Annotated in this window: 180 protein-coding genes, 1 tRNA gene and 8 pseudogenes (1 of these 189 running past the window's edge); 107 read left to right on the forward strand and 82 right to left on the reverse strand. The window is 42.0% G+C overall.

From position 1 onward, the window contains the following. From A9260_RS00535 to A9260_RS00545, 3 genes are all read left to right on the forward strand, one after another. A protein-coding gene (locus A9260_RS00535) for a hypothetical protein (RefSeq protein WP_156683987.1) crosses the window boundary here: on the forward strand, positions 1–5 show its end. The gene continues 520 nt to the left of window position 1, outside the view; only the last 5 of its 525 coding nucleotides appear in the window; its start codon lies off the left edge, out of view; its stop codon occupies positions 3–5. Between the two features lies 1 nt (position 6). Next, on the forward strand, positions 7–543 hold the full coding sequence (locus A9260_RS00540) for a DUF3833 domain-containing protein (RefSeq protein ID WP_068695125.1): 537 nt from the start codon (positions 7–9) through the stop codon (positions 541–543). A 106-nt stretch (positions 544–649) separates the two neighbouring features. Then, on the forward strand, positions 650–1462 hold the full coding sequence (locus tag A9260_RS00545) for an alpha/beta fold hydrolase (RefSeq protein WP_068695127.1): 813 nt from the start codon (positions 650–652) through the stop codon (positions 1460–1462). Between the two features lie 41 nt (positions 1463–1503). On the opposite strand, the gene A9260_RS00550 is transcribed toward A9260_RS00545, so the two are convergent. The 5 genes from A9260_RS00550 to elyC all read right to left on the reverse strand — a co-directional run bounded on the left by A9260_RS00550 (position 1504) and on the right by elyC (position 5467). Further along, positions 1504–1830 carry a hypothetical protein gene (locus A9260_RS00550; protein ID WP_068695129.1) on the reverse strand — a complete coding sequence of 109 codons (327 nt, stop codon included), beginning with the start codon at positions 1828–1830 and terminating at the stop codon, positions 1504–1506. A gap of 86 nt (positions 1831–1916) precedes the next feature. Next, positions 1917–2603 carry a TVP38/TMEM64 family protein gene (locus tag A9260_RS00555; protein WP_068695131.1) on the reverse strand — a complete coding sequence of 229 codons (687 nt, stop codon included), beginning with the start codon at positions 2601–2603 and terminating at the stop codon, positions 1917–1919. 199 nt (positions 2604–2802) lie between these two features. Beyond that, a complete protein-coding gene (gene purR / locus A9260_RS00560; RefSeq protein ID WP_068695133.1) occupies positions 2803–3816 on the reverse strand; it encodes an HTH-type transcriptional repressor PurR in 1014 nt (337 codons plus the stop codon). A gap of 147 nt (positions 3817–3963) precedes the next feature. Beyond that, positions 3964–4614, reverse strand: coding sequence for a molecular chaperone TorD (gene torD, locus A9260_RS00565; protein ID WP_068695135.1), 651 nt, complete (start codon positions 4612–4614; stop codon positions 3964–3966). Positions 4615–4699: 85 nt separating this feature from the next. Then, complete coding sequence (gene elyC / locus A9260_RS00570) at positions 4700–5467, reverse strand: envelope biogenesis factor ElyC (protein WP_068695137.1); 768 nt, start codon at positions 5465–5467, stop codon at positions 4700–4702. Between the two features lie 178 nt (positions 5468–5645). Here elyC and A9260_RS00575 point away from each other — a divergent pair. From A9260_RS00575 to mukB, 4 genes and pseudogenes are all read left to right on the forward strand, one after another. Beyond that, positions 5646–6312: pseudogene (locus tag A9260_RS00575) on the forward strand (methyltransferase domain-containing protein). Beyond that, a complete protein-coding gene (gene mukF, locus A9260_RS00580) occupies positions 6313–7665 on the forward strand; it encodes a chromosome partition protein MukF (RefSeq protein ID WP_068695140.1) in 1353 nt (450 codons plus the stop codon). It abuts the pseudogene before it with no gap. Next, a complete protein-coding gene (gene mukE / locus A9260_RS00585) occupies positions 7646–8338 on the forward strand; it encodes a chromosome partition protein MukE (protein ID WP_068695142.1) in 693 nt (230 codons plus the stop codon). The genes mukF and mukE overlap by 20 nt, the downstream gene beginning before the upstream one ends. Then, on the forward strand, positions 8335–12789 hold the full coding sequence (mukB, locus tag A9260_RS00590) for a chromosome partition protein MukB (RefSeq protein WP_068695144.1): 4455 nt from the start codon (positions 8335–8337) through the stop codon (positions 12787–12789). Before mukE ends, mukB begins: the two co-directional genes overlap by 4 nt. A gap of 85 nt (positions 12790–12874) precedes the next feature. Here mukB and A9260_RS00595 read toward each other — a convergent pair whose 3' ends face one another. Next, complete coding sequence (locus A9260_RS00595) at positions 12875–13735, reverse strand: NAD-dependent epimerase/dehydratase family protein (RefSeq protein ID WP_068695146.1); 861 nt, start codon at positions 13733–13735, stop codon at positions 12875–12877. A 1-nt stretch (position 13736) separates the two neighbouring features. After that, complete coding sequence (locus tag A9260_RS00600; protein WP_068695148.1) at positions 13737–13970, reverse strand: TIGR02647 family protein; 234 nt, start codon at positions 13968–13970, stop codon at positions 13737–13739. 479 nt (positions 13971–14449) lie between these two features. On the opposite strand from A9260_RS00600, the gene torE reads away from it, so the two are divergent. The 3 genes from torE to torA are packed head-to-tail and all read left to right on the forward strand — an operon-like array spanning position 14450 to position 18330. After that, positions 14450–14617, forward strand: coding sequence for a trimethylamine N-oxide reductase system protein TorE (gene torE, locus A9260_RS00605; protein ID WP_373604465.1), 168 nt, complete (start codon positions 14450–14452; stop codon positions 14615–14617). Between the two features lie 43 nt (positions 14618–14660). Next, positions 14661–15845: a pentaheme c-type cytochrome TorC gene (gene torC, locus A9260_RS00610; protein WP_068695152.1), complete on the forward strand. Its 1185-nt coding sequence runs from the start codon at positions 14661–14663 to the stop codon at positions 15843–15845. A 19-nt stretch (positions 15846–15864) separates the two neighbouring features. After that, the gene (gene torA, locus A9260_RS00615; protein ID WP_068695154.1) at positions 15865–18330 is read left to right on the forward strand and encodes a trimethylamine-N-oxide reductase TorA; all 2466 of its coding nucleotides are present in this window, start codon (positions 15865–15867) and stop codon (positions 18328–18330) included. A 500-nt stretch (positions 18331–18830) separates the two neighbouring features. Here the strand turns inward: torA and cmoA are convergent, their stop codons facing one another. Further along, positions 18831–19556, reverse strand: coding sequence for a carboxy-S-adenosyl-L-methionine synthase CmoA (cmoA, locus tag A9260_RS00620; protein ID WP_068695156.1), 726 nt, complete (start codon positions 19554–19556; stop codon positions 18831–18833). A 267-nt stretch (positions 19557–19823) separates the two neighbouring features. Here cmoA and aspS point away from each other — a divergent pair, with 267 nt between their 5' ends. The 15 genes from aspS (at position 19824) to nadA (ending at position 34036) form a co-directional block, all read left to right on the forward strand. Beyond that, positions 19824–21599 (forward strand): aspartate--tRNA ligase, encoded by a 1776-nt coding sequence (aspS, locus tag A9260_RS00625; RefSeq protein ID WP_068695158.1) that lies wholly within the window; start codon positions 19824–19826, stop codon positions 21597–21599. A gap of 72 nt (positions 21600–21671) precedes the next feature. After that, positions 21672–22193, forward strand: a complete 522-nt coding sequence (gene ruvC / locus A9260_RS00630; RefSeq protein WP_068695161.1) for a crossover junction endodeoxyribonuclease RuvC — start codon at positions 21672–21674, stop codon at positions 22191–22193. Between the two features lie 103 nt (positions 22194–22296). Next, positions 22297–22911: a Holliday junction branch migration protein RuvA gene (ruvA, locus tag A9260_RS00635; protein WP_068695162.1), complete on the forward strand. Its 615-nt coding sequence runs from the start codon at positions 22297–22299 to the stop codon at positions 22909–22911. 3 nt (positions 22912–22914) lie between these two features. Beyond that, complete coding sequence (ruvB, locus tag A9260_RS00640) at positions 22915–23925, forward strand: Holliday junction branch migration DNA helicase RuvB (RefSeq protein WP_068695164.1); 1011 nt, start codon at positions 22915–22917, stop codon at positions 23923–23925. Between the two features lie 341 nt (positions 23926–24266). Further along, entirely contained in the window at positions 24267–25856 is a 1590-nt protein-coding gene (gene cydA / locus A9260_RS00645) for a cytochrome ubiquinol oxidase subunit I (RefSeq protein WP_068695166.1), read from the forward strand. Between the two features lie 15 nt (positions 25857–25871). Further along, entirely contained in the window at positions 25872–27008 is a 1137-nt protein-coding gene (gene cydB, locus A9260_RS00650) for a cytochrome d ubiquinol oxidase subunit II (RefSeq protein WP_068695168.1), read from the forward strand. A 13-nt stretch (positions 27009–27021) separates the two neighbouring features. After that, positions 27022–27132 carry a cytochrome bd-I oxidase subunit CydX gene (gene cydX, locus A9260_RS00655; protein ID WP_068695170.1) on the forward strand — a complete coding sequence of 37 codons (111 nt, stop codon included), beginning with the start codon at positions 27022–27024 and terminating at the stop codon, positions 27130–27132. 353 nt (positions 27133–27485) lie between these two features. Beyond that, positions 27486–27896: a tol-pal system-associated acyl-CoA thioesterase gene (ybgC, locus tag A9260_RS00660; RefSeq protein ID WP_068695172.1), complete on the forward strand. Its 411-nt coding sequence runs from the start codon at positions 27486–27488 to the stop codon at positions 27894–27896. A gap of 1 nt (position 27897) precedes the next feature. Next, entirely contained in the window at positions 27898–28581 is a 684-nt protein-coding gene (gene tolQ, locus A9260_RS00665) for a protein TolQ (protein ID WP_068695174.1), read from the forward strand. 3 nt (positions 28582–28584) lie between these two features. Next, positions 28585–29028, forward strand: coding sequence for a protein TolR (gene tolR, locus A9260_RS00670; protein ID WP_068695176.1), 444 nt, complete (start codon positions 28585–28587; stop codon positions 29026–29028). Positions 29029–29041: 13 nt separating this feature from the next. After that, positions 29042–30097: a cell envelope integrity protein TolA gene (gene tolA, locus A9260_RS00675; protein ID WP_068695179.1), complete on the forward strand. Its 1056-nt coding sequence runs from the start codon at positions 29042–29044 to the stop codon at positions 30095–30097. A 10-nt stretch (positions 30098–30107) separates the two neighbouring features. Next, on the forward strand, positions 30108–31457 hold the full coding sequence (gene tolB / locus A9260_RS00680; RefSeq protein WP_068695180.1) for a Tol-Pal system beta propeller repeat protein TolB: 1350 nt from the start codon (positions 30108–30110) through the stop codon (positions 31455–31457). Positions 31458–31493: 36 nt separating this feature from the next. Continuing rightward, entirely contained in the window at positions 31494–32051 is a 558-nt protein-coding gene (gene pal / locus A9260_RS00685) for a peptidoglycan-associated lipoprotein Pal (protein WP_068695182.1), read from the forward strand. Positions 32052–32066: 15 nt separating this feature from the next. Next, positions 32067–32861: a tol-pal system protein YbgF gene (ybgF, locus tag A9260_RS00690; protein ID WP_068695184.1), complete on the forward strand. Its 795-nt coding sequence runs from the start codon at positions 32067–32069 to the stop codon at positions 32859–32861. Positions 32862–32974: 113 nt separating this feature from the next. Next, a complete protein-coding gene (gene nadA / locus A9260_RS00695; RefSeq protein ID WP_068695186.1) occupies positions 32975–34036 on the forward strand; it encodes a quinolinate synthase NadA in 1062 nt (353 codons plus the stop codon). An 81-nt stretch (positions 34037–34117) separates the two neighbouring features. Here nadA and A9260_RS00700 read toward each other — a convergent pair whose 3' ends face one another. Continuing rightward, the gene (locus tag A9260_RS00700) at positions 34118–34687 is read right to left on the reverse strand and encodes a UPF0149 family protein (RefSeq protein ID WP_068695188.1); all 570 of its coding nucleotides are present in this window, start codon (positions 34685–34687) and stop codon (positions 34118–34120) included. 216 nt (positions 34688–34903) lie between these two features. Here A9260_RS00700 and A9260_RS00705 point away from each other — a divergent pair. The 4 genes from A9260_RS00705 (at position 34904) to A9260_RS00725 (ending at position 40173) form a co-directional block, all read left to right on the forward strand. Continuing rightward, positions 34904–34991 (forward strand) — tRNA-Ser (locus A9260_RS00705). Positions 34992–35926: 935 nt separating this feature from the next. Beyond that, positions 35927–37183: an ABC-three component system protein gene (locus tag A9260_RS00715; protein WP_068695193.1), complete on the forward strand. Its 1257-nt coding sequence runs from the start codon at positions 35927–35929 to the stop codon at positions 37181–37183. Continuing rightward, positions 37176–37865, forward strand: a complete 690-nt coding sequence (locus tag A9260_RS00720; RefSeq protein ID WP_068695195.1) for an ABC-three component system middle component 1 — start codon at positions 37176–37178, stop codon at positions 37863–37865. The genes A9260_RS00715 and A9260_RS00720 overlap by 8 nt, the downstream gene beginning before the upstream one ends. Continuing rightward, positions 37831–40173 (forward strand): AAA family ATPase, encoded by a 2343-nt coding sequence (locus A9260_RS00725; RefSeq protein ID WP_068695197.1) that lies wholly within the window; start codon positions 37831–37833, stop codon positions 40171–40173. Before A9260_RS00720 ends, A9260_RS00725 begins: the two co-directional genes overlap by 35 nt. A 255-nt stretch (positions 40174–40428) precedes the next feature. Here A9260_RS00725 and A9260_RS00730 read toward each other — a convergent pair whose 3' ends face one another. Then, positions 40429–40989, reverse strand: a complete 561-nt coding sequence (locus A9260_RS00730) for a ricin-type beta-trefoil lectin domain protein (RefSeq protein WP_068695199.1) — start codon at positions 40987–40989, stop codon at positions 40429–40431. A 561-nt stretch (positions 40990–41550) separates the two neighbouring features. On the opposite strand from A9260_RS00730, the gene A9260_RS00735 reads away from it, so the two are divergent. From A9260_RS00735 to glpD, 4 genes are all read left to right on the forward strand, one after another. Further along, positions 41551–42411: an MIP/aquaporin family protein gene (locus A9260_RS00735; RefSeq protein WP_068695201.1), complete on the forward strand. Its 861-nt coding sequence runs from the start codon at positions 41551–41553 to the stop codon at positions 42409–42411. 58 nt (positions 42412–42469) lie between these two features. Further along, positions 42470–43984 (forward strand): glycerol kinase GlpK, encoded by a 1515-nt coding sequence (gene glpK / locus A9260_RS00740; protein ID WP_068695203.1) that lies wholly within the window; start codon positions 42470–42472, stop codon positions 43982–43984. A 175-nt stretch (positions 43985–44159) separates the two neighbouring features. Next, the gene (locus tag A9260_RS00745; RefSeq protein ID WP_068695205.1) at positions 44160–44927 is read left to right on the forward strand and encodes a DeoR/GlpR family transcriptional regulator; all 768 of its coding nucleotides are present in this window, start codon (positions 44160–44162) and stop codon (positions 44925–44927) included. Between the two features lie 192 nt (positions 44928–45119). Beyond that, the gene (glpD, locus tag A9260_RS00750) at positions 45120–46667 is read left to right on the forward strand and encodes a glycerol-3-phosphate dehydrogenase (protein ID WP_068695207.1); all 1548 of its coding nucleotides are present in this window, start codon (positions 45120–45122) and stop codon (positions 46665–46667) included. A gap of 180 nt (positions 46668–46847) precedes the next feature. Here the strand turns inward: glpD and A9260_RS00755 are convergent, their stop codons facing one another. The 10 genes from A9260_RS00755 to A9260_RS00800 all read right to left on the reverse strand — a co-directional run bounded on the left by A9260_RS00755 (position 46848) and on the right by A9260_RS00800 (position 64116). Further along, a complete protein-coding gene (locus A9260_RS00755) occupies positions 46848–49721 on the reverse strand; it encodes a zinc-dependent metalloprotease (RefSeq protein ID WP_068695209.1) in 2874 nt (957 codons plus the stop codon). Positions 49722–49794: 73 nt separating this feature from the next. Then, a complete protein-coding gene (locus tag A9260_RS00760) occupies positions 49795–51183 on the reverse strand; it encodes a hypothetical protein (RefSeq protein ID WP_068695211.1) in 1389 nt (462 codons plus the stop codon). A 188-nt stretch (positions 51184–51371) separates the two neighbouring features. Continuing rightward, positions 51372–55592: a zinc-dependent metalloprotease gene (locus A9260_RS00765; protein ID WP_068695213.1), complete on the reverse strand. Its 4221-nt coding sequence runs from the start codon at positions 55590–55592 to the stop codon at positions 51372–51374. 482 nt (positions 55593–56074) lie between these two features. Next, a complete protein-coding gene (locus tag A9260_RS00770; protein WP_068695216.1) occupies positions 56075–57145 on the reverse strand; it encodes a M42 family metallopeptidase in 1071 nt (356 codons plus the stop codon). A 154-nt stretch (positions 57146–57299) separates the two neighbouring features. Then, the gene (locus tag A9260_RS00775; protein WP_068695218.1) at positions 57300–58268 is read right to left on the reverse strand and encodes an ABC transporter ATP-binding protein; all 969 of its coding nucleotides are present in this window, start codon (positions 58266–58268) and stop codon (positions 57300–57302) included. Then, complete coding sequence (locus tag A9260_RS00780; RefSeq protein ID WP_068695219.1) at positions 58268–59257, reverse strand: ABC transporter ATP-binding protein; 990 nt, start codon at positions 59255–59257, stop codon at positions 58268–58270. Before A9260_RS00780 ends, A9260_RS00775 begins: the two co-directional genes overlap by 1 nt. 11 nt (positions 59258–59268) lie before the next feature. Beyond that, positions 59269–61131, reverse strand: coding sequence for an extracellular solute-binding protein (locus A9260_RS00785; protein WP_082957152.1), 1863 nt, complete (start codon positions 61129–61131; stop codon positions 59269–59271). A 4-nt stretch (positions 61132–61135) separates the two neighbouring features. After that, a complete protein-coding gene (locus A9260_RS00790; protein WP_068695223.1) occupies positions 61136–62179 on the reverse strand; it encodes an ABC transporter permease subunit in 1044 nt (347 codons plus the stop codon). Further along, on the reverse strand, positions 62179–63183 hold the full coding sequence (locus A9260_RS00795; RefSeq protein WP_068695225.1) for an ABC transporter permease subunit: 1005 nt from the start codon (positions 63181–63183) through the stop codon (positions 62179–62181). Before A9260_RS00795 ends, A9260_RS00790 begins: the two co-directional genes overlap by 1 nt. A 48-nt stretch (positions 63184–63231) precedes the next feature. Beyond that, positions 63232–64116, reverse strand: a complete 885-nt coding sequence (locus tag A9260_RS00800; RefSeq protein ID WP_156683982.1) for a hypothetical protein — start codon at positions 64114–64116, stop codon at positions 63232–63234. Between the two features lie 965 nt (positions 64117–65081). Between A9260_RS00800 and A9260_RS00805 the strand changes: the two genes are divergently transcribed. The 3 genes from A9260_RS00805 to pbpC all read left to right on the forward strand — a co-directional run bounded on the left by A9260_RS00805 (position 65082) and on the right by pbpC (position 76877). After that, a complete protein-coding gene (locus tag A9260_RS00805) occupies positions 65082–69767 on the forward strand; it encodes a DUF3320 domain-containing protein (protein WP_068695230.1) in 4686 nt (1561 codons plus the stop codon). 334 nt (positions 69768–70101) lie between these two features. Next, complete coding sequence (locus A9260_RS00810) at positions 70102–74703, forward strand: alpha-2-macroglobulin family protein (protein ID WP_068695232.1); 4602 nt, start codon at positions 70102–70104, stop codon at positions 74701–74703. Then, on the forward strand, positions 74700–76877 hold the full coding sequence (gene pbpC / locus A9260_RS00815; protein ID WP_082957153.1) for a penicillin-binding protein 1C: 2178 nt from the start codon (positions 74700–74702) through the stop codon (positions 76875–76877). The genes A9260_RS00810 and pbpC overlap by 4 nt, the downstream gene beginning before the upstream one ends. A 196-nt stretch (positions 76878–77073) precedes the next feature. On the opposite strand, the gene A9260_RS00820 is transcribed toward pbpC, so the two are convergent. The 7 genes from A9260_RS00820 to artP form a co-directional block, all read right to left on the reverse strand. Further along, on the reverse strand, positions 77074–77664 hold the full coding sequence (locus tag A9260_RS00820) for a hypothetical protein (RefSeq protein ID WP_068695236.1): 591 nt from the start codon (positions 77662–77664) through the stop codon (positions 77074–77076). Positions 77665–77770: 106 nt separating this feature from the next. Next, positions 77771–78121, reverse strand: coding sequence for a hypothetical protein (locus A9260_RS00825; protein WP_068695238.1), 351 nt, complete (start codon positions 78119–78121; stop codon positions 77771–77773). A 178-nt stretch (positions 78122–78299) separates the two neighbouring features. Beyond that, positions 78300–79964 carry an AMP-binding protein gene (locus A9260_RS00830; protein WP_068695240.1) on the reverse strand — a complete coding sequence of 555 codons (1665 nt, stop codon included), beginning with the start codon at positions 79962–79964 and terminating at the stop codon, positions 78300–78302. Positions 79965–80174: 210 nt separating this feature from the next. Next, complete coding sequence (gene artM / locus A9260_RS00835) at positions 80175–80846, reverse strand: arginine ABC transporter permease ArtM (protein ID WP_068695242.1); 672 nt, start codon at positions 80844–80846, stop codon at positions 80175–80177. Further along, the gene (gene artQ / locus A9260_RS00840) at positions 80843–81532 is read right to left on the reverse strand and encodes an arginine ABC transporter permease ArtQ (RefSeq protein WP_068695244.1); all 690 of its coding nucleotides are present in this window, start codon (positions 81530–81532) and stop codon (positions 80843–80845) included. The genes artM and artQ overlap by 4 nt, the downstream gene beginning before the upstream one ends. 1 nt (position 81533) lies before the next feature. Next, on the reverse strand, positions 81534–82268 hold the full coding sequence (locus tag A9260_RS00845) for an arginine ABC transporter substrate-binding protein (protein WP_068695246.1): 735 nt from the start codon (positions 82266–82268) through the stop codon (positions 81534–81536). 56 nt (positions 82269–82324) lie between these two features. Beyond that, positions 82325–83053: an arginine ABC transporter ATP-binding protein ArtP gene (gene artP / locus A9260_RS00850; RefSeq protein WP_068695248.1), complete on the reverse strand. Its 729-nt coding sequence runs from the start codon at positions 83051–83053 to the stop codon at positions 82325–82327. 371 nt (positions 83054–83424) lie between these two features. On the opposite strand from artP, the gene A9260_RS00855 reads away from it, so the two are divergent. From A9260_RS00855 to recQ, 3 genes are all read left to right on the forward strand, one after another. Beyond that, positions 83425–83718, forward strand: coding sequence for a hypothetical protein (locus A9260_RS00855; RefSeq protein WP_068695250.1), 294 nt, complete (start codon positions 83425–83427; stop codon positions 83716–83718). Positions 83719–83740: 22 nt separating this feature from the next. Then, complete coding sequence (locus A9260_RS00860; RefSeq protein WP_068695252.1) at positions 83741–84106, forward strand: rhodanese-like domain-containing protein; 366 nt, start codon at positions 83741–83743, stop codon at positions 84104–84106. 115 nt (positions 84107–84221) lie between these two features. Further along, positions 84222–86429, forward strand: coding sequence for a DNA helicase RecQ (recQ, locus tag A9260_RS00865; protein WP_068695254.1), 2208 nt, complete (start codon positions 84222–84224; stop codon positions 86427–86429). Between the two features lie 50 nt (positions 86430–86479). On the opposite strand, the gene A9260_RS00870 is transcribed toward recQ, so the two are convergent. Next, on the reverse strand, positions 86480–88144 hold the full coding sequence (locus A9260_RS00870; protein ID WP_068695256.1) for an RluA family pseudouridine synthase: 1665 nt from the start codon (positions 88142–88144) through the stop codon (positions 86480–86482). Positions 88145–88417: 273 nt separating this feature from the next. On the opposite strand from A9260_RS00870, the gene A9260_RS00875 reads away from it, so the two are divergent. Together A9260_RS00875 and A9260_RS00880 are read left to right on the forward strand one after the other, a co-directional pair. Next, a complete protein-coding gene (locus tag A9260_RS00875; RefSeq protein ID WP_068695258.1) occupies positions 88418–88879 on the forward strand; it encodes a magnesium transporter in 462 nt (153 codons plus the stop codon). Then, positions 88879–89910: an HlyD family secretion protein gene (locus A9260_RS00880; protein ID WP_068695260.1), complete on the forward strand. Its 1032-nt coding sequence runs from the start codon at positions 88879–88881 to the stop codon at positions 89908–89910. The genes A9260_RS00875 and A9260_RS00880 overlap by 1 nt, the downstream gene beginning before the upstream one ends. A 91-nt stretch (positions 89911–90001) precedes the next feature. On the opposite strand, the gene A9260_RS00885 is transcribed toward A9260_RS00880, so the two are convergent. Genes A9260_RS00885 through A9260_RS00910 form a run of 6 tightly spaced genes read right to left on the reverse strand, consistent with a single transcriptional unit; the run spans position 90002 to position 95532 of the window. After that, a complete protein-coding gene (locus A9260_RS00885; RefSeq protein ID WP_068695262.1) occupies positions 90002–91792 on the reverse strand; it encodes a bifunctional molybdopterin-guanine dinucleotide biosynthesis adaptor protein MobB/molybdopterin molybdotransferase MoeA in 1791 nt (596 codons plus the stop codon). Positions 91793–91795: 3 nt separating this feature from the next. Continuing rightward, complete coding sequence (gene mobA / locus A9260_RS00890; RefSeq protein WP_068695264.1) at positions 91796–92365, reverse strand: molybdenum cofactor guanylyltransferase MobA; 570 nt, start codon at positions 92363–92365, stop codon at positions 91796–91798. A 1-nt stretch (position 92366) separates the two neighbouring features. Beyond that, entirely contained in the window at positions 92367–93089 is a 723-nt protein-coding gene (locus A9260_RS00895) for an ABC transporter ATP-binding protein (protein ID WP_068695266.1), read from the reverse strand. Positions 93090–93101: 12 nt separating this feature from the next. After that, complete coding sequence (locus tag A9260_RS00900) at positions 93102–93800, reverse strand: ABC transporter permease (protein ID WP_068695268.1); 699 nt, start codon at positions 93798–93800, stop codon at positions 93102–93104. Beyond that, complete coding sequence (locus tag A9260_RS00905) at positions 93800–94600, reverse strand: substrate-binding domain-containing protein (protein ID WP_197485304.1); 801 nt, start codon at positions 94598–94600, stop codon at positions 93800–93802. Before A9260_RS00905 ends, A9260_RS00900 begins: the two co-directional genes overlap by 1 nt. Positions 94601–94659: 59 nt before the next feature. After that, complete coding sequence (locus tag A9260_RS00910; protein ID WP_068695272.1) at positions 94660–95532, reverse strand: formate dehydrogenase accessory sulfurtransferase FdhD; 873 nt, start codon at positions 95530–95532, stop codon at positions 94660–94662. A gap of 144 nt (positions 95533–95676) precedes the next feature. Here A9260_RS00910 and A9260_RS00915 point away from each other — a divergent pair, with 144 nt between their 5' ends. The 9 genes from A9260_RS00915 (at position 95677) to A9260_RS00955 (ending at position 104493) form a co-directional block, all read left to right on the forward strand. Beyond that, entirely contained in the window at positions 95677–96102 is a 426-nt protein-coding gene (locus tag A9260_RS00915; protein WP_068695274.1) for a DUF3305 domain-containing protein, read from the forward strand. 42 nt (positions 96103–96144) lie between these two features. Next, positions 96145–96813: a DUF3306 domain-containing protein gene (locus tag A9260_RS00920; protein ID WP_068695276.1), complete on the forward strand. Its 669-nt coding sequence runs from the start codon at positions 96145–96147 to the stop codon at positions 96811–96813. Between the two features lie 218 nt (positions 96814–97031). Next, a complete protein-coding gene (locus tag A9260_RS00925; protein ID WP_068695278.1) occupies positions 97032–98702 on the forward strand; it encodes a 4Fe-4S binding protein in 1671 nt (556 codons plus the stop codon). A gap of 8 nt (positions 98703–98710) precedes the next feature. Further along, positions 98711–99310, forward strand: coding sequence for a TorD/DmsD family molecular chaperone (locus A9260_RS00930; protein WP_068695280.1), 600 nt, complete (start codon positions 98711–98713; stop codon positions 99308–99310). A 15-nt stretch (positions 99311–99325) separates the two neighbouring features. After that, the gene (locus tag A9260_RS00935) at positions 99326–99526 is read left to right on the forward strand and encodes a hypothetical protein (RefSeq protein ID WP_068695282.1); all 201 of its coding nucleotides are present in this window, start codon (positions 99326–99328) and stop codon (positions 99524–99526) included. A gap of 12 nt (positions 99527–99538) precedes the next feature. Further along, complete coding sequence (locus A9260_RS00940) at positions 99539–102394, forward strand: formate dehydrogenase subunit alpha (protein WP_068695284.1); 2856 nt, start codon at positions 99539–99541, stop codon at positions 102392–102394. A gap of 18 nt (positions 102395–102412) precedes the next feature. Continuing rightward, positions 102413–103021 carry a formate dehydrogenase FDH3 subunit beta gene (fdh3B, locus tag A9260_RS00945; RefSeq protein ID WP_068695286.1) on the forward strand — a complete coding sequence of 203 codons (609 nt, stop codon included), beginning with the start codon at positions 102413–102415 and terminating at the stop codon, positions 103019–103021. A gap of 16 nt (positions 103022–103037) precedes the next feature. Next, positions 103038–104072 carry a formate dehydrogenase subunit gamma gene (locus A9260_RS00950; RefSeq protein WP_068695288.1) on the forward strand — a complete coding sequence of 345 codons (1035 nt, stop codon included), beginning with the start codon at positions 103038–103040 and terminating at the stop codon, positions 104070–104072. Then, positions 104065–104493: a hypothetical protein gene (locus A9260_RS00955; protein WP_068695290.1), complete on the forward strand. Its 429-nt coding sequence runs from the start codon at positions 104065–104067 to the stop codon at positions 104491–104493. The genes A9260_RS00950 and A9260_RS00955 overlap by 8 nt, the downstream gene beginning before the upstream one ends. Positions 104494–104596: 103 nt before the next feature. Here the strand turns inward: A9260_RS00955 and A9260_RS00960 are convergent, their stop codons facing one another. The 3 genes from A9260_RS00960 to A9260_RS00970 form a co-directional block, all read right to left on the reverse strand. Further along, on the reverse strand, positions 104597–104803 hold the full coding sequence (locus A9260_RS00960; RefSeq protein WP_068695292.1) for an antitoxin: 207 nt from the start codon (positions 104801–104803) through the stop codon (positions 104597–104599). 141 nt (positions 104804–104944) lie between these two features. Further along, entirely contained in the window at positions 104945–106171 is a 1227-nt protein-coding gene (locus A9260_RS00965; protein WP_068695294.1) for a DEAD/DEAH box helicase, read from the reverse strand. Positions 106172–106197: 26 nt separating this feature from the next. Next, on the reverse strand, positions 106198–106674 hold the full coding sequence (locus A9260_RS00970) for a DUF1456 family protein (protein ID WP_068695296.1): 477 nt from the start codon (positions 106672–106674) through the stop codon (positions 106198–106200). Positions 106675–106846: 172 nt separating this feature from the next. Here A9260_RS00970 and A9260_RS00975 point away from each other — a divergent pair, with 172 nt between their 5' ends. The 4 genes from A9260_RS00975 (at position 106847) to A9260_RS00990 (ending at position 110842) form a co-directional block, all read left to right on the forward strand. Then, positions 106847–107257, forward strand: coding sequence for a GNAT family N-acetyltransferase (locus A9260_RS00975; protein WP_068695298.1), 411 nt, complete (start codon positions 106847–106849; stop codon positions 107255–107257). 177 nt (positions 107258–107434) lie between these two features. Beyond that, positions 107435–108367 (forward strand): TAXI family TRAP transporter solute-binding subunit, encoded by a 933-nt coding sequence (locus A9260_RS00980; protein ID WP_068695300.1) that lies wholly within the window; start codon positions 107435–107437, stop codon positions 108365–108367. Positions 108368–108439: 72 nt separating this feature from the next. Beyond that, complete coding sequence (locus tag A9260_RS00985; protein WP_068695302.1) at positions 108440–110356, forward strand: TRAP transporter permease; 1917 nt, start codon at positions 108440–108442, stop codon at positions 110354–110356. Between the two features lie 189 nt (positions 110357–110545). After that, the gene (locus tag A9260_RS00990) at positions 110546–110842 is read left to right on the forward strand and encodes a DUF3861 domain-containing protein (protein ID WP_068695304.1); all 297 of its coding nucleotides are present in this window, start codon (positions 110546–110548) and stop codon (positions 110840–110842) included. Positions 110843–111270: 428 nt separating this feature from the next. On the opposite strand, the gene A9260_RS00995 is transcribed toward A9260_RS00990, so the two are convergent. Beyond that, positions 111271–112227 carry an AEC family transporter gene (locus A9260_RS00995; protein WP_068695306.1) on the reverse strand — a complete coding sequence of 319 codons (957 nt, stop codon included), beginning with the start codon at positions 112225–112227 and terminating at the stop codon, positions 111271–111273. Between the two features lie 275 nt (positions 112228–112502). On the opposite strand from A9260_RS00995, the gene A9260_RS01000 reads away from it, so the two are divergent. Beyond that, the gene (locus A9260_RS01000; RefSeq protein ID WP_068695308.1) at positions 112503–114500 is read left to right on the forward strand and encodes a peptidase U32 family protein; all 1998 of its coding nucleotides are present in this window, start codon (positions 112503–112505) and stop codon (positions 114498–114500) included. 38 nt (positions 114501–114538) lie between these two features. Here A9260_RS01000 and A9260_RS01005 read toward each other — a convergent pair whose 3' ends face one another. After that, positions 114539–115405, reverse strand: a complete 867-nt coding sequence (locus tag A9260_RS01005) for a DMT family transporter (RefSeq protein ID WP_068695484.1) — start codon at positions 115403–115405, stop codon at positions 114539–114541. A gap of 295 nt (positions 115406–115700) precedes the next feature. On the opposite strand from A9260_RS01005, the gene A9260_RS01010 reads away from it, so the two are divergent. Then, positions 115701–116621 (forward strand): ParB/Srx family N-terminal domain-containing protein, encoded by a 921-nt coding sequence (locus tag A9260_RS01010; protein ID WP_068695309.1) that lies wholly within the window; start codon positions 115701–115703, stop codon positions 116619–116621. Positions 116622–116709: 88 nt separating this feature from the next. On the opposite strand, the gene A9260_RS01015 is transcribed toward A9260_RS01010, so the two are convergent. Continuing rightward, positions 116710–117186, reverse strand: a complete 477-nt coding sequence (locus A9260_RS01015) for a DUF411 domain-containing protein (protein WP_068695313.1) — start codon at positions 117184–117186, stop codon at positions 116710–116712. A gap of 873 nt (positions 117187–118059) precedes the next feature. Here A9260_RS01015 and A9260_RS01020 point away from each other — a divergent pair. The 4 genes from A9260_RS01020 to A9260_RS01035 all read left to right on the forward strand — a co-directional run bounded on the left by A9260_RS01020 (position 118060) and on the right by A9260_RS01035 (position 122744). Next, positions 118060–118476 carry a MerR family DNA-binding protein gene (locus A9260_RS01020; RefSeq protein WP_068695315.1) on the forward strand — a complete coding sequence of 139 codons (417 nt, stop codon included), beginning with the start codon at positions 118060–118062 and terminating at the stop codon, positions 118474–118476. Further along, positions 118473–120716, forward strand: coding sequence for a heavy metal translocating P-type ATPase (locus tag A9260_RS01025; protein WP_068695318.1), 2244 nt, complete (start codon positions 118473–118475; stop codon positions 120714–120716). Before A9260_RS01020 ends, A9260_RS01025 begins: the two co-directional genes overlap by 4 nt. Positions 120717–120910: 194 nt before the next feature. Then, positions 120911–122251: a hypothetical protein gene (locus tag A9260_RS01030; RefSeq protein ID WP_068695320.1), complete on the forward strand. Its 1341-nt coding sequence runs from the start codon at positions 120911–120913 to the stop codon at positions 122249–122251. Positions 122252–122327: 76 nt separating this feature from the next. Beyond that, positions 122328–122744, forward strand: coding sequence for a hypothetical protein (locus tag A9260_RS01035; protein ID WP_068695323.1), 417 nt, complete (start codon positions 122328–122330; stop codon positions 122742–122744). 5 nt (positions 122745–122749) lie between these two features. Here the strand turns inward: A9260_RS01035 and A9260_RS01040 are convergent, their stop codons facing one another. The 3 genes from A9260_RS01040 to A9260_RS01050 all read right to left on the reverse strand — a co-directional run bounded on the left by A9260_RS01040 (position 122750) and on the right by A9260_RS01050 (position 126601). Beyond that, positions 122750–124102, reverse strand: coding sequence for a BamA/TamA family outer membrane protein (locus tag A9260_RS01040; RefSeq protein WP_231892618.1), 1353 nt, complete (start codon positions 124100–124102; stop codon positions 122750–122752). A 249-nt stretch (positions 124103–124351) separates the two neighbouring features. Continuing rightward, positions 124352–125761, reverse strand: a complete 1410-nt coding sequence (gene ptsG, locus A9260_RS01045; protein WP_068695324.1) for a PTS glucose transporter subunit IIBC — start codon at positions 125759–125761, stop codon at positions 124352–124354. A gap of 336 nt (positions 125762–126097) precedes the next feature. Further along, the gene (locus tag A9260_RS01050) at positions 126098–126601 is read right to left on the reverse strand and encodes an opioid growth factor receptor-related protein (RefSeq protein WP_068695325.1); all 504 of its coding nucleotides are present in this window, start codon (positions 126599–126601) and stop codon (positions 126098–126100) included. Positions 126602–126896: 295 nt separating this feature from the next. On the opposite strand from A9260_RS01050, the gene phnD reads away from it, so the two are divergent. The 4 genes from phnD (at position 126897) to phnE (A9260_RS01070) (ending at position 130405) form a co-directional block, all read left to right on the forward strand. Continuing rightward, a complete protein-coding gene (gene phnD / locus A9260_RS01055) occupies positions 126897–127835 on the forward strand; it encodes a phosphate/phosphite/phosphonate ABC transporter substrate-binding protein (protein ID WP_068695326.1) in 939 nt (312 codons plus the stop codon). A 133-nt stretch (positions 127836–127968) separates the two neighbouring features. After that, positions 127969–128784 carry a phosphonate ABC transporter ATP-binding protein gene (phnC, locus tag A9260_RS01060; RefSeq protein ID WP_068695328.1) on the forward strand — a complete coding sequence of 272 codons (816 nt, stop codon included), beginning with the start codon at positions 127969–127971 and terminating at the stop codon, positions 128782–128784. Next, on the forward strand, positions 128781–129581 hold the full coding sequence (phnE, locus tag A9260_RS01065) for a phosphonate ABC transporter, permease protein PhnE (protein ID WP_068695330.1): 801 nt from the start codon (positions 128781–128783) through the stop codon (positions 129579–129581). Before phnC ends, phnE (A9260_RS01065) begins: the two co-directional genes overlap by 4 nt. 11 nt (positions 129582–129592) lie before the next feature. After that, the gene (phnE, locus tag A9260_RS01070) at positions 129593–130405 is read left to right on the forward strand and encodes a phosphonate ABC transporter, permease protein PhnE (RefSeq protein ID WP_068695332.1); all 813 of its coding nucleotides are present in this window, start codon (positions 129593–129595) and stop codon (positions 130403–130405) included. 106 nt (positions 130406–130511) lie between these two features. Here the strand turns inward: phnE (A9260_RS01070) and A9260_RS16985 are convergent, their stop codons facing one another. After that, positions 130512–130673 (reverse strand): hypothetical protein, encoded by a 162-nt coding sequence (locus A9260_RS16985; protein ID WP_197485303.1) that lies wholly within the window; start codon positions 130671–130673, stop codon positions 130512–130514. Positions 130674–130902: 229 nt separating this feature from the next. On the opposite strand from A9260_RS16985, the gene trhA reads away from it, so the two are divergent. The 4 genes from trhA to A9260_RS01090 all read left to right on the forward strand — a co-directional run bounded on the left by trhA (position 130903) and on the right by A9260_RS01090 (position 133530). Further along, positions 130903–131550 carry a PAQR family membrane homeostasis protein TrhA gene (gene trhA / locus A9260_RS01075; protein WP_373604466.1) on the forward strand — a complete coding sequence of 216 codons (648 nt, stop codon included), beginning with the start codon at positions 130903–130905 and terminating at the stop codon, positions 131548–131550. 120 nt (positions 131551–131670) lie between these two features. Further along, on the forward strand, positions 131671–132375 hold the full coding sequence (locus A9260_RS01080; protein WP_068695334.1) for a hypothetical protein: 705 nt from the start codon (positions 131671–131673) through the stop codon (positions 132373–132375). A 4-nt stretch (positions 132376–132379) separates the two neighbouring features. Further along, positions 132380–132934, forward strand: coding sequence for a DUF2301 domain-containing membrane protein (locus A9260_RS01085; protein WP_068695335.1), 555 nt, complete (start codon positions 132380–132382; stop codon positions 132932–132934). 182 nt (positions 132935–133116) lie between these two features. After that, the gene (locus tag A9260_RS01090) at positions 133117–133530 is read left to right on the forward strand and encodes a VF530 family DNA-binding protein (protein WP_068695336.1); all 414 of its coding nucleotides are present in this window, start codon (positions 133117–133119) and stop codon (positions 133528–133530) included. 37 nt (positions 133531–133567) lie between these two features. Here the strand turns inward: A9260_RS01090 and arfB are convergent, their stop codons facing one another. From arfB to A9260_RS01120, 6 genes are all read right to left on the reverse strand, one after another. After that, positions 133568–133978 (reverse strand): alternative ribosome rescue aminoacyl-tRNA hydrolase ArfB, encoded by a 411-nt coding sequence (gene arfB, locus A9260_RS01095; protein WP_068695337.1) that lies wholly within the window; start codon positions 133976–133978, stop codon positions 133568–133570. Between the two features lie 15 nt (positions 133979–133993). Continuing rightward, the gene (locus A9260_RS01100; protein WP_068695339.1) at positions 133994–136504 is read right to left on the reverse strand and encodes a DEAD/DEAH box helicase family protein; all 2511 of its coding nucleotides are present in this window, start codon (positions 136502–136504) and stop codon (positions 133994–133996) included. Further along, positions 136505–137098, reverse strand: coding sequence for a class I SAM-dependent methyltransferase (locus A9260_RS01105; RefSeq protein WP_068695341.1), 594 nt, complete (start codon positions 137096–137098; stop codon positions 136505–136507). It lies immediately after the preceding gene. Between the two features lie 167 nt (positions 137099–137265). After that, positions 137266–137532, reverse strand: a complete 267-nt coding sequence (locus A9260_RS01110) for a hypothetical protein (protein WP_068695342.1) — start codon at positions 137530–137532, stop codon at positions 137266–137268. A 266-nt stretch (positions 137533–137798) separates the two neighbouring features. Next, positions 137799–139028, reverse strand: a complete 1230-nt coding sequence (gene pepT, locus A9260_RS01115) for a peptidase T (protein ID WP_068695343.1) — start codon at positions 139026–139028, stop codon at positions 137799–137801. 160 nt (positions 139029–139188) lie between these two features. Further along, the gene (locus A9260_RS01120; RefSeq protein ID WP_068695344.1) at positions 139189–140166 is read right to left on the reverse strand and encodes a 1-aminocyclopropane-1-carboxylate deaminase/D-cysteine desulfhydrase; all 978 of its coding nucleotides are present in this window, start codon (positions 140164–140166) and stop codon (positions 139189–139191) included. A 123-nt stretch (positions 140167–140289) separates the two neighbouring features. Here A9260_RS01120 and A9260_RS01125 point away from each other — a divergent pair, with 123 nt between their 5' ends. Beyond that, positions 140290–140670, forward strand: coding sequence for a GtrA family protein (locus A9260_RS01125; RefSeq protein ID WP_068695345.1), 381 nt, complete (start codon positions 140290–140292; stop codon positions 140668–140670). 203 nt (positions 140671–140873) lie between these two features. Here the strand turns inward: A9260_RS01125 and A9260_RS01130 are convergent, their stop codons facing one another. Together A9260_RS01130 and sstT are read right to left on the reverse strand one after the other, a co-directional pair. Beyond that, positions 140874–142259 carry a peptide MFS transporter gene (locus A9260_RS01130; RefSeq protein ID WP_068695347.1) on the reverse strand — a complete coding sequence of 462 codons (1386 nt, stop codon included), beginning with the start codon at positions 142257–142259 and terminating at the stop codon, positions 140874–140876. Between the two features lie 332 nt (positions 142260–142591). After that, positions 142592–143800, reverse strand: a complete 1209-nt coding sequence (sstT, locus tag A9260_RS01135) for a serine/threonine transporter SstT (RefSeq protein WP_068695349.1) — start codon at positions 143798–143800, stop codon at positions 142592–142594. Positions 143801–144264: 464 nt separating this feature from the next. Here sstT and A9260_RS01140 point away from each other — a divergent pair, with 464 nt between their 5' ends. The 4 genes and pseudogenes from A9260_RS01140 to tnpC form a co-directional block, all read left to right on the forward strand. Beyond that, entirely contained in the window at positions 144265–145890 is a 1626-nt protein-coding gene (locus A9260_RS01140; RefSeq protein ID WP_068695351.1) for a peptide ABC transporter substrate-binding protein, read from the forward strand. 240 nt (positions 145891–146130) lie between these two features. Next, complete coding sequence (locus A9260_RS01145) at positions 146131–148587, forward strand: MMPL family transporter (RefSeq protein ID WP_068695353.1); 2457 nt, start codon at positions 146131–146133, stop codon at positions 148585–148587. A 638-nt stretch (positions 148588–149225) separates the two neighbouring features. Then, positions 149226–149594 carry a hypothetical protein gene (locus tag A9260_RS01150; RefSeq protein ID WP_231892619.1) on the forward strand — a complete coding sequence of 123 codons (369 nt, stop codon included), beginning with the start codon at positions 149226–149228 and terminating at the stop codon, positions 149592–149594. Between the two features lie 158 nt (positions 149595–149752). Next, positions 149753–151005, forward strand: a pseudogene (tnpC, locus tag A9260_RS01155) (IS66 family transposase); the annotation flags it as partial. 121 nt (positions 151006–151126) lie between these two features. Here the strand turns inward: tnpC and A9260_RS16990 are convergent. Next, positions 151127–151486, reverse strand: a pseudogene (locus A9260_RS16990) (transposase); the annotation flags it as partial. Between the two features lie 190 nt (positions 151487–151676). Between A9260_RS16990 and A9260_RS01160 the strand changes: the two are divergent. Then, on the forward strand, positions 151677–152057 hold the full coding sequence (locus tag A9260_RS01160) for a hypothetical protein (protein WP_156683984.1): 381 nt from the start codon (positions 151677–151679) through the stop codon (positions 152055–152057). Between the two features lies 1 nt (position 152058). Continuing rightward, on the forward strand, positions 152059–153789 hold the full coding sequence (locus A9260_RS01165) for a DUF4041 domain-containing protein (protein ID WP_231892620.1): 1731 nt from the start codon (positions 152059–152061) through the stop codon (positions 153787–153789). A 30-nt stretch (positions 153790–153819) separates the two neighbouring features. Here A9260_RS01165 and A9260_RS01170 read toward each other — a convergent pair. Further along, positions 153820–154812, reverse strand: a pseudogene (locus A9260_RS01170) (IS256 family transposase); the annotation flags it as partial. Positions 154813–154889: 77 nt separating this feature from the next. Continuing rightward, a pseudogene (locus A9260_RS17150) lies at positions 154890–155132 on the reverse strand (phage integrase N-terminal SAM-like domain-containing protein); the annotation flags it as partial. Positions 155133–155334: 202 nt separating this feature from the next. On the opposite strand from A9260_RS17150, the gene A9260_RS01175 reads away from it, so the two are divergent. Together A9260_RS01175 and A9260_RS01180 are read left to right on the forward strand one after the other, a co-directional pair. Then, positions 155335–155616 (forward strand): type II toxin-antitoxin system Phd/YefM family antitoxin, encoded by a 282-nt coding sequence (locus tag A9260_RS01175; protein ID WP_068695357.1) that lies wholly within the window; start codon positions 155335–155337, stop codon positions 155614–155616. Then, the gene (locus A9260_RS01180; protein ID WP_068695359.1) at positions 155613–155900 is read left to right on the forward strand and encodes a type II toxin-antitoxin system RelE/ParE family toxin; all 288 of its coding nucleotides are present in this window, start codon (positions 155613–155615) and stop codon (positions 155898–155900) included. Before A9260_RS01175 ends, A9260_RS01180 begins: the two co-directional genes overlap by 4 nt. 308 nt (positions 155901–156208) lie before the next feature. Here the strand turns inward: A9260_RS01180 and A9260_RS16525 are convergent. After that, positions 156209–156432, reverse strand: a pseudogene (locus A9260_RS16525) (phage integrase N-terminal SAM-like domain-containing protein); the annotation flags it as partial. A 377-nt stretch (positions 156433–156809) separates the two neighbouring features. Here A9260_RS16525 and A9260_RS01185 point away from each other — a divergent pair. After that, positions 156810–157931, forward strand: a complete 1122-nt coding sequence (locus tag A9260_RS01185; RefSeq protein ID WP_156683985.1) for a hypothetical protein — start codon at positions 156810–156812, stop codon at positions 157929–157931. Positions 157932–158073: 142 nt separating this feature from the next. Here A9260_RS01185 and A9260_RS01190 read toward each other — a convergent pair whose 3' ends face one another. The 5 genes and pseudogenes from A9260_RS01190 to A9260_RS01210 all read right to left on the reverse strand — a co-directional run bounded on the left by A9260_RS01190 (position 158074) and on the right by A9260_RS01210 (position 159610). Then, complete coding sequence (locus tag A9260_RS01190) at positions 158074–158373, reverse strand: type II toxin-antitoxin system RelE/ParE family toxin (protein ID WP_068695363.1); 300 nt, start codon at positions 158371–158373, stop codon at positions 158074–158076. A gap of 7 nt (positions 158374–158380) precedes the next feature. Continuing rightward, a complete protein-coding gene (locus tag A9260_RS01195; RefSeq protein WP_068695365.1) occupies positions 158381–158623 on the reverse strand; it encodes a type II toxin-antitoxin system Phd/YefM family antitoxin in 243 nt (80 codons plus the stop codon). A gap of 104 nt (positions 158624–158727) precedes the next feature. Continuing rightward, a pseudogene (locus tag A9260_RS16995) lies at positions 158728–158862 on the reverse strand (integrase); the annotation flags it as partial. A gap of 188 nt (positions 158863–159050) precedes the next feature. Then, positions 159051–159329: a type II toxin-antitoxin system RelE/ParE family toxin gene (locus tag A9260_RS01205; protein ID WP_068695369.1), complete on the reverse strand. Its 279-nt coding sequence runs from the start codon at positions 159327–159329 to the stop codon at positions 159051–159053. After that, positions 159326–159610, reverse strand: a complete 285-nt coding sequence (locus A9260_RS01210) for a type II toxin-antitoxin system RelB/DinJ family antitoxin (RefSeq protein ID WP_068695371.1) — start codon at positions 159608–159610, stop codon at positions 159326–159328. The genes A9260_RS01205 and A9260_RS01210 overlap by 4 nt, the downstream gene beginning before the upstream one ends. Positions 159611–160001: 391 nt before the next feature. Between A9260_RS01210 and A9260_RS01215 the strand changes: the two genes are divergently transcribed. Continuing rightward, on the forward strand, positions 160002–160607 hold the full coding sequence (locus A9260_RS01215) for a hypothetical protein (protein ID WP_068695373.1): 606 nt from the start codon (positions 160002–160004) through the stop codon (positions 160605–160607). Positions 160608–160807: 200 nt separating this feature from the next. Here the strand turns inward: A9260_RS01215 and A9260_RS01220 are convergent. After that, positions 160808–161029, reverse strand: a pseudogene (locus tag A9260_RS01220) (phage integrase N-terminal SAM-like domain-containing protein); the annotation flags it as partial. A gap of 171 nt (positions 161030–161200) precedes the next feature. Between A9260_RS01220 and A9260_RS01225 the strand changes: the two are divergent. After that, positions 161201–162109 carry a restriction endonuclease gene (locus tag A9260_RS01225; protein ID WP_068695377.1) on the forward strand — a complete coding sequence of 303 codons (909 nt, stop codon included), beginning with the start codon at positions 161201–161203 and terminating at the stop codon, positions 162107–162109. A gap of 253 nt (positions 162110–162362) precedes the next feature. Here the strand turns inward: A9260_RS01225 and A9260_RS01230 are convergent, their stop codons facing one another. After that, the gene (locus tag A9260_RS01230; protein ID WP_068695379.1) at positions 162363–164753 is read right to left on the reverse strand and encodes a YgiQ family radical SAM protein; all 2391 of its coding nucleotides are present in this window, start codon (positions 164751–164753) and stop codon (positions 162363–162365) included. Positions 164754–164880: 127 nt separating this feature from the next. Between A9260_RS01230 and A9260_RS01235 the strand changes: the two genes are divergently transcribed. The 3 genes from A9260_RS01235 to A9260_RS01245 all read left to right on the forward strand — a co-directional run bounded on the left by A9260_RS01235 (position 164881) and on the right by A9260_RS01245 (position 167134). Then, positions 164881–166065 (forward strand): BamA/TamA family outer membrane protein, encoded by a 1185-nt coding sequence (locus tag A9260_RS01235; RefSeq protein ID WP_068695381.1) that lies wholly within the window; start codon positions 164881–164883, stop codon positions 166063–166065. Between the two features lie 58 nt (positions 166066–166123). After that, the gene (locus tag A9260_RS01240) at positions 166124–166840 is read left to right on the forward strand and encodes a hypothetical protein (protein WP_068695384.1); all 717 of its coding nucleotides are present in this window, start codon (positions 166124–166126) and stop codon (positions 166838–166840) included. 93 nt (positions 166841–166933) lie between these two features. Further along, a complete protein-coding gene (locus tag A9260_RS01245) occupies positions 166934–167134 on the forward strand; it encodes a DUF4250 domain-containing protein (RefSeq protein ID WP_068695386.1) in 201 nt (66 codons plus the stop codon). A 62-nt stretch (positions 167135–167196) separates the two neighbouring features. On the opposite strand, the gene A9260_RS01250 is transcribed toward A9260_RS01245, so the two are convergent. The 3 genes from A9260_RS01250 to A9260_RS01260 all read right to left on the reverse strand — a co-directional run bounded on the left by A9260_RS01250 (position 167197) and on the right by A9260_RS01260 (position 170448). After that, positions 167197–167742, reverse strand: coding sequence for a hypothetical protein (locus A9260_RS01250; RefSeq protein WP_068695389.1), 546 nt, complete (start codon positions 167740–167742; stop codon positions 167197–167199). 193 nt (positions 167743–167935) lie between these two features. Next, positions 167936–168433 (reverse strand): response regulator, encoded by a 498-nt coding sequence (locus A9260_RS01255; RefSeq protein WP_068695390.1) that lies wholly within the window; start codon positions 168431–168433, stop codon positions 167936–167938. Positions 168434–168444: 11 nt separating this feature from the next. Next, positions 168445–170448, reverse strand: coding sequence for an ATP-binding protein (locus A9260_RS01260; RefSeq protein ID WP_068695492.1), 2004 nt, complete (start codon positions 170446–170448; stop codon positions 168445–168447). Positions 170449–170612: 164 nt separating this feature from the next. Between A9260_RS01260 and A9260_RS01265 the strand changes: the two genes are divergently transcribed. Both A9260_RS01265 and serC read left to right on the forward strand, forming a co-directional pair. Further along, the gene (locus A9260_RS01265; protein WP_068695392.1) at positions 170613–171878 is read left to right on the forward strand and encodes a DUF945 family protein; all 1266 of its coding nucleotides are present in this window, start codon (positions 170613–170615) and stop codon (positions 171876–171878) included. 149 nt (positions 171879–172027) lie between these two features. Further along, a complete protein-coding gene (gene serC / locus A9260_RS01270) occupies positions 172028–173116 on the forward strand; it encodes a 3-phosphoserine/phosphohydroxythreonine transaminase (protein ID WP_068695394.1) in 1089 nt (362 codons plus the stop codon). 103 nt (positions 173117–173219) lie between these two features. Here serC and A9260_RS01275 read toward each other — a convergent pair whose 3' ends face one another. Beyond that, positions 173220–174122: a LysR family transcriptional regulator gene (locus A9260_RS01275; protein ID WP_068695396.1), complete on the reverse strand. Its 903-nt coding sequence runs from the start codon at positions 174120–174122 to the stop codon at positions 173220–173222. Positions 174123–174226: 104 nt separating this feature from the next. On the opposite strand from A9260_RS01275, the gene A9260_RS01280 reads away from it, so the two are divergent. Continuing rightward, a complete protein-coding gene (locus A9260_RS01280) occupies positions 174227–175228 on the forward strand; it encodes a zinc-binding alcohol dehydrogenase family protein (RefSeq protein WP_068695398.1) in 1002 nt (333 codons plus the stop codon). 140 nt (positions 175229–175368) lie between these two features. Here the strand turns inward: A9260_RS01280 and cydC are convergent, their stop codons facing one another. From cydC to A9260_RS01305, 5 genes are all read right to left on the reverse strand, one after another. Further along, positions 175369–177108: a heme ABC transporter ATP-binding protein/permease CydC gene (gene cydC / locus A9260_RS01285; RefSeq protein ID WP_068695400.1), complete on the reverse strand. Its 1740-nt coding sequence runs from the start codon at positions 177106–177108 to the stop codon at positions 175369–175371. Further along, a complete protein-coding gene (cydD, locus tag A9260_RS01290; protein WP_068695402.1) occupies positions 177101–178930 on the reverse strand; it encodes a heme ABC transporter permease/ATP-binding protein CydD in 1830 nt (609 codons plus the stop codon). The genes cydC and cydD overlap by 8 nt, the downstream gene beginning before the upstream one ends. Positions 178931–179037: 107 nt before the next feature. Beyond that, positions 179038–179994, reverse strand: a complete 957-nt coding sequence (trxB, locus tag A9260_RS01295) for a thioredoxin-disulfide reductase (RefSeq protein WP_068695404.1) — start codon at positions 179992–179994, stop codon at positions 179038–179040. Between the two features lie 196 nt (positions 179995–180190). Continuing rightward, a complete protein-coding gene (locus A9260_RS01300) occupies positions 180191–180829 on the reverse strand; it encodes a SanA/YdcF family protein (RefSeq protein WP_197485305.1) in 639 nt (212 codons plus the stop codon). 149 nt (positions 180830–180978) lie between these two features. After that, positions 180979–182667: an NAD-dependent malic enzyme gene (locus tag A9260_RS01305; protein WP_068695408.1), complete on the reverse strand. Its 1689-nt coding sequence runs from the start codon at positions 182665–182667 to the stop codon at positions 180979–180981. A gap of 225 nt (positions 182668–182892) precedes the next feature. Between A9260_RS01305 and A9260_RS01310 the strand changes: the two genes are divergently transcribed. Continuing rightward, a complete protein-coding gene (locus A9260_RS01310) occupies positions 182893–183264 on the forward strand; it encodes a hypothetical protein (RefSeq protein ID WP_068695410.1) in 372 nt (123 codons plus the stop codon). Positions 183265–183334: 70 nt separating this feature from the next. On the opposite strand, the gene A9260_RS01315 is transcribed toward A9260_RS01310, so the two are convergent. Next, on the reverse strand, positions 183335–183826 hold the full coding sequence (locus A9260_RS01315; RefSeq protein WP_068695412.1) for an META domain-containing protein: 492 nt from the start codon (positions 183824–183826) through the stop codon (positions 183335–183337). 226 nt (positions 183827–184052) lie between these two features. On the opposite strand from A9260_RS01315, the gene A9260_RS01320 reads away from it, so the two are divergent. Beyond that, entirely contained in the window at positions 184053–184301 is a 249-nt protein-coding gene (locus tag A9260_RS01320; RefSeq protein WP_068695414.1) for a DUF1289 domain-containing protein, read from the forward strand. A gap of 247 nt (positions 184302–184548) precedes the next feature. On the opposite strand, the gene rplY is transcribed toward A9260_RS01320, so the two are convergent. Then, a complete protein-coding gene (rplY, locus tag A9260_RS01325; RefSeq protein ID WP_068695416.1) occupies positions 184549–184827 on the reverse strand; it encodes a 50S ribosomal protein L25 in 279 nt (92 codons plus the stop codon). Between the two features lie 176 nt (positions 184828–185003). Further along, on the reverse strand, positions 185004–186740 hold the full coding sequence (locus A9260_RS01330) for a DEAD/DEAH box helicase (protein ID WP_068695418.1): 1737 nt from the start codon (positions 186738–186740) through the stop codon (positions 185004–185006). A 34-nt stretch (positions 186741–186774) separates the two neighbouring features. Between A9260_RS01330 and A9260_RS16865 the strand changes: the two genes are divergently transcribed. The 4 genes from A9260_RS16865 to A9260_RS01345 all read left to right on the forward strand — a co-directional run bounded on the left by A9260_RS16865 (position 186775) and on the right by A9260_RS01345 (position 189781). Further along, positions 186775–186921 (forward strand): hypothetical protein, encoded by a 147-nt coding sequence (locus A9260_RS16865; protein WP_156683986.1) that lies wholly within the window; start codon positions 186775–186777, stop codon positions 186919–186921. Between the two features lie 6 nt (positions 186922–186927). After that, positions 186928–187626 carry a 16S rRNA pseudouridine(516) synthase RsuA gene (rsuA, locus tag A9260_RS01335; RefSeq protein WP_068695422.1) on the forward strand — a complete coding sequence of 233 codons (699 nt, stop codon included), beginning with the start codon at positions 186928–186930 and terminating at the stop codon, positions 187624–187626. A gap of 230 nt (positions 187627–187856) precedes the next feature. Then, positions 187857–189047: a Bcr/CflA family multidrug efflux MFS transporter gene (locus A9260_RS01340; protein WP_068695424.1), complete on the forward strand. Its 1191-nt coding sequence runs from the start codon at positions 187857–187859 to the stop codon at positions 189045–189047. 20 nt (positions 189048–189067) lie between these two features. Further along, positions 189068–189781 (forward strand): DUF2913 family protein, encoded by a 714-nt coding sequence (locus A9260_RS01345; protein ID WP_068695494.1) that lies wholly within the window; start codon positions 189068–189070, stop codon positions 189779–189781. Positions 189782–189839: 58 nt separating this feature from the next. Here A9260_RS01345 and A9260_RS01350 read toward each other — a convergent pair whose 3' ends face one another. Next, positions 189840–191276, reverse strand: coding sequence for a DUF2867 domain-containing protein (locus tag A9260_RS01350; RefSeq protein WP_068695426.1), 1437 nt, complete (start codon positions 191274–191276; stop codon positions 189840–189842). A gap of 167 nt (positions 191277–191443) precedes the next feature. On the opposite strand from A9260_RS01350, the gene A9260_RS01355 reads away from it, so the two are divergent. From A9260_RS01355 to A9260_RS01380, 6 genes are all read left to right on the forward strand, one after another. Then, positions 191444–192115 (forward strand): ABC transporter ATP-binding protein, encoded by a 672-nt coding sequence (locus A9260_RS01355; protein ID WP_068695428.1) that lies wholly within the window; start codon positions 191444–191446, stop codon positions 192113–192115. Beyond that, positions 192096–194549 carry an ABC transporter permease gene (locus A9260_RS01360; protein ID WP_068695430.1) on the forward strand — a complete coding sequence of 818 codons (2454 nt, stop codon included), beginning with the start codon at positions 192096–192098 and terminating at the stop codon, positions 194547–194549. The genes A9260_RS01355 and A9260_RS01360 overlap by 20 nt, the downstream gene beginning before the upstream one ends. 8 nt (positions 194550–194557) lie before the next feature. Beyond that, positions 194558–195670, forward strand: a complete 1113-nt coding sequence (locus A9260_RS01365) for a lipocalin-like domain-containing protein (protein ID WP_068695432.1) — start codon at positions 194558–194560, stop codon at positions 195668–195670. 229 nt (positions 195671–195899) lie between these two features. Beyond that, complete coding sequence (nhaA, locus tag A9260_RS01370) at positions 195900–197075, forward strand: Na+/H+ antiporter NhaA (RefSeq protein ID WP_068695434.1); 1176 nt, start codon at positions 195900–195902, stop codon at positions 197073–197075. Positions 197076–197521: 446 nt separating this feature from the next. Continuing rightward, the gene (locus tag A9260_RS01375) at positions 197522–198148 is read left to right on the forward strand and encodes a TetR/AcrR family transcriptional regulator (RefSeq protein WP_068695436.1); all 627 of its coding nucleotides are present in this window, start codon (positions 197522–197524) and stop codon (positions 198146–198148) included. A gap of 28 nt (positions 198149–198176) precedes the next feature. Continuing rightward, positions 198177–200495: an acyl-CoA dehydrogenase gene (locus tag A9260_RS01380; RefSeq protein ID WP_082957155.1), complete on the forward strand. Its 2319-nt coding sequence runs from the start codon at positions 198177–198179 to the stop codon at positions 200493–200495. 82 nt (positions 200496–200577) lie between these two features. On the opposite strand, the gene A9260_RS01385 is transcribed toward A9260_RS01380, so the two are convergent. Further along, on the reverse strand, positions 200578–201468 hold the full coding sequence (locus A9260_RS01385; protein WP_068695438.1) for a DUF3943 domain-containing protein: 891 nt from the start codon (positions 201466–201468) through the stop codon (positions 200578–200580). A gap of 184 nt (positions 201469–201652) precedes the next feature. Here A9260_RS01385 and A9260_RS01390 point away from each other — a divergent pair, with 184 nt between their 5' ends. Continuing rightward, positions 201653–202918, forward strand: a complete 1266-nt coding sequence (locus tag A9260_RS01390) for a molybdopterin-binding protein (protein WP_068695440.1) — start codon at positions 201653–201655, stop codon at positions 202916–202918. Positions 202919–203135: 217 nt separating this feature from the next. Further along, positions 203136–203483 carry a hypothetical protein gene (locus A9260_RS01395; RefSeq protein ID WP_068695442.1) on the forward strand — a complete coding sequence of 116 codons (348 nt, stop codon included), beginning with the start codon at positions 203136–203138 and terminating at the stop codon, positions 203481–203483. Between the two features lie 175 nt (positions 203484–203658). On the opposite strand, the gene yfaE is transcribed toward A9260_RS01395, so the two are convergent. The 4 genes from yfaE to ubiG all read right to left on the reverse strand — a co-directional run bounded on the left by yfaE (position 203659) and on the right by ubiG (position 208638). Continuing rightward, a complete protein-coding gene (gene yfaE, locus A9260_RS16530; protein ID WP_082957156.1) occupies positions 203659–203940 on the reverse strand; it encodes a class I ribonucleotide reductase maintenance protein YfaE in 282 nt (93 codons plus the stop codon). Between the two features lie 24 nt (positions 203941–203964). After that, positions 203965–205098 (reverse strand): class Ia ribonucleoside-diphosphate reductase subunit beta, encoded by a 1134-nt coding sequence (nrdB, locus tag A9260_RS01400; RefSeq protein WP_068695444.1) that lies wholly within the window; start codon positions 205096–205098, stop codon positions 203965–203967. A 67-nt stretch (positions 205099–205165) separates the two neighbouring features. Continuing rightward, positions 205166–207445: a class 1a ribonucleoside-diphosphate reductase subunit alpha gene (gene nrdA, locus A9260_RS01405; RefSeq protein ID WP_068695446.1), complete on the reverse strand. Its 2280-nt coding sequence runs from the start codon at positions 207443–207445 to the stop codon at positions 205166–205168. Between the two features lie 482 nt (positions 207446–207927). Then, positions 207928–208638: a bifunctional 2-polyprenyl-6-hydroxyphenol methylase/3-demethylubiquinol 3-O-methyltransferase UbiG gene (gene ubiG / locus A9260_RS01410; protein ID WP_082957157.1), complete on the reverse strand. Its 711-nt coding sequence runs from the start codon at positions 208636–208638 to the stop codon at positions 207928–207930. A 284-nt stretch (positions 208639–208922) separates the two neighbouring features. Between ubiG and gyrA the strand changes: the two genes are divergently transcribed. From gyrA to A9260_RS01445, 7 genes are all read left to right on the forward strand, one after another. After that, the gene (gyrA, locus tag A9260_RS01415; RefSeq protein WP_068695450.1) at positions 208923–211652 is read left to right on the forward strand and encodes a DNA topoisomerase (ATP-hydrolyzing) subunit A; all 2730 of its coding nucleotides are present in this window, start codon (positions 208923–208925) and stop codon (positions 211650–211652) included. A gap of 299 nt (positions 211653–211951) precedes the next feature. After that, complete coding sequence (locus A9260_RS01420) at positions 211952–212548, forward strand: GTP cyclohydrolase II (RefSeq protein WP_068695452.1); 597 nt, start codon at positions 211952–211954, stop codon at positions 212546–212548. Positions 212549–212687: 139 nt separating this feature from the next. Next, positions 212688–214268, forward strand: coding sequence for a L,D-transpeptidase family protein (locus tag A9260_RS01425; RefSeq protein WP_231892621.1), 1581 nt, complete (start codon positions 212688–212690; stop codon positions 214266–214268). A 122-nt stretch (positions 214269–214390) separates the two neighbouring features. Further along, a complete protein-coding gene (locus A9260_RS01430) occupies positions 214391–214933 on the forward strand; it encodes a YcbK family protein (protein WP_068695498.1) in 543 nt (180 codons plus the stop codon). A 68-nt stretch (positions 214934–215001) separates the two neighbouring features. Next, positions 215002–215655, forward strand: a complete 654-nt coding sequence (locus A9260_RS01435) for an MBL fold metallo-hydrolase (protein ID WP_068695456.1) — start codon at positions 215002–215004, stop codon at positions 215653–215655. A 158-nt stretch (positions 215656–215813) separates the two neighbouring features. Continuing rightward, complete coding sequence (locus A9260_RS17230; RefSeq protein WP_068695458.1) at positions 215814–216410, forward strand: type II secretion system protein; 597 nt, start codon at positions 215814–215816, stop codon at positions 216408–216410. A gap of 40 nt (positions 216411–216450) precedes the next feature. After that, on the forward strand, positions 216451–216927 hold the full coding sequence (locus tag A9260_RS01445) for a type II secretion system protein (RefSeq protein ID WP_068695460.1): 477 nt from the start codon (positions 216451–216453) through the stop codon (positions 216925–216927). A gap of 289 nt (positions 216928–217216) precedes the next feature. Here the strand turns inward: A9260_RS01445 and A9260_RS01450 are convergent. After that, on the reverse strand, positions 217217–217483 hold a 267-nt coding region (locus A9260_RS01450), incomplete at its 5' end, for a transposase (RefSeq protein ID WP_197485277.1).

Consider the following 217483-nt stretch of genomic DNA (forward strand, 5'->3'; position numbering starts at 1 on the left):
ATTAAAATGATTAAGTTGTTGAGAGTGGCGTTGGTGACTGTTGTCTGTTGGATTACTGTCATAGGTTGCAGTGCTGAAGTGGGTGATTATAAAGATCAAGGCCCTGCGTTTGATCTATTTGGTTATTTTGACGGTTCAGTTGTAGCTTGGGGTATGGTGCAAGATAGAAGCGGTAAACAGACAAGGCGTTTTCAAGTTGAACTACAAGGCAGTGTTAAACAAGATACCTTAACATTGCATGAAGCGTTTTCTTTTGAAAATGGTGAACACTCGACTCGCACTTGGGTGATAAAACGTTTACCAGATGGTCATTATCAAGGTCAGGCTGATGATATTGACGGCATAGCGACAGGCGTGGAAGTTGGTAATGCGCTGCATTGGACTTATGATTTTGAATTACCTAGAGGGGAGTCAACAGTATTAGTTGCCTTTGATGACTGGTTGTATCGACAAGATGAAAGGCATGTATTTAATCTTACGTCTATACGAAAGCTAGGAATCGAATTTGGAACATTAACCTTATTTTTCCAAAAGAACCCGTAACTTGTGTTATATCTCACTGTTTGTTACAAAATCTTAGGGTAGGTCAAAGGGACTTACCTTCATTTATGGTAGTATCTTTGCATTGTTAGTTTATTTTGTGTAATTAATGACCACTATTATTGAATCTAAACCTATTCTATTTCATAAAGCCTTCCGCCACTCAAGTTCTCAGGAGTGGGTTGTTTTTGTGCATGGTGCAGGGGGAAGTTCATCGATCTGGTTTAAACAAATTAAAGCTTATCGAGAGCATTTTAATGTGCTGCTGGTGGACCTTCGTGGGCATGGCAAGTCTAATACACTGTTTAAAGACATTATAAGTAAGCGTTATACATTTGAATCAGTCACAAATGATATTTTACATGTGCTCGATCACCTTAAAATAAAATCAGCGCATTTTGTGGGAATGTCTTTGGGAACCATTATTGTGCGTACTCTGGCAGAAATGGCCGGTGATCGCGTAAAATCTATGGTATTGGGCGGTGCAGTCACTCGCTTTAATACTCGATCTCAAATTTTAGTCAAACTGGGTAATTTGTGTAAAAACATCATGCCATATATGTGGCTGTATAGCCTATTTGCTTGGATTGTGATGCCGCAGAAAGGACAGGTTGAATCTCGTTTGATGTTTATTCGTGAAGCTAGAAAATTGTGTCAAAAAGAGTTTAAACGTTGGTTTAAATTAGCCGCAGATGTCAATCCGATCATGCGTTACTTTAAAGATAAAGAACTGGCTATTCCGACGCTGTATTTAATGGGTGATAAAGACTATATGTTCATTAAGCCAGTTAAAGAAATGGTTTCAGTGCATAAAAATAGTCAGTTAGTTGAAATTGAAGACTGTGGGCATGTCTGTAATGTCGAACGTCCGCATGAATTTAATCAACAGTCGATTGCTTTTATCCAGTCTCAAAGTAAGTAGTGACATCTAATTAAACAATGACAATAACAATAACAATATAATTAAATAACAGCCGCGTCATCTGGTGCGCTGCTGCCACATTGCCAGCACAGTGCAAACTGACCTTCATTAATTTCCTCGCACCCTTCACATCGCCATCTTGGTGAATCATTGTGGCTATTTTCAAATTCCGCAATGATGACACTGGCTTGTTGATGTTTATGCAGGTCAACTAACCAAAGGTAAGGAAGGCTCGAATCATCCATCGGTAATTCGCCTTGCAGACCGAACATGCCTTCACCTCGAACTTCCACTTGAATATTATGGCTGATCAACAGCTCACATAAAATATGAGCCTGTGGTGGGTTTTGTGCGACGAACAACTTCATTAATATCCTTCTCTATTGTTATATCAATCATCAATCATCAATCACCAATGATCAATGATCAATGATCAATGATACTTGGAACCTATCTAGGCCGGGCTTGAATCATTATTTGGGCGAATCTTAGCCATTATCCATTTTGCGATAAATGGGAATAAACCAAGTAAGGCAAATGATGCCAGCACAGTAGGGGATACAATACCCGATAAGCTGTCTATCTCGGCCAGTTGCGTACCTGCATTAAGGTAAACCATGGTACCTGCTAACATGCCTAATTGACTAAATAGATAAAACTTGGCGATAGAGATAGGGGTGAGTCCCATCAATAGGTTAATTAAGAAGAATGGGAAGACGGGGATTAGACGTAAGGTGAATAGATAAAAGGCACCGTCTTTTTCTACGCCTTTATTGATGGTTGTTAGCTTTGAGCCAAACTTTGTTTGTACCCAGTCACGAAGAAGGTAACGACTACTCAAGAAGGCCAGAGTTGCACCTATGGTACTTGCAAAGGAGACCAGCAGTAAGCTTGTCCAGAAGCCAAATAGGGCCGCGCCTAATAGTGTTACAACTGCCGCACCAGGAATAGAAAAGGCAGTGACAATAATGTAACCAACAAAATAAATTAGCGCAGAGGTGAATAAATGCTGGTCAATATGAGCATTAAGGGCTAGTTGCTGAGCTTTTGCGTTTTCTAGAGTCAGGTATTGTCCAAAATTCATACCTAGCCCAACAATAACGGCGATTAAAATCAGCCCAATAATTAATTTCTTATTCATAAGTGTGCCTTTTACATTCTGGTTAAATATAGAGACACGAGTAGAAATAAAAAACTTTCATTTATCATGTAAATTTCTCTAAACCGTGCACTATTTCAGACCACTTAATTACTGTGATTGGTACGAGTATAAAAGTGATAGGCATAAAAAAACAGGCAACTTACGTTACCTGTTTCGTTCATGAGCAATTTAATTGGTACTAAGCGTTAAGGTTTTTAACGCTTAAGCGTTCTACCAGTTCAGGGTGCATTTCAAAGATGCGACGATCATGCTCTTTGTTTTTAATGCGCTCGAGCAGAATTTCAAATGCTGTTTTACCGACACGACGTTTTGGTTGATGTACGGTGGTTAGCGGAGGAGAAAAGTAAGCCGCAAGATCAATGTTGTCATAACCAATAATCGATATGTCATCAGGTACTGAAATACCGTGTTGTCGCAAGCGACTAATTAGGCCAAGAGCCATAATATCGTTAAAACAAAATACCGCTGTTGGTCTTTCTGATTCAGGTATAGTAATCAGTTTATCCGCAGCTTCTACGGCTGTATCACACTCAAAGTTACCTTCAAAAATGAAGTTTTCATTCAGGGCTATTTTAGCTTCTGCAAGAGCTCGTTTGTAACCACCAATGCGCTCGATACAGGCCAGTTTCTCAGATTGACCAGTAAGACAAGCAACTTTAGTATGGCCTTTTTCTAGCAAGTGTTTGGTTGCTAGGTAACCACCTTCTTCCGAGTTATCAATAATTTTATCGGCAGAAGAGGACTCAGGGCCCCAGTCCATTACCACTTTTGGAATACCAGGATGAGCATCTAACATTTGACGTAATTCTTCGGTCAGGTCAGAACACATCACTAAAATGCCGTCTACTCGCTTTTCGGCAAGCATTCGAATATAGTCACGTTGCTTTTCGTATAACCCACCGGTATTACATAAAATTAGTGTATAGCCTTGGCGATAACAGTAGCTTTCTACACCATCAACCACTTCAGCAAAGAAAGGGTTAGTTGATTGGGTAACCAACATACCAATGGTGCGTGTCGTGTTGCACTTTAAACTACGGGCAACCGCACTTGGAGCATAATTAAGCTCTTTTACTGCTTCCATTACTCGCCCTTGTGTTGCTTCAGCAACAAAACGAGTTTTGTTGATAACGTGAGAAACAGTGGTGGTTGATACACCAGCCAGTTTAGCGACGTCTTTTATGGTTGCCATGCGGTACCTTGTAAATAAAAAGAATAGTGAGAAAACAGGTTTACTAAGAAGAGATTAGTATTTAAGTGTCATCCTGCAAACGTTTGCGCGGGGCAGTCTAGCCAGAAAATGTACTACTGACAATGCATTTATGATCATTGTGTGAATCTATTTTTGATTAGTAAGGTAATGACTGTCTATTTCACAAAATTTCACTAAAAGCTCGGCCACTGACGAATAAAACCCAAACTCATCATATTGGGTGCAGTTTTCAGAAAACTGCAAAATCCAAGTCAGCAGATGTTCTTCAATAAAGGCTTTTTGCTCGGCAAAAGCCTCTTCTAAGTGAGCCTCTGTTTCAAGTTGATTTGAGCGGATGATTAAATTGCCTAAAAAATCCAACTCTATTGCCAGATGATCGGCAGGTTCATTAAAGCTTTTGTCTATGACAATCCCTTTATCTAACATCAGCGCTGTCATTGCTTGAGCAGGCTTACCGTTTAATAATTTGCTTTCATCTAAATAGATAGAGGCATAGGGCAGTGCAGCATACTTATCTGAGGTTAAAAACAAGTCACAAAAATCCGCAGACAGTTCCAATTGCGCATCATTTCTATCAAGTAGTCGATTGAGGGCGTCAACCAAACGATTGACTGCTTGAGTTAGTTCACTATTTTCGGCTAATCCAGCTAAGAAACCCCTAACATCAGGTGATTGATAAGCGGCTAAGTCATCCTCAGTCAACTCTTTTGAGAATAAGCTAGAAAACCACCAATAGATCTCGGCTCGTTGTTCATTAAACTGCTTAAGTTCCTGCATAAGTAAATTTTATCTCTGCTGAATAAAAGAAAAGGCTATCTGTAAAGATAGCCTTTAAATGTTCAATAATTAAATTATCAGCCAGTTATTCTCCGCTGGCAAGATCTCGCACGTGTTGCCACCAGATCCCCATGGTTTCATGCCAATAACGCTCGGTTTGCTCAAGGTAGCGAGCTTGTGGCGTATATTTTTGCCAAGCTTGTTCGATATTGGATTGAGCAAGATAGTTAGTTGGTGCTGGCAATGGTTCTAAACCAGCACTGTGAAATTCACCTAGGGCGCGTTCCATGTGGCTTGCGGAGGTGACCAGTGCCATATGTTTTTGTTCGACAAACCCTGCAGCTTGTCTTGCTTCTTCCCAAGTATCTTGCGCTGTTTCTAATAAAATGATGTCTGATTTTGAAACGCCAAGGGCCAAAGCAACTGTAGCCATCATTCTAGCTTGACTCATTTCAGAGCCGCCAGAGTAGCCCGATAAAATAAGTTTTGCGCCGGGGTACATACGCAAAATACGAATCCCTTCACTTAGACGCATTAAAGCGGTTCTGCTGAGCTCGGAGGTTGGTGGAATTTGCGGATCAACGACATGACCGCTCCCCAGTACCATAACGTAATCCAAGCTTTCGGCAGGCGGTAAAAAAACCGTATATTTTCGTTCTAATGGTTTGAGCAAGTAGGTGGAAACAGGCTGAAAAGAGATAGCAAAAATAGACACAAGAGACACGAAGATAAATATGCAACCGGCTTTATGCTGTCGTGTGAACATAACGAGCGCCAAGCCAAAAAAACCCACAAGTAGCATTGCAGGTAATGGCATAAGAAACGCGGTAACGATTTTTTTTAATTCAAACATGTGGGTGAAACCATTTCCTAGATTATGTTGGGTTTAACATGCGTCACATGCAAAAAGATTAAGCATTTGGTCGCTTTTTTAATCGATCAAAGGCTCAAATAGACAGCCCCTCTTTATTATTGACGCCCTTGTGACACAATACGAAACACACTCAAATACCATCATACATGAATTGAAAGTGACACAAGATCGTAATTTCGACGATATTGCCCACAAATTTGCCGAAAATGTTTACGGTTCAAACAAAGGCAATATCCGTCAGACTATTGTTTGGGATGATTTACCGCAAATCATATCTCAGATTACTGGTCACTCAAAACCTCTCACTGCATTGGATGCAGGGGGAGGTTTAGCACAAATGTCATAAATACTGGCCGAGCTTGGACGCAATATAATATTGTGTGATGTGTCTAACGAAATGATCTCTTTGGGTAAGCAAGAGATTGCACATGACAGTTTGCTAGAGCAGTATCAATTTATTCATGCGCCAATTCAAGAGCTCAATCAGCATCTTGAGTAACCAGTGGTCTAATTTTGTTTCATGTGGTCGTGGAACGCGCCACCGCAAAGAATTCAAGTTGCAGCCAAAACTTGGTATTACTTGATAGTGCACGCCAATGGTTAGAAGCCAATGCTCAGAAGCAAATGCTCAGAAGCGTTTGGATTACATATTTGTGGCAAGTCAGGTATACGTTCATTTTATGACGACATTGGGTACACTCAGTATGTGGGTGACTACAGTCAAGATGATTTGATGCAATTAGAGCAACAATTATGTAGAACAGAACCTTTCATTAGGAAGATATATTCATGTTTGGGTTCAAAAGAAAACAGTAGGGAACTGAATGAGTCAACTCTCCCCTGAAGGGCAACAAAACGAGCAGACAACAGTCGATGAACTGGTCGGGTGGGTTAAACAACACGATTTCTCTCTCAATTTAAACAGTGAGCACTTGAGCTTTTTGGTGGCCATCGCCCTATTAAGTAAAGAACGCTTTGACGAAGAGTTGGCTGAAGGTGAATTGCATGATGCATTTGCCATAGTACAACGAGAGTTTAATGGTGTTGAAAGTGGCGCAAATAATGCGTTTAAAGCAAACAACGCCATTAATAGTCTGGTCGCACAAAGACTGCTTAGCCGTTTTACCAGCGAAGGACAAGAAGGCAATAGCATCTATCGTCTTTCACCTTTAGCGGTCGGCATTACTGAATATTATTTACGTCATCGTCAGTTTTCTAAACTGAAATTGTCAATCCAATTGACCTTAGCGGGCAAAGAACTGGCATCGGTAGTTGAAATTGCCGAAAGAATGCCTTCGATAGAAGGTTGGCGTAAAGAGATATATGGTTCTCTTAAATATTCAGTTGCGGAAATATTTGATCAAATTGACCTTAACCAACGGGTCATGGATGAAGAGCAGCACCAAGTTAAAGCGGAAATCGCTGAACTGTTAAATCAGGACTGGCGTGAAGCCATTCACCACTGTGAAACGCTGCTTTCTGCAACATCGAATACTTTGACCGAATTGCAATCATCTTTACAAGCCGCTGGAGATGAGCTGCAATCACAGCTATTGACCCTACAGCAATTGGTGTATGGCAAAGAAGACCTCGATTATATCGATGCGGTGTTGTTTAGTTTGCAAATTAAACTTGATCGCATCATTAGCTGGGGACAGCAATCTATTGATTTATGGATAGGTTATGACCGCCATGTGCATAAGTTCATCCGTACCGCAATTGATATGGATAAGAACAGAGCGTTCAGTCAAAGGCTACGTCAATCCATCAAAGATTTTGGTTCTAATTCATGGTTGTTAACTTTTGCTGATGCTGAGCGTCTACGAGATCTTAGAGATGAATCTATGGTCTTGAGTAACGATGAAGCTCTTGGAATATTGCCACCAGAGGTGGAATACCAAGAGATGCAACAAGTGACCAATGAGTTAGCCGAACAAGTCAAAGCAATGCTGCTCAGTCATAAACAGCACGGTGCGAAAATTGACCTTGGTGAAGTGCTTACCAACTATCTTGCCACTCACTCCAAAGCAAGCCATTTTGATTTGGCTCGCTTAGTGGTCGATCAAGCCGTTAAGTTGGGTTACTCCGAGCAAGATTACGCAGCGATACAGCCAGACTGGCAATCAATTAACGACTATGGCGCAAAGGTACAAGCGAATGTCATCAATAAATTCTGATACTTATATGCCAGATAATCTGGTACGAGCGATAGCCAATCCGCTGTTTCCAGCGTTAGATAGCTTGCTTCGCTCTGGTCGCCACATCACACAAGATGATATGGATAACCACGCACTGCTGTGCGACTTTGAAACAGACTTAATGCTGTTTTATCAGCGATACAATACCGAGTTAGTGCGCGCCCCTGAAGGCTTCTTTTACCTACGTCCTCGCTCTACGACATTAATTAGTCGTAGCGTTCTTTCAGAACTGGATATGCTGGTGGGTAAAGTATTGTGTTTCCTATACCTAAGCCCAGAACGTTTGGCGCAAGAAGGTATCTTTAGCAATCAAGAAATGTTCGATGAATTGGTCTCGATTGCCGATCACGCCACATTAATGAGATTTGTCACGAATAAAGCGACAGGTACCGATTTAGACAAAGAAAAGTTGTACGACAAAGTGCGCACTTCTCTACGCCGCTTAAAACGTTTAGGGATGTTATTGCCTATTGGCGAAGGGGATAAATTTCGCATTAGTGAAGCCGTGTTTCGCTTTGGTGCCGATGTGCGCATTGGCGATGATGTGCAACAAGCGCAAATGCGCTTAATTAGAGACGGTGAAGCCGTCCCTGCGGAAGATATGCAGCAAGGTAGTTTACTGGATGAACCTAAAAATGAGGAACAAGCATGATTGAAAGAGGTAAATATCAATCACTGACGATGGTGAACTGGAACGGCTTTTTTGCGCGTACTTTTGACATCGATAGTCTTGTCACTACATTATCCGGTGGTAACGGTGCTGGTAAATCCACCACCATGGCAGCATTTATTACCACTCTTATTCCAGATCAAAGCTTACTGCACTTTAGAAACACTACTGAAGCGGGTAGCTCGCAAGCTTCGCGTGATAAAGGTTTATACGGAAAGCTGCAACCGGGCGTGTGTTATGCCGCTCTTGAAGTGGTGAATTCACGTAATCAGCGTCTAGTTTTTGCGGTGAAACTGCAACAGATTGCCGGCCGAGATAAGAAAGTCGATATCAAACCTTTCTTAATCCAAGGTTTGCCAAGTGATGTAAAAGCGGCGCAACTGTTCATTGAAACCATCAATGAAACACAAGCCAAAGTTTGTCAGTTAAATGATGTTAAAGAGCGCGTAGCACAAATTGAAGGTGCGCAATTTAAAGCGTTTAACTCAATCACTGATTACCACGCACAAATGTTTGATTTTGGCGTAGTGCCAAAGAAACTGCGTAATTCAAGCGATCGTTCTAAGTTCTACCGTCTTATTGAAGCATCACTGTATGGTGGTATTTCTAGCACCATTACTCGCTCACTGCGTGATTACTTACTGCCACAAAATGGCGGGGTGAAGAAAGCTTTCCAAGATATGGAATCGGCGCTTCGTGAAAACCGCATTACGCTTGAAGCGATAAAAAATACTCAAGCAGATCGAGATTTATTTAAGCATTTGCTTACCGAGTCGACCAGCTATGTCGCAGCGGATTATATGCGCCATGCTAATCAACGTCGCTCTAAACTCGAAGCTACGCTAGGGCTGCGTTCTGAGCTATTTAATAATCGTCAGCAAATCTTAGATAACAATGCGTTATTAAACGCTACCCAGCAGCAACTGGATGCGGTTTTAGAAGAGTATTCAGCGCTAGAACAAGATCATCAATCAGCGACAGATTACCTGCAGTTAGTACAAAGTGCATTGCAACAGCAACAGAAAATCGCCCGCTACGAAGATGATTTAGTTGAGCTAAGTGAGCGCCTTGAAGAACAAATCATGGTGGTTGAAGAAGCGCAACAGTTGTTAATTGCCGCAGAAGAGCAAAGCGAATTAACCGAGCAAGAAGTTGATAGCCTTAAATCGCAACTGGCAGATTATCAGCAAGCGTTAGACGTTCAGCAAACAAGAGCTTTGCAATATCAACAAGCGATTAAAGCACTGCAAGACACGCGTGAATTGTGTGGATTAGAGATTGATAGCGTCGATTTTGTTCCGGCACTGATTGCCGAGCTTAGCGCGGAGCAACAATCGCAAACCAGTCAAATTTTGTCACTAAAGCATAAGCTGGATATTAACTCAGCCGGTGCTCAGCAATTTAACAATGCATTTAATTTGGTGAAAACACTGGATGCAGATTGCACTCGTAATGACGCAGCCAGCTTTGCCAAAAGTGCATTAGCCAAAGCGGTTTCTGCCAACAACGACGTTCAGCAATTAAGTCATTGGCAATCTCAGAAACAAGAGATGAGCAAGGCGTTAGTAAAACAGAAAAACGTGCAAACGCTGGTGGCCGATTATCAACAGCAATTTGCCGCGCAACTGATAGACGAAGCGGATCTAGAAGTTGAATATGAACGCCAATCTCAAGTGATTGAAACGGCGGAGCAGAGCATAGAATCAGGCCGTGAAAGCTTGCTAGAAATGCGTCGCAGTGAAAAACAGATTAATAGTGATATTCAGCACTTTGAATCTATTGCGCCAAAATGGATTAAAGCCAATGATGCATTAACGCAGATCAGTGAGCACACCGAGACTACCTTAACCGATGCGCAATCGGTGATGGCTGCAATGCAGCAAGTACTTGAAACTGAAAAGTCATTACTTGCAAGCAAAGATGCTTTAGCGATTCGTCGCAGTAATATTGAAAAAGAAATTGAAGCATTAGCCGCACCAGGCGGGGCGAATGATGCTCGCCTTAAAGCACTGGCAGACAGCGTGGGTGGTGTTCTACTTTCTGAAATTTACGATGACATCACTTTACAAGATGCACCGTATTTCAGTGCGATGTATGGCCCTGCGCGCCACGCTATTGTGGTGTCGGACATGAGCGGAATCAAAGAACGCTTGGTCGAATTTGATGATTGTCCAGATGATGTTTATATCCTTGAAGGGGATGTCGATGCCTTTGATGACAGCCAATTTGAAGTGGAAGAGTTTGAGGGCGCAGTATGCGTACAAGTGAGCGAGCAACAATTGCGTTTTTCTCGCTTCCCGAAAGTGCCTTTATTTGGCCGTGCTGCTCGTGAATCACGTTTAGAAACATTACGTGAAGAGCGTGATCAGCTTGTTGAAGATTACGCTAAAGCCTCTTTTGATGCGCAAAAAGCGCAGCGTCTGTACCAATCTTTCAATGACTTTGTTGCCAATCATGCCCAAGTGGCTTTTGAGGATGATCCCGAGCAAAGCATTCATTCACTTCGTAGCCAACGTAATACGCTTATTGAGCAACTTTCTAAGCTGCAATCGGCTGAGAATGAACATAAACAAGCGTTAGCTAAAGGCAAGAAAGCACTCTTTGCACTAGATAAGATCTCACCTTCTTTGCATCTATTAGAAGATGTGACGCTGGCGGAACGTGTTGCAGAAGTAGAAGCAAAACTGCAAGAGCTTAATGAAAGTAAACGTTACTTAGAACGCTTTGGCAAAACCTTGCAACAGCTTGAACCTATCGCTAACGCCTTAGATGCCGATCCTGAGCAATTTGATGCGTTGCAAGCACAATACGATGCGTTAGATAAAGCGCTGCAATTGAATAAGCAAAAAACTTTCGCCTTATCAAATGTCTTAGGACGTAAAGCGCACTTTGCTTACGCTGATTCGGTACAGTTACTGGATAAAAGCAGTGAACTTAGTGAGCAGCTTAAGTTAAAACTGGCTACAGCAGAGCAAGAAAAAGATCGCGCAAGAGTGAGCTTTAAGCAGACTCAGCAACAGTTCCAGCAATATAATCAGCTTTTGGCAACGCTAAAAAGCTCTCATCAAGCAAAATCTGAGACAGTTCAAGAGTTTCGTCAGGAGCTCAATGATGCTGGTGTGATTTTAGATGAAGGCATTTTGGATCGTGCTCATAGCCGTAAAGAAGCATTGCAGCAACGTATTGAGACCTCTAGAGGCGCTCAATCGCAGATGCAAAAGACACTGACGGCAACAGAGATGGAGCTTCGTAGCGCAACTAAAGCCCTGAAGAAGCAACAAAAAGATTATCAAGAACTGCGCACATTCGTAGTTACAGCAAAAGCGGGTTGGTGTTCGGTACTTAAACTGGCACGAGAGCATGATGTTGAGCGTCGTCTGCACAAGCGTGAGCTTGCTTATTTATCTGAGGGTGAACTTCGCTCTATGTCAGATAAATCTTTAGGTGCGCTTCGTTTAGCCGTCGCCAACGATGATTCACTGCGTGACTCATTACGCGCCTCAGAAGATACCGCTTATCCAGAACGTAAAGTATTATTCTATATTGCTGTGTATCAATATCTGCGTGAACGTATTCGCCAAGATATTATTCGCACCGATGATCCTGTTGAAGCCATTGAAGAGATGGAAGTGGAGCTTGGCCGTTTGACCGAAGAGCTCAATCAGCGTGAAAATCGCTTAGCGATCAGTTCTGAGTCAGTATCGAGCATTATTAAAAAGACCATTCAGCGTGAACAAAATCGTATTCGCATCCTTAACCAAGGCTTGTCTAATATTCATTTTGGTCAGGTAAAAGGGGTGCGACTTAACGTTGAGATTCGTGAAAGTCATCAAATATTGCTCGATAGCTTGGCAAACCCTGATAAAGCCCATCAGCAGTTATTTGATAACTCTCGCTTAACCTTTTCCGAAGCGATGGCGAAATTATTCCAACGTGTTAACCCGCATATCGATATGGGTCAGCGTTCGCCGCAAATCTTGGGTGAAGAACTGTTGGATTACCGTAATTACCTAGCAATGGGTGTTGAGGTTAATCGAGGTTCAGAAGGCTGGTTACAAGCTGAGTCTGGCGCACTATCAACCGGTGAAGCTATCGGTACTGGTCAGTCTATCCTATTGATGGTTGTGCAGAGCTGGGAAGAAGAATCTCGTCGTCTGCGTAGCAAAGATATTGTGCCATGTCGTTTATTGTTCTTAGATGAAGCGGCGCGTTTGGATGCCAAATCTATCGCCACCTTATTTGAGCTGTGTGATCGTCTGAATATGCAGTTGCTTATTGCTGCGCCTGAGAATATTAGTCCAGAAAAAGGCACCACCTACAAACTGGTTCGTAAAGTCTTTAAAGACCACGAACACGTGCATGTGGTTGGACTGCGAGGCTTTGGACAAAAATCGTTAGAGAGCGAATCGGTGAGTGAAGCTGACCTAATTTAGTTTCAGTTAGCCAAAACAAATAACCGCCATAATGCTTGTCATTATGGCGGTTATTTTTTTAAGTGTGGTTTAAATGCGTCTGTTATCACAACAGATCTAACGTATGTTGAAACTGATACTGATAGCCAAGTTGCTGTGATAATGCGCTGTCGATTTTTTTGTCAGGTATATCGACAATCTCTGGCAACTCAATCTCTTCATTACTGGCGGTGATTGCGGCTTGGTAAAACTGCGCTTTATCGCAAGTATTTGGTGTTGATGCATTTACAATGCCATGCCAGTGCTCGTTCAGGGCAAATTCAATAATTCCGATAGCATCTAGTTTATGCAGCATATTTGCAGGCGCAAGGCGACTGACTGAGCGTAGACGAGAAGCAAAGCGAGAAGGGTGACGAATGTCATCAACTAATCCACTACAACGAATGATGCAGTGCTCGACAGGGCAATCAATGACCTTTTTCTCAGCTTGTAATAATGCACGGCTCTTTTGTGAAAAAGTGTCATTATTTAACGATAACTCAAGGTTAGCGTTGCTTTCTTGCATGGTATTTTTTGTATGATCAGAAGTTAAAGACGCACTCACTGAAGGGTAGACAGCCGTTGAGCTGATCATGATGACTTTTTTGACTCCAGCTTGGCTGGCGGCTGAGCATATCTGTTGCCAATTGTTGGCGTAACTGTCCCAGTCAGACTCTGCACTACGTCGAAATCCAGGGGTAATACAACCAATGATCGTATCAATATCTAATTGCTCGATTAACGAGCAGAGTGAGGCAGTCGTTGGTATAGGGAAATCAAGTTGGTAGGCGTTAAGGCCTTGCTGTTGACTTTGTTGAACAGTATCTGAGTGAGAGTTGGTGACATAGACATTATGCTGAGAAGCGCAGAGCTGTTTGGCTAATGGACGACCAAGCCAACCTGCGCCTATAATTAATACTGAGGCCATATTAGTGGCTAAGAGCCCTTAGTATCTTATCTGCACGCTCAGCAATTTGAATGCCTTCCTCGGTCAGGTAGCCACCATCACAAAGAGTACATAGGCCTTTATCAAATAGACTCTTAATCGCCAGTTGAATATTTTCTGCCGCATCACTATGAACTTTGATACCAGTTGCTGCGCTGTTTAAATCGAATTGCATTAGTAGATTGAGTTCGTCGACCAATAATTGATTAAATTTCATATCTGTTCCTTTTTGATTCTTTCAAACACATTAGAACTGGAATGCAAGTGAATCAACACTCAGGGACGAAAAACGTTACCTCTATCCACTGCTTGCTTATTTGTTGCTCGCTTTAGTCATTGAAAAAGTAAAATCATGACTCATGTCATGAGAGCGTCAAAAAAGTAAAATTTATCGTTGACTCTCTCTCACCCTAGGCGAGGTAAGTCTTTACACTTTTTATCCACAATAATTGTGGATAACCATGTGCCATATTCAAAAAATACCATCAGTAAAAAGAATACCCATTAAAAGCGGACGTCATACAATGCTTTACTGCTGTTGCTTGTGCTTTGTTTTGAGTGATTTTCACACACTAAGCTTAAATTTAGTCTAAATTTTAATCACGGTGTGCGGCTGTTTGCATATGGTTCGAATTCCAGTTGCTCTCTTGCTGCGTTAAGAGTGGCAATCGAAACTAAGCAATGTAGGTGAGTGATATGAGTACAATTCAAGAGCAAGAGAAACACTCTTTAGAATGGAAAGCGTTTCTTTTTATAGCCGTCATTCTTTTCCCCGTTTTAAGTGTCATGTTTGTTGGGGGCTATGGTTTTGTTGTTTGGATGCTTCAGGTCTTTGTATTAGGGCCTCCAGGTACTCATGGATAGAGCACTGATCATCTAACATCTGCAACGGAAGAGTGAGATTAAAATGAAATCACTAATTGTTAAACTTTGGACAACCATGAGTCGTCCGGCTAAGCATATTAGCCTTGGGGTACTCACCTTAGGTGGTTTTGTCGCTGGGGTTATTTTTTGGGGTGGATTTAACACGGCTTTAGAAGCGGCGAATACTGAAGAGTTTTGTATTAGCTGTCATACCATGCGCGACAATGTATACGAAGAGTTGCAAACCACTGTGCATTGGAAGAATCATGCAGGGGTAAGAGCAACTTGTCCAGATTGTCACGTACCTCATCAATGGACTGCAAAAATTGCTCGTAAAATGCAAGCCTCTAAGGAAGTCTACGCACAAATTTTTGGCGACTTAGGCACTCCTGAAAAATTTGAAGCACGTCGTTTTGAATTAGCTCGCCATGAATGGAACCGTTTCTCTGCTAATAAATCTTTAGAATGTAAAAATTGTCACCAATATGACTCGATGGACTTTGATGCCATGTCTCCAACTGCGCGTATTCAAATGAAGCAAGCAGCAGAGCGAGATCAAAGCTGTTTGGACTGTCATAAAGGCATCGCTCACAGTCTACCTAAAGATATGGACTCATCTGGTGGCTTAATTGGTGAGCTTGAACAGATTGCTCACTCTACCTCTTTTGCAAAAGACGCTTCTTATGTTTCTGTTCGTCATTTACCTATTTATGAAGATGAAAAGCTGTCTGTAGAGGCGGGGCTACTTAATCCTGCTTCAGAAATTAAAGTACTTAAAGTGACTGATACTGCTTTGCAAGTGCAAATCAGCGGTTGGCGCAAAGACAAAGGCTTTGGACGGGTGATTCAAGAAGACTTTGGAATGAATATTCCAGTGGGGTCACTGCTTAAAGAATCGGCGCAAAATGATGCAATTGTGCAAAGCTTTGAAGAGCAAGAAGATGAGCTAACGGGGCTTCCTTGGAGTCGAGTCGTGGCAACGGTTTGGATGAAACCTGAATCTTTGGTGCAAGGCTTTGAGGAGATTTGGTCACGTGCTGGAGAGTCTTATAAAGTGAATTGTTCAACCTGTCACACGCAACCAGCGCCAGCTCATTTCACGGCCAATGCATGGCCCGGTATGTTCAATGGTATGTCAGCATTTGTAAATCTAGATACTGATAGTGAAGCTTTGGTATTGAAATACCTACAGAAACATTCATCTGATTTTTCAGATGAGCATCACTAACCCTAGGCGGAGAGAAATAATGTCATTATCACGAAGAAGCTTTCTGAAAGGGTTAGGTGCATCGGGTGCGGCCGCATCGATTATTGGTCCGAGTTTACTTGTTTCTAACTCTGCAATCGCGGGTACTGCAGCCGAAGGCGTATGGAAAACATCAGGCTCGCATTGGGGCGCGTTCAGAGCAAGAATCTGGGCCGGTAAAGTACAAGAAATTAAGCCATTAGAGGTGGATAAATACCCGACCGAGATGCTCAACGGTATTAAAGGGATTATCTATAGTCCATCTCGAGTGCGCTATCCTATGGTTCGTTTAGATTGGCTGAAAAAACATAAGTACTCTGCCGATACTCGGGGTAATAATCGCTTCGTGCGGGTGACTTGGGATGAAGCCTTAGATCTTTTTTATCGCGAACTAGAGCGGGTTCAAAAAGATTATGGTCCTTGGGCGCTGCATGCCGGTCAAACTGGTTGGCGTCAAACAGGGCAAATGCACAGTTGTAACAACCATATGCAAAGAGCAATTGGTCTGCATGGTTACTCGGTTAAAAAAGTAGGGGATTACTCAACAGGGGCAGGGCAAACCATATTGCCTTATGTTTTAGGTTCTACAGAGGTGTATGCGCAAGGTACATCATGGGAGCTTATTTTAGATAACAGTAAAAACATCATTATCTGGGCAAATGATCCAGTTAAAAATTTACAAGTGGGGTGGACGTGTGAAACTCACGAGTCTTTTGAATATCTCGAACAGCTGAAACAAAAAGTCGCTAACAAAGAGATCAACGTCATCTCGGTTGATCCGGTTAAAAATAAAACCCAGCAATACCTTAATAATGAGCACTTGTACGTTAACCCGCAAACCGATGTGGCGTTCATGCTCGGTATTGCGCACACCTTATATAAAGAAAAAATCTACGACGCTAAATTCATTGATTTGTACTGCTTAGGCTTTAAAGAGTTTACCGCTTATCTTACCGGTGAATCTAAAGATAAAGTAGAGAAAACTCCCGAGTGGGCATCAAAAATATGCGGTGTGCCAGCGGATAAAATCCGTGAGTTTGCTCGGATGCTAGTCAATGGTCGAACACAGATACTGTTTGGCTGGTGTATTCAAAGACAAGAGCACGGAGAGCAGCCTTATTGGATGGGAGCGGTGCTGGCGGCAATGATAGGTCAAATAGGCCTACCGGGCGGTGGTGTATCTTATGGGCACCATTACTCAGGTATTGGGGTTTCATCGACAGGATTTGGCGCGCCAGGTTCATATCCACTTAATATTGATACCGGGCAAGAACCCAAATACACCAATAAAGATTATAAAGGCTACAGCAGTGTGATACCGGTGGCGCGTTGGATTGATTGCTTAAAAGAGCCGGGTAAAAAAATTCAAGCTAATGGCAAAGAAGTAACGCTACCACCATTTAAAATGATGGTCGTGAGCGGCAATAACCCTTGGCATCATCATCAAGACCGCAACAACATGAAAGCGGCATTTAAAAACCTACAGACGCTAGTCACCATCGATTTTGCTTGGACGGCCACCTGCCGTTTTTCCGATATAGTACTGCCTGCGTGTACCCAATTTGAGCGTAATGATATTGATGGCTATGGCGCTTATTCTGGACGGGGTTTAGTGGCAATGCATAAGTTAGTGGATCCATTGTTTCAGTCCAAAACAGACTTTGACATTATGACTGAGCTAACCGCACGTTGGGGCAGAGACAAAGACTACACCCGAGGTATGTCAGAGATGGAATGGGTGAAACACTTATATGATGACTGTAAAGCGGCCAATGCAGCCTTTAATCTTCCTGAGTTTGATGAATTTTGGCAAAAAGGCTTTTTAGACTTTGGTAAAGGCAAACCGTGGACTCGCCATGCAGGTTTTCGAGAAGATCCTGAGATTAGTGCATTGGGTACGCCGTCAGGCTTTATTGAGATCAGCAGCCGAACGATTGGGCGTTTTGGCTATGAACACTGTCAAGACCATCCGATGTGGTTTGAAAAAACGGAACGCTCTCATGGTGGGCCGGGCTCTAAAAAGCATCCATTTTGGTTACAGTCATGTCACCCGGATAAACGTTTACACTCGCAAATGTGTGAATCAGAAGAGTTTAGAGCAACGTACGCCGTTCAAGGCCGCGAACCTTGCTACTTAAATCCTAAAGACGCTAAAGCTAAAGGCATCAAAGATGGCGATTTAATCCGAGTGTTTAATGATCGTGGGCAACTTCTTGCTGGAGCTGTGGTTGATGAACATTACCCTGAAGGTGTGATCAGAATTGAAGAGGGTGCATGGTATGGGCCGCTGAATGAGAAAGTGGGTGCCATTGATACTTATGGCGATCCTAATACCTTAACCCAAGACATTCCATCCTCACAATTAGCACAGGCGACCTCGGCCAATACCTGCATTGTGAATATTGAGAAGTTTAAAGGTGAAGCGCCACCTGTGACAGCCTTTGGTGGACCATTAGAAGAGTCATAATATCACGGTGCTAGAACCTATTATTATTGACTAAAATTAGCATCGCTTACGATAACTCGTTGGCGATGTTTTTTTATTTATAAAGAGGAACGCTCACTAAAAACAAAAAGTAAAAACAAAAGCAAAAAAAAGCTGCAGACGAAAAAAAAGCCGACCACGAAAAATCATGCGATCGGCTTATATTCTTGTGAACAATAATCAGTTCACTAACAACGTCAGTTGGCTAGGTGATCCTTGGCTTAAAAGGGTCACTCTCTTTTATGCATGATGCGTGCCACATTTGCGTAGCCATTGGTAAGTCATTGTTATTATTTATAAATTTCATTTCTACACATGCAGTTCGCAATTTGCATTTGCAAAATGCAATAAAAATTAGACATTTGCATATGTAAACTTTTGCATAGATAAAGTGGTAATAATGTTATTGTATGTTAAATGAAGGAATGGCAGCATCGACACTCTCTAAATCAAACTGAACTATCGGGTTAACCGCGGTTTAACTATTTGATGGCAAACATAGAGCCAAAGTTAAAACATTGGAACCAAACTTCACTGCTACTAAAACCTATATTAGCGAAGCGCTGTTTATGCGTTTCTATCTTGTCAGGTAGCATGACATTTTCAATGGCGCTGCGCTTTTGGCTAATTTCTAATTCGCTGTATCCATTGGCACGTTTAAAGTCGTGGTGTAGGTCGATAAGTAATTCGTGTGAGGTTTGGTCTTCAAAGATAAACTTCTCTGAAAGAATCAAAATGCCGCCGGGCAATAAACCTTGATAGATTTTCTCTAGTAACGCCTGTCGATCAGCTGGTGACAAAAACTGCAACGTAAAGTTGAGCACCACAACCGATGCATTGTGAATGTCGATATGACGAATATCCGCTTCGCGTACTTCAACCGGTGTTTTTGCTTTATAAGCATTAATATGTAATCGACAACGCTCAACCATCGCTGATGAATTATCTACGGCAATAATATGACAGTTATCGGTCGTAATCGTGCGGCGCATAGATAGGGTAGCGGCGCCAAGAGAGCAGCCAAGATCGTAAAGATTCGAACCTTCAGTAGCAAAGCGCTCCGCAAGCATGCCAATGGCCGATATGATATTGCTGTATCCAGGCACCGAACGTTGGATCATATCTGGAAATACTTCTGCAACGCGTTCATCAAAAGTAAAGTCACCAATTTTATTAATTGGGGCGGAAAAAATCTTATCTGTGCTCATTGGGATCGTACTGTGTAAATTAAGACAGCGTAAGTTTAGAGAAAACCTGCGCCACTGTCATTATTCGTGATTAATTCCGATTATGAGGGGGGATTTGCTCTATCCTTGTTCAAAAACAAAGCAAAGCCACCATTAAGTGCATAAAAATTTGTATTGAGTGTCGATCTTAGGGCTATTTCCGAGTATAAATATCGGTTAATTGCGTCGAGATCTTATTCTCTCGATAGAACCTTATATAGTTATTAGAAAAGAGTTGGGAAATTCAATATGCGTAGCCATTATTGCGGTCAACTAAACAAGACCCTAGCAGGAAAAACTGTCGAACTTTGCGGTTGGGTAAACCGTCGCCGTGACCTAGGCGGTCTTATTTTTATCGATATGCGAGACCGTGAAGGTATCGTGCAGGTCGTTGTTGACCCAGATATGGCGGATGCCTACGAAATTGCTAACCAATTACGTAACGAATTTTGCATCAAGCTAACGGGTGAAGTACGTGTTCGTCCTGATAGCCAAGTCAACAAAGATATGGCAACAGGTGAAGTTGAAATCATCGCAACGGGTCTTGAGATCATCAACCGTGCTGATGTTTTACCTCTTGATTTCAACCAAAAGAACTCTGAAGAACAACGTCTAAAATATCGTTATCTTGATCTGCGTCGCCCAGAAATGAGTGATCGCATTAAATTGCGTGCTAAAGCATCAAGCTTTGTGCGTCGTTTCCTAGATGACAATGGCTTCCTAGATATTGAAACACCTGTACTAACTAAAGCGACACCAGAAGGTGCGCGTGACTATCTTGTACCAAGTCGTGTACATAAAGGCAGCTTTTATGCCTTGCCACAGTCTCCGCAGTTGTTTAAACAATTGCTAATGATGTCTGGTTTTGACCGTTACTACCAAATCGTTAAATGTTTCCGTGATGAAGATTTGCGTGCTGACCGTCAACCTGAATTTACTCAGATTGATATCGAAACATCATTTATGAGTGCAGACCAAGTTCGTGCAACCACAGAGAAGATGGTTCACGATATGTGGTTAGAGCTTTTAAATGTCGATCTTGGCGAGTTCCCAGTGATGCCATTTAGCGAAGCAATTCGCCGTTTTGGTTCTGATAAGCCGGATCTGCGTAACCCGCTAGAGATTGTCGATGTTGCTGATCTTGTAAAAGACGTCGAGTTTAAAGTGTTCTCTGGTCCTGCAAATGATGAGAAAGGCCGTGTAGCCGTACTTTGTGTACCAGGCGGTGCTAAACTTTCTCGTAAACAAATTGACGCTTATGGCGAATTTGTTGGCATCTATGGCGCTAAAGGCTTGGCATGGATGAAAGTGAACGATCGCGCAGCAGGCGCTGAAGGCGTTCAATCTCCAGTGGCTAAGTTCCTAAACGCAGATGTAATCAACGGTATTCTTGAGCGCACTGACGCACAAACTGGCGATATTATTCTATTTGGTTCAGATAAAGCCAATATCGTTTCTGAAGCACTTGGTGCACTGCGCCTTAAAGTGGGTATCGATCTTGAAATTACCGATCTTTCTGCTTGGAAACCACTTTGGGTTGTTGACTTCCCAATGTTCGAAGAAGACGCTCAGGGTAACCTAAGTGCAATGCATCACCCATTTACCTCACCACTTGGTATCACGGCTGAAGAGCTAAAAGCAGATCCTGCGAAGGCAAATTCTAATGCTTACGATATGGTTATCAACGGCTATGAAGTGGGTGGTGGTTCTGTTCGTATTCACAATGCAGAAATGCAAGCAGCAGTATTTGATATTCTAGGTATTGATGCAAAAGAGCAGCAACTTAAATTTGGCTTCCTTCTTGAAGCACTTAAATTTGGTACACCACCACATGCAGGACTTGCGTTCGGTCTAGATCGTTTGGTGATGCTACTTTGTGGTACTGATAACATTCGTGACGTGATTGCGTTCCCGAAAACAACCAATGCGTCTTGCTTGTTGACCAATGCGCCAAGCGTTGCAAACCCAGCGGCATTAGAAGAGTTATCAATCGCGGTGAAAATTGCGAAAAAAGACAGTGAATAATCGTCACGTCTAATCAGTCTAAACTCCCGCTATTATGGCGGGAGTTTTTGTTTAAAGGGAAAGAAAACATCTATGACGATTATTTTAGGTATAGATCCCGGCTCCAGAATTACAGGCTATGGCGTGATTCGTCAAAACGGCAGACACTTGCAATATTTAGGCAGTGGTTGTATTCGAATGTCGGAAAAAGAACTGCCCGGTAGATTAAAGCAAATTTACGCCGGTGTAAGTGAAATCATTACCCAGTTTCAACCGGATGTATTTGCCATAGAGCAAGTGTTCATGTCTAAGAATGCCGATTCTGCATTAAAGCTTGGTCAGGCAAGAGGCAGCGCGATTGTGGCGGCAGTCAATGCCGATCTGCCCGTCTTTGAATATGCGGCAAGATTGATCAAACAAGCTGTAGTAGGAACAGGTGGCGCAGATAAAGCGCAAGTGCAACATATGGTTCAGCAAATGTTGAAGCTTCCAGCTAAACCACAAGCGGATGCTGCCGATGCGCTCGGGGTGGCAATTTGTCATGCCAACACCAATAAAACACTGATTGCGTTGGCCGGTAAAGCCACCTCAGCAAGACGTGGCCGCTACCGTTAACTTGTCCACCAAAACTCCCTAGGCTATTTGCCCTAAGTACTGGCTATCCGTCCAGTTATTTATTATCATCACTATCATTACAACTAGCTAATGGAACGAAACAGTGATTGGACGCTTACGTGGAACCCTTATCGAAAAACAGCCCCCAGAACTTTTAATTGAAGTCGGTGGCGTTGGTTATGAAGTACAAATGCCAATGAGCTGTTTTTATGAATTGCCTGAAACGGGTCAAGAAGCGATTATCTATACGCATTTTGTTGTGCGCGAAGATGCTCAGTTATTGTATGGGTTTAATAGCGTTAGTGAACGTGCACTGTTTCGTGAAGTGATTAAAGCTAATGGCGTTGGTCCTAAGCTGGGGCTTGGTATTTTATCTGGCATGACCGCTCGCCAATTTGTTAGCTGTGTCGAAAACGAAGATATATCAACCCTGATAAAACTGCCGGGTGTCGGTAAAAAAACCGCCGAACGTCTAGTCATTGAGATGCGAGATAGACTCAAAGGGTGGGGCGCAGGCGATCTCTTTACTCCTGCTACTGACGCCGCTCCAATAAATGGCGGTCTCTCTACCGATGAAAGTGCTATTGATGAAGCGGTCAGTGCTCTATTAGCACTGGGCTATAAACCACAGCTGGCATCAAAAGCGATTTCACAAATAGCAAAACCTGGAATGAAGAGTGAATCCCTCATCAAAGAAGCCCTTAGAGCGATGGTGTAATGAATGATTGAAGCAGACCGACTGATTGCGCCCGATAACCCTGTCTTTAAAGACGAAGAAGCGATAGATAGAGCCATTCGTCCAAAGAAGTTAGATGACTATCGAGGACAAGACCATGTGCGTGGTCAGATGGAGATTTTCATTAAAGCGGCGCAAATGCGCAGTGAAGCTTTAGATCACTTGCTTATTTTTGGTCCTCCGGGCTTAGGTAAGACGACTTTGGCTAACATCGTTGCCAATGAAATGGGCGTCAGTATCCGCACTACTTCAGGTCCTGTATTGGAAAAAGCCGGAGACTTAGCGGCTCTGTTAACCAACCTTGAAGAAAATGATGTGTTGTTTATTGATGAGATACATCGTTTAAGCCCAATGGTCGAAGAAGTACTCTATCCTGCAATGGAAGATTATCAGTTGGATATCATGATAGGAGAGGGCCCTGCGGCGCGTTCTATCAAAATTGATTTACCACCTTTTACTTTAATTGGCGCTACCACTCGCGCGGGCTCTTTAACGTCACCACTGCGCGATCGCTTTGGTATCACTCAGCGTCTTGAATATTATAAGATTGAAGACTTGCAGCACATTGTTCAGCGCAGTGCGGATTGTTTAAACTTATCCATGGAAGAGGCTGGCGCTATAGAGGTTGCTCGTCGCGCCCGAGGAACACCACGTATTGCAAACCGTCTATTAAGACGAGTACGAGATTACGCTGAAGTTAAAGGCGACGGGCATATCGATTCAAACATTGCTGATAAAGCTTTAGATATGCTTGATGTTGATAGCCTAGGTTTCGATTATATGGATAGAAAGTTACTTTTAGCCATTATAGAGAAATTTAACGGTGGCCCTGTCGGGCTTGATAATATGGCGGCAGCTATTGGCGAAGAAAAGGACACTATTGAAGATGTTCTTGAGCCATATCTGATTCAGCAAGGTTACTTACAACGAACCCCAAGAGGTAGAATTGTGACAGACCGCGCTTATTTGCATTTCGGCTTCGACCTTAAAGATTAATCTTATGTTAAAGGGCTGTAATAGCCCTTTTATTTATACGTCAATTATTGTGTTTCATACTGCGTATTGCCTGTTAATTCCCCTCCTTATGCTCAATAAAAATACGATACCTCGCTATTATTCTTGATTTAAATCAAAGCATTTTTCTAAATAAAGCCTTTGAAACCAACAAGCTAAACCTATAAGATACTTGCCAGATATATTAGGGGTTGCTTAACAACATATTAATAATTAATTAGCAGAAGATTAATCATTAATACGGTTATTTAACAATTATCGGTTTGGTTTAACTTTGTGTTTTAAGTTGAAACTGTGTCTGGGAAGACACACAAGGAGTTTTTATGATAGATGTCGTTGATCTGTCGCGATTACAATTCGCACTGACAGCAATGTACCATTTCCTTTTCGTACCATTAACGCTAGGTCTAGCTTTTTTACTTGCCATTATGGAATCTGTCTATGTGATGACAGGCAAGCAAATTTACAAAGATATGACCAAATTTTGGGGTAAGTTATTTGGTATTAACTTTGCTCTAGGCGTTGCTACTGGCCTTACTATGGAGTTCCAGTTCGGAACAAACTGGGCTTACTATTCTCATTATGTAGGTGACATCTTCGGTGCACCGCTTGCCATTGAAGCATTAGTTGCATTCTTCTTAGAATCCACTTTCGTTGGCTTATTCTTCTTTGGTTGGGAAAGACTGTCAAAACGTCAGCACTTAATGGTGACGTGGTTAGTTGCTTTAGGTTCTAACTTCTCAGCATTGTGGATCTTGGTCGCTAATGGTTGGATGCAACATCCAGTTGGCGCTGAATTTAACTTTGAAACCATGCGCATGGAAATGGTGAGCTTTGCTGAGGTGGTTCTAAACCCAGTTGCTCAGGTTAAATTTGTTCACACGGTTGCATCAGGTTACACCACCGGTGCGATGTTCGTTCTTGGTATCAGTTCATACTACCTATTAAAAGGTCGTGACGTTGCATTTGCGCGCCGCTCTTTTGCGATTGCTGCATCATTTGGTATGGCTGCAATCCTTTCTGTTATCGTACTAGGTGATGAGTCAGGCTATGAGCTTGGTGACGTGCAAAAAGTGAAGCTTGCTGCAATTGAAGCTGAATGGCACACCGAGCCAGCACCAGCGGCCTTTACCGCGTTTGGTATTCCTAACCAAGAAACAATGGAAACGGATTACGCTATCAAGATCCCTTATGTAATGGGTATTGTGGCAACACGTTCTATTGATACACAAGTAACGGGTCTGCGTGACCTTCGTGAAGAGCACGTGGATCGTATTCGTAACGGTATGTACGCTTATGAATTGCTTGAAAAACTTCGCTCTGGCGATCGCTCAGACGCAAACGTAGCCGCATTTGATGAAGTTAAGCATGATTTAGGTTATGGCTTACTGCTAAAACGTTACACCGACAAAGTTGTTGATGCGACTGAAACGCAAATTCAAGCAGCTGCTGATGATTCTATTCCGACCGTTTGGCCTCTGTTCTGGTCATTCCGCTTAATGGTTGCGTGTGGCTTCGTGATGCTGTTTGTCTTTGGTATGGCATTCTTACAAACTTGTCGTCAAAAAATCGAACAAAAACCATGGCTACTAAAAGCGGCTCTATGGAGCATTCCTCTACCATGGATTGCGATAGAAGCAGGTTGGTTTGTGGCAGAATTTGGACGTCAGCCTTGGGCTGTAGGTGAAATCTTACCTGTTCATGTTGCAGCCTCGTCACTCACTATTGGCCAGTTATGGGCATCGTTAGGTGCGATTCTTGCGCTTTATACTGTGTTCCTAATTGCAGAAGTTTACTTAATGGTGAAATTCTCACGTAAAGGGCCAAGCAGTCTTAAAACAGGCCGTTACCACTTTGAACAAGATAACGACGATGAAGCGAAAGCCAAAATCGGCCGTCAAGTTGATGCATAATAAGGGAATATAATTATGTTTGATTATGAAGTTTTAAGATTTATATGGTGGCTATTGATCGGCATATTGTTTGTCGGTTTCGCTGTGACCGATGGTTTTGATATGGGTGTTGGCGCGCTAGTGCCTGTTATCGGTAAAACCGATAGCGAACGTCGATTGATGATCAACTCCATTGCGCCGCACTGGGATGGCAACCAAGTATGGCTTGTTACCGCTGGTGGCGCATTATTTGCGGCTTGGCCATTGGTTTACGCAACATCATTCTCTGGTTTTTACTTTGCAATGATCCTAACTTTAGCTGCGCTTTGGCTTCGTCCTATCGGTTTAGATTACCGTTCTAAGATTGAAGATCCAAAATGGCGTAGCACTTGGGATATTTGTATCTCTATCAGTGGCTTTGTACCGCCAATTATTTTTGGTGTGGCTTTTGGTAACCTGTTACAGGGACTGCCATTTGAGCTAAACGAATTCATGATGTCGAGTTACCATGGAACTTTCTTTGCGCTACTTAACCCATTTGCATTGCTGTGTGGTTTGGTCAGTCTATCTATGATTGTGTTGCAAGGTTCTACTTGGCTACAAATGAAGACTTCTGGCAACGTTCATGCTCGTGCTCGTACTGTAGCGCAGATCACCGGTTTCACGACTGCTGCGTTATTTGTTGCTGGTGGATTCTGCATTCAAGGTATGGACGGATATGTGGTAACAAGTCAGCTTGATCACGCTGCGATGTCTAATCCTCTAAACAAAGAGGTTGCGGTACAAGCAGGTGCTTGGTTAAACAACTTTGCCGCTAACCCAACGTTCTGGATTGCACCAGCACTAGGTGTGGTAATGCCTCTACTAGCACTTATCGCGTCTCGCTTTGAAAAAGGCGCATGCGCGTTCTTTTTCTCAAGCTTAACCGTTGCCGGCATCATCTTTACCGTTGGTCTAGCAATGTTCCCATTCGTCATGCCTTCAAGCTTGATTCCTTCACAGAGTCTAACGATGTGGGATGCAACTTCAAGTGAGTTGACATTAAGCATCATTACAGTGATTGCGTTTGTTATGGTTCCAATTATTTTGGCTTACACCAGTTGGACCTACTACAAAATGTTTGGCCGTATCGATGAGAAATTCATCGAAGAAAACAAGAATTCACTTTACTAAGAAGGGATAAAGTATGTGGTATTTTGCTTGGATATTAGGTGTATTGCTGGCGTGTGCGTTTGGCATCATCAACGCGCTATGGTTAGAGCACACTGAAATGATGGATAAAGATAAGAAAGACTAGTTCTTTGCTTAAAATTGTCTTTAACTATGATTAATAAGGGTCAGGTTCATGTTGATGAATCTGACCCTTTTTATGATCGCATAGGGAATCTCTTGTCACAGTTGCGCATGCGTATTGAATGACTATCATCATAGTTAAATAATTACGATATAGACTGATGCCGTATTCTCTTTGTATAAACTGAACTTTTCTAAGCCTAAGAACTCTGAATTTGTTAATAAATATTGCGATATAAGTCAAATTTTGCTCACTTAAGCAAGGAAAGTGCACTCTGTCTCAAAAAAAACGTGTTGAGCAAAAAATAAAGAGATACATTGTGTATATTACAGGCGAGAAAATTAGGAACCTAGGTCATGCCAAAAGCTGAAACAACGATGTTTCGTTGGCCCGTGCGAATTTACTATGAAGATACCGATGCGGGTGGGATTGTTTATCACTCTAATTATCTAAAGTATTTTGAACGTGCTCGAACTGAAATGTTAAGGCAAATAGGTGTGTCTCAAGAAGTATTGTTGAGAGAACAAGTAGGTTTTGTCGTTCGACATATGGATATCGATTTTTTGCAAGGTGCAAAACTCGACCAAGAATTGACAGTGTTAACACATATTTCTCAATTAAAGCGTGCTTCTCTGGATTTTTGTCAAGAGATAGTCAATCTAGAAGGCAAAGTATTGTGCAAAGCTATGGTTAAGGTAGCATGTATTCATACCGCCAAAATGAGGCCTCAGGCCATACCCCATTTCATGATTACGGAGTTATCGTAAAGTGTCCGCAGATATCAATTTTATTGATCTTATTTTAGAAGCTAGCCTATTAGTTCAGTTGGTTATGCTTACCTTGGTTGGCATGTCAGTGGCCTCTTGGGCGATGATCATCAGTCGCAGTAAGGTGATCTCAGGCGCTTATGCGCATACGAGTCGTTTTGAAGATAAGTTTTGGTCTGGTAAAGATCTAGGAAAACTATATCAAGAAGTAAAAGCTCGTAAGGATAGCTTAACAGGCATTGAAGAAATTTTTTATTCAGGCTTTACTGAGTTTGCTCGTCTTCGTCGCACTAATGCCAGTTCTCCAGATTTTATTATGGAAGGAACAGGACGTGCGATGCGTGTATCCGTTGCGCGTGAAGTGGATAATTTAGAAACCAATCTGCCATTTTTGGCGACCGTAGGTTCTATCAGTCCTTATATCGGTCTGTTTGGTACGGTATGGGGCATCATGCATGCCTTTATTGCCTTGGGTCAGGTAAAGCAAGCAACGCTAGCAATGGTAGCGCCAGGTATTGCTGAAGCATTGATTGCAACAGCAATGGGTCTTTTTGCCGCTATTCCAGCTGTTATGTTCTATAACCGCTTGAGTAATCGAGTGGGTAAACTTGAGCACTCTTACGCCACCTTCTCAGAAGAGTTTCACGCTATTTTGCACCGTCAAGCAATGAGCGAAAGGAACTAATTGATGGCGGGTTATCAACCAAAAAAGCGTAAGTTGACTGCTGAAATCAATGTTGTACCTTACATTGATGTAATGTTAGTGCTGTTGATCATCTTTATGGTGACTTCGCCATTCATTACACAAGGTGTTGATGTTGAGTTGCCAAAAACACATAACGCAACACCAGCTCAAGAGCTTGCTGGTGACAGTGAAGCAAGCTTCATCATTATTGAAATCAACGCCAAAGGTGAGCTTGGTTTAAGTGTTAATGATGAAGATATGCAAAGAGGGATGAGCATGGAAGACGTGGTTGTCCGAGTAAAAGCAGAGCGAGCACTTTCTCCTGATGCACCGGTTGCAGTAGGGGGCGATGCGTCGACTTCTTATGCGAATGTGGTTTTAGTTCTGGATGAATTAAGTCAAGCAGGCATCACCAAAGTTGGCCTGTTAACGGATATCAAGGAATAGAATCTCATAGCCCATGAAACAAGATAAGAAGTTCATCAAATCCCTAGCAATATCCTTAGGCGTTCACCTGCTTTTGGTTATTGCTTTGATTTGGGGCACCAAATTTAATATGTCAAAACCTGTGCCAAAACCGAATATGGTTGAGGCCGTGGTGATTGATCCTAATGTTATTCAGCAACAGGCTCAGCACATAAGGCAGCAGCGAGAATCTGCCGCTAAAGCTGAGCAAGACAGAATTCGTAAGCTGAGAGAAAAAAGTGCTCGGCTGGAAAAAAATCGCAAAGCTGAAGAACAACGCATTCGTCGTTTAGCCGAAGATAAAGCTCGCGCAGAGAAAAAAGCCAGAGAAGCTGAGCAACATCGACAACTAAAAGAAAAGCAGCGTAAACAAGAAGAAAAACGCGCCAAAGTTGCCGAAACTGAGCGCAAGAAAAAAGAACAACAAGCTAAAGTCGCCAAGCAAAAAGCGGCCAAAGCAGAAGCAGAACGTGCCGCCAAGGTAAAAGCGGCGCAAGTAGCCAAACAAAAAGCGGCTAAAGCCGAAGCCGATCGCATAGCAAAAGAGAAAGCAGCCAAAGCGGCAGCTGATAAAGCGCGTAAAGCCGAGCAACAGAAGATCGCTCACGAAAAAGCGGCAAAAGAAGCAGCTGAAAAAGCCAAAAAAGAGCAAGCGCGTTTAGTGCAACTTGAACGTGAGCGTAAAGAGAAAGAGGCAGCACTGAACGATATTTTCTCAGGTCTTGAGGCAGAAGCACAAAATAACTCTACGGCTCGTAGCCGCGCCATTACTGATGAAGTATCGCGTATGGGTGAAGTGTATAAACAGATGATTCAAAGAGAGTTGTTATTAGAAGATTCATATAAAGGTAAAAATTGCCGAGTGAATCTACGTTTACTCAAAGCAGGCTCAACCTTTATCGTGAGTGATCTTAAAACACTTTCTGGCGACAATGGTTTATGCCGAGCAACCAAACTTGCTGTGTCGAAAGTGGCTAGCTTCCCGTTACCTAAAGATGAAGCTGCGATTGAAAAACTGAAAAATATTAACTTAACCGTTGCACCTGAATAAGGAAAACCTGGTGATTAAACGATTACTTATTAGCTTAGTAATGATGTGTGGTTTGAGTGCTTCGATAGCTCACGCTTCACTTGAACTTGTAATTACAGAAGGCGTTAACTCTGCCCGCCCAATTGCTATAGTACCTTTTAAGTGGGAAGGGCCGGGGAAATTACCTCATGATGTGTCAGCGGTAATTGCCTCTGATTTACAACGCAGTGGTAAATTTAGCCCTGTTGCAACCAACCAAATGCCACAAACCCCATACCAAGATAAAGACGTCAATTATTCTGCTTGGACTTCAATGGGGGTTGATGCACTGCTTACCGGTACCATCACCGATGCAGGGGATGGTAAGTATAAGGTTCAATACACGCTGATAGATACGGTTCGTGGAGCATTGACGAAAGGTCAGTCTAAGTCATTACAAGGCGGAAAATTAGTCCTATCTAAAGATCATATATTATTTGATAAATATGTAACGGTATCTGGTACTCGTCTTCGTGCTAGAGCCCATGCTATTTCTGATTTAGTGTATAAAAAGTTAACCGGTCAGAGAGGTGCATTTTTAACCCGGATTGCTTATGTTGTAGTGAATGATAAAGATAGATACCCATATCAATTAAGAATTGCAGATTACGACGGCTATAATGAACTTTCGGTTCTTAAATCTAAACAGCCTCTAATGTCTCCTGCGTGGTCTCCAGATGGACGTCAGCTTGCTTATGTAAGCTTTCAAAATGGTCATGCTGAAATCTTTTTGATGAACATTTACACGGGTAAACGCGAGAAACTGACTTCGTTCCCACGTCATAATGGTGCTCCTAGATTCTCTCCAGATGGCAAGTCGTTAGCATTGGTTCTATCGAAAACGGGCAGTTTACAAGTTTACACAATGGATTTGGCTTCGCGAAAACTGAAACAAATTACGCGTGGTCGCGCCAATAATACCGAACCGTTTTGGAATCCAGACGGAAAATCTCTAATATTCACTTCTGATAGGGGTGGTAAGCCTCAGATTTATCAAGTAAATTTAGACAGTGGTGCAAGTAAGAGGTTGACTTGGCAAGGTAACCAAAACTTGGGTGGTCAAATTACCCCTGATGGGCGTTTCATGATTATGGTGAATCAGTCTTCTTCAGGCTTTAATTTGGCGAAACAGGATTTGGAGACTGGAGCAGTTCAAGTGTTGACAAAGACACTACTAGACGAGTCTCCGAGCATAGCTCCAAATGGAGGAATGGTGATATACAGTTCGATGTATAACAAAAATAATGTACTATCGATGGTTTCTATTGATGGAAGATTTAAAGCCAGACTACCAGCAACCAATGGGCGTGTAAGAGCACCCGCCTGGTCACCGTTTTTGTAACGACGTTACTTTTTATACAATAAGGAAAATTAAAAAATGCAACTTAATAAAGTTTTAAAAGGACTGCTAATCGCACTTCCTGTACTGGCTATGACAGCATGTAGTTCTAGCGATGACGCAACTAAAGCTTCAGATGCACAAACTACAAACCAAGATGCTCAAGAAACTCAAGCAACGCCTGCAGAAACAACTGATACAACAGTTGTATCTCCAATGACTGAAGAGCAAAAGCTTGCAGAAGAGCGTGAAGTTGCTGAGAAAGCACTGCGTGAAAACACTACGCTTTACTTCGCATACGACAACTCAACAATTAGCTCTGAGTACGAAGAAATGCTTTCAGCTCACGCTAAATTCCTAAGCGAAAACCCAGACGTTAAAGTGACTATCGAAGGTCACGCGGATGAGCGTGGTACTCCTGAGTACAACATCGCACTTGGCGAGCGTCGTGCTAACGCAGTATCTAACTACCTACAAGCATCTGGTGTTCAAGCTGACCAACTTTCTATCGTAAGTTACGGTGAAGAGAAACCTCTACAGCTTGGTCAATCAGAAGAAGCGTACGCGAAAAACCGTCGTGCGGTTCTAGTTTACTAATCTTAGGAAGTAAACATGATCAGTAACTACAAGCGAGCAGTTGCGCTTACGTTACTAGCAGGTGTGGCAGGCTATAGCTTTGCCGCACCAGCTCCCGTATCCGATCTTAACTCTAGCAGTAATGTTGCGACTTCTACCTCGACGTCAAAATCCGCTACTGCAACAAAAGAAGATGAGATTCAGCGTCTGGAGCGTCTGCTTAGAAACAGCAACCGAGTACAAGCGAATTTGCAACAACACCTCGATGAAGTATCGATGGATTTGAGTGAATTACGTGGTGAGTTAGAACGAAGCAATCATCAAACAAGTCAACTTGTCGAACGACAACGTGAGCTGTTTATTGAGCTTGATCGCATGCGCACCGAACTTGCCAATGTGAAGAAAGCCCCTGTCGAGTCAAGTACACCTGCGACAAGCGGAAAATACTCCTCTAATCAAGATGAACAACAGTCGTACCAAAGTGCTGTCGATCTTATTTTAAAAAATAAAGACTACGATGCCGCCACTGTTGCCCTTGAGAAGTTTAAGAAAGATTTCCCTGAATCAGTGTATTCTGCCAACGCGAATTACTGGTTAGGACAGCTTTATTTTTCGAAGAAAAATGACGTTGAATCCGCTAAAGCATTTGCTTCTGTCGTCTCTTATAAAGACTCGAACAAACGAGCTGATGCGCTAGTTAAGCTAGGCGATATTGCCGTGCGCAATAATAGTGGCGCTGCTGCCAAGAAATACTATCAGCAAGCCATTACCGAGTATCCTAATACCGCGTCTGCTAATTCAGCCACACAAAAACTGTCGAAGCTGAAATAATTATTAAGAATAACGGAAAGGCTCAGCGTTAACCCGTTGAGCTTTTTGCTTTTGGCAAGCTCACTCAAAGCAGTGTACAATGCCCGAAGTTCAAGGAAGTTACGAGCATTGTAATGAGCCAAATATTAGAAACAGCACCAACAATTTATCCATTCCCGCCTAAGCCAGTGCCACTGAGTGAAAATCAGAAGCAGGCTTATAAAGCGAGCATCAAAACACTGCTAAAACAAAAAGATGCAGTCCTGATTGCCCATTATTACACCGATCCTGAGATCCAAGCTCTAGCCGAAGAAACTGGCGGCTTTGTGGGTGATTCTCTAGAAATGGCCAAGTTTGGTAATCGTCACCCTGCAAAAACATTGATTATTGCAGGCGTTCGCTTTATGGGTGAGTCAGCCAAAATCCTGACCCCAGAAAAAACCATTTTAATGCCAACACTAGAAGCAGAATGCTCTCTCGATCTGGGTTGTCCAGCGGAAGCATTTAGCAAATTCTGTGATGAGCATCCTGATCATACTGTTGTGGTATACGCTAACACTTCAGCTGCGGTTAAAGCGCGTGCTGATTGGGTCGTCACCTCAAGCATTGCATTAGAAATCGTCGAACACCTAGATGCAGAAGGTACTCCAATTCTTTGGGGACCAGATCGTCATTTAGGTTCCTACATCGCAAACCAAACGGGCGCCGAAATGCTACTTTGGAACGGTGAGTGTGTTGTGCACGATGAGTTCTCTGCTAAAGCGCTTCGCGACATGAAAGCGGTTTTCCCAGAGGCGGCCATTTTGGTTCATCCAGAGTCACCTGCCAGCGTTGTTGAGCTTGCCGATGCAGTAGGGTCAACCAGCCAATTAATTAAAGCCGCTAAAGAGCTACCTCAAAGCAAACTCATTGTCGCAACTGACAAGGGCATCTTCTTTAAGATGCAGCAGTTAGTGCCAGAGAAAGAGCTTATTGAAGCACCGACAGCAGGTGCTGGCGCAACTTGTCGCAGCTGTGCGCATTGCCCGTGGATGGCAATGAACGGCCTTAAAGCGATAGAGTCAGCATTGACTGAAGGTGGCGCAGATCATGAAGTATTCGTTGATGAAAGTGTGCGTGTGAAGTCTCTTATTCCATTAAACCGCATGCTCGATTTTGCAGAGCAGTTAAACCTAAAAGTGAAAGGTAACGCTTAACCTTTTAGATTCGGTTATAGATAGATAAAAGCCCTCGCTAGCATATTGATAGCGAGGGCTTTTTAGTTATAACTACAATATTTACTGCTCAGCAGCCAATGTTGCGCCGCGTTGGGTTAAACCACATAGCATCATTGGTACAGCATTAAAGATTTCTACAAACTGATCCAAACCGTTCATGCCTTCTTCAGAAAGGGTCGCAAGTGAAGTCTCAGGATCATAAAGCATGCTAATAGAAAGCAATACGCCGCCCAGTAGAGCATTGTCTTGGCTGTCTTGAGGCATCAAAGTTTGCCAATCATCTTGCGCTAATTGCCAGCCTTGTAGCAAGCCTTCACAAAACTGCTTAGTCGCTTCAGTGACAATCTCTTGATCATTTAAGTCACACTCAACAGGCCACTGCCAAGTATCTTCAAAAAGGGCAGGGCGAGTAGCATTCCAAACACCAATTACCGCACCTAAATAAGACTCAAGCTGCTCACCATCGGTAAAAGGAGCACTTTCATCGCCACCCCACAGATAAGCAATCCACTGCGAAGGATCCAGTGTATTAGGCGCCGCGGCAAGAGCCGTGATAAACCCAAGAGTTTGATGATAAGGTAGAAGGCGATCTTCCAGCTCTGGCTGAGCAATAATCTGAGCTAAATCCAAAATGTGTATCCATAAAAAGGTTTTCGATAGTATATCAATCCTAACACATCAAAAGCCGTGATAAATCCCCTCAAATCCCGCTATTTCCACCCAATGAGACAATAATTGTTCAAACAGTCCAAAACCTTAAAAAAACTCCACAAATCTACTTGACCAACCGCCAACAAATCATTAAATTAGCGCCTCGTTGACACACACAGTCAACACTTCAAATTCGGTGAGTTGTCCGAGTGGCTGAAGGAGCACGCCTGGAAAGCGTGTATACGGCAACGTATCGAGAGTTCGAATCTCTCACTCACCGCCACATTAGAAAAAGCCCTGTTAATACAGGGCTTTTTCACATCTAGACATTACCTCTCTACGTAACACGTACACAATAGAGAGACACTATGTACTTGGTTAAGTCACCTTTTGGTATCTATCACTTCAGGTTTTCGGTCAGAATTTCTAACCGTCAGTATCAACCAAAACTATCTTTACAGACTAAATGTAAGAAAGAAGCAAAGTATCATTCAGCAATCATTGCATACCATATCTCACTACTTACAGAAGTAACTGTAAGCTCTATCAAAGCAATCTACAGTGAATACAAAGCCAATCTATCTAGTAAAACTAAACAAGCTCCTGTAATTAATTCTAGAGCCATTGAACAAGTTATTAATAAACCTGAATCCCTACCTAAAGATATAACCAATGTATTAACTGATTTATCTACGAAGTCTAAACAGGAATATCAGTCTTGTTATAACTCGTTTATATCTAAGTACTTGAGCTGCAATTTTATCAGGTTCAGCCAGTGAGCGAGGTTTAGTCGTGGTTCCGTTGCGATATACCCTCGTTCCTCGAACTTTTTCGTTGAAGTTGATAGCCATAATGTTCTCTCATTGTTTAGCAACAAGAAGAAATTACACCCAATGCGCCAATAGGTGCATATGGATTTGAGTGAGTAATGTGATAGGACTTGTAATCGTGAGTATTGTGATTGAAGTGAGTTTGTAAAAAGCATCTAGTTGCAAGCAGATTACACATGTGATGATGCTATATTTTGAGGCATTCAATTTTTAGGTTTGGATTATTGTCAATTTCCTTTTTCTTATCATGGTCTTTTAGGCTGATATGCAATAGCATTACATAAAATAGAGCTGAGTGGGCTTTTGATTAGTACAAGTTTAGGTTTGGCGTTGTACATGACTGTGAAGTTTGAAAACACTGGACCATTTATGAAAAGGAATATCTAGATTGACAGAAGTATCTTCTCAGATTATCAACAGTAGCGCCATCCCGGCTTGGAGTGGCTTTATATATCAGGGAAAAGTCGCCTTATATCACGCGCTGCGTCTTCTAGTACAACGGGATCTTCAAGCACATTCCCTAAATGTCGAGCACTTAGATGATTTTGTTATCCACGATCGCAGTGGTAACGTTTTGTCTCTTCATCAAGTAAAGGCGATGAAGAATGATAAGCGTTATTCATATAATTCTGCTTTACAGCAAGCGTCAAAAGTATCAGCAAGGTGTAACGGAAATACTGTTAGATGGTTTCACGTTTCAGTGGGGCTTGATGACTTTTCTGATAGAGCTGCTAATGACGCTAATGGTGAGCACCTTGTTCAGTTTTATCAGTACCATGATGAACGTTGTTATGTTGAAACGAACTCTATCGATACTAAACTCAATGAAATTGTTGCCCAGTACCTTCAATCATACGGGCTACCATCTACAGAATTACTGATTGCGCATAAACTGGCTAAGTTGCATGTATTATTGGCAGGGCGAGTTAACTTAGCTCATTATCGAAATCAGCATGAGTCGATGAACAAGTTCGAAGCGGCAGAATCTATTCCAGTTTATTTTGCGGAGATAGTAGATTGTTTGCGTTCTGAGGTAATTCATAGTGATGATCATGCAGCAATTCTGTTCGAGTTTAGAAAAACTCTTTTGAACAGAACTGATCAAATACTAGATAGCCTTCAAGAAAATGAATCTATTGATTTGAATGGTATTTGTCAGTGTAGATTTGCAGTAGCTAATATGGATACTCCTGCCTTAACTCGACTCTACTATTCAAAAAAGCCAAATCAAAAGGAAATCACTTTAGCTGGTTTTAGTAATGATACTGTAGATACTTATTTAAGAATAATTATCAGTATCATGGGAGTTAAAACGTCTGAAGACTTACCACACTATTTCAAAAGCGGACTTGGTTCGTTTCTTCCTACAGCAATGAAGTTTGATTTTTTAAATCAGAAGTTAGACGTAGAGCAAATTCAAAAAAATGTTGATGCTCTTCGTGGAAACCTGACCATACAAGATGTGCTCTATGACTACGATAATCTAGTTGTACATATGGATAGCGCTCCATTTCCACTTAGTAGTAAATGTAGTGCTACTGGTAAATTTACAGAGATTTCTGAAAACAATAAAAACCGAATTACAAAAATAAACAATGTGAGGTTTGTGTCAGTTCGCGACGCAAGTGATGAAATAAATGATTAATCGAATAATTACAACATTATCAAGTAACTCTCCTTGTCAGTTTGAGTTAGTTGAACAAGCTGCAGAGCAGTTTTCTTTTTATCGAGCAACATCAACGGATTACCAACGGTTTTTAGTTGTAGCACAAGTGGCGAAATTGATGAAACCGAGTGAGCTTAACCAATGGGTGTTGGCAAATACTCCTGATGAGCTAAGGGAATTACCAGCTTTTGCTAAAAATACAGATGTTCTGGTTCTGTTTGAGTTAGATCGTTTATCGGATATCGTAGGCTATGAAAGCGAAGTTTTTTCTCTGGAAGAAGATGGCTATAGCTTTAAAAAGCATGTGTTGTATTTCTCACAAGCAGAATTGGCTCTTTTGAATGAGATGGATGCGAATAGCATTGCAAATTTAATAAAAGATCAAAGTAAATTTAGTCTGTATAAAAAGTCACCTTTGGCTGAGTCAGAATACGGTATAGCTAGCCGTATTTTTATTAAGTTGCCCTTTTTGTCTGTCCCTGTAGATGAATCTGAGTTAGACGATCCTTGTAGACTTGCAGATGATTACCTGAGAACTGTGGATTTATTGGGGGTAAACAATGAGTTTGAAGAGTTGATAGTAGGTAATGGAAGTAATTACAAAGTAATGGTTGAGGAGTATATTCGTGAAAAAATGGCGAATTCACAAGCTGAAGATTAATGGCTTTAAAGTATTCTCGGAGTTTGAAGAAAGCTACTCATCAGATCTAATCGTTTACGATGGGCCGAATGGTTTTGGTAAAACTTCTTTATTTGATGCCAAGCAACTTCTTTTTTGCAAGCAACTTCCAAGGATCGTAGCCAGGCATGGTGCGCTTAAAGTTGGCAACAAGACTTTTAATAGAAGCATATATCAAAATCATAATAGCCAAGAAGATATCTCAATAGTCGCAGAGCTCAGAAAAGAAAGTGAGTCAATCTATGTAATGAGACTGGCGAAGCAAGTGGATTTAGATGCCAGTAAAAACAAACCCAATAGTTTTGAAGAGTTCAAGCTCTATGAGTTAACAAGTTTTGATAAAAGTGCTGAGCCAAGACTGATTGTTGATGAAAAACAATTCTGGGCGGAAAAACTAGGCGACAAGTTTTTGAGTAACTTTTCAGTGCTCAACTATCTTCAGCAAGATAGTAAATCCATTGTTATTCCGGATGCATGCGATAATAGAAAAAGAACAGATCAAATAAGCCATCTTCTCAATCTTGATGAGTTAGAAAAACGAATTGATAACATTGGTAAGCTAAAATCTGAGTCCAGAGACCAACTTAAAAAAGCGGAAGGGGAGAATCAAGCTCAACAAGCTTTACTAGAAGAGCTTCAACAGACCTTAACGGTAAGTGATTCTGCGCAGGTAGCTTATACGAAATTAACTGACTTAAATGTCACACCTCAATGGGATCTGGAACATCCCTTTACGATCGATAATTACAAAAACATTGCTCAGTTGTTGGAGCAAGTAAGCCTGTTAAAACGTACTTACATTGGTAGGTATGAAATAGCAAAGAGAATGAGAAATAAGCAAAAAATTGATTTTACTATACGGGATGAATTTGATTTAGCTGTTAGGCTCCATCATCAGTTTGATAGGCTTTCAAGCTTGAATAAAAATAAAACACAATTAGACAAACTAGAAAAGTTGTGTAATACGCTAAATATAGAGATTTCAAAGCTCTCCTCATCGCATAGTTCAATTTTATCGCCATACCTCGAAACACATTATTCTGTAGAGCTTGTTAAGTTGTTACAGGACAAAAATAAACTGCTTCTAGAACACGGCGGTGTTAGTAAGAAGCAAGCCGAAGTGATGCAATTACGGACAAAATTACTTCAAGCTTCCGGTAGTGACGATCAGGATTGTCCACTTTGTGGTTATGACTACCAAGAAAATGCATTATTGGTATCTGCTATTGATGTGAAAACAGCTCAACTAAAGCAGCAGTTAGATGGAATTGCTCTACAAATTAGCCAGTGCTATCTAGCCATTGAGGCTATTTTAAGTCCGTTAAAAGGTAAATATTTTCCGCTGCTAGAGATGGCTAGGAATGAATACGAAGGGGCATTACACTCTGAGTTAATAATGCATGAACATCAAGCTCAGAGGTTAGAGTTGATAGGGAAAAAGTTGATTGCACAGGGGGTTGAGCTGCCGAAACAGTATGTACTAGAAGCAGAAGTTCAAGAAGAACAGGTATCAAAAGTTAAGAAGGCAATCTTCAAGTCACTCGAACCAGAAGAGGATATAATAACGGACCATGAGCTTAACTTCTTCGTTAACCAATTTGGGGAATTAGGCAAGTTAGATAAACTGTCTGAGGAACTGATAGAGCTAAAGCAAAACTATATTCAGCAGCAACATAACTTAACGATAAATGCTTCTATTTCAAATAGAAAAAAAGAAGTGAGACTGTGTGCCGATAAAGTAGAGCATTTGGGTAAATTGGGAACACAGCTAGAACGAATAGAGACTCAGTTAAAACACGCACAAACGGACTATACTAATCGAACGATTGGTCAAATGGAGTCACTTTTTCACATATATAGTGGGCGTTTACTACAAAATTATCAGAGTGGCTTAGGAGTATTTATTGATACACCAAGTGCTAAAAGAAAAACCGCTGCAATGAGTTTTACAACAGTACGTGACTCGCAACATGATGCAACTCTGTCTATGAGCAGCGGGCAGATAAGTGCTCTGTCATTGTCGTTATTTCTAGCGTTGAATAAGAAGTATGCCAAAACGGCGTTTGTGTTTATTGACGATCCAACGCAGTGTATGGATGAAATTAACATTGCGTCGTTTAGTGACTTGCTCCGAGTCGAACTGAGAGATAGGCAAGTGATTATTTCGACTCATGAACAGGATATTTCCGACTACTTGTGTTATCGCTACGGGAAAGCAGGTCTTTCTAGAAAACAAGTTAATTTGTTAGATAAGTGCAAATTAACTGTAGTTGATAATGATATTCACTAACACTTCCATGTGAGATGGCTGAAGCAATTTGAGTGATTGTATGTGATTAAGTTCACGAATTTGACATGTATGACAGGTTGTATATTCCCCAAAGTCGACTTGCTATAACTCGTTAATTATCAAGTGGATATAGTGTTTGACCGACTCCCTCACTCCCTCCACATTAGAAAAAGCCCTGTTTATCAGGGCTTTTTCACATCTAGACATTACCTTCTATGTCGACACGGACACAGTGGAGGGACACATCCCACTTTATTAACTCGCAACGACATCCCATTGCTTCAATGAATCTTCAGTTTTATCACACTCTGTCAGTTGTAGCGTTCGCTTAACCCACGGGCCAGCTTTGATGGTTTTTGTGTCTATGGATAGGCAGCGGTTTTGGTCTACGTCTAGTCTGATGGTTTTGTCTGTGGTGTTGTAGTCAAATTTTTGGTGTGGGTGGTTGCTGCATTCCAGTAGGGCGAATTCTGTTTTTCCAGTTGCTAGAAGTACTTGCATGCATTGGTTTTCGTAAGCGTAAGAACGGATTTGTTTGGTTTTTGTATCGTATTCAAATCTTGCATCATTGCTTGAGTTATTTCGTGGTGCATTTTTATCTTTTGAAGGTGGCTTACAAGTGTGCGTGTGCATTAGCTCTGAGTAGCCACGTCCAAAAGTATCCAGACAAAAACCGTAGCCATTTGGTTCGTCTAAATTTTGACTAAGTGAAATGTACGGAGCTTCTGTAGGAATGTTGAGCTCACTTGCAGAGGCGTGTCCAGCGGTGAAGATAAATAGTGATAATACTGAAACTTTGAAAATGGAAGCGTTCATAGGGTTCCCTTTAAAGAACAAATAGCTTTATAAAAATGGTTTTTCGTAGCGCATGAATGCACGTAAATGAGAGTACGAAGCAGTACGATGTGCAACTGGTTTTCGCAACGATAGCAGAATTTTAATGGGTGACAACTGATTAATAAATTCATTTTATGATGTGTGAGTATTAGCTCAAATTGACATTTCTTGCATGCGTTTGTAACGGTAATCTGCCTAGTTTGTTAGGCTCTATGAATCATTGATGAGGCTGCGATATCGAGTGGTCATTACTAGGGATAGGTTAAGGGTGAGACGGAGGTAACTGACTAGTTTTACCTAAATAACATCTATCAATAACTAAAATGGTTGATTGCTTCCAGTCTGGTCATACCTGCTCGTTTGCCTATTCTGTGTGCCAAATCAGACTTTTTACATTCAAAAGTTAGCCATAAAGGCGCGAACGCTCATTTTGTTGTCGATATTGTTTCATTTGTGAATAAAAAGAGTACATTTCTTCATGCTTAACGTGAATAACGAAACTCTTCTAATAATTATAAAATGAAACAAAGGGAATGAAATATGGTGAAAGATAAACAGTACACACTGTTTGGTGAATGTGTTTCCGAGTTTATAGGAACGGGATTACTGATCTTTTTTGGTGTGGGGTGTGTGGCTGCATTAGTGCTTACTGGTGCTGAGTTTGGTCAGTGGGAAGTGAGCATTATGTGGGGGCTAGGTGTCGCCATTGCTATTTATGTGAGTGCCGGTGTTTCGGGCGCACATATTAACCCTGCGGTGACTATTGCTTTGGCTGCTTTTCATGGGTTTGATAAGGCTAAGGTGCTACCTTACATTATTGCGCAGTTGCTGGGGGCATTTTGCTCGGCTGCGTTGGTGTATGCATTATACGCTAATCTGTTTACAGATTATGAAATTGCGCATGGCTTTCTAAGAAGTAGTGAAGTTGCACTATCAACCGCTGGTATATTTTCCACTTATCCTCATCCCTCTTTATCTATGCTTGGCGCGTTTAGTGTTGAATTTGTGATTACCGCTGTTTTGATGTTTGTCATCCTAGCCCTAGGAGATGGACATAATGGCGCGCCACGTGGTCCAATGAATCCATTACTTATTGGTCTCTTGATCGCCGTTATTGGTGGCTCACTTGGTCCTTTAACTGGTTTTGCTATGAACCCTGCGCGTGATTTTGCTCCTAAGCTTTTTGCCTACCTTGCAGGCTGGGATTATGCTTTGACCGGTGCTAAAGAGATCCCTTATTTCATTATTCCAATCCTAGCGCCAATCGCGGGTGCTTGTTTTGGTGGTTGGGCTTACCCTAAAATGATTGGTGCATATTTGCCGACGTCAGGGCAGGGGTGCACAATCCCGAATCAATGTGACTCATCAAATAAAGAAGCTGAGACCATCGCTCAAGCATAATAGCTGATTAAAAAATATAACGAGAAAATCCCTACAAATTTAATAAAAGGAATCCATCATGACTGAGCAAAAATATATTGTTGCATTGGATCAAGGCACGACCAGTTCTCGCGCCGTAATTCTTGACCATGATGCCAATATAGTCAGCACTTCTCAGCGTGAATTTACTCAAATCTATCCTCAAGCAGGATGGGTTGAGCATGATCCACTGGAAATTTACGCAACGCAAAGTTCAACCATGGTTGAGGCGCTAGCCAAAGCAGGTATTCGCAGTGATCAAATCGCGGCTATCGGCATTACAAACCAACGTGAGACGACGGTTGTCTGGAATAAAGAAACGGGCAAACCTGTTTACAATGCAATTGTGTGGCAGTGTCGCCGCACCGCAGAGGTGTGTGACAAACTAAAAGAAGCCGGTTTATCCGATTATATTCGTGATAACACGGGACTGGTGGTTGACCCGTATTTCTCGGGTACCAAAATTAAGTGGATTTTGGACAATGTTGAAGGCGCTCGTGAAGATGCACAAGCCGGAAAGCTGTTATTTGGCACGATTGATACCTGGCTTACATGGAAGATGACTCAAGGACGTGTTCACGTTACTGACTACACCAACGCCTCTCGTACCATGGTATTTAATATCAATACGTTGCAGTGGGATGAAACATTATTAAAAGAGCTTGGTATTCCTCTTTCAATGATGCCTGAAGTTAAAACATCATCGGAAGTCTACGGCGAAACCAACATTGGCGGTAAAGGTGGAACACGTATTCCTATTGCCGGTATTGCCGGAGATCAGCAAGCGGCGCTTTATGGGCAAATGTGTGTCGAACAAGGCCAAGCTAAGAACACCTATGGCACGGGCTGTTTCCTGTTGATGAATACGGGAAAAGAGAAAGTAACCTCCAGCAACGGCCTATTAACCACTCTTGCTTGTGGCCCACGCGGTGAAGCGTCTTATGCGCTGGAGGGAGCAGTGTTTATGGGCGGTGCATCCATTCAATGGTTACGCGATGAAATGAAATTACTTGCCGATGCTAAGGATTGTGAATACTTTGCGACAAAAGTAGACTCGTCAAACGGTGTGTATGTCGTGCCAGCATTTACCGGTTTAGGCGCACCTTATTGGGATGCTTACGCTCGCGGCACTATTGTTGGTTTAACCCGAGGCTGTGGTTCAAATCATATTATTCGCGCAACGCTTGAGAGTATCGCTTATCAAACTCGTGATGTTATTGATGCGATGCAAGCTGACTCGGGCATTAAGTTGTCATCCTTGCGTGTTGATGGCGGGGCTGTTGCCAATAACTTCTTAATGCAATTTCAATCGGATGTATTGGATGTTCCAGTGCATCGACCGGAAGTGACTGAGGTTACCGCGTTAGGCGCCGCTTATCTTGCAGGGCTTGCGGTTGGCTACTGGGGCGATTTGGATGAATTGGCAGGCAAAGCTATCATTAATCGTTCGTTTGAACCACACCATGACGAGGAGAAGCGTAATCAACGCTATCGTGGTTGGAAACGAGCAGTAAAATGTGCTCAAGCGTGGGCTGAGATGCACAATGAAGAGTAAACGCTCTAAATTGATGGTTTAATCAACAAAAGAGAAGCTAATTTGGCTTCTCTTTTCTTTTTCGAAAGATATTTCATACAAATGCGTGTTTAGATTTTCATCTTCTGCTGGTTATCGTTACACTTATTTTATCGCTCAAGATAAAGTGAGCTAGTTGATATTAAGGAAGCGATTCATGAAGTTATCTTCAAGGCATCAAGAGATTGTGAATCTCGTACAGCAGCATGGATACGTCAGTACAGAAGACTTAGTCGAGCAATTCAAAGTTAGCCCGCAAACGATTCGCCGTGATCTAAATGAGTTGGCTGATGAAAATAAAATTCGCCGTCATCATGGTGGTGCAACCATCCCGTTAAGCTCGGTAAATACAGAATATACTGCGCGAAAAAGCATGCAATTAAATGAAAAAGATCGCATCGCAGAAGCCTTAGCAAAACACATTCCCGATGGTGCGACCTTGTTTATTGATATCGGAACAACCCCAGAGTCAGTGGCAAAGGCTCTGGTGAAAAATCATAAAGATCTGCGTGTGGTAACCAATAACATCAATGTGGCGGTTATTTTAATGGCTAAGCCTGATTTCAAAGTCATTCTTACCGGTGGTGAGGTTCGCAACCGTGATGGGGGGATTGTCGGCGAGGCAACGCTTGATTTCATTCGCCAGTTTCGCTTAGATTTTGGCATTTTGGGGATCAGTGGTATTGACTATGATGGTTCATTGCTCGACTTTGACTATCATGAAGTTCGAGTGAAAAAAGTGATTATAGAAAATAGTCGCAGTGTTTATGTGGCAGTTGACTCTACTAAGTTTGGCCGTAATGCCATGGTTAATTTAGGTAATATTAGTGAATTACAAATGCTGATTACCGATCAAACGCCGCCACCTGAAATTGTTACTATTTTACAAGAGAACGAAATTCCCTTCGAAGTTTTAGATCAATAATCTGCCATAAATTTGTCATCGCTTATTCATATTAAATCCCTACTCTTGCGAAAGAGTAGGGATTTTTTTATCCCCATCACACTAAGCGTTCGAAAGCGAAAATAATAAATGACCGATAACGAAAGTTAATGTATGGTTTTGTTATCAAATAAAATGTTCGTTCGCTCATTTAGAGTTTTAGGAAATGCTACTATGAATAATAAGAATCCAATGAAGCAGCAGTCTACAGTACTTGATGTCATCGTGGTTGGTGGGGGGATTAATGGCGCTGGGATTGCCGCTGATGCGGCAGGCCGTGGGCTTACCGTAGGTTTATATGAAGCAGCAGATTTTGCTTCGGCAACCTCATCGGCAAGTTCAAAGCTCATTCATGGCGGTTTGCGCTACCTTGAGCATTATGAGTTTCGTTTAGTCTCAGAAGCACTAGCAGAGCGTGAAGTCATTTTGGCAAAAGCGCCACACATTGCAAAGCCTGTCAGATTTCGTCTACCTCATCGCCCGTTTCTACGCCCTGCTTGGATGATTCGCGCAGGTCTCTTCCTTTACGACAATCTTGGTAAACGAACAACATTACCTGCAAGTCATTCTGTTGATTTAGCGGCCTCTGGATTACTAAAGCCTGAGATAAAAAAAGGTTTTGAATACTCGGATTGCTGGGTGGACGATGCGCGTTTGGTAGTTTTAAACGCAATGGCGGCGAAGAAGAACGGCGCAGAAGTCCGAAATTATTGCCGAGTTGAAAAAGCGGTTCGTGTGGATGGAATGTGGAATGTCACGATCTTTGATTCGCAAACCGGTTGTCGATTTGAGCGACAAGCAAAAGCGTTAGTGAATGCGGCTGGCCCTTGGGTTAAGCAATTTTTTGATGACAGCTTAGAGGATGAATCCCCACGTAATATCCGCCTAGTTAAAGGCTCGCATATTGTAGTGCCAAAAATTCATAATGAAGAACAAGCGTACATTTTGCAAAATGAAGATAATAGAATTGTCTTTGTGATTCCGTATATGGATGACTTTTCAATTATTGGCACGACCGATGTGGAATATAAGGGCGATCCAAGAAAAGTCGCGATCTCTGAGGAGGAAGTGACGTATTTAATGGATGTGGTGAATCAGCACTTCGTTTCGCAAATTGCGCGTAATGATGTGGTTTGGACCTACAGTGGGGTACGTCCACTGTGTGATGATGAATCTAGCTCGCCACAGGCCATCACTCGCGATTACACCTTAGAGTTAGAGCAAGAGTTGGACCAAGCGCCATTACTGTCTATCTTTGGCGGGAAACTGACCACGTATCGAAAACTGGCCGAAACGGCAATGAAAATGCTTAACCCATATTTCACGAAGATGGGCTCTTGTTGGACAAAGGAGGTTGCGTTACCTGGAGGGGATTTTGATTACCCTAGAAAGCAGTTAGTTGAAAACCTGCGCACTAAGCATACTTGGCTTTCTGAAAAAACGGCCCATCGATACGTTAATCAATTTGGCTCATTAACATGGACATTGTTAGAGCATATCAACAGTGAAGCTGATATGGGGCAACAATTTTCTGAAGGTGTCTATCAAGTTGAAATTGATTACTTAATAAAGTATGAATTTTGTAAAACAGCGCAGGATGTATTGTGGAGAAGAACCAAGCTCGGCTTGTATTTAAATGATGAGCAGCAACAGCGAGTCGAAAATTACATGAATAATGTCTCATGTCACTGTACTGAACCGGCACTGGCAGAAGTGGGCTGATCGACTATTGACTGCAATTGATATTAATCAAAGGCGATGTGTCGCCAATGAATGTATTGCATGAATTTATCTTGATAAAAACGTACAAAAAAAAGCGACTTCCAAAAGAAGTCGCTTTATACCAAATCATCAAACGAGGTGGGATAAACCCTCTATCCACACACTTGAATCCACTACAACTTAGTAAGTTGCCAGTAATGAAGTATCATCGAGCTCTGCATTACGATCTGTGCGTGGCATTGTTTGTAGGATTTTTGCTAAGCGTTCAGCCGTTGCCTGATTAACTTGTAAATCTTTAGTTAAGCTAACTTGGCTCACTATGTCAGCACCTAATGCTTGTAGTTGAGTGTCACTTAACGCTGCAGCTTGCGCTAATTGCTCATCAGTTAAAAGAGGAACGTTTGTTGCGCTTAACTGTTGTAATTGATTTGAGTCATTTTGCACTGCATCCGATGCAGTGAAATAAGCTTGCAACAATACTAATGCTAATCGGTTGTTCTCCTTAATAACAAAGTCTTCTTTAGACCCTACCATACGAACAACTAGGCTTTTAGCTGAGGTGCTGTGTGATGTTAAATTATCTAAATTATCAGTAATAGTACTTTCATCAGTTAGATTATTAAAATCAACCATGATTGGTGTTTGATAGTTATATATTGAATCAGCATCATAGACACTCGCAAATTCACGATAGCCTTTTGACGTTGCATTGAGCTGAACGCCGGTATTATCAGTCGAAGAGCCAAGTACAAATTGGTTCAGCATTGCTCTTAATAGACTTACGTTACCAGTAATTGGTAGATTAAAGTAAGATGCTACTGGATAAGCAAATGATGGAACAGTTTCAATATTAGTGGTCGCCCAGTCAAATAATGAGTTATAAGATACATTTTGCGCAGCATAAGCGCTATTAACAGCGTTTAATGATGTTTGATCTTGGAAGCCATTACTGTAGATGTCACTGCTCAATACTGATAGACAAGCGCTAAGGTTGCCACCATCCGGGTTAGGTATAGGATTACCTTTGTCGTCAACCGCCGGATTATCATCTTTATCAACAGCTTGAGGCTCGGGATAAACATTACCCAGTGCTTGACGACATATGCCTAATTTCAGGATTTCACCAGTAAATGCACTATCTACCAATGAAGCCGTTGTGCTTGATGTGGTTATATGTGACTGACTACGGGTGAGCAGCGTTCTAACTGCAAGCAGTTTATCAGGCCATACACCCAGTACATCACGATCATTAACATATGGATGGTTTGGATCTGCTGTATCAGAAATCATACTGTTGAGAGACTGACCCGTTAACTCAACTTTAGCACTCATAGAGATACCCTTTATAACGGTATCTTTTTCTATTAGCTTGCCTTTGTTGTCTGTTACTTGATCAACAGCGTATTGTGTCATGTCACGCAGAAGCTGTGGATTACTATCCGAATCTAGTAATACTTCTCCAGGCTCTAAGCCTAATGAACCATTTGCTTTGACGTATAAACTTTTAACTGAATCAAGTGGAAGGTTAAGAGAATACGGGATGCCATCTACAAGATAATTTGCGGAAATACGGCGTTCAATTGGAGATAGGGCAGTATCAAGCAAGAATTGACGGCCATTCTGAGTAGAATCAACAAGGTCACAGACCAAGCTAGATATTTCTATATCATTATAGAGAGACATAAGAGTCGGAATATTGGCTTCATCGTACTTACCTGTGTCCGGGTCTTGAGTATGACATTCGCCAATAACGGTATTGATTATGTTTTGGTTTGATAATTTTAAACCACTTTCACCATCCGCCATTAGATCGTGTGAATCATCAATAAACGCCTGCAGTGCGCTGAATATATTTATACGAGTAATGGTGTAATAGGTCAGGTAATTGATACCAAAGTTGTCACGATTATTACGAGTGTTTGAATCTAGATAGCTCGCTTTGTAACTTTCAATCATGTTGTGTGTAATTTGAGAGCCGGTAAAACCTGCATCAAAACGGTTACATGTATGAGTTAGGAAAGTATTTTCATCGGTACAATATTGATAACTCTTCATTAATGATAGTAAGCCACTAAGAACACCGCGAGAGTATTGATCTAAGCTTTCACTATGACCTTCAATACTGGCAATTCCGCTACGGTGCTTATCATCTCGTTCTACTAGTGAGGCGTAATGGTCAGAAGTAATAGGTAAGTTTTTTGGTAAAGCATATTGTCCATTGGCTAGATGACTAAGAGCATCATTTGTTAGCTCAACTTGGCGAGCATAGCCAAATCGTAACGCTGCCATATCATATGGACCAAAACCAATAGAGTAAGCATTTATGCTATATTCCATGTGGCTACTTGAGTTTGAATGAGGCTCAATGTTTGGATAACCCACTGCGGCAAGTTTGCTCTTCAGCGCTGTCATGTCTTGATCAGTAAAGTTGTAGTTTTGCGCATCCATACTACCCATAAAGTTGTGACGAAGCCCTAGGCTGTGTCCCATTTCATGCGTTAGCGTACTAGCAAAAATAGCTGCAGACAGTTTCACTTTTAAGTCTTGTTGGTCAGCAACCGTTAAGTCTTTAAAGTTTTTCAATTTAGTATGAGTACTGTCGGTATAGTAGCTGTCTTTACTCCAGTCAATACGATAAAGGTTCGCTTTTTGACCGTCTAGCTCACGAACACCTTTTGGTAGAGTACGGTAGTCACCGTGACCAAATGAAGTGTGCTCTAATGCTTGGGTGCTCAACATATTGTTATGACCTAATGTATATAGATCTTCTTGTTGTTGCTGTGCAAGGCGGGCTAGGGATACCTGTTGGTCATTTTCAACATCATCATAGATGCTGTTGGCTGTTTTATGCTGTGCTAGGTCATTGGTCTGACTAGAAGACAGCACATCAAATCCACCAGATAATAGTTTACTAAAGTGAGTCAGTTTATTACCCACTAGGTAACTATCCGATGCAACTGGAGTAATTACATTTTTTGCTTGCCCAACTGTTAGACTATGCTTTGCCGCAGTATAAGTTGCAGGTTGTTTCACTTGCAAGTTAAGTTGTTGCATAGTGAACTTACCACCAGTGAACGCACGACGCAGTTCTTGCCAGTAATAAGGAACAACATTGATAGCATTGCCGCTATATTGGTTTACAACACCAGAAACGATTTCGCCTGTTAGCGGGTTTGTCGCAATAGGCGCGTAGCCTAGCAGTCCATTTCAATGGCTCATCAGCAAGTTCGATGATAGCGTAACGTAAATCACCTGATTGGCGATTACCAGCCGCAGCCAATTGAATGTGCGGTACGCCAGATTTAAATACTTCATTTTCAGCATTAATTAATGCCACGCCTTGAGTTGCAGCCGCTAAATAAGGTGCATTCTTAGCTTCGTAGAAGTTGTTTGATAAATAATAATGAAGGACTGGTTTTTCAGGGTTCCAGCGGTCTAGATATTGATGGAATTGACTGTCACTAGTGCCATCATTAAAAGTATCTAAATGTTCGATGGTGGTTTTAAAGAAACCAAATGTGGTGGATTCTTTTTCTGCATATGGAATTGGTTTGTAGTTTTTAGAAACCAAAGTGCTAGTAGGTGATGAGTCGTCTTTACGTTGCGCATCTAATGCAACGATAGAGACAAAGCTAGTTACCGTTAGAGAGTAGTTATCAATGGTATCTTGAGGTGAGAAATCCTCACAACCCGCAGAAAGACTTGCAGTGTAGTCTTGCGCAATTTCAAGGTTGATTACGCCGTTTTTAAGGTCAAGCTCTTGGCCATTCCAAGTTACGGTTTGTCCATTCTCAGTAGTCTCGGTACGACGAACGATACGTGGAGCACCACTTTTACTAAGGCATCGATTCATGTCGACGTCGTTGAAGCCGACATCTTTGATGGTGAGATTGTCTAAATCTGGAACGAAGTATTTCTTCTGAAACCATTTAACGTCGGCATCATTGTTTTCTTGTTCTTGGTTAGTACATTTGTCATAGCTATCGGTAGAACATTTGAAATCTACGTAGTCACCATTAATCGTTAATAGAGGACGACTTACCCTGTTGACAAATGAAGAGTATTCTTGGTCTGTAGTAATGGTACTCGTGTTTTCTTCTAAAACATCGATACCATTTTTGGTTCGGTGAAGCGTAACAAGTTTAGTATCATTAAACCATGAGTTACTGCCTAAAGATGCAAAATAATGTGGCGCCTTATGAATGGTTCGTAAATAAAGGTAACGTCGTGCATGTTCTGAGCCATTACCTGACTTAACCATTTGGTCAATGTCACTACTCAATAACATATTCGGGTCTTTTATAGGGGTATTGTAAGCCGCTTCTATATTCACCATAGGAGAACTAATTTGGTTAGGAGTAATATCCACCATCGAGGTGTTTTCTGAGGTAGATGTTACATTGGTGGGGGCAGGGAGTTTTATATCTTTTTTAGATGGACTAGGTACATCGTCACTAGAACCACCACACCCAGATAGTGATAAGCTACACAATAACGCGATTAATAATTTAGGCACAATCACCATCCTTATAGATCAAGATAGTAAAGGTATATTTATCTATAATACCGTTACTATAAAGTAAGAGTTCTTTTTTAGTGGTTCTTTAACTTGAAAAAGCAACACCCAAGGGTGTTGCTTTATATTAAGTTATCAAATCAAGTGAAATGATTATTTGTCTTGGTATTTAATCTACAATTACTTAACTAGTAAGATGTGAGTACAGAGTTGCTATCGAGCTCTGCATTACGATCTGTACGTGGCATTGTTTGTAGGATTTTTGCTAAGCGTTCAGTCGTTGCCTGATTAACTTGTAAATCTTTAGTTAAGTTAACTTGGCTCACTACGTCAGCACCTAATGCTTGTAGTTGAGTGTCACTTAACGCTGCAGCTTGCGCTAATTGCTCATCAGTTAAAAGAGGAACGTTTGTTGCGATTAGCTGTTGTAATTGATTTGAGTCATTTTGCACTGCATCCGATGCAGTGAAATAAGCTTGCAACAATACTAATGCTAATCGGTTGTTCTCCTTAATAACAAAGTCTTCTTTAGACCCTACCATACGAACAATTAGACTTTTAGCTAAAGCGTTATGTTTTATCAAACCATCCAAATGAGCTGTAATAGTATCTATATCAGTGAGATTATTAAAATCAACCATGACTGGTGTTTGATAGTTATATATTGAATCAGCATCATAGACACTCGCAAATTCACGATAGCCTTTTGACGTTGCATTAAGCTGAACGCCGGTATTATCAGTCGAAGAGCCAAGTACAAATTGGTTTAGCATTGCTCTTAACAAGCTTACATCACCAGTAATTGGCAGATTAAAGTAAGACGCTACTGGATAAGCAAATGATGGAACAGTTTCAATATTAGTGGTCGCCCAGTCAAATAATGAGTTATAAGATACATTTTGCGCAGCATAAGCGCTACTAACAGAGTTTAATGATGCTTGATCTAGGAAGCCATTACTGTAGATGTCACTGCTCAATACTGATAGACAAGCGCTAAGGTTGCCACCATCCGGGTTAGGTATAGGGTTACCTTTGTCGTCAACCGCCGGATTGCCATCTTTATCAACAGCTTGAGGATCGGGGTAAACATTACCCAGAGCTTGACGACATATGCCTAATTTCAGGATTTCACCAGTAAATGCACTATCTACCAATGAAGCCGTTGTGCTTGATGTGGTTAGATGTGACTGACTACGGGTGAGCAACGTTCTAACTGCAAGCAGTTTATCAGGCCATACACCCAGTACATCACGATCATTAACATATGGATGGTTTGGATCTGCTGTATCAGAAATCATACTGTTGAGAGACTGACCCGTTAACTCAACTTTAGCACTCATAGAGATACCCTTTATAACGGTATCTTTTTCTATTAGCTTGCCTTTGTTATCTGTTACTTGATCAACAGCATATTGTGTCATATCACGCAGAAGCTGTGGATTACTATCCGAATCTAGTAATACTTCTCCAGGCTCTAAGCCTAATGAACCATTTGCTTTGACGTATAAACTTTTAACTGAATCAAGTGGAAGGTTAAGAGAATACGGGATGCCATCTACAAGATAATTTGCGGAAATACGGCGTTCAATTGGAGATAGGGCAGTATCAAGCAAGAATTGACGGCCATTCTGAGTAGAATCAACAAGGTCACAGACCAAGCTAGATATTTCTATATCATTATAGAGAGACATAAGAGTCGGAATATTGGCTTCATCGTATTCACCAGTGTCCGGGTCTTGAGTATGACATTCGCCAATAACCGTATTGATCACGTTTTGGTTTGATAATTCCAAACCACTTTCGCCATCTGCCATTATATCGTGTGAGTCATCAATAAACGCGTGCAGTGCGCTGAATATATTCATACGAGTAATGGTGTAATAGGTCAGGTAATTGATACCAAAGTTGTCACGATTATTACGAGTGTTTGAATCTAGATAGCTCGCTTTGTAACTTTCAATCATGTTGTGCGTAATTTGAGAGCCGGTAAAACCTGAATCAAAACGGTTACATGTATGAGTTAAGAAAGTATTATCATCTGTACAGAACTTGTAGCTTTTTGTTAATGGTAGCAAGTTGCCATTAAGGACACCACGAGAGTACTGACCTAAACCTTCACCACGACCTTCAAGATTAGCAATTTCTGCACGACGTGCATCATCACGTTTTTTAAGCGAAATGAAATGGTCCGATGAAATTTGGAAGTCTTTAAGTGTTGAGCTCAACGCCGAACCAAAGTTAGTTTTACTATCACTTGAAAGCTCTACTTGGCGAGCATAGCCAAATCGTAGTGCGGCCATATCATATGGACCATAACCCGTAGAGTAAGCATCAAGGCTGTATTCCATACGGCTACTAGAGTTTGAATGAGGTTCAATGTTTGGATAACCCACTGCGGCAAGTTTGCTCTTCAGTGCAGTCATGTCTTGACCAGTAAAGTTGTAGTTTTGCGCATCCATACTACCCATAAAGTTGTGACGAAGCCCTAGGCTGTGTCCCATTTCATGCGTTAGCGTACTAGCAAAAATAGCTGCAGACAGTTTCACTTTTAAGTCTTGTTGGTCAGCAACCGTTAAGTCTTTAAAGTTTTTCAATTTAGTATGAGTACTGTCGGTATAGTAGCTGTCTTTACTCCAGTCAATACGATAAAGGTTCGCTTTTTGACCGTCTAGCTCACGAACACCTTTTGGTAGAGTACGGTAGTCACCGTGACCAAATGAGGTGTGCTCTAATGCTTGAGTGCTCAACATATTGTTATGACCTAATGTATATAGATCTTCTTGTTGTTGCTGTGCAAGGCGGGCTAGGGATACCTGTTGGCCATCTTCAACATCATCATAGATGCTGTTGGCTGTTTTATGCTGTGCTAGGTCATTGGTCTGACTAGAAGACAGCACATCAAATCCACCAGATAATAGTTTACTAAAGTGAGTCAGTTTATTACCCACTAGATAACTATCCGATGCAACTGGAGTAATTACATTTTTTGCTTGCCCAACTGTTAGACTATGCTTTGCCGCAGTATAAGTTGCAGGTTGTTTCACTTGCAAGTTGAGTTGTTGCATAGTGAACTTACCACCAGTGAACGCACGGCGAAGTTCTTGCCAGTAATAAGGAACAACATTGATAGCATTGCCGCTATATTGGTTTACAACACCAGAAACGATTTCGCCTGTTAGCGGGTTTGTCGCAATAGGCGCGTAGCCTAGCAGTCCATTTGCTAATGGTTCATCAGCAAGTTCGATGATAGCGTAACGTAAATCACCAGATTGGCGATTACCAGCCGCAGCCAATTGAATGTGCGGTACGCCAGATTTAAATACTTCATTTTCAGCATTAATTAATGCCACGCCTTGAGTTGCAGCCGCTAAATAAGGTGCATTCTTAGCTTCGTAGAAGTTGTTTGATAAATAATAATGAAGGACAGGTTTTTCAGGGTTCCAGCGGTCTAGATATTGACGGAATTGACTGTCACTAGTGCCATCATTAAAAGTATCTAAATGTTCGATGGTGGTTTTAAAGAAACCAAATGTGGTTGATTCTTGCTCTGCGTATGGAATTGGTTTGTAGTTTTTAGAAACTAAAGTGCTAGCAGGTGATGAGTCGTCTTTACGTTGCGCATCTAATGCAACGATAGAGACAAAGCTAGTTACCGTTAGAGAGTAGTTATCAATGGTATCTTGAGGTGAGAAATCCTCACAACCCGCAGAAAGACTTGCAGTGTAGTCTTGCGCAATTTCAAGGTTGATTACGCCGTTTTTAAGGTCAAGCTCTTGGCCATTCCAAGTTACGGTTTGTCCATTCTCAGTAGTCTCAGTACGACGAACGATACGTGGAGCACCACTTTTACTAAGGCATCGATTCATGTCGACGTCGTTGAAGCCGACATCTTTGATGGTGAGATTGTCTAAATCTGGAACGAAGTATTTTTTCTGAAACCATTTAACGTCGGCATCATTGTTTTCTTGTTCTTGGTTAGTACATTTGTCATAGCTATCGGTAGAACATTTGAAATCTACGTAGTCACCATTAATCGTCAATAATGGACGAAGGTTTTCCGCGTTATCAAATGGAGAGTACTCCTGACCGTCACCGATCGCGCCTTTGTCTTCTTCTAATACATCAATGCCGTTTTCAGAGCGGTGAAGCGTGACAAGTTTAGTATCATTAAACCATGAGTTACTGCCTAAAGATGCAAAATAACGTGGCGCCTTACGAATGGTTCGCAAGTAAAGATAACGTCGAGCATGCACAGTGCCATCTGTTGCAGTAACGTTTTGTTCTATGTCTGCACTAGACAGCATATCTGGATCTTTTGCGACCGTGTTATAAGACTCGTCGCCAGGTCCACAACCGATTAGGGTCGCGGAAGCAAGCAATATACTGCAATGCAGCAGAGTTTTTCTCATGTTATGTTCCTATTTAGACTTGTCTTAAGCGCTACGCCAAACGTTATATCCATATATAAGGCCTGCTCTATGCAGTTACTTTCGGCGAAACGGCTTCGTCTTACGAAAATATTGCCTACTTATGGCGATGGGTACACCGGACTGTACATAATTTTGTCATTATCAATACGGAAAGAAAGTTCAAATTAACCTTTCTTAATCAGCATGTTAGAGGGTTCGCTTGAGATGTTGGCTTACCGTTTTAACATTGCTTATATTCACGAGATTGGTAGCAGGGAATCAGAATATGTTGAATCAAAGTCATGCTACGGAAAAATCGTGACTAGCTATGTTAGCGCAATACACCTGCTTCAATTCAAATCGATAAATAAGATTACGAATTTAAAATGAATCTGATTGTCAATGAAATAGGTTGAATAATGAGAGGGGGAGGGAAATAAAGGGCGATATCAGGTGATATCGCCACAGATAGGACGGTTGTTTTAGCTCATTAATAGATGATTAACAGTGTCACGATCTAAACGCATAACAAGCTCAGTAATTAGCTTAGTCGCGTTGTAATAATCTTGTTTATGGATCATTGAAGTATGAGAGTGAATGTAACGTGAAGGAATGCCAATTGAGATTGATGGCGCGCCGTTACCTGCAACATGCATTGCACCTGCGTCAGTACCACCACCATTTAATACTTGGTATTGGAATGGAATTTCTAGTTCTTCACAGATTTTCACACAAAGTTCACGTAGACCTTTATGACCCACCATAGACGCATCTTTTAACGTCAGTTGTGGACCTTTACCCATTACGCCTTTGTTGTCACATCCTGGAGTATCATCTGCAATACCTACATCGACTGCAATTGCGATCTCTGGCTGAACAAGGTTTGATGCTGTACGCGCGCCGCGTAGACCCACTTCTTCTTGCACTGTACCAACAGAGAACAGTTGGTTAGGATGTTGTGCATCTTTTAGGTTGTCCATGACATCCAATGCAATAGCGCAACCAATGCGGTTATCAAATGCTTTACCAAGAAGGTAGTCTTTGTTCGCCATTTCACGAAAATCAATGAATGGTGTGATCATATCACCCGGTTTAATGCCAAGTGCTTCTGCTTCTTCTTTAGACGCAACACCAACATCAATAAACATAGTGTCGATTTCAACTGGTTTAGTGCGTTCAGCTGGTTTTAGAATATGTGGTGGCTTGCTGCCAGTCACACCATGGATGTGTTTACCTTCACCTGTAGTAATAGTCAGTTGCTGAGCAAGCATCACTTGGCTCCACCAACCACCTAGCGGAGTAAACTTAATAAAACCAGACTTTTCGATTTCAGTTACCATGAAACCCACTTCATCCATGTGACCTGCAAGCATGATGCGAGGGCCATGTTCTGCGCCGATTTTGCTACCAATGATGCTACCAAGGTTGTCGAGTACGACTTCATCAGCAAGACCTTCAAAACGTTTTGCCATGTAACGGCGACATTCGCCTTCGTTACCGGGAACGGCGTTAAGTTCAGTTAGTTTTTTAAGCTCAATGAGTTTCTTTTCCATAGCATTATTCTCGTATAGTTTGATTTGCGCTACCGCCTAGCTAACGTGTTGCAAGGCGATTGAGCATAAATTTGTAATTAAATAAACGGCACAGCTAAAAGAGTTGCAGTGAGTAATATCACTGCAACTCTTATAATTTTTTCGTGTTATTTGTTTATGATTCAACCAAGTGACAAGCCACTCGATGCTCGCCGTCACTTAAAGTTTGTGGGCGTTCAAAGCAGGACTTTTGCGCAAGATGGCATCGTGTTGAAAATGCACAGCCCGGCGGTGGATTCATTGGTGATGGAATATCACCTTTAAGGATAATTCTGTCCTTTCTTGCCCACGGATCAGGCTGAGGAATGGCAGAAATTAACGCTTTTGTATAAGGGTGTTTTGGCGTGTTAAAGACATCTTCAGCTTTGCCTATCTCGACAAATTTACCCAGATACATCACCGCAATCACATCCGATACATGTCTTACAACAGAAAGGTCATGGGCGATAAAGATAAGGGCAATGTTCATTTCTTTTTGTAGATCTAAAAGAAGATTAACAATTTGCGCTTGTACCGATACATCAAGGGCTGAGACAGACTCATCACACACGATGAGCTTTGGTTTTAGTGCGATTGCGCGAGCAATACCGATACGTTGACGCTGACCACCAGAAAATTCATGGGGGAAACGTGAAGCGGCATCGGGGCGTAAACCCACTTTAATCAGTAGTTCCGATACCCATTGATCTTGCTCTTTTGCCGTGCCAACACCATGAATTTGAAATGGTTCTCTTAATATGTCACCAACGGTATGGCGCTGGTTAAGGCTCTCCAGCGGATCTTGTAAAATAACCTGCATCTCTTTGCGCAGAGAAGTCATTTGTTTTGGGTTAAGTCCGGTGATGTCGCGACCTTCAAAAAAGATACTACCAGAGGTTGGTTCGTATAATTTGAGTAGGGTGCGTCCAACGGTGCTTTTACCACAGCCAGACTCTCCGACAAGACCAATAGTTTCGCCAGGATAAATATCAAAAGAAACACCGTCGACAGCGTAGACGTATTTTTTCGCTTGAAATAGTTTGTTAGACACCAAGAAGTGCTGTTTTAAATCTTTAACTTGGAGTAATGGCGTAGCTTGTGTCATTACATAACCTCTTTAACAGCGAGACAAGAAACAAGGTGGCCAGGTTCAACAGTTGTTGGTTGTGGCTTAATGGTTTTACAGCGTTCCATTGCGATAGGGCAGCGGTTGACAAAACGACAACCCACAGGCATATCTTTCAATTGTGGCACACTGCCTTCAATGGTATTGAGCTGTGTTTTTGGCACAGAAGATACCGTTGGCATCGACGCGAGTAAGCCTTGCGTATAAGGATGAGTAGGCTTACCAAAGATTTGATAAACAGTACCTTGCTCAACTACATTACCTGCATACATTACCGCTACGTCATCACAGATTTCTGCCACAACGCCTAGGTCGTGAGTGATGAAGACAATGGCCATGCCGAGCTCTTTTTGCATACGCTTCATTAACTCAAGAATTTGGGCTTGAATCGTGACATCTAACGCAGTAGTCGGTTCATCAGCGATTAATACTTTAGGCTCACAGGCGAGCGCCATTGCAATAATGACACGCTGACGCATACCACCAGATAATTCATGAGGGTAGACATCCAAACGCTTTTCAGGCTCAGAGATACCGACTTTTTTGAACATTTCTAGCACAGCCTGACGGCGACTAGCTGAATCAGTATATTTATCACTATGAAGCTCATAGACCTCTTCAACTTGCTTGCCCACTCTGACTACAGGGTTTAGCGCTGTCATAGGATCTTGGAAGATCATTGAGATATCGTGGCCGCGCATTGCGCAACGTTCAGCTTCATTTAGCTTAGTAATATCACGACCTTCAAACAGAATTTCACCGTCGGTTACATTGCCATAAGGCTGCGGTAGCAGGTTCATAATTGAAGCTGCAGTGATACTTTTACCACAACCAGACTCACCAACGATTCCGATAGTTCGGCCAGCAATAACATCAAAGGTAACGCCGTTTAGAGCGGTAATATCGCCTTCATCGGTGCTAAATGTTGTCGTCACATTTTTTAGTGACAGTACGACTTTATCTGACATATCCAACTACCTTATTGACCGATGATTTGCGTGCTTAAATGAGTAATTCTAGGGAACGTATCCCCTTTGCTTTTCGCTTGTAGAACTTCACGTTTCATATCGGTATCAATCCACATTAAGCCAAGGTCAAGACTCGCTTCGTCAAATAAGAATCGAGATTGAGCAGTCCCTAGGTTTTTAGGTAAACGAACATAACGCCAATGAGCAGAACGGGTAAATTGAGCCGTTGTGCCTGGGATAAAGCAGTTGGCTTTCATGATCATTTTTTGAATCTGATTAGAAAGCACTACTTGTTCTTTTGCTGTTGATGCTTGGTCAAATTTAACGATCAATTTATCCATTTCTGGGTTGGCATAACTAAAGAAGTTATTGGTTTGAGGAACCGCCGTACTCGAATGGAAATACTGTCTATAACCTGGATACAGACCTGATGACATAGAGAAGTAAGCCGATTGATATTTTTTCTCTAACAGCGATTTAAATCCTGTCGATGCATCAACCAGTTTAAGTTCAATGTCTAATCCTGCTTTCTTTGCCTGTTCTTTTAAAATAATAACGTCTGCAGTTGAACCTGAGTTTAGGTAAGTTAAGGTCATTTGCAGCGGTTGACCTTGCTTGTTATACAACACACCATCAGAACCTAATGTGGTATAACCGGCTTTGGCAAAATGTTTTCTCGCCTCAACAGGGGAGAAAGGTTTTACGCCAACATCTTTAGGCTGCGCATAGTCACCGACCAAAGTACCAAAGCCGTTTTGACGCTTAGCTTCACCATGGCGTACGTGCTCGATAACAGAATCAAAGTTAAGAGAGTAAGCGATACCTTCTCTTAAATCGGCATTGCTTAGCATAGGGTCTGCCATATTTAGCCAGATACCGGCAGCTCCTTTAGAGACTTCATTATTGAGCATTGATTTAACAATGTAGCCTTTACGGAACGGCTTAGAATCAGTTTTTTCAAACCACAATTTCTGAGAATTGATGTTAAATACGTCCAATTCACCTTTCTCAAAATAGCGATACGCTAAATCAGGATCGCGGATAACTGAAAAACGAATTTTATCTACGTTGTAGCGATTTTTTAGATAGCGGTTGTGATAGCCCCACCAATCTTTAACGTGAGTCAATTCAATGTTACGGCCTTTTTTTAGTGCCGATACATAATAAGGACCCGTTGTTGGTTCAGCTTTCCAGTTAAATGTGCGTAGGTAATCTTTGTCGATGCCATCTTTAAAGAAATGCTTAGGTTTAGGTTGTGTATTTAAGCGATCGATTAACTGCGCATGCGGCAGTGCATCGGCAGAGTGCAGAGCAATGGTGTACTTATCGTACACGGTAATGCCTGTAATTTTATGAGTGTAGTAGTTCTTATAAAATGGCGCGTGTACGTTTGGATTACGTACATAATCAAAGATAAATTGAAAATCGTCAGCGGTGATTGGTTCGCCATCTGTCCATTTTGCCGCAGGATCAAGTCGGAAATACATGGTCTTATTATCTTCACTAAATGCCCATTGGGTGGCTAGAGAAGGGTAAGCCTGTAGTGTATTTGGGTGCAGACCGAGCAAAGCCGGGTAGGCATCCATTAAGTAAGAACGAAATGAGGTGCTGGTATCAGGACCAATAGTACGTAGCGTTAAAGGATACGACGAGAAATACAAATTAAGCGTACCACCGCGCTTCGCTTTTGGGCTAGCAAACAGTGGTAAATCAGGATTTGAAATCCAAGTTAAGTCACTTGGCAATTTAGGCGCTTGTTGCTGCGTTTTAGCCTGAGCCTGAGCGTCAGAGGCGTTGGCGCATGCAGGCGCGATGGCTACCGCGCCCATAAGTGCAACCAATAACGTCGATGTTTTTAGTGTATTCAGATTCATGATATTAGCTGTACTTAGTTTGTTTTTTAGGGTCGAAAGCTTCGCGGATTGCTTCACCAATGAAAGTGATCATAGTTAGAATCCCAACAATTGAGAATACAACCGAACTCATAATCCACCATGCATCAAGGTTCGATTTACCTTGTTGCAATAAGTCACCCCAGCTTGGGGTAGGGGGTGTAAGCCCTAAGCCTAGATAATCAAGCGCAGTTAGCGTTGAGATATTTGCCACAATCGTAAACGGCGCTAATGTCACCACCATGACTAAGGTGTTCGGCAATATATGCTTGGTGATGATTCGCCATGAACTTGCGCCTTGTGCTCGTGCAGCCAATACATATTCGCGAGCCCGCTCTTTATAAGAGATTGAGCGCATGTACCAGGTGATCGGAATCCAACCAAACAACACGTTGATAAACACAAACAAAGCAAAGTTCGGCTTCATTATCGACACCAGTATCATGATGACGTACAGCATGGGTAACATGGACCACACTTCAATGATCCGCTGCATGATAAGGTCAAACTTACCACCTAAGTAGCCCATGGCACTGCCGACAATGACCCCAATGAAGTAACAAACACCAAGGGTGATAAAGGCATAAAATATCGCGATACGGAAGCCATAAACCAAACGTGCCAAGACATCACGACCTGAATTATCAGTACCGAAATAATGCTGAGAATGGGCATCTGGCGCAGTTGGTGGGAAGCCGTTGGAGTAATCTTGCTCCAGAGGGTTCCAAGGGATGATAGGCATAATCACCCAGTCACCCTTATCCGCTTTTTCAAATTTAGTTTGTAAAGCGCGATAATCTGCTTCGTAACCGTACTTTTCTCCAAACGTAGTACCGGTTAGCATTTTGGTATACGTAGGAAAGTACAAGTGTCCTTGGTAAGACACGACGAGAGCTTTGCTGTTAATGAGCGCTTCAGAAAAGAGCGACAATACAACCAACAATACTAAAAATATCAGAGAAAAATAACCACGCTTGATGGAACAAAAACGTGAAATCTTCTTTTTAGTCAGTTCATCAAAATTAAACATTATTTACCAAACTTAACGCGAGGATCAACCGCTGCAACACAGAGATCAGAGATGATATTACCAAACATAAGTAACAATGCAGAAAGTGCCAAAATACCCATTACAACAGGGTAATCTCTCTGGATAATGGCCTCATAACCAAGCTGGCCAATACCATCAATATTAAATACAACTTCAATTAAGAATGAGCCTGATAGAAACACACTTATAACCGAACCAAAATGACTGGCAATTGGGATCATGCTGTTTCTAAGAGCATGTTTATAAACAGAATCTTTATAGGTTAAACCCTTGCTGACCGCTGTTTTAATATAATCAGATGACAAATTTTCGAGTAAGTTATTTTTCATGGTCATGGTTAAAATAGCCACATCTGCAATGGTGTAACAGATAACCGGTAAAATAGCGTGAGAAATTAAGTCTTTGATTTGTCCAAATAAACTGAGTTCTTCAAAGTTATTGCTGGTAAATCCACCTAAAGGCAACACATCAAAATAGAATGCCAATAAGGAGAGCAATAGCACCCCTAATACATAGTTAGGCATGGAATAACCAATGAAGATGATAACCGAACTGATGTTATCGCCCTTACTGCCATGATGAATTGCTTTATATATCCCTAAGGGGATAGCAATACCATAGCTAAGAATCAGCGATATCAAACCATAGAATAAAGAGACCGGCATACGATCTTTAATCATGTCCCATACAGGATCGTAATAACGAGTAGAGACACCAAGGTTTAGGTGAACCAAGTCATTAAGCCAATCTGAATAGGCGATATAGACGGGTTTATCCATGCCATATAGTGCTTTAAGTTCGTTAATCTCACCTTCTGACAATGTTTGCGCTGCTGTTTTAGAGCCGCCACTCATTTGCATTTGAGAGATCATACGTTCAACAGGGCCACCTGGAACAAAACGAGTTAAACAAAAGATCAGTACTGTTATCCCGATAAAGGTAGGGATAATAAGCAACAGTCTTTTAATAAAATAACCTAGCAATTTAATTTCCTTTGTTCGTTGGTGTTACTGACTTCGAATTTATAGTACTTAAAAGGCATAGTATGTCGTCAGATAAAAATGCGGGTCTTTGTCGTCAAAGAGACTGCTTATTGGGTTAGAGCCATGTTCTGGATTGTAGTACTGTGCATTGTTGGAATAACCTACGCCCATATACCAACTGTCAGTTAATTCATAACCAATTTCTTCGGTATGACTAAGTGTAGGGTAGGTTGAGTTACCCGCATACGTTACATAATGGCTGTCGGTCATGCTCACAGAGAACACAATTTTATCCGTGATTTGATAAGTACTGGATAGATCAAAACCCAAAGAGTAGTCAGTTAAGTTTTGGCCACCTGCAGTTTTGTATTTGTTGAAATACTTTTTCACGTTAGGTTGCAGCACTAAGCTAAGGCCTTTGACATAGCGGTTAACATCAAATGAAATCGGTAGATAAGCGAACGCACCAAAATAGAGGTGTGTATCTTGAGCGTATTGAGTTGTCGGCAACAAAATACGACCTTTGGCACCAATAGTAACTAAGTCATCATGACCAAAGCTATAAAGATTGCTGTAGTTGGTATAAAGATAGGTTGGGGCGATACACCAATAGTCTTTTGAGTGCGCAGAGCACGTAGAATTATCTAGGTAATAGGTACCGGTAATAATCCCTGCACTGACATGGCTAGTAAATTGATATCCCAGCTGCATGTCAAATTCGACATTGCGATCATCACGATAGTCAGAAGCCCAGTCATCGGCATAGGTCGCTTCCACATACCCTGTCCAATGCGGTGTGAAGGTTTGCTGTGAATCAGTTTGTGCTGCTTGGGATTGCGTAGTGTCTGTTTCACTTGCTAGAGCCGTTGTCGCTGATAGCGAGAAGATGGCAAGTAATACCCCGGTTTTTATCACTAGATTTGATCTGTTCAATTGGGTGTCTCAATAAAAGTCGAATAATCTGTACTTATTGAGAGGGATTCACGGCAATCAATAGCACTATTTAGGTTAAAAACCACACTCTTATTCAATCAACAGCATCTTTATTTCTGTAGATCTATATTCGGTGGTTTAATTACTTAACTACCTTAAGTAATTAATAAACATAGCAATCCTTACCTGACGTAAATGAATTTATCACTTAGTCCAACTTGCGATTTCTTTCTACGATATAAACAACTAACGAAAAGTGAAACTTAAAAGAGTATCGTTAAATGCCTAGCGTAATAAGAGTTTGGATCCCTCCCACGCACTGTTGCTAAATTTTATAATACATAATTTGTAAGAACTTGTTATCTAAATCATTATAAAAAACTAAAAATACCTTATATATAAGAATGCATTTTTGGTTAGTTAATAAATCAACAAATACTCATTTTTATTAAATACAATACTCAACAATTAAATGCGCAAAGTAACATTCCAAATTTAATGGTAAATAAAGTGTTTATCACAAGTCATATATTAACTCTGCCATATTAGTTCATGAAAGCAGGTTCAGATGCGCATCAAAATTACTTTTAATAAATGCAATGTTGCGAATATAGGTCGGTCTGTGAAAGAGCGGTTACAATAACATCAATAATAAATGAAAACTAAAGATACTAACTCTGTTTCACGCTATGAATGATGTATATTATGCTGCGGCAAATTAATGGTATGCCTAGGGCGAACGCATGAGTGAACACTTATCGATCAATCATGAACATCATCTCCACAAGACGCCGTGAAATCATCCTTGATGGCTTCATAGTGGCATCCATGCCACAAACTAATGTCACAAAGAGTGGTTCCGATAATGCACATGATTTTGTTCATATAACGTTCGTGATCTCACCCTGATGGTATACCATTGTTTACTATATGAATTTTAAAGATAATTTACGATAAGTAAGAGTATGAAAATCAAAACTGTGTTTGAGAAAAGTCGTCAAGAACTCCTAGATATGGGATTACGTGGTAATACACTTCTAAGTTTAGGCAAAGGGGCTAAGGTTCTTGATATAGTGGATGAAAGATCCTCTCAAATTTTTGATATTTTGGTTAGCAAGAATAAAACTATGAAGTTCTTGCCTGCACCAGACAAATTAAAAGATGATGAAGTTCCCTTACAACTCAGTGCATTAACTGAACACCTACAGGGGCAGGTTGGCGAAAAACGTCACGAAGATGCGGCGCTGCAAACACAACTCTTTAGCCACAGTTTAGATACTCGCCTTCTTAAAATTCATTCAGAAGCCCAGACTTATGTTCAAGAGCAAGGTGTCGATATTTTGTATATCGCCACCGGCTTTATCAAATGGTACGAAGATCAAAGCTCTGACAAACCTCGTTATGCCCCATTGGTTTTGATTCCGGTGACGCTGGTTCGCGCAGAAGCTGGTGACGCTTTTAAGCTGTCTTACACTGATGCCGACCTTGGCACCAATTTAACTCTAGCAGCAAAATTGAGAATGGATTATGCCATTGAACTGCCTAAGTTTGGTCACGATGAAGATGAGTTTGATTTAACGACTTATTTTGAAAAGGTCAGCCAAGCAATTGCCAAAGAAACGCGTTGGCAGGTCGTGACTGACAAAATTGCTTTGAGCTTCTTCTCTTTTGGTAAGTTTCAAATGTACCAAGACTTATCAGATGAAGCGTGGCCTGAAGGCAAAAAACCATCACAGCATGAAGTGATCAAAAGCCTATTTGGCGGTGGATTTGAATCGGATCGAACGCATTTAGATTCGACGCCGATGGATGTCAATAAAGCAGAAGCGATTCAATTAGTGCTCGATTCTGATTCGAGTCAAACCGAAGCGGTATTGGCGGCAAGATCGGGGGCAAACTTGGTGATTCAAGGTCCTCCTGGTACAGGTAAATCTCAAACCATTACCAACATCATTTCTCAAGCACTAGCCGACAATAAAAAAGTGTTGTTTGTCGCAGAAAAAATGGCGGCACTGGACGTCGTTAAAAGGCGATTAGATAACTGTAGTATTGGTGATTCTGTTTTAGAGCTTCACTCAAACAAAGCCAATAAAAAAGCAGTGCTGGGCTCTCTAGAAGAGGCATTATTGCAAAAAGTTCCTGTCTCTCCCAAACGTGGCGATGATATTCAAAAATTGGTTTCACTGCGTGCCCAATTAGATGATTACAGCGCGGCAGTCAATGCGCCGATTAAACAGACCGATATCAGTTATCAAGTGGCATTAGGTCACTCCCTACATACTGAGCAAGTGTTGCAAGATGAAGGTATTGACAAGTCTCAGCTTCCAGAAGTGATTTCACCTGCGTCAAATTGGTCGAACAGTCAGTACAAACAAGTACTGGGTATTGTGCAGGAGTTGGTGGATTATTTATCAGCGCATGGTGCGCCATTTGTTAATAGTTATTGCTCGACCACTCTTAGCGAAGTGTCGCCTGCTGTTGTTACTCGCGCTAAATCCAGCGCAGAAAAACTGGTGATTCTTCAACAAAAAATCATTGAAACGGTGCAGCAGTTAGCCTGCCACGTATCATTATCCATGCCTGTTGATTGTTATTTAGATGCACTAAAAGCGCTTAAATCATTAGATGTAATTGCATCAAAACCCAATTTACAGGGGATTCATTGCGACTTATCAAATTGGACACAAAATGGTGACGCCATTTTGCAATTTGCCAAGAGTGGCTTGGATCTTCAAAGCACTAAACAGCAATTACAAGCCGAATTTACCGAGCAAGCTTTTGATTATGACTGGAGCGCAACTCGAGGCGTGTTTTCGACCACAGGTAAAAAGTGGTGGCGTTTCTTATCTGGCGATTTTAGAAAGATGAAGGCAATCTATGCCGGTCTTCGAAGCAATGGCTTGTCAGGCGATGTCGATGATTGGCTTGCCTCGATTGATGGCATCTTACAGTTAAAATCTCAGCAGCGAGAATTTATCGAATCTGCACAAGCGGCCATCAAAGTTATTGGTGACAATTTCCGTCACGAGCGAACCGATTGGAGCGCGCTATTCTCGCCAATGCAGTGGCTATATGACACGACTAAATCTATTGATGAAGGCGAGATAGACAATGGCGTTAGCGATTATTTTGATAGCGCCCAAACCCCTATTAGCCATGCTCAAATCAGCGCGATTAATAGTTTGGTCTCGCAATATGATGAGGTTGCCCAGACGCTATGTACTGATTTGCAGCTTGATGAGCCATCATTTACAACACAGATTGCCAAACATAATGTACAAGATCTGCCGCAAGTGATTGCGGATATGGACAATGTGTATGAATTGGTGCGCTTTAATCGTATTTCTGAAAGTTTAAATCAGCAGCAGCTACAGCCATGGAGTCAGTTGGCATTTACTTGGCAAGAGAAACCTGCATTGATGGTGATCGGTTTTCAATACCGTTACTACTCGCAACTTGTTAGTGAAGTGTATGAACAACAACCCGCAATTCGAGATTTTGACCGTGTTGCCCATGAGCAATGCATAGAGCAATTTAAAAACATCGATAAACAGCTCTTTAACTTTGCTCAAGAAAAACTAGTCGAAGATTTATTTGAGCGCTTGCCAAACCCGAGCGCTAGAGGTGAGGTTGAAATTCTGCGCCGTGAGTTTAATAAAAAGCGCAGACATTTACCGATAAGACGTCTTATTAATCGTGCAGGGCGTGCGATTCAGCAGATTAAACCGGTCTTTATGATGAGCCCGATGTCCATCGCAACTTACCTTGATCCTGAAAGCATTGAGTTTGATCTGGTGGTTTTTGATGAAGCCTCACAGGTAAAAGTAGCCGATGGTTTAGGCGCAATATTACGAGCTAAGCAAATGATTGTGGTTGGTGATACTAAACAGATGCCTCCAACGAGCTTCTTTGGTCGACAATATTCTGTCGATGATGAAGAAGCTGAAGAGAGCATGACGGCAGATATTGAAAGTATCCTTGGCATGTTCCTCGCGGCAGGTTCTCCAGAAAGAATGTTGCGCTGGCACTATCGTAGTCGTCATGAATCGTTAATTGCGGTATCAAACCAAGAATTTTACGACAATAAGTTGATGATCTTCCCATCATCTGGGATTAATCCGCATGCCACAGGATTGAATCTCAATTACTTACCGCACACTACCTACGATAGAGGCGGCGCAAGAGTCAATGTTGGTGAAGCCGGTGAACTGGCCAAAGCGGTGATAGAACATGCCAAAACATCCCCCAATCAAACATTGGGCGTGGTGGCTTTTAGTACCGCGCAACGAGATTGCATTTTGCTTGAAGTTGACCGCTTGCGAAAAGAAAACCCAGATTTAGAACACTTCTTTGGCGCGCACGCCGAAGGTGAGGACTTCTTTGTTAAGAACCTTGAAAACGTTCAGGGTGATGAGCGCGATGCCATTTTTATCAGTATTGGCTATGGTAAAACTCCGGAAGGACGTTTGCCGATGAGCTTTGGTCCGGTTAACTCAGCTGGTGGCGAGCGCCGCTTGAACGTATTAATTTCACGAGCCCGAATGAGCATGCAAGTCTTTTGTAATTTCAAAGCCGAAGAGATGCCGACAACTGGCGAAACCCCATTTGGTGTTCGAGCATTGAAAAACTTTCTGCACTACGCCGATACTAAAGAGTTGGTTCGCCCACAAGAAACAGGCAAAGAACCGGATTCACCATTTGAAGAAGAAGTCATCTCGACCATTCGCAGCTTAGGGTATGAAGTTCAGCCTCAAGTTGGCTGCGCTGGATTTTATATTGATATTGCGGTGCGTGACCCAAGTAAACCGGGGCGTTATATGTTAGCAGTTGAATGTGACGGCGCAACCTATCATAGCTCGAAAAGCGCTCGAGACAGAGACCGCATTCGCCAAGGTGTGTTAGAAGGACTGGGTTGGCGATTCCACCGTATTTGGAGCACCGATTGGTTTCGAAATCGCCATAAGGCTACAGAGCGTTTGGATGACGCGCTGAAATCAGCAAAAGCTTACTATGCAAACTTTGATGAAACACAAATCGTTGTGACTGAGCCTGTGAAAAAGGCAGTAAAAGCAGAGATTGAGCGTGTGGAAGTGGAAGAAAGTTCATCCTCTGCCGATTATGCGATAGCGGATATTGCCGAATTATCACTGACAGTGGGGCAGACCATACCGGAAACGGATCTCTATTTGTTAGCCGAAGACATTGAAAAAGTGTTAAAGGTCGAATCACCAATGCACAGTAAGCATTTAGCGATACGTTTACTTTCAGCTGTTGGCGCGACGCGCTCAGGGGCCAGAATTAACCGCGCGATTGCTCAAGCAGCAGAATATCTGCAGCAACAAGGTAAAATCACACTTGATGCTGAATACCTCATTTATCCGGCGAAAGAAACTACGGTGCGAAACCGTAAACAATTGCCTTCTAATGAGCGCAAATTCGACTTTGTTTATGATGATGAGATTGCTCTTGCCGCCAAAGAAACCGTGCAGGACACTTTCTCGATATCTAAAGATGATTTGGTAAAATCAGTGACAGAGATACTGGGTTTTTCCAGCACCAGTCAATCGATGAAGCGCAAGGTTGAAGAAGTTCTGTCTATGCAAGAAAGCTTGGGTCACTTGAATCGCCAAGGAGACACATTTAAGGCTTAAATTGTTATAACGCTGACTTTATTGAGTGTGAATCCGTTTTTTATTAAAGATTACTTAATAAAGTCAGTGTCACCTGTTTACTACCCGCCAAATCAATAAGAAACCAACCGTATATTAAGTGCTTATAAATCACCTGTATTTGTCTTATATAGCGCTTTCTAATGTCAGGAAAACAGTATTTTCCTCTAAAATCCCCATCAAATCATCACATCTAATTGACCGATTACTTACTTAAACCACAAATCAATCATTTATCCTATGAATAGAAATTGGGTGAATTGTATAAGGGTGGAGTATGAAAGGGAATGTTAAGCTATTAGTTAGGCTTTTCAGTATGTTATGCGTTTTAAGCTTTGCGAGCCAAGCTTTCGCGGTATCAGTGACTAATGTAACTGAAGGTAAAATCAACGGACAAACCAGTGTGGTGGTTAGTTTGGATGGAGCGGTGCATCGCGCTCTGGATATCCCTGTCATTAAAGACGGTAAATCCATTAAAACGTCTTGGATTTTATCCGCGGATAGAACCTATCAGTCATTCGCTATTGACGATTATGGTGTAGGTGAGTATGGCATCTCGTTAACGGGTATTGCGCGAGGCTTGTTGGATCAAGTCGAGTACATCAATATTTGTGAATCCTCACCGTCGGTGCGAGTATTAGGGCAAGGTCCTTTTATTAATGCCTCAGGCGATAGAGGCATCCCGATTGAAAGTGTTAATGCGACCGGCGCGTTAATGTCTGTCTATCGAGTTGATGACACGCCTAATCTATTTGCCGATTATTTTTATTCCCAGCAATTAAGCAATTGGTCAGCGCAGCGCCTTAGAAAAAACTTCACCCATCAAACGGATTTAAGTTTCAAATTTGCACCTTCTAAACAAAATCAATCAGTGGTTTCTAATCTCACTCTACCTGATGAGTTGGCTAATGGTTGGTATATCGTGGCCATTAAACCAACGAACTCATTTGATAGCCCAGTTATCTTCCATGTTTTGCTTTCAGATATTGGTGTGCAAGCCAAAATATTTGCCAGCAAAGTATCACTACAAGCAGTGGACCTGACTAATAATCGTCCATTAGCCTCGGCAAAAGTGAGCGTAATTGGGCAAGACGGAATACGCAAAACGATAAGTTTACGCAATGGCTTTGCTCAGTTTGACTACAACAAGCGCTCTAGTGAAGATGTGTTTGTCATAGAAAGCAAGCAGGGCATGGCGGTGTTACCGATGAAAGAAGTGCCTCTGGATTTGTCAGATTTTGACGTCGCAGGTCAAAAAGATAAACCATTGAATGGTTTTGTTTTTTCTAACCGTAATCTGTTTAAACCTTCAGAAAATGTGCCGTTAAATATTTTGATTCGTAAAGAATCTGGTGCGTTAAGTGCCATCAAATCGGTATTTATTAAAGTAGTAACCCCAGATGGTAAAGAAGCTATCTCGCGCACCATCGAACAATCAATACCGGGTTTTTTTAGCTTTGACTTCGATATTCCTGCCTCAGCCAAATTAGGTAAATGGAGCGCGACCATCTTAGCGAATAAAACGTCAACTAAAGCCATTGGTACATTCAATTTTAATGTCGCAGAATTTGTGCCAGAAAGAATGGATTTAAGCATGACTTTTCCGTCAGTAATTACGACCGATTCTCCGATTGAGGGACAGGCAAGTGGTCGTTATTTATACGGTCAGGTTGCCGATGGTAATAAGCTTACCATCAGTTCTACTTTGAGGTCTGTCGAGCATTTTTCCGGTAAATTCAGTCAATATTATGTGGGGAATGATCATTATATTTCCTCTCGTAATGCGCCAAAATCTTTGGATATAAACTTAAATAAGCAAGGTACGGCAAACTTTACACTCAGTGCTGTGGACAGCGATTCATTAGATGGACCTGCGATGCTGACCACCAATAATCAACTGTTTGAGACTGGCGGTGCGACCACCACTCGCGTAAAACGCGTGCTTGTGTCTAATGGTAAATCCATTGTGGGTTTAAGACCTGCTAGAGAAGATGTTGGCTATTTTGAGGATACTAAGTTTGGTTTATTGTTGCTTAACGATACCGGTGACAAGGCGCTTGCTGGCAATGTGACCATCAAAGTAGAGCGTAATGCAGGTGGTTATTATTGGGTCTTTAATCAAAGTTCTGGCTGGGATTTACGTCGCGATGATAGATGGCGAGTCGTTGAATCTAAAACAGTCAAAGTCAATAACAAGCAAAATACGCTTACCGTTCCTGTGGAATGGGGCGAGTACCGCGTAACCGCTACCGCACCAAGTGGGCAACACACAGTTTATTCTTTCTATGCAGGTTGGAATGATGGCGATACACAAATTCCGGTTAAGCCCGATCAACTGGCAATGAAACTGGATAAACAAGATTACCTAACGGGCGAATATATTAGCGTCAGCATTACTTCCCCTATTGATGGCTTAGTGTCATTGGAATTGGTGGGTGATAAAACTTATCAGCATAAAACAGTGATGGTGAAGGGAACAAAAAAGGTCAGAATTAAAATCCCTAATGATTTAGAACGTCATGATCTGTACTTGATTGGCACTTTAGTCAATGCCGAAAAATCGTATGTACAACGCTCGTTATCTGTCGCGCCAGTGAGGCTTTATCGTGGTCATCGCAAGCTAAATGTCAGCATTGAAGCGCCACAAAAACTAGAACCATTTACCACGCAGCATATTAAGGTCAAGGTTGATAGCAAGCAAGATCTTAGCAACGCTTATGTGGTGTTAACGGTTGCTGATAAAGGCATCATTAACATGGCTCGTTACCAAGTGCCGAATGTCTTTGATTGGTTTTATGGTCATAAACGTTTAGGTGCGGATGTCATCGATCTATATTCAAGACAGTTTGAATCTCGTCCTTCGGCGTTCATTCGTCATCGTTATGGCGGTGATGAAGATTTAAACAGCGCAAAACCTGCCGATAATTTGGTGGAAAGTAAAACATTTAATACGGTGTTGCCTGCAGTAAAACTAAACCGTAAAGGTGAAGCGGATATCTCATTGGATGTGCCTGATTACAATGGCGAAGTGCAAATGGTGGCAACGGTATTTGATGGCAATAAATTTGGTCAGAAAATTCAAGATGTGACCGTGAGTGCGCCCATTGTGGCAGAGCTGTCCGTACCTAGATTCTTTGCAACCAACAGTCAAAGTCAGGTGATGGTGGAAGCCTCTAACCAAACCCAAAAGACACAACGTATTAATTTAGTGATGGCGGCAGAAGATGGCGTTGAACTGGCTGGAAACAGCTCGAAAACGTTAACCTTAGCCCCTGGTGAGAAAGCGAGTTTTCCAGTACCGGTTATGGTCGGCAATATGACTGCGATGGCAAATTTATACTTATCAGTAGACAGTGAAAATTACAGCATTGAGCGAAGCTGGCGCGTGCCAGTACGTTCACCATCGCCTTATATTACTAAGAAATCGACTCGGGTTTTGAATTCCGGTGATGTTCTGCGCGTGACCGAAGCGCAATGGCAAGGTGTATTGCCTGTGGACCAAGGCATGAGCGCAATCTCCTTTAGCCATGTGCCAGAAATTGAGCCAACGGCGTTTGTGCAAGGCTTGTTCCGTTACCCTTATGGCTGTGTTGAGCAAACCACCAGTACCGCTTACCCGTGGTTATTAGATGACAGTTCATTGTCACCGATGAAGCAGAAAGTGTTAGATGATCGTAGCGATATTGATATGTTGCAGCGCGCGGTCATGCGCTTAACTTATTACCAAAATAACAACGGTGGCTTTGGTCTATGGGGACGAATTTCTAATGAAGAAGCGTGGTTAACCGCTTATGTAGCAAGCTTCTTGTTTGATGTGAGAGAGCTTCATCCTAACTTGGTTAATAAAGCGGTGATGGATAAGCTTATCAAGCGTTTACATGAATACCTGTACGATGATGATCAATCAGATGCAGACAAAGCTTATGTAGGTTATGTACTAAGCCGTGAAGGATTACTGAGTTTTTCAGATGCAAAAACCTATCTCAAAGAGCTGCATATTAAAAATAGCTTGAGCAATGCTTATTTAGGCGCCGCATTTTATCGTTTAGGCGATATGCGTACCAGTAAGCGTTACTTTGATCGCGTTAACAGCCGTTATTTTCGATATGGCGAAAACAACTATTATGATTCAGAGATTTCATCGAATGCCAAAATTGTTTCTATAGTCAGTGAGTTAGAGAAACTAGGGCCGATTAACGCCAAGTTAAACAAAATGCGAATTGATTCGGCAAAAGAGATATTTGAAGATCTTAATAGCCGAAGCTATTTCAGTACTCAAGAAAAGTACGCGCTGGCAAAGGCAGGCTTTGAACTTAAAGCGTTGAATCAACATCCGGTGAAAGTCAGTCAAAATGGTCACCAAATACGAGCAAGTAAAGCGTTGACCATGAAATTAGGGGATAGATTCAACAATGATACCGCTCAGCCTATTTATGTGACGGAATCAATTGATGGCTACGCCGATCCTGACAGTCTGGATAGCTCAGTCGACTTTGATTATGTCAGCCGTGCTTATTTTGATGTAAAAGGGAATAGCCTAAGTCGCGCTCAATTGCATGTTGGGGATCGCATCATTGCTCGTATCAGTGTGCATCTTGAGGAGAATATAGACAGAGCCATGCTAGTGGATTATTTACCAGCAGGAATGGTATTAGAAGATCCGCAGTTTACTGCTTCTGAAGAGCTATTAGAGTCTCTTAATTTCATATCCAGTGATGTCGAGATGCAAGAGTTCCGCAATGACCGTTATGTGGCGGCTTTAGGTATCAGTAAACATAGGGTGTACACCTTCTATTATGTTTTGCGCGCTGAAACCAAGGGTGTGTCGCAGGTACCAAATGTGTTCATCGAGGATATGTACGCGCCAGAGCGTTTTATCTATCAGCCCGGCTTTACTCGTAGTATCAGTATTAAATGATGAGGCCTATCTCGTTTAAAAACATCACTACTATGGTTCTGTCCATCATGGTCAGCGCTATAGTGGCGGTGTATGTTCTTTGGCAAGTACTGAACCTGTACTTGCCACTGCCAGAGCCGACAACAAAAAGTATGGCGGTGAATGTGCTATCTGTGGAAGGCGATACTCTGCGCCAATTTGCTGATGACAGAGGGATATTTCGAACGCCCATTGAAACAAAGGATGTATCACCGATTTATCTCAAATCGCTATTAGCTTATGAAGACCGTCATTTTTATTCTCATATAGGCGTCGACTTTAGCGCATTGTTGAGAGCGGCTTATCAGCGCGTCCGTTATGGGCACATTGTTTCTGGCGGTTCGACCTTGACCATGCAGGTGGCAAGGATTTTGTATCCTATCGATCGCTCATATAGCGGAAAATTAATCCAAGTATTTCGCGCGCTTCAATTAGAGCAGCGCTATAGTAAGCAGCAAATACTCAATCTTTATCTTACTCATGTTCCAATGGGGGGCAATATCGAAGGGGTGGAAGCGGCCAGTCAGCGTTACTTTGGTAAGTCAGCCAAAAACTTAAACATTTCAGAAGCGGCCTTGTTAACGGTCATACCGCAAAGGCCCAGTATCTATCGTCCAGATAGGCACCCAGATAAAGCGCAAGTTGCGCGCAATAAGGTCCTCAAACGCCTAATTAACGACAACATGCTCACTGAGCAAGAATACCAATTGCTTAAGCAGGAAAAGGTGCTTGCTGGTCGCTTGCCGATTAAACGCCAAGTGCCTTTATTGGCAAGAGAGTTGAAATTCCATGCTTCTGTTGATTCACATGCCACAGGGAAGCCGAACAGTGAAAAACAGCTAAAAACATTTATTATCAATGAGCTACAACACAATATTGATGGCATCGTAAAACAGCGATTTAATGAAATGTCTGAGGCACTATCGGTTGCGGTTATGGTAGTGGAAAACAAAACTGGCAAGGTGATTGCTTATAAAGGTTCGTTGGATATGGACAGTAAACGCAGTTTTGGTCATGTGGATATGACCAAAGCGGTGCGCTCACCAGGCTCAACGTTAAAGCCGTTTGTGTATGGTAGGGCGTTAGATGAGGGGCTTATCCACTCTGAAAGTTTACTGCTGGATATTCCGATGCAGTTTGATAATTACAAGCCTCAGAACTTTGATAAACACTTCCAAGGCACGGTTTCAGCCAGTGAAGCACTGCAACGCTCAAAAAATCTATCTGCGGTGTATTTATTGGATCAGTTAGGAGTGCCTAAATTTGTCAAGCAGATGCAAGTGCTCGGTTCTTCATTGCGTTTAGCTGATATGAATCTGACGGTAGTATTAGGTGGCGGCGGTTCTACGCTACGTGAATTGGTGATGTATTACACCGCATTAAGTCGCCAAGGCATTGCAGTGAAGCCTAGATTAAGTCAATCCGATGAGGTGCAACAGGCTCGTTTACTGAGCGCAGAAAGTGCATGGATAACAAGGCGAATTTTGCAAGATGTACGCGCCCCAGATAGACCTCGTGCAAAATATGGACGCAAAATAGGCTGGAAAACGGGAACCAGTTTTGGCTATCGCGATGCATGGGCAATCGGCACCAGTAATGATTATACCGTAGGAGTGTGGATAGGCAGACCTGATGGTTCACCGTATGTTGGGCAAACGGGCGCCACGATGGCAGCGCCGTTTTTATTTGATGTGTTTGATTTATTGCCACAAGATAAAAGTGAAGTCACAAAACCGCATCATGTTGTTCAACAATCGATTTGTTGGCCAAGTGGTTTAGCTTCAACCATGGTGGCAAAGGAGCACTGTATTGAGAAAAAAGAGGCGTGGACGATTGATGGTGTGACTCCAAGAACGCTACGCCGAGATAAACATTTGTCGCGAGCTAATCTTTGGCCACAAGAGCTTCTTTCATGGCGAAAAGAACATTCACAATCCAAACACTTTATCGATATTATTCAGCCACAAGATGGCAGTTATATTTATCCGTATAAAGGACAAATATTAACCCTTAAAGCATCCACTGAGGACGTGCGTTGGTATTTAGATGGCAAGATTGTAGAGAACCAGATTGAGGCAAAATCACTGTCTGGCGCGCATCAGATAAAAGCATGTAATGATTACACCTGCGCTAAGGTTCAAATTACTGTCAATTAGAGCATGGTCAACTAAAACTCGGCTATCAAAAACTAATAACGTATAAAACAAATCGGTCTTTCATTACCCTCACAGACTAGGGTGAACACTTATCGTCCTATTATGTACATCATCTCCACAAGACGCCGTGAAATCATCCTTGATGGCTTCACTGTGGCATTCATGCCACACAGACTAATGAAAGACCGCTTTAAATCTAATTTAAAGTAAGAGCTCTAACGCTTTGATCGAGTTTAAAAATCTGAGCGGTAACTTGCATGTGATGTGGGTAATCACTAAACAGTAAACGGTATTCATCGGTCATTACCGAAACTTCCTCTGCGCGCATTAACTTCCAATACAATGGGGTAGTGTGCAGCATCGACGCTAACGGTTTAAAGACCACTTTCTCGTAAGCAAGAAACAAATCTTCTAATACAGCTTCTCGCACATCTTCTGTGGTAATGCCTGCATCAATAACAGAAGTGGCTTTTATATACCGGGCATTGCCTTGCAGTGTTTGTATTGGGGTTACATTGTCACTTTCAAGATCTTTAAGCTGACGGTGCACATTGGCAAGCCAAGCTTGTTGAGTCAGATCATCAGCAGTTACGTCATCAAATTGATGACGAATCTTTTTCTCTACCGCTTTTTGAGTACTCATCAGCACTTTACGCACTTTCTGAAATGACAATTGATAAGTTTTGCACAGATCGATAATCAAGGCATGAAACCCATCACCAGGAAAATGCATACTGGTTTTAAATGTGGCAATGGCTTGCTCTTGTTGAGGAGTTAAATCACTCATTATCTATTGGTCCTGTCGCGTGATATTAATATTACAGTAGGTGTTTGGTCGATAAGCTGCTTGATCGAAAAGCTGCTTGGTCAATAAATGGCTTGAACAATATGAGTTACAGACCAAAACCAACTTTAGGCAGCATTCGCACAGAGCGTACACCCCAAGGCGTTAAATCAGGCTTTGGTTCACCAGTGTAGTTACCTAAGCAGATATAGCCTTTCGATAAGTAGCGGTAGAGGAAATCTCCGCCTTCAAGTTTTGCGCTTTTCTCATCATAGAAAGGCAGTAAAATACGCTCGACACGCAGATCAGATGCTTGCTTAAAAGCAGGGTAAACCGATGAATTGATCTGATGAGCATCAAGATTTTTTATCAGTGCTTTATCTGACATTGAAGCTTTTTTGCGAATAAACAGCATGATAAGGCGTTTTTGCTGCTCAGATGAAACAATGATCATTTCCATAATGGGTATTCCTTTGAAAGAAGCTCAGTATATAAGAATGAGCGTGCTAAAACCACGGAGTTAATAATGTGGGCTTAGTGAAATAAAAAGTGAAAGTTAAAAATAGGCAAAGTGATGATGACTTGGCCTATATTGGTAAACTGAAGTTAGTTACGCTGTTAAGTGATTAAATAAAACGTTAATCACGCAACTCTCGGCGCAATATTTTGCCTACATTTGTTTTGGGTAAATCATCTCTATATTCGATAACTTTAGGGATTTTGTAGCCCGTAAGATGTTGTCTGCAATGCTTTTTAATCTCATCGACACTGACTGCGCCATTAGTCACAACAATCAGTTTAACCCGCTCACCGGCGATATCGTCAGAGACACCGACCGCGGCGGCCTCAACGATTCTAGGGTGCAGTGTGGCCACTTCTTCAATCTCGGTCGGGAAGACATTAAAGCCTGACACTAAAATCATGTCCTTCTTCCTATCTTCAATATAAAACACGCCGTCTTCATCCATTCGACCAATATCACCAGAGCTTAGCCAACCATCATCGGTCAATACTGCGCGAGTTTCTGCTTCTTGTTTCCAATAACCTCGCATAACTTGTTCGCCACGAATTTGAATTTCGCCTATTTGGTTTACTTCCAGAGGTAAACCATCTTCGTCGACAATTCTCAGTTCAGTACTTGGTAGTGGCACTCCTACAGCTGGCACGTATTGCTGCTGAGTATGAACGCCACCGGCAACCACTGGTGAACATTCAGTTAGACCATAGCCTTCGATAATTGGCATACCTGTAATTTTTTGCCATTCATCTGCGGTGTGCTTTTGTGTTGGCATGCCGCCTGCAATAGTAAATTCGGCATGTGAGAAATCCAGTTCTCTAAATTTGGCACTATTGTTAAGGGCGGCAAACAGGGTGTTGAGACCAAAAATCATGGTAAATGGATATTTACTTAAATCATTGATAAAGGTTTTCAAATCTCTTGGATTGGTGATCAAGAGGTTTGTGGCACCCATATACATCATCAGCATCATGCTCACAGAGTTAGCAAAAATATGATAAAGGGGAAGAGGGGTGACCGCGTATTCATTTTCTTTGGCGGTACGTGGACCAAAATGAGCAAACACTTGTAGCACATTTGCGATGACATTTTTATGAGTCAGCATGGCACCTTTGGCCAAGCCTGTAGTGCCACCTGTATATTGCAGGTAGGCCAAGTCATCATGTTCAATAACGGGCGGATTAAAATCGAGACGCTTTCCTTCGGTAAGTACACGGCGTAAAGAGATAGCACCAGGTAGATGAAATTTAGGGACCATTTTTTTGACGTACTTCACCACAAAGTTAACTAAGGTACGTTTGTGCGGCGCAAGTGCATCCCCAATACTGGTTAAAATAACGTGCTTGAGACTGGTTCGGCTGATCACTTGCTGCAAGCTGTCGCCAAAATTGGTGACGGCGACAATGATGGTTGCCCCAGAATCTCGCAATTGATGCTCAAGCTCCCTTGGGGTGTATAAAGGATTAACGTTAACCACCACTAAGCCAGCTTTTAAAGCACCTAAAATAGTAATGGGGTATTGCAGAAGGTTTGGCATCATCAGAGCAATCCGATCGCCTTTTTTCGCTTTTAGTTCACATTGAAGGTAAGCGGCAAATGCGTCACTTTTTTCATTAAGTTCACGATAGGTCAACGAATGTCCCATATTAATGAAGGCGGTTTTATCTGCAAAATCATTAAAGGGCTTTTTAAACATCTCATTGATATTGTTATATTGCTGAGTGTTTATAAATTCGGGTACATCGTTCGGATAGCTTGATATCCAAGGCTTATTTTCAGTGCTCATCGGGATTCTCTGATGTGTTACATACACTGATTTTAACTGATTATTGCGCTTGATGGGCGAACTTAGTACATATCTCTATCCCTAAGCGTGCGTTTGTCGATTAAATAAACAGAGATAACGACATTCACGAGCCAGTAAAGATAAAAAAGGGTCAGATAAAAATATCTGACCCTTACTTGTATATGTATTTTTATTTAAGAGGATGAGCGGTTAGCGAACATTCTCAAAGGCTAATGCTTTACGTTCTAATCGGCGAAGCAAGATGGTTAATAATCCATTGACCGCTAGATAGAATGCTCCGGCAATACCAAATACCGTTAAGGTATCGTAGGTTTGCGCGTTAATTCGTTGTGCGTAACCCATCACATCCATGATCGTAATGGTACTGGCAAGTGATGTGCCTTTGAACACTAAAATTACTTCATTAGAATACGCAGGAATTGCCCGGCGAATCGCAAATGGCAGTAATACTCTAAGGCTTGCCCAGTTGTTCATACCCAAAGCGCGACATGCTTGCCATTGCCCTGATGGGATGGCATTGAACGCCCCTTTAAATAATTGCGTACTGTAGGCTGCGGTATTGAGCGCTAATGCAAGCATTGCGCAGAACCAAGGTTGGCTTAACCAATCCCATAAAAAGCTATTTCTAATCACTTCAAATTGACCGGGACCGTAATAGATCAAAAAGATTTGAACTAATAGGGGAGTGCCCGTAAAAAGAGTGATTAAACCACGGCTCAGCCAGTGCACAATTGGAGTACGCAGGATCAACGTGAGCGTCATGCACAGTGCAAGAAAACAACCAACAACCAGAGACACCACGGTCAGATGTAAGCTAGTCATCAAGCCGTCAAGCATTTGGTAAAAATGTTCTGATGTCATGCTTTAGTACCTGCACCCATAGAGGCTTCTTGAATCGAGAAGCGAGCTTCGATAATTTTAACCAATTTTTGGGTGATAATCGTAATCACAAGATAAATCACCGCCGCCGTTGCATACCAAGTAAACGCTTGGTGTGTCGTCGCTGAGGTCAATTGCGCTTGTTTCATTAAATCGGTCACACCAATTAACGAAACGAGAGCGGTATCTTTTAATAACACCAACCATTGGTTCATCAAGCCAGGCATGGCATGACGTACCGCTTGCGGTAATACAATCTTAATAAAGGTTCTGGTTTTGCCCAGTCCCAATGCTTTTGCCGCTTCTATATGACCACTTGGCACCGCTTTTAGTGCGCCGCGAATCGTTTGTGAAGCATAAGAGGCAAAAATAAGCCCTAGCGCGATTACGCCAGAAATAAATGGGCTGATATCAACAAAGTCCCCAGTGATTAAAAAGATCACTTGGGTGGAACCAAAGAAAATAAACAGTACAACAAGCAGTTCAGGCAGACCACGAACTATGGTAACGAAAAGAATCGTTGGCCAAGAGAGCCATTTTTGGCGAGACATCTCACCACAGGCAAACAATACTGCCAAAATTAAGCCGACGCATAAACTGACAAAAGCAAGTTGGACCGTAGTCCAACTTGCTTGTGCTAGAGAAGCGGAGTAACCCGTTAACTCCATATTACTTACCAAAGTACTTTTCAAAAATGGCTTTGTATTCGCCGTTTTCTTTTACAGTTTTTAGAGCTGCATTTAATTGGTCAACTAGCGCTTGGTTGTCTTTATTGACTGCGATACCAAAACCGTTACCAAAGTATTCTTTGTTAGTTACTTGGTCGCCAACATAGCTAAGCTTGTCGTTTTTCTTGAACCATTCAGCCACAACAGCGGTGTCACCAAATACAGAATCGATACGGCCATTTTGCATGTCAATGAATGCATCTTGGTAGCTCGCGTAAGGAACAGCCGTTGCGCCTTTCACTTGTTCAAGTAAGTATGCTTGGTGTGTAGAACCGTTTTGTACGCCAACACGTTTGCCTTTAAGCGCAGCTTGAGACTCAAGTTTGCCTTTGATTGCAACAAATGCAGCTGAGTTATCGTAGTAAGGTTGAGTGAAGCTTACTTGTTCTTGACGTGCTGCTGTGATGTCGATACCAGAGATAGCTGCATCATAACGTTTGAATTTAAGAGCAGGAATTAAGCTATCAAATGATTGATTGTGGAAGGTACATTTAGCGTCAATTTGTTGACATAGAGCGTTCGCCAAATCAACGTCAAAACCTTGAATTTCGTTGTTTGCATCAACGTATTCGAAAGGCGCGTAAGTCGCTTCCATAACAAATTTAATTTCTTGTTGAGCGGCCATTGCGTGAGCAGATGTCAGGCCAATCAGTGATGCTAGTAAAATCTTCTTCATTTGTGTTTCTCCAAAAACTGCACTGCCAACAACTGACAGCGTCTTAAGGCTTAAAATTAGTGTGTAAGGTAGTCGGAAAAATTTTGTGTCGTTGGCGAAGTAAACACTTCTTTGGTGCCATTTTCCACTACTTTTCCGTCCTCTAAATACAAAACATGACTGGCGACTTTGCGTGCAAATTCAACTTCATGCGTAACAACAACTTGAGTAATACCCGTTTCACTAAGGTTATTAATAACGTGAGCAACTTGAGAGGTGATTTCTGGATCGAGAGCCGCTGTTGGCTCATCAAACAGTAATACGTCAGGCTTCATCATTAAAGCTCGTGCAATGGCAACACGTTGTTGTTGTCCACCAGATAATTGCAGTGGCCAAGCCTGTGCTTTATCGGCAAGTTGCAACATATCTAGGATCTTTATTGCTTCTTTTTTTGCAGATGCCTTAGATATGCCTGCTACGCGCACAGGTGCTTCGATTAGATTTTCTATCACCGTCATGTGCGGCCATAGATTATATTGTTGAAAGACCATGCCCACTTTCTTTCTTAGGTGCAGACCTTCTTTTTCGGTCAAGCCCTTTGAAAAATCGAAGTCCATGTCAGCAACCGTTAGGCTGCCGCTGTTTGCGTTTTCTAACAAATTTAGTATACGCAGTAATGAGCTCTTACCTGCGCCACTTGGGCCCAGTAGAACTAAGGTGTCGCCTTTCTCACACTTGAAGCTTACGTCGTGCAGTACTTGCGTATCACCGTAGAACTTATTGATCTGATTGACTTGAATACTCATGCTAAAAAACTGTCCTAAATCTCGTACAAAGGCATAGTACCAATTCTGATTGTTTATGCAAATAAAATGTATAAAAAAACGGATAAATTGGCGTGTTCGCCTAGTTATGAATCAATGGCAAGTGAAAGTGCGCTTATATAATGGTGATATTAGGTTAATTATATGCCTAAATATCCCGCAATATACACATTGTTTACTATTGGTTTTGAATGAAGGCTGTTTTTGATTTTCGATGCAGGATATTGACCAATAATGTAATAGAGAAAGAGCATTTGTTTCGCCTTTGTATAAGTAAATGTGAGGTAACTCCTATGCGTAAATTTCGCAATGTGTTGTTATTGGTTTTTAATTATTAATGACAGGTGACAAGCATGCGTCTTATTGCAACTCGCGGTGACGATTGGAATCTCTATCGCGCAGCCGATCAATACTTTGAATCGAGTATTCAACTGACTGAGCAGCAGCAAAGCAGCAATGGTGAAGAGCTATTAACTAACTCTGGCAACTTAAAACAACTGGCGTTTAATCTTGATGCCATTAATGGTTGGTTTAATGACAACAAGACCCCTGAAGATTTTCAGCGCGTTATTGTGGCTCTAGAACCTATCATTATTGAACTGTGGAAAGAGAAAAAGCTCGGGTCTTGGATGATGGAAATCTACTAACAAACTTAATATTAAGGTCAGCATGATTAAACGTTTTAGATTATTAGCACTTTTATTGCCTCTATTACTGTCTTTTCTATCAAGCACGGCATTAGCAAGTGAACGAGCGCAGACGGCTTGGCAATGGGTAGAGCAGGGCGCAGTAGTGATTGATGTCAGAACGCCACAAGAGTTTGCCGCGGGGCATTTAGACAATGCCATTAATATTCCGGTCTCTGAATTGTCTCAAACGGACTTGTCATTTTTAAACAAAGGTGATCATGTGGTGGTGTATTGTCGAAGTGGTAATCGCTCCGCTAATGCCGAGCAATTATTGCTAACCGAAGGCTATAAACACGTGCATAATGGAGGCGGATTACAAGAAATGAGACAGGTAGAGCCTAAGTAACTTGATTAAACTCGCAATATCAAACGAGCTTGATTAATTTAGTACTAATTCCAACAGTGGCTTTTGTCTTGTATCACTATCCTTTTTAAATCACCCGTCATTTGGATACAAAGCCTTGAGCCACTTTTCAAACACCGATGTTTCAAAAAACCATGTTTCAGACACAGATGCTTCAAACAGCCATAAGCCTCAACCTTTAGAGGTTTTAAAAAACGTCTTTGGTTATGATCATTTCCGTCACCAACAACAGGCCATTGTTGATAGCATTGTTGAAGGGCAAGATGTCCTGACGTTAATGCCAACCGGTGGTGGTAAATCCATTTGTTATCAAATTCCGGCCATTGTACGCAGCGGTGTTGGGGTGGTGGTTTCGCCACTGATTGCCTTGATGAAAGATCAAGTTGATGCGTTAAGACAAGTGGGTGTAGCGTGCGCCTTTTTAAACTCCACTCAAGATCAGTATGAACAACTCGAAGTGGAAGCGTCAGTAATGCAAGGGGAAATACAACTTTTGTATGTGTCTCCTGAACGCCTATTGATGGAAAGAACGCTCAACCTATTGGAGCAAGCCAATTTATCTCTGTTTGCGATTGATGAAGCGCACTGTGTGAGTCAATGGGGACACGATTTTAGACCCGAATATCAAAAGCTGTCGATTCTGCCGCAACGTTTTCCTAACGTGCCGCGAATTGCACTTACTGCAACCGCAGATGAGCGAACAAAACAAGAGATCATCAGTCAACTGCAACTGTCTAATGCTAAGGTTTTTGTTCACAGCTTTGATCGTCCAAACATTCGTTACCACGTCAGTGAAAAAGCCAATGCCAAGCACGAAATGTGGGATTTCATTGAGCAACACCACCCTCAAGATGCGGGCATAGTATATTGCCTGTCTCGAAAGAAAGTGGAAGAAACAGCGGCTTGGTTAGCGGATAAAGGGCGATTGGCTCTGCCTTATCATGCCGGAATGCCAGTTGATCAAAAAAATCAAAATCAGCAACGCTTTTTACGTGAAGACGGCGTCATTATTGTTGCCACTATTGCCTTTGGTATGGGGATTGATAAGCCAGATGTTCGTTTTGTGGCGCATTTGAGCTTACCAAAAAGTATCGAATCCTATTACCAAGAAACAGGGCGTGCAGGGCGAGACGGAGCGCCTGCCAATGCTTGGATGGCATATGGCCTGCAAGATTTGGTTATGCAAAAGCAGATGGTGGAAAACTCTGATGGCAATCAGCAATATAAACAGATTCAAGTGGGTAAACTCAACGCACTACTTGGCTATTGCGAGTTGAGTTCTTGTCGCCGTCAAACATTGTTATCGTATTTTGGCGAAACTCTTGCTGAGCCTTGCGGTAATTGCGACAACTGTTTAAACCCGCCTAAAACATGGGATGGTACTCAAGCGGCGCAAAAAGCATTATCAACAGTGTATCGTTCCGAGCAGCGATTTGGCGTTACTTATTTGGTGAATGTTCTGCTGGGTAAATCTGATGAAAAAATCAAACGCTTTGGCCATGACACATTATCCACTTTCGGCATTGGTACAGAGCTTACCGCAGAGCAGTGGAAAGGGGTATTTCGCCAATTAATCGCCATGAATTATCTGACCGTTGAAGGGATGTACAACAATTTAAAACTGACAGAGCAATGCCGCGCCGTGTTGAGAGGCGAGCAACATATCGAGTTGAGAGAGCTAAGAAAGAGCACCAAGAAAAAGAGCAGTGCTGCGAAAAAAAGCGCCTCCTTATCTGCTCAAGACTCCGAGTTGTTTGAAAAATTACGTGAGCTAAGAGCAAGCCTTGCTAAAGAGCAAAACGTTCCCGCTTATGTTATTTGTCATGATGCTAGTTTGGCTGATATAGCGCTAAAGCGTCCAGATAGCCTAACTGCGTTATTAGAAGTATCTGGTTTTGGTGAAGCCAAAGTGGCTAAATATGGTGAGGCTATTGTTGAATTGATGAGCCAGCAACCGAAAGCTAAACCGGCACTTAGCGCAACGGAGCAAACTTCGGTTGAATTATTTTTACAATGCCAAGACGCACAGCAAATTGCCACGCAGCGTGGCATTGCCTTAAATACCGTCATGAGCCATTTGGCCTCAGCCATTGAACTGGGCGTATGCCAGTTAGCGCAAGTAGTTGATATTGAACCGGCAGAATTAGAAGAGTTTGAGCTTGCGATTAAGCAACTCAATACCCTCACAGAGTACAAACTCAAACCTTTATTTGAACATTTTGCTAGCAAATACGATTACGCCACATTGCGATGTGTTGTCAGTCATTTTGCATATCAACAGCAAGTGACGACTTTGATGGGGTAATTTTGAACTAGTAACAAGGGATTTAAAATTTGCTAGGCTAGGCTAGTCTATTAAAACGGAATATCTGTCTCAAAGGTCATCCATTGCTGGGTAATTGGGTGGCTGAAGCTTAATTGTTGGGCATGCAAGAATAGGCGCACGTCTTTGTTTCCATACAAAGTGTCGCCAATCATAGGCATGTTCAGACCATCTTTATGAGCACAGTGCACTCGCAGTTGGTGTGTACGTCCTGTTTCTGGATACAAAAATAATTTCGTTTTACCGTCGATAACTTCGATTAATTGGTAGTGGGTTAGCGATGGCTTACCTTGTTCATAGCAGACCATTTGTCTTGGTCTGTCATACGGATCGCCGCACAAAGGTAGTGCTATTTGCCCTTCGTTTTGTGTCAGCTCCCCATCAATTAATGCCACGTAGCGTTTCTTCACTTCACGAGAAATAAACTGCTTTTGCAGGTGCTTATTAGCGCGTTTGGTTAAGGCAAAGACCAATAGACCAGAGGTAGCCATATCTAAACGGTGCAATACAAAAGGCCCTTCAGCATCAGGATACATTTGGATTATACGATGAAAGGCTGAATCTTGAATATGGCGTCCCGGTACTGATAAAAATCCTTCCGGCTTATTGACCACCACAATGTGTTCATCCTCATACACGATAGGCAGTGGTTTATCTTTTGCTGGGTTTTCCAGTAGTGGATTTGGATCTACCTCTAACCCTTGCAACATATGTGACAAAATAGGGTGGCATTTGCTCATGCATGAGGGATAAAACTGTTGGTGTTTGCGTATTTCAGATTTTGGTGACGGTCCCCACCAAAACTCTGCTAGCACTATGGGGGTGTATTGATTGAGGTACGCATATTGCAGCAGTTTAGGCGCGGCGCATTCTCCTGCGCCTGCTGGTGGCACCTTATAGGCGGTATTGGCAAATATTTGATTGAGATCTTGTCGCTCAGCATTGGCGTTTAAAAAAGCATAGTGGGCGAACACCTTATGCTGCAGCTGATTAGAGCGGGTGGCTCTGCGTTGGCGCAATTCGCTGTGCGCAGTTTCAATCTCTTGAATTTGATGCTTAACAATGTCCTGCTTATCTGCCCACTCTTTTTTGAGCCATTTTAACTGGTTTTTCTGCGCCACACTTTGTTTGGCAAGGTCGGCTTCTAGGGCGCTAAAGTCAGCTGAGTAAAGGGTTTGTTGCCCATGCATTCTTTGCTGTTTACGCTCTTTTCTGCTCTCGGCAATCTCGGCTTGAAGCTGCGTTATTTGCTGTGTGGCATCACTTGAAATTTGCGCGAATTGCTGCTTTAAAACATCAATATTCGACTTTGATTCAAACGCTTTAATCTCATTGGAAATCTGAGTCACCTCATCAAGTTCACCACGGTAAAAACTGCCTTCTTCAAGCATGTCATACACTGGTGGCACAAAGCCTTGATGGTGATTGCTGTCATTGATTTTTCCAGAAAAGGCGGACAAAAACCCCAGTTCTCCTTGGGTGTTTTTAACCACCAGAACCCCAAACATTTTCCCTCTAGTAAATGAAGAAAAGTCAGGATTCGCTTGCAACGTTTGTTGCAACTGCGTTGAAGCCATCACGCTCAAAGGGTGAGGTTCATAATAAAAAGGATAGGTAAATCGCTCAGGTAAAGAGTAGTTCGACCCTTGTTTTGATAAGGCGGGTTCAAAGTGGGTGAATAGTGGGTCGATGCTCATGGGGTAACGTTGCCTCAGATACTTTAGATGCGCTTGTGCAGATAAGGCGATTGTATTGAATCACGCGCGTAACTGCCACTGTAGATATAGAAGATAATGTTATTCGAGCGACGCATATCAGGTATTAAAATAAGTGATTGGTGATAAAGCATACAATTTTCTATTGTTTCTTTGTAACGGCGATTACGACGAAGGGAGGAAATAAGCCACAAATTGGCGATATTTCATGGGCGTAGTCACTGTCAGCCTGTTCGATAATAAAGAGAGTGTGTGATGAAGAGACTATTTGGCATTATTAAGTGGATAACAAAAGCGGCTGGGGTGATCGGCGCTGTGGCCGTAACCTCATTATTTTTTTCTACCTTATCCAGTATCCATGGCAAAACCATGCCGGAGTCTGAATTTGTCGATGGTAACCCTTCCATTATAAATCTGCTTAATTCCGAAATCTTTATGGGATTAATCTTTGTGGTTACGCTCTCCATTTTTGCTTATGTCAGTTATCTATTGTGGCAATTACATGAAGTCGCTGTGCATGAAAGTGAGCATAGAAAAAGTGCTCATACCAACATTGTATTTGCCCTTTCATTATGTGGTTTGTTTATTAGCAAGACATGGTGGGTGTTGGCGATTGTGATCGCTTTTACTCGCTGGGATATGATTGGCAACTCATTAAGTCGTGTAATTCGTCGCGGTGTTGAAAAAGAGTCGGTTGTGACACAGGAGAATAAATAATGAAAGAGATTATGCTTCCTTATGTATTCATCATGTGGATCTTGGTTAAAACTGGGGTGATCAAATGGAACCTTCGCAATGCAACGCTAATGGCTTCATTTGGTGTATTTATCGCAATGTCTTTATTTACAGTGAGTCGTTTTTGGGCCCCTGTTGATTTGACGGATAGTAGTACAGTCAAAGCGCCCCACGCGGTGTTAAGCCCATTGGTTGGGCAAAAAGTAGAAAGTGTGCATGTGACTCATAACCAAATTGTTAAAAAAGGTGACTTGCTGTATACACTGGAATCTACTGATTCGGTGGAACAAATCAAAGGTTTAGAGTCACAAATTCGAGCGTTAAACCACCAAATTGATGCCACTCGCACACAAATTAAGACTGATGAAACGACAATGGCACGCCTGATAAAATTAAGAGAATATAGCAGTCAGGCAGAACGAGATGAAGTCAGAAATAGCATACAACAAGGCTACTCTCAGTTATCAGAATTAGAGGCAGAAATTGCCACTATAAAAGCACAAATATCTGAAAACGAGTGGGAAAGCGAAATGAATCAAGTTGTTGCACCGTTTGATGGGCAGATTGGGGTAGTGAATATCTCTAAAGGAACTCGTACGGGTAACATGCATATTTATGATACTGATAAGAAGTTTATGGAGATGCGAGTTAGCGACCAAACTTATCGTTATCTCAAAGTTGGTCAGTTTGCTGAGTTTTATGTTAATTCCCACCCAGGAGAGGTATTTCGCGGTAAAGTTCATAGTATTACCAGTGGTACTGGTGAGGCGATGGTTTCAGTGAAAAACGGTGCGCAAAGTGTCAATCAACATGTTGGTAGTAACGCAGGTGCTCACGGTCGTACGGTTATCATCGAATTTGAAGAGCCAAAAGGTTACACCATTCCTATTGGCGCTAAAGGTTCAGCATGGGTCTCGGCGGCTAAACCTCATCCAATGCTTGGTTTCATGGATATTATCGGTGGCGCAACGGTACGATTAAAATCTCTAAAGTCTTATCTAAGCGCGTTATAGCGGGGCAGATGCATAGTATAGAACGACCAAAAGGCGCTAATATTAGCGCCTTTTTATTATTGAAAATCGAATTTATCAATTAGCGACTTATTTAAAGTTTAAGCGGAATAATGGTTACCAATTCACCGGCTTCTACTTTTGCATATAAAGGATCAATTTCTATTAAGCAGTTTGCCTCGCTCATGGATCGCAAAATTCCTGAGCCTTGTTTTCCTGTGGATGAAACCACCAACTGACCTTGCTCATTGAGCTGATAGATACCGCGAGTAAACTCGGTTCGGCCATGACGAGAGCGCAGAGATTCACTGGCAATTGCGCGAAGCTTGGTTGGTTTCCAATGGGCTTCACCTTGCATTTTGTGAATGGCGGGCTCAACAAAATTAATGAATGAAACCATAGTCGCTACAGGATTACCGGGTAGACCAAAAAAGGGTGTATTGCCAATAGTGCCAAAGGCCAGAGGGCGACCGGGACGCATGTTAATACGCCAAAAATCGATGTTCCCTTTTTGCTCAAGCACATCTTTAATGTAATCCGCATCGCCAACAGAAACGCCGCCAGTGGTTAACACTAAGTCCGCGGTTTTTGCTGCCTCAGAAATAGCTTGTTCAATGATATGATGATCATCTTCCAAGATGCCTAAATCGATAATTTCGCAATTAAGTGGACTTAACAGCCCCATTAATGCGTAGCGATTAGAGTCAAAAATACAGTTTTCTTGTAGCGGTTGGCTTGGGTGCTGCACCTCATCACCAGTTGAAAAAATAGCGACTTTAAGTTTGCGTTTAACTAGGCAATCGTTAATCCCAAGAGAGGCGATCATGCCCATTTCAGCTGCGCCAATTTTGCTGCCTGCATTAAAGACGTTTTGTCCAATCGCGAGATCTTCTCCTGCCGCTCGTACATTTTGTCCTGCGGTAATGGCTGCGCCATTGAAAGTGACAAACTCTTTGTCGCCATCACTTAACGTAGCGGATTGCTCTCGCATTATCACCGTCGCGCCGTTGCTAGTATCAGTGTTAGGCACCGGTGCGCCAGTCATGATTTTAACCGCTTCACCGGCTTTTAGCGGATGCGGGTAACTTTGACCTGCCATCACTTCGGCAACCAGTTCAAATTTATCTAGCGCAACGTCTTCATCACGAATCGCGTAGCCATCCATTGCCGAGTTGGTATGCTGAGGCACATTAATACTCGAAACGATGTCTTTGGCCAGAATATAATGAAGGCTGTGATCCACTTGCACAGTGCTGTTACCTTCGATCTCTGTTACTGAGCTGAGAATACGCTCAATGCCTTGCTCTACTGATAGAAAAGCAGGAGAGAGGGCATCGCAACAAGCGGCTGCGCTGTCGGTTTTCTCAGTTGGTTTATGCAATGTTTCATCAATGATGAATTGGCTAATACTGTCTAAATCATTAATGTTGAATGTCGGCAGTGCGCAGGTGAAATCAATATCACTGGCAACGGCAACGATATTGTTATCTGTTGGGTGCATCCAAGGATTGTGCAGTTCTTGACGGCGCAGCTCAATTTTAGGAAATGATTGGCTTTTAAAGCCTTCGATTAAAATAAGATCAAGTTGCTGGTGGTCAAACTTCATCAGTAAATCATGAAATGTCGCTTCTTCATCTGCGGTTTCGGTGATCATGGCATTTCGGTAACGTGAACTGATGAACATTTGCGTAGCGCCGGCTTTACGCAAGCGATAGCTGTCTTTGCCCGACTGATCAATATCAAAGTTGTGGTGAGCGTGTTTTAGCACACCTAACCGTAAACCCGCATCTGTCAATTTAGGTATGAGTTTTTCAAGAAGGGTGGTTTTACCTGTACCACTAAAAGCGGCAAAACCCAAAATTGGGGTATTACAAATTGTTTTCATAGGCTACTTCTTAAACTTTTGTAATTCTTGTTGAGAGTTAAGGTTGACGAAGCTGTCTTTGATGTCACTAAAGTCAATTTGGCGTGTATTGCAGCGATCGTAAAACAAAATAATTTTTCGTTCACCGTCATCAAGAAATTGCTGTAATCGCTCAAGCACAGTGCGGCGAAAAACGGTAAATACAGGCTGAACATAATCACCATCATGAGCGACTAATATTTCATCATCATCGCTGATTTGCTGCTGCATACGTTCAATCAACTTAGGGGATATTTGCGGGCAATCGCAGGGTACAAACCCCACCCATTCGCTATCTACATGAGTAAGCCCGGCGTGAATGCCGCCCATAGGGCCAACAAACCCCTGATAGTGATCTGAAAACACAGGGGCGTATTGTTGATAGCGCTGTTGTGAACGGTTGGCATTAATGTAAATAGAATCTGTGCCTGTCTTCAACGCCTCAAGAACGTATTCGATAAGCGGCTTATCGTTAAGCTCTACCAATCCTTTATCTTGCCCTTGCATACGGGTTGCTTGGCCTCCGGCAAGGACAACCCAGCTGATTGAATTCATGTTAGTTCCCTAATTTATTATGCGTAAAAGGTTCGATATTTTTTAATTTATCATCGATCACTCTAAGGTGAGGTGTGACGGTAATGCCTTGATTTTCGATTGTCCATTGCGTGTCACATAAACCCGTTAATCCGTTTTGTTGATGACTGGTAATGATAATACTGGCCCCTCTATCTAATAGATCTTTGGCGAGTGTGATGATCCCTTGCGTGGACTCAAGATCCAGTGATGCGCTTGGCTCATCCATCAGTAATATGGAAGGATTGACTATCCACGCTCGCGCCATGGCCAGTCTTTGTTTTTCCCCTCCAGAGAGCACCGAACAGTGCTCATCGGCCAGTGATTCAAGCCCAACTAATCGCAGAGCATTGATTGCTCGCGCTCGGCTATTCAGGCCTTTTTGAGCGGAAAAAGGCAGTGCATAACGAATGTTATCTAACAAGCTTGCATCAAACATATAAGGGGATTGATGTAAGTAGACCACATCCCGAAAAAGCCTACGCTGAAACAGGCGGCGAAAGGTGGAAATTTCAAAGTCATTGATGGTGCCACCACTGGGTGTGGTGAGTCCGGCGAGTATTTTTAGCAGCGTGGTTTTGCCCACGCCGTTTTGACCTTTTAGATAGATAGCGTCATTAGGACCGATTTGCAGGTGAGGGATATGGAACAAGACCCGGTCGTCATAACGTTTTGATAAATCTCGAGCTCTTAATTGTATAGTCATTGATTCTCGTCTCTAAACTCGTAGATGACTTTGGCCACGTAAAGCGGTTAAGACAAAATTCAGTAGCAATGCTAGTAACAATAGTACGATTCCTAATGCCACGCCTTGGGAAAATGCGCCGCGTTGGCTCTCAAGTGCAATCGCCGTAGGAATGTTACGTGTATGACTCAGTATATTTCCTCCCACCATCATAGAACAGCCAACTTCTGTGACAATTCGTGAAAATGCAGTGACGATTGCGGCAATCAAGGCAAAGCGGGTTTCCCACATTAACGCTTTGAAAATTTGCGGGTAAGACTTGCCTAAAGTAATTGAGGTTTCAACATTGCGCATATCGACACTTTGAAAGCCCGCTTGCAACATGGAGATCAAAATCGGCATGGCAATTAAGATTTGCCCCAAAATCATGGCTTTTTGGGTAAATAGCCACTGCCAATCGCCTAATGGCCCTGAGCGTGACAATGTCATATACAGCAAAAGACCAATCACAACCGTGGGCACAGCTTGCAGTGTGTTAATGATGGAGGTGAGAAAATAACGCCCCGGAAAGGGCACATAAGCCAGCAGTAAGGCGCAGGCGATAGCAGGTAACAAAGACAAAACTAAGGCAAGTAATGACACGCTAAAGGAGATAGACACTATCTTCCATAGCGCGGGGTCAAAACTTAGAAGCAGCTTAACTGCTTCTATGCTGGTATCACCAATATTCATTAGTTAGACGTTTTAGCGTCAGCGGTGAATAGTTTTTGTCCTTTCACCTGAAATTGGTTAATTAGAGTTTGCGCTCGCTCACCGATGATCCATTGGCTGAGTGCTTTCGCGCCTTCAACATTTAGCCCTTCATAACGTGCTGGGTTCACGCGAATAATTTGGTAGCGATTGAAAAAAGCCGGATCGCCTTGTAACCAAATGGCAAGGTCGAGTTTTTCTTGGTAAGCAAGCCATGTTCCGCGGTCGGTTAGAGTATAACCTTGCAGTTCAGAGCTCATATTCAGCGTTGGGCCCATGCCTTGACCAATAGAGCGATAGTTTGACCAGTTATGGCTAACGTTGGCAGATTGCCACAAAGAAAGTTCTTTCTTGTGAGTACCTGAGTCGTCACCCCTAGAAATGAACGTAGACTGACTTTTGGCTATTTTAGTTAAGCCTTGAACAGCATTATCGTCGTTGCTGAGTTTTGCCGGGTTATTTTTGGGGCCAACAATAATGAAATCGTTATACATAACCGAATGTGGATCGATACCAAACTGAGCATCTAAGAAGGCTTTCTCCGCTTTTGGTGAGTGAGTCAGTACAATATCAACATCGCCCATCTCGCCCATTTTAAGTGCTTTACCGGAGCCTGTGACTAATAACTGTACTTCATAACCGGTGTCTTTTTTAAACTCAGGAAGCAGGTAATCTAATAAACCAGAGTGATAGGTACTGGTTGTGGTGGCCATTTTTAGTGTTTTAGAGTCGGCGTGCGCAGGCACCGCAACCCCTAAAGCCAAAAGGAAAGCGCAAGCCATTGTCAGTAGTGAGCTAGAACGTGCGCTGTAAGTGCGCTTTAAGAAGGCAGGAAACATGATTATTTGTCCTTTTTGTTTGTGTGATGAGTCTTATGATGAGCATCGCTCTCGGAAGGCTTACCATCGAATTCAATCTTATCCATTCCGTGATAAACCTGAAAACGAAGTCCTTTAGCACGAGCAATAATGGTTATGCCAAATTGTTGCGCCAGTTCTAAGCCCATTTGTGTCACCCCAGAGCGAGATAGCAGGGTAGGGATTCCCATCTGCGCGACTTTGATCACCATCTCAGAGGTCAATCGCCCTGTGGTATAAAAGATTTTGTCTTTGCCTGTATCTTGCTTGAGCCACATTTCGCCGGCCAGCGTATCAACCGCATTATGGCGTCCAACATCTTCGACAAAAGAAACTACTTCTCCTTCGCGACAAATAGCGCAGCCATGCACCGCGCCAGCTTTTTTGTAAGTATCGTTATAGTGGGTCAGTGCCATTAAGGTTGAATATAGGCCACTTTGTTTGATGCGGGTTTGCGGAACTTGGTAATCCTGCAAGCTCTTCATGACGTTGCCGTACATAGTGCCTTGGCCACAACCTGATGTGACGGTCTTCTTTTTTAAGGCTTTTTCAAGGAAGTCGGTATTTTCTTTGGTGACCACTGCCACACTGTTGGTCTCCCAATCTATGAACACCGAATCAAGTTGGGTAGGGTCTGTTAAGAAACTTTGGTTTTTTAAATAGCCAAGAACTAACGAGCTAGGGTGAGAGCCTAGGGTCATTAAGGTGACGATCTCTTGCCAATTGAGCAACACAGTCAATGGACATTCACAGGCGATATCTTTTTGTAGCGGTTCACCGTACTCATCAAAAACGGTCACTGTTTGAGTTTGGGAAGGCGGTTGACCAACCGTAATGATGTTGGGAGCTTGAGGCATCGAATTATCCTTTTCTATACTAAAGCAGTCTATTGCAATACATAAAAGGCAATAGACAAAAGCAATAGTAACGGGTTTCACCAAAGTTGACGTGATCTAGGTAGAACTGTCGAAATAATAATAAGTTAGATTAACGAGGTACTAATGAAAACGGAAGATAATTGGCCAATTGGATGTCAGATTATTCTACATGAAACACAAAAATCTAAATGGCAAACCTATCAGTGGTTAATTGAGCAGGTATTTTTAGACCCTTCTAATGACGATTCAAGCACCAAAGCTGAGATACAGCTGTTTAGAGATGAGCGCACCGACTACCGCTTTAACCTTAGTTCTGACAATCCCAAGTTGTTCATCGTGCTGGAAAACACCATTGAAGAATTGAGCCTAGTCAGTGCGACAGTTTCACAAAGTGTCGCGGGCAGTTTTTTAGATGGTGATTATTTGGTGTTGTCGGTCGATTTGCCTTTAGCGGTGCAAATTTGGATGGAAGCGTATTTAGCCCGACATGGCGAACTGATTGAACATAAACGTAAAAAACGCAAAGGTGCAGGGCGTGCTAGTCAGTAACTTCTCAATTAATGCGTTAATAACTAAAGGTGAGGAAGGGCAATGAGTCGCGGATTATTTGAACGCTTATTACATAAACACTCTGCACCGGTTGAACATGAAGAGACGCAACCGAGTCCGGTTGTAGACAATCCTGATGCACTTATTGAGCAAGCTTCGACCGATAGTATTGATGATAAGCAAAATCATGCTGTTGATGGTGTGATTACTGCTGAACCTGATGCTCTTGATTCTGATCTAGTCGACTCTGATGTTACGCAAATGGACGAAATTGAAGAGATCAGTGAAGAGCAGAAACAAGGTAATGCCATGTCGGCTTTGCTGGCTTCAAATAGCGCACCAGAGCTGAAAAAAAGAGCATTAAGAAGTTTGTTTTTTAGTGGGCAGTTTAGTGAAGTGGATGAGCTCAATGATTACCATCAAGATTTTAGTCAGATTAAACCCTTATCGGCTGATGTTGTGAGCAAGCTTCGCCATTGGACTCAAGATAAAGTCGAAGAGATTTCTGAGTCTGAGCTAAGTGCCGATTCACAGGCAAATATTGTCGATAATAGTGACCTGCAACAGCAATCACATAGTGCTATTTCTGATGGGGATGATAATGAGAATCGATCCCCTGAGTGTGAGGGGGAATTGCCTAGTCAATTCAACGAAGAAGGTCAAGAAGTAAGTGAGCAAAAATCATGCAGATCGGATGAGCAGTCTGATTAATATGGCTGCAAAATTTAAAATAAAAATGCCTATAAAATCACATACTTAACAATTTTATATGTTTAATGCCTCAAAAATCCTATGGGATTAACCTCGTTACGTCAAAAATCTGTAATCCTTAACAAAACGATGCACTTATTTAAGTCGTACTTATATACAAAAAGCTGAAACAGCCACCTGTATATTTTTATGCTTATACATCAAAACATAGGATTCGAATGCTAAAGGAATTTTTGGCCCAATCTTCGTCAAATAATGGCCAAGCGCGTCACTACGCTTTTAACAACACCGTAGAGTTATCAAACTTAATTCCACCAACGGTGAGTTATGAAAGCCAAGGGGCGTTGTTGGTCATTGCAGACAAGCAAAATCTCGATACGCTTAAACAGCAATTCTCTTCATTACCTTCAGTGACTTTTGTTACACCTATCGGTACTCAAACTACTGGCGATCTTAAGCCGTATTTTTTCGCTTCTGCGGAGCTCACTGGGTATCTGGGACGCTTTAGTTTAACGATTTCACAACAAGACTCGCTATTGCCAATTGACCTTGCGCAAATTGCCATTGGCCAGAGCCATTTTGATATGGTGTTGGATCTTGGCGCTGAGTCTCTGATGGATACTGAAGTGCCTGCGGTCGGTTATTTTCCTGTTGGGCGAGGGTATCCCAAGCTAGAAGATGCAACCGAAGAGATTCAATCGCTGATTGGCACCTTTGATAAACCTAAATTCTTTCGTTTAGATACCGATAAGTGCGCGCACAGCTCTCGCGGCGTAAAAGGTTGTGAACGTTGTGTCTTGTCTTGTCCTGCTGGCGCACTCTCTAGTGAAGGGCGCGATGAGACCGGCTACAAAATTGAAATTAATCCTTATCTTTGTCAGGGCGTGGGAACGTGCGCCACTTCGTGTCCTACTGGCGCTATCGAATATGCGTTGCCATACCCAAATGAAACTCAAGCCTACATTGAGCGCACCTTGCAAAACTATCATCAGCAAGGCGGTGAAAACCCAATTATTTTGTTTTGCAGTGAAGAGCATGAAACATACAACTTAATGGCGCTTCGAGTATTGCCTGACAATGTTATTCCGATTGTGGTCAATGAGCTTCCTTCGGTTGGTATTGATACTTGGTTTTCTGCATTAACCAATGGCGCATCACAGGTGTTGTTTGCCGCTAGTCGCCGAATGCCAGCCACTATCATTCGAGTATTAAACGAAGAAGTGAGCGTTGCTCAAACGCTATTACACCAACTTGGTATTAACGCAGCCAGTATCGATATTTTGTATCTCGAAGATCTTCGTAGCGCTAAACCCAACCTTATCGAACAGCCAAACTCATTAATGTTAGGTGAGCTAGAAGGGGATAAAAGAGCCCGTTTATTTCAGTCTTTAGATGCACTAGCCGAAGCTTACCCTATCATGCAACCGCAAATGGCCCTGCCGAGCAATGCGCCTTACGGCACTGTAGATTGTGATACAGACAAGTGTACGTTATGCATGGCTTGTGTGGCGGTCTGTCCGACGATGGCACTGCATAATGAAGGTCAGTTGCCAATGCTTAGCTTTATTGAGCAAGACTGCGTTCAATGTGGCTTATGTGAGGGGGCATGTCCCGAGGATGCGCTTAACTTAACCCCAAGAATGAACTGGGATCAGCAAGCACGCCAGAGTGCTTTGACCATCAATAAAGATGAACCTGCTTTATGTCTATCTTGTCAAAAACCATTCGCGCCGAAATCGATGATTAGCATGCTACAAACCAAATTAAAGGATCACAGTCATTTTAATAATGAGGTGGCGATTCGCCGAATTGCGATGTGCGAAGACTGTCGCGTTGTAGATATTTACGACGAAATGGCGAAAGATCCTACAAAACAGCTAAAATATTAAGGTTGAGCATGAATAACGACGTACAACAATCACCGCGCGCCGACATCTATTTGCTGTTAGCGACGCTGTTTAGGCAAGCGCCGAACGATACATTAATACAGTGGTTGAGCGAGCTAGACACACAAGACAAAACCAGTGCCATGAGCGCGGATTGGCAAGCACTTAGTGACGCGGCAAAGAGCGGTCAACTTGAAGTGTTAGCCGCTGAATATCAAGACCTTTTTATTGGCATAGGGCGCGGAGAAGTCGTGCCTTTTGCTTCTTGGCATAGAAGCGGTGCATTGATGGAAAAACCATTGATTGAGCTGCGCCAAGATCTTGATGCGTTAGGCTTTGAGCGCAATGAAAGTGTGAAAGAACCAGAAGACCATATTGCTGCTTTGTGTGAGGTGATGGCGATGCTGATTGAAGACGGTTCTCATCAGCAAGGAGTGTTTTTTCAGCGCCATATTGAAAGTTGGTACAAAGATTTAGTGAAACAAATTCAGCAAGCAAACAGTGCTGATTTTTATCGGGTTGTCGCTAGCCTGCTGGTTTCCTTTATGGAACTTGAGGCCGTAGCGTTGAGCGAGCAAGCGATTGCAGTTCGTTCTAGTGAGTTGGATTAGGTAAAGGATGGAGTCATGAAAAACAAAAACGAGATTGATAATCATCGTCGTAGAGCAATCAAAGCTTTAGGTGGCACTGTAGTGGCTGGCGCAGTACTGAGTACGGCATCTGCGTCTGCAAAGACGAGTCCGGTGAAGGTTGAAACCGAAAAATCAGAGGACGAAAAGGGTTATCGCGAAACCCAACACATCCGCGATTACTACGATTCACTTTAGGAACCCCATACTATGAAACTAACAAAGCGTTCTGAAAGCACCTCAAGCCCTAATAAAAAGTTTGGTATCAGTCGTCGTACATTCATGCGTAACTCATCATTAGCTGCCGGTGGCGCAGTCGTTGGAGCCGGTATGCTTGCTCCGGGCATGATGAGAAAAGCGCAAGCGAACACTGAAACAGCCAATTCTGATGTCGAAATTAAACGCACCATCTGTTCCCACTGCTCTGTGGGTTGTGGCATTTATGCTGAAGTGCAAAATGGGGTGTGGACAGGGCAAGAGCCTGCATTTGATCATCCATTTAACCTCGGTGGACACTGTGCAAAAGGCGCCGCACTGCGCGAGCACGGTCGCGGCGAGAAACGCCTTAAATACCCAATGAAGCTGGAAGGCGGTAAATGGAAGAGGCTGACTTGGGAAGAAGCAATTAATGAAATTGGCGACCAAGCGCTTAAAATTCGTCAAGAGTCAGGTCCCGATTCGGTGTACTGGCTAGGCAGTGCAAAGCACAACAACGAACAAGCTTATACCTTCAGAAAAATGGCTTCAATGTGGGGCACAAACAACGTCGATCACCAAGCGAGAATTTGTCACTCTACGACAGTTTCAGGTGTTGCTAACACCTGGGGTTACGGCGCAATGACCAACTCATTTAATGATATGCATAATTGTAAATCTATGCTGTTTATTGGTTCTAACCCAGCCGAAGCTCACCCAGTTGCGATGCAGCACATCCTCATCGCCAAAGAAAAGAACAGCTGTAAAATTGTGGTTGCCGATCCAAGACGCACCCGCACCGCGGCAAAAGCAGATCATTATGTGGCACTTCGTCCCGGAACAGATGTGGCCTTTGTTTGGGGTATTTTGTGGCATATCTTTGAAAATCAGTGGGAAGATAAAGAGTTTATCCGCCAACGTGTGTATGGCATGGATGAAATTCGCGAAGAAGTGGCTAAGTGGACACCCGATAACGTTGAACGTGTAACCGGCGCTTCTGAAGCTGAAATATTCAAGATTGCTAAAATCTTATCTGAAAATCGACCGGGTTGTATTGTTTGGTGTATGGGGGGAACTCAGCACACCACAGGTAACAACAATACGCGCGCTTACTGTGTGCTGGAACTGGCGCTAGGTAACATGGGTAAGTCAGGCGGTGGTGCAAACATTTTCCGTGGACACGATAACGTGCAGGGCGCGACTGACTTTGGCGTACTTTCGCATACCTTGCCGGGTTATTACGGCCTAGCACCGGGTGCTTGGAAGCACTGGTCAAAAGTGTGGGATGTCGATTTTAGCTGGATTGAAAGCCGTTTCGACCAAAACAAATATCGCGGCAAGCAACCGATGAACAACATGGGTATTCCGGTATCTCGTTGGGTTGATGGTGTGTTGGAAAACAAAGACAACATTGAGCAAAACGATAACATCAGAGCCATGTTCTATTGGGGGCATGCGGTTAACTCACAAACTCGTGGTACCGAAATACGCAAGGCGATGCAAAAACTGGATATGATGGTCATTGTTGATCCATACCCAACCGTTGCGGGTGTTATGAATGACCGCACTGATGGGGTATACCTCCTTCCTGCAACAACTCAGTTTGAAACTCACGGTTCAGTAACGGCATCTAACCGCTCGCTACAATGGCGTGACCAAGTTGTTGAGCCTTTGTTTGAGTCTAAGCCTGATCACGAAATCATGTACTTGCTGAGTAAAAAGCTAGGTTTTGCTGATCAGTTATTTAAGAACGTAGAAGTGAAGAATAACCAACCGGTTATTGAAGACATCACTCGCGAATACAACAAAGGTATGTGGACGATTGGTTATACCGGTCAAAGCCCTGAGCGCCTTAAAGCGCACCAACAAAACTGGCACACTTTCCATAAAACGACTTTGTCTGCGGAAGGCGGTCCGGTAAATGGTGAAACTTATGGTTTACCTTGGCCTTGTTGGGGTACGCCAGAGATGAATCACCCGGGCACTCATATTTTGTATGACACTTCTAAGCCTGTGGCTGAAGGAGGCGGTAACTTCCGCGCTCGATTCGGAGTTGAGTTTGAGGGTGAAAACCTGCTTGCCGAAGATAGCTACTCTAAAGATTGTGAACTGCAAGATGGTTTCCCCGAATTTAGCGACAAGTTACTTAAAAGTTTAGGCTGGTGGGATGATCTGACCGCAGAAGAAAAAGCCGCGGCAGAAGGTAAAAACTGGAAAACAGACCTTTCTGGTGGCATCCAGCGTGTGGCGGTTAAGCACGGTTGTATCCCTTATGGTAATGCTAAAGCGCGCGCCATTGTTTGGACTTTCCCAGATAGAGTGCCTCTGCATAGAGAGCCGCTGTATACCGCACGTCGCGATCTGGTAAAAGATTACCCAACTTGGGATGACAGCGAGTCGATTTATCGCCTGCCAACACTGTATAAGAGTATTCAAGACGTGGATAAGTCAAAAGAGTACCCAATTGTCTTAACGACAGGTCGTTTGGTGGAATACGAAGGGGGTGGTGAAGAAACCCGTTCCAGTCCTTGGCTTGCCGAGCTTCAACGTGAAATGTTTGTCGAGATTAACCCGAAAGATGCCAACGATCTTGGTATTAGAGATGGCGAAATGGTGTGGGTTGAAGGTGCTGAGAAAGGCCGAGTTCATGTTAAAGCGATGGTCACGCGCCGCGTTGGATCCGGTTTGGCATTCATGCCGTTCCACTTTGGCGGGAAATTCCAAGGTGAAGATCTCACCGAGCGTTATCCAGAAGGCACTGTGCCTTATGTGATTGGTGAAGCGGCCAATACCGCTACCACTTATGGTTATGATCCGGTGACACAGATGCAAGAAACCAAAGTCACCCTGTGTAACATCAAAAAAGCGTAAGGTAAGGAAATCTAAATTATGGCTAGAATGAAATTTCTTTGTGACACCAAGCGCTGTATCGAATGTAACGGCTGTGTCACTGCATGTAAAAACGAAAACGATGATGCCCTAGAGTGGGGCATTCAACGTCGTCGAGTTGTGACTCTTAATGATGGGGAGCCGGGTGAGAGCTCAATCTCTGTTGCGTGTATGCACTGTACCGATGCGCCGTGTAAAGCGGTCTGTCCTGCAGATTGTTTTGAGTACACTAAAGAAGGAATATTGCTGCATAACAAAGACCTATGTATTGGTTGTGGTTACTGTCTATTTGCTTGTCCGTTTGGTGCGCCACAATTTCCACACACCTCAGCCTTTGGCGAACGAGGTAAAATGGATAAATGTACCTACTGTGCTGGTGGCCTAGAAACAGAACCAGGTTCGGAAGAAGAGCGCCTAAAATACGGTTCTAACCGTATTGCTGAGGGTAAATTACCAATGTGTGCTGAGCTTTGTTCAACCAAAGCACTGCTAGCTGGTGATGCTGAAGTAGTCTCTGATATTTTCCGTCAGCGTGTTGTTGAGCGCGGCGCGAAAGGTGCAGGTTGGAGCAGTGGCGAAGACATAGCGTTTGATGCAACCAAAAGCTAACTAAAGGAGCAATCAAATGCAGTTAGCGAAACAATGGTCTTTGTTGCTGTTGATGGCGCTTGCAAGTGTACTCATGCTAGTGAGTACACCTAGCCACGCCGAACAAAAAGCAGATAAGACCGCGCAAAAAGAGATGGTTCAGTTAGCGGGTGCGGATTACTGGCGTGAAGTAAAAGCGGGAGTAGAGGGCACTACCACTTCTGCCTCACCTGAGCACGGCATTTTAATCAGTGTACCCGGTCAAACTTGGTTCATCTTGAAAGAAAAATGGATGTCTCCGGCGGCGGCAGTCGCCATCTTTGGCAGCATCATGATGGTAGTACTGATGTACTTCCTTGTGGGGCCATTGATGTTGAGCAAACCTCGAACAGGCAGACGACTTAATCGTTGGAGCCGAATGGATAGGGCGCTTCACTGGACAATGGCATTTACCTTTTTGACCTTAGCGTTCAGTGGGTTGATGTTGGTGTATGGTAAGCACTTTTTAAAGCCATATATTCCGTCCGATCTGTGGGGCTTAGTCATCTATGCTGCAAAACAATACCATAACTATATAGGCCCAATTTTCTACATTCTGTTGGTGTTTATTTTTGTGAAGTGGTGGAGAAAATCCATTTTCAACAAAACTGATGTTCAATGGTTTATGAAAATGGGTGGCATGATAGGCAAACATAAAGGTTCGCATCCATCAGCCGGTTTCTCTAATGGTGGTGAAAAAGTCATTTACTGGTTACTTATCGTGTTTGGCGTAGTGGTTGCCACCAGTGGCGTTATTTTGGACTTCCCAATCTTTGGCCAAACTCGCCGTGATATGGAAGTGGCAAACTTAGTTCATATGATTTCGGCGCTTGTCTTAATTTGTGGTTTTGTGTTCCATATTTATATCGGTTTAGTCGGTATGGAAGGCGCACTAGAAGGCATGGTGACAGGTAAAGTCGATGAAACATGGGCCAAAGAACATCATGACCAATGGTTTGCAGAAGTGAAGCATCAATTAGAAGATACACCAGTCAAAGACACTAGTAAAAAGAGTGGGGTGAGCAATGAATAATCATCATCGCGGTATTTGGATTGCTTATATCGGCAGTCTGCTTACGCCTTTTACTTGTTTACTGTCTGGTGTGGCTGCCATTGTTTATGCAGGCTATCGCTTGGATAAAGATGAAGACAGTGATGTGGTTAATTCTCACTATTACAGTTTGATCAGAAGCTTCTTTTTGTTTTTGACCTTCTTTGTAGTGTTGATTGTGACCATTGCCACATCAAATGGTGTGTTAATTGGGGTAAATGATTACTGGATGCGCAATAGCGCATTAGAAGAAATCGCACATATAATCCCGATTGCCGGTGGCATTATTTCCGCCATCGCGATTTTAATTTGGTTTGTGCGAATGACCCAAGGCATGCGCTTACTAAAAGAAAACAAACCTATCGAAGATAAAAAATCATTACACCAATTTTCCCATCGTTAATTAAATTGGCAGCTATCCAACGATAGTGATTGAAATAAAAACACCAAGCAGGGGGCTGTTTGGTGTTTTTTATTCTTTGATAGGGCTCTTTTTGAAATAAGGTTTATAGGTCATCAATGTCTACCGAAATACTTTCTTCAGATTCACGTTCATTTACTAGGGAAATTAACTCAAGGTCTTCTAATCGATCCATCATTAATTTGTATGCCTCAGCAGGAGCATAACAGAATGCGGGCTCATTTCGGTTAAGCGCAGTGACTGATTCTCCGTAGGCGCTAATAGCAATATTAGCTAAAATTCTAGAGGTCATTTAGTCGGGCTCTTTGGTCTTTAAATGATTTAAGTAAGCGGTATAACAAGTCTTACGAGGCTATAGAGTAGTGAAGTGGTGTGGTTACATGCTTTTTTAACACTACGACTGACCACCGTAAGTGATCAGTCGTAATCAAGTTTATCGCTTGGTCTTACTCTTAAACTGCTTCACGCTGCTTTTGGACTGAGTGCGGCGGTTGGCTTTTTTATCTCTTGGGGCGCGTTTGCTCTGGCCTGATGATGGCTTATCCGTTACAGGGAAGTCTGCAAGCTCTTGAAGGGGCAACTCGCGTGTTGTCAGTTGGCGAATTGCACTGAGATATTCTGTTTCACCGTGGCAGACCAATGAGATGGCTTTGCCTTGTTCGCCTGCGCGAGCGGTGCGTCCAACGCGGTGTACATACACTTCAGCACTTGAGGGTAATTCAAAGTTGATCACTATAGGCAGGTGATCAACATGGATCCCACGCGCCAGCAAATCAGTTGCGATTAATACATTGATTTTCTGCTGCTTAAATTGCTCTAAAGTGGTTTCTCTTTCTTGCTGAGTTTTGTTGCCATGCAAAGCAGCAACAGATATACCAGCTTTAGTCAGTTTCTTACACAATGCGTCAGCGTTATCTTTTGCACCAATAAAGACTAATACTTGAGGCCAATTATGTTGTTTTAATTGTGCAATCAACACATTGGTTTTACTGCCTTTATTGACTAAATACAGAGTTTCATCAATGCCTTCGACAACACTATTGGTTACCGTAGTTTGAATACGCTTAGGAGTAATTAATAGCTGATTTGCTTGGGCTTCTAGTTCGCTAGAGAACGTCGCTGAAAACATCATGGTTTGACGCTTAGCAGGAAGATGGGTCATGATTTTTTGAATATCTGGCCAAAAGCCCATATCCAATAAGCGATCCGCTTCATCAAGCACTAATGCCGATAGTCGAGAAACATCTACCGCGTTCTCTGTCAGTAAATCTAATAATCTACCCGGTGTTGCCACCAAAATTTCAGGAGTTAATAGCAACTGCTGTTTTTGCTGCTCTTTATCAACGCCGCCACATACCGACAATGCGGTTACGTCTAGCGCATTGGCAAAAGGCAGTAATGCTTGGCTCACTTGCGTGGCAAGCTCTCGGGTAGGCACCAATACAATGGCTTGAGTCGTGCACGGTTGAATGCGCACTTTCTCAAGCAAGGCTAAGCCGTAAGCCAATGTTTTACCACTGCCGGTTTGGGCAATTGCCAGTACGTCTTGCTTATCCAATATTGCAGGAATGGCAAAGGATTGAACCTCTGTCGCCTTAGTAAACTGAGAGGCGAGAAGTGTCGTAAGTTCTGGGCATAGTGAAAGATTGGTGTACGGCATAGTGGTGTCTTATTAATAGGTTTAAATTAGTCTTCTTGAGTGTCGCTTGGGCGTAGTTGCAATTGAACACCCATTAAAAAGTTGCGCAAGATCTGATCTTTACACTCACGGTAGTGCTTGTTTTCAGGTTTGCGGAAAAATGCACTTAGCTCATGCTTGCTCAAGTTAAAGTCAGCACGTTGCAGTGTTTCAAGAATGTCTTCTGCCTTCATGTTTAACGCAATGCGCAATTTCATAAAGATCATGTTATTGGTTAAACGACTCTCTGGTTTAGGCTGCTCACCTTCGCGCTTACCACGTTTGATATTGATAAATCCATTTAGGAATATGGCTAATTCTTTATCAATCATTTTACAAAACTGTTCGTCTTCTTCTTTTTTAAGCCAATTGATCACTTGACTACGAGTGACTGTTTCATCGGCTGCGGCAAAAACGTTAATCATATCAGCGTCTTTTAAGTCAAAGGTATAGCGGATGCGGCGTAAAATATCGTTATTAGTCAAAATAGTTCCTAATGGACAGGATTAAAGGGGATTTGTGTGCGTGCACTTTAACACAGACGCTACTGCAATCAGTAATGTTAGTTTGATATTCTGCCTTATGCCGTTATGGTTAGTCACATATAAGCAAAGGCTTAGCAATATTAATGCTAGCAGAGATAAAGAGAACAGAGGCATGCAGGTAAAAATTGTAGATTGGAACTCAAGAGACGACATCTTCTTTGTTCGTCATTGCGTCTTTTCATTAGAGCAGGGCATTGATACGTCATTAGACTTTGATGGACAAGATTTGGAAGCCGTTCACGCTGTTGTTTATGCACAAAACCAGCCTGTCGCGACAGGACGAATGTTGCAGGATGGGCATATAGGTCGAGTGGCCGTACTAGACAGTTACAGAGGTAAAGGACTTGGTGCAACGACGGTGAACGCTTTAGTACAACAGGCAAAGAAACAGCAATTTGCCAAGGTGTATTTAGGCGCGCAGCTGCATGCGTTAGATTTTTATTATAAATTAGGTTTTAGCCCTTTTGGCGAGCGCTATTTTGAAGCAGGAATCGAGCATCAAAGCATGCAATTAGTACTTTAAGCTTTGCTTTGAGAGACATCTCTATATAACCAACCATTTTAACTAATAACTAACGTTCGCATCACATTCAGCCACACAATATTTTGACTTGCCACTATCGCCAAGTAATCTATATCAATCCACTAGAGTAAAATTTAAACAACAATAACCCAGTGGATTAGATCAATTATCAAGGAGATAGATGTGATTAAACGTAACTTAATGTTGGCTTTAGCGTGCTTATTACCGTTGTCAGTTAGTGCTGCCAACTATTCAATTGGTACGGGTGGCCAAAGTGGTATTTATTATCCTTTTGGCGGCGCATTGGCAAAGGTGTGGTCAGAACATGTACCTGATGTAAATGCAAAGGCTGAAGTCACCGCAGCATCGGTTGAGAATACTATTAAAGTCGTGCGCGGCGATATGATTGCTGGTATCGCTATGGGGAATGTGGTGCTGGACGCTTATAAAGGTGAAGGTAAGTTCCCTAAAAAAATGCCAGTTAAAACACTGTTCGCTTTATACCCCAATCTTGTACATACCTTAACGTTAGAAAAATCGGGCATTAACTCATTAGCGGATCTGAAAGGAAAACGTGTCTCGTTAGGCGCACCTGGCAGTGGCACAGCAGTAACGTCTGCTGCGCTATTAGAGTCCGTTGGCATTGATGTTAAAAAAGACATTAAAGCGGTTTACCTTAACTACTCAGAAACCACCAATGCTCTAGCGAACGGTCAGGTTGATGCTGGCTTTATTGTTGGCGGGCAAGGTGTTGGCGCAGTGACGCAAATTGCGTTAACTCATAAGATAAAAGTGCTGTCGATTTCTGAACAAGAAAGCAAAGCATTTGTGACGTCTAACCCTGCCTATAGCGCCTATGACATCCCAGCTGGCGTTTACAATAATGTTGGTGAAGTCTCAACACTGAGTGTATGGAACGTATTGGTAGTTAATGCCAATATGACAGACGAAATGGCTTATGATCTGACTAAAGCGGCTTATGAGAATATGAGTGATATTCGCAAAGTGGTGAAGATGGCAGAAATGACCACGCCACAAAACGCTGATCGCTTGCAAGGCGTACCTCTACACGCAGGTGCTAAGAAGTATTTGGATTCTCTGTCTAAATAATTAGCCCAGATAAAAAGCAAGCATCTCGCTTGCTTTTTTGTTGTCTCTTCTACTTATCTCTCAGGCGTTGTTATGGATGTTACTAATAACGAAAAAGACCAAGATCTCACGGCTAACTTACCCTACGAAAAAGTCACAACCGTTTTTGGTTATGTGATTCTGGTATGCGCCGTTGCGTTGTCGGTATTTCAAATATGGCAAGGGATCAGCTCTACAATTTCTGCCACTTACTTTAGACCAATACATTTGTGTTGGGTTTTAGTACTGATCTTTTTACACTTTCCTCTAGTCAAAAATCGTAAAAGTCGTTTTTATCTGTTGGCTAGGATCATCGACTTAATATTGTGTGCACTGATAGTGTTTGCTGGCTATCGAATGTCCATCTTCGATTATAACGATATCAATTATCTGTTTTATGGTTTGCAAGGCGCAGACGTATTTGCCGGCATTGTTTTGATAGCTCTGTTAATGGAAGGGTGTCGCCGAACAGTTGGCTGGGTAATGGTGTTTATTGCGCTGGTGTTTCTTAGCTACAGCATGTTTGGCGATTTGCTGCCAAGTTCAATGGCTATCAAGTCCTATAGCTTGCAAGAGCTGATTCAGTTTCAGATATTTTCTGCCAATGGCGTGTTTGGTTCAGCCCTAGGTATTGCCGCTACTACCGTGTTTATCTTTGTGTTATTTGGCGCTTTTTTAGAGGTGACAGGGGCGGGGAAATTCTTTATCGACCTCGCGTTTGCGATTGCCGGTAAATATCGCGGAGGTCCGGCAAAAGCAGCAGTGCTTGCTTCAGCAGGTTTAGGCTCTATATCAGGTTCGGCGATTGCTAATACCGTAACCACGGGCTCTATTACCATTCCGATGATGAAAAAGCTCGGTTATAAGTCAGAGCAAGCGGCTGGAATAGAAGCGGCTGCCTCAACCGGTGGACAAATAATGCCGCCAATAATGGGCGCAGGTGCGTTTGTTATGGCTCAATTTACCGGAGTGCCTTATAGCGACATCATGTTTGCTTCTATCGCTCCTGCCATTTTATATTTCTTCTGTACATTGCTTTACGTGCATTTGATGGCGTGTAAGTTAAATCTAAAGGCGGTGAGTAAGACTGAGGCAGTCATCGAGGTCATGAAGCATGGCGCGCATCATCTGCTCCCTTTAGTGTTGATTACCACGCTATTGATGATGGCATATTCTCCGTTGTTGGTGGGTGTGGCAGGTTGCGCAGCTATTTTAGTTGTGTCGAGCATGCGTAAGCATAGCCGAATTGGCATTAAGCTATTTTTACTTGGAATGAAAAACGGCGCTCTATTGGCGTTGCCTATATCGGCGGCGTGTGGCGCGGCGGGCATTATTGTTGGAGTGGTGGGACAAACGGGTATTGGGCTGCAATTTACTCAATTCGTTATGGATTTCTCCGGCGGACAAATGATTATTGCTTTGGCGCTAATCAGTGTTGTGGCGCTAATATTGGGGATGGGGTTGCCAGTCACCGCGGCGTATATCGTACTAGCAGTCATGGCTGTGCCTATGCTCAGTGATTTTGGCCTACCAATTTTAACCGCGCATTTGATTGTGTTTTGGTTATCTCAAACCTCCAACGTGACGCCGCCGATTGCGCTGGCCGCGTTTGCCGGAGCAGGGGTTGCCAATGCTAATCCGATGAAGTCCTCGGTTGAAGCATTTAAGCTTGCGGGCGGTCTGTTTATCATTCCAATCATGATGGCGTATACCAACCTAGTTAACCCAAGTGCAGGCATTATTGCGTTGTTAATTTCGGTGGCGCAGACCCTTGCCATTATTGTGGCAATTGCGATTACCATCGAAGGCTACTTGTTAGACACCTTGAGTCGATTGGAAAGGTTAGCAGCATTTATCGCTATCCCGTTGCTATTGCTCAATCCGTTCAATATGGGGGTAGTCGGTGGGTTTATCATCATTGCTTTGGCTATGATTCAATGGCGATCTGCTTCAACAAAACATCCCGTTTAATACGATTGTTTTAATATCAATCTGTTACAGATATAAACCCTGATTCTTTGAGTCAGGGTTTTTTATTAACAGAACAATAAGGTTGACAACCACAACCAATTTAAATATAGTTGCTCTTATCAACTGGTTGTATGGACTATTTAAAGCCATATAGTTGCAGAACCTAAAATATAAACAGAAGGTACCTATATGAATCCGACTAAAGGCCATCAATATCGAATCACTATTGAAGAACGAGTATCCGAGCAAGTAGGTCAAACTTTGCAGCTTGAATTTCAAGACAGAGAAGATTTATTTAAAGTGGTTGAAATGATCAATAAAGGCAGTGATCTAGAAACAGAAGAGGCCACTCGATTAGCGATTGCCCTTCGTTTAATGGGGCCGGTGATGATGCAAAAGAGAAAACATCCGCTGTTTTTGGAATTTATGCCGCACTTCAAAGTGTTTATGCAAAATCTAAAAAGCAAGATGAAAGCGGCCATTTAATACTAGAGCCATCCATCACTAATGGGTCGTCATAACAATTCAGCATATCCCTGACATAAATTGCAATTATTTGGTATAAAGTATGCGCAGTTAAACCGATATTGTTTTGGAGAATAGAAGTGGCGTTAGTAACCAGATTTTGCCCAGCTTGTGCGTCGGGTACCCCCCATGAAACAACAAAGCCTATGCATTGGCTTCATTTGATTTTAACTATAGTAACAAGTGGGTTATGGGGTGTTATCTGGCTGTGGCGAGGCTTGATGAATCGTCCATGTGTTTGCACCCATTGTGGTTGTGATAACTCATAAGTGACCGAGTTTCTTCATTGAATAAAAAGCGCGCTACATTATAAAATGTAGCGCGCTTTTTTGTTGATTAGCCAAAGCATATTGGTTTGATTTCGGCTATTAATCTAGCGTTAATACCCCTTAATAAAGCAGATTAAGGCTACTAAGAATAACCAAGCCAAGGGTCGTCGTAATAACCGACAAAATGGTGGTTAGGGCAATAATATTGGCTGCCAAAGTAGAGTTGCCACCCATTGAGCGGGCCATGACATAACTTGCAGCGGCCGTCGGTGAGGCGGTCATAAAGAAGATGATACCAAGCGCTTCACCGCTAAAGCCAAGTGCATACGCCAGTAAACAGCTGACGATAGGAGCAATGACCAGTTTTAGAAAAGTTGCAATCCAAGTCGGTAAAGTCTCATGTTTTAACGATTTAAGATCCAACGATCCACCAGTACACAGTAGCGCAAGTGGCAATGTCATACTGGCAAAGTAGTGCCCGGCATCAGAAGCAATTTTTGGTACTGGCAAGCCGATAAAGGAATACACTAAGCCTGCCATGATAGAAATGATCAATGGGTTACTGGTGATACTTTTAATGATAGCTTTTACGGCACTATTACCCGCTTGCGTGCCTTTGGGCGTTAATGAAATAACGGCTAATACGTTATACAGCAGGGTAGTGGCAGCCACATAGATTGCCGCGGTTGCCAATCCTTCATTGCCATACATATTGGCGACGTAAGCCAGAGCAATAATGCCAGTGTTAGCACGAAACGCACCTTGCACAATCACGCCATTATCTTGATTGCCTTTTAAAATCACGCCAATCAGCGCAGTACAAAAGGCAAAAAATAACAAATTGCTACCAACACTAAAGCCAACTAATGATGCGCTGGTGGCAAAATCATGGTCTGCTTCCACCAGACTAAGAAATAGCATTGTTGGCAGGGTAACTTTAAATACCAAGTTGGAAGCACTTTCAATAAAACTGTCATTGATAATGGCGGTTTTTTTTAATATCACGCCCATGACCAAAATTAAACAGATAGGTCCTGTGACTGAGATAGAGAAAGCGAGTTGATCGAAAAGTCCCATATGTGCCTGCAAGTTGTAAAAAGTAAGAAGTATTTCTGTTCGCGGTCAAATTGTATTACAAATGAGCGAATCGACGTATAATGCCACGATTATCACATACTTGGCAAAGTGAAATCTGCAACATTGGTCGGCAATTTTAGCGATACCCTTGGATTGATCGCGATATTCACATCCGATTTCCGATAATCACTGTGATGGGCTTAATATCATATCTAAGGTTACTTTTTAGCGCAGATAACGTAAGATGTGCGCCTATTTTTTCTCGGGAAAAGAATGTGAAAAGAGAACAGTTTGAGTTACTAGCACCAGGTGGCGATTTAGATTCAATCAAGGCGGCCATTGCGGCAGGCGCTGATGCGATTTATTGCGGTTTGGATAGATTTAATGCGCGAAATAGAGCCACTAATCTGACTTTAGATAACCTGAATCGCGTTCTTGAACTGGCACATCAACATCAGTGTAAAATATTCGTCACCTTGAATGTGCTGATTTTAGAAAGTGAAATCCCAGCCATTGTGCGTTTACTTAGCCAGTTAAACACCACGCAAATTGATGGTGTGATTGTGCAAGATCTGGGGTTAGCTTACTTGCTCAAACAGTACTTTCCCAACCTAGATGTGCACGCATCAACTCAGCTTAATACGCATAATGAAGGTCAAATACTGTTTCTCAATCAACTGGGTTGCAGCCGAGTTAACCTTTCCCGAGAGCTCAACATTTCAGAAATTAAACATCTTGCGCAGTTTGGCTTAAAGCATGACGTATTGATGGAAGTGTTTGTGCATGGTTCTTATTGCATTGGCTTTTCTGGATTATGCTATATCAGTTCGGCGCGTAATGGCGCATCGGGAAACCGAGGACGTTGCAGTCAGCCTTGTCGTGAGCAGTATCAAACGACGCAAACCGGTAATGATTATCCGCTTAATTTAAAAGACAACTCAGCTTTTGGCGATCTTGAAGCTTTGGTGGATGCCGGAGTGTATTCCCTTAAAGTAGAAGGGCGCATTAAAAAGTCTCATTATGTGTTTACGGTTGTCGATAACTGGCGCAAACAGATCGATCGCTTATGTGATGGGGAAACCTTATCTGAGGATACGACAGAGTTATATACGGTGTTCAATCGTGATTTTTCCAATGCCTTCTTGCAAGGTAACTTTGGCAAAAATATGTACATTGATAACCCAAGAGACAACGCGGCGACTCATTTCTCTAAGATATATAAAGCGACTTCAGAAGATCAAATTAAGTCAGTAAAAACCAAGCTTTATGATGATAAAACGCAGATTATCGAGCACGTTGCTAAAGTCACCGCAGACTTTGATATTGATGATAAAGCGGTAAAAGGTTCAAGCTTAAAAGGTGGCATAGATACGCCGCAGATTGAAAAGTTGCAGCATCACAATCCAGAAGCTGAACAAGTGAATTTGTCTGTGCTGATCTCGTCTGTTGATGATATTGAGCTTGCCTGTCACTCGCAGGTTGATGTGTATTATCAACTACCGATGGCAATGAAAGGCGAGCTTGCTCACTTATTAACGCTGTTTGAAGAGAACCCGAATCTTAATCCTTACTTTCCATCCATCTTAATTGGTGATGATTATAGCGCTGCCATTGAGTTTCTTAATATTGTTAAGCCTCGCCTTACCATCACTAACAATGCAGGGGTTGCTTACCAAGCCAAGCAGTTAGGGCTTGCGTGGGTGGCAGGGCCGCACATGAATACAACCAATTCTTTTGCGATGCATTGCCAACAGTTGGAGTTTGCTGCCAGTGGCGCGTTTATTTCGAATGAGTTGAGTAAAGGGCAAATTCGTCACATCAAACGACCGCAAGGTTTTAGAACTTTCTACAGTGTGTATCATCCCAATACACTGTTGACCAGTCGCCAATGTTTATTCCAGCAAACGGAAGGCTGTAAGAAAATCAAGGTCAATAAAGGCTGTTTAAAACGTTGTGAAAAACGCACTTCTATCATTAACTTAAAAGACAATCCTTATGTGGTGCAAAAACATAAGGGCAGTCACAACAGTATTTACAGTGAACATAACATCTTAAATCTGGATATCTTAGAGGATTACCCGCAGTTGCTTAGTGATGTCATGATTGACCTTAGAGCGATTCAAACAGAGACAAGCATTAGCGTGAGCAACTCTGAACTTGTGGAGCTGTTTTTAAGCATGCTACAAACCGATTCAGACAGTAGTAAAGAGCGACAAGCTATTGAGCAAGTGATTCAGCCGACCACTAATAATCAGTATCAAAAAGGCATTTAGCAGCGTTTAATATTGAGTTTGGTGTGTGGGAAAAGGAATCAATTTATTGATTCCTTTTTTTGTGAATTGGGCTTTTTATATAGCGTTAGGGCAATCCCGCCAAGTATTAACAACATAGTGACTAAAGTAGTCATGGTTAACGACTCATCAAGAAATACTGCGCCCATTAAGAGCGCGATTGCCGGTACGGTTAGTTGGGCAAGAGAAGCATTAATCAGGCTAATTTTAGGCACAATGGCATACCACAAGACATAGCCTGCGCCAGACATGATTGCGCCAGATAAAACCCCATACAAAATACCTTGAGAGCTAATCTCTGAGGCATTAAACAGCCAAGGTAATAAGCCTAAAGAAAGAACAGAGGCGATGATAAAGCCTTTGGTTGTTGCGCCAAGTGCGCCGTCTGAGCGTTTACCGAGTAAGGTGAAGCCAGCCCAACTTAGCCCCGCAATTAACATACAGATGATAGGCCAGAAATCAAACTGGTTCGATGACGGATTCACTAAATAGATAAAGCCGATAAACGATAGCGCAATGCCGAGCATTTCAATGCCGCGAATGCGCTGACCTTGTAATAGATGCGCGCCCAATAAAGAGAACTGAACTGCGCCAAATAAAATCAATGCGCCAGTGCCGGTGGTGAGTTGGGTATAAGCAACAGAAAAAAGCAGTGCGTAACTAAACAAACAAACACCAGAGTAGATCCCTAATCGCCACTGTTTGCGAAAACCTTTTACGCCACTGGTCAATAATAATATTAGGCTCAGGGTTATTGCCCCAGACAAGATACGCACCAAGGTAAATACTTGCGCTGAAACCGCGCCATCAACTAAAGCCAGCCGAGAAAATAAAGAATTGGCAGCAAAGGCCATCATTGCCAGAGTCGTTAAAAGTAAAATTTGCACATTCATTCCCACGATAATTTGACGCACTTTGTGATATTTCGCCAAGCAGTCACAACGATAACCAGCAGCAACGCCAAGCGGTTAACCCTGACTAAGTTGTTGAGTCAGTTAAGTTAGCACAAGCTTGCTGGTGATAACACTTCTTCCATTTTATTACCTAAACTGGCTAATTCTCACAAATGACATTTATCTGTAATCCCAGTTTCATGCTTTGTTTTTATTGTATCTACAAGCAAAGCATCAAGATGGATATTCAAAATGATGCTTCCTAAGTGTTTAATAATAAAGGTTTAAAATGAATTGTTTGAATAAGTGTCTTATCGCGCTCTCAACGGTAATCTGCGCATCTTCGGTTTTGGCACAAGATATCTCTAATGTAAAACAAGGTGATGTATTTCAAGTTACCTTATCTGATCTTAAACCAACACAGCCGTCAGTAGGTTATGATCAAGTGTATTACAAACTAGGTCGTTACCAGCACGATATTGAAAAGCAATTCGATGAAATTTGCGAAGCGAATGGTCAAAAAGGCTTAGTCAGCTTTGATCAAAACTCACTGCCAGCCAATCCGACATCATTTACCTGTGAGCAAGGTATTGGTGAGAAACGCAAAGACATGAAAACCATAGTGCTTGCGCCAAATAATCAGTTTTATCTAACCGATGGTCACCATACTTTTAATACGTTCTGGCATATGTCTGGCGGTGGTAGTGATTTTAAAGTGCATGTTGTGGTGGATAAAGACTACCGAGACTTGGCGAATATGGATCAGTTTTGGACGGCGTTAGAGTCTGACAAGAACGCTTGGCTGTATGATTTAAACAATAAAAAGATCTCCCATGAGCAACTGCCACAGCAAATGGGTATTCATAATTTTGCTAACGATCCTTACCGCGCTTTGATGTATTACTCGCGTGATGTAAGTTGGGATAAGCCTAAGCAACCGGTACCATTTTTGGAATTTTACTGGGCAAAAGAGCTAAAGCCTGTATTTGATTTGAATCGTTTTGACCTAACGACAGAGAAGGGTTACATGCAAGCGGTGAAAGAGGCGGCAGATGTGATTTTAGCTTTGGATACCGACAACTTAGGTGGTTCAGGTTTAACCGCAAAGCAGATGGGACAATATGCAGGATTTGATGAAAAAGAATTCAACAAAATGACCCGTAAAACCAGCAAGCTAAACTACATGCTTGGTTATAAGCAGTCACTGTAAACTGCCTTTATAAATCGTAATCAACAATAAGGTCATTGTAGATAATCACTCTACAATGACCTTTGTCATATTGATTTGAATCGTTCAGTTATTGGTTGTGATGGGAATTAGAATAAGAATGGTACACTTGGGTTGTACCGTCATCATAAAAAGCAATCACATCAAACCCATGGTATTTTTGACCCTCTTTTGCCATACCGGGAGAGTGCATTGGCATGCCAGGTACTGCCAACCCTTTAATCCCCTGTGGACGCTCTTTTAATAGACGAGCAATGTCCTGTTCAGGAACATGTCCTTCAATTAAGTAACCATCAACAATCGCACTATGACAGGATTGCAATTGAGGTGTTAAGCCAAAGCTGCTCCTAACATTTGACCAGTCTTTTTGCGGCTGAACATCCACCTGATAACCTTTGTCTTGCATGATATTTGCCCATTGCGTGCAACAACCACAACTGGGTGACTTGTACAGTTCAATGTTGGTGTTGGCATAGCTTAAGTTGACATAGCTTAATCCGCTAAAAAACAGTGATGCGATAAGCAGTGTTTTGTTCAATGTAGTCATTATGTGCTCCTTTGCTAAGCATAGGACTTAGCAATCTAAATAGAATCTCAATAGTTAAGTAAACTTCAATTGTGTGTGGGTAGTGCTTAACTAATGGGAGGGCGGAGGACATTTTGTTTATAAGGGCCGAGGACATTGTCAGCATCAAAATGGATGCGATAGTGTGAAAAATGGACAGTTGAGTTGTTATCGGAATTGCTGAGCATCGCGGCGAGGTGACCACAAAATTGCCCACAGCATGAGTCGGTACAAGGGGATGAATAATGAGGGCAATTTGCGATGGATTCTACATTCGTACAATCAAGGTTGTTTGCCTTATGGATACGACTTGATGCTGTCATGGTGTTGGCATTATCGGATGATAAATCGTGATTAGGCGCAGATGATAGAGCCACTGAAATAAAGACAGTCAGTATCAAGGTGATGATAAATAAAGTGTTGTGCGCTGCTTGTTTCATCATCGTGCCTATAAGTGGTGTGCCTTGTTTATAACTTTAATGTTTATAACTTCCATCTTTATAACTTCAATGTTTATAGCTCAACATTTCTTTTAGGGTCAAGCCTCGAACGCTATTTAGTGACGCAAGTTAAATAACCGTAAACACGCCCATTAAATGCTTTGACCTAGGTCATGCACACACCTTTTACACTGTGATTAAGGTAATAAATAAAGGGAAAAAACGATGGGATGTTGCAATAAGCCACCAGTGGGCGGGACTCGCTCTTTAGGCATTTTATTGAAGTGGGTTGGACTGATGTTGGTCGGGATCTTGGTTATCGCGTATTTTTCATAATTCGAGCTTGACCTATGTGTTACTCCTAGGTTTTAGACTAAGGTTATATCATCTGAAAACGAATTGGGAAATGGCGATTATGATGACCTCTAAACTGGCAAAGTCGGCCAATGTATCAGCAGATACGGTTCGGTATTATACCAAGCGCGGTTTAATTACGGCCACGCGAAATCCAGACAATGGCTATAAAGAATACGATTTTAGTGCTTTGCAGCGGCTCACGTTTATTCATCAAGCAAGAGAATTAGGTTTTAGTCTCAAAGAAGTCGAGGATATTTTGGCGTCCGCTGAAGACGGGCAGTCTCCTTGCCCTAAAGTGAGACAGATGATGACGGATAAAATCACTGAAACGGAAGCCCAAATACAACGATTGCAGCATCACGTTACGATGTTAAAGCGCACATTTAATGACTGGGATGATTTACCCGACAGTGAGCCGACCGGCCATTCTATCTGTTGTTTAATTGAATCATGGACACAGGACAGCGCAAAATGAATCAGCTTTCTTTGCAACTTAAAGGTGTCACCTGCGCCGGTTGCGTTGCCAATATTGAAAAAGCATTGGGCTCCCAGCTGGGTGTCAAAACCGTCAATATTAATTTTGCCAATCGTACCGCCAGTCTCTATACCGAGTTATCGGCTGAACATATCATCAAAATCATACAAAGTGCTGGTTACGGCGCATCGATTATCCTTGATGAAACGGCAGCAGAACAACAACGACAGCAAGCTGAACAACAAGAGTATCACGACAAAATCAAACACACCGTGGTTGGCTTGGGGTTAGGTGTTCCGTTAATGGTTTATGGCCTGCTCGGTGGGTCGATGAGCGTGAGTAATCATTTGCAACAGCTGTTGTGGCTGGTGGTTGGTTTACTGACGTTGGCAGTGCTTTGGTTTAGTGGTCGTCATTATTTTATTGGCGCAAGCAAAGCGTTTAAAAATCGCAATGCCAATATGGACACTCTGATTGCGCTAGGTACAGGCTCGGCATGGTTGTATTCGATGGTGGTTGTGATTGCGCCATGGTTGTTGCCCGACACAGCTCTGCATCTGTATTTTGAAGCATCGGCAATGATCATTGGTCTGATCAATCTTGGTCAAGCGCTTGAGCTTAAAGCGCGAGGTCGCACATCACAAGCCATTAAACGACTGCTGGATTTGCGCACCAAAACGGCGGTATTACTGCAAGGTGAAGAGACTTTAACGGTAGCCATTGAACAGGTGGTGGTAGACGATCGGCTGTTAATTCGCGCAGGGGAAAGGGTTCCTGTAGATGGTGAGATCATGGATGGTGAGTCTTTAATTGATGAATCTATGCTAACTGGAGAGCCTATACCTGCCTTTAAAAAAGAAGGCGATAGCGTATCGGCAGGTACGATAAATGGCGATAGAAGCTTGGTTATCCGAGCGACAAAAGTTGGGCGCGATACTCAGTTAGCACACATTATCAACATGGTACAAAACGCACAAAACTCTAAACCTGCTATCAGCCGTTTAGCCGATAAGGTCTCAGGGGTATTTGTTCCTACGGTGATGATACTGTCCATAGTGACGGCATTAATGTGGTACAACTTTGGGCCTGCGCCGACGGTCATCAATATGTTAATCACGGCAACCTCGGTGCTCATCATTGCTTGCCCTTGTGCGTTAGGGCTTGCAACGCCAATTTCGACCATGATTGGCATTGGCAAAGCGGCTGAGTTTGGTGGTTTAATTCGCAATGGTGATGCACTACAAAAAGCCAGTGCAATTGATGTGGTGATACTGGATAAAACAGGCACGATTACCGAGGGTAAACCGAGTGTTGTGAATATTGAGCATCTGCACCATGATAGCCAAGTTTTAGAGTATTTATTGGCATTAGAGAGTGGTTCAACTCACCCTTTAGCCTCGGCGATTATGCAATATTGCCAAGTTCATCACTCTTCATCGACCAAACTTAAAGCCGTTGATTTTCAATCACTCAATGGCCTTGGCGTGAGTGCAACAGTTGCAGGCCATAGTATGTTACTGGGTAATAAACGGTTAATGCAGCAGCAAGGCATTGATGTGCAAGGGTGTAGCGAAACAGCAAACCAATGGCTACAGCAATCTCACAGCGTGATCTATTTGGCGGTAGATAAAAAAATCATCACCTTACTATCGATTGCCGATCCTATAAAAACAGAGTCTCCTGCGGCCATCGCAGCGTTAAGATCACTGGGTATTAAGGTGGTCATGTTAACGGGTGATAATGTTCAAACCGCCCAATCAGTGGCGCAACAGGTTGGAGTTGATGAATATCACGCCGAATTATTGCCAGAGGATAAATTAAACTGGGTGACGCATTTTCAAGAGCAAGGGCATGTGGTGGCAATGGTCGGTGATGGGATCAATGATGCTCCGGCGCTGGCGCAGTCACAAGTAGGTTTTGCTATCGGGCACGGCACGGATGTGGCGATTGAAAGTGCTGATATTACGTTAATGAACGGTTCACTGTTTGGTGTCTCTCAAGTGATTGAAATCAGTAAAGCGACCATACGAAACATTAAGCAAAACTTGTGGGGAGCATTTGTGTACAACTCTCTTGGCATTCCAATTGCAGCCGGCATTTTGTATCCATTTATGGGGGTATTATTAAGTCCCATTGTTGCGGGAGTCGCTATGTCTCTTTCCTCGATTACGGTTGTCAGTAATGCTAATCGATTGCGATTATTCTCTCCTAAATCTCAGCGAGGTACCGACAATGGTTAATGCGATTGGACTGATATTGATTGGATTGATTGTGTGGTGGTTTTGGATCAAGTAGCCAGTAAATGGATATTTTTATTACGATTTTAAATACAAGCAACTTCCATTTTGGCATGCGCTTTGTGTTCGAAACAATGTTACAATACAGTGTAACGTAGTCAAAATTTTAGTAAAAATATCCAGGATGGTTTGAATCAATGTTAGATCTGAAGATCACGGCAAAAAAGAGTATTGAATTGCAACAAACACTCTCCGCCGCTTCACAATCGGAAACTAAGGTAGAGTTTGTAATACCAAGCAGTATTGATCTTGGTGACACCTTTTCGGCTGGAGATTTCTTCGATAGTTCATTTACCCAAACACGACGCTTCCATAAAGGTAAAAGTATCAGTTTGATGTTGCTATACATCAAGATACTCGAAAAAGAGCAGCTTCCTTATGAGTCCTATAAGACTTCTATTAGCTTGTTCGCTTATCTATTCATCAACGAAATTCGCTCCTTTAAAACCACGCAACAAAAAGAAGAGCAAGCGGTAGAAGAGATCATAGAGAAGGCCAAAGGGCATTCTAATATCTTGTCTTCATTTCGCCGATTTTCTTTAGAAGACGACCAAAAGTTTGAACGTTTTCGTAAAGTGGATGCCATTCTCTCTTATGAATTTGAGCAATACCTTCTTCGTCAAACCGCTTATGTGCAGAACATCAAAGGCGCAACGGTTGCCCGAGATTATCTGTCACAATTATCCATGGCTGAGGACGAATACCGCATTACTCAAATGTACGAAAGCATCTATTCAGTCAAAAGCATTGAAGCGGAAGACCAAGAGAAATTAACTCGAGTATTTAACCAAACTGATCTACAAAAGAAACTGCTGGAACTTCCACTACGCATACACAGCACCAGTAAGCGAGTAGGGGAAAAAGAGCGTTATCTATCACTGGCGATTGCGACCGGTCTTATCATGCTCGGTTTTAGTGTGGTGATTTTTCAGTTCCGCTTAATGGGTTTAGATACTGATTTACTGTTTGTGATGGCGATTGCCGCGCTGTATGTGGTCAGAGATGTATTTAAAGAACGCATTAAATCTTGGGTGTTTGACAAGATCATCCGCAAAAAGCCGCGTGTGGTATCGGCCTTTAATATGCCCGATAAAAAAACCGATTTAGGCACAGGAGAAACCTGGTTTAACTCTCAGCCTAACTCTAAAGTAGCCATTGCCAATAGAGAAAGTATCTCATTGTTCTTTAAGGAAATAGTCAGTCTTAAAAACTTTGAATATAACGGTTTTAAGAAAATCAAAACCAATACCACCATTGATCTTGGGGCAATTATGCGCTGCTTCCCCAGTGAAAATCGTGATATGTACGTTTATGCCAGTTCCAATAAATCTCGTAAAGTCAGTATTTCTCGACGCGGTAGAATCGAGATAAAAATACACGAGAAAAAAAATGAGCCAAGCGGCGTAAAAGAAAGAACGGCGCGTTACCGTGTCACATTCGATAGAACCAAAATAATAAAATTGGAACTGTTAAATTAGCGCGATTAAGTACAGGTTAAGGTAAGCATAAGGGCAGCAGATGAAGGTCATATTGTAATGAGGTATCGCAATCATCATGACGTTTGAGCAATGGGCCTTTATTGCCGACCTTTACACACCATTACTGATTGTATGCAGTGTGTGGTTATTATACCTGTCTCCCGCATCCCGCCGTCAATCCAGCATGAAGGCAATGGTGATTTGCATTGCGATTGTGTATATCTCAATGGCGATGGATGAATGGCTATCAATCTGGCCTAGTTTTGGCGCAGATTACAGTACCCACAGCGCCATTGCCTTAGCACTGGTCGTTCATATAGTGATAAAAAGCCCATGGCTTGCTAAGTGGATTGCGGTAAGTTCTTTATTTGCTTACCTGCAATTGATGCATCATCAGCAGTACCATACTTATCTGGATATGATCTCAACTTTATTGTACTTATTACCCATGCTGGTGGTCACTTGGCTGCGTTTTGACCAACAGAATACCTAGAATACCTAGAACGGCTGATTCACCATAAACCACATATAGCTGCCTTCATCTGATACTGCGTAATCAAATCGCACCACCAAACCTGCCGCTAGCGCGCGAACTGCCACACCAGCGTCAAGTTTCATGTCTGTTGTTAAATCCCCCAAATCATAGCTTGGCGCGACTTGTCCAGCTTCTGCAAAAGCGACTAACTGAAACCAGTCAATATTAAGAAAGCGTAACCAAGAGACATCTTTTATTGGGTTATAACGTAAGGTGTAGCGGTATTCGGTAGTGGCGTACAAACTGGCTTTATCGTGAAAGCGATTGGAGTTGTATCCGCGCATTCGGTACGTGCCGCCCAGTGTTGCGCCCTCGTTATAAGGCGGTGCATTTTCGGCTACACTGCTGTCATTGCCTTGTGAGAGGGTCCAAGAAGGGGAGTAACCTGTCCAAAAGTTAAAAGCAAAGATGCGCTGTGACGCCCATGAGCTTTCCCCAATAGAGAGATATTTACTCATATCTAACTCAACAAAATCCCATGAGCTATCTGGCGAAATGATGGTACCTTCATAGGAATAGCCAATGTATTGTCTGCTACCCATAGAAGGGTTGGGGGCAAAGTCAGTATTGTCGTATTGAATACCAAGCTCAAAAGCGCTCATGTCGCCTGCGCGTTCATGACCAGTGGCGTCTTCATAGGATTGATAACGGTTAAACTGACGAAGTAACAAGATGGTCGAACCGGTTTCAAGTGGGTTCCAATACGTGTTACGCGGGCCATCAACCAATAGGCCGTTTCTTAGGTGGTAGTGTACGGTAGCGTCTGTTTTAGCCGACCCCATAGGCAGTACATATTCAACTTTAAAGTCTAACCAGTTTGAAAACCCATCACCTTGGATATAGTCATCAGGACTAGAGCCTGAACTTCCCCATCTTGGGCTGTCGTTTGGCAAAGAAACATTGCCATTGGTATAAGCTCTTTGTTCAGGAAAGTAAGCGTACATTCCTGCCACGGAGATAAACGCGCGCTGGGCGAACCAAGGACGATAGTTCCAAATTCCTGCCGACACGCCATAACTTTCTTCACCTGCCCAACCGGTAGCACCTATTACCAGTTGTTCTTGCCCAACACCTTGTACAACTCCGCCAACCCCCATGTTAAAGCCCATGGTTTCAGAAGAGAATACATAGGGCAGAACCATATTGTTTTTGGTGTTGTTGGCATTTTCTGCGCGGCTAATGGTGTATTTCATTCCGACGGGCGTTGCGGCATTAGCGGATAAGGTGAAACCTAACGTGCAGGCTAATGTAACCAGAAGTCGAGGCTGGAAGGGATTGTTGTTAACGTTAAGTCTATGTTTTGGCATCAGTTTCATGAGCATCCTGCTCTTAGTTCCATGGTGTCTATTTATGGATGATACAAATAAATACCGCTAAGGCAAAGATAAGAAATAAGGTGATGTGCAATTAATTAACATTTAAAGTGAAATAGTGATCAAAGTAAGCATTTTTCTAGGGAAGTGGCTTCAAACAAGAGTAGATAGTGGGAAAGTGAGCGGGGAAAAAAGTGGCTTTCATAAAGAAAGCCACTGCACAATGTCATTAGTATAAATTAACCAATAAACTTAGTTGTTGTTCATGTGTTTTAGCATCTGCGTCTTATAAACATCACTATTGCCACCAAAGATGGCTTGGACTCCAGTACCAACGCGAACCACTCCCGCAGCGCCTAGGCTTTTGAGTTGCGCATCGTTAACCAGTTGCTGATCTTTAACTTGCATTCGTAAGCGAGTAATACAGGCATCCGCGGATACGATATTTTGTTTACCGCCAAACGCTTCCACCAATGCTTTAGTAAAATCATCACCTTCAAGAACAGGTTGTGATTTTGTTTCGGCGTCTTCTCTACCCGGCGTTTTAAGATCAAAGCCTTTGATAAAGGCGGTAAATACAGCGTAATAAACGGCAGCGTAACCCAAACCAAGCGGGATGATCATCCAACCTTTAGTGGATATTCCGTAGAAGGTTAAGTAATCAATTAAACCCGCGCTAAAGCTATAGCCGTGTTTGACCCCTAAGATGATGCATAATGGATAGGCAAGGCCTGCCATAATCGCGTGCAGTACATACAGCGCAGGGGAGATAAACAAGAACGCGAACTCAATAGGTTCGGTGATCCCGGTAAGAAATGATGTCAGCGCCGCTGAGATCATAATCCCCATTACTTTAACGCGATTTTCAGGTTTAGCGGCGCGACCAATAGCGATGGCAGCTGCCGGAAGACCGAACATTTTAAATAGGTAACCGCCTGCAAGATTGCCAGAGTTAGGATCGCCGGCAAAGAAGCGCGGGATTTCACCGTGGAATACTTGTCCTGCGGCATTAGTAAAGTCACCCGCTTGCAGCTGAATGATGACATTAATAACGTGATGCAAACCAAAAGGTATGAGGGCGCGTTCAGCGGTCCCGTAAGCCCAGAAAGCCATGGCTGGATTTTGCTCTGTAGCCCAATGACCAAACGCATCAATGCCTAGGCCAATAGGTTGCCAGATGAATGCCAACGCAATACCTAATAGCAACATTGCAAATGAAGTCACAATAGGCACAAATCGTTTACCGGCAAAGAAGCCAAGATAGGCTGGCATCTTGATGGTGTAGAAGCGATTGAACATGTATGCGCCCACAGCACCAGAAATAATACCACCGAGTACCCCCATATCGATGTGATCAACGCCAAGTACGCCTGCCATTACTTTTAATGTAGCGATCAGGACATAATAACCAATACCAGCAGCGACAGCCCCCACGCCGTCGTTATCGGTAAAAGAAATGGCAACGCCTAAGGCAAAGATTAAAGGCAGGTTGCTAAATACAGCGCCCCCGGCTTCGGCCATTAGTTGTGACACGATAGGTGGAATAAAAGCAAAGTTGGCGGAACCGATACCCAATAAGATACCGGCGGCTGGCATTGATGCTATTGGTAGCATTAATGCTTTACCAACCTTAGACAGGCTAGCAAAGAAATTTTTAAACATGTGATTACCCTAATATTTTTTATTTTAGCGGGAAAAAGTAACTGCTTTTTGATGATTACTCAAAATGTAAATATGCAAAATAACTCTCTATTTTTGAAAGGAAAAAGTCTTAAAAATCATAGAGATTGAATAAAGTCATATTGAATCTAGGTTGAGCTTTGTTATGGCATCGGTATTGTCAAAATTTGAGCTATTTAACCAGCTAGAATGATCAGTTAATTACTTCGATTGGCATAAAATGGCATGTTGGGGTTTGCCAGATATAAGCCTATCTGGCAGGGCAATAAATCACATTAATATTGAGGGGTAGGGATTATCGAAGTCTTATGCTTGTCACTATTCAAAACGATTAGCATTGCGCCAATGATTGAGAGTTGTGTCACAGATATCACCATATTCAATGGCTGCTTTAAGCATGGCATCTTGAAAAAGCACACTCACTTCCATTTGTCCTAATAGAGCAAGGCTTCGAATTATTCGAGTTATACGGCGATGGTTATGATCATTTTTTGTTAACCAGCTGTGTTTCTCTTGGTTAAACCGTACTTTGGGTATGATGTCATCACCAGTGTAATGCAGTTCATAAAAATCCAGCATTATGATTAAAGATTTAAGTTGTGCTTGTCGAAGAGCCCGACAAGATATGAAGTAATCACGAGTTACTTGGCAGGCGAGTGGAAATTCAGGATGGCACTGACTGGGAGTGTCGATAGGGAACAGCCAATACATATATTCGCGTTCGTATTGCAACCAATAATCATCAAGATGCCATATTTGTTCGATGGTTCTTTGGTTATGATCATGATGTTGGCCTAACATAAATTGGCAAAGTTTATTCATTATTATTTTTAATAACCACTATATTTGATGCGACAAACTAGCCAGATTGACCCGTCACGCTTATGCTAACGATAGTCAGTAATTAAATCTATTCTATGCAGTTATTAATAATAACCATTTTCATCTTTTATGCTTATGAATCGTGCAATGTATCTGTAACTATTTGTTAATAAAGGGTTAATGTTTGTGCTGTTATATTTTTGGTGTACATAATTTATTCATAAACTTTAAACTTAACTGTCATGTATCTCGACTAACTTAACTCCCGAACTTAATCACCGTTTAGGAAACAACAATGAAGTTAGTTAAGACTGCAGTCGCGACTGCACTAATGTTCTCTGCAGCCGTTTCAGCAATGGACTCACGTTATCAAGACCGTAGTGGCAACCTAGTTGCTGACGTTCCTCAGAATCAAGCTGAATGGGCTAACCCATCAACACTTATCTTTGCTTATACTCCAGTAGAAGACCCTGCGGTATACGCTGATGTATGGAGTGAGTTTCTTGCACACCTAGAAAGCACCACAGGCAAGAATGTTCGTTTCTTCCCTGTACAAAATAATGCAGCGCAAATTGAAGCAATGCGCTCAGGCCGTTTGCATATTGCAGGTTTTAACACTGGCTCTACGCCTCTAGCGGTAAACTGTGCCGGTTTTGCACCGTTCACTATGATGGCGGGTGAAGATGGCTCTTTTGGTTATGAAATGGAGATCATTACTCACCCTAAATCAGGCATTAATTCAGTTGAAGATCTTAAAGGCAAAAACCTAGCCTTTACCTCTCAAACGTCAAATTCTGGCTTTAAAGCACCTTCGGCTATCCTTGCCGCGGAATACGGCCTGAAGCCTGAAACCCACTTTACTCCTGCTTTTTCTGGCGCACATGACAATTCAATCTTAGGTGTTGCTCATCAAGATTATGATGCAGCAGCCATTGCCAACTCTGTACTTAACCGTATGTACTCTCGTGATGTGGTAAAACCTGAGCAAATTACGTCTATCTATAAGTCTCAAACATTCCCAACTACCTCTTACGGCACAGCGCATAACCTTGCACCTGAATTACAAGAAAAAATTCAGCAAGCTTTCTTCAGTTTCGATTGGAAAGGCACAAAGCTTGAGCAGGAATTTGGTCGTAACGGTGAAGCGCAATTTATCCCAATTACTTATCAAGAGCATTGGGAAGTGATTCGCACTATCGATACTGCAAATAACGTCTCTTACACCTGTAGTTAATACGGCTTAAAGCCACTGTATCGCGGTTAGTGGCAGTGGTTGTGGTAAGAGTATTGGGGTAGGTAGGGCTCATTATTGCTCTACTTACTTCATGTTCAATTTTCTCAATCTTAATCATCTCGAAATGGAAATTATGTCTACTCTCATTCTAAAGGGCTTAACCAAGCATTATTCAGCGTCGGATAAAGCACTTACCGATGTCAGTTTTACCGTTGAACCTGGTGAAGTGGTTGGTTTGATCGGTCCGTCTGGCGCGGGTAAATCGACTTTGATTCGCTGTATTAATCGCCTGACTGAACCAACTAAAGGGCAGGTCATCTTTTCTGATAACGATCTGGTAAAACTATCCAAATTTAATTTACGCCAAGCTCGCCGTGAGATTGGCATGATCTTCCAAGAATATGCACTGATTGAACGTTTAACAGTGATGGAAAACGTATTATCTGGACGCTTAGGTTACGTGGGTTTTTGGCGCAGTTTTACTCGTCGTTATCCAGCAGAAGATGTGCAAGCCGCTTATGCGCTTTTAGACCGAGTAGGATTACTAGAGCATGCGAATAAAAGAGCGGATGCGCTTTCTGGTGGTCAGAGACAACGTGTTGGTATCGCTCGAGCACTGGCACAAAAACCAAAATTGCTGTTAATTGATGAGCCAACGGCAGCACTGGATCCTCGCACTGCGCGTCAAATCATGCGGTTGATCAGTGAAATCTGTGAAGAGCGCCAACTGCCCGCGATTATTAACATTCATGATGTCGAACTGGCTAAAAAATTCGTACAACGCATTGTCGGTCTCAAAGCGGGTGAAGTGGTGTTTGATGGCAAGCCAAGCGAACTTAATGAGCAAGCATTAACCAGTATCTATGGTCAAGAAGATTGGAATCTTCCTAGTGAACACCAAACTGACGCTGAAGCAGAGCTTGTTCAGTTTACCGAGGCGTTGGCATGAGCAAGCAGTATGCAACAACGTGGAAGAAGCCACCGCTAATTTCCAGTCAATGGCTGCGTTGGGGAATCACAGTTTCAGTGGTCTTGTATCTTTATCTTGCAACGCAATCTGTCGAAATTAACTGGACTCGTATTTATGAAGGAAGTGAGCGCGGATGGCGTTTCATTGTCGCTTTCTTTAATCCTGATTTTGCGGGTCGTTGGGACAATATTTCTAAAGGGTTAGTGGAAAGTTTAACCATGACCCTGACCTCGACGGTTGCGGGGGTATTGTTATCCATTCCTTTTGGTTTGGGCGCGGCGAAAAACCTAGCACCAAAGCCTATTTATCTGTTTTGTCGCGGCTTTATTGCTGTGGCGAGAAGCTTCCAAGAAATCATCATCGCTATTTTATGTGTGGCGCTGTTTGGTTTTGGTACGTTTGCAGGTTTTGTCACATTAACCTTTGCCACGATTGGCTTTCTGGCAAAACTGTTTGCTGATGAAATTGAAGGTATCAATCCTGCCTCTCTGACTGCCATTAAGGCAACTGGTGCGAGTTGGTTTCAGCAAGTGAACTATGCGGTACAAGCGCAAGTTATGCCTCGTTTTATCGGTTTGTCTATGTACCGTTTAGACATCAACTTTCGTGAATCTGCGGTGATTGGCATTGTGGGTGCGGGCGGAATTGGCGGAACCTTGAATACAGCTATGGATCGCTATGAATACAGCGCCGCCGCCGCCATTCTTCTGATCATTATCGCTATTGTTATGGTATGTGAGTACACCTCTACCATCATTCGTAAAAAAGTGCAGTAAGGTACAGTGTTATGAACAACTTAGATTCTTTGCCTTCTGTTTGGCGTAAATATGATGAAAAACAGACCCTTACTCACTGGGCAATGTGGTTGGCCTTTGTTGCATTGGTTGTCTTTACTTGGCAAGTAATGAATGAAGATACCATTTGGTATTTTGTGACCGATGCGCCTAATCAGATGGCTGATATTGGCTCGCGTATGTGGCCACCTCGCTGGAGTTACTTAGAACAGTTATGGCAACCATTATGGGATACGTTAAACATTGCAACATTAGGTACGCTGTTAGGCATTGTTTTAGCGTTTCCTGTGGCATTTTTAGCGGCCAATAACACTACGCCAAGTGTAGTATTTGTCAGGCCAGTGGCTTTGTTTATTATTGCAGCAAGTCGTTCTATAAATTCATTAATCTGGGCTTTGTTACTGGTTGCGGTATTAGGTCCAGGTTTACTTGCGGGCATTATTGCGATTGCGCTTCGTTCTATTGGCTTTATTTCTAAGCTCATGTACGAAGCAATTGAAGAGGTCAATAAAACTCAAGTATCGGCGATTCGCGCAACAGGCGCTTCACCTTTGCAAGTGCTTGATTATGGTGTGATGCCGCAGGTGCTACCAAGCTTCATCGGCACGAGTTTATTTCGTTGGGATATCAATATCCGTGAATCGACAGTGCTGGGATTAGTAGGCGCGGGAGGAATTGGCTTGAAGCTACAAGAGTCGATGGCAATATTGGCATGGCCACAAGTGACTGTTATTTTTTGCTCTATATTGGTGACAGTAGTGATTTCTGAGTGGATATCAGCCAAAGCAAGACATGCACTGATCTAGTCGTTTAAATATCAGTAATATGATCCAATAAAAATGCCCCAATAAAGGGGCATTTTCAATTTAAATTCAGCACTACAGTTTAGTGTGACATTCTTCTAGGGTGCCTTTACTCAAACACACTTAATGCTCTTGCTTTGCTGCATTTAACTGGGAATTGATGTTGAACTGCGCTGACCGATGAGCAGACTTTTGCTAGTGCGGTATTGTTATTCCAAATAAAAAATCCAGCAAGGACAATAACGGCTGCGATTACAATAGGTTTCTTCATGTCGTTGTATTCCATGTATTTAATCAATCTTGCTAAATAATAGACTAACCATCTGAATTCACCTGATATGCAAACAAAGGTTTAGGTTCTGATTGTATTCAGAGGGGCGCATATTTAAGTCGCATATCTAGGCCATCCACTAATTTTAGTATTAACCTAATTTAAGCGTACAGTTGTACGCTAAAACATGACATACTCAATATTACGTTCACTAAAGTAAGTAATGTTGATGTCGACAGCCCCTGAATACAGCAAGAATGAAGAGATTGCCAATTCTGTAACCCATGGTGTGGGGATGCTATTTGGTATTGTTGCGTTGGTTTTATTATTGCAAAAAGCGCTGTTAAACCAAGCAGATACTATGACGATTACCAGTATGGCTATCTATGGCAGTAGTATGATTATACTGTTTTTAGCTTCGACGCTTTATCATGCGGTGCCAAACCCTAAGACTAAACGCTTATTAAAAACCTTTGATCATAGCGCTATTTACTTACTTATCGCCGGTAGTTATACGCCGTTCCTGCTAGTTAGCCTGCGAACGCCACTTGCGATTGGACTGATGATTGTGATTTGGTCTATTGCATTGCTCGGCATCATAATGAAAGTTGCTTTTGTGTACCGTTTTAAACGCTTTTCTCTTATTAGTTATACGGTCATGGGCTGGCTGTCATTGGTTATGGTTTATCAACTCTCCATGACTTTAGATCCGGGCGGCTTAGTGCTATTAGCTGTGGGTGGGGTGGTGTATTCATTAGGTATCATTTTTTATGTTGGGAAACGTATTCCATTTAATCACGCGATTTGGCACTGCTTCGTATTAGCGGGTGCAGCCTGCCATTTCTTGGCGATTTATTACTACGTGCAGCCGATATAAACAAGCACAGAGCAAAGTTATGTGATTGAAAATTTTGTTTGTTTAAGCGATATAGATCTAAGTTATCTCATTGAATAATGTAAAGGTTTGTCCTAGTTTTGTTATAGGAGGAACCTTTATATGCACGTAAAAAATCACCGTTCAACGGTTACAAAGTACTTAGGCAGTTTTTTATCCTTAATGTTGCTCTCTGGCTGTGAATCGACGACAGAGAGTTCAGTGTCAATAGTACCTGATGCACAAACATCCATTCAAAAGTTAGTATTAGAGAAAATCTTGTCACCAGAGGGGCTAGGGGATAGTGACGCAGCTTTCACTCATGCTTATGTGGATCTTAATGGTGATACAGAGGATGAGTTGATGGTGCTCATGCAAGACCCTTATTTTTGTGACATTGATGGCTGTAGCGCTTTTTTGTTTAATTCATCCCAGCAATTAATGGCAACAACGAAAGCGGTTAAATTTCCCATCTTAATGACCCATATTAATCGCGATGGCTGGATCAATATTGTCGTTGGCAGTGGTAACTCTATGCGTCTATTGCAATTTAACGGTCAGTCCTATCCAACGGATGCCTCAGCAGAGCCGCGATTTAGTCGAAAAGGTCGTCAGAAAGTCGCCCATGATATTGTGGTTAAAAGTGATGCTTATAAAACGGATGGTTATGAATTGATTGAACGTTTAGATCTTCCTATGTTTGCGCAGGTTGAAGAGTTCAAATATCAGTTTAAACGTGAGTCAGATCCCAATAGCGTATCTATAGCGACTGTGAATACCTTAACGGGGTCTATCTTTTTGAGTACAGAATCCCTATCTACAGAATAAACGGATGGCGAACCCAGAGCATAAAGAACAATTAGATGGATTAGATAAGTTGAGTGTTGTGGCGTATCGTTTTGGTATTACATTGTTTTCACTCGCCTTATTGTTGCTATCCGTTATACATCTATTGCCATTATTTGAGATAAATGTTTCTCCAATAATAAGGAATTTTAGTTTTCATCTTGTGGCCATTGCCGCGGTACTGAGCGCGGCAAACATTCATGTCTATGATAAAAAAGCCCGCATGATGATCACCTGGCCAACTTGGTTAGGCTTGTTATTGTTTATTTTGTTTCCGAGCAGAGAATGGCTGTACATCGGTTTTTTGTTCGTCACATTTACCGGTATTGCTTTAAAAGAGTCTTATTGCTTCAAAATAAAAGCCCTGAATTTTTTACCTTTATTGCTGGTGGTCTCAGTACTAGCACTGTGGATGGAAGAGCCCACTTTATTTGGTCTTTTAGTCGCAATCAGTGGTGTGATTTTTGTGGTACTTAGCGCTGCTAAATGGCGGATGCCTTTGCACTTTGATATTGGAAATAAATCAAATTATCAAGTTTAGTGGGTGGTTGTTGCATATTGGATCGGAACATTCAGAGACGTTGTACTCAAACAATGTAATCAAACTAAGATAAATAACGCAACATAACAGCCAAGCTCTTCGATTTTTCTTACCTCTTAGCCGCACTCGTTGCTATACTCGACTCCAAATAGATTTCCTTAAAACAAAGACAGTGAACGCAAATGAGCATTAACAGAGAAGAACTACAAAACAACCCACTACACGGCTTAAAACTGGAAGATATGGTTCAAGAGTTAGTGGATCACTATGGCTGGAATATTCTCGATACTGCAATGCGCTTCAACTGCTTTAACACCAACCCATCCGTTGCTAGTAGCGTTAAGTACCTACGTAAAAGTGAATGGGCAAGAGAAAAATTAGAAGCGTTTTATCTTTCGCGCTTTAAGCGCATGCCGCGTCCAACGGAAGAAGAGAAGTTGATGCCGCCAAGAATGCGCACCTTTGCCAATGGTATTGAACCAAAAGAGCCAATGGAATTGACAGTTGATTCTATTTTAGCCTCACAAGCTAAAGCAGCATCTGCATTTAAAGAAAGAAAAGCTCAAGAGCGTCGTTCATCTCGTCCACGCCGCTAGAGTTAGATACTGCTAGATAAAACAAACTAGGCTGAGTCTAAACAACTCGGCCTCGCATTGATTTGGTTTGCCCCTTCCTTTTTTTCGCTTCTACACGTCGTCTTTGAGAACCTTTGGTTGGCTTAGTCGCGCGACGCCTTTTTTGCACCACAGTGACAGTTTTTATTAGTTCTTGTAAACGGCTTAACGCATCTTGTCTGTTCAAGTCTTGAGTACGATGCGCTTGTGCTTTAATCACTATTACCCCATCACTAGTGATGCGACTGTCCGATAACGCAAGTAAACGTTCCTTATACACAGCCGGTAGCGATGAGCGATTGATATCAAAGCGTAAATGAATTGCCGATGAGGTTTTATTAACGTTTTGTCCACCCGCACCTTGCGCGCGAATAGCGGTCATTTCAATTTCCCAATCGGCGAGGGCAACAGTATTTGAGATTTGCAGCATAGATATCTTAATCGTTTACGGTTGCTCAGAATAATGGGATTTTATGTATTTAGCCAGTCGATAATCTAAAAGCTCTTTGGCTAAGCGATGCAGCAATGCGCTATCTTGTTTTGAAATCTCAATATTGGCAACGAAACGCTCCTCTATTATCGAAAAAGCCGATGTTGGGCTGTTTTTAGTTTTATTAGTCAGCGCCTTGATCGGATTGATTTTCCAATAGCGTAACCAACTGGCTTCTGATGGTGATATATCCTGATATTTAGCAGACAGTTCGTGAGCAAATAACGTCGGATAGGTTTTTAATATGTGCCAACTTTTATGCGCAAGCTCAGCAAGAGTTGGCGGGTGGTTAAAACCATCAAGCTCAAGAAAAGCCTCAAGTAAAATGGGTTTAAAACACTTGGTCATGGACGTCATTTGAATGTGTTTAAACAAAAAAGTATCGTATTTTTCAATAACATCGGTTAATGCAGGGTCATCGGAAAAATGTGCTACTAATTTGAACCAACTGCCATGCTGTTTATTGACTTTAGTTAACTCATATCCAGCATGAAAAAACTCGCTGGCGGCTGGTCTATGGCCGAGGTGTGCTTCCAGTAATTGATATTCATCCATCGCGGTATGCTTAAAGCGTTTTTTAAGCTCTTGCCAAAATTCGATGACTTGCGGCGCAATATTGACATGACATCCTTTACCGAGTGTCACAGGCGATGAATATTGTGCCGGATTTTCTTGAACTTGCTGGTTATTAATTGGCGTTTCACTGCTAGAGTCTTGATCAAGTACGGCATTCTTTGACGCTGAATCTGGCAGTTGAAATAGGTCACTGCGTTTTAAAAAAGAGCGATGATTACCAAGAAAATCCAATACAACAACGTGAGACTTATTAGGGGAGGTTCTCAGTCCTCGCCCAAGTTGTTGTAGGAATATGATATTGGACTGGGTTGGTCTGATCATCAAAATAGTATCAATTGACGGCAGGTCGGTGCCTTCATTAAATAAGTCGACACAAAATAAGACCTGTATCGCGCCCGTATCTAAAAGGGATAACGCTTCATTACGTCTTATCTTTGATTGGCTATGCACCGCGACGGCTTTAAAGCCTTGCGCTGAAAAGTAATGGTTAAATTGTTGCGTCATATACTCTGCGTGAGCAACGGACACACAAAAGGCCAATGTTCGGCTTTGTTGATGTTTAAGCCAATGCTTAAAGATATGATGAGCACGTTTAGTGGTGGCAAACTCAGCATCGAGTGAGGTTGGGTCAAACTTTCCATTGCGCCACGGAATGGCTTGATAGTTGAGTGTATCGTCCCAAATCCCGTAGTAATGAAAGGGCACCAGTATGCCGTCATTGATGCCATGCACAAGGTTACGTTCAAAAACCAGATTGTTATTGCACAAAGAGAGAATGTTGGTCTGATCGGTACGCTCTGGCGTGGCAGTCAGCCCCAATAAGAATGTTGGCTCAAAGTAATTAAGAATGTTGAGATAAGTATTTGCGCTGGCATGATGAAACTCATCAATGACAATATAATCAAAATGTTGTCGAGCAAATTGCTGTAAATGTCGCTCTTTTCCGAGTGTTTGTACCGATGCAAATAGCAGTTCTTTATCTGCTGATTTCTCAGTACGATTAAAATAGCCGGCTGATCGATTGGGCCATAGTTTGGTATACGTATTTAGGGCCTGAGTTAAGATTTCTTCTCTGTGAGCGACAAATAAGACCCTGCGGGCGTTGATCTGCATAGCATCAAAGGCTGACAGCCAAGTTTTGCCCATGCCAGTGCCTAAAACCACTAGCCCTCGGGTATTGCCTTGGGCTCTTGATGTCAAAAGCGCCTCTAATGCCTCTATTTGAACGCAGTTAGGCGCGTAAACCTCATCCTCTTCAATGCCAACTGGAGTCACTAGATTTAAAGGTAAAGACTGCTGCCTTCTTTCAATGTATTGATCAATCCAACCATCACTAAGAGTGGTTGAGTTGTCATGATCAAAGATTTTGTGAAATTCATGTCTGATTAACTGAAATTGCTGAGCCTCAAAGGAGTGCTTTGGTTCTTTATGATCAAAGCGAAGGCACCATTCATGAGCATTGGTTAAGGCCGCACGGCTTATATTATTTGAGCCGATAAATGCACTGCCATTATAAAAGGTGTGCTCTTTATCGGTTCTGACAAATATAAACGACTTCATGTGAAAGCCAGTCTCTTTTGCCTCAAAGATCTTAACTTGCGTGTTGTTTGACGTGATCGCCATTAAAGAGCGCAGTGCAATAGGATCGGTAATGCCTAAGTAATCTGAAGTGAGCAATCTAATGCGCAAATCAGTCGCGTTATTCTTAGAACGTTCAATGGCTTCTTCTATCGCAGGAAGCAGTAATTGTAAGCCTGAGCTTTGAATAAACGAGACCGCAATATCAATTTCTGTGGAATGGTTAATGGCGTGCAGTAGTTGTTCTAATAGCGGATTATCACCACCGGTTGTGAGAACATTTTCTTTTAAAGTTAAGGTGTTATAAGGCATTTAAACACTCTTCTTTAATATAGCATTTAGCCATTTTTCGTGTTCTCTACCCGGTCTTAAATCTTCCGTTTCCCACCAGGATTGTATTTCTAATACTTGAGTTGCAGCAATGGTGTCTTGGAGCTTGCACAGGGTTAAGTCTCTAAAGAATCGGCCATTTCGTTCTCGCTCTAAATCACCGAGTTTAAACGAGCAATAAAAATGACCTGATGATTTCAAAAATTGACTTAAATGAACAAAGGTTGTTTGCAGTTCATCTTCTGCAACGTGCAGTAGTGACGCACAAGCCCAAATTCCGTCATAGTGATTTTGTTTAGCGGTGAAGTCTAAGAAGGTTGATTGTGTGACAGCAAGACCAGTCAGTTGTGAGGCTAGGGTGACTAATTCGGTGCTAGCATCAAAAGCATCAACTACAAATCCTTGCTCTAAAAAAGCTTTGCTATCGCGTCCAGAGCCGCAACCGGCATCTAAAATATGAGCCTGCTTTGGCAATAATGGAAGAAACCTTTGATACAGAGACTGCATTTCAACTTCAACAGTCGAATTGAAAAATTGCTGGGCGTTTTGGTTGTAATATCGCGTCGTGCTGTTCATTGGCATTCCTTAGTTTCCTTTAGCAATGGTAGCAAATTCAACTGTTTTAGGAACGATTTAACCGCTTATGATAGTGAAGATTATGTTTTCATTCACACAATAAAAAAGCCAAGAGGGGATTTAACGCTCTTGACTTCATTGGTATAGCAAAATTTGATTGTTAGCGCTTACGCTTCTAGCAACTCAAGGGGAACTGGGCTTTGAATATTATTTAGAAACTCTTCTAAAACAACGCGGTTATCAGCGTTGATGGTCACGCCCCATTGCGCTTCTTGATTGGCTTTATTGATGAAAATAATCTGCTCTTCGTTTGATTCCCAGAATTGAACTGATGACTCGTCGAAGTAATCGTAGATATTTTCAGATAGTGTGCTTCTTAAGTTTGTGCAAAGTCGAGAGTTATTGTCGCTTGGCATTAACGTAACTGAAAACATAATTATTATCTCTTTTAATGTTGTAGGTACACATCTGCAAAATTTGCAGACAATAGGCAACGCTTATTTGAGTTTTAGTCTATCTAAGAGTGCCTATTGATGCTTACCATTATGCGCCAGTCAGTATTAAAAGTTATTGAGCTAGATCGCAAAACCACACTATCTTCATGGTTATCTGACCTTTTCCTGACTTTATTTTGACATTAAAAATAAATTATCACCAGTTTAGTCGGTCTTAGAGGCTGCTCAACATGGATTAATTAGTCTTAGTTCTTAGTATTCGTATTGTTTTGCGCCAGTTGAACAATCACTTCTACTGCTTGTTGCATGCCATTAATGGTGATGAATTCATGAATGCCATGGAAGTTGTATCCACCGGTAAAAATATTCGGGCAAGGCAGTCCTTTAAAGGATAAGCGCGCACCATCTGTACCACCACGGATAGGCTTGATGTTCGGCTGAACATTGCAATCAAGCATGGCTTGTTTTGCCAGTTCTATGATGTGAGGGTGAGGCTCGACCATTTCTCGCATATTAAAATAACTGTCAGTTAACTCTAACTCGATGTGACCTTTGCTTAACTGAGCATTTAACGCATCCACTTGTTGCTGGATAAAGGCTTTTCGTTGTTGCAGTTGCGTGCGATCAAAGTCGCGAATGATGTAGGATAGTGTGGTGCGGGCAACAGAAGGCGTCATTGATTTAAGATGATAGAAGCCTTCATAGCCTTCAGTACATTCTGGGGTCTCTTCACTTGGCATCAAGCACTGAAATTGTGCTGCGATGTTCATTGAGTTGATCATCTTACCTTTTGCTGTGCCTGGATGAACATTCACACCGTGGCAGATAACATTGGCTGTGGTAGCGTTAAAGTTTTCGTACTCAAGCTCACCAACGGGGCCACCATCAATGGTGTAAGCCCATTGTGCGCCAAAGTTTTCTACATCAAATAGGTTTGCTCCACGGCCAATTTCTTCATCTGGAGTAAAGCCAATGCAGATATCGCCATGGGGGATAGTTGGATTAGCTTTAAGGTAGGCAATAGCCGTTAATATTTCCGCAATCCCTGCTTTGTTGTCTGCGCCAAGTAACGTCGTACCATCGGTTGTAATCAGGTTGTGGCCATGCAGAGAATTGAGATCGGGGTATTGGCTAGGAGAAAGAACTTCACTTGAAGTGCCAAGTACAATGTCACCGCCTTGATAATTTTCTATGATTTGCGGATTTACATTTTTACCCGAAGCATCTGGCGCGGTATCCATGTGTGCGATAAAACCAATAGCGGGCACATCATAGTCAATATTTGAAAGAAGCTTTGCGCTGAGGTATCCATTGTCATCTAAAATAACATCGCTCAGTTCTAGCTCAATCAGCTCTTTGTGCAGCTGTGTTGCAAGTACACGTTGTCCTTGGGTGCTAGGACAATGTTGGATATTTCCGTCTGATTGAGTATCAAAGCTGACATAGCGCAGAAAGCGTTCAACTAACTTTTCCATTTGATTTAACCTTGCTAATTTTATTGCTGTTAGTATCTAGCGATAGGCAACAAAAAAGCTTGCGATAAATCAGGTTTTGGTAAAATCCTCGTAAAGAAAACGCTTTATTTTTAATTCTACGCAAACGATTGCGCATGTTATTTTAGGGCAATCGCGTTGATCAGCTGCTTACTGATTCAAATTTGCGTTGGTAGCGAGGAAGCATAGTTTCATTGCCTAATATGCCACCTTGATGAATATACAGCACAGTAACGTCTGGATTATTGTCCATCCAAGGTAGCAGACAGTTCCACATATATGGGTCGTAAAGAAGATCAAACTCGACGTTGGTGTTTTTTTCAAGCTTTTGCCAAACGTCATACTCTTGCTGATACAGTTTGCCAAAGTGGTGTTTGTAGTCGCATGACAAAATGTTAGGTCCATCGCTCATGCCTAACTCCTGCCACTGCTCTCGTAAGTAGGTATCACCGCCGACGCAAGCGCAGGTCAATACTTCAATATTGTGCGGTTTTAGGTGCTTATGCAGGTATAACGCGGTTGTCCCAGTCCCTGAAGGTAGGGCAATAGCAAACTTCTTGGTTGGTTTATAACGAGTCCAATCGAGTATCTCGGTTGCCAGTCCTTGTACGCCTTTCTCCGCTAGAGTACTACGTCCACCTTCAGGAATAACAAGGCAATTGGCGCCAGGCTTTCTGATGTGCTGAATGTAGTGACTTGGCTCTATTGATTGCTCGTTACCTTCAGCTGCGTTTTCTTTGACAAGATTACCTTCGAGATCATTCTCTTTAAGAACATCGTACTCAGCGCTGTTACACTCGATAATGTTTGCACCAAGATCCAGTGCGCCACGATAATTGCCTCTCGGATTATCTTTTAGCCATTGCGGTATACGGTGTACATAAAATTCAAATTTCCATTTTTTGATTTTACAAAGTGCCGCAAGAGAATAGAGCGAATTGGCTTGAATTGAGCCGTAACCAATTAAGGTATCTACACCAGGATAATCTTCTTGGAGTAAGCGCATGAACTTTCGCGCTTTGTTTCCGGAAAAGTGTTGATGCAATTGTTCGTCACGTTTTAAATAAAAACTATGGTTTTTAAATATATGCTGTGTAACAGGGCTAGTATTAAGTTTCATAAGTACGGCTTTGGTTAGTAAGCGACGAGTCGAAATTGCAAAAGGGGGCTCATATTAGACGCATTTTGTGCTTATACCAAGATGATTTACTTACATTAAAATGAACTCTTATAAAGGTTTGGAATGAAAAACGGTCGTTTTGTGCGCTTTGCTAAGGTGGGTGCAGTAGGCTTTGTGGTTGATATCGTCGTCTTTTCGATTTTGGTTTACCTGATTGGGATACCGTTAATGCTCTCTAGGGTGTTGGCATTCATTGTGGCGGCAACCACCACATGGCTTGGAAATCGGATTTATACGTTTAACAGTACCGATGCTCGGTTTACGCAATGGAAACGATTTTTTGTTTCAGCGTGTATTTCTATGATCCCAAATCTAATTGTATTTAAGGGGCTGGTGCTTTATCTAGGAGAGGGCTCATTTGCTCATTATATTGCGTTTGTGCTTGGAGTAGGGGCAGGCTTGATGGGGAATTACTTATTAAGTTCTAGGTGGGTATTTAGATGATACCAATCACAGTAATTAAGTGGTCAGAAATAGCGCAGGAAAAACACTTGAGAACAAGACGCTATTTTTGATAAGTAGTTGTTCTACATTCAAAAATTGCAACGCCGTTATCAAGTGTTTTAACAAGCTAGAATGAGCAGTTAATTACTACGATTGGTATATAATAAGGGTCGCAATGCTGCGACCCTTATTATGAACGCTAATTAGTTAGCAGTGACGGTTTTGAGCTTTTGCTCGTCGTCTGAATTTGATTTACTTTCTGCGCCATGCATCCATTGAACAAGGATGTTAGACATACAAAGTAAAATCACGCCAGAAATTATGGCAGCAACGGCAATGCCACCAAAGATAGGTATTGCACCTAAATCACCAACGTGTGAACCAATAAAGCCTGCTACATAGTTAGCAATCGCATTAAAGCCAAACCAAGTACCCATCAACAAAGAAGCCAAACGAAGTGGGGCAAGTTTTGTCACCATGGATAGACCAATAGGGGAGATACATAGCTCACCTAGAGTATGGAAGAAGTACGCTCCCACCAACCAAATCATGGATGTTTTAACAGTTTCATCACCGCCTTGTTGGAAGACTGCGCCTACCATAAATAGGAAACCAACCGCTAGGAAGAACAGTGCAAATGCAAATTTAACCGGTGAGGTAGGTTCGCGTTTGCCCATTTTGACCCATATAGCAGCCAATATTGGTGCTAGCATCATGATAAATAGAGGGTTCAACGATTGGAACCAAGCAGCAGGTACTTCAAAGCTACCTAACATGCGGTCAGTATATTGTTGAGTATAGATGTTCATTAGGCCGCCGGCTTGTTCAAAGCCTGCCCAGAATACGATAACGAATAGACCAAGGAAAAGAATAACCTTCAAGCGGTCGCGCTCTTCTGTAGTCAGTGGATCTTTATTCTTCTTACCGTGTTTTTGACCAAGTCTAACAGCAGGAATCGTACCAATATTGCCCAGCCATGAGTGACTTAGGCTCAGTTGTAGAACAACACTGAGCATCATACCGATACCCGCCACAAGGAAACCTGCATTCCAGCCATAAGCGTCAGCAGCACTACCGGCAACAATACCGGCAATCAGTGCGCCTAAGTTGATGCCCATATAGAAGATGGTGAATGCGCCATCACGACGGTTATCGCCTTCTTCATAAAGATCACCAACCATAGTTGAAATATTTGGCTTAAATAGACCGTTACCCAATATCAGTAAGGTTAAACCTAGATAAAACGACGTGTAAGCATCAATGCCAAATGCACCGGCTGGAAGCGCCAGAGAAAATTGACCGATGGCCATTAATACGCCACCGATAATGACGGATTTACGTTGTCCTAAATAGTTATCTGCAATCCAACCACCAATCAGTGGTGTTACATAGACCAGTCCGGTATAGATACCGTAGAGATCCAGTGCGTCTTTTGTGCTCCATCCTAAGCCACCATTTAATGTGGTGTCTGTAAGATATAACACAAGAATTGCGCGCATCGCATAATAAGAGAAGCGCTCCCATAGTTCAGTACTAAAGAGGAGAAATAGACCACGCGGGTGGCCCAAAATGGTTTTTTGATTAGTCATAGTTGTGTCTGTATTTAATAGTTTTAGTTATAAGCATTAATAGATATACAGGGCGAGGCTAAGAACATCAATTGTTACAATTTTACTGTTTATGTGACAAGGCTTCCATAAGGCTTTGTTTTATATGGATAATATTTTGTGGTGGCGAGTGGTTTTGCTTGGTGTGAAAACTTACTTTGCATTATTGCGCGCTTAATTGGTTGCAATAGAGTTTAGCTACTAGGAGGGTGAGTGACTTGCTGAGACAGGTATTTTATCTCCTTGCTTGTTTAATAGGCATAATAAAGGCCGGTTTCCCGGCCTTATTTAAAATTAAATCTTTTAGATTTTAATTATTTGGCTTGCTCGGCTTTGCACACGGCTGCGGTAAAGACGACATCAGTTGAGCTGTTTAGAGCTGTTTCTGCTGAATCTTGAATAACACCGATAATGAAGCCTACACCAACCACTTGCATTGCGACTTCGTTTGGAATACCAAATAGGCTACATGCTAGAGGAATCAGAAGCAGTGAACCGCCTGCAACACCTGATGCGCCACATGCAGAAACCGCGGCAATTAAACTCAGTAGCAGAGCAGATAGGAAGTCAACTTGAATACCTAATGTATGCACTGCTGCAAGCGTTAATACGGTAATAGTAATTGCTGCGCCACCCATGTTGATGGTTGCACCAAGAGGAATAGACACAGAGTAAGTATCTTCATCAAGTTTTAGCTTTTTACATAATGCCATGTTCACTGGGATGTTAGCCGCACTTGAGCGAGTGAAAAATGCGGTTACGCCACTTTCACGTAGACATTGCAGTACCAACGGGTATGGATTTTGTTTTGTTTTTACCCAAACAATCACAGGGTTTACCACAAGCGCAATGATCAGCATGGCACTAAGTAGTACGAATAGTAGGTTAGCGTAGCCCATTAGTGCACTAAAGCCGGTGGTTGCAAACGTTGCCGCAACTAAACCAAAGATACCAATTGGCGCTAGACGAATAATAAAGCGTACAATTTGTGATACACCGTTACTTAGGTCTTCAAATACAGATTTTGTTGTATCAGATGCGTGGTGCAGTGCCAGACCCAAACCAATACCCCAAGCAAGAATACCAATGTAGTTGGCTTCCATTAGTGCATGAACTGGGTTATCAACGATTTTAAATAGCAGAGTGTGTAGAACTTCTGCAATGCCTTGAGGAGGCGTTGCACCCGTAACGCTATCAACAAGTGTTAGTGTTGTTGGGAATGCGAAGCTCAATAGTACAGCGGTGATCGCAGCTAAAAAGGTGCCAATTAAATAGAGAACTACGATTGGACGCATGTACGTATGTTGGTTTTTCTTTTGGTTGGCAATAGATGCCGCAACCAAGATGAACACCAGAATAGGGGCAACGGATTTTAGCGCGCCAACAAATAAGCTACCTAATAAACCAACGCTGGTTGCAGCAGAAGGTGAAAAAGTCGCAAGGAGCGCACCGGCAACGATACCGATTAAGATTTGCATGACAAGGTTTCCCTTGGCAATACGGGCGATGAATGTGTTTTGCATAATATATCCATATATAGGGAGTAAAAGCCTCTCCCTTATGTTTTATTAGTTACTTGACGTTGGCTTTAACGTTTTTAATTATGGTCTACTTAGTGATCGCATCAGTAAATAGGCCGTAATTCCTAGCATAAAACGATTAAATGAATTGTCTAGTGCATAATTGCATGTAATGGCATCTTTTTAGCGTTCTATGTTGATTTTGTGGCGCATGGTGGTGTTATTTCATATCTTTGTATAAGTGAAAAGAATAATTAGTTACGAAGTTGTGCGCTAACAAGTTGAATTTCAAGAATATTAATGATTATTATCATTAGCTTGCTTATCTATCATCTATGATGATAAGTGCTGATTTTTCAGGTTAAAATGCGCATTATCAGCGTATAAAATAGGTTTTATTTTTAATGTTGCTTACGCTTAATTAAATTAATACCTCTATTTGAGTAATTGTAAAATAAGGACGCTTCATGAATAGACCGCTTACTGGGTTTTTGGCGATAGCCACTTGCTTAACCACATCACTGCCAACTTTTGTTGCAGCATCACCTGTCCCTGCAGGCACTTTATTGGCGGCTAAACAAGAACTAGTGCGATCAAATGATGCAGAAGTGGCGACATTAAACCCGCTGAATGCGGAAGGCTTACCTGAAATGCACGTAATACGTGATTTATTTGAAGGTTTAGTGATTCAAGATGCGCAAGGCAATGTGATTCCAGGAATGGCAGAGCGTTGGGAGAATGAAAAGAATCAGGTTTTCACCTTCTATTTACGTCCTGATGCAAAATGGTCTAATGGCGACCCTGTCACCGCCAGTGATTTTGTTTATAGTTTGCGCCGAGCGGTGGACCCTTTAACGGCGTCGCCTAATGCTTGGTATTTAAAGTTGACTAATATTGCCAATGCCAAACAGATAATTGAAGGCAAGCAAGCCCCAGAACAATTGGGCGTGACGGCAATAGATGCCCATACATTACGTTTTAATTTAGACAAACCCGTACCTTACTTTTTGGCCATGCTGGTGCACACAGTAATGATGCCTGTACATCAAGCAAGCATCAAAGCGCACCCTGATACTTGGGCAAGACCGGGCAACTTGGTATCAAATGGTGCATTTGTTCTGGATAAATGGGTTGTGAATGAAAAAATCACCCTAAAGAGAAACTCAAATTATTGGAACGATAGGGAAACCACCCTTAACCAAGTCACCTATATTCCGTTTGAAAATCAGATGTCAGCATACAATCGATATCGCAGTGGTGAGGTCGATATTACCTCTGATGTTCCGGCGCAAATGGCGCAGAAATTACAAAAAGAATTACCTGATGCATACCAAATCTCGCCGTTGTTATGTACCTATTACTACGCATTTAATACTCAACGAGCACCGTTAAATGATGCCAGAGTCAGACAGGCGCTGTCTTATAGCATCATGCGCGATGTAGTAACTAATGGCATTACCGACAGCGGCCATCTACCCGCATATACCTTTGCTCATAAAGAGGTGGCTGGGTTTAAAGCCTCATTACCCGAGTATGCGAAATTAAGTCAAAAACAGCGTGATGAAAAAGCCAGAGAATTACTCAAAGAAGCCGGCATCAACAAAGACAATCCAGCTTCTTTAAATTTGCTATACAACACCTCAGAAAGTCACAAAAGTATTGCGGTGGGTATAGCGGCAATGTGGAATAAAACATTAGGGCTTAATGTGACTTTAGAGAACCAAGAATGGAAGTCGTATCTTGATTCTCGCAAAAATGGCCAGTTCGATATTTTACGAGCATCGTGGTGTGGTGATTATAATGAAGCATCGACATTTTTAAGTCTGTTTACCTCAGATAATGACCGCAACTTTGCTTTTTATGCCAACCCTGAATACGACGAAGTAATGAAGCAGGCACAAACAGAAACTGAAGTGAGCAAACGCAATAAGCTGTACGATAAAGCGGAAGGGATTTTGTCAGCCGATATGCCTATTGCACCAATCTATTTCTTTATGCAAGCTCGTTTAGTTCGTCCTAATGTGGGTGGCGTTCCAACTCACAATGCAGAAGGGCGGATATACTCGAAGAATCTCTACATTAAACGCCTTTAGATTTACAGCGTCTGAGTTTGCCAAAAGCTCAGACGCTTTACTCAATCTAGAGCAACAATAAAGAACATGAAACAATTGCTCTCTAGAGGGCTTTGTAGTGAGAAATGACGATGGAATTGTTTAGTATCTGAGCGCACAGTAACACTTTTACGCATTCTGTACTGTATAGATTGCTATGCGGAGCCCTTTGTTGAATAATTCGCCTCCCTAATTATTTTGTCGTTTTTTAGAGGCACCTAAGTGCAACGTTTTACAGATACTATTATTCACTTTCCTAAGTTCCTGCTGTTATTGATAGTCTCTGTCACTGCGGTCGCCGGTTATTACGGTGCGACTCAATTCTCTATTAACGCCAACATTGAAAACCTTGTTAAGCAGCAAGGGCCTTGGCATGACAATCTGAATACTGTCAATGCGATGTTTCCTGAAACGAGTAACGTCCAAGTTGTCGTCTCTTCAAAAGACATCGAACAAGCCAAACGAGCCACTAAAAAACTGACTCACGCCTTTGAGCAACAACCGTTATTTAGCCATGTGTTTGCTCCCTCGACCTTACCTTGGTTTGAACGTAATGCTTTGGGCTTTGTGAGTGACAGTGAGTTCCAAGGAATGAAAGACAACCTTGCATTGTTGCTCCCTAGTATTGTTGCCTCTAGAGATAAGCAAAGCCTGTCCGCTTATTTAGGGGCCTTGAATACACAGCTCTCTTCATCTGAATTCAATGAGCAACAAATACAAGTACTGATAAAGCCTTTACTTGAATCATTAAGCTATCAAGACGTCAATTGGCACTCTTTATTATTGCCTCAAGCTACGGTACCAAATGGCTACGTTATTAGCTTAAATGCGGTTCCGGATCTTAGGCAATCTGAGCCAAACAAATACATTATGATGACGGTGCGAGAGGTAATTTCTAGTGTTGGAATGTCAGCAGATGTCATGGTGCGAGTCACTGGGCAAACCGCATTAGATTTTGATGAGATTCAAGATGCGAACGACAGTATTGCGCTGGCCGGATTGATCTCTTTGGTCAGCTTAGTGGTGATATTAGCCGTTGGTATTCGCTCTTTAAGAATCATTATTGCGAGTTATCTGGCGGTAGTGGTGGGCTTAATATGGACGCTTGCGGCAGGTCTTGCTGTGGTTGGTGCATTTAATACCATTTCTATTGTATTCATGGTGATATTTATTGGCCTTGGGGTCGATTTTGCCATTCATTTAAGTTTGCATATCTATGAACAAAGGCTGAAAGGGCACAATAACCAAGACAGTCTAGTTCAATCCATCCAACACTGCATTTCGCCTCTAAGCTTGTGCGCGTTGTCATCGGCTATCGCTTTTCTCAGTTTTTATCCCACTGCATATATTGGATTGGGCGAGCTTGGGGTGATATCCGCAATTGGCATGGTATTGGGGCTACTCGCGACATTTCTTGTGATTCCGCTGTTTTTCCAGTTTTTTGGTTATCCCAAAGTAAGACGAGATCGAGCAAAGCGTTCAAAGCTGGCTTTAAAGCTGAGTGAGTATATTCAAGCTAAGCATAAGAAAATCATTCTGCTTACTTTAGGTGGGGTTATCGTGACTACCTATGCCAGTATGCAAGTTCAATTTGATTTCTCAACCTTGATTTTAAAGAATAAAAACTCAGAATCAGTGGAAACAATGCAGTGGTTACAAGACCATAAATTAGGTTCAAGCTATCAATTATTAGCCGTGGCTAAAGATGAACAGCAAGCGCAAATGTGGCAGCAGCAATTGCTAAAACAACCAGAAGTGGCTTCGGTTATTAGCGCCTCTTCATTTTTGCCTACTCATCTTTCTGAACGTGCCTTACAACTCCAGCAGTTGTTTGATGCTCAACATCAGCAGCAACACTCAAAAATAAAGCCAATGACATGGAAAGCTTTTTCTGAGAAATACGCACAACTACTGCCAGTTAGCATTGAAGCGAATAATTTGGATGAGCAAGCATTAAAGCAGCACCTAAAAACGAATATCGAGTCTTTGTTGTCACTTGCCGCTATTGGAAACAACAGTGTTGTCACTGTGGATGAACTGCCGATTAAAATTCGTGAAAATTACATTAACGAACAGGGACAATGGTTGGTTTCAGTCATGCCTGCCGGTGATATGCGAGACGTGTCTACTGTGAATGCCTTTATTGAGGCAGTACAAAGCATCGCACCGCAAGCGACAGGGCGAGCATTAGCAGAGCAGCAGGTCGGCAAAACCGTGATTAAGGCGTTTTATATTGCGATTGGTTTGTCGGTGATTAGCATTACGATTATTTTATTACTTAGCGTAAGTTATAAACGTGATGTTTTGTTTATCTTTATACCGCTATTGCTGACCACAAGTACCACCTTAGCCATTTCTCATTGGCTGGGGCAGTCTTTGAATATGGCTAATATTATTGTCATTCCATTAATTTTTGGACTTGGCGTGGATAACGGAATTCATATTGTAAAACGCTTTAGACACGAACAAACCATTACTCGGTTCTTTTCTTCATCCACCCCCAAAGCCACTCTGATAAGCTGTCTAACTTCCATTGCCACCTTCGGCTCTTTGATACTGGCAGAGCATCAGGGGATGCATTCAATTGGCGTATTATTGACTATCGCTCTCAGCGCAATACTGTGCTTTAGTCTATTGATTTTGCCAGCTTTCTTACATCGATTTGAACCAAGTAGATAATAGTTAATAAAGTTACAACCAGTAAAACAAGGCCGTTATGGCAAGGCGTTGCGCTGTGGTGGAGCTGAATACTGGAAGAGCCTATTACTGGGGCGAACGCATGAGTGAGCATTTGTCGTACAATCATGTACATCATCTCCACAAGACGCCGTAAAATCATCCTTGATGGCTTCACTGTGGCATCCATGCCACAAAGACTTGTTCCGATAATGCACATGATTTTATTCAAATAACGTTCGTGAGCTCAGCCTTGGCTTATTACAAGCTCCTTTTTATGGGACTTAGGTTCAAGTGAACAAAAGCGCCGCAATTTGATTTGAGTTTTCTCAAGCACAGAACTCTAACCATGCAGCCAAACCTTCTAATCCACTACCGTCCTTACATTCGTATATGACGTCGAGTTTCTTCTGAAAATTGGCTTGTTTAGTCGAGGGGCAGTCTCGTTTTTTTGAAAGAAGATTAAATAAATTATTGTTAATCATAGAATTAATACTGCTATTCCTAAGATAACGAGCATTGTTAAAGAATGGTAACGCGCACGCTAATTTTCACGTAAATAAAGAACGCAAAGTGTGATGTGTATTTGTTATATTTCAGTGGGTTATGGTAGTTTAAGTGAAATATAAGAAAGTAGAAAAATGAGCAGGCTTGTTATTAATAATGTTATGAGATTGAGGCAAAAATACGTAATGACACAAGTTCTCGATATAATAGATAAGGCAATCAAAAGGCTTGTAGCTCCCGCTGCAATGCTTGTTGCAGCGGAATTGATGAGCCGAGGATTAGATAAACCTGATGCAGACTCGAATTTTATCAAGTTCACTATGGCTGTGTTAGGCCTTTGGGCTCTAGGTTACATGGTATTTTCAGCTAAAGAAGCCATGCAGGCCTTTGACGAGGCAAATATCGGTAAGTACAAGAAAGCGTTATTAAGCTCTTCATTTTTATTGGTTTATTTCGTTCTAGCCATAGCAGCTATTCGACTTGGCTTCGACAAAATCACATAACAAATAAGGATAAGTGTCGCCCAGCCGACACTTTATCTGGGTGTTGAACAAGCCCAATCGTGTAGTTGTCCTCTATTAGTAAATTGCTCTTTGGTGAGACTAGCTTGAAATGAACCTCATCGACTTTCTACAAGTCGTACGAGGCTATCGAGTCGAATCCGCTACCTACAGAGCTAGAGCGTGAAGTACATCAGCACACGCTCAATGCTCCTTACTGCGAATGCTGTATGAACCGCTGCATAAATACGGCACCGAAGTCTCGGAAGATCTAAAAATCATCCCTCAAAAAGTCAGCGTTGTACGCCATGAACGTACTAAGTACGCTTGCCGTCAGTGTGAAAAGACACAAACTAGCAGCAAGATTATCACAGCGCCTCGACCAGCTAATATGATCCCGAAAAGTATGGGTAGCCCTGAAGCCTTCGCTACTGTCGTAACCGCAAAGTATGTCGATGCGCTGCCACTTTATCGCCAGGTCGACATTTTAAAGCGCTCTGGTATCGACTTAAGCCATGGGACACTCGCCAACTGGTGTGTGCAACTGGGTAACAAAGTGAATGTCATCGTTGAAGCGATGAAAGTCCATTTACTGAATGAGAAGCTAATCTGCGCCGACGAAACCACCGTTCAGGTTTTACGAGAGCAAGACCGAAGTGCTCAGAGCAAATCTTATATGTGGGTCTATCGTAGTGGCGAGTTCGTCAAACAGCCTGTGGTTATCTACGACTATCAATCAAGTCGCGCAGGACAATGCGTTAAAGACTTCTTAGGTGCTTACTCTGGCTACCTGCTAACGGATGGTTACCAAGCTTATAATGGCCTCAACAATGTCAATCAAGCTGGTTGCTTAGCGCATGTAAGAAGAAAGTTTACTGATGCACAAAAAGTCCAACCGAAGAAGAAATCAGGCCGAGTAGAAAAGGCCATGAGCTTTATCGCTAAGCTTTATGGCATTGAGCAAGAAGCCAAAGGCTTATGTGCTATCGAAAGGCAGCAGTTGCGCCAACAAAAATCAAAACCTATCTTAAACAAGTTCCACGAATGGTTGCTAGAAAGCCAAGAAAAAGTGCTGCCGAAAAGTCTGCTAGGTGGTGCTATTAATTACACGGTCAACCAATGGCCTAAGTTGCTCACCTATCTAGAAGATGGTGATATTAGTATTGATAATAATGTGACTGAGCGAGATATCCGCCCGTTTACAACGGGTCGGAAAAACTGGATGTTCTCAACCTCGGTTGAGGGTGCGACAGCGAGTGCCAACTTGTATAGCTTAGTGATGACTTGTCGGGCGAATAATATCAACCCATATTACTACTTCACGCACTTGTTCAAAGTGCTTCCGATGCGGTCGCCTCAAGATGATCTCACTGATCTTATGCCATGGAACTTGGAAATCAATGAGGCTGAATAAAGCCTCACTGCTTAATTAGACGCTTACGTTTAATCCGTATGACATAATGGTAATTCCTTGTGTTGGCTGCTAAAAGCAGCTTTCACCAAACTTTACGCTTCCCGTCAGTACCATGCTTCTAGACCTTCCAATCTCCTTTGCCATGAAGCTTTAGGCCAGTGACATAAATAGCTAGATGCTGTATCGAACCTCCACCTGCTTGGCTCGACGACTTATACAGGTGTAGTGCGGATAAACCAGCGGTACGTTGAGTTTAGAAAACCTTGTAGTGCTTTCAATAGCATAGAGAAAATGTGTATTACCATCAGTGCAGTAGTATGGCTAGGTCACTGAATCGACGGTGCCTGCCACGCTACTCTGTTTACTTTGTTGTTTCTGCTCGCTTATGGCTTCCATCAATTCAGAAAGTGAGTGAACCGCGGTTGATTAGGGCTTTGTTGTACTGTTTCCAGTTAGCCGTTTTGTAACGAAGTTTCGGCATAAGGCTAGGATGATTAACTGATGTAGCGGATCAGATCGTAACTTTCTGATTTAGTTCCATCGAATTACGAAAGAAAGTCGTAAATTACTAGTAATGGTAATTTGCTTAGTTTTCATGGCGCATAATGATAATTTAACGTTTCAGATTTCTGCTATCCTGATGAAATAGCAACAAGTAATCGAGGCGATGTGTGGCTAAGCGTAGACAAAGAAACAATTCTCTTAAGTACCATAATACAAAGATGAAAAATAAAGTAATACCATTTTATAATAATGACAACGATACCTGGTATGACACAGATCTACGTGAAAAAGCAATTAACAGTCCAGCATCAAATAATGTACAAGCTAGGAAAGATAACTCTAGCAAGTCCAAAGTTAGAAATGAGATCATAGAAAAACCTGAAAATACTCAATGTTCAACCAGAGCAATTAATAAAGTGAAAAAAATAACGCTTCTTGACAAGAAAGTAATAATCAAGAAAAAGAAAGATAATGAGTTAAAATATAGTGGTATTTTGGATTCTAGAAATATTGAAAGATTAAAATTGATTAGAGAGATTTTTAAATAGAATGAATATTTTGCTGATTGTTCCTGTGTTAATAGTTTTAATGGTTTTACTCATATTGCTTTTTTACATTAGAAATAAAAAGGAATGTAGCTTTAAATATAGAGAGTTAAAGGCTGAGCTTATTAAGCTGCAAGATGATAAAAGTAAAATTCTAGATGATATAGATAATAGCCGATCTATTCTATTGGGTTTTGATGATAATATTGAAGGTGTTAATAATGAGATATACGAAAAAAATACACTATTAGAACGTATTAAAAAAGATCTTAATCTGTCTGAAAAAGAATTATGTGTTAAAGATCGAGATATACAAGCTGCCCAAATAAAGCTAGATAAGATAAGTGTTCAAGTAAAAGACCTAAATAATAAGTCTATTGAGATATCTAAAAACATTAAAGTGTTGAGTGATAGTTTATCAAAAAAAGAAAAAGAGAAGAAAATTATCGATAGAGAAATTAATAGTATATTCGAGAAGAAAAAGAAATATAATATAGAACTCGGTTCGCTTAGTGATAAATTAAAAGAAGTGAAAAAACAAACAAGTGACCTAATTAAGATTGAAAAAGAGCGAACTAAGATCGTAAACTCTTATGAGAAGGCGAAGTCAGATCTTAGTAAAATGAGAGATACTAAAATTGAGCTGAATTCAGTAATGTCTAAGCTCGATTTGTATAGCAGAATTGATGAGTTTACTTCAGTTGGACATTTTGAAACACCTAACTATTTGTATAATACATCAGATAGATATGCGTTCGAGATTAAAGATATAAGAGAAAAGCAGAAGGCTATGATTAAAGGCGGTTCCGCTATCATAGTTCCAAGGGAATCATACTTGACTGGAGATTCGTCTATTGTGGATAGCATCTACAAAGGGCAAGTAAAATTAATGCTTTCAGCCTTCAATATAGAATGCGATTACTTAATTGGGAGTGTGACTCCAGCAAAAATTGAACGTACATTAGAACAGATAACTAATAAAGCTAGTTCAATAGAAAAAATGCCATCTACATTGGAGTGTACATTTAACTTAGAATATTTAGAGCTGAAACTTAAAGAGTGCAAGCTTCAATATGAATATGGTTTATTGAAAGAAGAAGAATCAATAGAACAGAGATTGATAAAAGAGCAAATACGAGAAGAGCAGAAAGTAGTTCGTGAGCAAGAGATGCAAATAGCTGAAGCGAAAAAAGAAGAGGCTTTATACAGGAAGCTATTAGATTCCGCTCAAAAGAAACTTAGTACCTCAAGTGATAAAGAGCGAATGGTGATGGAGCAGAAAATAAGTATTCTGGAGGATCAACTTAAAGAAGCTGAAGAAAAAGAAAAGCGTGCTTTAAGTATGGCTCAACAGACGAAAAAAGGTCATGTATATGTAATAAGTAATATTGGCTCATTTGGTGAGAAGATATACAAGATTGGATTAACTAGACGCTTGGATCCTCAAGATAGGATTAAAGAACTTGGAAATGCTAGTGTCCCGTTCCCATTTGACGTACATGCTATGATTTACTCAGATGATGCACCAGCCTTAGAAGCTGAATTGCACAGAGCATTTGCTGCATATCGAGTTAATGCAGTTAACTTGAGAAAAGAGTTCTTCAATATTGATATTAATAGGATTAAACAGAAAGTAGAGAGTATTTCTGGAATGAATGTAGAGTTTAAAATTACGTCACTAGCTACTGATTACTACGAAAGTTTACGCTTAAAAAATGGATTAAGTGCTGCTTAGAGGCTGTAACAGATTCTGTGTAACTGACATTTAGTTTATGTGCTTCTCGACACGGTCTTCGAACTCGATGATAAATCGACTCATCGCCTGACGCCAGTTTTGAATGGGCATCGTCCATTTTTTACTGGCATCTTTAATCGCTAGATAAACCATCTTAGTTGCCGCTTCATCATTTGGGAAGATTTTACGCTTCTTCAAAGCCTTACGTATCACGCTGTTGAGTGATTCAATCGCATTGGTTGTGTAAATGGCTTTTCGAATATCTTGCGGGTAGTTAAATAGCGTATTCAAGTTTTGCCAGTGATTACGCCAAGACTTGGTTATTTGAGGGTACTGGGCGTCCCAGGTTTCACCGAACCGCTCTAATTCAAGTAACGCTTCGTCTTCTGTTGCCGAACGGTATATTCGCTTCAAGTCAGCCGTGACTGCTTTATAGTCTTTCCAAGAGACGTATTTCAGAGAGTTGCGTACCATGTGAACGATACATAGCTGAATATGTGTTTCAGGGAACACTGTATTGATAGCATCAGAAAAACCTTTTAGGCCATCCACGCAAGCTATAAGTATGTCCTCAACGCCACGTTGGTTAAGCTCTGTCAAAACATTGAGCCAGAACTTTGCGCCTTCGTTTTCTGCTATCCACATACCCATCAATTCTTTTTGCCCGTCAGTATTAATTCCAAGGGCAAGGAAGATGGATTTGTTGATAATACGTTTATCTTGACGCACCTTAATCACAATGCAGTCAAGGTATACGATGGGGTAAAGGGCATCAAGCGGACGGGACTGCCACTCAATAATTTCATCGATGACGGCGTTTGTCACTCGCGAAACGAGACTCGGTGAAATCTCAGCACCGTACCATTCCTCAAAGGCATTGACGATGTCACGCGTGCTCATGCCTTGCGCGTAGAGCCACAGAATCTTATCGTCCATTGACGTAAATCGAGATTGGTGTTTTTTAACGAGCTTAGGATCGAAAGAGCCATTGCGATCACGAGGTGTATCGAGTTCGAACTCCCCTGAAGTTTATCGCGATAAATGGGTCATGTAGGCTTGGTGATCCCAACGCATGCCATGTCATGTTTGATAGTGCTTCATGAGTGAGATTTGATGAGGTTAGCAAAGAAAGCTTTTAAGTCATCCGTGCTTAAAGTATCTGGCGAGCGATTAAAATAGTGAGTAATCCGACGTACCGCACGGGAATAAGCATCAATTGTCGCAGGCCGTTTACCTTGCAGTTTAAGATTGGCAAGGTGTTGTCCATAAAGGGAATTAAAGTGTTGTTGTTCATAATGTTGTCTCCAGTATGAGCCTCTAAAATTAGAGGGTACTGAAAGTATGGATGATGAAGGTTCTTTTCTGCCGCCTAGCGGCTTTGCTCAACAAGTCATTTAAATGGAAAATTAACAGTTGGCAATCGCTTCGCGATTATACGGCAACCATTAATTTCCACTTAATAAGGCGTTGATTTTTCTTAGTATTGCTGAATATTTATACTTGCACTATAATTGGTACAAAATTAAGTACAACTAAGGTGCTATTATGACTCGACTAAGATTAGACCAAGATATTCAACCACTTTCAGAATTTAGAGCTGGCGTTGCGTCGTTTATTCGTCAAGTTAACGAAACGCGTAGACCTTTAGTTATTACTCAACGTGGTAAAGGTGTTGCTGTTGTTTTAGATGTTGCTGAATATGAAGCAATGCAAGAAAAAATAGAGTTACTGGAAGAAGTGCAGCAAGCTGAAGCACAAATCGCTAGTGGTTTAGGTTTATCTAATGATGATGCTCGTTCTAAAATCTTAGAGCACTTACGTTCATGAATGTTATTTGGTCGCCGCTTGCTTTAGACAAAATAGGGCAGACAGCGGAATACATAGCATTAGACAATCCATCAGCGGCAGAAAAATGGGTTAATGATGTATTCGATAAAGCTGAGAATTTAGGTTCATTTCCAGAGTTGGGTCGTCTTGTCCCTGAGCTGAATAAAGCCAATTATCGTGAAATCATTTTTGGTAATTACCGCATTATTTATAGCGTAATGTTAAGCGTAAATATTTTAACGGTTCGTAACTGTAGTCAATTGCTTACTATGGCTGATATATAAAATTATAACGAATAAGGGTAAGTGCCACCCAACCGACACTTAATCTGGCTGTTGAACAAGCCCAATCGTGTAGTTGTCTTCTATTAGTAAATTGCTCTTTGGTGAGTAGCTTGAAATGAACCTCATCGACTTTCTACAAGTCGTACGAGGCTATCGAGTTGAATCCGCAATGATTGACCCTGATGAACTCTAATTATCTTGTGACTTTAAGAGTGTTTACTCTCCCTTAGTGTGTTCTCGCATGATCAAACCTGAAGTTTATCGTGATAAATGGGTCATGTAGGCTTGGTGAGCCCAACGCATGCCATATCAAGTTTGACAGTACTCCATGAGTGAGATTCGATGAGGTTAGCAAAGAAAGCTTTTAAGTCATCTGTCTTAAAGTATCTGGCGAGCGATCAAAATAGTGAGTAATCCGACGTACCGCACGGGAATAAGCATCAATTGTCGCAGGCCGTTTACCTTGCAGTTTAAGATTGGTAAGGTGTTGTTCATAAAGGGAATTAAAATTGTGTTGTTCAGCGCTGTTCATCATGTTGTCTCCAGTATAAGCCTCTAAAATTAGAGGGTACTGAAAGTATGGATGATGAAGGTTCTTTTCTGCCGCCTACGGCTTAGTTCAACAAACGCTTTAAATCTGATTCGTGAATGTGCGCTATTTTCGCCTTGCTCAATTTTGGCACACGTCACTCACAGTTTAAGCGGGCGTTAGCCTCCATCAATCATAGGGACATAAATCAATTGAAGAATATATTTTTACTATTAATTTCAATCTGGAGAACTCTCAAAGGTATAAGTCACCGCATTGTGTGGCTTAAATATCACTACCTTCAGTTCTTATTATCTCTTTTTTCTGCTTATATCGTGTTCTCACTCTTTTCTATATCTGGTAACGAACTAAGAGAACAGTTGACTAGCATTCAAAATTATGGATATTTGACAGAGTCTATAGCAATACTAGTTATCATCTTTTCGCTTGTTAAAGGATGGAAACTTTTGCGCACAGACATAGTATTTGAAAAGCAAGATAATATTAATCAGTTACCAAAAGAAATTGACATATATAAAAAAATAAGCACTTTTGATGACCACTCTATTGTTTATGATGATTTGGTCAATAGAAACTTAGAGTCGGGTTCTAATCCAATAAAGCTTAATAATGAAATCTTTGAACTGCATCCTTTAGTTAATGAAATGCTTCCTTTTTTTATTCTAAATATGCCTGAAGCAAAAATTGATACAACAGACGATTTGAAAGTCAGGCTTAATAGCGATATCGATAATCAATTCATTACCTCTAATCTAGAAGTCAATCTTCAGAAAACATCCTATTTTAGAGATAGACTTTCAAATAGCCTTGCTAATTACATAGTAATGAAAGATGGACGTATTATTTTTGATTTAAGACCTCGTGAAGTATTAACCCAAGAAGGGTATTTCTATAGTTTGAGAGAGTCAAAGCTATCAAATCAACTAGGAGGTAGTGTTATTTTATTTACCTCAGACTCTTCTATTGTGTTACTTAAACAAGGAAATAGAACATCTGAGAACTCTGGAAAATTAGCACCCTCAGGTTCTGGTTCTTTTGATTATCTCACTAAAAAATCTATAGGAAAACAAACGTTCCAAGAGTTTTCAAAACAGCAAATCACCAGGGAATTAACTGAAGAATGTGGTCTTGATAGTGCAGATATACATGATATACAGATATGTGGATTTGGACGTTATCTATACAGAAATGGAAAGCCTGAAATTTTTTGTGTGGCATCCACAAAAAAAAGCTCAAGTGAAATATCAATCCCTATTAAAGAATTAGACTTCCACCAAAAAGAAATTGAAATAGTATCATTTAGGACAGGACTGAGTAAAGAAAATGTTATTTCGGTTTTAGATAAGCTCATTTCGAAAATAGAAAACAAAGAGAATGGTTTCTCAAACTGTTCTGGTGTTCTTTATTGGAATGTATTATTTGCAAAAAAATATATAGAAACCCTAGATGATGAAAGGCTACAAAAACTTTTCGCAATTTAGGCTAACAAATTAATTAACAAGGACAAGATACAGTTGGCTATTTTCGTTTCTCAAATTTTAGCCAATTATATTTGTCTGTTATTAGGGCGTTAGTTTACCAATCGAAATTATCACCCTAACTAGAAATGCCAGAGTGTGAGAATTAACGTAGGTGGTTTTGTGGTAACTGCGATTGTCCGAGAACTGCAACGACCAGAATATAATCGTCTTCCTTGGTGAAGTAAGCAGTATGTTTGCCAATCGGAAAGTAAAAACCGTTTTGATATATATCATCGCAGCTTCTTCCGATTGCGGGATGATCAGCTAGCATCTGGAATCCAGTAAGAAGTGTGTCTTTGTAGCTATTCCACTGCGTTTCTGAAAAATTTGTAATTGTATAAGTTTTGATTTTGCGTAAATGAGTCTGCGCTAATTTGCTTAGTTTAAATTTGCTCTTGTGCATATTTTACTTATAACGTGTTGAGGAAGTTTTCACCGTCAACCACATTGCCCAAAGCTAAGTCTTGTTTTGCTGATTCAAAGCAGTGTTTTATGTAATCAGCTTTCATTGCTTCAAGTTCTTCATAATCTTTAATCGACATCACGACGACAGCATCTTTGTTGTTTTTGCTAATTTTAATTGGTTCACGCTGAGCATTTAGAAGTAGCTCACCGAAATTACGTTTGGCATCATTTGCTGTTAATGTGTGCATAGTTAAGCTCCAATTTTCGGATTACAGAGAAATTATAACTTATCGTGCGTAATGTGCAATTTAATTAAATCGTGCGATTTGTGTGAAAAGCGAACTGACAAACGATCAGCATAATGATTCATCCAACGTACCGCACGGGAATAAGCATCAACTGTCGCAGGCCGTTTGCCTTGCAGTTTAAGATTGCTAAGGTGTTGTTCATAAAGGGGATTAAAGTGTTGTTGTTCAGCGCTGTTCATCATGTTGTCTCCAGTATGAGCCTCTAAAATTAGAGGGTACTGAAAGTATGGATGATGAAGGTTCTTTTCTGCCGCCTAGCGGCTTCGTTCAACAAGCCAATTAAGCGGAACTAAAAACAGTTTGCTCGGTTTCGCTTCGCTACACATTTTAGCCGTTTATTGGGGGGTAGTTTGCCCACCGATTACAATTAGTCGGTAGGAAATTTTTGCTTCTGGTGTAGAACTCGCATTACACGAATTGTTGAGCCATCAACACAGTAGGAAACGATCATTGAGATTTCTGGGATAATCAGTAATCGTCCTCGAATACCATCACGTTGAACACCCATAAGTGGTTGCTCAAGTAAATTTTCTACTTTAGCTTCAATGATTTCATCAGTTTTGTCTGCCGCATCAGGGTTGAAGTCATAAAGAAACTCAAAGATCTTTTCACGATCATTTAGCGATTCTTCTTCCCATAAAATCATTGTTGCCCTCGGCTACGAATCTTTGCTTTTCTTTCAGCCATTCGTGCTTTTGCTGAGTCATGGTCAACAAATGAAGCTTTTCCTGAGTCAAACTTCTCAAATGCTAGGTTTACTTGTTCAGTTAACCAAGCGTCGTGAGCTAATGCTTTGCGTTGTTGTTCAGCCATTTGCTCAGTAAGTTCGCGGCAAGCATCGCTAAGTGTGCGTCCTTGGCTCTCAGCCATTTGCTGAGCTAAGCGTTTAATTTCGTCATCAACACGAAATTGAATTCTAGTGTCCATGATTAACTCCTAAATTGATGTGTGTACAAATGTTAGCACTGGAGTTGGGCAAGGGCAACTAACGAATAAGGATACGTCGCCCAGCCGACACTTTATCTGGGTGTTGAACAAGCCCAATCGTGTAGTTGTCTTCTATTAGTAAATTGCTCTTTGGTGAGTAGCTTGAAATGAGCCTCTAAAATTAGAGGGTACTGAAAGTATGGATGATGAAGTTTTTTCTTCCGCCTACGGCGCACCAGATTTGGGCGTTATATATCAAAGACAAAATGCTTTTGAATATCTCATTTTTAATGTGAATTATGTGATCGATTAGATAAGATTGCTTCAATTGTATGATTGTGATTGCACATATACGATATCATCGATAAACACTTTTAAACTGGATAATGAAATGTCTAATATGGGTAAAATTACAAAAGTTTTTTATTCCTCAAATACGAAAGTAGCGTCGTTAGTAAAAGAAGCTATAAGTATTTGGCCGTATGGATATTGTGAGTTCACATCTTCGCTACCGGAAGACAATGGTCAAAATTTAGATGAGTGGTTTGTAGAACTTACAGATAGAGGAAGTGATAGTAATAACAAAACAATCATTGATGCATACTTACATTTAGGGTGTGGTTTTTCTTTCGTTGATATTTATGAACCTGAAATGGAACGGTGGCTCGCGTCTGGTGATCAGTTTGAAACGTTAACTATAACTTCGACGTTTAAAGAGTTAGGTTATGAAGTTTATCACGCAGTTGCTAGATTGAAATCAGAACTGTATGACCTTAATCGTGAAATAAAAGCGTTAATTATTACAAGTGTAGGAAAGAATATATCCTTAGTAGATCATTCTCTATTTTCGTCAATTATACAATCAAATAATATTTATGGGTTGGCTAATGGGTGCCATCTCGATAATGTAGAAAATGCTTACATAAAGCTTCATATAGCAATTGGTTCTAAATTAATACTGCCTGATTCAGATATACCTGAATTCCTGAGAAAGTAAGTGATGTGAATGTAGTAACACAGGGGAAATACGCTTGTCTAATTTCTATATGGATTTGATGATGGACGTCAAAGTGAAGTAGAAATCAATTCTGTTCATAAAGTTGAAGTGATTAGTAAATCTAGTTTTTCTACAAATTAAATCTGAAGCTTATCGCGATAAATGGGGCATGTAGGCTTGGTGATGCCTACGCATGCCATGTCAAGTTTGTCAGTACTCCATGAGTGAGATTCGATGAGGTTAGCAAAGAAAGTTTTTAAGTAATCCGAACTTAAAGTATCTGGCGAGCGATCAAAACAATGAATAATCAGACGTACCGCACGGGAATAAGCGTCAATTTTCGTAGGTCGTTTACCTTGAAGCTTAAGATTGGTAAGGTGTTGTTCATAAAGGGAATTAAAGTGTTGATCAGCGCTGTTCATAAAATTAGAGGGTGCTGAAAGTATGGACGATGAAGGTGCTTTTCTACCGCCTAGGACCTCATTCAACAAGCACTTTAAACGGAACAAAAATAGTTGGCTTTGTTTCGTTCCTCAACAAGTATGGCCAACAATTTTTGTCCGCTTAAGTGGGTGTAAGTTCTTTGGAGTCCTATGAAGGTTCGGTATATAAAACTTGGTGATTCAGGGAAGTGGGAAAAGTCATGTCTTGAAAACGATCAAGTTGTTAGGCTTGGTTATAGCAGTCCGTTTCACAAAGAATCTTTAAATGGTGAATGGGATGCAGTACGTAACTTCTGGTTAGGCGAAAGAAAAAACAATTCAGGTGCTGCAACAAGAGATATCAACCAAATCAGAGATTTCTATGAGCTTTCAGAAACTGACCTTTGGATTACTTTTTATCAAAGAAAACTGTACTGGTGCCATGCAAAAAAGGAAGTAACCGAACTTGACGATGGTAGCCGAATTAGAGAAGTTATTGGGGCTTGGAGTTCACATGATAAGCAAGACAATCCTCTGACCATAGAAAACATTGATGGTCGTGTTACAAAAGTTCAAGGTTACAGGGGGACAATCTGTAGTGTAGAGCTAGAGGATTACCTTATTCGTAAGATTAACGGAGAACCACAACCCGAAGTTGAAGCGGCTAAGAAATCTTTATTGTTACTGAAAAGTAATGTCGAAGATTTAATTAAAGGGCTTTGGTGGAGCGACTTTGAGTTATTAATAGATTTAATCTTTTCTCAATCAGGGTGGCAGCGTATATCCGTACTAGGTAAAACTGAAAAAGATATAGATTTAGATGTATTCTCTCCGGTTTCTCAAAAACGAGCATTTGTACAAGTTAAGTCAACCACAAATTCAAATCAGTTTAATGAATATTATGAGATCTATAAGGAGTATAAACAATACGATGAAATGTATTTTGTTTATCATACCTTTGATGGAACTAAAGAACTGGTCATTGATGATCCTCGCGTCACAGTATGGGATATTTCTAGAGTCGCAGATTTAGTTATAAATGCAGGTTTAATTAGTTGGCTAATTGAAAAACGAACTTAACAAATAAGGATAAGTGCCACCCAGCCGGCACTTAATCTGGGTATTGAATAAGCCCAACCGTGTAATTGTCTTCTATTAGTAAATTGCTCTTGGGTGAGCAGCTTGAAATGAGCCTCATCTACTTTCTACAAGTCGTACGAGGCTATCGAGTTGAATCCGCTATTTCTGACCATTTACTTACTGTGATTGGTATAGCAAACAGCAAGGCGCAATGCCTTGCCGTTATAGCCTTGTTTTTATTTACAAAGATAACTTATCTCTGTCTAGCCGGTTTTTTACCCGCTTTTGGTTTCGCGGCATGTGGGCGATTTTTTTGTCCGTGGCTGCTACCACCATTATTGGCAGAAGATCCGGGCTTATGTTGGCCGGGTTTACCCTGCGAGCCGTTTCTTTGAGAGGGATTACCTTGAGAACCCGTTCCCTGACCTTGCCCTTGACCTTGATTGCGCTGTCCCGGTTTTGCGCCCGGTCTAGGCTTGCCTTTTGCATTAGGCTTGTTGCCATTCGGTTTATTGGTATTTGGTTTGCGAATATCGGGTTGGCTATCGGTATGTTTTGTTGCAAAACGATGCGCACCGTGACGACCTGATTTACGGCGTTGGGCTGGGGTCTGCGTATCGAGATCTTCCTCTGGCACTAAGCAATTTGGTTTATCACCAATAAGGTGCTTTTTACCTAGGCTGATTAAAGCTTCACGGATCAAAGGCCAGTTGGCTGGATCGTGATAACGCAATAAGGCTTTATGTAGTCGACGCTGGCGTTCGCCTTTAGCAACCGGTACATCTTCACGCTTTTTGTATTTAACACGTTTTAGCGGGTTGGTTTCTGAGTAATACATCGCGGTGGCATTACACATCGGCGATGGATAGAAGTTCTGTACCTGATCACACTCATAGCTGTTGGATTTTAACCACAATGCCAAATTCACCATGTCATCATCTTCTGTGCCGGGATGGGCTGAGATGAAGTAGGGGATAAGGTACTGCTTTTTACCCGCTTCTTGACTGTATTGCTCAAACATCTGCTTAAAGCGGTCATAGGAACCCATGCCCGGCTTCATCATTTTATCCAGAGGGCCTTTTTCGGTATGTTCTGGGGCAATTTTTAAATAGCCGCCAACATGGTGCGTGACCAATTCTCTGACATATTCAGGTGATTCAATGGCTAAGTCGTAACGAACACCAGATGCAATCAATATTTTATTCACGCCCGGCACTTTACGCGCTGCGCGATAAAGATCGATAGTGTGTTTATGATCGGTGTTGAGCTTGTTACAAATACCCGGGAACACACAAGAAGGGCGACGACAAGTTGCTTCGGCTTTAGGAATACTGCAACCAAGGCGATACATGTTTGCCGTTGGTCCGCCCAAATCTGAAATTGTGCCGGTAAAGCCGGGTACTTTGTCGCGAATCTCTTCTAACTCATTGAGTATCGACTCTTGTGAACGGTTTTGAATGATGCGTCCTTCATGCTCTGTAATTGAGCAGAATGAACAGCCACCAAAACAGCCACGCATGATATTCACCGAGGTTTTGATCATGTCATAGGCAGGAATTTTTGCTTTGCCATACATAGGGTGAGGCACCCGAGCAAAAGGCAGGCCAAAGACAAAATCCATTTCTTCAGTGGTCAGAGGAATAGGGGGTCTATTGACCCAAAGTTCACGATTACCGTGACGTTGAATCAGCGCGCGCCCTGAGTGAGGGTTAGTTTCTAGATGCATTATGCGGCTAGCATGGGCATACAAAATACGATCGTTGTGCAGTTTTTCAAATGCAGGGATACGAACAACGGTGGTTTCAGCGTCGTGACGGGTTGGGCGCACTGTAATGGGTTCAGCTTTGGCTTTTTCTTGCAGTGCGTCGGTATCGGTACATTTGTCATCAACTTCATAAGGGTTGGTCGGTACAAATGCTTTGCCCGGTTTTTCGATTCGTGAAGAGTCGATCACTTTATAGTGCGCTGGTGGCTCAGCTAAATTAATCGCTGTGCCACGAATATAGTTTAATTCGCTGATATGCTCGCCATTGGCTAGGCGATGAGCCACTTCTATTAGGGCGCGTTCAGCGTTACCAAACAACAGTAAATCGGCTTTGGCATCAAACAGTACTGAACGACGCACTTTATCTGACCAGTAATCATAATGGGCGATACGGCGCAGGCTGGCTTCAATACCACCTAATATAATCGGCGTGTCTTTATAAGCTTCGCGACAGCGCTGTGAATAGACCAAGGTAGCGCGATCAGGACGTTTACCGCCTTCATTATTTGGGGTGTAAGCATCATCATGACGCAGTTTTCTGTCGGACGTATAACGGTTGATCATGGAGTCCATGTTACCGGCGGTGATCCCAAAAAATAGATTGGGTTGACCTAGCGCCATAAACTCATCTTTATTGCTCCAATTTGGCTGAGCAATAATGCCGACACGAAACCCCTGAGACTCCAAAAGACGACCAATAATGGCCATACCAAAGCTTGGATGATCCACATAGGCATCACCGGTGATGATGATAATGTCACAACTATCCCACCCTAAAGCGTCCATTTCTTTGCGACTGGTTGGCAAGAATGGCGCGGTGCCAAAGCACTCTGCCCAATATTTTTTATATTGGTGAATTGGGGTGATGTTGTTGTGCATTTTTTAACCTCTTTTGAGCAAGCGGTGCATTATAACGATTCGTGCAAATGTTAGCTAGCACAAGCCTTGTTTTTATCTATACTCATTAAATACTCCTTTAATTTCATATATATAAGAGTTATTGAATATGACGAGCTCAAGATCTTGGTTGACTCTTTTACTGGGGCTGAGCGGCTCTTTTTCTGAAGTTGCCGTTGGGGTGGGGTTTACCGACCCCCTAGATGGCAAATTTGATGCAGGGGAATACCTTGCAGAAAATGCTTATGGCTTCCTGCCGATGCCGATTATTATCACGGAACCTGCGGTCGGTTATGGCGCTGGTATCGTGGGCATGTTCTTACATGAAAGTGACGAGCAAAAAGAGCAGCGCCGAAAAGTGGCTTTGCAGTCAGTGGATGGCGGGGCGAGGTTAATTCCTCCTGCGGTGACGGTTGTCGGCGGGGCTGCAACCGAAAATGGGACTTGGTTTGCTCTGATTGGTCATAGAAGGGTGTGGAATGAAGACGCGATTCGTTATTTTGGCGGGGTCGGTTTTGGCAGTGCCATTATGCAGTTTTACCCGTTCTCGTCAGATTTACTGAAAGACAAGGGCGTTGAAATTGAAACCAAGGGTCTTGGCGGAATGCAAAAGTTGCAGTTTCGAGTGGCTGACAGCCCACTTTATATTGGGGTGCAACAGTTTTACTCTAATAGCGAAATAACCACTAATGGCATTTTTGATAATGAGAGTAGTGGCTTTACTTTAGCCAAAACAATCAGTTCCGGTTTAGGGGTAAACCTTGAATATGATGCGAAAAATAACTTCTTTTATCCCACGCAAGGTTGGGACTTTAACGCAGAATATTTATGGTATCGAAATGGGATTGGCAGTGACAACGATTATGAGACTCTGTTTGTGTCAAGCTCGGCGTATGTACCCATTGCCACGAACTGGACACTGGCCTTTGCGGTTGAATATAACTCGTTAACCACTGATGAAAGCAAGCTTCCACCATTGGCGTACCCTGATATTAACTTGCGCGGTATTCCGGTTAATCGTTATCAAGGTAACTATACCAGTGCTTATCAAAGTCAGGTTATGTGGCAATTTACGCCTCGCTGGAGCGTGTCTTTATTTGGTGGTGTTGGTGGCAATAGCGGCACGGGAAGATCAAATGAAGGCGCGGAAGCGATGTTTGATGATATGAAATGGGCGTACGGCACAGGGTTTCGATATTTAATCGCTCGTCGGTACGGGATCCACATGGGAGCGGATATTGCCTTTAGTGAACAAGATAACGCTTTTTATTTTAATGTCGGAACAGGATTGTAATCGACTAGTGTGCCGTTAAACTAACGCCTCTTTACTTTTAATATTGATGATTGACGTTATGCATTTGTACGCCCAACTTTCTGTCCAGATTTTATTACCTATGACGATAGGTGCGTTAGCGATATTAATGATCGCGCTGTTAAAGGGGGATATTTGCCCAGGACAGCGTGGTCGTCTGCATAAACAGCTGCCGATTATTACCTGTTTATTTTTTGTCTGTGCCGGTGCAATGCCCGCTTTTGTAGTGCCAGCAAGCCTGCTGATTTACTTTTCAATGCAAACAAAAAGCCAAACTAAAAAGGGTAAAACTCGCGACAGTGGGCCGGTATTACTGTTGGGACTGGCATTATTTTCGGCCACTTTGTTTTGGCTGTACGCAATGATAAGCCCGATTTTAGACAACAAGCTTGTATCAATATTCGGTTTGGTGCTTGCGTCATTGGCAACGCTTATTTTCTTAGGCGCAGCTCTAGCGCATCTATTAATGATTAGAGCAAGAACACGCCTGCAAGCTTTCCATACGCTATTACCGGTTGCCGGCATACTGTCACTGATGCTCCTAGTGTTATCGGTGCTGATTCAAGCTCACTGGGTATGGGCTGATGACAGTAGCGCGGTAATTGAGATCATAACTAAAGCATTTCCAGTGTTATTGATGGCGATTATTTTATGGAGTTGGCATCTATTTCGTTCTTCAAAGGTCAACTTAACTCAAATTAGTTTAGCCTTGCTGTTTGGGCTTGTTGGAAGCGGCTTGTTGTTACCACTATTTTGAAGGATTTTTGCTGTTGATCACTGCTAAATTAGTCATGCTCAACTAATCTTATATTAGGTGTTTTGGGGTAGCGGCTAAGCAAAGAGGTGATATATGGATCTAACTAACGTTAAACGCTGGGATAGCAATATTTTACTAGGCATCGTTAATGAGAAGCTTCGCCTAGAGTGCAGCAGTATTGAAGAACTCTCTAGTATGTATGAAATTGATATCAATGGGCTAGTCGATAAGCTCAGTGATGTTGGTTATCAATATGACCCGTTAACCAACCAATTTAAATCCTTTAAAATTTAGTCAAATTCAGATAAAAAATGGCGACCAACAAGGTCGCCATTTTTTATTAAAGGGTGCTTTTGTTAGAAAACAAAGCGGGTGGTGAGCATCAGTTGGTCACCATAGAAGTCATTAAGTTTACCTTCTAGACCAATAGAGAATAGCTCGGTTGCGTGGAAACGACCGTAAACGCTACCAATCCAATCATCATTAGAGTCGATGGTCACATAACCTACGTTGCCACCTAGCTCAAATTGTGGACCTAACCATTGACGCCAGCCAAGGTTAACTTCCATACCTAGCTTATTATCGTATTTATGGTTGTCGACAACGCGCAGTAACATTTCACCTGTAATGTCAGCCCAGTTGGTTGCAGGAGCATGAAAACCAAAACCTGTGCGCAGGTTATAGTCGCTCTCAAATTCTGAATCAATGGTCGTTACAAAGTGAGCATTTGGGTGGACAGATTTACTAAAGCCAGCACCAAAAGTGAGTGGCGCCATACCGATACGAGCATCGAAATAATCGTAGTTAAAGTTGCTCATGGTTGCTGGGCTTTGGCTGTTAGCAAACGCAGTGCCAGAAAAAGTCGCAGCTACAGCTAGTGCAGCACAGGCTAGTTTACGCATAATTATTGATAACCTACTTGGTGTAATTGTGTGTCCTTGGCTTAGGGGAGTGCTCCCTGCATCATGCCTATAATAATGATGTGCCTTTATCATCCAGTCATATTAATAGAACAATGGAACTACCTCCACTAAAACAGAGGCTTATATTGGCTAATTTTCTGTCAAACTTTGTAAAACTGGCAAATTAGTGCGTTTAATCACCAAATTCGATGCGTCTTTTTGACATCTCTTGCAATATTTTTGCTGTATTGAGATATTTAGCCCATTTCATGGGTTCAGTTGTTGACTCTAAAACATAGCGAGTGAGGTGATCGGTGACGACTTTGATGAGTTGCTCTTTATTCCATGGCTTTGCAATGTAGAAGTCTAAACTGTGATTATTAATCGCATTCACGGTGTCATTAAGGTCTGCCTGTCCCGTCAACAGCAATTTTTTACAGCTCTTGGTTTGTTTTTGTTCGTGCAGTTCAATAAGAAAATCGACGCCGGTTTCTTTGGGCATAATGTGATCGCATAAAATTAAGGCTAACGGCACTTGCTCGGATTGATAATCGGCAATGACTTGGCGAGCCTCAGCCACGGATTCCGCGGCTTCAATATCGCAAAATTCACTAAAGTCCTTTAAATCGCGAACGACGCTATCCAGTACATCTCTTTCATCATCGACACATAAAATAAGCAATTTATCCATGGATTGCCTCCTTATTGGTAGTTGTTAGAGGCAAAGGGGAGATGAACGATCATCTGTGTGCCTTTGCCTAATTCAGATTTAACGCTAATGCTTCCTTGGTGCTGGTGGACGATTTGCTTACACACCGATAAGCCAATGCCTAAACCAAAGTCACCTTTTTTTTTGGTGGTAAAGTTGAGCTCGAAAATTTGCTCTATCTGTTTAGGGTCAATGCCTTCACCGTTATCTTCAAACACCACTTCAATAAATTGACCATCTCTGATGAGTCTGGTGTGAATAATCAGTTTTCCCTCTGGGGACATGGTTCGGCCTGATGTTGTTGAACCTGATGCAGTAGAGCTTGATGCTGACGTGGACATCTTTTGCTTAGCGGCAATAGTATCAAGGGCGTTAGATAATAAGTTTGTCCAAACTTGTTGCAGAGCGATGGGGCGACACAATGCGCTGTGTGTTAACTGATAGTCTCGCACTACATCAATGTGTTTTAGTCGGTTTTCAAAGATCACTAGGGTATCTTCAATGCCTTCATGAATATCGATGCTATGGTTTGATTCTTGATCGGAGCGGGCATAACTTTTTAGGCTTTTAACCATGTCGGCAATGCGTTGTGAGCAGACATTAATTGATCTCAAGGTTGTGCCAGCGGTATGAAAATGCTCTAACTCGTGCAATAGCGTATTCATTGCCTGACTACCATTGGCATTTTTGTGTTCAAAAAGAGTCTCAATATGCTCGGTAAGCCCCATTTGCACCACAAGTTTGGCCTGCTGACGGCTTTCCAGTTTGTCTTCAATGGCTTTGGCTTGCTGTCTTAATGATGAGGTCGAGATTGGATTAGACAGTAACGCTCGTTGCAGTACTTGCGCGCCCAAACTTTTGCTTAGGGCGCTAAATTGCTCGGTATCACGGCTAATTTCGTCGATCAGCGTATCAGAGCTGCGTAAAATGGCGGCAACTGGATTGTTTAGCTCATGAGCCACACCGGCCACAAGTTGTCCAAGCACCACCATTTTTTCGTTTTCGATTAATTGCGCTTGAGCCGCTTCTAGGGATTCAAAGGTGTGTTGCAGTTGCAGCTTGGTATGAATACTGCGCTGAAGTCTGCGGTTAAAGTGACGTAACAGTAGGTTAGTAAACAGTGGCAATAGGGCGCTGTTAGAATGCATCACTTCGGTAAACGTTGTTTTACTGAGTTTAATGACACGAGTCGGGCTTAATGTAATGCCGGTAGAAAATGATTTTTCTCCGGTGACAAATGACATTCCGCCAATAATGCCGCCTTTTCCATGTTTGACCACTTCACGACGTTTGCCGTATTCATCTTGTTTATAAAGAGCCACTTCACCTTGGGTAATAAACCAAAGGTATTGATTGGAGGTACCTTCTTGAGTCAGTAGATGAGACGACGAATAGCGCCTGATTGCGCGAGTTTCGTCATTTTTGGCAAAAAAAGCTTCTAGAGCGGTACACACTTTTTCAGATAATTCATCGTCACTCATTGAGTGGTAATCTCGAATGAAATCACTGCGATAAGCGTGAATACGTCGATCAACGTGTGCTCTAATGATTTTTTGACTGTCTAAGATAGAACCATAAGGGAGCCAATCGACATGAGGCTGATTAATGATAAATTCGGTCAGTTCTTTTTTGACAACTTGGTAGGTATTGTCATGTTGTAGAGGGTGAGTAAAACAATGATCTAAGCGACCTTCATTGACCGCAGTAATAATGCTATCGAGCTGATTAACATCGCAGGTGAGTATTTTGCGACAGCTTGGATAGTGTGGTTCTAAATCAACAAGTATCTGAGAGGCACTGTTGTTAATTGATTGCGAGGCAATGATTAAGGCCAGCTGTTCACTGTTTTGACGAATACGCTGTAAAAGCGCATACGCCTCATTAATATTTTGCGCGAACAACAGCGTAAACTTACGCTCAAATGGTTTTAGGGCCTGTTTGAGCGTTGCGGTTGAGTCTGGATCATCTTCGATACAAAGAAGGCAATATTGAGTCATCATTAACCCACATTTTTATTGCACTGTAGCAAGTTTTCAGCAAATCGAATGAGATCCAGTTAAAGTTACTGTCAGTAAACTGCAAAAAACACAGAAAATGCTGATTTATCGCAATTTGTTCTGTATAAACGTAATTCAACGTCAGACATAGAAATCATAAGAATATGAGACAATTAAAGCTTGTTGCCGCTGTTGGCGGCGCCGTCGCTCTTATCGGGATTTGGCCACTTGCGGTCGGTCAAATAGGGCAAACTATCATTACTGATGGTGTGAAGAACTTCAGCAATCAAGATGTTAAAGTTGAGCTAGAAGAATATCACAGAGGATATTTTAGCTCTGAAGCGAAAGTATTGGTGACGGTAACCGATCCACAAGCCGTTGCGCAGCTAAAAACGTATGGTTGGCCAACACAGTACGAGCTTATCCATGATATTCATCATGGTGTGTTTAGCCTGACGGGCGAAACTTACTATGCTAATAATCCACAGCTGAAATTAGACACCAAAACTCAGCTTAATGGTAATACTGAGTTCTCATCTCATATTCAATCACAAAAATTTGCAGCAGCAGGACATGAGCCTGTTACCGCGCTACTCAGTTCACTAACGATTGATGGCTCTGTCACTGTACTTGGGCATTTAAACTACACCATGAGCATGCCGTCGCTTGAGCTTGATTACGCATCAGGCAGTGTGGTTCATTTTGCCGGATTAACCAGTAATGGTGATGGCAAACTTGAGCAAGATATGTGGATGGGTGAACAAACGGTTTCTCTAGACAGCTTTGTGGTGAATGACTACGAAGGCGTTAACGTACTGGAAGCAAATGGTTTTAACTATCAATTTAAAACCAGTCAAGACGAGCAAGCGCAAACCCTGCAAGGCGATTATCAGCTAGCAGTTAAAGAGTTTAAAAATCATGACGGTGAAGCTGCTAACTTAAATTTAAGCTTTACTGCCAGTGGCTTTGATAAGTCTTCTTTCTTAGAATTGACGCAAATGTATCAAGAGAGTCCGGTATGGACGCAACAAGATACAGAAAAAGCACTGCCTAAGGTTGATTCACTTTTGCAAAAAGGCTTCTCTTTATCCTTGAATAAGTTTGGTGTTGATATTGATGAAGGTCGTTTTGAGACTAACTGGAATATCGATCTACCTGAAGGCCAAGCGAACTCTTCACAAGATGTATTGCAGTTATTGAATCTACTGCAAGGTAATATGAAGGCGTTCGTATCGAGCGATCTTGTGATGGCTTATCCCTTTATTCAGCAAAACTTAGATGAGTTGTTGATTATGGATGTCGCCACTCAAGAAAAAGACGGCTATAGCATGTTACTCAAATTGCATGACGGAAAAATCAAACTGTCTAATGGTACGGAAGTACCAGTACAATCATTACTAATGCCTATGTTAATGCAGCAAACGCATTAAAACCCCATAGCGATGACAATTTAAAGCCACAGTTAGCCACTTTTTACTGACTGTGGCTTTTTTATATCCAAATCAGACTTAAATCTTGTTTTAAGCTGGGGTATAGTCATTGATAACATTGAAAGAATTACTTGGAGTACGTAAACAAAATGGATGCTATTTATAACTTTAGTGCTGGACCTGCTGGCCTACCAAAACCTGTGATGGAACTGGCTCAACAAGAGTTTGTTAACTGGAATGGTATGGGGCGCTCGGTGATGGAAATCAGCCACCGCAGTAAAGAGTTTATTGAAGTATCAACCAATGCTGAGCGTGATATACGCGAGCTGCTTCAAGTGCCTAGCAATTATAAAATTCTATTTTGTCAGGGCGGAGCACGAGCGCAATTCTCTGCTGTGCCAATGAACCTACTCGGTCAATCAAAGAAAGCTTGTTACATTAACGGTGGCTACTGGGCAAACAGTGCAGTCGAAGAAGCAAGCAAATACTGTGACGTTCAATCTGTTGCTGTTAAAACTGAAGTTGACGGCAAAGTTGCGATTAGCCCAGCCTCATCTTGGACTATCGATGCTGATGCAGCCTATGTGCATTACTGCCCAAATGAAACCATTGATGGCATCGAAATCAATGACTTGCCAGTTACCGATAAACCAATTGTGGCAGATATGTCATCTACCATCTTATCGCGTAAGATTGATGTGAGTAAGTTTGGCGTTATTTACGCCGGCGCGCAAAAGAACATCGGTCCTGCAGGCATTACACTGGTGATTGTTCGTGATGACTTGCTTGATCTAGCGAAAGACTTTCTACCAAGTACACTGAGTTACAAACTGTTAGATGAAAAAGATTCGATGTATAACACGCCGCCAACGTACGCATGGTACTTGTCTGGGCTTGTGTTCAAGTGGTTGAAGTCTATCGGTGGTGTTGCTGAAATTGAAAAGCGTAACCGCAATAAAGCCAGCGCATTATATAAAGCGATTGATGATTCACCGTTTTATAAAAACAATGTTCACCCTGATAACCGTTCATTGATGAACGTACCGTTTCAGTTGGCAAAACCTGAGCTTGATGCATTGTTCCTAGAACAAGCAGAAGCAAAAGGGCTGGTAGCGTTAAAAGGGCATAGAGCCGTTGGCGGTATGCGCGCATCAATTTATAACGCAATGCCTGAAGAAGGGGTGGCGGTATTGGTTAAGTTTATGCATGATTTTGCCGCTGAGCATTCAGATAGCTAATCACTCTTTTCGATCTTGATATAAAGACTATTGATAAAAAGGCTATTGATGAATTTCTATAGCCTTTTTTATTGCGCTAGATTTAACGATTGAATAAGTTCACCTATTGAATAGCAGATAAGCGCTGCTCAAGAAACAGTTTTAACCCTTTCACCAAACTGCTGTATTGGCTTCGGTTGGTTAATATCATATACAAAGGCGCATGCTCGCCACGCCAGTTTTGCGCTAGTGCGACTAAACGCCCTTTGCGAATATCTTCTAGCACATCAAGGCGCGATTTACAGGCAATTCCATGACCATCAATCGCCCATTGGTGCACCATTTGACCGTCACTGGTTTTGCGGTTGCCAGTGACTTTTACCGTATGTTCCTGCTCTGTTTCATTGTGAATAAAGCGCCAGCGGTTGTGTAATTTTTGATTGAGAGTAAAGCATAAGCAGTTGTGCTGTTTGAGATCGTCAGGATGCTCAATAACTGGATTATTTTCTATATATTCAGGGGAGGCGCAAAGGATTCGATAATTGTCTTTGTAAAGAGTGATGGCCACCATATTCGAATCTTCTGGCTTACCAATGCGCAGTGCGACATCCACATTTTGTTCATAGAGATCGGTATAGCTGTCAGAAAGATGAACGTGCACAATCACTTTGGGGTGCAGTGTCAAAAACTCATCAATTAGCGGCATAATAATGCCTCGCCCAGTATCGGACGGCATAGATACCGTAATATTGCCTGACAGCTCTTGGCTTTTTTCTGTCAGTTCTTCTATGCCTTGATCAAAAATCTGCATCGCTTGCTGACAACGAGGAAGAAATAACTCTCCTTGAGGAGATAGTCTAAGCTTACGTGTGGAACGAATGAACAGCAGTACACCAAGTTCTAATTCTAGTCGTTGAATGGTGCGGCTAATGGCCGCTGGTGTCTGGTCGAGGCTTCGAGCGGCTGCCGAAAGACTGCCCAGCTTGGCCGTTTCTAGAAAAACTTTAATATCGTGTAACGATTTCATTTTTAACTTTTAGTAAAAAGTGTTTTAACGAATCTTAGTTTTTCAAATGGAACGTGTCAATTAAACTGGTTGTATAGCTTATGCTTTAATATGGAGATACGAGAATGAGAGCGGTAGGATACCAAGCTAATTTACCAATAGAACAAGCCAAGTCTTTACAAGATATCACACTTGATAAACCGTCTGTGAGCGGACGCGATTTACTGGTCAATGTAAAAGCGATATCGGTTAATCCTGTGGACACTAAAATTCGTGCAAACGTTGCGCCTAAAGCTGATTTTAAAGTCATTGGCTGGGACGCCGTTGGCATAGTGGAAGAGGTGGGTGATGACGTGTCGCTGTTTAAAGTGGGCGATCGTGTGTGGTACGCCGGCGATCTCAATCGCTCTGGTAGTAACGCAGAATTTCAGCTGGTGGATGAGCGAATTGTCAGTGTTGCGCCAACGAGCGCCAGTGATGCGCAGGCAGCAGCGCTACCATTAACGGCGCTTACTGCATGGGAGTTGCTGTTTGACCGATTACAAGTCGATAAGCTCGCGCACAAAAGCATTCTCATTATTGGCGCGGCAGGAGGGGTCGGTTCAATTATGGTGCAGCTAGTGAAAAAGCTCACCAACCTTAGAGTAATTGCCACTGCTTCTCGCCCGCAATCAGTTGACTGGCTCAAACAGTTAGGCGCCGATCAGGTGATTGATCATAATCAGGTGATGAGTGAACAGCTAGGCATGAAAGATTGCATCGATTATGTGGTCAGTCTTAATAATACCGAACAGCACATGCCCGAGATCCTCAATTTGATTAAGGCGCAGGGCAAATTTGGTTTGATAGATGACCCGATGTCGTTTGATATTCGCGCTTTAAAAGCAAAAAGCATCTCTTTGCATTGGGAGTTTATGTATACCCGCTCGATGTATGAAACCAGTGATATGCAGGCGCAGCACCATATATTAGAAAGTGTTGCCAAGATGATTGATGCCGGCCAAATTAAAACAACCTTAGGCGAGCACTTTGGGGCAATTAATGCCGAGAACTTAAAGCGAGCTCATCGCTTACTTGAATCTCGTAAAGCGAGAGGAAAAATTGTTTTAGAAGGCTTTGCTGATTAAAATTTACGTTTGATGTTATTGATAGTCCTAGTGCCATTTCCTTTTATAGCGCGATGGCTATAACGATTGACATTAAAAAGGTCCCAAAAATGGGACCTTTTTTGTTTTAGCTTTTAGTATTCATTCGAACTACATGAACATTACAGCGATTGATGCAGTTGGTAATAGCGACCTTGCTGTTTGAGTAACTCATGGTGCGTACCTTGCTCTACCAGTTTGCCTTGTTCAAGGATAACCACATTATCCATTTTACTCAGTCCAACTAGGCGGTGAGTCACAAAGATGACAGTTTTATCTTGATAGTGCGTTTCTAACAAAGTCATAATTTGTGACTCAGTAGAACGGTCAAGCCCTTCAGTTGGTTCGTCCAATAATAGGATAGGGGCGTTGTGCAATAGACCGCGCGCAATACCAATGCGGCGTTTTTCACCACCAGACAATTGACGACCACCATCACCTAACCATTGATCAAGGCCTTGATCTTGGTCTAAATAATCCAATCCAACTTTAGCAAGCATAGTGGTGAGTTCATTATCATCTGCGTCAGGTTTAGCAATTAATAAGTTATCACGTAACGTACCGTTTAAAATGTCCACACGCTGGCTTACCACTGAGATAACACGTCGCAGTTCACTTTCTGAGAACGCTTTTAACGGGGTATTATCAATGGAGATTTGCCCTTGTTGTACATCCCAGTATCGAGTAAGTAGTTGAATTAGGGTTGATTTACCGCTGCCGGTTTTGCCTAAGATAGCAACCTTATGTCCTTTGCCTATGGTCAGGCTAAGATTATCAACAGCCAGTGGCGATGTCTGTTGCTCGCCATAACTAAAGGCAAGGTTATCAAAGTTGATCTCTAATCCCTTGTTCAACTCGGATACTTTGGCAGTCTGATAGCTTGCAAATTGCACTTCAGGCTCAGCGCCAATCACTTCATTAAGACGTCTTGCGGAAGCCAAGGTTTGACCTAAGTACTGGAATGCGCCAGCGATAGGCATTAGCAACTCAACACTCGCAAGGGTTGCAAAAACGACCAGTGCGATAAGAGGGCTAGGTCCGGATGCACCGATACCATCGGCAGACAACCATAAAATCAGAATTAAGGTAAAGCCGTTTGCTAATAACAGCAGTGCATTAGCTAGACCGGTAATATGAGCATTAATCGCCTGATTTTTCATCAGCGCCATTTGTGCTTGGTCTATTTTTTGCTGGTAGCGTTTTTCCGCGCCAAACAGCAATAACTCACTATGACCTTCAATCCAATCTAAGGCAAAAATGCGTAAATCAGCGCGGTTCTGAGTTAATCTTTGGCCGTTACCTTTACCTAACTTATAAAATAAGATTGGCCAAATAAGTACCAGTGCCATCAAGATTGCGCCTAGCGTCAGGCCGATATCGGTATCAAACCAAATTAAAAATCCAGATAGACAAGTGATGCCTAAAATACTGAGGATCACAGGGCTAACCAGCCTTAAATAGACGTGATCCATTGCCGAGACATCCGCAACTAAGCGGTTGAGTAGGTCGGCATCGCGAAGCGCGCCAACTCGTCCCGGAATTAACGGAGTCAGTTTTTCATAAAAGTAGACGCGCAGATCGGTGAGCAGTTTAAAGGTTGCGTTGTGAGAAACGACTCTTTCGCCCCATCTACCTGCGGTGCGTCCCATCGCTAAACCACGCACGCCACCACCAGGCAACATGTAGTTAAAAGTTTCACGGGCAATGGTCAATCCGGCTACTGCGGCCGCGGAGAGGAACCAGCCAGAAAGTGTCAATAATCCGATAGAGGCAAACAGTGTCAAAAATCCAAGGATCATGCCTAATGAAAGACCGAACCAGTGTTTTTTATACAGTTTTAGGTAAGGCAGTAACTCACGCATCGATGTCGCCTCCCAAGGTTTGTTGTTGATTTAACATCGCTTTAAATGTGCCTTGATGTTGTAGTTCTTGGTAGCTACCTTGTTGCGTTAGTGAACCACGTTCTAAGACTAGAATTTGGTCCATCTCTTGTAGGTGGTTTAATTGGTGCGTCACCATCAACGCGGTTTTACCGTTTAGCGCAGTGTGTAAGCTCTGATTAATCAGTGACTCACTACGCGCATCAAGGCTAGCTGTTGGTTCATCTAGCAACCAGAATTGACCATCTTGATGCAGCGCGCGAGCCAGTGCAATTCGCTGAGCCTGACCGACCGATAGGCCGCCAGAGCGATCGCTAATTTGGTGCTGTAAACCTAACTTGTCGATGAATTCGTCTGCATGAGCTTGTTTGATTTTCTGGTGCAGAACAACGTCACTAACATCACTTTGAGCAAGATTAAGGTTATCGGCAATAGTGCCGTGGACTAATAACGGATTTTGTCCCACCCAACTGACCATCGCGCGGTAACGATTTAAATCAGTGTCACGCAATTCAATGCCATTGATCTTTAAACTGCCTTGATAGGGTAGGAAGCCTAATAAAGCATTAATCAATGACGTTTTACCTGCGCCACTTGGGCCAACAAGCGCCGTTTTTTGCATGTCATCTAATACAAAGCTAATCGGGCCAACTAATACTTTACCTTCGGTGCTGGTCACGACCAGATTGCTTGCTTGAATAATGCACTGAGACTGCTTCTCTGTGTCCTGAGATTGTTTCTCTGTGCTTTGAGAAAGGCTATTCGCTTCTTGAGAAACGAGGCCTTGAGTATTTTGTTCTTGTTCAGACTCTTCAATATTTAAAAATTCAACAATGCTTTCGGCTGCGCCAATGGCTTGTTGTTTCGCATGATAAAAAGTCCCTAGATCACGCAACGGCTGATAAAACTCGGGTGCGAGAATTAAAATAAACAATCCAGTAAAGAGGGTGACACTGGTGCCGTAATGGCCAAAGTTGAGTTCGCCAATAAAGGTAAAGCCAAAGTAAACCGCGGTTAATGCAATCGAAATAGACGTGAAAAATTCAAGAACGGCTGACGATAAAAAGGCGATTTTTAGTACGCTCATGGTGCGCTCACGAAATACTTCGGATGCTGCGTGCAATTGCTCTTTTTCGTCTTTAGCTCGGTCAAATAAACGAATGGTCGTCATTGCTTGAAGGCGGTCATAAAAGTGACCGGATAAGCGTTGTAATGCTTTAAAGTTTTTGCGGTTAGCATCGGCGGCGCGTTTGCCCACCAAAGCCATAAAAAACGGAATTAGAGGTGCGGTGAGTAGGAAGATAAGTCCTGCTAGCCAATTTAAAGGGAACACAACAATAAGAATCATCAAAGGCACTAGAGTAGCAAGGGCCATTTGAGGAAGGTATTTAGAGAAGAAATCTTGCATCTCTTCGACTTGCTCAATCAGCATTGTACCCCAAGCACCAGCTGTTTTGCCTTTTATATGAGCCGGACCTAAGCGTCTCATTTTATCGACAATCAAACCTCGAATATAAATTCGTATTTGTTCACCACCACGGTAACCGGCAATTTCTCTACCCCAAGATAGAACACTGCGTAATACAACGGTGACACCTAACCCAATAAAATAGGGAATCAGTTCTGATTTGTCGGTATGGGTAATGATTAAGCTATGTAGAATTTGCGCAATTAATGACGCTTGAATAATCAGTACAACGGCGGATGCAATACCTGCGGCAATAGCAACCGTTAACCATCGCTTCGCCAGTTTACTTTGCAGCTTTAGCCATCGGCTCAAATCAGCTTGGGTTTTCTTATCCATGAATAGGTTCTAAATGAGAATAATTTCAATTTTGGAGTATATCGAAAAACGTCCACAGATGTACTCTGTGGACGATAAGATTTCAATACGAGAGGTATTTATTTGAATTAGGCATCAATTTCATCAAGATAGCGCTCTGCATCTAGCGCTGCCATACAACCTGTGCCAGCTGAGGTAATGGCTTGACGGTAGTGATTATCCATCACATCACCTGCGGCAAATACACCCGCAATACTGGTTTGGGTTGCGTTTCCGGCAAGCCCTGAGTTGATGACGATGTAGTCATGGTTCATTGCTAACTGGTCTTTAAATATGCCAGTGTTTGGCTGATGACCAATGGCAATAAATGCGCCCATTACATCAATTTGTTCGGTTGCATCAGAGTTTGTGTCTTTGATGCGCACGCCAGTTACGCCCATATCATCACCAAGCACTTCATCAAGGGTGCGATCGGTATGAAGAACGATATTGCCAGATTCGACTTTATCCATCAGACGCTTAATTAAAATCTTTTCAGCGCGGAACGAATCACGGCGGTGAATAAGATGCACTTTAGCGGCAATGTTGGAGAGATAAAGCGCTTCTTCGACTGCGGTGTTACCGCCGCCAACAACAGCAACTTCTTGATTGCGATAGAAGAAACCATCACAGGTCGCACAAGCAGAAACGCCACGTCCTTTAAAGGCTTCTTCAGATTCCAAACCAAGGTATTTAGCCGACGCACCTGTCGCGATAATTAGTGCGTCACAGGTAAACTCTTGGCTATCACCAAACAAACGATAAGGCTTTTGGCTTAAATCCACTTTATTGATGTGATCAAAGATGATTTCAGTTTCAAATTTTTCGGCGTGCGCTTGCATGCGTTCCATCAGCGCAGGACCAGTTAAGTCACTTGCATCTCCAGGCCAGTTTTCAACTTCTGTGGTAGTCGTTAATTGTCCACCTTGCTGCATGCCGGTGACAATGACTGGGTTGAGGTTGGCACGAGCGGCGTAAATTGCCGCTGTGTATCCTGCTGGGCCTGAGCCTAAGATAAGGAGTTTGCAGTGCTTAACATTAGTCATAAGTATTTGATCCTTTGTAATTCTGCCTCGATTATCGGTAATTTAGGCGACGAATAGAAGATGACGATTATAGGTATATTGGTTCGAATTCATAAAACTCAAGGATGGTTTCGCATTTGTTAAGGCTGTTACTCATAAAGTAATCAATAAGGCGAGCAGGATCACGCCTGATTAAGGTTACTAGAGGTACTAGTAATTACTCATTAGCCGTTTTGTCGGATTTATTATTTGGAATAAATCTTGGCATTATCGGAGCGTAATCATAACGCGGCAGCATGTTTAAAATAGGCTCTTGTGGGCCTAAAAACTTAGGCTGAGTATTGATAATGTATAAATCTAACATAGCCTTAGTACGGGCAAACACTTCACGAAATCGAACATTGAACCAAGAAGTTGGAATGGGTGAAGGCACACCTAAACAGATGGCGTCCACATCGTAGTAATTGGCAATAAACAGCGCTCTATCACAGTGAAAGGTTTGCGTCACAATAACAAAATCGTCGAGATTAAAAATTTGCTTGGCGCGAACGATAGAGTCTAATGTGCGAAAACCTGCATAATCTAGAAAAATTAATTCTTCAGGTATGCCGGCTTTAAGTAGGTCTCGTTTCATTGTCCATGGTTCGTTATATGAGCGATGAGCATTATCGCCACTTAACAAGAAACCACGTACTTTGTTTTGTTTATAAAGCTCTATTGCCGCATTGATTCTATAGCTGTAATAAGGATTTAAGGTTCGTCCAATATACTTACTGGTGCCAAGAATCACCGCAATATCTCGCGGTGGTGTGGATTTAACTTCTTTATGCATCAGCCCTTCAGCGGAATAACTCATCCAGAAATCCACCGAGCTTAGAACTAAAATAATGCTTAAAAACAGTGCGCCAGCAAGCAGCGTAGCGCCTTTTGCAATGCGATAAATAAGACGCCAAACCGAAGTTTGACGCCATTGATGCTTAATCTTAGCCCAGCTTAACGCTCTCACTAGAATGCGGTGCGCTTATAACGACGATAGGTAGGCTGCCAAAAATGATTGTCGATTGACTCTTTAATCGCCTGATCGGTAATTTCTAAAGCGACCCCTTGCTTAATAGCTTGTTTAGCCACAGCAAAAGCAATTTTCTTGGATACTGAGTGAATTTCTTCAAGAGGAGGAAGCAGAGCGCCTTGACCATTAATCGCCAGTGGCGAGCATAAAGCCAATGCACGGCTTGATTCCATCAACATTTCATCGGTAATTCGAGAAGCCGACACAGCTAAAACACCCAGCCCAATGCCAGGGAATATGTAGCTGTTATTACACTGAGCAATTTTGAATTTCTGCCCCTTGTACATGACAGGTTCAAATGGACTGCCGGTGGCCACTAAAGCCTGTCCTTGTGTCCATTCTAGAATGTCTTTTGGCACACCTTCAACGCGACTGGTTGGGTTAGAAAGAGGGAATACGATTGGACGAGCGCAATGACTGTGCATCGTCTCGATGACTTGCTGACTAAAGATGCCGGGCGCGCCAGAAACACCAATCAAAACGGTTGGTTTGGCATTTTCGACCACATCCAGTAATGAGTAGTCTTGGTTTTCTGTCTGCCAATCGGCTAATTGCTGCGCTTTTTGCGCAAGAGGCTTTTGGAAATCCAATAAGTTATGCATGCCATCTTGTAATAGGCCCCAACGGTCGACCATATAAATGCGAGCGCGAGCTTCTTGCTGTGTCAGTCCTTCGGCTTGCATTTGCGCAACAATGGCTTCTGCAATGCCACAACCTGCCGAGCCTGCACCAACAAAAGTTACGCGCTGTTCAGACAATTTACTCCCTGCGGCGTGACATGCCGCCATTAAAGAACCGACTGTTACCGCGGCAGTGCCTTGAATATCATCATTAAAGCAACAAATACGATCTTTATAACGTTGCAGTAACGGCATGGCATTTTTTTGTGCAAAGTCTTCAAACTGAACAAGAGCATCAGGCCAGCGGCGCTGAACCGCTTGAATAAACTCTTCCACAAATTCGTTATATTCTGCGCCTGTTACACGCGGATGACGCCAGCCCATATACATAGGGTCAGCTAAACGTTGCGGGTTATTAGTGCCTACATCTAGCACGATAGGAAGGGTATAAGCTGGGCTAATACCGCCACAGGCCGTGTACAAAGAAAGCTTTCCAATCGGAATGCCCATGCCGCCAATGCCTTGGTCGCCAAGACCAAGAATACGCTCGCCATCGGTGACGACAATCACTTTTACATTGTGAGTTGAAGCGTTGTTTAATAGGTCGTCTATACGATCTCTATTTGAGTATGAAATGAATAGACCACGACCACGGCGATAAATATTGGAGAATTTTTCACAAGCTGCGCCAACCGTTGGGGTGTAGATGATCGGCATCATTTCGCTGATATGATTTTGCAACAAACGATAAAATAGAGTTTCGTTAGTATCTTGAATATTACGCAGGTAGATATGACGGTCCATATCATTATCAAACTGTTGGTATTGCTGATAAGCGCGCTCAACTTGCTCGGAAATGGTTTCGGTATTTTCTGGTAATAAGCCATCTAGGTTAAAATACGATCGCTCAGAGGCGCTAAATGCACTGCCTTTGTTCAATAGTGGTGTACTTAATAATGCAGGTCCTGCATGCGAAATATAGAGCGGTCGTTTATCGTTGTTCATTATTAACCTAGCGTAGAGAGGGCCGTTTGTGAGCAACATTGTAAAGTATCCCTTTTACAAATTGAACGGTGCAGTGTCCATTTTTTGTAAATTGTTTGCTGAATGATTCAGCGTTTGTGAGCAGGCTTTGAGATTCGTTAGGCTGTATATCTATCAATATGAATTTTAAGGTGAAAGCCGTTAATGTTACTATGAAACTTTGCTACTCATTAGGTCTTCGAAAAGATGCAAACCACTACGGTTACATTTAACTATCGTCATTTTTTAAAGCTAAAATCAAAAGGTCGCCGTTGGCAAGTGGTTGATGTCTTAAGCAGCATAGCGCCTATCTTCTCGACTCTGTGGCATCACCAGCTCGATCAATTTAAAGATGCAGAGCAAATGTTGTGGGAAAGGGCTTTAAGTGAGTTGCCAAGACTGCGTAATGATGTGGATAATCTTGTAAACATTGTTGAACTTGCTCGTGAGTATAAAATTGAGCAGATTGAAATGATTTTGCCTGATGCATTAAAAAATGAGCAAATTGAACGCATTAGCCAACTTAGTCAGGTAAAGATTGAGATCATGGGTGATGAGTTGTTGATGGTAAAACTGTAAAAAAGCCATGCCGCCACGATACTGTGGTTACGATAGCATGGCTCTATCAATCAAGATTAAGTCGTCAGCTCTAATTAACCCAATCTTTAAGTTTAAAGGTTAGGGTATGTTCAGGCCCTTTTAAAACTAACTGCGATTGAGTTAATGTAACTTGGTTCCACTGCGCTAACGCCTGTGAATAGAGCATTTCCGTTTTCATTATGGCGTCTGGACACATTTTCATGGTCATTCCCATTTGTTGAATACGAAATTTACCATTGTTTAACTCTCCCTGACCAAAGAAGTTATTACAACCTGCTAGGCCATTGGCTGTCATATTTTCACCAATTTCTAATGTTGGCGCTTTAAAGTGTGGGTCGCTAGCAATGGGTTCACCATCAATGTCACTTAATATCCAGTGATGATGTTGCAGTGCTTTATCATTAACCGTTAAAGATTCACTACTCACGACTTTGCTTACAGCCGTGGCGGAACTATCAGTTTGATTTGACGGTGTTTGCTGCGTAGTTGAGCACGCCGATAACAATAATACTAACGAAATGATGCCTGATTTTTTATACATTAAATGGCCTTACCCTGACTGCGAAGTTAAATGACATTAATCGCAGTTAGTCCGTGTTTTAACCTGTTAGGCTGTTCCGTGACTTGCTACGATTGATATTAAGTGTATAACAAATAACAATAAACATGTCAGTGATAAGTCAGTAGTTTCAGTGATACTATTTGAACAATAACTCAATCTGATAAATACTATTAATAACGAATAGCATTGGCCAATAGGGGGATAAGTGGAGCAGTTAGACTTTTTTGATGTCCCAAGTCCATGTGTTGGCGTTTGCCGTTGCGATGAAAAAGGCTATTGCAAAGGCTGTATGCGCAATAGAGATGAACGATTTAGCTGGCAAACGTTTACCGCCACGCAAAAGATGCGAGTGATTAAACTATGTCGTCAGCGATATCGTCGAAAAGTATTAAAAAATGCTGCAACAGTCACTCAACCTAATGATGATGAGAATACTCAGCAGAGCTTATTTTAATGGCAGTCTTTAGCTAACAATCGTTAATTATGCCAAGGATGATGTTGATTTGAAGAAGGTCGGCAACAAAGATACTGATTAGTCTATTGCTGTAGATTGTGACTAGCTTTTAAAGCTCAAAAACGGCGAAAGCCCGATTGTTGGTAGCAATCGGGCTTTCTAATTTTTAAGAAGCTGAGTTGGTAAGACTAAGTTCTTTATTTATGCAAAAAGTTGGATTTATCCAATCTTATTCCTTGGTAGGGAATTAGATACGGATGAAGTCCATGTGCTCAACTTTTGGCTTAAACGCGTGACGTTGAACATCTTGTGGCTTAACCTTAACTTCTGCGCCGTCAATCACAAGAGTGATTTCTTCGTAGAATTCTGGTTTGTCCATTTGGTTGATCACGTCAGAGTGAACTAGCGCGATAGATACTGGCGCTGCTTCACCACCGTAAATGATTGCTGGGAATTGGCCAGCGTGACGTAGGCGGCGGCTCGCACCCTTACCTAGTTCAGTACGTACTACTGCTTCAAATTTCATAGTATTTACTCTCAAATTAGTAAAATAAAAAGATTTTCATCAACTACTTAGCGACCTGTTTGTCGATGACGTTCGTTTAATAACGAGAAATCGTTAAAACGAGCGCGGATACTACCATCCAACACTGATATGAGCAACAGTAATGTGTGCCATTATGGGCGATTAATAGTGAATAACTACACCATGAACTCATTATCGAAGATTACATCGCGCAGTTTCCAAAATCTTCCGTCTTTTCTTGCGATTACAAACTTGGGTAATCGAAAACGATGTTGCTGGCGAACGACTTTTGTCGGAGATAATCCTTCAAAGACTTGATGTTTATCGGCTAGGTGCAACTTAACAAAGCGGGCATGAAAGCTTTTCTTTTGCGCGGTGGTGTTGAGATAAAATTGAATCGACACTTTGTTGCCACTGGCGCCTAAATAAGACACTTTGAGGTAGTTCTTGCCTTTGCTGTCTTTGGCGACATCAAATTCGATGTCGGTACATTCAAAAACAAGCGCATCTTTTAAGCTTAATGCTTCCTTTAGCTTTTTATCCGGATCGACTAATACCGCGTCACATTCATGACAGATTCGAGCGGCAATATCATTATCTGCGCCACATTCTCGGCAGTATTTGGCTTTAAATCGATAATCGCAGTGTTCTCGCTCGCCGTCTTCATCTTCAAAATAGCCCTTACATTTTCGGCCATAATGTTCAATAACAAAGCCATTGTCCGCAGTCTTTCCCCAAAAGTTATTATTAAACCCGCAAGCAGGACAGGGGATAGTGACGATTTCACTGTCGGGAACAGGCTTTGGTGTGCCGACTTCTGGCTGATAAAGATCGTAGCAGTTACCCGCATATTCAAGCACTAAACACTCGCTTTTTCCTTCGTAAAGACGAAGGCCTCGGCCAATGATTTGTTGATAAAGGCTAATGGATTCAGTCGGGCGCAAAATAGCAATCAAATCCACATGCGGCGCATCAAAGCCTGTAGTAAGAACGGAGACATTGACCAAGTATTTGATTTTTTGCTGTTTAAACTCATTAATGATGCGGTCGCGCTCATTGGTGTGTGTATCACCAATCACTATGGCCGCTTGCCCCTTAGGCAGTAGGGCATACACTTCTTCAGCGTGTTTGACGGTTGCCGCAAAAATCATAATACCTTTGCGATTTTTACTTAAGGTCACAATCTGATTGAGTATTTGTGGGGTTGCACGTTTGGACTTTTCAATCACCAAGTCCATATCTGATTCGCGGTAACGTCCCATATGAGTGGGGGATATTTCAGAAAAGTCATAGCTAAATAAAGGCGCATCAATAATCTTAGCGTGAGTGAGAAACTCTTGATCCAGTAAATAGCGAATGGGCAACTCAAAGACGCAATCTCTAAAGAAACGAGGCTCTTGAGAGCGTACTTGTCCACGAGTGTGGTATTGATAAATCCAGCCAAGCCCAAGGCGATAAGGCGTTGCGGTTAAACCCAGTATTTTTAGGTTGGGGTTAAGGATCATTAAATGGCTGATGACTTTTTGATAACTGCTGTTTTTATCTTCAGGTACGCGATGACATTCATCGATGACTAATAGAGAAAAGGGTTCATTAAAGGCATCAAGGTTGCGAGCAACAGACTGAACCGAGGCAAACACTACTTGTTGTTCTGTTTCTTTGCGTCCTAATCCTGCGGCAAATATCGCTCCGGTGAGATCGTAACTTTCATATTTAGCATGGTTTTGTTCAACTAATTCTTTTACATGCGCCATGACTAAAACTTTACCGCGCGCCAATCTTGCCAACTCAGCAATGACTAAGCTTTTGCCTGCTCCCGTTGGAAGCACAATCACGGCAGGTTCACTGCGTTTTCTAAAATAGTGAATAACCGCTTTAACAGAATCGGCTTGGTAGGGCCTTAGTTTGTACATTGCGTGGACAATTTCCTAAAAAAGATAAATTTTGATGAGCCAAAACGGGTATACTATCGAACTTCCTTATAAAGGAATATCCCCATTAAGCACCACTTTCTCTCTTATTGCGCGTTTAAAGCAAGCGCTATTGAATGGTCATTTAATGATGGGGGTATTTCAATCTACTAAAAACTCCTAGGTAAAGATGCGTTTAGATAAGTATTTGTGTGATGGTTTGGGCATTAGCCGCCGAGAAGCAACCAAGCTCCTTAAAAGCGGTGATGTAACTCTTGATGATGCAGCCGTTAAATCAGGCTCAGTGAAAGTAAAAGAAGGACAAACAGTAGAGTGGCAAGACCGCGCTATTGTACTTCGAGGTCCTCGTTACCTAATGATGAATAAACCCGAAGGTGTGGTGTGTTCTCACGAAGATGGGTTTAATCAGACCGTATTTGTTCTTATCGATGAAGTTCGCCTAGAAGATTTACACTTTGCCGGTCGCCTTGATGTTGATACAACCGGTTTATTATTGATTACCGATGATGGTCAATGGTCGCACCGTATTACTTCACCAAAACATAAGTGCGCTAAGACCTATCGTGTTTGGCTCGCCGATCCTGTGCAAGATAATTATCAAAGTGAAATCGAAACAGGCATTTTACTGCGTAATGAACGTGAGCCTACGCTACCTGCTCAACTTGAAATTGTTGCAGAGAAAGAAGTATTGCTGACTATACATGAAGGTAAATACCATCAAGTTAAGCGTATGTTTGCCGCATTAGGCAACAAAGTTGTCGGCCTTAACCGAGAACGTGTTGGCATAATAGAGCTAGATGCCGATCTTGAACCGGGTGAATACCGAGATCTTACTGAGCAAGAAATTAATTCAATTTATAATAAATAAGCAGCAAGCACTTCTTGTGCGCACGCACAATTAAGCCCGTGGCTAATGTGTAACGGTTTATTTAACCGTTCATAGAGTATAGTTCATTAAGTGGCTGTTTAATAACAATTACTTAATGAACGTTACTTGTTGGCAATCTGATAGATTCGCGCGACTAGAAATAAGCACATTGAAAATATTATCGTTATAAATATCATCAACGTCCAAATAATCACTAGGATACACACACTATGATGAAACCTTCAGCGACTCAGCTGAGTTTCAGTATGTTTTTGCTATTGGGGGCAATATCAGCCTTAACCCCATTAGCCATTGACATGTATTTGCCTGCAATGCCTGCGATAGCCGATGATTTTGGCGTTAGTCCAGGGGATGTTCAGGTCACTTTGACCATCTACACCCTTGGCTTTGCCATAGGGCAACTCTTTTATGGGCCATTAGCCGATAGCATTGGGCGTAGGCCGGTATTGTTGGGTGGCGTAGCACTGTTTTTATTGGGCGCTATTGGTTGTACCTTTACTCATTCAGTCGAAATGCTGGTATGGGTGCGACTGCTACAAGGTTTTGCAGGAGCTGCGGCTGCGGTTGTGATTCAGGCTGTGGTTCGAGACATGTTCGAAGCAGAAGACTTTGCGCGCACTATGTCATTTATCACTCTGGTAATGACAGTTGCACCATTACTGGCCCCTATGATTGGCGGGCATGTTTCTGTCTACGCAGGTTGGCGCGCTGTGTTCGCGATTTTGGCTGTATTTTCAGTGATAATGCTAGTAGCAATCTACTACAAAATCCCCGAAACGCTGGCCAAAGAGAATCGGCAACCGTTTCATCTTGGTACATCACTGAGAAATTACGCGAGGTTGTTAAGAAACCGTCAAGCAATGGGCTTGATTATGTGTGGTGCATTTTCGTTTTCCGGTATGTTCGTATTTTTGACCGCAGGTTCCTTTGTTTATATCGATCTGTATGGCGTGCCGGTTCAAGATTTTGGCTATTTATTTGGTTTGAACGTACTGACGTTAGTGGCGTTTACCATTTTAAATGGACGAGTGGTTAAAAAGTACGGCTCACGAAATATGATTATGTTCGGTTTAAGCATTCAGCTTATTGCCGGTATTGGGCTGTTTATTTGCTGGCTGGCAAATCTTGGTCTGATATTCATTGTACCGTGTGTCATGCTTTATATCGGGACAGTCTCGACCATAGGCAGTAATGGAATGGCGTTATTACTCAATAACTACCCGAACATGGCAGGGACAACCTCATCAATTGCCGGCACAATTCGCTTTGGCCTTGGCTCACTCATGGGCTTTTTTGTGGCGACATTGCCCGGTGATCAAAGTTGGCCGATGCTGACGATGATGGGTTTATGTGCGGTATTATCTATCACGATTTATAAAGTATTTGGAGAGTCAAAATAGTGACCAATGAGATCAAAAAAATGGATTCAGAAAAAGGTAAAGCCGAAGTTATCGTGACAGCAAGCTATGCAGAGCAAATGCTCGAGCTTGTTGATTTGGCCTTACTGGACATCGAGCAGCAACATAAGTTAGGCAAGCTTGCTGATACACCGGTCAGTAATACCAACTTCTTAGTCCGTTGGATCACCAAAAGCATCAAAGAAAAACGTTTCTCTACTTTGATGGCAAAAGATTTGATTGCGTGGCAAAAATTAGGCCGTAGTAAAGGCAGTAAAACAGGGCTTTCTTTGCGTTTTCAAACGCTATCTAAGTTTTACAGTGCTTTCTTTGCCAAGGGACAGCCTATTAAGCCCGTTTTAGATAGCCAGATAGAAAAGTTAATGGATGATATGGAGGCACTTGGTTGGAGTGTTTCTAATGAATTTGATTTAACTGGCACTGGAAAAAGCCAAGTCTTTACCGATGGCGAAAGCTCATTTGTATTGTGCGAAAAACAGTGTGAGTCTTGCTTTGATGGTGACTGTGATGGCGGTGCAGGGGAGGCGTTAGTTCGCCCAATGAGTTTTTATGTGCGTGGTAACCACAATCAATTTATTGAACAAGCATTGCAATGTGGCTTAATGCTACATAAACAAACCGACTACAAATCTAAAGTTAAATATCATGGCGAATATATAATCTACCCGAAAAATCAGGGGCCAATTTTGGCTGAAATACCTGTTGGGTTTGCATAGCTGTTGGGTTTACGTAGATGTTGGGTTTGCGTAGCCGATGCATAGGCTAATCTAGCATTTATACTTTCCCCGCTTTCTTGCATATCGCTTTAACCATGCCTTTGAATATGAAAAGGTGAGCGGGGAACATTGCATACCAATACAGTAGTCCAAAAAAGCCTTTTGGATGCCACCATGCTCTCACATCAAGCTCTCGATGCGTGCCGTGATCGATGATTGTGCACTCAAGGCGACCAAGGCCTGGCCCTTTCATACCAAATAATAGAGACAGAAACTGATTGTCTTTAATTCGAATGACTTTCCAAGAGTCTATCTGATCTCCTAGTTGTAATTTATCGCCTTCTGGTGACTGCCTTTTGGGTCTGCCACCCCCGACGAATAAATCTAACCATTCACGAGTTCGCCATAGAAAGTTCGCAAAAAAGTAGCCTTCTTTTGCACTTCCAAGTTGAGTGACAATAGCCCATAACTGTTGTGATGTTCTGTCTGTGGTAATCGTTGCGCCTGCTTGCTTAGGGTAATAACCGTAACCGGGTTGCCAGCGTTTTAGCGCGGCAGGATCAAAGCCCCAAACCTTTCCTCTGGCAAAGGCGTCTTCGTGAACTATCGTGTCTTCAATCATTTCTTGATATGACAATAATCGTTGAGGAAATCGAACACGTATTGCTTGTGAATTAGCAACGAAGTCATGGCTTAATCCCGCCATTAATGCGCGGCCTATATTGCTTGGTACAGAGGTGATAAGTCCTAGCCATAATGAGGCCACCGACGGTGTCAGTAGAGAAGTCGCGAGTAAACGATAGCGATTGTTGGTTAATTGACACAATATTTTAAATTGAGCTCGATAACTTAAAACATCAGGGCCACCAACTTCATAAAATTGGTTGTGGGTGGTGTTTTCTTCGGCAAGACACAGTAAATAATGATTTAAATTGCTTAATGCGATGGGATTGGCTTTTGAATCAACGGATTTTGGCGTGAGCAGTATTGGCAGGTTATAAACAAAATCACGCATAATTTCAAAAGCGGCAGAACCCGGACCAATAATGACACCCGCACGTAATTCAACGACTGGCACATCAGTTTGACGTAAAATATTGCCCGTTTCGAGGCGCGCTTGTAAATGCTCAGAATAACCAGTTTGCGGCTGAAGCGAGCTTAAGTAGATCACTTGACCAATTTGGTTTTGATTTAATGCGTGCGCAAAGTTATGCGCAAGGGAGAGTTCGTATTCTAGGAAGTCATGACCATGGTTCATGCCATGCACTAGAAAATAGACGATATCAAAATCACTAACTACCTCTAATGTTTGTTGTTTATTGGCTAAATTGAGTTCAACAAAGGTGAGATTTTGGTGACGATTTATTCGACTACTTAATAGTGTTGAATTTCTCGCACTGGCGGTGACGTTATATCCTTTATTTAACAATAAAGGTACAAGTTGCGATCCTACATAGCCAGAGGCTCCCACGACTAATACCTTTTTTACGTTCATTCTCATTCCTACTTGGTTCTATCCTACAGTTAAGAGTATACTATTTACCGAAAACCCTCACTTTTTCATGATCTTGTTGAAAAAGTCGGCATATTTTTTCTAAGGTAGTCCAAATTTTAATAATGACTAAATTTAGCAAGCACAAGATGGTTAAAAGGTAATCATAAATGTTGAAGCTGGTAAATGTTAGCAAGGGATTTGTTGACGGTGGTGAATTTAATCCTGTGTTACAGAGTGCTAATTTAACAATTAGACGTGGTGAACAGATTGCCCTAATGGGTGAGTCGGGCGCAGGTAAAAGCACATTACTTAACTTAATTGCAGGTTTAGACAGAGTGGACTCCGGTGAGATCTGGTTTGATGATTACGATATGCACCACTTTAAAGAGAACGATCGTACCTCTTTTCGTCGTAATAACATTGGGCATGTCTTTCAGCAGTACAACCTTTTAACTACCCTTAATGTGGCAGACAATATTCGCTTTTGCCGACAGTTAAAAAGGCTTCCTGAAAGCAGTCAGTTGTGGCGTCAGATTTTAGCAACTTTGGATCTTATGCCATTGCTTGGAAGATACCCTGAAGAATTATCAGGTGGACAACAACAACGCGCCGCAATTGCACGCGCTTTGTATATGGAGCCATCGATATTATTAGCCGATGAGCCTACAGGTAGTCTTGATGAAAAAAATGCCGATGCGGTAATGCGTCTATTATCTTCATTAACCAAAGAATTTAATTGTACCTTGCTGGTGGTGACTCACAGTGAGAAGGTCGCAAACTATATGGATAAAACAGTTCGCCTTCAAGGAGGACAACTGCATGTTATGGCCAATAGCTAAAGCGCTACTCGGTCATTATAAGAGACACCCTTTACAGATGATTCTAGTTTGGCTAGGACTCTCTTTAGGTATCTCTGTGTTGGTTGGCGTTTTAGCCATCAACCAACATGCCAAGCTTTCTTATACTCACGGAGAACGCCTGTTTTCTTCGCCTTTGCCGTATCGCATTCAATCAAAAAATAATTCTAATACCATTCCTCAAGGCTTTTACGTTCAGATTCGACGTGAAGGCTTTAGCCAATGCATTCCATTTGATCTTTATCGCACCCAGACTAAAAAAGGTGCGGATATTCAGTTATTAGGTATCGACAGCTTAGCAACGGCTGAGGTGTTCTTTAGAACCAATATTTTAGAAAACCCAATCTTAAATCTCATGGAGCAACCTCACCCTGTATTGATCAATGAGACCTTTATGAAGTATATGGGTTGGCATGAAGGACAACAGCTAACGCTAAACAATGGAAAGATGCTTGGGCCACTGGTTATCGACCAACAAAATCTAGTTAAAGGTTCCAATCTTGTTGTTGATATGGCGGTCACACGTAAACTAAGACAGGGGACGGGGTTCTCCTTAATTGGTTGCGGAAATATGAGCCAAGAGAAGCTCGATAATATTCGAGATATGTTGCCTGATGGCGTGATCTTAAGAAAGAATACCCGCAGCGAGTTAGTCTCGTTGACCGAAGCTTTTCACCTTAATCTGACTGCGATGGGGATGTTGTCGTTTCTCATTGGCTTGTTTATTTTCTATCAGGCAATGTCATTGTCTTTTGTACAAAGACAAACTGTGGTTGGCGTATTGAGGCAAATTGGCGTGTCAGGGTGGCAACTTGTCGCCGCACTCATGTTAGAGCTGTTTATATTAGTCACCATTAGTTGGATTTCAGGTAATGTGCTGGGTCTGATGTTAGCCAATCAGCTCCTGCCTGCTGTTTCTATGAGTATTGGTGCAATTTACAACGCTAGCATAGATTTAGTGATTCATTGGCGCTGGGCTTGGAGTGCAAAAAGCTTACTTCTGTCTTTAGTTGGTGTAGCACTTTCTTGTACTTGGCCTTTACTACGATTAATTCGTACCCAGCCTATTCGCTTAACGGCTCGCCTTTCACTAGTGCGCTTTGCCGGTAGGGAATTTTTCTGGCAAGCGGTATTAGCGGCTATTTGTTTATTTTTAGCGGTGTTTATTTTGCAGTTTGGCGAAGGGGTGTACGCAGGGTTTAGTGTGCTTGCCTTTATGCTGATCGGCGTTGCTTTGATGGTGCCGTATATTATATTTGAGCTGTTTACCTATCTTTCTTATCGATTACGCTGGGTTAAAGCGCGTTGGTTTTTTGCTGATGCAGCTGCATCAATGAGCTATCGCGGCGTGGCTTTAATGGCGTTCATGTTAGCGATTACTGCCAACGTTGGTGTAGAAACCATGGTGGGAAGTTTTAGAAACACCACCGATCAGTGGTTATCACAGCGTCTTGCTGCTGATATCTATGTTCATCCTTCAGCAAAATCTGCGTCTAAAATGGTGTCATGGTTGGATAACCAACCTGAAGTGAAAGAAGTGTGGCAACGTAGAGAAACTGAACTTACGACGTTAGAAGGCAATATTAACCTAGTCAGTATCGGTAATAGTTTAGGTGAAAAGAAATCATTAACCGCCAAGGTTTCAACCACTAACTATTGGCATCATTTGCATCATTCACGTAGCGTGATGATCAGTGAGTCGATGTCGTTAAAACGTAATATTCGTGTAGGAGATTACATTTCATTGCCAGCACCAGTTGGTCAGCAATGGCGGGTGGTTGGTGTGTATTACGATTATGGTAACCCTTACGATCAGGTCTTACTCTCTGAAAACAGTTGGAATCGATTGTTACCCGGGCAAGGCAGTGTTGGCTTAGGTGTTGTGCTCAACGATAAAGCTCAGGCGGATGTTCTAACGTCTAAACTTGTAGGTATTTATCGAATTCCTGCCGATAGGGTGGTCAACAATACGACCATTCATCAGCAAGCTTTAAAGATCTTTGATAGAACGTTTGGTATCACCGATACTTTGGGGAATCTAACTCTCATCGTCGCATTATTTGGTATCTTCTTTGCTACCTTGGCCGGAGAGGCATCACGACTGCACAATGTGGCATTGCTTCGCTGTTTAGGTGTTTCTGGTAAGGAGTTAGTATTTGTCGGGGGAGCGCAACTTTTTGCTTTTGGTATCGTGTCGTCATGTGTCGCAATCCCACTAGGAATGGTGCTGGCGAGTAATGTTGTTGAGCTTATTTTGAAAAAGACATTTGGTTGGAGCATGCAATTGCATGTTGTCCCTTGGGATTATCTAGGGACACTCGCTCTAACTGTTAGTGCTTTAATGTTAGCGGGTGCGATACCTGTGCTACAAGTGATACGTCGTACACCGATGAAATCTCTTCGTGATGCTTTATAGAGTAATAAATGCCAAAGATTTTAAAAAAATACTTGATAGTTCTGGTCGCCTTTATTGTCACTTTGATTGGTGTTGGGCTAGTTGTTCAACACTATTTGGAAGTACAACGAGATAAAGCTTATTTAGTTACGCAACAAAAGTTGGCGGCAGAGTCGACTTTTGAGCCTGTTTTACCTGATAGAAAGGTATCATTTCCTGCCGATTTTACGGTGCACCCAAAATATCAGCACGAAGTATGGCGTTTTATTGCCACACTTAAAGATGACAAAGGTGAAGAGTATCTAGTGCAGTGGTTTCTATTTAGAATCGCTATGTCAGAAGTGCAAGGCGTGAGTTGGGAATCACCTCAAATATATACTTCACAGGCGATTGTAACCACACCGGAGCAGGTGTTTCTTGAGCAGCGTTTTGCTCGAGGCGGTATTGGTATAGTCGGGATTCGCCAACGTCCTTATCAATTATCTATAGATAATTGGGCTATTCGTTCATTTTCAAACTCCCCAATTCCGGGCAGAGTTTCGATTTCAACAGAACAATTTAAAGTTCAATTAACCACTGAACTTACTCAGCCATATATCCCCTTAGGTGATAGAGGTTATCAGATCACTCATGATTTAGTCTCTAGAGCATTTTATGGATATTCTGCTCCTTATGTTGATACTTCTGGAACAATTACCATCGGTAATCAGATGGTAGGTGTGTCAGGGAAAGCCTCATTTAGCCAAGTATGGGGAACGGACATTATTGGCACCGGTCAGTCAGGTTATGCCCATATAATGTTGAGACTTGAAGATGGCCGAGTGTTATCTGTCGTTAAAACTCAGTACAAAGATCATGTTCAGCCGTATGTGTTCGGTAATTTATTCACCCCTGATGGTGGGCATGTGGCATTAAATAGCGATCAAATTGATATGCATTTTTTAAGTCAGTCAACGTTAGCGAATGGAAAGATCTTACCGTTGAAGTGGGCCATTAACGTACCAGACTTTGATATATTCTTGACGGCAAGGACGGCTCGCTATAATCAATGGGCCAACCTTTCAATCCCATCTTGGTCGGGTAGGATGAAGACCACGGGAAACATAAAAGCTAATGGATACATGCAGTTAATAGGTTACTAGTTAACCTATAACGATACTAAATGCCTCTACACTGGATGTGCTAAACTTATCGTATTATTTTAATGGTTGGCTGCAATCATTGATATGGTGAATTTAAGTGCATAATTTGCTTTTATTCGGAAATACCGAAGCTTTAGGTCTGAACAAGCGAATTTTTTTAATGTTTCAATTTGGTAAAATATGCGCCACTTAGTTGTGTGATTCTAATCACAAATGTAAAGGTTATAATATGAATCAAATGCTGAAAGATTTCTTCAAGATGGAATCAGCTGGTGGAATAATTTTAGTGATTGCTGCTGCACTGGCAATGCTGGTCGCTAACTCTTCTCTTAATGATGCTTATCAAGCTGGGCTTCAATCTTATATTTTAGGTATGTCTGTTTCCCATTGGGTGAACGATGGCCTAATGGCACTGTTCTTCTTACTTATCGGTTTGGAAGTAAAACGAGAACTTCTTGAAGGTGCTCTAAAATCTCGCGAAACCGCTATCTTTCCAGCCATCGCTGCTGTCGGTGGTATGGTTGCACCTGCTTTAGTTTATGTACTGTTTAATATGGGCAACCCAGATGCACTTGCAGGTTGGGCTATCCCTGCTGCAACAGACATCGCATTTGCTCTTGGTATCATGGCACTGTTGGGTAACCGAGTTCCTGTTAGCCTTAAGGTTTTCCTACTTGCCCTTGCTATTATCGATGATCTTGGTGTTGTAGTGATTATTGCGCTGTTCTACAGTAGTGATCTTTCTACTATGGCATTAGCGATTGGCTTTGCAATGACCGGTTTACTCTTCTACATGAACCATAAAAAAGTGACGGCACTTAGATGGTATATCATTGTTGGTGCGATTCTTTGGTTTGCGGTTCTGCAGTCAGGTGTTCACGCAACACTGGCTGGCGTAGTGATTGGTTTCTCTATTCCGTTGCAAGGTAAAAAGGGCGAACGTTCTCCTCTGAAACATTTAGAGCACGGCTTACACCCTTGGTCATCATTCTTGATTCTACCTGTGTTTGCTTTTGCCAATGCTGGTGTATCGCTAGAAGGTATTTCACTGTCGACACTAGGCTCTACATTGCCAATGGGTATCGCTATGGGTCTGCTTCTTGGTAAGCCTCTAGGTATCTTCAGCTTCAGTTGGCTTGCGGTTAAGTCTGGCGTTGCCAAACTACCTGAAGGAATTGATTTCCGACATATCTTCGCGGTCTCTGTGCTGTGTGGTATTGGCTTTACCATGTCAATGTTTATTGCATCACTTGCGTTTACTGGTGCAACCGCAGACTTTAATACACACGCTCGCTTAGGTATCTTGATGGGCTCAACACTTGCCGCTGTTATTGGTTACGTTTTGTTGAGTGTATCACTGCCAAAAAAGTCCGTAGTGAACGTTAAAACAGCAGAAGCTAAATAATAACGAATTTTATTTAAGATTGTTATCAGGAAGGGAGAACCGAAAGGTTCTCCCTTTTTTTGATCGAATTTATCGAGAATGCAGCACACAAAAAAAAAGCCCAATCAAAAGAATTGGGCTTATACAAAACATAGGAGTTAAATGAAAAAAACAGTGGTTGTAACCAACATAAAAATACTCGAATTTGATGGAAAAAAATTCATAAAACATTGTTGCTTACGTTAAGTAAGACTGGCCGTTTACAAAAGAGTTCAATATTAATTCAATTAAATTTAACGAAATGTACTCACATAAGCTAACTAATTGTTTTCATTGAAAACAATCCCTTCCTTTATTTTCTATTTATCGTTATTAGGTGATCTGGTCGTACCTCTTGCGATTTTATTGTTGATTTCATGTTAATCTATTGTTAAATTCAAACGAGTGTTTAATACAGGTGATTGATTATGGGTGCAGGACTGGAAACAAAACAAAAGATCATTGAGGTCGCAGAGTCTTTGTTTGCAGAAAATGGATTCAAGGAAACATCACTTCGTCGTATTACTGGTGGCGCTAACGTCAATTTAGCCTCAGTAAATTATCACTTTGGTGATAAGAAAACGCTGATTCGCGCAGTACTGGATCGTTATCTTGAAGAGTTTATGCCTCAGTTAGAGCGAGAGCTTGATCAAGTTGAACTTCAATCAGAGATAACAATGCAAGATGTGTTTTACACGCTTAAATCTCCTTTATTTCATCTAAATAACCAATCTGATAAAGGGGCTGGTCGTTTTTTATTGCTTATTGGGCGTGGCTATAGCGATGTTCAAGGGCATTTAAGGTGGTTTATAACTACTCGCTATGGACATGTACTGGATAAGTTCAGCCAAGCAGTATGCAGAGCCAATCCAAATTTAGATAAACAAACGCTATTTTGGCGATTGCATTTCACCCTAGGAGCTTGCGTATTCACTATGGCTTCTAGTGAAGCATTACTCGATATCGCTAATAGTGAATTTGAGACAGACATTGATGTAGAAGAAATAGTTGAACAGATTGTTCCATTTTTGGCCTCAGGAATGTGCGCCAACTAATTCGAATTAATAAGGGAAGGGGAAGGATATGACTTCTTATAGAAGAAAGTGGATAAGTGATCCGGCGTTTAAGATGTTTAAAAAGGTATTACCGCCTTTATCAAGCACTGAGCGTGAAGCAATGGAAGCGGGCAGTGTTTGGTGGGAGGGTGAGTTATTCTCAGGCTCTCCTGATTGGACTAAATTACATGCTTATCCAAAACCGACCCTAACCGCTGAAGAGCAAAGCTTTGTTGATAATCAGGTAGAAGAACTGCTGGATATGATTGACGATTATCAGATCGTCAAAAAAGACCGAGATCTGCCGCCTCACGTCTGGGAATATCTTAAAAAAGAACGCTTCTTTTCACTTATGATAGCGAAAGAATTTGGCGGGCGTGAGTTCACTTCTCTGGCAAACTCAACCATAGTCACCAAAATTGCATCACGCAGCTTAAGTGCCGCGGTGACGGTAATGGTGCCTAACTCATTAGGGCCTGGCGAGTTATTATCCCATTACGGAACCGATAAACAAAAAGAGTACTGGTTACCTCGACTTGCCGATGGTACTGACATTCCTTGTTTTGCATTAACCGGGCCAGAAGCTGGCTCTGATGCAGGCGCAATCCCTGATATGGGTGAGGTGTGTTATGGCCAATACAATGGTGAGAAAGTACTCGGCATTAATCTCAGTTGGAATAAGCGTTATATCACTTTAGCGCCCGTTGCTACGGTACTGGGTTTGGCGTTTAAACTTAATGATCCTGAGAATCTACTAGGAAAAGGTACTGAGCTTGGGATTACATGTGCCTTAATTCCTACCTCTCATCCGGGTGTTGAAACCGGAGAGCGTCATGATCCTATTGGTCTGGCATTTATGAATGGCCCAACTCGTGGGCAAAATGTGTTTATTCCGATGGATTGGCTAATTGGTGGTGCAGATTTTGCGGGTAAAGGCTGGCGCATGTTAGTTGAGTGTTTGTCGGCAGGTCGCGGCATTTCACTGCCAGCATTAGGCGCCTCCGTTGGCCATTTAACCTCAAAAACAACCGGCGCCTATTCGCTAGTGCGTAAACAATTTGGCTTATCAATTGGTCGATTCGAAGGGGTTGCAGAAAGTTTAGGTCGAATAGGGGGTTTGACTTATCTATTAGAAGCGAGCCGAACATTGACCACCACGGCGCTTGATAGTGGTGAAAAACCGGGCATTGTTACCGCTATTGCTAAGTATCATATGACAGAGATTGCTCGTGATATTCTCAATGACTCCATGGATATACATTCGGGAAGAGCGATACAGCAAGGTCCGATGAATTATCTTTCTCACCCTTATTACGGAATTCCGGTCGCGATTACGGTAGAAGGGGCCAATATCTTAACTCGTAATCTAATGATTTTTGGTCAGGGTGCCACCCGATGCCACCCGTATGTATTAGATGAAATGGAGCTTGCTTCTGAAGCTGATACTGAAAAGGCAGGAGCGAAGTTTGATAGCTTGCTGTTCAAACATATCGGTCATGCGACAAAAAATAGTGTTGGTGCATTAACCGCAGCATTAACGGGTTCGTTATTTGTTTCAAGCCCAGTCAAAGGTAAAACTAAATCCTACTACAAAGACATGACTCGTTTAAGTCGTGCACTGGCAGTAAGTTCTGATTTTGCCATGCTGACCTTAGGCGGCGACCTAAAACGTAAAGAGTTGATCTCTGCAAGATTGGGCGATCTACTAAGCTATTTGTATCTTGCATCAGCGGCATTGAAAAAGTATCAAGATGAAGGTGAGCAAGAAAAAGATTTGGCTTTTGTTCAATATGCGGTCGAGTATTGTTTGAATAAAGGGGCGAACTCTTTACAGCAAGCTTATAACAACTTCCCGGTAGGTTGGGCGAAATATGCAATGAAAGCGTTAGTCTTTCCATTGGGTAATCACTTCCAACCGCCAAATGATGAGCTTACCTTACAAGTATCCAAACTTCTTATGGAACAAGGCGAGCATCGTGAGCGTTTAACCAAACTGTGTTATGTCAGTGATAAAGAAGATGACGCTATTGGGATCATGGAAAGAGCGTTTGATGCGATGTTGTCTGTCGCGCCTATTGAGAAGAAAGTCACTCAGGCGATTAAAGATGGGCACATAAACAAGAAGCAGTCGCTTCAAGATAAGCTTAATACAACTAAACAGCTTGGCATTTTGTCCCAGCAAGAAGTGAATCAGGTATTGGAAGCCGACAAACTGCGTTATCGCGCTATTCAGGTTGATCATTTTAGTCATGATTTTGCAGAAGTGAGAACGGACAATCCTAAAGGGGTACGTTCGGTAGACAATGATTCGCTAGATAGTGACTCAGTAGATAATGATGCCGCTTAACCGCAGTTGAGTTTGGCTAAGCACAAAAAATCGCGCTAATGCGCGATTTTTTGTGCTTTAACTTTTACATTTTAATTAAGCATTAAAATCTCAAGTGAAGCTGCATACCGAAGAACTGTTTATCGTAAGGTGCGCCAGCATCCAGTGCAAAAACCGCGGCATCGTGATAACCAAACCAAGGGTTAGTGACAAAGGTTGCTTGCGCTTCACCGCCCCAAGAGTCAGTAATCCAATAATGAATTTGGCCTACTGGGTTAAGGAAAAACAAAGAGATATCACCCATGGTCTCTGAGCCTAATACGCGACCTCCATCGGCAAGAATGTTCTGCTCACCTTGCAGCATCAATTCACCGACTACTGCACCAAATACAGGAGTGATGAACAAATCCTGCCAAGACGGTACTTCGGCAAAGGCCTCTACGCCATACTCCCAGAAGAAGGTAGACATGGTAAATGAGTAGGCAAAGGATTCAAATTCATTAAAGCCTGCATGTCTTGCTGCTGTGTAATAAACGCCGCCAAAGTAGGGGTGCATGATGTAATTAAGAAAATGCTCATCTCTATCCCAGGTTGGGCCAGATGTCACATTATCAACCCATTTGTCACCGAGTTTCCCAAGATCTCTATCGTCATCTTCCCATTTAGTAATGCTTTCTGGGAGTAAGGTCATAAGGCCCACAGTGGCAATACTCAGTCCTAATATGGTATAGGTTTGCTCTGCTAGGTAGTCCCAGTCTTTACCATCAGATATGGTATAGTGCATAGGGTAGGGGCTGGCTTGAATGTCCAGTTGTTGTTCACTATCATCGAGTGAAAGGGAGCGGTAATCATTAGGTTGATTCATGCAATATTGATAGGAGTTATTGCAAGTTGACTCATAAGATAGCTCTATATGCTGACTTCTATCGTAATCAGCAATAGCTGCGCTACTTATCAATCCTAATAATGATGTGGTAAGTTTTTTTAAATGCACGCAATATCCCTATGCCATTTAATCTGATCCATTTCACAATTATCTCTTATTTTTAGACTAAATAAAACAATAACTTAACATTTGTTACCTTTTGTTTTACCAGCAAAGTGACTCTTACTCTGTTGCTTAACAAAGCGTCAACCTATGTTGTTTGCTAATGAGTAAGTGCGTTAAAGGCCGTATTATGAACAAAGCTGAACAAAAAAAACCCGAATATTTGCAACAAATAGAAACGCCACGTATCGCAATGCTAAGTACCGGTGAAGAAGTACTGTTTGGTGATATTGTGGATACCAATGCGAGTTGGTTATCTGCCTTTTTATTCGAAAATGGCTTCCAGATGACGACACGTTTAACTGTTGCTGATTCATTAGACGCTATCTCAAATGGTTTAACCCAACTGGCAAAAAATCATGATGTGGTGATTGTAAATGGCGGACTTGGGCCAACCAGTGATGATATGACCGCGCAGGCAGCAGCGTTAGCCACAAACACTGAGTTGGTACTCTATGATGAGTGGGTGGTCAGAATGAAGCAAATGTTTGCAAAATGGCAGCGTCCAATGCCTGACTCCAACATCAAGCAAGCAATGCTTCCTGCAGGCAGCAGGCTTATTGATAATCCACGAGGCACAGCTTGTGGCTTTAGCACTCAAGTGGGGCAAGCGACTTGTTATTTCACGCCAGGGGTGCCTCATGAATTTAAGGCGATGTCGCAATTCATCTTATCTGACATCAAGCTGCAATATTGCAAAGTGCCAGATAAACAGATTCATAGAATTTACACGTTTGGATTATCAGAGTCTGGTATTGCCAATCAAATCGAGGCTTTAACCAAACCTGATGATGTGACGCTAGGTTATCGCTCGGCATTGCCTTTTATTGAAGTGAAAGTTTTTTATACTAAGTTAACACCAGCAGTAGAAGCTTTTTTGCTTGATGTTGAACAAGAGCTGACAGCGAACACGGTTTCGATTAATCAAGATATTCGAGACAACACGATGGCATTACTGAAACAACACGCTAAAAGTTTGGCGTTGTTTGATTATTCGACTCAAGGGTATTTGCACCATTGGATTTCCAATAGTGCTGAAAATCATCAGGTGGCGATTAATTCGGTGAATCTGCCGAGTCAACCTTGTAAAGTGGTATTGGATACTGAAATTGAGCAGATTGAATCACTGTATAGTCAATTTTCTCTAGAAAAATCAGGTAGTAATGGATTTCTCATTAAAGATACCCAGCAAGGTGGCGTACAACTATCTTTACTTGATCAGGATAAAATATCGTCTCAATGCGTTGAATTTAAAAGAGAATACAGTTTCCAAGCCAGAAAAGTAGTGATTTCCGCTATCGCAGTCGATATGTTACGTCGAAGCTTAGATAATAAACCAGTCTTTGCGGACTATGGGAGTGTCACTCGAGTAGCTTCAAACGTAAAAAAACTGTGACTTTGCTCATGTTTTATTGGCACTGTCACTTCTTTATGTCACTTGAGTTAAAAGTAATATAACGTTTTGTTCTAAAGGCTAATTGTTTGATTTTAAAGTGAAAATTGGATGTTTTTAAGATTAGAATAATTCACTATTCTTCGGTTGTGCAACAAGGCTTATAATGTTCTTTCACTTTTAATAAGTGTTGTCTCACTTATGGCTAGGGAGGGATATTATGCATAATCAGTCAAGGATTGAAGTCTGGTATAACGTAGGTACGGAGCAGATATTGCTTGGAGAGGTTGAACATTCAGACCAGATTAATTTATTAGCCTTATGGCGAAGTATCTCAATATTTAATCCTGGTGTTTTGTCTCAGCAAGAAGTGACTCATCCTATCGAAAGCGCAAGCTATCAACTTAAACTGTTTGGTGATGATGGTAACTTGATGGGCAACAAACAAGTTTGTGAATTGGATGCAGAAAGTGTATTAGGTCACCATCATTGGATGGTATGTCAAAGTAGAAATCAATTTTCTGATGCAGACTCTTTATATACTTGGGTGCCAGTACTGGCAGGTTAACATCAATCGTAGTAAGTCTCTGATCTCTTTTCAGAGAATAAAAACAGTAAAACGCCCTTAACATCAGTAATGCTAAGGGCGTTTTTATTTGCACAGAACTTTTATTTATATAGTGTTTTCATTTACACAGTACAAAGTGTCGATAGCCGATTAAAGCAAGGCACAACTCACACGCTTAAGAAGCGGTCAGTATTTTATTATGCACATTAACACCTTCAAGAGTTACGTCGGATTTTGCCCTGCAGATGCAAGGTAGGATTTCATCAGCTTTTAAATAAGCCATCGCAAATCCTACATATTCGACTTCCCCTGAACTTAACTTACAACGACAAGCTCCGCAGTGCCCGTCTCTGCAATTAAACTCAGGTTTCAATCCAGATGTTTCCATTGACTCTAATAGGGTAGTGCTTCTAGAGTTTACTAACTTAGTCACTTTATTAATCGTAACTCTGTACATGATGAATTAAGCCTATATCAAAGATTAAAGTTCGAAGTTTTCAAAGTCATCAGAAGAGACTTCGTTATCGATCTGACCTACAAGATATGAGCTGATTTCTGCTTCTTGAGGCGCAACTTGAACGTTATCTGATGATAACCAAGCGTTAATCCAAGGAATTGGATTATTAGTTGCTTCAGGATAAGCAGTACCCAAGCCAACCGCGTTCATGCGGATGTTGGTGATGTATTCAACGTATTGGCAAAGAATGTCTTTATTAAGACCGATCATTGAACCGTCTTTGAATAGGTACTCAGCCCATTCTTTTTCTTGTTCAGCCGCATCTTTGAATAAGTCGAAACACTCTTGTTTACATTCTTCGGCAATTTGCATAAAGCTAAAGTCATCTTGACCGTTGCGCAGAATGTTAATCATATGCTGAGTGCCTGATAAATGTAGCGCTTCATCTCTTGCAATCAGTTTGATGATTTTAGCATTACCTTCCATCAATTCACGCTCTGCAAAAGCAAATGAACAAGCAAAACTCACATAGAAACGAATCGCTTCTAGTGCATTAACTGACATTAAGCATAGGTAGAGTTTTTTCTTTAGGGTATGCAGATCAACAGTAACGGTTTCGCCGTTAATTTGATGCTTACCTTCGCCATAACGATGATAATCATTGGTTGTTTCAATAAGGTCATCATAGAAATGCGCAATGTCTTTAGCACGTTTAAGAATGTGCTCATTTTCAACGATATCATCAAACACTGTTGATGGATCATTGACGATATTACGAATGATATGCGTATATGAACGAGAATGTATCGTTTCAGAGAATGACCAAGTTTCAATCCAAGTTTCTACTTCTGGTAGAGAAACAAGAGGCAGCAATGCAACGTTAGGGCTACGGCCTTGAATTGAATCCAGCAGAGTTTGGTATTTTAGGTTACTGATGAAAATGTGTTTTTCATGATCAGGTAACTTGTTGTAATCAATACGATCACTAGAAACATCAACTTCTTCTGGACGCCAGAAAAACGACAATTGTTTTTCAATTAGCTTTTCAAAAATTTCAAATTTTTGCTGATCGTAACGAGCAACGTTAACTGGCTGACCTAAAAACATAGGTTCTTTAAGTTGGTCATTTTTGGTTTGAGTAAAAGTACTATAAGCCATATTAATCTCGATTATTCTGTAAGTTAAACAGCAAAGCAGGGGCGTTTGCACACCCCTAAGCTAATGATTATATTTTACAACCGCCGCCTACGCAGTCATCTTCTTCTGCCACAACATCGTTTTGGTCATCTTTAGCACCGTCACGAGTGTTGTGATAATACAGGGTTTTTACGCCCATTTTGTATGCATTTAATAGATCACGAAGCAGTAATTTCATTGGTACTTTGCCGCTGTCGTAATTATTTGGATCATAGTTTGTGTTTGCAGAGATAGCTTGGTCTACAAATTTTTGCATGATGCCGACAAGGTTTAGGTAACCATCGTTACTTGGAATATCCCACAATAGCTCGTAGTTATCTTTGTATTTCGCAAATTCTGGAACAACCTGTTTAAGGATGCCATCTTTTGATGCTTTCACTGATACATAACCACGCGGTGGCTCAATGCCATTGGTCGCATTTGAAATTTGTGATGATGTTTCAGATGGCATCAATGCGGTTAGGGTTGAGTTACGCAGACCGTGCTGCATGATCTCTTGACGCAATGCATCCCAATCGTAGTGTAATGGTTCGCCACAGACTTTATCTAGTGAGTCTTTGTAGGTATCAATTGGCAGGATACCTTTAGAGTAGTTAGTCTCATTAAATAAAGGACATGCACCTTGCTCTTTAGCCAGTGTAACTGACGCTTTTAGTAGGTGGTATTGAATTGCTTCAAAGGTACGGTGAGTTAACGCGTTACCAGAACCATCAGAGTATTTAGCACCATTTTTTGCAAGGTAGTACGCATAGTTAATCACACCAACACCGAGTGTACGGCGATTCATGGTTGACTTGCGTGCCGCAGGTAGTGGGTAATCTTGGTAATCAAGTAGGGCATCAAGTGCACGAACAACCAACTCAGAAAGCTCTGCGAGATCGTCAAGCTCGTTAATAGCACCTAAGTTAAACGCTGATAGCGTACAAAGGGCAATTTCACCTTCTTCGTCTTCAACGTTTTTAAGTGGTTTAGTTGGCAGTGCAATCTCAAGACACAAGTTTGATTGACGTACTGGCGCAACTTTTGAATCAAATGGGCTGTGAGTATTACAGTGATCAACGTTTTGAATGTAAATACGACCGGTTGAAGCACGTTCTTGCATCAAAATGCTAAACAGTTCAATGGCCTTAACTTGCTCTTTTCTAATATTAGGATCGGCTTCGTATAGCGCGTAAAGACGCTCAAACTCATCTTGATCTTCAAAGAAGGCATCGTATAGCCCTGGAACATCAGATGGAGAGAACAAGGTAATGTGGCCACCTGAGATAAGGCGAGAGTACATCAGTCTGTTTAGCTGTACGCCGTAATCCATATGACGAACGCGGTTTTCTTCAACGCCACGGTTATTTTTCAATACCAATAAGTTTTGCACTTCGCCGTGCCACAATGGATAGAAGACCGTTGCCGCTCCACCACGTACGCCGCCTTGTGAGCAACATTTAACCGCAGTTTGGAAGTATTTATAAAAAGGAATACAACCAGTGTGGAATGCTTCACCGTTACGGATTTCAGAACCCTGCGCGCGAATACGACCTGCATTGATACCGATACCGGCACGTTGAGAAACGTAACGAACAATGGAGCTAGCCGTTGCGTTGATTGAATCTAGGCTGTCGCCACATTCAATTAATACACAAGAGCTAAACTGGCGAGTAGGGGTACGAACACCCGCCATAATAGGTGTTGGCAGTGAAATTTTAAATAGAGAAACCGCATCATAAAAACGACGGATGTAGTCTAAACGTGTCTCTTTAGGGTATTTAGAGAACAAACACGCGGAGACTAGAATGTACAAGAACTGTGCACTTTCATAAATTTCTTTAGTGACACGGTTTTGTACAAAGTACTTACCTTCAAGCTGCTTAACCGCCGCGTAAGAAAAGTTAAGATCGCGTCTGTGGTCAATAAATGAATCCAGAGTTTCAATCTCTTCGCGAGTATAGTCTTCGATAATGTGCTTATCGTATTTACCCGCTTCAACCAATTTTGAAACATGATCAAATAGTGTTGGCGGCTCGTATTGACCGTAAGCTTTCTTACGTAGATGGAATACTGATAAGCGAGCAGCAAGGTATTGATAGTCTGGCGTATCTTCAGAGATAAGATCGGCAGCCGCTTTAATCATTGTTTCATGGATATCAGAAGTAGTGATTCCGTCATAGAACTGAATTTGAGACTTTAGCTCAACTTGGGAGACCGATACATTGTCTAGGCCTTCAGCAGCCCAAGTAATCACACGATGGATCTTTTCCAAGTCGATCGTTTCTTTGCGTCCATGACGCTTGGTGACGGTAAGTTTTTGATTCATTCGGTTTGATATCCATAACATCAATGGTGATAGGCACGCGATTTAATAATGAGTTGATAGTTCGCGATGACTTTATGATCCATGTATTCATCTGCTTTTGATGAAAACACTACATATAGGGGTGTAACCCTTAGCGAGTTACAAGATAGTGCGGTTAGTGGCACTTTTCAAGTTTGACGGAAAAATAGTTCTGTGGATAAACGGTGGATGAAAATTTATGGGTTAGCGATCACTTACCGATGAGAATACACAGCAAAAGACTTGCGCTTTTATGACGCTTTCTGATGACTCAAAAACGAGCGATACAAAAATAATTAACTTGATCTTTATCAAAGAAAAGGATCGTTTCTAGAAGGAACTGAAGTCGAAAAACTGCAATAAAAAATGCGATAAAGCGTGAAAAATGAAATGAGATTTGCTAGGAGACTCTCTGATTAAACAACGTTCAGATTCAGAGAGTCGTTAACTGTTAATAATCGAACTTATTGCTCTTTTTGAGTGGCAACAATGTAGTTCACATCCACGTTTCGACCTAGAGAGTAAGAATCAAACAGTGGGTTGTAGCTTAATCCGGTAATACCAATTTCTTGTAGTGGGGTATGGTCAACCATTTTGATTAACTCGCCAGGGGTAAGAAACTTATTAAAATCATGTGTACCGTGAGGAAGCAGTTTCAGAATCTTTTCCGCCCCAACAATGGCAAACAAATACGATTTTAAATTACGGTTAAGCGTCGAGAACAAAACATAGCCGCCAGGTTTGACTAATTTTGCACATGAAGAAATCACCGATTGTGGGTCAGGGACGTGTTCTATCATTTCCATACAGGTGACAACATCGTATTGCTCGGCGCAGTTTGCGGCATGCTCTTCTACAGTCGTGCGAATGTAATCTAGCTTAGCGCCACTCTCCAGTGCGTGAAGACGAGCCACTTCTAATGGTTCGCGTCCCATATCCAAACCAGTCACCTTCGCACCCTCAAGAGCCATGCTCTCGGCTAATATGCCGCCGCCACAGCCGACGTCGAGTACTTTCTTGCCAAATACGCCGCCTACAGTGTCTTGAACATACTGTAAACGTAGAGGGTTAATTTGATGTAAGGGCTTAAATTCCCCTTCTTTATCCCACCAACGACTCGCCATATCAGCAAATTTTTTAATTTCAGCAGGATCGACGTTTTTTCCTTGTTCCATATTCATCACGCTTTGCAGAGTTTGGCTTATTATAACCTGAACTAAACCATGAATGCATTTGCTGTGAACGTGATGAGATGTCTATGCCTATAGGGGAGTTAAACCGCCTGTTTTTTAAACACTAATTTGTGAATAGTGTAAATAATGGTCATCTAAGAGGGAACGCACATCACATAAGCTTAACTGCTAATGAAAGTAATGCCGAAACTAGGAAAATTGTGTTATATTTTTTTAATCTTATAGGAATCGAAAAGACGATCTAATAATAGAGGGACAATGGCTCTATGAGCGATCTAGCGAAAGAGATCACACCGGTAAATATTGAAGACGAGCTTAGAGGCTCGTACCTTGACTATGCAATGTCCGTCATTGTAGGCCGAGCACTACCTGATGTTCGTGATGGTTTGAAACCCGTACACCGACGCGTTTTATTTGCAATGAACGTATTGGGCAATGATTGGAATAAGCCTTATAAAAAATCAGCGCGTGTCGTTGGTGATGTAATCGGTAAATATCACCCGCATGGTGACAGTGCTGTATACGATACTATCGTTCGTATGGCGCAACCTTTTGCATTGCGTTATATGCTGGCAGATGGACAAGGCAACTTTGGTTCTATCGATGGAGACTCTGCGGCGGCAATGCGTTACACCGAAGTGCGCATGTCGAAAATTGCTCATGAGTTGCTTGCTGACCTTGAGAAAGAAACCGTTGATTTCGTACCTAACTATGATGGTACTGAACAAATTCCTGCTGTATTACCAACGCGTGTACCGAACCTACTAATCAATGGTTCATCAGGTATTGCTGTTGGTATGGCAACCAATATCCCACCGCATAACCTAACAGAGGTTATCGATGGCTGTTTGGCATTCATCAAAGATGAAGAGATCACTATTGATCAGCTAATGGAATACATTCCAGGACCTGATTTCCCGACAGCTGCGCTAATTAGCGGCCGTAAGGGCATTATTGACGCGTACAACACCGGTCGCGGTAAAGTTTACATGCGTGCTAAGGCGAACATCGAAGCCGATAGCAAGGGTAAAGAAACGATCATCGTGACTGAAATCCCATATCAGGTGAACAAAGCTCGCTTGATTGAAAAAATCGCAGAACTGGTAAAAGACAAGAAAGTAGAAGGCATCAGTGCACTTCGTGATGAGTCTGATAAAGACGGCATGCGCATTGTTATTGAATGTAAGCGCGACGCAGTAGGTGAAGTTGTTCTGAACAACCTATACGCACATACTCAGCTGCAAACTACTTTCGGTATCAACATTGTTGCTCTTGATAAAGGACAACCTAAACACTTTAACCTTAAAGAAATGTTAAAGGCGTTTGTTGATCACCGTCGTGAAGTTGTTACTCGTCGTACTATTTTTGAACTTCGTAAAGCGCGTGACCGTGCTCATATCCTTGAAGGTCTTGCATTAGCATTGGCCAACATTGATGAAATTATCGAACTGATTCGTAAAGCAACCACACCAGCAGAAGCAAAAGCTGGCCTAGTGGCTCGCGGTTGGGACCTTGGTCTTGTTGCGAAAATGCTTGAACGCGCAGGTACAGATGCAGCGCGTCCAGAGTGGCTAGAAGAGCAGTTTGGTATTCGCGATGGTCAATACTTCTTAACTGAGCAACAAGCTCAAGCAATTCTAGACCTACGTTTGCAAAAACTAACAGGCCTAGAACACGAGAAAATCTTAGACGAATACAAAGTGCTACTCGATGAAATCGAAGAGCTAATGTTCATTCTTGCAAGCACAGAACGCTTAATGGAAGTGATCGTTGAAGAACTAGAAGCTATCCGTGAAGGCTATGGCGATGAGCGTCGTACCGAAATTACAGCTGCTATCCATGATATCGATATGGAAGAGCTGATTGCTCAAGAAGATGTGGTTGTTACACTTTCTCACGAAGGTTACGTTAAATATCAAATCTTGAGTGACTACGAAGCACAACGTCGTGGTGGTCGAGGTAAGAGTGCAACTAAGATGAAAGACACCGATTATATCGATCGTCTTCTGGTTGCTAATACTCACGATAACATTCTATGTTTCTCAACTCGTGGTAAAACCTACCGTCTGAAAGTGTATCAATTGCCATTAGCAAGTCGTAATGCTCGTGGTAAGCCTATTGTGAACATCCTTCCTTTAGAAGAAGGTGAGCGTATCACGGCGATTCTACCAGTATCTGAGTTTAGTGAAGATAAATATATCTTTATGGCAACGGCTGACGGTACGGTTAAAAAATCAGCACTTTCTGCGTTCTCTAATGTTCGTTCAAATGGACTAATTGCCGTTAACTTACGTGATGATGATTCCCTGATTGGCGTTGATATCACTGACGGTAACAGTGAGATCATGCTGTTCTCTGAGTTTGGTAAAGTTGTTCGTTTCAAAGAAGCTGAAGAAATTCCTGCGGTAGACGCTGAAGGAAACCCAGTTCTTGATGAAAATGGCGTTCAAGAAATCAAGTTTAGAGGTGTACGTCCAATGGGCCGTACTGCAGCTGGTGTTCGCGGTATTAAACTGGCAAACGGTGACAAAGTTGTTTCTTTGATTGTCCCTTCAAATGAAGGTGATGTATTGACAGTGACACGTAATGGTTACGGTAAACGTACTAAGTTAGAAGAATATCCTTCTAAGAGCCGTGCAACGCAAGGTGTAGTATCGATTAAAGTATCCGAGCGTAACGGCAGTGTTGTTGGTGCAGTTCAAACGGAAGAAGGTGATGAGTTCATGATGATCACCGACGGCGGTACGCTTGTTCGTACTCGTGTTTCTGAAGTGAGCCAAGTGGGCCGTAATACTCAAGGTGTTACCTTGATTCGTACTGTTGAAGGCGAGAACGTTGTTGCACTACAGCGTATTGATGAGATTGAAGAAAGTGAAGTTATCGGTGATGAAGAGGGTGAACAAACATCTTCTGAAGCACCAGAGGCAGCACAAACTCAAGTTCAAGATCAAGAGCAAGATCAAGCCTCTCAAGATGAGTCTGATAACGAAGAGTAAACCTTTTTGTTAAATATTAAGAACCGAGCCTAAGTGCTCGGTTTTTTTATGTCTTAATAACTAAGCGAAGATAATTAATAAAATCAGATAGATAAAACAAAGTTTACTATTGATAATATGGTCAAATATCAGTTTATGACCTAAGATATGTTGTAATGTATCAATTTGTAGTTGAGTGAACCAATTTCTAAATTTGATCTAGATCAAAACCTTGAAACAGTTTTATTTAACCCCCATATTAAACTTGTAATTGTAGAACCAGTATTTGGCTACAAAAAATAATTAAGAAAGAGATGGTTATGGCAGAAGTAAGAGCCCGCGTAGAATTAAAAGTTGGAGTAAACAGTGATATTGAAACTGAACTTCTTTCTTTTCATGACTTAAAAACTGAAAAAGAGCATGTTGCTCTAATTTTTAAATCAGCGGATAAAAACCAACAAGCGCCTTTAGTTCGAATGCACTCAGAATGTCTGACGGGAGATGTTTTTCATTCGTCACGTTGTGATTGTGGTGAGCAATTGGATGAAACCATCAATAAAATGGCAGAGCAGGGCGGTATTTTGTTGTATCTTCGCCAAGAAGGTCGCGGCATTGGTCTTTATAACAAAATCGACGCGTACAAATTACAAAGCGAAGGTTTAAACACCTATGAAGCCAATAACCAATTAGGCTTTGCCGATGACTTGCGTGACTTTGAAGAAGCCGCGCAAATGCTTAAAGCGCTAAATGTACAAACGATTCGTCTGGTGACTAATAATCCGAAGAAAATTCGCGAACTTAAAGAGCATGGCATCACTATTGAAGAAGTGGTACATACTCACGCGCATGTGAAGCACGGTAATGAAAATTACCTAAAAGCTAAAGTTTCGCATGGTAAGCACAATCTCGATATGTAATACCGACTAAAGAACAAATCCTGAGTATTTGTTCGAGAAAAGCAAATTTGTTCGAGAAAACCAGAGTTGTTTGCCATACTTTAAAGTATGTTCTCTTTGAGTAACAACTATGGCCTTGATACAAAAGAGGGCGTGGTGGTTGATAATTGTCACCATTTGCGCCCTTTCTAGTCCTACCTATTCGCAAAGTATGCTGCACTCACTTGGCTGGGTAGATTCTTCAACGCCTATAGAACAAACCTTTCGTTACCCTCAAACCACAGAATCAGTGTACGCCTTCAATCATCATCAATTGATTTGGTTGCAACCGCATGATCGCCAGTTACTTGAAGATCTCATCGAGATGGCAACCCTTGCCGATATAAGCCCTTTTTTTGAAAAACGTTTAAACATCTTAGCGAGCTTGCGAGAGTTACAGCAGTATTATCAATATGACGTAGTGGCAACGGATACCTTATTGGCCTTAGTCAGCTATCAAGTTTTGCTCAATGAAAATAAATACACTTGGCTTTATGGACAGGGTTTACCCAAGATGTGGGCATCACCTCCTATAGCCGCAGTCGATGCTTTAAAATCGGCGATTTCCAATCAGAAATTAACCCCATACTTAATGACGCTAGGGGCAGATTCTGCCGTTTATCGAGAATACCAATCGGCAATAGATGATTTAAAGGGGGCAATGTTAGACGCGCCTCCACTATATAATGTCAGTAGCGTTGTGCGTGTAGGGGAAACCTTACCGGATAAAGAGGTACTGTTTACTCGATTAGATCTTGCAGGGCTAGTGGTTGCAGAATCGGTAAAAGAAATAGATTGGTACGGGCAGGCGTTAAAAAAAGTGGTGGTTGATTTTCAGCGTCAACATGGGTTGAGTGCTGACGGCATTATTGGGCCTAAGACAGTAGAATGGCTTAATTATCCTATAGAAGAGCGGATTCGCCGTTTAGCACTAAATGCTGAAAGAAGTCGCTTATGGCCAACACAAAGACAAGCATTGGTGTTGGTTAACTTACCTAGCTTTGATCTCAATTATTACTATAAAGGCAGAGTGGCTTTCTCATCTAAAGTGATTGTTGGAAAACAGAGCCGGAAAACGCCATTATTAGAGATAAAAATGGACTCGATGTTCTTAAACCCGACTTGGAATGTACCGCCTAAAATTATGCGCGAGGATATCATCCCTAAGCTGCGTTATAATCCTGGATATTTGAGTCAGAAAGGTATCCAAGTCATCAAAGGCTGGGGGAATCCGGTGGTGGTTGATCACGCTGTCATACAATGGCGTCAAGTGAACCCTAAAACTTTTCCTTTCCGTATGCGCCAATTATCTGGTAAGCATAATGCGCTAGGTGTGTATAAGTTTAATACTCCGAATCGACGAGCTATATATCTGCATGATACCCCGTCTAAACATTTGTTTGATAAGCCTTCTCGCGCTTTTAGTTCAGGCTGTATTCGCGTGCAACATGCGGATAAATTTGCTCATTCCTTATCTAAAACTCAAGGATTTCGTAAGAGCAATATTTCTCCTGTAGGACAAAAAGCCAATGCACGAATACCGCTTAAACGACGTTTACCTGTCCACTTAATCTATAAAACCTCATGGGTAGAATCAGGTCGTATTTTTATTCGACATGATATTTATGGTTATGATGGCGTTGCGACAAAGTCGCAATTAGTTAATGCAGAATTAGCCAATCGCGAGCATTTCATTCATTAATCATTAACTCAGTCGCATATCAATAGTACTCAAATCCAAAATAGACCACTTATTTGATTAAATATTAAACAACAGGTAAAGTGTGCGCTTTGTGTACAGTTGTAGGGTTTGTTGTGGTTGAGTTGGATGTAAAACGTCGTCATTTTTTAAAGGTTTCATTAGGAGCTGCTGCTTTAATATCAATACCAAAAATTGCTTTAGCATCACCTAGCTCCGCTAGAATCATCAAATTTAATAACCTACATACCGGTGAGCGTTTACAAAGTTGCTATTTTGATGGACAAACTTTTGTCAAAAGTGAACTGAGTAAAATTGATCATATCTGTCGTGACTTTCGACGAAATGAAATCCATCCGATGGATAAACGCCTGTTGACTCAATTAAGCCAAATACAACGAGTATTAAATACCGATGCTGAGATCCAAATTATCTCAGGGTATCGTTCACCTGCCACGAATGAATCCTTGCGAGCTCATGGGCACAAGGGCGTAGCTCGAAAAAGCTTACATATGCAGGGCAGAGCGATAGATATAAGAATCGCGGGAGTCGATATTGCCAAGGTGCATGATGCGGCATTAAGCATCAAGGCTGGTGGTGTGGGCTATTATCCGGGTAGTCAATTTGTGCATATTGATACTGGCGCGGTACGCTCATGGCACGGCTAGACTTGAGTTTATAAAGATAAACTGTCATATTCCTGCTTAGATTTTCTCGACAAATATAAAGGTTTCTCATGGCTTTACAGTATCAAATTGTTCCCGTAACTCCGTTTCAACAAAACTGTTCTATTGTTTGGTGTGATGAAACAATGAAAGGCGTTGTGATTGATCCTGGCGGTGATGTAAAACAATTATTGATGATGATAGAACAATTAAATGTCGATGTTGAAAAGTTGCTGTTAACCCATGGTCATCTCGATCATGTGGGTGGCAGTGAAGAACTGGCTCAAGCATTAAATAAGCCGATTATTGGTCCACACAAAGACGATAATTTTTGGCTGCAAGGCTTAGAAGCGCAAGCCGATAAATTTGGTCTTCCAGTAATTGAAGCATTTGAACCAAGTCATTGGCTTGATGAAGGTGATGTGATTACCTTTGGTCATCAATCATTAAATGTGGTGCATACTCCAGGACACACACCTGGCCACGTAGTGCTATTTAATGAAGAAGCAAAAATGGCATTTGTAGGCGATGTTCTGTTTAAAGGTGGAATAGGGCGCACGGATTTTCCTAGAGGTGACTTCAATACTTTAATTGCCTCAATTAAAACTAAACTGTGGGCATTGGGTAATGAAACCCGATTTGTTCCCGGCCACGGTCCAGAATCAACCATTGGTGCAGAGCGAGCAAGTAACCCATTTGTTGCCGATGAAATGCCTTTATATTAATTAAGCTAGGGGATGAATGTCCCCTAAGTTTACGCCTTGGTAACATATTTTCCATTTAAGACATATCGTCAATAGCTGTTTTGAGCTTGTGTTATATATTTTACAGCCTAAAATATATAACTGTAACAAATTAATTCAACCCGCAATGGTAGATAAATATGCAAAAGAAACGTGGCTTTACACTAATTGAACTTGTTGTCGTTATCGTGATTCTCGGCATTTTGGCTGTAGTCGCAGCCCCTCGCTTTTTAAACCTACAAAAAGACGCTCGTATTTCAGCGCTTGAAGGTATGAAAGATGCGATGGTTAGTGCCAGTTCAATTGATTATAGTGAAGCTGCGATTGAGGGTATTGAAACCAGTAATGACGAGTCGTTTGTATATGGTGGAAAAACGATTGAAATTGCATATGGCTACCCTAAAGCAACATCAGCAGGTATTGTTGCTGCGGTTCAGGGGCTAGATGATGATACTGAGTGGAAAACGAAGTCCGTTATTGGAGTACCTCCTGTACCTAAAGCTCCTACACCTCAAGTTCCAACGCCTATTGGTTCTTCTTCTGGTGGCTCTACAAATACCCTAAGCTCTACAGGGAAAAACCAACCGAAACAGCAAGGTGGCAATCAAGCATATGTTAGAGCAGCAGAAACTAAAGATGCATTAAATGATGGGCAAGATGCTTGTTATGTACAATATAGTGAAGCGAGTGCAAAAGGCCAAGCTCCTATAGTCAGTATAGATTCAACTGGTTGTTAATCTCGTCTCTCAACAATAGCAAAACTATATAGGTTTAAATATGCAAAAAAAACGTGGCTTTACACTAATTGAACTTGTTGTTGTTATTGTTATTCTCGGTATTTTAGCGGTAACTGCAGCGCCTCGTTTTTTGAATTTGCAATCTGATGCAAGAGAATCTTCTTTGCAAGGTTTGAAAGGTGCGATGCTCGGTGCCGGTTCTATTGTCTATAGCCGATCTGCCATTGAAGGTGTTGAGACACTTCCTAGTCATTCAGTTGATAATATTGATGTTGTGTATGGATACCCAGCTGCAACATCGACAGGTATTGGTGCTGCCGTAGATGGACTTCAGGATGATTGGGTTCAAATTATTCGACCACAAAGTACAGCTCTTGCAACAAATAAACATATCGCATATACATTTAAGGACTTTGATTCAACAGTTTTTAATGATAGTGATGGTTGTTTCGTGCTTTATAATGAAGCAACTAGTGTTGCGGTCAGTTCTGTAGTAATCAAAGATAATAAGTGCTAGAAAGCGATTATTAGTTTTATAAACCTCGTTATAAAGAATTAGCACCAATTTTGATAAGGCTTAGTTTTGAGACTTTCTTGAAACTAAGCCTTTTTAGTTTGAAAACTATACCGCAAGGTGAGATCACGAACGTTATTTGAACAAAATCATGTGCATTATCGGAACAAGTCTTTGTGGCATGGATGCCACAATGAAGCCATCAAGGATGATTTCACGGCGTCTTGTGGAGATGATGTACATGATTGGTCGATAAGTGTTGAGGCTGTAACAGATTCTGTGTAACTGACATTTAGTTTATGTGCTTCTCGACACGGTCTTCGAACTCGATGATAAATCGACTCATCGCCTGACGCCAGTTTTGAATGGGCATAGTCCATTTTTTACTGGCATCTTTAATCGCTAGATAAACCATCTTAGTTGCCGCTTCATCATTTGGGAAGATTTTACGCTTCTTCAAAGCCTTACGTATCACGCTGTTGAGTGATTCAATCGCATTGGTTGTGTAAATTGCTTTTCGAATATCTTGCGGGTAGTTAAATAGCGTATTCAAGTTTTG

The organism is Vibrio sp. UCD-FRSSP16_30, assembly GCF_001676025.1.
Classification (GTDB): Bacteria; Pseudomonadota; Gammaproteobacteria; order Enterobacterales; family Vibrionaceae; genus Vibrio.

Coding starts and splice junctions, on each gene's coding strand:
- A9260_RS00870 (WP_068695256.1), bottom strand. CDS start 88,144: ATGAGCATCGACCCACTATTCACCCACTTTGAACCCGCCTTATCAAAA.
- A9260_RS00540 (WP_068695125.1), top strand. CDS start 7: ATGATTAAGTTGTTGAGAGTGGCGTTGGTGACTGTTGTCTGTTGGATT.
- A9260_RS01120 (WP_068695344.1), bottom strand. CDS start 140,166: ATGAAACTTAATACTAGCCCTGTTACACAGCATATATTTAAAAACCAT.
- A9260_RS01165 (WP_231892620.1), top strand. CDS start 152,059: ATGAATATTTTGCTGATTGTTCCTGTGTTAATAGTTTTAATGGTTTTA.
- nrdB (WP_068695444.1), bottom strand. CDS start 205,098: ATGGCTTATAGTACTTTTACTCAAACCAAAAATGACCAACTTAAAGAA.
- A9260_RS00990 (WP_068695304.1), top strand. CDS start 110,546: ATGAATCCGACTAAAGGCCATCAATATCGAATCACTATTGAAGAACGA.
- A9260_RS00805 (WP_068695230.1), top strand. CDS start 65,082: ATGAAAATCAAAACTGTGTTTGAGAAAAGTCGTCAAGAACTCCTAGAT.
- A9260_RS00905 (WP_197485304.1), bottom strand. CDS start 94,600: ATGGCTTGCGCTTTCCTTTTGGCTTTAGGGGTTGCGGTGCCTGCGCAC.
- A9260_RS01030 (WP_068695320.1), top strand. CDS start 120,911: ATGTTAGATCTGAAGATCACGGCAAAAAAGAGTATTGAATTGCAACAA.
- A9260_RS00855 (WP_068695250.1), top strand. CDS start 83,425: ATGCGTCTTATTGCAACTCGCGGTGACGATTGGAATCTCTATCGCGCA.
- elyC (WP_068695137.1), bottom strand. CDS start 5,467: ATGTTTGAATTAAAAAAAATCGTTACCGCGTTTCTTATGCCATTACCT.
- A9260_RS00845 (WP_068695246.1), bottom strand. CDS start 82,268: ATGAAGAAGATTTTACTAGCATCACTGATTGGCCTGACATCTGCTCAC.
- trxB (WP_068695404.1), bottom strand. CDS start 179,994: ATGACTAATGTTAAGCACTGCAAACTCCTTATCTTAGGCTCAGGCCCA.
- A9260_RS00900 (WP_068695268.1), bottom strand. CDS start 93,800: ATGAATATTGGTGATACCAGCATAGAAGCAGTTAAGCTGCTTCTAAGT.
- pbpC (WP_082957153.1), top strand. CDS start 74,700: ATGATGAGGCCTATCTCGTTTAAAAACATCACTACTATGGTTCTGTCC.
- A9260_RS01125 (WP_068695345.1), top strand. CDS start 140,290: ATGAAAAACGGTCGTTTTGTGCGCTTTGCTAAGGTGGGTGCAGTAGGC.
- A9260_RS01105 (WP_068695341.1), bottom strand. CDS start 137,098: ATGAACAGCACGACGCGATATTACAACCAAAACGCCCAGCAATTTTTC.
- arfB (WP_068695337.1), bottom strand. CDS start 133,978: ATGCTGCAAATCTCAAATACTGTTGCCCTCGCCGATTGGGAAATTGAA.
- yfaE (WP_082957156.1), bottom strand. CDS start 203,940: ATGTACAGAGTTACGATTAATAAAGTGACTAAGTTAGTAAACTCTAGA.
- A9260_RS00735 (WP_068695201.1), top strand. CDS start 41,551: ATGGTGAAAGATAAACAGTACACACTGTTTGGTGAATGTGTTTCCGAG.
- A9260_RS00810 (WP_068695232.1), top strand. CDS start 70,102: ATGTTATGCGTTTTAAGCTTTGCGAGCCAAGCTTTCGCGGTATCAGTG.
- A9260_RS01240 (WP_068695384.1), top strand. CDS start 166,124: ATGCATTTGTACGCCCAACTTTCTGTCCAGATTTTATTACCTATGACG.
- nhaA (WP_068695434.1), top strand. CDS start 195,900: ATGAATCAAATGCTGAAAGATTTCTTCAAGATGGAATCAGCTGGTGGA.
- A9260_RS00910 (WP_068695272.1), bottom strand. CDS start 95,532: ATGCCTCAAGCTCCCAACATCATTACGGTTGGTCAACCGCCTTCCCAA.
- A9260_RS01040 (WP_231892618.1), bottom strand. CDS start 124,102: ATGAAACTGATGCCAAAACATAGACTTAACGTTAACAACAATCCCTTC.
- rplY (WP_068695416.1), bottom strand. CDS start 184,827: ATGAAATTTGAAGCAGTAGTACGTACTGAACTAGGTAAGGGTGCGAGC.
- A9260_RS00820 (WP_068695236.1), bottom strand. CDS start 77,664: ATGAGTGATTTAACTCCTCAACAAGAGCAAGCCATTGCCACATTTAAA.
- mukE (WP_068695142.1), top strand. CDS start 7,646: ATGTCATCAATAAATTCTGATACTTATATGCCAGATAATCTGGTACGA.
- A9260_RS01205 (WP_068695369.1), bottom strand. CDS start 159,329: ATGATTTTATGGGAAGAAGAATCGCTAAATGATCGTGAAAAGATCTTT.
- rsuA (WP_068695422.1), top strand. CDS start 186,928: ATGCGTTTAGATAAGTATTTGTGTGATGGTTTGGGCATTAGCCGCCGA.
- artP (WP_068695248.1), bottom strand. CDS start 83,053: ATGAGTATTCAAGTCAATCAGATCAATAAGTTCTACGGTGATACGCAA.
- ubiG (WP_082957157.1), bottom strand. CDS start 208,638: ATGGAACAAGGAAAAAACGTCGATCCTGCTGAAATTAAAAAATTTGCT.
- A9260_RS00960 (WP_068695292.1), bottom strand. CDS start 104,803: ATGACCTCTAGAATTTTAGCTAATATTGCTATTAGCGCCTACGGAGAA.
- A9260_RS01355 (WP_068695428.1), top strand. CDS start 191,444: ATGTTGAAGCTGGTAAATGTTAGCAAGGGATTTGTTGACGGTGGTGAA.
- cmoA (WP_068695156.1), bottom strand. CDS start 19,556: ATGAGCACAGATAAGATTTTTTCCGCCCCAATTAATAAAATTGGTGAC.
- cydB (WP_068695168.1), top strand. CDS start 25,872: ATGTTTGATTATGAAGTTTTAAGATTTATATGGTGGCTATTGATCGGC.
- A9260_RS01365 (WP_068695432.1), top strand. CDS start 194,558: ATGCCAAAGATTTTAAAAAAATACTTGATAGTTCTGGTCGCCTTTATT.
- A9260_RS00885 (WP_068695262.1), bottom strand. CDS start 91,792: ATGAAAACAATTTGTAATACCCCAATTTTGGGTTTTGCCGCTTTTAGT.
- ruvB (WP_068695164.1), top strand. CDS start 22,915: ATGATTGAAGCAGACCGACTGATTGCGCCCGATAACCCTGTCTTTAAA.
- fdh3B (WP_068695286.1), top strand. CDS start 102,413: ATGGCTAGAATGAAATTTCTTTGTGACACCAAGCGCTGTATCGAATGT.
- A9260_RS00730 (WP_068695199.1), bottom strand. CDS start 40,989: ATGAACGCTTCCATTTTCAAAGTTTCAGTATTATCACTATTTATCTTC.
- trhA (WP_373604466.1), top strand. CDS start 130,903: ATGTCGACAGCCCCTGAATACAGCAAGAATGAAGAGATTGCCAATTCT.
- A9260_RS00790 (WP_068695223.1), bottom strand. CDS start 62,179: ATGTTTAATTTTGATGAACTGACTAAAAAGAAGATTTCACGTTTTTGT.
- A9260_RS00755 (WP_068695209.1), bottom strand. CDS start 49,721: ATGCAACAACTTAACTTGCAAGTGAAACAACCTGCAACTTATACTGCG.
- phnE (WP_068695332.1), top strand. CDS start 129,593: ATGAACAACTTAGATTCTTTGCCTTCTGTTTGGCGTAAATATGATGAA.
- nadA (WP_068695186.1), top strand. CDS start 32,975: ATGAGCCAAATATTAGAAACAGCACCAACAATTTATCCATTCCCGCCT.
- A9260_RS00895 (WP_068695266.1), bottom strand. CDS start 93,089: ATGACTATACAATTAAGAGCTCGAGATTTATCAAAACGTTATGACGAC.
- A9260_RS01035 (WP_068695323.1), top strand. CDS start 122,328: ATGACGTTTGAGCAATGGGCCTTTATTGCCGACCTTTACACACCATTA.
- A9260_RS00920 (WP_068695276.1), top strand. CDS start 96,145: ATGAGTCGCGGATTATTTGAACGCTTATTACATAAACACTCTGCACCG.
- A9260_RS00775 (WP_068695218.1), bottom strand. CDS start 58,268: ATGACACAAGCTACGCCATTACTCCAAGTTAAAGATTTAAAACAGCAC.
- nrdA (WP_068695446.1), bottom strand. CDS start 207,445: ATGAATCAAAAACTTACCGTCACCAAGCGTCATGGACGCAAAGAAACG.
- gyrA (WP_068695450.1), top strand. CDS start 208,923: ATGAGCGATCTAGCGAAAGAGATCACACCGGTAAATATTGAAGACGAG.
- torC (WP_068695152.1), top strand. CDS start 14,661: ATGAAATCACTAATTGTTAAACTTTGGACAACCATGAGTCGTCCGGCT.
- A9260_RS01015 (WP_068695313.1), bottom strand. CDS start 117,186: ATGACTACATTGAACAAAACACTGCTTATCGCATCACTGTTTTTTAGC.
- A9260_RS01345 (WP_068695494.1), top strand. CDS start 189,068: ATGGATTCAGAAAAAGGTAAAGCCGAAGTTATCGTGACAGCAAGCTAT.
- tolR (WP_068695176.1), top strand. CDS start 28,585: ATGGCGGGTTATCAACCAAAAAAGCGTAAGTTGACTGCTGAAATCAAT.
- A9260_RS00765 (WP_068695213.1), bottom strand. CDS start 55,592: ATGAGAAAAACTCTGCTGCATTGCAGTATATTGCTTGCTTCCGCGACC.
- A9260_RS01140 (WP_068695351.1), top strand. CDS start 144,265: ATGAATAGACCGCTTACTGGGTTTTTGGCGATAGCCACTTGCTTAACC.
- A9260_RS01020 (WP_068695315.1), top strand. CDS start 118,060: ATGATGACCTCTAAACTGGCAAAGTCGGCCAATGTATCAGCAGATACG.
- A9260_RS01210 (WP_068695371.1), bottom strand. CDS start 159,610: ATGGACACTAGAATTCAATTTCGTGTTGATGACGAAATTAAACGCTTA.
- torA (WP_068695154.1), top strand. CDS start 15,865: ATGTCATTATCACGAAGAAGCTTTCTGAAAGGGTTAGGTGCATCGGGT.
- ybgF (WP_068695184.1), top strand. CDS start 32,067: ATGATCAGTAACTACAAGCGAGCAGTTGCGCTTACGTTACTAGCAGGT.
- A9260_RS17230 (WP_068695458.1), top strand. CDS start 215,814: ATGCAAAAGAAACGTGGCTTTACACTAATTGAACTTGTTGTCGTTATC.
- ptsG (WP_068695324.1), bottom strand. CDS start 125,761: ATGTTTAAAAATTTCTTTGCTAGCCTGTCTAAGGTTGGTAAAGCATTA.
- A9260_RS00940 (WP_068695284.1), top strand. CDS start 99,539: ATGAAACTAACAAAGCGTTCTGAAAGCACCTCAAGCCCTAATAAAAAG.
- A9260_RS01110 (WP_068695342.1), bottom strand. CDS start 137,532: ATGTTTTCAGTTACGTTAATGCCAAGCGACAATAACTCTCGACTTTGC.
- artQ (WP_068695244.1), bottom strand. CDS start 81,532: ATGGAGTTAACGGGTTACTCCGCTTCTCTAGCACAAGCAAGTTGGACT.
- phnC (WP_068695328.1), top strand. CDS start 127,969: ATGTCTACTCTCATTCTAAAGGGCTTAACCAAGCATTATTCAGCGTCG.
- A9260_RS00745 (WP_068695205.1), top strand. CDS start 44,160: ATGAAGTTATCTTCAAGGCATCAAGAGATTGTGAATCTCGTACAGCAG.
- A9260_RS01150 (WP_231892619.1), top strand. CDS start 149,226: ATGAGCAGGCTTGTTATTAATAATGTTATGAGATTGAGGCAAAAATAC.
- A9260_RS00720 (WP_068695195.1), top strand. CDS start 37,176: ATGATTAATCGAATAATTACAACATTATCAAGTAACTCTCCTTGTCAG.
- A9260_RS00965 (WP_068695294.1), bottom strand. CDS start 106,171: ATGCCGTACACCAATCTTTCACTATGCCCAGAACTTACGACACTTCTC.
- phnD (WP_068695326.1), top strand. CDS start 126,897: ATGAAGTTAGTTAAGACTGCAGTCGCGACTGCACTAATGTTCTCTGCA.
- aspS (WP_068695158.1), top strand. CDS start 19,824: ATGCGTAGCCATTATTGCGGTCAACTAAACAAGACCCTAGCAGGAAAA.
- A9260_RS01360 (WP_068695430.1), top strand. CDS start 192,096: ATGTTATGGCCAATAGCTAAAGCGCTACTCGGTCATTATAAGAGACAC.
- A9260_RS01025 (WP_068695318.1), top strand. CDS start 118,473: ATGAATCAGCTTTCTTTGCAACTTAAAGGTGTCACCTGCGCCGGTTGC.
- pepT (WP_068695343.1), bottom strand. CDS start 139,028: ATGGAAAAGTTAGTTGAACGCTTTCTGCGCTATGTCAGCTTTGATACT.
- A9260_RS01230 (WP_068695379.1), bottom strand. CDS start 164,753: ATGCACAACAACATCACCCCAATTCACCAATATAAAAAATATTGGGCA.
- A9260_RS16985 (WP_197485303.1), bottom strand. CDS start 130,673: ATGAAGAAACCTATTGTAATCGCAGCCGTTATTGTCCTTGCTGGATTT.
- A9260_RS01190 (WP_068695363.1), bottom strand. CDS start 158,373: ATGCACAAGAGCAAATTTAAACTAAGCAAATTAGCGCAGACTCATTTA.
- A9260_RS01130 (WP_068695347.1), bottom strand. CDS start 142,259: ATGACTAATCAAAAAACCATTTTGGGCCACCCGCGTGGTCTATTTCTC.
- A9260_RS01195 (WP_068695365.1), bottom strand. CDS start 158,623: ATGCACACATTAACAGCAAATGATGCCAAACGTAATTTCGGTGAGCTA.
- A9260_RS01265 (WP_068695392.1), top strand. CDS start 170,613: ATGAGACAATTAAAGCTTGTTGCCGCTGTTGGCGGCGCCGTCGCTCTT.
- mukF (WP_068695140.1), top strand. CDS start 6,313: ATGAGTCAACTCTCCCCTGAAGGGCAACAAAACGAGCAGACAACAGTC.
- A9260_RS01445 (WP_068695460.1), top strand. CDS start 216,451: ATGCAAAAAAAACGTGGCTTTACACTAATTGAACTTGTTGTTGTTATT.
- phnE (WP_068695330.1), top strand. CDS start 128,781: ATGAGCAAGCAGTATGCAACAACGTGGAAGAAGCCACCGCTAATTTCC.
- purR (WP_068695133.1), bottom strand. CDS start 3,816: ATGGCAACCATAAAAGACGTCGCTAAACTGGCTGGTGTATCAACCACC.
- A9260_RS01275 (WP_068695396.1), bottom strand. CDS start 174,122: ATGAAATCGTTACACGATATTAAAGTTTTTCTAGAAACGGCCAAGCTG.
- A9260_RS01090 (WP_068695336.1), top strand. CDS start 133,117: ATGAGCATTAACAGAGAAGAACTACAAAACAACCCACTACACGGCTTA.
- A9260_RS01300 (WP_197485305.1), bottom strand. CDS start 180,829: ATGAGTTATTCCGCTGAAGGGCTGATGCATAAAGAAGTTAAATCCACA.
- A9260_RS01260 (WP_068695492.1), bottom strand. CDS start 170,448: ATGACTCAATATTGCCTTCTTTGTATCGAAGATGATCCAGACTCAACC.
- A9260_RS01315 (WP_068695412.1), bottom strand. CDS start 183,826: ATGTATAAAAAATCAGGCATCATTTCGTTAGTATTATTGTTATCGGCG.
- A9260_RS00875 (WP_068695258.1), top strand. CDS start 88,418: ATGAAGAGACTATTTGGCATTATTAAGTGGATAACAAAAGCGGCTGGG.
- A9260_RS01175 (WP_068695357.1), top strand. CDS start 155,335: ATGACTCGACTAAGATTAGACCAAGATATTCAACCACTTTCAGAATTT.
- A9260_RS00975 (WP_068695298.1), top strand. CDS start 106,847: ATGCAGGTAAAAATTGTAGATTGGAACTCAAGAGACGACATCTTCTTT.
- A9260_RS00595 (WP_068695146.1), bottom strand. CDS start 13,735: ATGGCCTCAGTATTAATTATAGGCGCAGGTTGGCTTGGTCGTCCATTA.
- cydC (WP_068695400.1), bottom strand. CDS start 177,108: ATGCGTGAGTTACTGCCTTACCTAAAACTGTATAAAAAACACTGGTTC.
- glpD (WP_068695207.1), top strand. CDS start 45,120: ATGAATAATAAGAATCCAATGAAGCAGCAGTCTACAGTACTTGATGTC.
- A9260_RS00930 (WP_068695280.1), top strand. CDS start 98,711: ATGAATAACGACGTACAACAATCACCGCGCGCCGACATCTATTTGCTG.
- A9260_RS01420 (WP_068695452.1), top strand. CDS start 211,952: ATGGCAGAAGTAAGAGCCCGCGTAGAATTAAAAGTTGGAGTAAACAGT.
- ybgC (WP_068695172.1), top strand. CDS start 27,486: ATGCCAAAAGCTGAAACAACGATGTTTCGTTGGCCCGTGCGAATTTAC.
- A9260_RS00880 (WP_068695260.1), top strand. CDS start 88,879: ATGAAAGAGATTATGCTTCCTTATGTATTCATCATGTGGATCTTGGTT.
- A9260_RS00785 (WP_082957152.1), bottom strand. CDS start 61,131: ATGAATCTGAATACACTAAAAACATCGACGTTATTGGTTGCACTTATG.
- A9260_RS00825 (WP_068695238.1), bottom strand. CDS start 78,121: ATGGAAATGATCATTGTTTCATCTGAGCAGCAAAAACGCCTTATCATG.
- A9260_RS01435 (WP_068695456.1), top strand. CDS start 215,002: ATGGCTTTACAGTATCAAATTGTTCCCGTAACTCCGTTTCAACAAAAC.
- A9260_RS00770 (WP_068695216.1), bottom strand. CDS start 57,145: ATGGAAAAGAAACTCATTGAGCTTAAAAAACTAACTGAACTTAACGCC.
- A9260_RS00780 (WP_068695219.1), bottom strand. CDS start 59,257: ATGTCAGATAAAGTCGTACTGTCACTAAAAAATGTGACGACAACATTT.
- A9260_RS01085 (WP_068695335.1), top strand. CDS start 132,380: ATGGCGAACCCAGAGCATAAAGAACAATTAGATGGATTAGATAAGTTG.
- A9260_RS00550 (WP_068695129.1), bottom strand. CDS start 1,830: ATGAAGTTGTTCGTCGCACAAAACCCACCACAGGCTCATATTTTATGT.
- A9260_RS00950 (WP_068695288.1), top strand. CDS start 103,038: ATGCAGTTAGCGAAACAATGGTCTTTGTTGCTGTTGATGGCGCTTGCA.
- A9260_RS00955 (WP_068695290.1), top strand. CDS start 104,065: ATGAATAATCATCATCGCGGTATTTGGATTGCTTATATCGGCAGTCTG.
- A9260_RS00600 (WP_068695148.1), bottom strand. CDS start 13,970: ATGAAATTTAATCAATTATTGGTCGACGAACTCAATCTACTAATGCAA.
- A9260_RS01255 (WP_068695390.1), bottom strand. CDS start 168,433: ATGGATAAATTGCTTATTTTATGTGTCGATGATGAAAGAGATGTACTG.
- A9260_RS00935 (WP_068695282.1), top strand. CDS start 99,326: ATGAAAAACAAAAACGAGATTGATAATCATCGTCGTAGAGCAATCAAA.
- A9260_RS00555 (WP_068695131.1), bottom strand. CDS start 2,603: ATGAATAAGAAATTAATTATTGGGCTGATTTTAATCGCCGTTATTGTT.
- A9260_RS01080 (WP_068695334.1), top strand. CDS start 131,671: ATGCACGTAAAAAATCACCGTTCAACGGTTACAAAGTACTTAGGCAGT.
- A9260_RS01280 (WP_068695398.1), top strand. CDS start 174,227: ATGAGAGCGGTAGGATACCAAGCTAATTTACCAATAGAACAAGCCAAG.
- A9260_RS16865 (WP_156683986.1), top strand. CDS start 186,775: ATGAGCCAAAACGGGTATACTATCGAACTTCCTTATAAAGGAATATCC.
- A9260_RS01375 (WP_068695436.1), top strand. CDS start 197,522: ATGGGTGCAGGACTGGAAACAAAACAAAAGATCATTGAGGTCGCAGAG.
- A9260_RS01340 (WP_068695424.1), top strand. CDS start 187,857: ATGATGAAACCTTCAGCGACTCAGCTGAGTTTCAGTATGTTTTTGCTA.
- pal (WP_068695182.1), top strand. CDS start 31,494: ATGCAACTTAATAAAGTTTTAAAAGGACTGCTAATCGCACTTCCTGTA.
- A9260_RS01245 (WP_068695386.1), top strand. CDS start 166,934: ATGGATCTAACTAACGTTAAACGCTGGGATAGCAATATTTTACTAGGC.
- cydX (WP_068695170.1), top strand. CDS start 27,022: ATGTGGTATTTTGCTTGGATATTAGGTGTATTGCTGGCGTGTGCGTTT.
- A9260_RS01305 (WP_068695408.1), bottom strand. CDS start 182,667: ATGAACAACGATAAACGACCGCTCTATATTTCGCATGCAGGACCTGCA.
- serC (WP_068695394.1), top strand. CDS start 172,028: ATGGATGCTATTTATAACTTTAGTGCTGGACCTGCTGGCCTACCAAAA.
- A9260_RS00995 (WP_068695306.1), bottom strand. CDS start 112,227: ATGGGACTTTTCGATCAACTCGCTTTCTCTATCTCAGTCACAGGACCT.
- A9260_RS01330 (WP_068695418.1), bottom strand. CDS start 186,740: ATGTACAAACTAAGGCCCTACCAAGCCGATTCTGTTAAAGCGGTTATT.
- A9260_RS01180 (WP_068695359.1), top strand. CDS start 155,613: ATGAATGTTATTTGGTCGCCGCTTGCTTTAGACAAAATAGGGCAGACA.
- A9260_RS01050 (WP_068695325.1), bottom strand. CDS start 126,601: ATGAATAAACTTTGCCAATTTATGTTAGGCCAACATCATGATCATAAC.
- A9260_RS01350 (WP_068695426.1), bottom strand. CDS start 191,276: ATGAACGTAAAAAAGGTATTAGTCGTGGGAGCCTCTGGCTATGTAGGA.
- sstT (WP_068695349.1), bottom strand. CDS start 143,800: ATGCAAAACACATTCATCGCCCGTATTGCCAAGGGAAACCTTGTCATG.
- A9260_RS01395 (WP_068695442.1), top strand. CDS start 203,136: ATGCATAATCAGTCAAGGATTGAAGTCTGGTATAACGTAGGTACGGAG.
- A9260_RS01225 (WP_068695377.1), top strand. CDS start 161,201: ATGAAGGTTCGGTATATAAAACTTGGTGATTCAGGGAAGTGGGAAAAG.
- cydD (WP_068695402.1), bottom strand. CDS start 178,930: ATGGATAAGAAAACCCAAGCTGATTTGAGCCGATGGCTAAAGCTGCAA.
- A9260_RS00985 (WP_068695302.1), top strand. CDS start 108,440: ATGGATGTTACTAATAACGAAAAAGACCAAGATCTCACGGCTAACTTA.
- mukB (WP_068695144.1), top strand. CDS start 8,335: ATGATTGAAAGAGGTAAATATCAATCACTGACGATGGTGAACTGGAAC.
- torD (WP_068695135.1), bottom strand. CDS start 4,614: ATGCAGGAACTTAAGCAGTTTAATGAACAACGAGCCGAGATCTATTGG.
- A9260_RS00925 (WP_068695278.1), top strand. CDS start 97,032: ATGCTAAAGGAATTTTTGGCCCAATCTTCGTCAAATAATGGCCAAGCG.
- glpK (WP_068695203.1), top strand. CDS start 42,470: ATGACTGAGCAAAAATATATTGTTGCATTGGATCAAGGCACGACCAGT.
- A9260_RS00545 (WP_068695127.1), top strand. CDS start 650: ATGACCACTATTATTGAATCTAAACCTATTCTATTTCATAAAGCCTTC.
- A9260_RS00860 (WP_068695252.1), top strand. CDS start 83,741: ATGATTAAACGTTTTAGATTATTAGCACTTTTATTGCCTCTATTACTG.
- A9260_RS01380 (WP_082957155.1), top strand. CDS start 198,177: ATGACTTCTTATAGAAGAAAGTGGATAAGTGATCCGGCGTTTAAGATG.
- cydA (WP_068695166.1), top strand. CDS start 24,267: ATGATAGATGTCGTTGATCTGTCGCGATTACAATTCGCACTGACAGCA.
- A9260_RS00915 (WP_068695274.1), top strand. CDS start 95,677: ATGAAAACGGAAGATAATTGGCCAATTGGATGTCAGATTATTCTACAT.
- A9260_RS01250 (WP_068695389.1), bottom strand. CDS start 167,742: ATGCGTAAACTAGCCTGTGCTGCACTAGCTGTAGCTGCGACTTTTTCT.
- torE (WP_373604465.1), top strand. CDS start 14,450: ATGAGTACAATTCAAGAGCAAGAGAAACACTCTTTAGAATGGAAAGCG.
- A9260_RS00830 (WP_068695240.1), bottom strand. CDS start 79,964: ATGAGCACTGAAAATAAGCCTTGGATATCAAGCTATCCGAACGATGTA.
- artM (WP_068695242.1), bottom strand. CDS start 80,846: ATGACATCAGAACATTTTTACCAAATGCTTGACGGCTTGATGACTAGC.
- ruvC (WP_068695161.1), top strand. CDS start 21,672: ATGACGATTATTTTAGGTATAGATCCCGGCTCCAGAATTACAGGCTAT.
- A9260_RS01215 (WP_068695373.1), top strand. CDS start 160,002: ATGTCTAATATGGGTAAAATTACAAAAGTTTTTTATTCCTCAAATACG.
- mobA (WP_068695264.1), bottom strand. CDS start 92,365: ATGAATTCAATCAGCTGGGTTGTCCTTGCCGGAGGCCAAGCAACCCGT.
- A9260_RS01235 (WP_068695381.1), top strand. CDS start 164,881: ATGACGAGCTCAAGATCTTGGTTGACTCTTTTACTGGGGCTGAGCGGC.
- A9260_RS01100 (WP_068695339.1), bottom strand. CDS start 136,504: ATGCCTTATAACACCTTAACTTTAAAAGAAAATGTTCTCACAACCGGT.
- A9260_RS01310 (WP_068695410.1), top strand. CDS start 182,893: ATGCAAACCACTACGGTTACATTTAACTATCGTCATTTTTTAAAGCTA.
- A9260_RS01390 (WP_068695440.1), top strand. CDS start 201,653: ATGAACAAAGCTGAACAAAAAAAACCCGAATATTTGCAACAAATAGAA.
- A9260_RS01010 (WP_068695309.1), top strand. CDS start 115,701: ATGAATTGTTTGAATAAGTGTCTTATCGCGCTCTCAACGGTAATCTGC.
- tolA (WP_068695179.1), top strand. CDS start 29,042: ATGAAACAAGATAAGAAGTTCATCAAATCCCTAGCAATATCCTTAGGC.